Raw genomic sequence first — 230686 nt, 5'->3', positions numbered from 1 at the left:
AGCCCGGAAAACTTCCACTTCGGCATGCTGATGCAGGGCGTCTCGATTGCGGTGCTGTCGTTCCTGGGCTTTGACGCCATCTCGACGCTCGCCGAAGAGGTCAAGGGCGATCCCGGCCGCAGCGTCGGTCGCGCCGCCCTGATCACCCTGGTGGTGATGGGGGCGATCTTCGTGGTGCAGACCTGGATCGCCACGGACCTGGCCGCCGGCATGGGCTTCAAGTCCGCCGACACCGCCTTCTACGAGATCGCCGAACTGGCCGCCGGCAGTTGGCTGGCGACCCTCACCGGGGTGGCCACGGCGCTGGCCTGGGGCGTGGCGGTGGCCATCACCTCGCAAGCCGCGGTGTCGCGCCTGCTGTTCGGCATGGCCCGGGACGGCAAGCTGCCCAAGGTGCTGGCCAAGGTCCACCCGAAACACAACACCCCGCACATCAGCATCTACCTGGTGGCGGTACTGTCGCTGCTGATCTGCTACCTGTTCATCAACTCGGTGGACACCCTGACCTCACTGGTCAACTTCGGCGCCCTGAGCGGCTTCATGCTGCTGCACATCACCGTGATCAATTTCTACTGGCGCCGGCAGAAGTCCGGCCAGGTGATCCGCCACCTGATCTGCCCGGTGATCGGCTTCGTGATCGTCAGCGCCATCATGTACAACATGGGCGTGGATGCGCAGAAGCTCGGCGCCATCTGGATAGCCGCCGGGCTGGTCTACCTGTTCCTGCTGAACAAGCTGGGCAGCGGTGCCGCCCTGCCCGATCCGCTCAAACCCTAAGTGAATTACCTGCGGCGCCGGATGGCGTCGCGCTTCCCCCCGAGGCAGCCGCCAAGAGCCGCCCGGGGACAGGCCGGCGGATCCCGCGGCCGTGGAACTGCGTGGTAACCGACAGTGATGTCTGGCCCATGTTCGCCCCCCGGGGCGAGCGGCCCTTGATACAGGAGTGCACCCATGCTGGCTTTGCGTCCCGTGGCGTTATTCGATCTGCCCCAACTGCTGCGCCTGGCCCGCCAACGCCTGCTGGGCGTAACGTCCCTGGTGGATGACGAAACCTACCTGCGGGAAAGGATCCTCGACTCCCTGGCGTCCTTTGCCAAGACCGAGGCCAGCCAGGGCCCGGAGAACTACTTTCTGGTGCTCGAGGACCCGGACAGCGGCCTGCTCCACGGCTGTTCCGACATTCTTGCCACGGCGGGCTTTGCCGCGCCGTTCTACAGCCTGCGCAACCGGCCCTTCATCAGCAGCTCCCGGGAGCTGAACATCGAACACGGGGTGCCGACCCTGTCCCTGTGCCAGGACCTCAGCGAACAGACCCTGCTGCGCAGCTTCCACGTGGACCCGGCGTTGTCGGGCACGCCCCTGGCGCAACTGACGTCCCGGGCGCGGTTGCTGTTCATGGCCGCTCACCCCCAGCGCTTTGCCGAGAGCACCATCAGCGAGATCGTCGGCTACAGCAACGCCGCCGGCGAGTCGCCGTTCTGGGAGGCGGTGGGCCAGCACTTCTTCGACCTGCCCTACATCGAGGCCGAACGCCTGTGCGCCCTTCAGGGCCGGGGCTTTCTGGCCGAACTCATGCCCCAGTACCCGCTGTACATCCCGATGCTGCCGCCGTCGGCCCAGGACTGCATCGGACGGATTCACCCCGATGCGCGGGAGGCCTGCGACATCCTGATCGACGAGGGCTTCGCGCCTACCCAGTATGTGGACCTGTTCGATGCCGGGCCGACCCTGCAGGCGCGCAATAACCAGCTACGCTCGATCGTTCAGAGCCGGGTCGCGACCAGCTACCTCAGCCCCCAGAGTGGCCAGGGTCGCCACTGGTTGCTGAGCAATGACCGACTGCAGGGATTTCGCGCCATTGTCGCGCCTCTGGATGAAGCCCCGGGCGATGTGGTCGGGCTCGACCCGTCGATGCTCCAGGCCCTGCAAGTGACACCGGGCGAACCGGTACGGGGAATCGCGTTATGAGTGGCCCGCCGCTTCTGCGCTGCCCGGGACTGTTGCAAGGAGTGCACCGATGATCGTCCGTCCGATCCGCGTCACCGATCTGCCCGGCGTGCTGGCTTTGCTGGAGGGCAGCTGTCGCGAGTTGAACAACCTCTCCACCGACCCCGAGCGCCTGGCCCATCGCTTGCGCTGGGCCCAGCGCACCTTCGCCAGCCGGGTGGAACGGGCCGATGCCGACTACCTGTTCGTGCTGGAGGACGACGACCAGCAAATCATCGGCATCTGCGGCCTGAGCGGCGCCATCGGCCTGCGCGAGCCTTGCTACAACTACCGGGTCGGCATCACCCGTGGCAGAGCCCCGGGGCTGGGTATCGACAAAGAGATCCCGACCCTGTTCCTGTGCAACGAGATGACCGGGCAATCCCAGCTGTGTTCGCTGTTCCTGCGCCGCGACCAGCGCCAGGGCTACACCGGCCGCCTGCTGTCCACTGCACGCTTGCTGTTCGTCGCCGAGCACCCGACGCTGTTCGGCGACAAGCTGGTGGCCGAATTGCGTGGCCAACTCGACAGCCAGGGCTGCTCGCCGTTCTGGGACAGCCTGGGCCGACACTTTTTCAAGATGGACTTCCAGCAGGCCAATCGCCTGTCCAGCCATGGCAGCAAATCCTTCATCGCCGAACTGATGCCGCGCCAGCCGCTGTACACCTGCCTGCTCAGCCCACAGGCCCAGGCGGCCATCGGCCAGGCCCACCAGAGCACCGAGCAGGCGGTGAACATCCTGCGCGACGAAGGCTTCAGCCATCAGGGCTGCATCGATATCTTCGACGGCGGGCCACTGATCGAGGCCGAAGTGGCGAAGATCCGCAGCGTGCGCGAAAGCCAGACCCTGCCTTTGCTGGTGGGCCGCCCGGACGAACAGGCGCCGGTGTGGCTGATTCACAACCGCCGCCTGGAAAACTGCCGCATCACCGCCGCCCCCGGGCGCCTGGTTTCAGGCTGCCTGCTGGTGGACCGCCTGACCGCCAAGCGCCTGCAACTGCAGCCAGGGGACTCGGTACGCGCCGTGCCACTGTTGGCCTGCCCGGCGCGGCCTCAGGGCCAGTCCGGGATCGCCCTCGCGCCGGACGCCGCCCTGCCCCTGTAGCCACGAGATTGACGAACGCCGGGGCGAATGTTCATATGCCGCCCAGTTTCAGGTGCCTCATGCCGCCGTGCACGAGGTGAAACGGGAAACCGGTGCGCCCTTTCAGGGCCAGTCCGGTGCTGCCCCCGCAACGGTAAGCGAGTGCTGCATTCAACACGCCACTGTACCCAAGGTATGGGAAGGCGAATGCCGCCAGACTCGCAAGCCCGGAGACCGGCCTGAAACGTCTGTTTGGCAATCCTGCGGTGGGCGGGCATGGGCCGGTATGGTCGCGTGCCTGTGGCCGATACCTTCTCCTGCGTGCTTCCCGAAGTCACTTTCGAGAAGACCAAGAATGACAACAACTGACACCTTCCTTGCATGCGACTGGCGTGCACCTCGGCGCCCCCTCAGCGGTGCCCTGCTCGGCTGCCTGTTCAGCCCCCTGCTGCTGGCAGACGACACTCCCCTGACACTGGAGCGGCAATGGGTTTCCGCCCCTTCGGTGGAGTCCACCACAGTGGCCGAAATGGCCCGGTACGGCAGCAAGGTGGAGATCATCGACCGCCAGCAGATCGAACGCGCCGGCCCCAGCAGCGACATCACCCGAGTGCTGCAGATGTACGTCCCCGGCCTCTACGTCGCGCCGAAAAACGGCCCCTTCGACTACGGCACCTATTCACTGCTGGGGGGCCGCAACGACGACACCCTGATCCTGCTGGACGGCGTACGCCTGAACAACCGTCTGTACGGCGGCCTGTACCTGGACACCTTGCCGGCCAATGCCATCGAACGCATCGAAGTGCTCAAGGGCGGCCAGAGCCTGCTGTTCGGCACCCAGGCGGTGTCCGGGGTGATCAACATCGTCACTCGCAGCCCCCAGACCCGCGACACCTCCGGCGAGGTCAACCTGGGCCTGGACAGCTTCATGGGGCAAAGCGGCGATGCCCGGGTGGAGCGCATCCTCAGCAATGGTTTCGGCGACCTGGGCCTGCTGGCCTATGTCAGCCACAACGTCTCCGATGGCTACCAGCCCTATCGCAACAGCGCCTACAGCGCCAGCACCCGGGACAAGAAACGCGGCTATGAAGTGACCACCTTCGGCGCCAAGGCGATCCAGGGCTTCGCCGACGATTCGCGCCTGGAACTGTTCTACCAGTACAGCGATGCCAACCTGGATTTCGCCCGCCCGGTGAACAACCAGAAGACCACCAACGACCGCATCCAGCAGATCGCCACCGCGACCTTCGAGCAGCGCCTGAGCGAGCGTTTCAGCTACTTCGTCAAGGGCCATGTCAACGACTGGGACACGCGCTACACCAAGATCGACAGCCTCAAGGACGGCCGCCTGGTGAGCAAAAACCGTAACGACTACTGGGGCTTCACCGACTGGGGCCTGCAGGCCGAAGGCAAGGCCGAGCTGGACGGCGGCCATGTGCTGGTGTTCGGCACCGACAACCAGTGGTTCAAGGGCCAGGACGATGTGCTCAAGATCGACAATAACCAGGCCCAGGCCAATGCCCTGTACACCCAGTTGCGCCCGGTGTTCGCGGCGCTGCCCGACTGGCACCCGAGCCTGGGCATACGCCACGAGAAGATGAGCGGCGGCGAAAGCGCCACCGTGGGCATGCTCACCTCCCTGTACGACCTCAACGCCCATTGGCAACTGCGCGGCCAGTACGGCAGCGCCTTCAAGCTGCCCAACGCCGAGCAGTTGTTCGTCAACGAGGACTACGAGCAAGGCAACCGCAACCTCAAGCCGGAAAAGAGCCTGAATGCCGAGCTCGGCCTGGACTACAAGGGCAGCCTGCTGGCCGGCGAGTTCAACGCCAGCGTCACGGCCTTCCAGCGCAAGATCGACGACCTGATTGCCCTCGATGGCATCCACTGGGTCAATGGCCAGGGGCGGATCAAGGTGCGCGGCATGGAGGTCGACGGCCGCTGGCAGTTCAGCCCACGATGGAACCTCTCGGCGGACCTGACCCGCAATCTGCTGGAGTCGCGCAACGGCGTGACCCTGAGCAACATTCCCGGCTTCTTCGCCCGCTCGCGACTGGGCTACGAGTCCGAGGATGGTCAGTGGGGCGTGGGGGGCGCGATCCGCTACATCGGCCAGATCGACAGCGCGAAGAAGGTCGACTACGGCCACTACTCGGTGGTGGACGCCGATGCCTATCGCTACCTCGACAGGGCCCAGCAACATCGCCTGAGCCTGCTGGTGGAGAACCTGTTCGACCGCGACTACACCACCAGCATGACCAGCAGCGCGCCGGCGGTGGACAACCTCGGCCGGCCCTTTACCAGCGAAGTGCGCTACACCTACCGCTTCTGAGGCCCAACGACATGCACAAGGACTATCAACGGGTGCTGTTCGTCGGCCCCGGCCTGCACGGCGGCACCCTGGGCGAAGCCTTTCGCCGCGAGCTCAAGGCGCTGCGCAACGAGGACGCCGACACCCGGGTGATCGACACCCTGGACGGTTTCGACAGCCTCTGGGCCGCCCTGGAGGAACCCTTGCCCGAGCACGGCGCGGCACTGCTGGTGGTGGACCTGGAGCCCAGTTCCGACAGCGCTTACCTGGACTGGCTGCGCGATGAGCTGGGACGCCTGGCCCGGGCCCATCCCCAGGCGCCGCAGCTGTGGATCACCGCCCAGGCCCTGGGCCGTCGCGGGCTGGATGCAGCGCTGGCCTGCGCCAGCATCGCCCAGCACGAGCGGCACCTGCCCTGCGATCAGGTCAACGCCGTGGCCAGCGACCCGGACTGGTCGCGGGTGCCACCCCATGCCCGGCAGGTGTTCCTGTGCACCGGCCCGCGCTGCGTGCGCCGCGGTGCCCTGGCGCTGTGGAAGACCCTGCGCCGTGAACTGCTGCGCCTTGGCCACATGGAAACCCCCGGCGGCGTGCTGCTGACCCGCACCGCCTGCCAGTTCCCCTGCAACCTGGGGCCGGTGCTGACCGTGCACCCCGATGGCTGCTGGTACCGGGTCAGCGACGACCGCCAGGTCGTGCGTCTGGTGCAGGGGCATCTGCTGGCAGGTGAGCCGGTGCAGGATCTGCTGATCCCTTCGCCGTATGCGGGGGTGGCGGATGCCTAGGAAGATCCTCGGCCTCCTGCTATGGCTGGCGACCGGGCCGGCCCTGGCGGCCAGCTACGACAACTGCGCCAAGACCTGGACCGTCGAGGACCCTCCCCGGCGCATCGTGGCCCTCAACCAGCACAGCGCCGATCTGCTGCTGGCCCTGGGCGCCGGGCCGTCGATGATCGGCGTCGCCTACCTGGATGACGACAGTCAGGCCCAAACCCAGGGGCAGTACCACGGCGTGCCGGTGATCGCCCGGCAATACCCGTCGGCGGAGGTGCTCTACAGCCTGAAGCCCGACCTGGTGGTGGGCGGCTTCGCTTCGGCATTTCCCGACAACTTCAGCTCCCGGGAGCGCCTGGGGCGCATCGGCATTGCCAGCTACCTGCTGGAGTCGGCCTGCGCCGGGCATGATGAGGACTACTTCGGGCATATCCGTCGCGACCTGCGGACCCTGGGCCGGCTGTTGCAGCAGCCAGCCCGGGCCGAGCAACTGATCGCGGCCATGGAGGCCGACCTTGCTGCGGCAGCAGCCTTGTACCGGGGCCGCGACACGCCCGCGGTGTTCTACCTGGACAGCGAGGTCAACGGCCTGGCCAGCCAGGGCCAGCGCGGTTTTGTCGGGGTACTGCTGCAAGCCGCTGGCGCCCGCAACAGCTTCGCCGCCATCGACCGCCCGCGCCTGACGGTCGACAGCGAAACCCTGCTGAGCAACGACCCGGACGTGCTGCTCCTGGCAGACGCCCTGTGGTCACCGGCCACGCGCAAACGCCAGCTGCTGCAGCGAGACCCGGTGCTGTCGCGGTTGCGGGCGGTGCGCGAGGAGCGGCTGATCGACATCCCCTTCGCCCAACTGGTGCCGGGCATCGCCAGCGGCCGCACAGCGCTGGAACTGGCGCGGCGCCTGCACCCTGCTCCCCCATAGGCGCCGGCTTGCCGGCGAACGGAACACCGCCAATCACGCGGCGTACATGCCGACGCCTTCATGGGCAAGCCCGACCAGAGGCAGGTATTACAGTGGATTCAACACCCGGCGCGAAGGCCGCTCCGGCGGATGGCAGGTGACGTTGTTGCGACCAGCGGTCTTGGCGGCATACAGGGCCTGATCGGCATCGTTCAACCAATCCATGGCGTCCTCGTGCATGGGGTTGAACGCCGCCAGGCCAATGCTCAGGCTCACCTGCAACGCCGGATTCTGTTCGTAGCCCAGGGCCGCGAAGCGCCCGCGCAGCGCCTCCATCAGATCGGCGGCGTGCTCCAGCGGCACGTCCGGCAGGATCACGCAGAACTCATCACCGCCATAACGCCCGGCCTGATCGCTGGCCCGCAGGTTCTGCCGGAGGAGCTTGCTCAACTGGCGCAGCACCACATCCCCGGCCACATGGCCGTAGGTGTCGTTGATGGCCTTGAAGTGATCGATGTCGATCAGGGCGATGGCGCCACCATGGGCCTGGCGCTGGCAACGCTGGAACTCGATCTCCAACTGGTCCTTCCAGGCGCCGTGGTTGAGCAGCCCGGTCAGGCTGTCGGTGCGACTCAGGGCCAGCAGCTCGCGCTTGTGCCGGCCCAGGGTCGCCGCTTGCTGGTAACAGATGTAGCCCAGCACCATCGGGTACAGAGTCAGCATCGGCAGGCAGGCATACAACTGCTGCGGCGTGGTCAGGGGAGTGAACGACAGCCCGAACACCCCCAGGCCGATGCCAATGCCCAGGACCTGGGCCCCACAGCCGGCAAGAAAAAAACGCACCCCGCCCAGGGCGATGTTGTTCATCGCCATCATCCCCAGGGTGGTGGCCAGCGGCAGCGGATTGAACTGCATGGCCGCGACCCAGAACCCGCCGAGCAAGGAGTCCACCAGCAGGTTGCGGTACTCGGCGCGAAACGGCACCTGGGACCATCGGGCCCACTGATAGGCCAGGTGCGGCCAGACCAGGGCGTTGAACAGCATCAAGCCCCAGACCCAGGGCGCCGGTTGCAGCGGCCACATCCCGGCGGCCACGCACAGCAAGCCCAGGCCAAGGCCCAGAATCCGCGATTTATACAGCCTCCTGGCCAATGACAGTCCCTTGCCTCTGGTGTACTGCGCAGGGGCCAAGTTGCCTCCGTCCAGCGATGGGAAAGATGCAGCGAGCGATAGGTGAGCTTGACCGTTGCAAGTCTAGCCACGCGGATGCAAAACGCCATCAGTGTACACAGCCTGCCCGCTCAAGACGGGCCCGCTGAGCGGGAATCTGCCCGCCGGCCCCATGCATTCATTTGCAGAATGAAGTTCAGAGGAAACTTCGTTTGTCAGCCCCGGCACCGGCCAGCAGAATCGGGGCCGATCCGTACTTCTCTCGTTTCGATATCCACTGCCACGGGAACCTTGTCCATGAGCAACCAGCACTTCGTCAGTCCTGATCTGATCCGCCAGGGATTTTCCCGGGCCATGTCGGATATGTACCGTGAGGAGGTGCCCCTCTACGGCGCCCTGATGGCGCTGGTGGCCCAGGTCAATGCCCAGGTCCTGGAACAGCAGCCGGCCATTGCCCGGCACTTGCAGCACAGCGGCGAACTGCAGCGCCTGGACCTGGAGCGCCACGGCGCCATCCGTGTCGGCAGCGCCGCCGAGCTGGCGACCCTGGCCCGGCTGTTCGCGGTCATGGGCATGCAGCCGGTGGGCTACTACGACCTGACCCCGGCCGGGGTGCCGGTGCACTCCACGGCCTTTCGCGCGGTGCACGAAGAGGCCCTGCACGTCAGCCCGTTCCGGGTCTTCACCTCGTTGCTGCGCCTGGAACTGATCGACAACCCCGAACTGCGGCGCTTTGCCGAACAGGTGCTGGCCCAACGCTCGATTTTCACCCCCAAGGTGCTGGAACTGATCGAACAGGCCCACGCCCAAGGCGGCCTGGATGAGCAGGATGCCCAACGCTTCATTCAGGAAGCCCTGGAGACCTTCCGCTGGCACCACCACGCCACGGTGACCGCCGCCCAGTACGCCAGTCTCAGTGCCCAGCACCGGCTGATCGCCGACGTGGTGGCGTTCAAGGGGCCGCACATCAACCACCTGACCCCACGCACCCTGGACATCGATGAAGTGCAACGGCTGATGCCCGAGCACGGCATCACCCCCAAGGCGGTGATCGAAGGCCCGCCACGCCGGGCGTGCCCGATCCTGCTGCGCCAGACCAGCTTCAAGGCCCTGGAGGAACGGGTGGCCTTCACCGATCAGGACCTGCCCCAGGGCAGCCACAGCGCCCGCTTCGGCGAGATCGAGCAACGCGGCGCGGCACTGACACCCAAGGGCCGGGCCCTCTACGACCGCCTGCTGAATGCGGCCCGCGACGCCCTGGGCGACTTCCCCAGCGAGAGCAACGCCCAGCGCTACAACCAGCTGATGCAAGCGCACTTCGACGAATTCCCCGACAACCACGACGCCATGCGTGAACAGGGCCTGGCCTATTTCCGCTACTTCGTCAGCGACGCCGGGCTGGCGGCACGCCACCAGCCCCAGCGGCCCACCACCTTGTCAGCGTTGCTGGCCGCCGGGCACCTGCGGGCCGAACCCCTGGTGTATGAGGACTTCCTGCCGGTGAGCGCCGCCGGGATCTTCCAGTCCAACCTGGGGGACGACAGCCAGAGCCACTACGCCGCACACTCCAACCGCCAGGCCTTCGAAACGGCCCTGGGCCGCGCCACCCTGGATGAGTTGCAGCTCTACGCCCAGACCCAGCAGCGCTCCCTGGAGCAATGCGCCGCCAGCCTGGGCCTGCCAGCGCTCTAAGCCCTGTCCGGCATCGGCCTTGCGGGTCGGTGCCGGATTCCCCCTTCGTCGTTTTGCCCCATGGTCATGGCCTGGCCGGGACGCTATTGTGCCGGAACTTGCGCCCGAGCCCGCGGCGCGCCACCACCAAGGATGGACACGGCGACATGAGATTCGCGACCGGCCTGTTTTTATGCTGCGCCCTCGGCGCCGCGCTGAGCACCCACGCAGCAGAAACCGTCAACGACATCACCCAGCTCAACCCCATCGTGGTGGACCAGGTGGCCCGGCCCACCACCCTGGAGCAGATCGTCAAACGGGTGGCCGAACACCCCGGCCCCATCGCCATCGGCGGCGGGCGCTACAGCATGGGCGGCCAGACTGCCACCGAGCATGCCTTGCAGATCGATATGCGCGGCTTCGACCGGGTGCTCGATTTCTCCCGCGAGCACAAGGAAATCACCGTGCAGCCCGGCATCACCTGGCGCGCCCTGCAGAGTTTCATCGACCCCTACGATCTGTCCGTGAGCATCATGCAGAGCTACGCCAACTTCACCGTCGGCGGCGCCCTGAGCGTCAACGCCCATGGCCGCTATGTCGGCTATGGGCCGCTGGTGACCTCGGTCAAATCCATCAAGCTGGTGCTGGCCGACGGCCAAGTGGTCGAGGCCAGCCCGCAAAGCAACGCCGAACTGTTCTACGGCGCCATCGGCGGTTACGGCGGCCTCGGGGTGATAGTCGAAGCCACCTTGCGCCTGAGTGACAACGTGCGCCTGCTGCGCAGCTTCGAAGAAATGCCCCTGGGCGACTACCGCCCCTTTTTCTTTGCCCGGATCGAGCACAACCCCAAGGTCATCCTGCATAACGCCGTGCTCTACCCCGACCAGTACCAGACCCTGCGCGCAGTGTCCTACAGCCAGACCGACCTGCCGCTAACGGTCAAGGAACGCCTCACGCCCCTGGACCAGAACTACTGGAAAGAACAGAAAGCCCTGAAAGTGGTGAGCCAATGGCCCGGGGGCAAGGCCCTGCGCCAGGAGGTGATCGACCCCCTGGTGCTGAAGAAACCCCAAGTCTCCTGGCGCAACCACGAGGCCAGCCTCGACGTGCGCGAACTGGAGCCCGACTCCCGGAGCAAGCGCACCTACGTGCTGCAGGAATACTTCGTGCCCACCGACCAGCTGGAGAGTTTCGTCCAGGAGATGGGCGCGACCCTGCGGGCGCACAGGGTCAACGTGATCAACCTGTCCATCCGTCACGCCAAGGCCGACCCCGGCACCTTGCTGGCCTGGGCCAAGACTGACGTGTTCGCCCTGGTGCTGTATTACCAGCAGAGCACGGCAGAGGCGGAGCGGGACGCCGTGCGGGAATGGACCCGGGCCCTGGTGGACAGCGCGATCAAGCGCGGCGGCAGCTACTACCTGCCGTATCAGATCCACGCCACACCGCAGCAGTTTCGGGCGGCCTATCCGCGGGCCGGGGAATTTCTCGCGCTCAAGGCGCGGGTCGATCCGCACAACAAGTTTCGCAACAAGCTGTGGGACGCCTACGGCACCGACAGCCAGGGCAAATAGGTCGCGCCCCGGGGCTCAACGGGCCCCGGACTTGCCACCGGCCAGCACCTTGCGTTGCTGAAGGAAAATCACCCCGTCACCGTCAAAGGCGATCACGTCGTCAGCGCTGAACGGAGCACCGTCGCCGTGCTCATGCCGCAGCCAGCCCTCGGACCACAGGTCGCCGCTTTCATAACGGATCTGGACGAAGTAGTAAGGCGCTTCGCTGCGGGTGACTTCAACGTAGTGCCCACCATCGACGCCGCCCTGCCACCGGGCCCGGGGATGTTCCGGCAATGTGTGCACGGCTTCTTTGAAAAGGCCCGTCCAGGCCATCCCGAGGGCAACCAGTATCAGCGTCAGTGCGCCGATCGACATGAGAAAACGCTTCAACCAGATCAATCCAGGATCTCCACTACCATCCACCTCCGCGAGCGGTCCCGCGGAGCAGTCGGCCATTTTGTTGAAGGCCCCGCGACTGCGCAATGAAAAACCGCAGGCACTTGCCAGACGCCGGCAGAGCCTTCAGCCTTGCCCGGCGCGACAACCGTGCAAGCGGCTTGGCGCCACTTCAACTCTATCGAGACACCCTGGCATGCGTATCACCCTGACGGACATCCGCCTCACTGCGGCGCAAGACCTCTGCGTCGGCTTCTGCTGTGCCTTCGGCGAGGGTCGCGGCCAATGGCTGGGCCCCTCGCCGAGGGTCGGGCACGACTACGAAGTGGAACTGAGCCTGGAGGACGAGTTCAGCTGGAATGACAACCTGGAGCCCTGTGCCCAGGGCCCGTTCCGCCTGCACTGGGACCAGGGTGCCTTGCAGGTCAGTGGGCGCCTGGTTCAGCTCGATGAGGATGGCGTCGCCGCCCTGGCGGTAGGCCCCTCGATCATCCTCCTGTCCCTGCGGGGTGGCCCCGAGCGCCTGCCGCAGTGGGTCAGTCTGCGCGCCCACCAGATCAGCCTGCAGCCCATCGCGCTTTGAGCGCCCACGACCAACCACGGTGCAGCGCAGAAAACCCGCAGGGGGGGGTGTTTGAAGGGGAAGCTGAGCACCTTTCAAGGGCTCGAACGTCGCCGGACGCGACAGTTACACAACCTGGCATTCGCAGGACATTGTTCAGGGAGGGTGTTCGCCCAGTGCTCTGGCCTTGGCAATCCATGCACCGGTAAAGAGCCCTTGCACCGGGCGAACGATTGGCATTCTAGTGCAACTGAAGGGGAAAATCCGTGGGCGGATTCTGAATAAAACTGGACACCGGGGTGATCCGTCGCCCTCGCCGCCGGCTCGCCCCTCAGCTCAGCCCCGTCAGCCCTGGCCCCTGGGGCTGTCCTGCAGCCCCCCTCAATACCCGGTCATCTCCAGATAACCGCTGCCGGTGTGGCTGCCCTCCAGGGTGATCGGCCCCTCCCAATAGGGAATGCTCAGTTTCATCCACGACTGGGGATTCAAGGCCCGGGTTCTGATGTCCAGTTTCTTATCGGGAATCTTCAGTTGCCAGGCGCTCGGCAGGCGCCGCCCCTCGACCTGGGCTTCCTCCAGGGGCGTCATCTGGATCTGCTCGCGCCCCAGGCTCTGGGTGCTGCCATCGACATTGATCCAGGTGCCGGTGATGTAAGGCGCGCGATGGTTCTCCCGCACCCGGAACAGCATCAACCGTTCTCCGCTGTCCAGGTGCAGGGAGAACCAGTCCCAACCGGTCTGGTCGGCGGCCAGGGGCTGGCTGCTCCACTCCCGATCGAGCCAGGCCGGGCCGCTGACCTCATAGCGTTGGCCGTCGATCTGCAACTGCCCCGACGCCTGGAAGAACGGCTGGCTGTAGTAATACGACGCCTGACCCTGGTCCGACTTGCGGCTGTAGCCGCCCACGCCCTGCAGCACCAGCGGCTGGCGGCTGGACAGTTGCAACTGATAGGCGAACCCCGGCCCGCTGGCCTGCACCTGCATCCGGGCCAGGGGATTGGCCCCGGTGGGCAGGCTGGTGAAGCGCCAGTCATCGATCCAGGCCTGGAACGGCTGCGCCGTGACCCCGGCCTGCCCCACCCCGCCCCGGGCATAACGCTCGGCGGCATAGTGACGGCTGGCCGAAGTGGCCGCCGCGTGCCCCAGCCAGACCAGCGGTGCGCCCCAGCCGGGCTGCTCGGGCGCGGCCCGCAACGCACTGCGAAACAGCGTCCATTGCACACCGAATTGCCGGCCTTGAGCGTCCTTCAGGTTGGCCGTCAGGTACCACCACTCGATGCGAAAACCGTCATGTGGGCCATGATCGGCAGGAAAGCTGAAGGTGCGCCCCGGCACCACCGGGGCAAAGGCCGAGGCCTCGTTGCCCAGCCCGGCAAAACCCTGGGGCGCCGCGGCGTCCTGGTCGCAGCCGGCCAGCAGCAGAAACAGCAGCGGCAGCCACCGGCAATCAATCTTCATGGGCAAAGGTCCTCAGCAAATCCGCCGGTTGTGCACGGTACAGCTTCAACAGCGGCCAGGCCGAGGCCGCCAGGGTGGCCAACATGGCCAAGCCCAGCAGTTGCAGGATCTGCCCTGGAAACACCCGCAACGGCAGGCTCCAGCCAAAGGCCTGGACATTGATCACGCTGTTCAGGCACCCGGCCAGGACAATCCCCAGGGGCAACGCCAGCATCAGGGTGAGCACCGCCAGCAGCCAGGTCTGCCCGAGGTTCAGCAGCATCAACTGGCGCCGGCCCACCCCCAGGGCCCAGAGCGGTGCCAACTGGCCCAGGCGGCTCTGGCTCTGGGTCAGCAGGCTGATGAACAGTGCCACCCCGGACACCCCCAGGGTCAGGCTATTGAGGGCGGCGGTGGCGGCGAAGGTACGCTCGAAGACCTGCAGCGACCAACCCTTGAGCCGGGCCTGATCGATGATCCGGCTGTCATCCAGCTGAAACTGCTGTTGCAAGGCACCGATCAGCGGCGCAACCGCCTCCGGCGCAAGGCGCAGGTTGAAACGGTTCGGCGCCAACTGCGGCCAATGCGCCAGCAGGTGCTGCACATTCACCAGCAAGTGCCCCTTGGGATTGCCGTAGTCGGCATAGATCCCCACCACCTGGGGCGCCCAGTGCCCTGCCGGCACCGGCAGTTCCAGGCGATCCCCCAGTCGCACCTTGAGTCTTCGGGCCAACTGTTCGCTGAGCATCACGCTGTCGTGCGCCGCCAACTGCGCCCAGGGATCGGCCCCCTGGGCCTCCAGCAACGGCCAATGCTGGCGATAGCTGGGATGGTCGATCACCCCGTACAGGTCCGCCGGCCAGCCCTGAACCTGCAACGCCACCTGCCAGCTGGGCAGCACCGCCGTCACCTGGGGCTGGCGCGGCAGCCAGTCCAGCAGTTGCCCGGCCTGTTCGGGGCTTTGCGGGTTGAGGTAGAGCTCGGCGCTCAGGCGCTGCTCCAGCCAGTCATTGAAGGTCTGGCGAAAACCGGCAGTCATGCTGCCGGCGCCAATGTTCGCCGCCAGGGCCAGGAGCAGGGCCATCAAGGCCAGGCTCAGGGCCGGCAACTGCTGCCGACTATCGGCGACAAACCATTGCCCCAGCACCCCGCGACTGCGCCCCAGCAAACCGCCCAGCACCGCGTTGAGCAGCACCGGCAGGCCCAGGGCCGCCGCCAGCAGCAAAGCCGCCAGCAGCACGAAACCGCTGGCCAGGCTGTCGCCCCAGTGCCACGCCAGCAGGGCCACCAGCAAGGCCAGGCAAGCGATCCAACCCTGGCGCCGCAACCAGCGGGCATGGGCCTGGTGCCAGGCCTGGGGATTGGCCAGGGCCAGCAGCGGCAGGCGCGCTGCCCGCAGCAGGCTGGCGCCACCGGCCAGCAAGGCGCCCAACAGACTCAGGCCGATACCGCTGAACCACCACCCGGGACTCAGGCTCAACTGCCCGGCCACTTGCGCGCCGTACAAGCCCCGCAGGCTGGCGGCCACGTCCGGCAGCAACACCCCGGCCAGCAGGTAGCCGCTGACCACGCCAGCCACACCGCCCAACAGCGCCAGCCCTCCCAGTTCGACGATCAGACAGGCAATCAGCAGCCGCGCACTGACCCCGCAGGCCCGCAGGGTGCGCAGCAAGCCGCGCCGCTGCTCCAGGGCCAGGCCAATGGCGGCGTGCACGATAAACAGCCCCACCACAAAGGACAGGAACCCCAAGGCATCCAGGTTCAGGTGAAAGCTTTCGGTCAGGCGCGCCAGATCGCCCTCTGCTTCACCCTGGCGCAGCACCAGTTGCCCCGCCAGTTGCGCCGGCAGTGGCGGTGCCTGGGCGGCAAAGTCCCTGGGCAGCAACAAGCGGCTCAACTGCCCGGGCTGGCCGAGCACCTGCTGGGCAAAACCGATGTCCATCAACAGCAGCTCCGGGGCCATGTCCGCCTGCACCCGCAGCGGCGGTAAACGCTGGCCATTGACTGCCTGGGGTTGCTCGCCCTCTTGCAAGCCCAGGCTGGCCAGGGTCTGCGGTGCAACCCAGGTGGTGCCCGGCACACTGAAGAACTCGACCATCTGTTGCAGCGCCAGGGCCTGCCCGGCCACCGCGGAACCGGCGGGCAGCGATAAGGGCTCGATGCCCATCACCTGCAGGGGCTGGTCGGGGTGATCCTTGAGCTGCACCCGCCCCTGGAGCACCGGCGACACCGGCCAGCCGGCACGGCGCAGCTCGACGAACCCCTGCTGGGAAAAACTCGCACCACTGGCGCTGCCCAGGCTGGCCTGAGGCTCGCCGCCGATCAACTGGCTGGCCCGGGCATAACTGTCCCGAGCCTGACTGTTGAGAGCCAGCACGCCGGTCAACAAGCTGGTGGCCAGCCAGAGTCCGGTGAGCACACTGAAAAACTGCACCGGATGCCGGCGCCAGTGGCTCAGCAGCGCCTGCATCGCTGTGACAAAGCCCCCCATCTCAAGCCCCGACCGGGTCGGCCAGACGACCGCGTTGCAGCACCACCATCTGTTGCAGGCGGCTGGCCACCCGCTGGCTATGGGTGACCATCAACAAGCTGGTGGGGCTGTCCGCCAGTAGCTCCAGCAACAGCTGCAACACCTCGTCGCTGGTGGCCTCGTCGAGGCTGCCGGTGGGTTCGTCCGCCAGCAGCAACCCGGGTTTCGCCGCCAGGGCCCGGCCCAGGGCGACCCGTTGCTGCTGGCCGCCGGAGAGCTGCTCCGGGTAACGCCGCAGCAAATCCCCCAGGCCCAGGCGCTCCACCAACTGCGCCTGCCACAGCGGATCGAGGCGCCCGGCCAGGCGCGCCTGGAAGCTCAGGTTGTCTTCCACCCGCAGGCTGCTGATCAGGTTGAACTGCTGGAACACCAGGCCCACTTCAGTGCGTCGCCAGTCGGCACGCTGGCCCTCGGTCATCTGCTCCAGGTGCTGCCCGCCGATGCGGATGCTGCCGGCGTCGACCCGGTCGAGCCCGGCGATCAGGTGCAGCAAGGTGCTCTTGCCACTGCCCGACTCGCCCATCAGCGCCAGGCTGCTGCCGTGCCGCAGCTGCAGGTCCACGCCCTGCAGCACCGCCAGCGGGCCCTGGGGCGTGGGGTAACTCTTGAAGACGCCTTGTACCTGCAGCATGGGCTGATTCGTCCGAGTAGAGAGGGAGCCAAGGATAGCCTGAGCAGCACCGCCCCTATCGGCCCGTGCCGGTGAAATATAGTATTGCGCCACTTTCTTCATGGCAGGACGCACAGATGAACTACACCCAGGCCCAATTGAAGTACCGGCTGCAGATTGGCGCAGGCGCATTGATGTTCACCGGCGCACTGATCTCCACGCTGTTCTCCACCCTGAAAATGCTCCACTGGCGCCTGGACAGCTACACCGCCATGGCGAGCACCATCAACCGCCCGATTCAGCAGTTCACCCTGATGGTCTCGGAAAACACCCGGGCCCTGGACTGGTTCTGGGACAACAGCCCGACCCCCAGCTTCATCGACCTGAGCTACTCCTCCCACTGGAAATTCCTGGTGATCTACCTGCTGATCTTCGTCGGCGCCGCCCTGTTCGCCTCGGGCCGGACGCTGATGCGCAAGGTCGAGGCCGTGGAACCGCTGATCGAGGCCCAGCTCAACGCCCCGGTCGAGGACGGCGAGCCCGCCAGAACCCTGCAACAGCTGGAGGAGTCGACCCGGGTGGAGGCCGCGCCAGCGTTCTTCAGCCAGACCCGCCTGCTGGTGGTCTGGCCCCTGGGCGGCGCCGCGGTCTACCTGGGCCTACTGTGGATGCTGGGCATCATCTGAGCCCGGCACCGGCTGATCGAGCAGCGCCTCGGCCACCGGGTACTTGACCAGCACCCGGTTGCGATACAGGCACTCCTGGCGCAGCAGCTGGGCGTCCTGGCCCTTGGTGCGAATGTCGCGCCAGATCTGGTTTTCCCGGTACACCCGGGCGCCCTCGCGCACAAAGCGATGGGCCCGCTGGTAGACGTGATAGCGATACTCCCGCGGCCGCTCGCAGAGCAGCTCGCCCTCCAGTTGCTGCGCGCCGACCAGCAGCTTGAGCTGCAAGGTCTGCGGCCCGGGGTTGTACAGCACCAGGTCGATGTAGTTGTAGAAGATCGCCGCACCGGAACCGAAGGGCAGCACCCGGCCCTCGTCGGGGAACGGGTCGAAGCTGTGGTTGGCCCGCTCCACCACCTCAAGCGGCGAGTGCAGCGCCATCCAGTGAATCAGGTTGCTCAGTTGGCAGATGCCACCGCCGATGCCGCGGCGGGCCTCGCCGAACGACAGCTCCATGCCTTCGACAAAACCGCGCCGGCGACTGGGTCGGCCCACCAGCTTGCAGAAGGAAAAATACTCGCCGGGGGCGATGTGCACGCCATCGATGCAAGCCACCGCCAGCTTGAGGTTGATCACCTTGTTGTGCTGCAGCGCCAGGTCGGAGTCGCCCAGGGTACGGATCAGTTTCGAGGTGTGCTTGATCAGCCGATGAGGCAAGCGCGGGCTGCCGGGCTCGGGCCGGGCGTAACGGCGCCCGAAGCAGCGCCAGGCCAGATGACGCATCAGGCGCCTCTGGCGTACTCGCAGCCAGTACAGCAGCGGGTGATACGAGGACAAGGGTTTCATCGATGGTTAAACGGCGGCCCGGCGCGACGACGCAGGAGCCGGCTTCGTCCTTGAAAAAAAGAGCGGCATCTTAGCGGCAAGCCTGCGCCCATGCCAGAAGCCCTGCACCCGAGCGCACCGTACTGGAATGCCCCAAGGACCAGGCCCAGCCCTAGCCCAGCAACTGGCTGAGCACGGCCCGCAGCTTGCCCGGTTTCAGCGGTTTGTTGAGCAGCGGCGCTCCCAGTTGCTGCAAGGCCCGGCGGCACTGGTCGCTGCGGTCGGCGGTGATGATCACCGCCGGCAGCGGCTGCTGGAAGTGCTCGCGCAGCTGCTGCACCACCTGGCACCCGGTGACCCCGTGATCCAGGTGAAAATCCGCCAGGATCAGCTCCGGCGCCCGGCCCTGAAGCACCGCCAGGGCGGCCGCCTGATCGGTGGCGGTGAGCACTTCGCAGCCCCACTGCCCGAGCAGCGCGGCCATGCTCTCAAGGATGCTCAGCTCGTTGTCCAGCACCAGCAGGCGCCGCCCCGGCAGCGGGTTGCCGGTGCCCGGCTGCGGTGCCTGCAAGCTGATGGGCAATGGCACCCGGTCCGCCAGGGGCACCTCGATACTGAACCGCGAGCCCCGCCCCGGCCGCGACTGCACCTGCACCCGGTAGCCGAGGATCTTGGCGATGCGCTCGACAATCGCCAGCCCCAGGCCCACCCCTTTGCGGTCGGCGGCGCGGCCCACGTCCAGCTGATTGAATTCAAGGAAGATCGAATCCAGGCGGTCGGCGGCAATGCCGCGCCCGGTGTCCCACACCTCCAGCCGCAACTGATCGCCGCGACGCCGCGCCGCCAGCAAAATGCTGCCGCGCTCGGTGTAGCGGCAGGCATTGCTGAGGAAGTTACGCAGAATCCGCGTCATCAGCCGCAGGTCGGTGAACAGGGCAAAGTCGCCAAAGCGCACCCGCAGCTCCAGGCCCGCCGCCTCGGCCACCGACTGGAACTCCGAGACCAGCGGCGCGAGCAACTCATCCAGGCGATAGACCGCAGGGTCGGGCTTGACCGCCGCCTGGTCGAGCTTGGAGATGTCCAGCAGATCGGTGAGCAGGTCCTCGGCGCCTTCCAGGGCCTGGTGAGTGCGCTCCACCAGCAGTTGCTCGGCCGCCGGCAGGCGCCGCTCGCGCAAGGTAGAGATCAGCAGGCGCGCGGCATTCAGCGGTTGCAGCAGGTCGTGGCTGGCGGCGGCCAGGTATTTGTCCTTGCTGCGGTTGGCCGCCTCGGCGGCGTCCCGGGCATCCCGCAGATCACACTCGATGCGTTCGCGCCGGGCGATCTGCTGCTGCAGGTTGCGGTTGGCTTCCAGCAGTTCATCGGTGCGCGCGGCGACCCGCTGCTCCAACTGGTCGTTGAGCTGTTCCAGGTGCTGCTGGGCCAGCTTGCGTTCGGTGATGTCGGCGACAAACCCTTCCACCAGCCCGTCCTGATCCGGCTTGAGCAGCAGGTTCATCAGCACATCGATGCTGCTGCCGTCCTTGCGCCGCAACTGGGTTTCATAGCCCAACAGGCTGCGCTGACGCTGCAGCTCCTCGCCGATGGCCGCCAGTTCCGCCGCGCCGCCGACGAACAGATTGCCCGCCAGATCGGCCAGGGAGAACAGCACTTCCTGCGGGTCCTGATAGCCCAGCATGCGCGCCAGGGCCGGGTTGGCCGCGCGCAGGCCGGCCTGCAGGCTGGCCTGGAAGATGCCGTGCACCGCGTGCTCGAACAGCCACTTGTAGCGGTTGCGCTCGGTTTCCAGGTCTTCCAGGCGCGCCGCCAATTCCGGGTAGTGACTCTTGCGCGCCGAGTGGTTGCCCAGCCCCAAGAGCCCGGCCAGGGCCCGTTGCTGTTCGTCAGAGGGCCTCGCCATACACCACCTCGACATCACGCTGGCTGGATTCGCGCGGGTTGGTGAGGATGCACGGATCGTCCATCGCATGCTGCGAGAGGAACGGAATGTCGCTGCTGCTGACCCCATGCAGGCTCAGGGTTTCGTGGAAACCGATGGCGTGCTTGAGGGCGATCAGGTGCTCCACCAGGCGCCCGCAGATCTGCCGCTGGTTGAGCCCGCGGCAGTCGATGCCGAAGGTCTCGGCAATCACCTTGAAGCGCTCCGGCGCCGAGCTGTAGTTGAAGGCCACCACATGCTCCACCAGCACCGCGTTGCACAATCCGTGGGGCAGGTCGAGAAAGCCTCCCAGGCTGTGGGACATGGCATGCACCGCGCCGAGAATCGCGTTGGAGAACGCCAGCCCGGCCTGCATGCTGCCGAGCATGATCTGCTCGCGCAGGGCGATGTCGCCGGGGTTGGCGATCATCTGCACCAGGTTGCCGTTGATCAGGCGCATGGCTTCCAGGGCATGGGGATCGGTGAGCGGCCCGTGGCCGGTGGAAACAAAGGCCTCGATGGCATGCACCAGGGCGTCGATACCGGTGCAGGCGGAGAGGAACGGGTCCATGCCCAGGGTGGTTTCCGGGTCGATCAGCGACACATCCGGCACCACCGCCTTGCTGACGATGGAGAACTTCATCCGTTCCTGCTGGTTGGAGATGATCACGAACTGCGAGACGTCCGCCGAGGTGCCGGCGGTGGTGGGAATCATGATCAAGGGCGGGCTCGGCACGCGGATCATGTCCACCCCTTCGAACTCCAGGATGCTGCGCCCGTGGGCCACCACGATGCCGATGCCCTTGCCGCAGTCCATGGGGCTGCCGCCGCCGACGGCGACGATCACATCGCAGGCGTTTTCGCGGTAGACCTCGGCGCCCTGCATCACCTCCTCCACCCGCGGGTTGGGCGACACCTGGCTGTAAAGGCAATAGTCGACACCCTGGGCCTGGAGACTGGCCTCGACATCGGCGACCCAACCGGCGGCGATCACCCCGGGGTCGCTGACCACCAGGACCTTGCGCGCGCCGAAGGTCTTCGCATAGTTGCCGACGTTATGCCGGCAACCGGCGCCAAAGATGATTTCCGGAGACACGAACTTGCGCAGCAGACTGAGATTCTGGCTCATGACGGAAGCCTGTTTTCTTATTGTTCTGGAAGGAGAACGCCAGCCTAAAGCATCCGTTGCTGAAAGCAATCCGACCATCGGCGGACTTCGCAGCCTCGCAGGCCCTGTAGCCGCTGCCGCAGGCTGCGAACGGCACGAAGGGCCGCAGCGCTCTTGAGGCCGCTGCGGGTTCGGCGGGGGATCGTCAGGCAAGGCCCTGCGGGCCTTTGCGCAGCTTCGCCGTGGCTCGGCAGCGGCTACAGGGACCGGGTGGCGTCAGAGATGGATGTCCATGCCGTCATGCGCCACTTCGATGCCGCGGCGGGTCAGCTCGGCGCACTCGGCGGAGTCTTCGTCGAGGATCGGGTTGGTGTTGTTGATGTGGATCAGCACCTTGCGCGCCCGGGGAAAGCGCTCCAGCACCTCGAGCATGCCGCCGGGGCCGCTTTGCGCCAGGTGGCCCATGTCGCTGCCCAGTTTGTCGCCGACGCCACAGACGCGCATTTCATCGTCGCGCCACAAGGTGCCGTCCACCAGCAGGCAGTCGGCGCGGTCCATCCATTCCAGCAGGGCCTCATCCACCTGCCCCAGGCCCGGGGCGTAGAACAGGCTGGCGCCGCTGCGCCGGTCCTCGATGAACAGGCCGATATTGTCCCCCGGGTGCGGGTTGCCGCGATGGGGCGAATACGGCGGCGCGCTGCTGCGCAGGGCAATGGCCCGCAAGGCGAGGTCCGGGCAGGCCGGCAGGCTGAATTCGCGGCCATCGAGGTGGATGGGCTGCCACTGCAAGCCGCCGTTCCAGTGGCTGAGCATGGTGAACAGGGGGAAGCCGCTGCACAGGTCCTGATGGACCATCTCGGTGCACCAGACCTGATGCGGGCAGCCTTCGCGCAGGCTGAGCAGGCCGGTGCAGTGGTCGATCTGGCTGTCCAGCAGGATCACTCCGGCCAGGGCGGTGTCGCGCAAGTGCCGGGCCGGTTGCAGCACCGGGAAGGACTCCAGCTGTGCGCGAATGTCCGGCGAGGCGTTGCACAGGATCCAGTCGTTGCCGTGGTCGCTCAAGGCGATGGACGACTGGGTACGGCGCTGGGCGCGCAGGCTGCCGTCGCGCACCCCGGCGCAGTTGCGGCAGTTGCAGTTCCACTGCGGAAAACCACCGCCCGCCGCGGAACCGAGAATGCGGATATGCATGGTGTGCTCCAAAGGGGCAGAAGACTCCGGCCGCCACCCGGGCCAGCCGGAGCGGGACGGCTCAGCGGTTGGCGAAGTACATGGTCACTTCAAAGCCGATGCGCAGGTCGGTGTACGCGGGTTTATGCCACATGGGGTCAATCCTCTTGTTGTGCCGGACGATTCCGGTAGAGGCATTAATGCACGGGGCACGCGGCGGCCGAATGCTACTTTGGGACGAGCCGGCGGGGTGCGTTGGTAGGGGCTGGGCGCACGTGTAGCCGCTGCCGCAGGCTGCGAACGGCACGAAGGGCCGCAGCGTTCTTGAGGCCGCTGTGGGTTTGGCGGGGGATCGTCAGGCAAGGCCCTGCGGGCCTTTGCGCAGCTTCGCCGTGGCTCAGCAGCGGCTACAGGGCCGGTGTCGATCCGAGGTTGGTGTAGCCGCTGCCGCAGGCCGCGAACGGCACGAAGGGCCGCAGCGTTCTTGAGGCCGCTGCGGGTTTGGCGGGGGATCGTCAGGCAAGGCCCTGCGGGCCTTTGCGCAGCCTCGCCGGGGCTCGGCAGCGGCTACAGGGCCAGTGTCGATCCGAGGTTGTGTAGCCGCTGCCGCAGGCTGCGAACGGCACGAAGGGCCGCAGCGTTCTTGAGGCCGCTGCGGGTTTGGCGGGAGATGGTCAGGCAAGGCCCTGCGGGCCTTTGCGCAGCCTCGCCGAGGCTCGGCAGCGGCTACAGGATGGCGCAAGTTGAGGGGATCGGGGTCTCTAAAAAAAACGGCGCGACGTCCACCCAAGACGTCGCGCCGTTGCCACACAAAGCGGGGCAGCACCCAACTACCCCGCCCTTTCTTGCCCTTAGAAGAAGCCCAGGGGGTTGATGTCGTAGCTCACCAGCAGGTTCTTGGTCTGCTGGTAGTGGTCGAGCATCATTTTGTGGGTCTCGCGGCCCACGCCGGATTTCTTGTAGCCACCGAACGCGGCATGCGCCGGGTACAGGTGGTAGCAGTTGGTCCACACCCGACCGGCCTTGATCGCCCGGCCCATGCGGTAGGCACGGTTGATGTCGCGGGTCCACAGCCCGGCGCCCAGGCCGAACTCGCTGTCGTTGGCAATCGCCAAGGCTTCGGCTTCGTCCTTGAAGGTGGTCACGCCCACCACCGGGCCGAAGATTTCTTCCTGGAACACGCGCATCTTGTTGTGGCCCTTGAGCAGGGTCGGCTGGATGTAATAGCCGCTGGACAGGTCGCCTTCCAGGCGCTCGGCGGCGCCACCGGTGAGCAGCTCGGCGCCCTCTTCCTGGGCGATCTGCAGGTAGGAGAGGATCTTCTCGTACTGCTGCTGCGATGCCTGGGCGCCGACCATGGTCTCGGTGTCCAGCGGGTTGCCGCGCTTGATCTTGACGATCTTCTTCATCACCTCGGCCATGAACGGCTCGTAGATCGACTCCTGCACCAGGGCGCGGGACGGGCAGGTGCAGACTTCACCCTGGTTGAAGAACGCCAGCACCAGGCCCTCGGCGGCCTTTTCGATGAACTTGGGCTCGGCCTGCATGATGTCTTCGAAGAAGATGTTCGGCGATTTGCCGCCCAGTTCCACGGTGGACGGAATGATGTTCTCGGCGGCGCATTTCATGATGTGCGAGCCCACCGGGGTCGAGCCGGTGAAGGCGATCTTGGCGATGCGCTTGCTGGTGGCCAGGGCCTCGCCGGCTTCACGGCCGAAACCCTGGACGATGTTCAGCACGCCGGCCGGCAGCAGGTCGGCGATCAGCTCGGCGAAGATCATGATCGACAGCGGGGTCTGCTCGGCGGGCTTGAGCACCACGCAGTTGCCGGCGGCCAGGGCCGGGGCGAGTTTCCAGGCGGCCATCAGCAGCGGGAAGTTCCACGGGATGATCTGCCCGACCACACCCAAAGGTTCGTGGAAATGGTAGGCGGTGGTCAGTTCGTTGATCTCGGCGGCGCCGCCTTCCTGGGCGCGGATGCAACCGGCGAAGTAACGGAAGTGGTCGGCGGCCAGGGGTACGTCGGCGTTGAGGGTTTCGCGCACCGCCTTGCCGTTGTCCCAGGTCTCGCTGACCGCGAGGATCTCCAGGTTCTGCTCGATGCGGTCGGCGATCTTCAGCAGCACCAGCGAACGGTCCTGGGCGCTGGTCTTGCCCCAGGCCTCGGCGGCGGCATGGGCGGCGTCCAGGGCCTTGTCGATATCGGCGGCGCTGGAACGGGGGAATTCGGCGATCACTTCGCCGTTCACCGGCGAGGTGTTGGTGAAGTACTGGCCAGCCACCGGCGGCACGAACTGGCCGCCGATGAAATTGCCGTAGCGTGGCTTGAAGGACACGACGGCGCCTGGGGTTCCGGGTTGTGCGTAGATCATGCTGAGCCTCTGCTGGTCGAGGCCTGTCCGACGACAGGCGATGGACCGATGGTAGAGAGCCCCGGGGGCCGGACGAATGCATCGTTGGCAGGGGGGGCTCTCGTCATTTGGTCGTAGGTTGATTGCCCTGTGCGGGAGCCGGCTTGCCGATGAAGGCGCTCTTGCGGGCCTCTTCGCCAGCAAGCTGGCTCCTACGGTCGGCAGGGATATCCCGGGCTTTGTAGGAGCCGGCTTGCCGGCGAAAGCGGTCGTGCGGGCGCCTTCACCAGCAAGCTGGCTCCTACGATTAGCGTTTGCTCACCAGGTCCTTGGGCAGCTTGAAGGTCCAGAGCATGCCGCCCTGGTTGAAGTCCTTGACCCGCTTGGCCACTTCGCCGCCCCACAGCGGCACCGCGCCGCCCCAGCCGGAGAGCACCGAGACGTACTGCTCGCCGTCCATTTCCCAGGTCACGGGCGAGCCCAGCACCCCGGAGCCGGTCTGGAATTCCCAGACCTTTTCGCCGGTCTTGGCGTTGAACGCCTGGAGGAAGCCTTCAGGCGTGCCGGTGAATACCAGGTTGCCCTTGGTGGTCAGTACCCCGCCCCACAGCGGCGCGAAGTTCTTGTGGCGCCAGACTTCCTTGCCGCTGATGGGGTCGATCGCCCGCAGCACACCGATGTAGTCCTCGTTCAGCGGCTTGATGGTGAAGCCCGCGCCAAGGAACGCCGCGCCCTTCTTGTAGGCGATGCCTTCGTTCCAGATGTCCATGCCCCACTCGTTGGACGGTACATAGAACAACCCGGTGTCGCGGTTGTAGGCCATGGGCATCCAGTTCTTGGCGCCGAGGAAGGCCGGGGCGACGAACACCGAACTGCCCTTGGCTTCGCTACCCGGGGCGCCGGGACGGCTGGCCTCGTTGTAGATCGGCCGGCCGTTCTTATCCAGGCCAGTGGCCCAGGTGATCTTGTCGACAAAGGGGAAGCCGCGGATGAACTTGCCGTTGGTGCGATCGAGCACGTAGAAGAAGCCGTTGCGGTCGGCGGTGGCGGCGGCCTTGATCTCCTTGCCGCCCTCCTTGTAGTTGAAGGAGATCAGCTCGTTGACGCCGTCGAAGTCCCAGCCGTCGTGGGGGGTGCTCTGGAAGTGCCACTTGATGGTGCCGTCGTCCGGGTTCAGGGCCAGGCGCGACGAGGAATACAGGTTGTCGCCAGGGCGCAGGTGGGAGTTCCACGGCGCCGGGTTGCCGGTGCCGAACAGCAGCAGGTTGGTTTCCGGGTCGTAGTAGCCGCCGAGCCACGGCGCCGCGCCGCCGGTCTTCCACAGATCGCCCGGCCAGGTCTTGCCCGCCTCGCCGCCGGAAATGCCGTTCTCGATGGCCTTGCCGTCCTTGTACACATAGCCCATGTGGCCTTCCACGGTGGGGCGCATCCACAGCAGCTCGCCGTTTTTCGGGTCGTAGGCCTGGATCTTGCCGACCACCCCGAACTCGCCGCCGGCGACCCCGGTGATCAGCTTGCCGTTGACGATCATCGGCGCGGCGCTGATGGAGTAACCCTCCTTGTGGTCGGCGACCTTCTTGCTCCACACCACCTTGCCGGTGTCCTTGTTCAGGGCCACCAGCTTGGCGTCCAGGGTGCCGAAGAACACCAGGTCGCCGTACAGCGCCACGCCGCGGTTGATCACGTCGCAGCACGGGCGGATGTCATCGGGCAGGCGCGCATCGTACTGCCAGAGCTTCTTGCCGGTGCGCGCATCCACCGCGAACACCCGGGAATAGGAGCCGGTCATGTACATCACCCCGTCCTTGATCAGCGGCTGGGCCTGCTGGCCGCGCTGCTTCTCGCCGCCGAAGGAGAAGGCCCAGACAGGCCGCAGCTCCTTGACGTTATCGACGTTGAGCAGGTCCAGCGGGCTGTAGCGCTGGCCCTGGACACCCAGGCCGTTGGTGACGATCTGCTGCGGGTTCTTCGGGTCCTGGAGGATCTCTTCATCGGTGACGGCGGCCAGGGCCGCGCTGGACAGCAGCATGGCGCTGAGCACCAGGCTCACGGCGAAACAGGGACGACGTGGGGGTTGGGTCATGACGGCTACCTCTGCGGTTATTGTTGTTCCCGGGAAATTTTCCCGGTCTGCCGGGAATTCTTGGTCCCGGCCTGTTTGCCAACAATTGCCCGCAGTGCGGAGTTTTCTAGTTCCTTGGTACTGGAGCGGCAGCCGGCGCCTACAGGCCGTCGATACGCTGCAGGCGCTGGCGTTCGTAACGCGGGTACAGGTGGCTGACGCTGCGGATCAACTCGTAGCGAGTCAGGCTGATGCCGGCAAAACGCTCGGGGATCGGGCGGCGGATCATCTCGCTCATGTCGTCACCCCGGGCCGCGCCGTCGCGCATCAACCCGTCGAGCCAACCCAGGTAGTCGCGCATCTGGGCAAAGGGCGCAGCATCGCTGGCCACCGGTCCGTGCCCGGGAACGATCAGTTTCCACGGCAGGCCCTGCAAGGTGTCCAGGTCCTTGAGCCATGCCTCCAGCCCCGGGCTGTTGGGGGTGGTCAGCGCCCGCTGGTAGAACACCAGATCACCGGCAAACAGCACCCCGGTGTTCTCGTCGAGAATCGCCAGGTCGGCACCGGTGTGCCCACTCAAACTGAGCAGGCGCAAGCGATGCCCGCCCACCTCAAGCACCCCGGGCTCCAGCACCTGGGTCGGCAACACCACCTCGGTGCCGCGCATCCAGTCGCCGACCAGGCGGTACAGGTTCTCGGCCATGGCGTCCCCCTGCTGGCGCAGCAGATCGCCGGTGCCGGCCAGGGCGCCGATGGGCACATCGCCAAAGGCCTGGTTGCCCAGCACATGGTCGGGATGATGATGGGTCAACAGCAGTTGGATCACCGGCTTGTCGGTGGTGGCGGCAATCGCCCGGCGCAAGGCTTCGCCGTAGCGCTTGGACGGCCCGCTGTCGATCACCACCACCCCGCTGTCGGTGACGATGAACCCGGTGTTGACGATATTGCCGCCATTGGCCTTGGCGAAATTGTCGGTGCTGCCTTCCAGCAGCCAGGTGCCCTCAGCGATCTGCCGGGGCTTGAGTTGATAGTCCAGGTCGGCCCGGGCCGGCAGGCCCAGGCATAGCAGCAACAGCAGGATCCAACGCATGGTGCGCCTCGGCTCGGGTGGGTCAAAGGATGCGCTCAGGGCAGATTGGCCTCGAACTGGTTGCCGCTGTTGTCGCGCAACAGCAAGCGGGTCTGCCCCGGCCCCTGGATGTCGAACCCCAGGTTGGGGTTTTCGCTGACCGCCGGGAACAGTTCGAGGCTGGCCAGAAGCTGATCGTTCGGGTCGCGCAATTCGGCGTGGTTGAGAAAGAACTCGGGGATGCCGCTGACCAGGCCGTTGTCCATCGGGTGGGACACTTGCAGGCGCAGACGGCTGGCATCACCCCGGGGGTAACGCCCGCCCAGCACCTCGCCGATGTGCTCTTCCCAGCCGGGCTGGGTGCGCACCACGCTGGGGGCGGTGCAGCCGCCACCGGCGGCATCGATCAGGGTCGAGCCCACGTGCCACAGGCCGTCGCGGGTCTGCACCGCAGCGCGCAGCGGCGTGGCCTGCTCGATGCGGATGCGGATCGACAGCCAGGGCAGCACCCGCTCCCCCGGCACGAAATCGACAATACGCGGCAAGGGGTTGAGCTCGGCCCAGGCAAGGATGCGCACCACGTCGCCGCTGAAGGCCCGGGCGTCGATCTCCAGCGGCACCTGCCGCGCGTCCTCGGCAAAGGGCGGCGCCAGCAGCTTGACCCGGTCATCGAAGACGAACGCCGCGTCCCCCAGCAATTGCTTGTGGTAGAAGGCCCACATCACCGAGGGCACCGGGTCCGCACCCGGGGCCTGGGGATCGGCGGCCAGCGCCGGGGTCGCCAAGGGCAGCCAGCACGCCAGCAGACAGGTCGCTCGCCAGTTCATCGCAGCTCCTATTGATACATCTCTGGGACCTCGTAACGCAGGCCATAACGGGCGTACAGCGCCTGCAGGCGACCGTCGCGGATCAACCCTTCCAGGGCCTCCTCCACGGCATAGGCCAGCTGGCGGTTGCTTTCATGCACCGCCATGCCGATCTCCCACACCTGCTTGCCCATGTTCGGGTAGGCGTTTTCCGCCAGGGCCAGTTGCGGATCAGCGGCCTGGTGCAACTGCCAGTCGATCTCCCCGCGCATGGCCATCACCGCGTCCACCTGCCCGGCCCGCAAGGCGCCGAAGGCCTGCTGCACGCTGGGGTAATGATGGGTCTTGGCACTGAGCATGCCGTTGAACACCGAGGTCAGGTAGAACGACGGCACGCTGTCCACCTCGACGCCAATGGGGTGCTGCTGGAACACCGCGACACTGGCCACCGAGTCCAGCCGGCGGCGGTCGAATGCCACCTGCCAGCGCTCTTCCTGATAGGGGCCGAACATCACCACGTGATCGTTGGTCAGCTCTCCCAGTTCGTTGCGCTTTTGCGCAAAGTCGTGGTCGTAGGGCACGCGCATCATCAGGTCGGCCAACTGCTGATGGCGCAGCGGACTGCCGCGCCAGACGTAATCCCGCAAGTCGTCGTCGAGCTTCTCACCGGGGGGCGCCCAGATCAGTTGCAGGCGCACCCCCAGGGCCTCGGCCAGGGCTTGCGCCAACTCGACGTCGACGCCCCGGGGCTGGCCCTGGTCCTCGAAGCTGTAGGGGGCAAAATCCTGGTACACCGCCACCTTCAGCTCACCGGAGGCGATCATCGTGTCGTAGTTGCGCACCCCGGCCTGCGCCGCCGCGCAGCACAGCAGCAAGCCACTGAGGAACACGCCGAGGCGGCCCATGGCGATCACTCCTCGACGCGCACGCTGTCCAGGTAGGTGCGCACCGCCCACAGGGCTTCCTGGCTCAGGTAGTCGGCCATCTTCGGCATGTACACCCGGCCATCGCGCACCGCGCCGTGGCGCACCCGTTCGACGAACCATTCATCCCCGGCTTCGCCGGCATCGAGCATGCGCAGGTCCGGGGCGATACCGCCGGACTTGGCTTCCAGGCCATGGCAGGCGGCGCAGTTCTGGTTGTAGGCCGAGGCACCGATTTCCACTGCCTTGTCGCGCTCGGGCGAGGTGCGATAGGGGTTGAGCGCGGCCCAGCCGTCGCCATCGAGGCTCACACCGGCATCCTTGATCGGCGTCAGGCCCTGGGTTTCCACCGCCTGGGGCACCACGTTGCCATGGGCCCATACAGCGCCGGTGGCCAAGGCACCGGTCAGCAGCCCTACCGCGAGCAAGGCGTTGCGTTTTGTTGTCATTGTTATGCCCTCAAGATTGCACGCAAGACCTCGCTACAGAGGCCATGGCGCCATCTTAGAAACAGCCGGCGGGCGGCCGTATGCTGCTTTGGTGGTCGCGTCCTACTCCCTTGGTAGTAGGGCTTGTGGCGCGGGCCTAAATCAGGTGCCGCCCGGGAACTTTTCCCGGCAAAGGCGGGACTTTTTCCGTATCTCAAAGCGCGTCTCGCGGCAGACCCTAGTCAGGCCAAAACCTCCACTGGGAACTGCAACCATGACAATAAGATCGCTACCCGCCCTTTCCCCCCTGAGCCTCGCCGTCCAAGCCCTGCTGCTGACCACCAGCTTGTCCCTGGGCGCGGCGGCCACAGCGGCTACCGCCCCGGCGGCACCTGCCAGCAAGAACGTCACCTGGGAAGACATCGCCAACGACCACCTGACCACCCGGGACGTGCTGCAGTACGGCATGGGCACCAACGCCCAGCGCTGGAGCCCCCTGGCCCAGGTCAACGATAAAAACGTGTTCAAGCTGACCCCGGCCTGGTCCTACTCCTTTGGCGACGAGAAGCAGCGCGGCCAGGAATCCCAGGCCATCGTCCGCGACGGCGTGGTCTACGTCACCGGTTCCTACTCGCGGGTATTCGCCCTCGACGCCAAGACCGGCAAACGCCTGTGGACCTACAACCACCGCCTGCCGGACAACATTCGCCCGTGCTGCGACGTGGTCAACCGCGGCGCGGCGATCTACGGCGACAAGATCTACTTCGGCACCCTCGACGCCCGGGTCATCGCCCTGGACAAGAACACCGGCAAGGTGGTGTGGAACAAGAAGTTCGGCGACCACAGCGCCGGCTACACCATGACCGGCGCCCCGGTGCTGATCAAGGACAAGACCAGCGGCAAGGTGCTGCTGATCCACGGCAGCTCCGGCGATGAATTCGGCGTGGTCGGCCAGTTGTTCGCCCGCGACCCGGACACCGGCGAAGAGGTGTGGATGCGGCCCTTCGTCGAAGGCCACATGGGCCGCCTGAACGGCAAGGACAGCACCCCCACCGGCGACGTCAAGGCACCGTCCTGGCCCGATGACAAGACCACCGAAACCGGCAAGGTCGAAGCCTGGAGCCACGGCGGCGGCGCCCCTTGGCAGAGCGCCAGCTTCGATGCCGAAACCAACACCATCATCGTCGGCGCCGGCAACCCCGGCCCGTGGAACACCTGGGCGCGGACCTCGAAAGACGGCAACCCCCACGACTACGACAGCCTCTACACCTCGGGTCAGGTCGGCGTCGACCCGAGCACCGGCGAAGTGAAATGGTTCTACCAGCACACGCCGAACGACGCGTGGGACTTCTCCGGCAACAACGAACTGGTGCTGTTCGACTACAAGAACAAGGACGGCAAGGTGGTCAAGGCCACCGGCCACGCCGACCGCAACGGCTTCTTCTACGTGGTGGACCGCAACAACGGCAAACTGCAGAACGCCTTCCCCTTCGTCGACAACATCACCTGGGCCAGCCACATCGACCTCAAGACCGGCCGCCCGGTGGAAAACGCAGGCCAGCGTCCGGCCAAGCCGCTGCCGGGTGAAACCAAGGGCAAGCCGGTGGAAGTCTCGCCGCCGTTCCTGGGTGGCAAGAACTGGAACCCCATGGCCTACAGCCAGGACACCGGGCTGTTCTACATCCCCGGCAACCAGTGGAAGGAGGAGTACTGGACCGAGGAAGTGAACTACAAGAAAGGCTCGGCCTACCTGGGGATGGGCTTCCGCATCAAGCGCATGTACGACGACCACGTCGGCACCCTGCGCGCCATGGACCCCACCACCGGCAAGCTGGTGTGGGAACACAAGGAGCAGCTGCCGCTGTGGGCCGGCGTCCTGGCGACCAAGGGCAACCTGGTGTTCACCGGCACCGGCGACGGCTTCTTCAAGGCCTTCGACGCCAAGACCGGCAAGGAGCTGTGGAAATTCCAGACCGGCAGCGGCATCGTCTCGCCGCCCATCACCTGGGAACAGGATGGCGAGCAGTACATCGGCGTGACCGTGGGCTACGGCGGCGCGGTGCCGCTGTGGGGTGGCGACATGGCCGAACTGACCAAGCCGGTGGCCCAAGGCGGTTCGTTCTGGGTGTTCAAGATCCCGAGCTGGGATAACAAGACCGCCCAGCGCTGACCGACTGGTGGCGAGGCGCTGGCGCCCGCTGGGCCGCGCAGCGGCTCCGAACCCTGCCCACGCGATAGCTCAGGCCTACCGCGTGGGCCGGGTGCACGACGGCTACGCCCCCGGGGCGCCGGCCGGTCCAGCGGGCGCCAGCGCCCTCGCCCCACCCGCCCTCACTCCCGCCTGGAGAACCGCACCATGAACTACCTGCCCCTGGTCCTGCTGTTGGGCCTCTCGCCCGCCTTCGCGGTGAACGTCGACGACGACGGCAACGATGTACCCCTGACCATCAATGGCTGCCTGATTGCCGAATCCAGCCAATGCCCGGGCGCCAACCTGCGCGGCGCCAACCTGGCCAACCAGGACCTGCGCAAGATGAACCTGGCCGGCGCCGACCTCTCCGGCGCCGACCTGCGCCATGCCCAGCTGGACCTGGCCAATCTGGAAAAAGCCCGCCTGCAAGGCGCCAACCTGACCCGTGCCAGCCTGCAACAGAGCAACCTGCGGCTGGCGGACTTTACCGACGCCAAGCTGATGGCCATTCAGGGCTGGGGCCTGTTTGCCCAGGGCGCACAATTCGAGAACGCCAACCTCAGCGCGGCCTACCTGCAATTTGCCCGGCTGTCCGGGGCCAAGCTGCACCGGGCCAACCTGCAAGCGGCGGATCTGGAAATGGCCTGGTTGAGCAAGGCCGATCTGCAAGGGGCCAATCTGAGTGATGCCAATCTGCAAGAGGCCAAGTTGGGTGAGAGCAATCTGGAACGCGCCGATTTGCGCGGGGCGCGGCAGCATTATGGGAATTTTCAGGATGCCAATATGGAGGGGTGCCAGGGGTGTCCGGGGACTTGGGATAAGTAGGGGGTTGGGTACATATCCGTTCCTGCGGGTGCAGCCGCTGGCGGTTTCGCTCTTACAGCGAGTCACTTTGAAAAGCCCAAAGTAACCAAAGGCTCCTGCCCCTCCACTCGGTGCCTCGCCTAGGCTCGGCATGCCCGAACTCCGGCATTGATCCGTGGGCCGCCGCAATGGGCCATCCATGGCCCAGTGCGGCTAACCCGGCGTCCTGCCGGGTTACCCACGGCTCAATGCCTGCGTTCGGCCATCGTGTCTAAGGGGGCAGGAAGATCAAAAGCAAGATCAAAAGCAGAATCTGACGGCGGCCTGCCGGCCTGTTTCACTGCCGTTCGCGTTACATGTAGCCGCTGCCGAAGGCTGCGACCGGCTCCGCAGGAGACGCTAAACCTGCCTCCCCGATATTCCTGACCTATCGCGCCGCCTGGTTTTGCGAGCGCGAGCGCTCGTTCGCAGCCTTCGGCAGCGGCTACAAGGAGCCGGCCTGCGCACCTTGGCTTTGGCTTTTGATCTTGATCTTGATCTTGATCTTCCGGCCCCTTCCCAGCCGGCCGAGCGTAGGCGTTGCGTAGGGGGCAGCTCGGCATGGATGCCGAGCTAGCCGCCACCCGGCCATGGATGGCCGGTTGGCGGCGGGCCCCCGGAGCAATGCCGGAGAGAGGGAACCCCGAGCCCCAGCGAGGGGCCCATGGAGGGGCAAGCGTTTTTGGTTCCTTTTTAGGCGTTTGTAAAAAGGGACTCGCCGTAAGGGCGAAACCCTAAGTGGCCGCACCCGCAGCAACGGATATGTACTCCATCCCAATCTCCGTAGTCAGGGCAAAACCGCCATAACCACAGCACCGGATACGCCCTCAATCCCCTAGCCCCAACTGCCCCCCCTCACCCCGCCACCCGCACCACCCCCATATCAATCCCCAAATGCACCAACTCCGCATGGGAGCTGACCTGCAACTTGCTCTTGAGCAAGGTCAAATGGTTCGACACAGTCTTGGCGCTGATGCACAGCTGCTCGGCAATCACCCGCGCCGGGGTGCCCTTGGCCAGCATCACGAAGATCTCCAGCTCGCGCTGGGTCATGCTCTGCAAGCGCGGGTCGCTGGCGTTCTGCGCCGGGGTGCAGGCCAGTTGGGTGGCCAGGGGCTGTTCGATGTAGGCGTGCCCGGCCAGCACCCGGTGCACCGCTTCGATCAGCACCTGGGGCGCGGAGTTCTTGGTCAGGTAGCCCGAGGCGCCGGCCTCTAGGGCCTGGCGCACCAGGGGCAGTTCGTCGTGCATGCTGAAAAACAGCACCCGCAGTTGCGGCAGGCGCTGGCGCAGGCGGCGGGTGGTCTCCAGGCCGCTGATGCCCGGCAGGCCGAAATCCATGATCACCAGGTTCGGCACTTCTTCAGCGACCCGGGTCAGGGCTTCTTCGCCGCTGGCCGCTTCGCGCACCTGCATCGCCGGCAATACCGCGCGCAGCAGGCTGGCGTAACCCTGGCGAACCACGGCGTGGTCATCCACCAACAAGATGTTCATCAGGCCTCCACGGGCATGTTCAGGGGCATGTTCAAGGCCAGCGCCCAACCGGCGCCGGGACGGCTGAGGATGTGCAGTTCACCCCCCAGGCTGCGGGCCCGTTCGGCCATCGAGTGCAGGCCGACGCCGGGGCGTTGGGGCTGGCGCGCGCCGCATCCGTTGTCGCGCACCAGCAGGCGCAGGCCCCGGGCGCTGCGTTGCAGGCGCACCCGCACCTGGCTGGCGCCGGCGTGCCGGGCGACGTTGGTCAGCGCTTCTTGCAGCAGGCGGTAGAGGTGGGTCTTGCTGGCGTCGGGCAACGCCGGCAGGTCGGCGCCGACCCGCAATTGGCAGTCGATGCCCTGGCTGTCCTGCCATTGGCTCACCAGCAGGCCAAAGGCTTCGGCCAGCGGCAGGTGCTGCAGCACCACCGGGTACAGGTCCTGCACCAGGGCGCGAAAGCCCTGCTGCAAGCGTTCGCAATTGAGTTCCAGGGCCTGGGCCGTGTGTTCCACCACCGTGGGCTGGCCGCTGACCATGCGCAGCAGGCAGACCTGGGCGCGGATGCCTGCCAGGTATTGCCCGAGGTCGTCGTGCAGGGTCTGCGCCAGGTAGGTGCGTTCGCGCTCCTGCACCGCCAGCAGGGCCCGGGTCAGTTGTGCATTGTCGGCCCGGGTCTGCTCCAGGGTCGCGGTCATGCGGTTGAAGTGTCCGGCCAGTTGTCGCGCTTCCGGCAGCCCGGCTTCGCGCAGGCGCACCGCCAGTTGCCCGCCGGACACCTGCTGCAAGGCCCGCAGCAAATCATCCAGCAAGCCCATGCCCCGACGTACTGCCCAGCGGATGGTCAGCAGGCTCAAAAGCAGGGCCAGGCCGCACAGGCTCAACAGCTGTTGCAGGGAATCCCAGACTTCATCGATCTCATCCCGCGCGTCCACGGCGATCAGCACCCGGCGGCCGTCGCCCAGGTCCAGTTCGCGGGCGCTGTGGCGACGGTCACTGAACAGTTGGCGGCCGAGCCAGGCGTCCAGCCCTGCCTCTTCCGGCATGCGCGCCGCCTCGTCCGGCCCCAGCCAGTGCACCCGCACATGGCGCAGGCTCTGGGTGAGATGCGGTTGCAGCCCCGCCGGGTTGCGCTCGGCGCTGTCACTCAAGTACTCCACCACCGCTGCGGCGGACTGCAGTTCACGCTCGACATCGGCCACCGCCTGATGCAGCAGCAAGCCGGCGCAGGCCAGGGTCACCACGGCAAAGAACGCCGTGACCCACAGGTTGATCCGCCACAGCGCCGACATGCCTAGCGCCCCGGAACCAGCGGCACCGCCAGGGGCACGACCGGGCGCGGGCCGTGCAGGCGATCGACGCCGATCAGGCTGAGGATCAGCAGCAAGGGCAGGAGCAGCACTTTGATGATGCGCATGGGCGTCGCTCTCAAGGTTCGGGCTCAGGGTTCGGAGCAGATTCAGGCCAGGATCGAGGCCGCTGGGACCATGCTAAGACCGCCGCGCCCGCGCCGGGTTACTACCTTGGTACTGCCCGGGCGCTACTTTCTGCATATTTCCCCGCCCCGACGCTGTTCCTATGCTGGCGCCACCTGCCGTGGAGCGCCCTATGCACAAGCCTGCCCCGCTTATCCCGACTTGCCTGCTGGTGCTGGCCTCGCTCCTGCTGCCCCTGAGCGCCAGCCAGGCCAGCGAGGAACCCTTGCAGGTGCGCATCGGCTACCTGGGCTATCGCCCCGACCCCGGCCCGCTGCTGTCCAACATCATCCCCGAGCCCGCCGACGCCGGTCTGCAAGGCGCCCAGTTGGCGATTGTCGACAGCAACAGCACCGGGCGCTTTCTCAAGCAGCAGTTCCAGCTCGACAGCGCCAGCGTCGACAGCCCCGAGGCGCTGCTGCAAGCCGCCAGGGCCCAGCACGACCAGGGCCTGCGGCTGTTCGTGGTGAATGCCCCGGCGGCCAGCCTGCGGGAACTGTCCGCCGCCCTGCCCGACAGCCTCTTGTTCAACGCCGGCAGCCCCGACGATGCCCTGCGCAGCAGCCAGTGCCTGGGCAACGTGCTGCACAGCCTGCCCGGCCGGGCGATGCTGGCCGACGCCCTGGTGCAGTTCATGGTGCTGCGCAAATGGCAGCGGGCCTTGCTCATCGTCGGCCAGACCGAGGATGACCGCGCCTACGCCGACGCCTTGCGCCGGGCCATGCAGCGCTTCGGCCTGAAGATCGTCGCCGAGAAAGCCTGGAGCTTCGACAACGACCAACGCCGCAGCGCCCAGGCCGACATGCCGCTGTTCACCCAGACCGCCGAATACGACGTGGTGCTGGTGGCCGACGAACGCGGCGATTTCGGCGAATACCTGCCCTACCAGACCTGGTACCCGCGCCCGGTGGCCGGCACCCAGGGCCTGACCCCCACCGGCTGGCACAAGAGCGTCGAGACCTTCGGCGCCGCACAGTTGCAAAAACGCTTCGAAGCCCAGGCCGGGCGCTGGATGAACGACCGCGACTTCGCCGCCTGGATGGCCGTGCGCAGCGTCGCCAGCGCCGTGAACAAACTGCGCCAGGCCGACCCGCGGGCCCTGCAGACGCTGCTGCTCAGCGACCAGCTGCCGCTGGACGGCTTCAAGGGCCGCAAGCTCAGCTACCGGCCGTGGAACGGCGAACTGCGCCAGCCGATTCCCCTGGTGCAGCCCCGGGCCCTGGTCAGCACCTCGCCCCAGGACGGTTTCCTGCACCCCTTCAACGAAATGGACAGCCTGGGCTACGACCGCCCCGAAGTGACCTGCCGCTACCCCTGATCCCATCACCACAACAACAAGGAATCCGCCATGCGCCGCCCTCTTCTCTGCCGCTCCGCCCTCTGCGCGGGCCTGCTGCTCGCCGCCGGGCACGCCATGGCCGCCACGGCCTGGGTCTCCAACGAAAAGGACAACAGCCTGAGCCTGATCGACCTGCAGACCCTGGAAGTCACCCAGACCCTGCCGGTGGGCCAGCGCCCGCGCGGGCTGCTGCTGTCCCATGACAACAAGCTGCTGTACATCTGCGCCAGCGATTCGGACCGGGTCCAGGTGATGGACGTGGCCACCCGCAAGATCATCAAGGAGCTGCCGTCCGGCAAGGACCCCGAGCAGTTCGCCCTGCACCCCAACAACCGCTGGCTGTACGTGTCCAACGAGGACGATGCGCTGGTCACGGTGATCGACACCGAGACCGCCAAGGTCCTCGGCCAGATCAACGTCGGGGTCGAGCCCGAGGGCATGGCGGTGAGCCCCGACGGCAAGTGGGCGGTGAACACCAGCGAAACCACCAACATGCTGCACTGGATCGACACCAGCACCCAGACCCTGGCCGACAGCACCCTGGTGGACCAGCGCCCGCGCTTTGTCGAGTTCAACCAGGACGGCTCAAGGCTCTGGGCCTCGGCGGAAATCGGCGGCACCGTGACCATCCTCGACGTGGCCACGCGCCAGGTGCTCAAGACCCTGAACTTCAAGATCAAGGGCGTGCACCCGGACAAGGTGCAGCCGGTGGGCATCAAGCTCAGCGCCGACGGCAAGTACGCCTTCGTCGCCCTGGGCCCGGCCAACCACGTGGCGGTGATCGACGCCAAGACCTACGAGATCCTCGACTACCTGCTGGTGGGGCGGCGGGTCTGGCAACTGGCATTCACCCCGGACCAGAGCATGCTGCTGGCCACCAACGGGGTCAGCGGCGATGTCTCGGTGATCGACGTCAACAGCCTCAAGGTGCTCAAGTCGGTGAAGGTCGGGCGCTATCCCTGGGGCGTGGTGGTGACCCCATGAACGCTTTGGAGGTCAGCCAGCTGAGCTTCGCCTACGGCCCGCGCCAGGCCCTCGATCAGGTCAGCCTGAGCCTGGCTCCCGGGCGCTTTGCCGCCCTGCTGGGGCCCAACGGTGCTGGCAAGTCGACCCTGATCGCCCTGCTCACAAGGCTCTACGACCTGCAGCAGGGCGACATCCGCGTCGGCGGCTGCTCCCTGCGCAACGCCGCCCGGGCCGCCCTGCGCCAGCTCGGCGTGGTGTTCCAGCAAAGCACCCTGGACCTGGACCTGAGCGTCGAGCAGAACCTGCACTACCACGCCGCGCTGCACGGTTTGTCGCGGCGCCAGGGCCAGGCACGGATCGACGCCGAACTGGCGCGCCAGGGCCTCACCGAACGGCGCCGGGAGAGCGTGCGCGCCCTCAATGGCGGCCACCGCCGGCGGGTGGAAATCGCCCGCGCCCTGCTGCATGAACCGCGCCTGCTGCTGCTCGATGAAGCCAGCGCCGGCCTCGACCCGGCCAGCCGCCTGGCCCTCAACCGACACATTCGCCAGCTGTGCCAGGAACAGCGCCTGAGCGTGCTGTGGACCACCCACCTGCTGGATGAAGTGCAGGCCGACGACCAGTTGCTGATCCTGCATCAGGGGCGCCTGGTGGCCAGTGGCGTGGCCAGCGCCATCAGCCAGCAACAAGGCGGCGACCTGAGCATGGCCTTCGCCCGCCTGACCCAGAATCCCCAGCCGCGCCCGGCGCCGATCGGAGAACCGCTCGCATGAACGCCTACTGGCAGTGCCTGCGCGGCATCGTGCTGCGCGAATGGCTGCGCTTCGTGCTGCAACGCACACGCTTTCTCAGCGCCCTGGTGCGGCCCCTGCTGTGGCTGCTGGTGTTCGCCGCCGGCTTTCGCGCCGCCCTGGGCATCGCCATCATCGAGCCCTACAGCACCTACATTCCCTACGAGGTCTACATCGTCCCCGGGCTGGCCTGCATGATCCTGCTGTTCAACGGCATGCAGGGCTCGCTGTCGATGGTCTACGACCGGGAAATGGGCAGCATGCGCGTGCTGCTCACCAGCCCCCTGCCCCGGGCCTTCCTGCTGGCCGGCAAGCTGCTGGCCACCTCGCTGATCTCGCTGCTGCAGGTCTACGCCTTCCTCGCCGTGGCCTGGCTGTATGGCGTGCAGCCGCCGGCCATGGGCCTGCTGGCGGCGCTGCCGGCCCTGCTGCTGGTGGCCCTGATGCTCAGCGCCCTGGGGTTGCTGCTGTCCAACGCCATCCGCCAACTGGAGAACTTTGCCGGGGTGATGAACTTCGTGATCTTCCCGCTGTTCTTCCTGTCTTCGGCGCTGTACCCGCTGTGGAAGATGCTCGACGCCAGCCCCTGGCTGTACTGGCTGTGCGCCCTCAACCCCTTCACCCACGCCGTGGAGCTGGTGCGCTTCGCCCTGTATCAACGCCTCAACCTCCTGGCCCTGGCGGTGTGCCTTTGCCTGACCCTGGTGTTCTCCCTGCTGGCGGTACTGACCTTCAACCCGCAACACGCCGCCCTGCGCAAAAGCACCGCCTAGGTATCTCCAGATAAAGAGCCACTGTAGCCGCTGCCGAGCCTAGGGCGAGGCTGCGACAAGGGCCGCAGGCCCTTCCAGCGATACAAAGACCGGCACATAGCTGTGAACAGAACCCGGTGGACTGTCCTGCTGGACCGCGTCGGCAGGTTTAGCGTCTCCTCCGGAGCCGTTCGCAGCCTGCGGCAGCGGCTACACGAAGCCCTGCAATCCCTGCAACGCCTGTAGCCGCTGCCGAGCCTTGGGCGAGGCTGCGACAAGGGCCGAAGGCCCTTCCAGCGATGCAAAGACCGGCACATGGCTGTGAAGAGAACCCGGTGGACTGTCCTGCTGGACCGCGTCGGCAGGTCTGGCGTCTCCTCCGGAGCCGTTCGCAGCCTGCGGCAGCGGCTACACGAAGCCCTGCGATCTCCGCAATCTCTGCAACGCCTGTAGCCGCTGCCGAGCTTACGGCGAGGCTGCGACAAGGGCCGAAGGCCCTTCCAGCGATGCAAAGACCGGCACATAGCTGTGAAGAGAACCCGGTGGACTGTCCTGCTGGACCGCGTCGACAGGTCTAGCGTCTCCTCCGTCGGAATGCCGCCCAAGCCGTTCGCAGCCTGCGGCAGCGGCGACAGACAAGTACAAGAGCGTCACCCAGCCAGGACCTACGACTTTGGTACTGCTTTTGCTGTCGATGGTCGCATTCACAAATGCCCCCGCGCTGGCATGTAATGGGCCCATAACAAGAAGGACAACCCCTTATGCCCCGTGCCCTGCAGACCCTGGCCCTGCTGTCCCTGAGCCTGACCCTGGGAATGGCCCAGGCCGAGACGCCGCTGTTTTCCGCCGACGGCTATCGCACCAGCCTCTACCGCAGCCCGACGCCCACGCAGATCGAGGTCGCGCAGATCATCGACACCCAGGGTTTGCAGGCCCTGCTCCAGGCGCAACCCAAACCCCTGCTGATCGACGTCTATCGCCGGCAATGGTTGCAAGGCCGCTTCATCGACAGCGAGCCCCACGCCAACCTGCCCGGCAGCCATTGGCTGGCCAATACCGGCGACGGCGAGCTGAGCCCCGAGTGGCAAGGCTACTTCAGCCGCTACCTGCAACAGCTCAGCGCCGGCAACCTGCAACGACCGCTGGTCTTTTATTGCCGCGCCGATTGCTGGCTGAGCTGGAACGCGGTAAAACGCGCCGCAGCCCTGGGCTATACCTCCCTCTACTGGTATCGCGACGGCCTGGACGCTTGGGAGGCCGCCGGCTTGCCCGTGGTGGCGGCCCAGCCGGAAGCCTTTCCCTGAAGCCGCCAGCGCGCCCCCGCACAATCACAATAACGAGGTGAAAGGCCATGTATAAAATTCTGATAGCCGACGATCACCCACTGTTTCGCGAAGCCATTCACAACGTCATCAGCGACGGATTTCCCGGCAGCGAGGTGATGGAAACCGCCGACCTGGACAGCGCCCTGGCCCTGACCCAGGAGCACGACGACCTCGACCTGATCCTGCTGGACCTGAACATGCCCGGCATGCACGGCCTCAACGGCCTGATCACCCTGCGCAACGAAGCGCCGACCATTCCGGTGGTGATCGTCTCCGCCGAGCAGGACAAGCAGATCGTGCTCCAGGCCATCACCTACGGCGCCGTCGGCTTCATCACCAAATCCTCGGCGCGCTCGCAGATGACCGAGGCCATCGAACAGATCCTCAACGGCAACGTGTACCTGCCGCCGGACATCATCCGCACCCAGAAAAGCCAGCCGGGGCGCCGCAACAGCGAGACCCCGAGCTTCCCCCCGGAACTGCTCCAGGCCCTGACCCGCAAACAGCTTTTGGTGCTGGAACGCATGACCAAGGGCGAATCCAATAAGCAGATCGCCTACACCCTGGACATTGCCGAAACCACAGTGAAGGCCCACGTCTCGGCGATCCTGCGCAAGCTCAACGTGCACAACCGGGTGCAAGCGATCCTCAGCGCCGGTGATATCGATTTCGGCGCCTACCTGCGCCGCTAACCCCTGTAGCCGCTGCCGAGCCTTCGGCGAGGCTGCGACAAGGGCCGAAGGCCCTTCCTGCGATTCTGAAGACCGGCGCATCCATCGCAACCAACGCCGTGGCGGTGAATCGGGTCACGCGGGTTGTTCTGGTGGACCGCGTGGCCAGGGTTGGCGTCTCCTGCGGAGCCGGGCGCAGCCTGCGGCAGCGGCTACACGAAGCCTTGCGCGCCCTGCAGGTCCTGTAGCCGCTGCCGAGCCTTCGGCGAGGCTGCGACAAGGGCCGAAGGCCCTTCCTGCGATTCTGAAGACCGGCGCATTCATCGCGACCAACGCCGGAGCGGTGAATCGGGTCACGCGGGTTGTTCTGGTGGACCGCGTGGCCAGGGTTGGCGTCTCCTGCGGAGCCGGGCGCAGCCTGCGGCAGCGGCTACACGAAGCCTTGCGCGCCCTGCAAGTCCTGTAGCCGCTGCCGAGCCTTCGGCGAGGCTGCGACAAGGGCCAAAGGCCCTTCCAGCGATTCTGAAGACCCGCGCATTCATCGCAACCAAAGCCGTGGCGGTGAATCGGGGCACGCGGGTTGTTCTGGTGGACCGCGTGGCCAGGGTTGGCGTCTCCTGCGGAGCCGGGCGCAGCCTGCGGCAGCGGCTACAGGGGGGGCGTCAGCAGGTGGCTGATGGCGGTCTTGAGTTTCATCGGCCGCACCGGTTTGTGCATCAGGGTGTGGCCCAGCTGCCGCAGTTGCTGTTTGAGGTCGTTGCTGTAGTTGGCGGTGATCATCATCGCTGGGATCGCCAGGGCGCGGCGGGCGTTGATCCGCGCCACGGCGTCGATGCCGTTCTGCTGGTGGTCCAGGTGGTAGTCGGCAATCAGCAGGTCGGCGTCGGCGCGGTAGTCGTCGACCTGGCGCGCCAGGTCTTCTTCGGACAAGGCGGTGATCACCTGGCAGCCCCAGCCTTCGAGCAAGGTGCGCATGCCGGCGCAGATCGCCGCGTCGTTATCCAGCACCCAGATCCGCGCGCCGTGCAAACGCTCCAGCAGGGCGTCGCCCAGCTCCGGGCGCGGCGCCGGCAAGGGCGCGCTGGCGCTGATGGGTACTTGCACGCTGAACACCGAACCGCGCCCCGGCCAGGAGCGCACGCCGATGCGGTGGCCGAGTATCCCGGCAATCTTTTCCACGATGGCCAGCCCCAGGCCCAGGCCGCGATCCTGGTCGGGGCGCTGTTCTTCGCCGCGCTTGAATTCCTGGAAGATTTCTTCCAGGCGTTCGGCGGCAATGCCCATGCCGCTGTCCCAGACTTCGATCGACAGCCAGTGCCCCTGGCGCCGGCAACCGAGCACCACGCGGCCCTGGCGGGTGTAGCGGATGGCGTTGCTCAGCAGGTTGCGCAGGATCCGCGCCAGCAGCTGGATGTCGCTGCGCACCAGGGCCGAGCAGGCCACGAAGTGCAGTTCCAGGCCTTCGCTGCGGGCCACCTGGGCGTACTCGGCGGCGAGATTTTCCAACAGTTCGCTCAAGGCGAAAGGCGCGATATCGGCCTTGATCACCCCGGCATCGAGCTTGGAGATGTCCACCAGGGTGCCCAGCAGGTTTTCCACGTCTTCCAGGGAGTTGCTGACATTGCGCACCAGGGCGCTGCTGGCCTGGGGGTCGCGACGCTCCAGCAAGGCGCTGGTGAACAGCCGCGCGGCGTTCAGGGGTTGCAGCAGGTCATGGCTGACCGCGGCGAGGAACTTGGTCTTCGACAGGTTGGCCCGTTCGGCCTCGGCCTTGGCCTCGCGCAGCCGCGATTCGACCCGGCTGCGCTCTTCGATCTCGCGCAGCAGTTGCTGGTTGAGGGTGGTCAGTTCGGCGGTGCGTTCGCGTACCCGCAGCTCCAGGTTCTGGTAGGCCTGATGCAGCGCCTCGGCGGTGCGCCGGCGTTCGGTGATGTCGCGGATCAGCACGAAAATCCCCACCACTTCGCCATTGGCCAGGCGGTTGGGCACGTAGGAGCGCAGCATGTAGCGTTCCTGGTTGTTGATGTTGGTTTCGGCGAATTCGAAGGTCACGCTCTCCCCGGCCAGGGCCCGTTCCACATAGCTTTCCAGGCGCTGGTAGTGCTGTTCGCTGTGCACCTCGCGCAGGCTCTGGCCGAGCATCACGCCGCGGGGCCAGCAGTACCATTCCTCGTAGACCTTGTTGGTGAACTCATACACCAGGTCGGCATTGAGGTAGGCGATCAGCGCCGGCACATGGTCGGTGATCAGGCGAATCCAGCGCTCGCTCTCGCTCAGGGCCTCGGCGTGCTGGTAGCGCTCGGTGATGTCGGTGAAGGTGTTGACGAAACCGCCGGTGGGTAGCGGATGGGTGCGGATCTCCAGGACCCGGCCGTCGCTCAGGCGCTGCTCGCATTCATGGATCACCCGGCCATTGCCGTCGCGGCTGGCGGGGGTCAGCAGGCTCAGCTCGCTGTCGCCGATCACCTCGGCAAACAAACGGTGCGCGGCCACCGGGGCCAGCCCGCTGAGTTCCAGGAAGCGCCGGTTCCACAGTTCGAGGATGCCCTCGGCATTGACCATGGCCACGCCCTGGGACAGGTTGTCCACCGCCCGTTGCAGCAGGTGGGATTTCTGCGCCACCGCCTGTTCCCGGCGCAGGGTTTCGCTGTGCTTGACCTCGGTGATGTCGGTGAACAGGATCACCCGCCCGCCTTCCCGGGTCGGCCGCTCGCTGACCTGCAGCCAGCGGCCGTTGTGCAGGCGATACAGCAGTTGTTCGTCGCCAGCGCTGCGCGGTTCCTCGCTGAACAGCCCGGTGCTGGTCATCAGCCGGCGCACTTCCGAGAGGCGCATGCCGGCCATGATCCGTACCCGACTGTGGCTCCAGAAGGCGCGGAAGCGGCTGTTGAACAGGACGATGCGCTGCTCCTGGTCGAACAGCACGAAGGCATCGGAGATGCTCTCGATGGCGTCGATCAGGTGCTGGTGCGCCGTCTCGGCCCGCAGCCGCGCTTCGCTGAGCAAATGGTTGCCGGCCTTGAGCTCGGCCATGGCCTGGTTCAGGGCGTCGGTGCGTTCGCGCACCTGCTCGGCCAGCACCACCGAATGCTGGAACGCCGCATAAGGGTCGTTGCCGCGGGTGATGCCGGATTCGACCCGTTCGATCAGCGCCGCGTTGATCCGCCGCAGCTTGCGGTTCTCGCGCTGCAGGCAGTCGAGCTGCGCTTGCAGCTCAGCGGCGGGCCGGAGTTCGACTGCGGGCAATGGCGACCCCGGTGAAGGTCTGGTTGATGTGCATGCCATTGAACTGTTCTCCGTAGGTGTTGAAACCCATCACCCGTTGATCCCGCAAAAAGGCCCCGATCTCCTCCAGGCTGCCGCGATCCTCCAGCTCCAGGCGGCGCAAAAAGCAGTCGCAGCCGATGGTCAGCAACAGGCTGCCCAGGCGCTGCTGCAAGCCGTCGAACAGCTGTTGCAGGTTGGGCAGCAAGGGGCCGGGGGTCATGGCGGTGAGGACGATGCCGTTCTCCACCGCGCAGTAGAAACTCAGGCTCAGGTCCGGGTGCACCTGCTGCACCGCGCGCACGTAGTAGTGCTGGTTGATGCGCACCGCCAAGGGGTGGGCGGCGAACACCCGGTGGTCGAGCTGCGCCAGGGGCACGCCGATCAGCCGTGCGTACTCCTCGGCGGCCGGTTCCGCGTTCAGTTCATAGACCCGGCGCGAGGCGCTGTCGGCGCCGGTGACCACCAGTTTTTCTTCCCGGGGCTGGATGTGGTGGGTGGTGAACACCTCGAAATCCAGCCAGGTGTTGACCAGCACCACCACCGCCGCGCCGCTGTGGAACTCGCCGCCGTAATACACGTGGGTGTGGGTCAGGTAGTTGTCATCGCCGGCCGAACCGCCGAAATGGGGAATGTCCCCCAGGGCTGCGCTGAGGGCGGCCAGGACCATTTCTTCGCGGCTCGACAGGCCGTCCAGCAGGGTCAGGGCGAAGCTGTTGCCCTTGATCGGCGCCAGGGTGTTGCTGCGGCAGCGGCCCACCAGGCGTTCGACCATCTGCTGGGCGTCGATCAGGCTGAAGTGCTCCATCTGGTCGATCAGCTCGGCGGCGATGGAAAAGTGTCGGTGATCGAAGCCGATGGCGGTCACGCAATTGCGCCCGTAGCCCAGGGGGGTGATTTCCCCGGCGCTGGTGCAGCCCACCAGGGGGATGCCGCCAAAGCTCTGCTGCAGGGCCGGGCCCAGGGTGTGCAGGGGGTATTCGGCGGAGCAGAAAAACAGCACGAAGCCCAGGTGCGGATGCAGCAACTGGCTGGCCAGGTCCTGGGCCACCTGCTGCGGATCGACGGCCTGGGACATGGCACTGACCACGCCCTCGCTCTGGGCTTGCTGCATCGTCGCCTCCGGCGCGGGTTGTCTGAGCAATGAGTGTACGAAGCCGGCCCCCGGGCACGAATGCTACTTGGGTAGCGGGTGGGCAGTTCCATGGGCGTAGGTGCAGGCTTGCCAACGCAGGCGTCATCCGGGCTGGTGCAAGGCTGGCGGGCCGCTTCGCCGGCAAGCCGGCTCCTACGGGACATGCGGGAGATATGGGGAATGGAGGGGGCGCCGGCCCGGGCGCGATGCGCACGCCAGGGCCGGCGCTGGGGTTACCAGGTCAGTACCGCACCCACGGCGAAGGTGTCGGTGTTTTCGTTCTGCGCATTGGTCTGGTGGCCGTCGATCTCGAACTGGTTGTACTCGGCCACCAGCTTGAGGTTGTCGTTGATGTCGTGGAACAGCGCCACGCCCCGGGTCTGGTAATCGGCGCCGCTGCCGACCACGCCGTTGCCGTCGTCCTTTGTCTTGCCGTAGGACAGCGCCAGGCGGTTTTTGCCCAGTTTGTACGAGCCCTGCAGCAGGTAGCCCTTGCTGTCGACATTGCGCAGGGTGGCCTCGCCGGCATTGTTGGTGAAGAACGGGTTGATGCCCTTGGCCTGGAACCCGGAACCGGTCAGGGACAACCCGCCCATCTTCGCCTGCAGGCCATAACCCAGGCCCTTGGAAGTCACGGACTGCACGTTGGGGTCGGTGTTGTCGGAGGTCTGGTAGCTGCCGTTGAGCCAGCTGTAGAACTTGGCCCCGCCCAGGTCGAACTGGTAGGTGATCTCGCTCTCGGTACGCGGGTTCTTCTGGTAGGCCTTGCCCAGGGCGCTGCTGTCGTTGGTGTCCACCGGGTCGAGGATGCCCACCGCAACCCGCAGGCCGTCCATCACCGGGCTGCGGTAAGTGATCTGCGACGACGGAAAGGGATAGGGGTAACCGCTGCCGATGTTGCCGAACGACACCCCGCCGCCGTCCACCAGCCCCAGGCTGTCGCTGACCTGGCCGTACCCGGCGAGCATTTCATCGAGCAGGATGTTGGAACGGGCGAACAGGCCAAAGTCCTTGCCGATCAGCACCTCGCCCCACTCCGGGTTGGCCACGGTGCCGTAGAACTGGCGCACGTCGATGGCGGTGTCGGTGCCATTGGTTTCGCTGTCGTTGATGGTCACCCAGAACGAGGCCCGGGCGCCGAGCTTGAGGTCGTCCACCTGCTTGCCCATGTTGAAGCCCAGGTAGTTGGGCAGAAAGCCCATCTTCACCCGCGCCTGACGGCGGTCGTACTGCTCGCCGGCGCGGTCGACGTCGCTGTTGACGTAGAAGGCGTTGACGTAGCCGTCGGTGGAAAAGGTGGTCTGGTCCTTGTCGTACAGCATGATCTCGGCTTCGGCGACAGTGCCCAGGCCAAGGGTCGACAGGCCGACGAGCAGGGCCGGAATCAGAGGGTACTGGCAGTTCTTATTGTTATGCATGGCGCGCTCCGCAAACGGGGGACGAAATGTCGGAGGCGATTATCGAAAGGGCCCCAGGGCACTGACAGGCTGCCTTGGAGGCAGATTGCCAGTGCTTTGGAGGGGCTGGCAGGGAGCGGCAAATCCGATCCACGACCGGACCGCTACCGGGCCCACTACCTGGAGTAACACCAAGGGCTCATGGCCCCGGGTGCGAAGGGATGAAGTCCTTAAGTCGTCGGCCGTTCAGTCGTCGCCCGTCTTATCGTCGCCCGCGAGCGCGCGCAACCGCGCCAGCTCGGCGGTAGCCAGGGGAATGCCGTGCTCCAGCGATTTGGCCCGGGTGCGGTAGCGCCGGTCGCCGGGCATGCGTTCCAGGCCCACGGCCTGCATCTGCCGCACCAGCTCGCCGCTGCGCTGGGCAAAATGCCCACCGCCCAGGTGGCTGGGATCGATGACGATCAGCAGTTGCCCGGTCCACGGCGTTTGCGCCCCGGGGTGTTGTGACCAGTCGAACTCGAAGGAGAAGTTGCCGCCAGTCAGCGCCGCCGCCAGCAGCTCCACCATCATCGACAGCGCCGAGCCCTTGTGCCCGCCAAAGGGCAGCAAGGCGCCGCCGTCGAGAATCGCTGCCGGATCGCAAGTGGGCTGGCCATCGCGGTCCACCCCCATGCCCGGTGGCAGCTGCTGGCCCTGACGCTTGGCGATCTGCACATCGCCGTGGGCGATGGCGCTGGTGGCCAGGTCGAAGACGATGGGCTCGGCGCCCTCGCGGGGGGCGGCGAAGGCAATCGGGTTGGTGCCGAACAGCGGGCGCTGGGCGCCATGGGGCACCACGCAGGTCATGCTGTTGACCAGGCTCAGGGCCACCAGGCCTTCTTCGGCGAAGGGCTCGACATCCGGCCACAACGCCGCGAAGTGATGGGAATTGCGAATCGCCAGCACCGCGATCCCGGCACTGCGGGCCTTGCTCAGCAGCAGCGCGCGGGCCGCCGCCAGGGCCGGCTGGGCAAAGCCGCCGTCGGCGTCCACCGCCACCACGCCGGGGGCCACATCCTCCACTTGCGGCACCGCCTGACCGTTGACCCAACCGCTGGCCAGGGACGACAGGTAACCGGGCATGCGGAACACCCCGTGGCTGTGGGAACCATCGCGCTCGGCGCGGGCGCAGTTGTCGGCCAGCACCCGGGCCACCTCGGCAGAGGTGCCGTGGCGAAGAAAAATCCGTTGCAGCAAGTCGGTCAAGGCCGGCAGGTCGAGGTACTCGGCATCAGCCTGCGCCACGGTCGCGTGGTTCGCGTCGGTCATTGCAGCTCCATTGGAATTGTTATTGGAAGGGGCCTGACTATCGCGTCACGCCAGTTAACTGTCAAATGTTGACTTCATGACAGAAAACCTTCATTTTCCGTTTCCAGCGGTCAATAAAAACAAGGAGCGGCCATGAGCCAGCCCATCAAACAACGCCTTGAAAGCAGCTTGTCCAGCGCCACCGCGTCGGGCCGGGCAATTGCCAGCTACATGCTGGCCAACCTCTACGAGCTGCCCTTCCAGACCGCCGCCGACATCGCCGAAAAACTCGGCGTCAGCGAATCCAGCGTCGGCCGGTTCTGCCGCGCCATCGGCTACAGCCATTTCAAGGATCTGAAAAACGACCTGAAGAACGACCTCGGCGAAGGCCCGTGGCTGGTGGGCGACCGCCTGCAGGAATTTCGCCAGCAGCCCAACCCGGCGGCCCAGGGCCTGCCGCGCAGCTTCGAGCTGGAAGTGGCGGCGCTGGTCAAGGTCTACGAATACAGCCTGACCCCGGCCTGGCAGACCGTGGTCCAGCGCCTGGCCAGCCGGCGCCGGGTGTACGTGGCGGGGTTCCAGACCGAGCGCGGCATCGCCGCCTCCATGGCCCACCTGCTGCAATACCTGCGCGACGGCGTGCACCTGGTGGACGGCTCTGCCGGGCATTTCGCCGACGTACTGCTCAGCCCCGCCGAAGACTGCGCCCTGGTGGTGTTCGAGGCCCGGCGCTATTCGCGCCACGCCCTGACCCTGTGCCACAAGGCCCGCGAGGCGGGGATTCCGGTGACCCTGGTCACCGACACCTTCTGCGACTGGGCCGAGCAGAACGCCGACGAGGTGTTCCGCGTGCCCACCGAGTTCAACCTGTTCTGGGAATCCACCGCGGCCATGCTGTCGCTGGTTCACCTCTTGATCAACGAGGTGTGCAAGCACCTGGGCCCCGAGGTGGAAAAACGCCTGGAAGCCACGGCCGCCCTGCATAACGAATTTGTTGGCTACACATCGTCCACCCGCGCAAAACAATAAATAACCGAGGTGCTCCATGAACAACGTCGTCCGCTTCGCCAGTGCCTGCGCCCTAGTCTTCGCCGCCTCCGCGGCCCAGGCCGAAACCCTGAAGATCGCCACCGAAGGCGCCTACCCGCCCTTCAACTACGTGGACTCCAACAACCAGCTGCACGGCTTCGACGTGGACATCGCCAACGCCCTGTGCAAGCAGATGCAGGTCGAATGCCAGATCGTCGCCCAGGACTGGGAAGGCATCATCCCGGCGCTGCTGGCGAAGAAATACGACGCGGTGGTGGCCTCGATGATCGCCACCGACGAGCGCAAGAAAAAGATCGCCTTCAGCAACCACTACTACCGCACCCCGCTGTCGGTAGCCGTGGCCAAGGACTCGGACATCACCGACGCCCAGACCAACTTCAAGGGCCGCACCGTGGGCGCCCAGGCCTCCTCGACCCAGGCCATCTATGCCGAGGACCACTACGGCCCGGCCGGCGCCGACGTGAAGTTCTACCCGACCCTGGACGAAGCCAACAGCGACCTGGCCGCCGGGCGCGTGGACGGGGTGATTGCCGACAAATTCCCGCTGCTGGCCTGGGCCGAAAGCGCCGGCAAGGACTGCTGCAAGATCATCGGTGACGTCAACGGCACCACCGCCGACGCCTCGATCGCCGTACGCAAGGAAGACAACGCCCTGCGCGAGCGCCTGAACAAGGCCCTGGACGCGATCGTCGCCGACGGCACCTACAAGCAGATCTCCAGCCGCTACTTCGCCTTCGACATCTACTGACCGCCCGCCTTTGCCGCTGCCGTTGCCCCCGCGTTCCCCCGAGCGCGGCGGCGCCCTGCACGGTTCAATCTTCCAGAGGGTTCGCGCATGTTCGAACAGCTGTCACTCCTGTCCTTTGCCAGCGGCGGCTGGGGCTCGGCCCTGCTTGCCGGGGCCCTGGTGACCATCGCCCTGGCCCTGGCCTGCGTGCCCATCGGCCTGCCCCTGGGCTTGCTGGTAGCCCTGGCCGCGCGCTCGAAAAACCGCTGGGCACGGGCCTGGGCCACGACCTTTTCCACGGTGTTTCGCGGCCTGCCGGAGCTGTTGACCCTGCTGATCATCTACTACGGCTGCCAGATCGCCGCGCAGAAGATCCTCGGCGCCCTGGGCTACCCCGGTGAAGTGGCGATCAATACCTTTGTCGCCGCGATGATCGCCTTCAGCCTGGTGTTCGCCGCCTTCTCCAGCGAGATCTGGCTGGCCGCGTTCAAGACCCTGCCCAAGGGCCAGTACGAAGCCGCCAGCGCCCTGAGCCTGTCGCGGCGCACCACCTTCACCCGGGTGCTGCTGCCACAACTGACCCGCATCGCCCTGCCGGGGCTTTCCAACAACTGGCTGTCGCTGCTCAAGGACACCTCCCTGGTGTCGACCATTTCCCTGGTGGACCTGATGCGCCAGACCAACCTCGCGGTCAGCGTGACCAAGGAACCCATGCTGTTCTACAGCGTGGCGTGCTTTGGCTACCTGTTCTTCTCGGCGCTGTCGGGGCACCTGTTCAGCTTTCTTGAACGGCGCTTCAACCGTGCGCAACGGAGCCTGCAACCATGAGCCTGGATGACCTGCTGAACCTGTTCCTCAACCAGGACCTGCTGGAACGCTACGGCCCGCGCTTTATCGACGGCCTGCTGGTGACCGCCAAGCTGGTGGCGATTTCCTTCAGCCTGGGCGCCGTGCTCGGCCTGCTGATTGCCCTCGGGCGGCTGTCCAGCAATCAGTTCCTGCGGCGCTTCACCGGGGCCTACGTGTACTTCTTCCGCGGCTCGCCGCTGCTGGCCCAGCTGTTCATGCTGTATTACGGCCTGGGCTCGTTCAAAGGCTTCTGGCAGGACGTGGGCCTGTGGTGGTTCTTCCGCGACGCGTGGTTCTGCACCCTGCTGGCCTTCACCCTGAACACCGCCGCCTACCAGGCGGAGATCCTGCGCGGCAGCCTGCTGGCCGTGGCCCAGGGCCAGCGCGAAGCCTGCAAGGCCCTGAGCCTGTCGCGCTGGACCGCGTTTCGCAAAGTGATCCTGCCGCAGTCGCTGCTGATCGCCATCGGGCCTCTGGGCAACGAGCTGATCTTGATGATCAAGGCCAGCGCCATTGCCTCCCTGGTGACCATCTACGACCTGATGGGGGTGACCAAACTGGCCTTCTCCCGCAGCTTCGATTTCCAGATCTACCTGTGGGCCGCGGTGCTCTACCTGCTGATCGTCGAAGTGGTACGGCGCAGCCTCAAATACCTGGAAGGCCGCCTGGGCCGGCACCTGAACTGAACCCTTTAGCGGGCCGCCCCGCGGCCCCTGTCATAAGGACTGAAACATGCATTGCCAAACCCTCGTTCTGGGCGCCGGAATCGTCGGCGTCAGCAGCGCCCTGCACCTGCAGGCCCGCGGCCGCCAAGTGGTGCTGCTGGACCGCCAGCCCCCGGGCAACGGCACCAGCCACGGCAACGCCGGGCTGATCGAACGCGCCAGCGTGATTCCCTACGCCTTCCCCCGGGAAGTGACCAAGCTGGTGCGCTACGGCCTCAACCAGCAATCGGACGTGCGCTACAGCCTGCGCCACCTGCCCAAGGCCGGCCCCTGGCTGCTGCAATACTGGCGCCACTCCTCGCCCAAGGGCCTGGCTGCCGCCACCCGCGCCATGCTGCCGCTGATCGAACGCTGCGTCACCGAACACCTGGCCCTGGCCCGCCCGGCCAACATGCTGGAGCTGATCGCCGACGGCGGCTGGCTCGAAGCCTTCAACGACCAGCAAGCCTTCGACTTCGCCCAACGCGCTGCCGCCGACCTGCGGGACTACGAACTCAACTACCGGGTACTGGACCGCGCCGAACTCTTGGCCCTGGAACCCGGCCTGCACCCCGACATCGTGGGCGGCCTGCACTGGCTCGACCCCAAGACCGTGAGCGACCCCGGCGGCCTGACCCGCGGCTACGCCGAACTGTTCAAGCAACGCGGCGGCCAATTCGTCATCGGCGATGCCCTGACCCTGACCCAGGTCGAAGGCGGCTGGCAGGTGCAGAGCGAACTCGGCCCGATCACCGCCCAGGAAGTGGTGGTGGCCCTGGGCCCGCAAGCCAGCGGCATTTTCGAACCCCTGGGCTACCGCATTCCCCTGGCGATCAAGCGCGGCTACCACATGCACTACGCCGCCCTGCCCGGCACCCGCCTGCAGCACCCGATCCTCGACCCGGTGGGCGGCTACGTCCTGGCGCCGATGGTGGGCGGCATCCGCCTGACCACCGGCATCGAATTCGCCGACCGCGACGACCCGATCAACGAAATCCAACTGCGCCGCTGCGAAGCCCTGGCCCGAAGCTTCTACCCCCTGGGCGAACGCCTCGACGCCGAACCCTGGCTGGGCCGCCGCCCGTGCCTACCGGACATGTGCCCCGTGATCGGCCCGGCCCCGCGCCACCCCGGCCTGTGGTTCAACTTCGGCCACGCCCACCACGGCCTGACCCTGGGCCCGGTGAGCGGCCAACTGCTGGCGCAGATGGTCACCGGCGAAACGCCCTTCACCGACCCCACCCCCTACCGCGCCGAGCGCTTCAACTGACCGACGGAGAACCGCCATGCTGACCCAGACCGCCCCGCTTCCCGCCGCATCCGAAGCGCCTGCCCGCCCCGCTGCCGACCCACGCGAAGTGGTGATCGATATTGCCGGGGTGAACAAGTTCTACGGTGCTTTCCATGTACTGCACGACATCGACCTCAAAGTGCGCCAGGGCGAACGCATCGTCCTCTGCGGGCCTTCGGGCTCCGGCAAATCCACATTGATTCGCTGCATCAACCGCCTGGAGATTGCCGAAAAAGGCCGCATTCTGGTGGACCGCACCGACCTCTCGCAAAACACCCGCGAAGCAGCGCAAGTGCGCAGCCAGGTGGGCATGGTGTTCCAGCACTTCAACCTGTTTCCGCACATGAGCGTGCTGGACAACTGCACACTGGCACCGATGACCGTGCGCGGGTTATCGCGGAAAAAGGCTGAAGAACTGGCGCGGGGTTTTCTGGCCAAGGTGGGGATTGAGAATCAGGCGGATAAATACCCGAGCCAGCTTTCAGGTGGGCAGCAACAGCGCGTGGCGATTGCACGGGCGTTGTGCATGGAGCCGAAGATTATGTTGTTTGATGAACCGACTTCGGCGCTGGACCCGGAGATGGTGAGTGAGGTGTTGGATGTGATGGTGAAGCTCGCCGGGAGTGGGATGACGATGTTGTGCGTGACCCATGAAATGGGGTTTGCGCGGCAGGTGGCGGAGCGGGTGTTGTTTTTGGATGGGGGGCGGATTGTGGAAGATGCGCCGCCGGAGGCGTTTTTTGGGGCGCCGAAGAGTGAGAGGGCTAAGGCGTTTCTTGCGCAGATTGTGCATTGAGATGGGTGGGCATATCCGTTGCTGCGGGTACTGCCACTGGCGGTTTCGCTCTTACAGCGAGTCACTTTGAAAAGCCCAAAGTAACCAAAGGCTCCTGCCCCTCCACTCGGTGCCTCGCCTAGGCTCGGCATGCCCTCACTCCGGCATTGATCCGTGGGCCGCCGCAATGGGCCATCCATGGCCCAGTGCGGCTAACCCGGCGTCCTGCCGGGTTACCCACGGATCAATGCCTGCGTTCGGCCATCGTGTTTAAGGGGGCAGGCAGATCAAAAACCAAAGCAAGAGCAAAAGCAGACGGCGGCCTACCGGCCGGCCTGTTTCCTTGCCGTTCGCGTTCCTTGTAGCCGCTGCCGAAGGCTGCGAACGACCGCGAAGCGGGCGCAGCGATCTCAAGGGTAAATATCTATCCGGCTCTCCACGCCCTTCCGCAGCCACGACATCTATCAACACAAGAAGAAAGTGCTCCACCGCAACATCTGGAGCGGCCTCTAATCCCTCGTCTATGAACACAAGGGTAAATCGACCAACCAAAAACAATGCGTACTGCAATGATCGCCGTTGACAGTAAACGACCATGAACTAATGTTCGTGACAGACAGCTATCGGCCAATAGCGGCCCTTGGCTGCGGGCGCGCGGTACGCGACTCGGCCCGAAGGAGCCCTCAAGTAGCGATACAGTCGAATCGCACCTACCATGACGCACTAGAATCAGTAGATTGGTTTCCGCTAGACAAGGAGGGTCGAAGTGCATCTTGTGCGTGTTCGCGTCCGGAACTTCAGAGGCATCGCCTACGGTGAGGTCCACCTCAATGGACACACTGCTTTTATCGGTGACAATAACGCCGGCAAGTCCACATTGCTGGAAGCGGTGGACTTGGTACTTGGCCCGGAGCGCCTGAGTCGTCGCCCTGTAATTGATGAGCACGATTTCTATGCCGGTACGTACGTAGACCCGGCCAAGAACGAGGTCGTCCCGATCCAGGTCGAGGTTATTGTCGCGGGACTCTCTGATGAGCAACTGCGGCATTTCCGGGACCATATCGAGTGGTGGGATACACAGACCAAGTCATTGCTTGTAGGGGCACCCCCGGAGGGAACAGATGCGCCCCATGTCGGAGCGGCAATACGAGTCTTCTTCAACGGTTGGTATGACGTAGATGAGGACGACTTCGCTGGGGATACCTATTACGCCACTCCCGAAATGCCGGATGGCTCCTACCCCCGGTTCTCTGCGCCCGACAAACGAAAATGCGGTTTTCTTTATCTGCGCACGCTGCGGACCGGAGCTCGCGCACTCAGCCTGGAACGGGGCTCTTTGTTGGACGTGATCCTTCGGCTGAAGGAAACACGACTGACTATGTGGGAGGATTTGCTCGACCAGCTGAGGGCACTGCCAGTTGGAGAGACCGAGGACATCGGCGAGTTGCTTGTCGCAGTCCAAGATGCAGTACGGCACTACGTACCATCCGACTGGGCAGAGCAACCCCACATGCGGGTTTCGGACCTCACTCGCGACATGCTCCGTCGAACCCTGACTGTCTTCATGGGTACTGGAGCGAAAAGGCCGGACGGCTCAGTCTATTCCGCCCCATATCAGCACCAAGGCACTGGCACGATTAACACGCTGGTATTGGCTCTGCTTTCGATCATCGCCGAACTTAAGCAAAGCGTGATCTTCGCGATGGAAGAGCCAGAGATCGCGCTTCCGCCGCACACCCAGAAACGAATCATCAATTCGCTGCGCCAGAAGTCGGCACAGGCCATCTTCACCTCCCACTCACCCTACGTGCTGGAGGAGTTCGAGCCTGCCCAGGTAGTGGTTCTCAAGCGCACGGCCGGTGTTATGACCGGGGTGCCTGCTACATATCCGCCAGCAGTCAAGCCCAAGGCCTATCGCACAGAATTCAAAGCACGGTTCTGCGAAGCCCTGCTGGCACGCTACGTACTTGTACTTGAGGGCCGTACGGAGTTCGACGCATTGCCTGCCGCTGCCCGCCGGCTCGCCGAGCTGGATCCCACGCGATTCAAATCACTCGAAAACCTAGGTGTGGCTATCGTCGACGCCCGCGGCGAGACCAATGTCGCGCCACTGGGTGCATTCTTCCGCTCACTCGGCAAGGTCGTGTTCGCCGTATTTGACAAGCAAACGCCGGAGGCGCTCGCAACCATCACTGCCTCGGTCGATCATGCCTATGAGTCTGCGACTAAGGGCTTTGAAAACCTTGTCTTGTATGGCGCGTCTGAGGTGGCACTCCGCAGCTATGCTGCTGTTGTGGTTGTTGGCGGTGATTGGCCGCAGCATCTCGCGGCATACACACCAACACCCGCAACACCGCTGGCCAATCTGCAGGTAGCTCTGTCGCACTATTTTGGCTGGGCCAAAGGCGGTGGCGACGCCGGCGACTTGCTCGCCTCCTGTCCAACCGCCAATGACATGCCCGAATACGTGAGAACCACGCTGGCAGCCATCAAGAACGTCATTGAGCCACCTCAGCCGCCTCCATTACCTCCCCAGCTAGCCGGCGTGCCCCCTCTCCCAGAGGCTGCAGCCAAGCCACCGCCATTGGCAGCAGCCTATGGGAAGTTCCAACCGTCCCCGCCCCAGCCTCTGGCATGACGGAAGTGTGGAGCGATCAGAAGCGCGGCTTCCTGGCGTGCGCTGGGCACACCTTGGCGCTAGGTGGTCCTGGTGCAGGCAAAACACACGTCGCGCTGGTCAAAGCTCGTGATGAGATTCGCTCAGGGGTACTCAAGCCAGGCCAGAAGATCCTCTTCTTGAGCTTCGCCAGGCCTACCGTAGCGCGCATCATCGAAAAGGCTTCTGAGCTGATTTCTCGCGAGGACCTGAAGCAACTTGAGGTCAGCACGTACCACGGTTTTGCTTGGAGCATTCTCCGAAGCCACGCCTATCTGTTGAATGGCAGGCCGAGCTTGCAGCTTCTGCCACCACCCGAGGCAGCAGCGCATTTGGCAGATATCGATAAGGCCCAGCACGAAAATGAGAAGCGACGCCTATTCGAGCACGAGGGCCGCCTGCATTTCGACTTGTTCGCAAGCTTGGTCAGCGAACTGCTGAGCCGTAGTGACCGGCTAAGCGCCATCTTCTCCGACGCCTATCCCATTATCATCCTCGACGAGTTTCAGGACACAAACTGTGATGAATGGGCGCTGATCCAGCAGCTTGGAAAGCGTAGTCGCCTCATTGCTCTGGCCGACCCTGAACAGCGGATCTATGAGTTTCGAGGCGCTGATCCTAGGCGGGTTGGCGACTTTCTGGAGATCTTCGGCGCCGTCCACTTCGATTTCGCAGGTGAAAACCACCGCAGCAGCGGTACCGATATCACGACCTATGGGAATGACCTGCTCACTGGCGCAAACAAGGGCAAGGTCTATCAGCAGGTAAAAATCACGCGTTACGGCTTCATGTATGGAAAGAGCCTGCACTTCAATGCCAAGGCCGCAGTGCTCTCGGCGTTGGATCGCCTCAAGGCAATACCGGACAAATCGATCGCGATCCTGGTGCCATCCAAGCGGCTGATGCTCGAGCTTTCTGATTACCTTTCTTCTGCAGCTGATGGTCTGCCAGAGCTACATCACGACGTTGCAATGGATGCTGAACCGCCGGCTCTCGCCGCTGGCGTTATCGCCACGTTACTGGAGGGGGGGACGGCTGGCGATGTGGCGAGCCGCATGCTTGGTGCACTTCACTCGCACATTCGTGGACGCCGCGGAGGCAAGCCTACCCCTCAGTCCGAGCTGGACCTGGCAGGTGCTCTTAGCGGATTCCTCTCCTCGGGAAAGATCCGCGGTGCCAAACGCCAACTGATTGTCAGCGAAGTTCAGCGTATCGCAGAGTTACGACAGCAACTGCAATTAACGGGCGACCCTGCGGAGGACTGGTTGCAGCTGCGCGGCCTGTTGCAATCGTCCGCTGCGGTAGCCTTGAAGCAAGTAGCAACAGATGCTCGCTACCTTCGACTTCTTCATCGTGGCTCGGTACTGCGGGCTAACTTGGGTGCGCTGTGGCGTGCCCAGGGAGAGTACAAGGGGGCTGAGGAAGCAGTCCGCAGTGCCTTGATGCAGGAGCATTTCGCTGCAGCTCAAAAGGACTGGCGCGGCATCCACCTAATGACGATACATAAGTCCAAAGGGAAGGAGTTCGACGAGGTCATCATCTACGACGGCCTATTCCAGCGCATTGCCAAAGCCCCGCAAGATCCAAAAATCTGCGCTCAGGATCTTTTAGTGCTACGGGTGGGAGTGACTCGGGCGATACGTCGAACCACCATTCTGACTCCGAAGCGCGATACCTGCCCTTTCCTGTGAATCAAGACGTCCACTGCTTACACCTCTCCCTGCTGATCCGGCCGCAGCTGAAAGCGTTCGTAGGCGCACCTATCTGAAGAGGTAAAGAGCTTCTCAGTCTCAAAATTGCTAGCACAGAATGGCTCACGTTAAGTCCGCTTTTGGCCGATTTCCGCCAGTGGCTACTTACTTCCGGCATGTAGAGGTTTAAAACATGAGGGTGATTAGAACCTCATCACATACCTGCCGTGACCACTGCTATCGTCATGACACACTGTCTCAAACATCCCCACCAACACACGGTTGCACCTCTCACGCCTCGCCCCTATAGTTCGCCCTCGCGGCAAAATCCGCGAACGACCTTGGCCGGTCGAATTACAACGACGCATCAGCGTCCAAAACACCATTGCAGACGCTTTTTTTGTGCCTGCGATTCTGTGTTATGGCGGCTGTGTGCGGGACACCTTCGGGTGTGCCGGTGTCGTTGTAGCCGGTCGGCCAACCCTCGCACAGCTGCCACCCTCCATTTGCTTGGCCGCAAAAGGTGGAAGCTCTACAACGAGTAACGACCATGGACGATCAATCGATTTCCCGCTTCTCCCCCGTCGACACCCACGACGCCAACCAAGCCGTTTTCTACCTCGACACCCAAGCCTCTCTGAACGATCTGGCCAGCAGTGCGGCCCATCGTTTCACAGTGGTGCGGGATCTGATGGACACGCTGTCCACGCTTAACCTGAAAGACATTGCCGACTGCGATCTGACGCGAGTCACCCGAGGGGTGCATCTGCTCACACGGGAGGGTTGCGCGGTGCTGGAGGTGATTCAGTGGCGAACAGAGCAAGAGGCCTGAACGCCATTGAACTCAACAAGCGCGTAAAACGCGCTTGGCTTTGCGTTGGCTCTTGATCTGGCTTTTGATTTTCCTGCCCCTTCAGGAGGCCGAACGCAGGCGTTGCGTAGGGGGCAGCTCGGCATGGATGCCGAGCTAGCCGCCCCAGGCCATGGATGGCCTGTGGCGGCGTGCCCCCGGAGCAATGCCGGAGTGAGGGAACGCCGAGCCTAGGCGAGGCGCCGGATGCGGGGGCAGGAGCCCTTTGCTTACTTTGGGGCTTTTCCAAAGTGAGTCGCTGTAAGAGCGAAACCGTAAGCTGCCGTGACCGCAGCAACGGATATGTACACAAAACCCTATGCAGCCAGGTGAAAAGCATCGGCAGGTTTGGCGAGGACTGCGTCCTCGTGCGCAGCCTCGCTGCGCTCGACAGCGGCTACAGGTTTCTAATGATGAGAGGCAGTGATCAACAAGCAGCTCATTCAACCGCGACACGGTACTCATCAACTACCCTCACCCCTTTGAACCTTGGGCCCATAGCCAGGGCCCTATTTGCAGCGATGCGCATGAGTATCGAAAGTAACGCAGCATCACCGAGCACCAAGGCTTTTCGTACAAAACCTAGGGAAGGCGGACACTCGATCCAGAGGCTGCTGCCGACATGACCGCGTTACGCACGGGCAAAGGGGCTTGCTCGGGGTGTTGCTGCAAAAAATGCTTGATCGCTTGATCCTGGCGATCCACCACGCATACGTTCACGTTAGGGCTAGGGACGGTGCATTCGCCAAGCGCGAGGGCCCCGCAGTTCAATACGCCGTACACCGCAGCCGGTTGCGCGACGGCCGAGCAGCCGTAGACCATCTCGCCAAGGTAATTGAGCTGCCCTTGGGTGACGGCGAAACGCAGCGGTTTGGAGTAAGCCCCCATGACCCCGCGACGGTGACCCAGGCGGCTCACTTCATAGTCACCGGCAGGTAGCCATGCCGAGTAGTCATCCTTGGGTCCCCAGCCATAAGTCTTGCCGCTCTTGATATCGCGAAACTCAAGGTAGGTTCCGTAGGGGCCGCCTTCCAGCAGCGCGCCGACCACTAGGCCCGCGTTTTGCGCGTTATATACGGGTGAATTCAAGGCCATTTCAGCTGGCATTGACGAACAACCAGCCAGTAATCCAATCAGGCCAATTGCAAAGATGTTGCGCGAGCCAAACATTCCGCTACCTCGGTGGGAGACAAAGAAAATCCCCAGAAAATTCAGGGACGACAGGCGCGCTGGACGGCGGCGACTGCCTTCTTTAGCATGATGGCCTTTCGCCCACTCGTGCATCAAGGACGATCTATCAACATGTTCTGTTTTTCCCAATGGCGCGTGCGTGGCGCTGTAAGCATTGCTGCGCTGGTGCTTGGCGGGTGCAGTTTCAATGGCACCTACCCGGACGCCAGTGCCCCCGATGCGGCGAAGCTGCGCTTTATCAGCAGCAGTGACAGCTCGACGCTCGACTTGTTCGATGCCGAACACTGCGGCGGCCAAACCACGGGGCTGCTCAATAACCTGTTCAGCGCCAATACCCGGCGACGGGCAGCCATGAGTGCCGCTGCACCCGAGGATGCCAAGGCCTACTTGGAAGTGCGGCTGCAACCGGGCCATGAGCTATTCGCGCGAGCCAATACCTTGAGCACCGGCAGCGTGTGCACCGTGGGGTTCAACTTCACCCCGCAGAGCGGCGGCGAGTACGAAGCGGACTTCAGCAAAGTAGGTCGCACTTGCCAGGTCACCCTTAGCCGTCTGCGCCAGATCGATGGCAAGACTGTGCGCACGCCGATCGTGCTGACCAACAAAGGCCTGCCCGCCTGCGCCGGCCACAACCCTATATTCCCCAAGCCCACCGAAGCACAACCGCAGTCAGCGGAGCGTGCAGCGCTGATCGCGCAGATCGTCGACGCGAGTGTCATCGCGAAAATGAAGCCCGACGCCGACGATTCCCCTTCGGTCCAGAAAACACTGCTCGACAGATCCGTAGCGGAACGTAAACAGCGCCTCGACTTCAGCCTGCCCGATGCCTATTGGACTGAATATCAGCAGAACCTGGAGCAGTTCTCCAATGAAATGAGGGGCACCAAGGCCCGTTCATTGCAGTTGTACAAGGACTACTACACCAACCGTCTGGGCCTGCTCGACACCCCGGCGATCAAGGAACTGCTGCCCGACAGCGAAGCGGCCGACCGTAGCAAGGCGATGTCGACCAATAATGAAATGCTGGAGCACTACTACCGAGCCCAGCAAACACTGCTGAAGGAAACACTGAGCGCACATCAGGCACGCATGGCCGATCTGGATCAGCGCTTTGAGGTGTGCAAGCGTTTCGCAGACTGCTGGCAACGTTGAAGCGGAATGCGGCTTGAAAATACCGGCCGACGCACCTACGCCGCCTTAGCCCTGACTGTAGTCGTCTAATGAAACCGGACACTCAATTAGGCGAGAATGCTCGCCGGATGGAGGTGTCTGATGCCGACCTGTTCCCACATCAATAAGTAAATTATGAAACCTCTTTACCTGTGTTCAATTCTGCTGCTCGCAGGCTGCGCCCCAGTGCCGAAATACCTTGTGCCTGCTGGGGCGCCTCAGGCACTTATCCGCAGCGAATTGGTGTCGATGGAGAATCATCGAAACCACCTGTCTCTGGACGAGGCGCCAGCCATCAGCTGCAAATACGGCAGAGCCGTGGCGACTGCGCAGGGTGGGCAGGGACGGCAACTGGTTTCCGTTTATAAGAATGTGTCGACGCCGGAAGGCTTTTTCCCAATTGAAGCCGGCAAACCGCTGCACCTGATAATGCGCGGCATGGCCAACGCCAATCGCTCGTGCAACGTAGCGTTCGTCAGCGAATTTACGCCGGGCGCACGCTACGTGATCAAAGGGGGAATTGTCGACAACCCGGGCGCGCTGAGCGGTTGTTACATAGACATATTCAATGTCGACTCGGGCGCGCGGGTCCCCATGGTCGACGCACCGAAAATCGACCGCATTTGTGCGTTGGACCGGTTACCGACGCTCTAGTGGGAAACTGCACACTACCTAAACACCCTTTTGCGTTGCATGTGAGCACTCACTTGCATGAGTTGACCACTACAGTGCTGGAGGTGATTCAGTGGCGAGCAGCGCAAAAACCCTGAACGCCACTGAACTCAACAAGCGCGTAAAACGCGCTTTGCTTGGCTTTGGCTCTTGCTCTTGATCTGCCTGCCCCTTCAGGAGGCCGAACGCAGGCGTTGCGCAGGGGGCAGCTCGGCATGGATGCCGAGCAAGCCGCCATCAGGCCATGGATGGCCTGTGGCGGCGGGCCCCCGGAGCAATGCCGGAGTGAGGGAACGCCGAGCCTAGGCGAGGCGCCGGATGCGGGGGCAGAGAGCCTTTGGTTACTTTGGGCTCCATCCAAAGTGACCCGCTGTAAGAGCGGAACCCTAAGCGGCCGCACCCGCAGCAACGGATATGTACCCCAAACGCCCAGGCACATCCCTCATCCCGATTTCGCCGGCATGGCTGGGGCATGCTGGATATCGATATCGCGCCTTACCTGGGCAAGACCGAGAAGGTCAACGTGACCTTGCCGGGTTATGTGATCCAGCAGATCGACCGCTTCGTCCGCGAGCACAACATCAAGTGCCGGTCGTCTTTTCTGGCGGATGCGGCGATGGAAAAACTGGAACGATAAAGACCCTCAACACACCCCACACAGCCCCAGGCTCCAGACCGGCCAACAGGCCGCCGTCACCCACACGCTAGAGAGACGAGGCGCGAACACTGATGTTCCCGTTAATTCAAAGCAATGTTCCTCGACTGCTCGCTGTCAGGTAGTGCTAGCGCCGACCATTCGAAAGCCCATGAGAGAAATCGTTATCTGGACGACCAGAACCAGGCACAGCAATACCGCTGCCATTCCCCAGTCACCATGGTCGGCGATAACCCCCAACGTCGCGATCATTATCGTGGCGCCAATATTGCCGACTAACCAGAAAATTGAGGTCGCCGTCCCCGACCTGGAGAGTCCGGCAGTGTCGGCTATCAGTTGCAGCAGAAGAGGCAACGGAGATAACAGCGCGGCACCGATCACAATCCCTGCCAGACTCAATATCCAAGGGGAACCCGAGGTGAAAAGCAGTACCGTGCCTCCCCCTGCCAACAATGAAACCCCGGACAGAATGCCCCCCACGCTTGCACCGCTGCGCACCAGTAAAGGCATGAACGTCATCCCCGCGATACCACCGGCCAACATCAGAACAACGATAAATCCTGAAACCTGGGCATCGATCCCCTGACGCAACAGGATCGGCTCCAGCCATGTCGTAATGGCGGAGAAATAGCCGTTGGTTAAGAAAATCATCAGCAAAACAGCCATGAACGGAGCCGTGCGCAATAAGTCGACACCCTCCGCCAGTAAACGGCCGCCGGACTGGGTCGGGGCGGACGTTGTTTGCACAAGAGGGCCATCTCGCGGGACATAAATGAAGGTCAATAGCGTAATCAGCCCCAGGATCGCGACGTCAATCAACAACGAACTGCTGACGTTCCCCTCCTCCGTCAACGGGACAATCATGAACGCGGAGCCTATACCCAGGAAAATCACCATACTGAACAGCGTCGTGACCCGCACATGTTCATCGTCAGAAAACCAGGTGATCATCAACTTGACGAGCAGCGACATGGTCAAGGGTTGAACAAACCCGAACAACAGTTGGCCGGCAAGCAGGTATTCATAATGGGGTTGTAACACCCGTATCAATGCCGCCAACAACATGGCAATGGCGGTGATACGCAAGGCTGTTTGCACCGATATACGGTCAATCAGGCCACCACTGGGAAGTGCCAGCGGTAATGCAAGTGCCGTCACAGCCAAAGACAATGAACCGACTTCCCCATAAGTAATACCGTACTGGGCGGATACCTGATCCGTGATAGGCGCAAAGCGCATCCACTCATACTGGGTCAACGCCAGCATGCCGGAGTAAATACAAAGAATACGGTAACGTACTGGGATCACTTTAATCTCCCGCAAGAAGACACAAGTGAAGTCCGGAGCGAATGCGCCGGACCTTGAGTTCACCCTGTGCAATCAAAAGGCCCTCACAGGGCATTGGTTGTCAGCACCCTTAATACTTGATTCCGGTTGCCAGGCTCCAGTCACCGTATTGCGTGCGGGAAACTGTAATATCGCGAAAACCGGCGATCGTCAGCAGCTCCCTTATCTCGGTCTCTGACAATTGCTGACCCTGGGTCCAAAGCAACATGTTCGCGTTATAAGCCGCGACATTATGTGGGCCGGTCTTTTCTTTATTAAAAAACATCTCATGAAGAATGATACGGCCGCCGCTGGGCAGCGCATCAAAACTCTTTTTGGCCAGAAACAGACACTTGTCCAGCGGCCAATCATGAAAAATATCACTGTAAAGATGCACATCGGCGGCTGGATACTCAGACGCCCAGATGTCTCCTTTATGGGTTGTGATGCGCCCCGCCATCCGGTACTGCTCGACGTAGGTATCGGCAATATCGCAGACATAGGGAAGATCAAAGATCACGGCATTCAGTTCAGGCCATTTCTCCAGCGCACAAATAGAGTGAACACCCGAACCACCGCCCACATCCAGAAGACAGCTATACCCGGACAGATCAATCCGACCCGACCAGGCCCGAGCCGGTCCTTTGCTTTTACTGTGCATCGCCTTGGTGAAAATTTCGCTGTGTAACTGGTCCTGCGCATTGTTCTCAAACAGATCAGTCTTACCGAACAACCCGGACTCTCCACTGAGCATCGACTCTTTGAAGAATGCATAAGAGAACGCATCTTCTTTGTGGCGTGCGGATTGCAGGACCCCACTGAACGAGGTCTCCGATTTTCGGGTCAGAAACGCTTGCGCCAAAGACGTCAGGCCATAGCACTCCCCACTCTTCTCAAGCAGCCCCTGACTGGTGCACATAGCCACAAGCGCCTGTGCTGCCCGAGGTGCCAGTTCCAATGCCGAGCCGATTTCACCCAGCCTCAGCGCTTTGCCTTCAAGCAGATCAAACAGTTTTACTTCATCCGCAAAAAACAAGGTGTAGGTATTGATAAACCCGAAGTAGATATCAAATATCTGTTTATCACTGTGATGCTCAGTGTGCCCTGTACTGTCCATGTAGATGCCTATCCCAGTTCAAAAATGCCGTTGAAGACCATCAACGATACCGTGACAATAAAAACCCTCAACAACACGATCAAACGCCTGCCTGGCCTCATGCGAAGCGTTGCCCACCAGGTAACCATGTGAACAGGCCTTCAACATCTCGATGTCATTACAACTGTCCCCGAACGAGATGACTCTGGCGGGGGAAATCTCATGTTTCTTGACGATGAAATCGACCCCCTGCTTCTTTCCGCACCCCGGGTGCATGATGGCTACATCGTAGACATTCTCAGGGTCGCCGGCGGCGGCACTGGCGTAGGTAATTGAGGCCTCAAGACCCACCTGCAAACAGAGTCTATGGATCTGCTCGATGGCGATCGCTTCATTGCCATCGGCCTTCAAGTAATAACCCCGAATGCGTTTTTGCTGGAAAGCCTCCGACTGCAACGTCAACTCAATACCCTCTTGCTCGAACAGGGTGCTCAGCCTTATGACCCGCTCTGGAAAGGTGCCTGCGCCTTGTAACGGCCAACCCTCATCCTCCAGAACACTGTCCGGGTGATTCCAGTACAACTCGGTTCCCAGACTGGTCAGTGCAAAGTCCCAGGGAAACTCGGGGTATCTCTTCATCTTGTCCAGGACCACCGCTTGACTGTTTCCCGTGGCCCAGCCAAACAACAGGTGGTGCTTGCGTTTCAGTTGATTCAAACAGCTTTCCAGTTTGTCTATCCCGGCATCCGCCTCTCGAGATGACAAGACCGGCATGAACGTCTCGTCAAAATCAGAAACTATCAACCAGGTGTCTTTGCTCGTCATACCTGCTCACTCTCTGATGAGTCCCATGGACTGTGAGGATATTTCAATCCGGGAAAACTCCCCGACCGCTCCCTCGGAAAAGGGCGACTGCACACTAAACCCGACGCGCACTTCATCCGGGCAGTTGCTCACATAGAACGCCCGATGAAAAACCACGGCACCCTCAGAGCCACTCAGATAACACGAGAACACATCCCCACTTCGCGAAATGAACAGCCGCACAGGCTTATCGTTTACCTCGATGCCATTGACTTCATCGCTATAGGGCGATGAATGCACCGATACGATCTTCTTGTGGCTGCCGTACTCTTCAACACCGAACTTCAGCTTGTGCAGCCCGACGTGAAGAAAGAGCCCTGCAGCATCAAACTTGGCCAGGCTGAATAACTTGATGTCAGCGCCAAGGGCAAACTCTCCCGTCACCGACGTGAGCAAAGTGCCCAAGCTGTCCACCGTATGAAGCCCTGGAATATTGAACGAATCACTACCGGGTTCGCTTCGCAGTTTCAGAACCGGCGCTACATAACGCAGCTGCGCGCAATGCTCGGCAGCGAACACACGATCACTGATCCTCAGTACGGTGTTCGGGTCTTTGCGCAAAAGAGGCGTAGTGCCAACGGTGTCATCCATACAGGTTCATTCCGCCATCGACCGACAGGGATTGAGCCGTGATGTCTTCGTTCTCAAGCACCGCCAGACAGAACCGGGCAATGTTTTCCGGGATCTGTGTACGACCCAGCGGGATCAGGCCCTCCATGCGAGCCCACAAGTCATCCAGCGACTCGTTAGGCTCGATGAGGCGGTTCTCCAGGTACTTCCACATATTGGTTTTGACGATGCCGGGGCAAACGCAGTTGACCCGGATATTGTGAGTGGCCAACTCCAGCGCCAAGGCGCCAGAGAAGCCCTGCAACCCGGCTTTCGCGGCGCAGTAGGAAGATATTCCAGGAAAGGCGACTTTTGCGGCAATGGAGCTGATGTTCAGGATCGCGCCGCCCTTGCCTCTCTGGATCAGTGCGCGGGCAGCCTCACGCGACGTCAAGTAAGGTGCTGTAAGGTTGGTTTGCACGATCGCGTCAAACTCGCTCAGCGATGATTCAACCGTGTTGATCAGATGGCTGCTGCCAATGGCGTTGACCAGGCCGTAAAAGTGCTCTGACTCATGGACAACGCCACCTACGGCTTCTATGACCTGGGCTTCAGACGTTGCGTCGACCGCAATGGCCTTTACCGAAAGCCCTTGCTCCACAAGATCCGCCGCCAGCGTGCGAGCCGCCTGATAACCACTGACATCCTGAGTTTGATAGTGGTTGATTGCATTGGGTGTCCGGTCGGTATCAAAGATGTAGACATGAACACCTTCTTTGGCCAGTACTTCAACAATCGCGGAGCCGATGCCTCTGGCACCGCCCACGACGATCATGGTTTTACCGGACAACTTGCCTTGCGCTTTATTTCCCTGCGTCATAAACCACTGCTCCTGAATCCATAGAAAGCCCGCCGAACCCTATACAGGGCTCAGAAAACCAATAAGTAGTTGAAACTGCATTTAAACGTGTGAAGTCTAATTAACTAATGCGTACGGCGGATCAGCCAACAATGCACCCAGTGCTCGAGGTGCAACATTTGCCTGGAAAGTCTCGGTTGTTGGCCACTCGTAGGCATCACTGAAGACCTTGCGAACTCGAACCAGCAACCTGGACTCAATGTATTCAGCCAGGTTGAAGCGACCACTGTTATGTTCTACGACAATAATTTCGGCACATTGGCTCAGCATCTGTTTAACCAACTCAAGATCCGGCCGAACGGACAGGAACCGGATATGCGTGCATTTTTTTGTCGTGGCGACCTGAAAGGCTTCATACGCCATCGACTCCGATGACACTATCAATGAACCGGCGGCAAACTCGGGCTGAAAAATATAGATATCTTCAGACAGCTTCCGGTACTTCTCTCTCAGGGCACACACTCTTTCCATGGGCTGGTCGTACATTAAGTACAGGCCGTTTCCACCCTGTGCTTTCTGCCGATGAATACAGGCCAACAGATCGAGAGGGTCTGTCAGTTCGTATACGGTTTCTTCCGTCAGCAAGCTGAATACGGTTGAGGCGTACGTAGCGCCGCCCCACACACCGTTCTTCCGAGCGCCAATGACATGCAAATTACGACAGGCAATCAAAGCAGAGTGCAGTACATCTATTGCGTTGAGGTAATACTTGTCATCGGTCAGGACAAACTTCAGTTCATCATCCGGGCACCCCATCGCGCAGGTCAGCAACGCTGACTCGGCCAGGCCAGTGTTGCAATAACCGGACAATGACTTAAGGCCAAACCGAGCGGCCAGATCCGCGGTGAATACATGGACAGGTGCCCCTGAGCGAACTTCTTCGATAATGTCGGCCGTTCGACTGCAACTGGAAGCTTTCCTCAGATCATTCTTCTGCTGATCGTCCGTTGACGTCATCAAACTCTGATGGCTGGCACGTTTGAAGGAGTGAACGCCTTTTTCGGTATGACAGATGATCGCGGCCGAGCGATGGTCCTTCTCTGCCTGGCGAATGTGTTCACTGATCGCCTGGGTGTCGTGTCCATCCACTTCATAAACATCAGAGAAGTAGGCGGCCAAATACTCCGGCCTCAACTTCCCGGGAAGTGGGTCAATCCCTCTGCCATTGTTGTCCACTATCAACGTCAGGTTCTTGACCTCAAGTTCGCCAATCAGGCGAATCGCCTCGAAAGACACCCCTTCGTTCAACTCACCGTCACCCGCCACACAGATAACACGTGCATCACGATTGGTATTGGCCCGCCCCAACGCAATGCCCACTCCCTCGCCAAGGCTATGCCGCATGCTGTAGGCAAAACCGTAGTGTTTATTGACAACGGCCGGAACCTTGTCGTGAACCGCAGCCAAAAAAGCCAAAGGCATACCGTTGAGCACATGACGATAAGCATAAAACAATGGCGCAATATGCCCCCTGCCAATTACCAGATCCTGATTGGCCACCCCTGCCGCATTGCAGAACTCCAATGCAAACAGTGCTTCGGCAATGTTCAGTGACGACAGGCAAGATGCCAGGGTTCCGTAACCGGCAATTTCATGAATCCGCTCCAGGCAGACCCTGACGTCTGAATAGAAAGGCGTAAATTGTCTGGCGATGGCTACCGACAGTTCGTTGATCGTCTGGCACTTCGACGCCTCGGCAATACCGACTTCAACTTCCTCATTGGCACGCACATACTCATCGGCCGTCAGGTACGCCTTCCGTTTATGCACGCTTTGACGAATGCCATGTAACGGCGTCAACAGGCTGGCAACTGGCTCGAGGTCATAACTGACTAATTGATTCATTCAACACCTCGAACACGTCACTTAGCGTTTCTTCTGACATGATGTAGGCGGGCGCCAGGCAAGCCCAATCTTCCTCACCTCGGATAATCAACTTCCTTTCAAAGCACAGCCCACCCAACTTCTTGCCTGCCTGCTCCCCAAGGCTTGAGTCCAGGGTTATGCCGATCAGCAAGCCGTGGGATTCAATGCGGGCGATCCGCTCATTCCCGGCGATTTCCTGACACAGCGCCTGAGTCTTTGTAATGAGTTTTTGTAGCTGCCCTGCGGCCTCTATCTGTTCCAGCACGCGCATCGACGCATTGATGGCCGCGATCGAAACCGGGTTGCTTGCATAGGTATGCGAATAGGAAAACGGGATCCACGGCTCTGGCTTGTCAAACACCGAAGCGATTTTATGGGATGTCGCCATAGCGGATGCCGGGTAATAACCACCGCTGATGCCTTTCCCGAGCGCGACGATATCGGCAGAAACCCCAAACTGATGGGTATTCAAGAACTCTCCGGTTCGAGAGGCGCCGGTCACGATTTCATCGGTAATCATCACAATATCGTAACGGTCACACAGTTCACGAATACCGATCAGGTACTCGCCGGGAGTTTGCCGCATCCCTTTCAAATGGTTGACCGGCTCGAAAATAATGCAAGCGATCTGCTCCGCACCATAATGAAGAATAATATTCTCCACATCCGCCACGCTGTGCATTTCCAACGCCTGACCTTCGTGAACGACAGGGAATGGCGGGTTGATCCGAATCGTGTCGTAACCGCTGCAACGCAGGTCCTTGAAATCGTTCCTGCCGGTAATACTGTGGGCCCCCAAGGTGGCGCCGTGATAGGAGTGCTTGCGGCAGATCACTTTCTTCTTGAACGTATTGCCTTTGCGCTGGTGATATTCCAAGGCCATGGCAATCGACGACTCGATGGCTTCCGAGCCGCTGTTGACATACAGCAAGCCGCCATCTTCCATCTTGGCGCGTTTGAGCAGCAGCTCTGAAGTTTCAAACAGCTCGGACGAATAGAAATGATCCTTGGGGTGGAAAGGCAGATCCGTCAACGTTTTGGAAATATGCTGCTTGATGGGGTCGCACGAATACCCGAACGGTACGTTAAACATGCCCGAAATCGCATCCGTGTAGATGCCACCCTCTGCATGAACACTGACATCTTTAACAGAGCCAACAATTTGATCTTTCACGCGTGACTGATAGACAAACATCCCTTTATGCCCTCTATTGATTAGATCGGATAAACCTGAGAACCAGCGCCCAGCACTTTACTGTGTGGCGGAACCGACTTTGCCACGACAGCACCCGCACCGATAATTGACCCTTTACCCACTGTGACGCCCGGCAAGATTGTTGCGCCGCCGCCAATCCATACATCATCTTCAATGACTACAGGTGCACCCGATTCTATATAACGACGCCGCTGCTCAAGATCCTTGGCATGGTTAGAGGTATAAATACCGACATGAGGCCCGATAAACACCCGGTTCCCGATGTTTATTTCAAACGCATCGAGGAACACCCCATTGGCATTAATAAAAACACCATCACCAATGTTTATGTTCGAACCAAACTCACAAAAGAAATTGCCCCACTGTTCAAACCCCTCACCCACTGATCCGAACAGGAGTTTATAAAGCGGCTCCCGACCATCAGGGTTATTGCTGATGGAGGAACACAACGCACGGGCGGTGCGCCTACGGGCAACTAAAGCAGGTTCCGCCGCATCGAATGTCATGAACTCACGCATACGCCACCCTGTACACACGGGCGTAACAGAGAGCACTCATGCCGTGCTGATCGGCAAGTAAACGGGGGCAACCAAGACGATCATTAGTTCCGCGCCCGCCACTACCACCAACAAATAACGCCCACACTTCCCCAATAGCCTGATTCCCTTCAGCCATCATCATCTCCATCTACTATTTATTTTTTAAATATACTTCGGCACTTCCTGAAATTTTTCCACCTTCTACACTCGCCACCAGCGCCTTGCAAGTTTGTTATTACGTCAGTCGTATTGTCATGTCACTGTTTTCAGGGCCTGTTACTTCCGTTCTGGATTGAGTGTGACGACGCCGATGGGCTGCCCATTGCGCGTCGCACCTGACCAACGATGCGCAGGTTGATAAAGGACTTGCTGCTACAGCGCATGACGCTCGGCCAGCACCTCTTGATCCTCGCCGCGATGACGCTGCGCAAGTGGATACGAAGCGGACTTCCGCCAAGTAAGTCGCACTTGCCAAGTCACCCTTAGCCGTCTGCGCCAGATCGATGGCAAGACTGTGCGTTCGCCGATCGTGCTGACCAACAAAGGCCTGCCCGCCTGCGCCGGCCACAACCCTATTTTCCCCAAGCCCACCGAAGCACAACCGCAGTCAGCGGAGCGTGCAGCGCTGATCGCGCAGATCGTCGACGCGAGTGTCATCGCGAAAATGCAGCCCGACGCCGAGGATTCCCCTTCGGTCCAGAAAACACTGCTCGACAAATCCATAGCGGAACGCAAACAGCGCCTCGACTTCAGCCTGCCCGATGCCTATTGGACTGAATATCAGCAGAACCTGGAGCAGTTCTCCAATGAGATGAGGGGCACCAAGGCCCGTTCATTGCAGTTGTACAAGGATTACTACACCAACCGTCTGGGCCTGCTCGACACCCCGGCGATCAAGGAACTTTTGCCCAACAGCGAAGCGGCCGACCGTAGCAAGGCGATGTCGACCAATAATGAAATGCTGGAGTACTACTACCGAGCCCAGCAAGCACTGCTGAAGGAAACACTGAGCGCACATCAGGCACGCATGGCCGATCTGGATCAGCGCTTTGAGGTGTGCAAGCGTTTCGCGGCCTGCTGGCAACGTTGAAATGGATATGCCCCCGTCTCTTGTAGCCGCTGCCGCAGGCTGCGCCTGAGGTCGGGGGCGCAGTACATCAGGTGGGTTGTGGCGCCAGGTTTGGCGTCTCCTTCGGAGACGTTCGCAGCCTGTGGTAGCGGCTACAGAAGGTCGACCTTCTTTACCCGAGGAAAGCTCCGCTGGCGCCAGCATCCGCCAACGCAAACAACAACCCCTCCACCGCTTCTCCAGGGGCCGACCCCAGATCAATCTTGACCCTGTACCCCTCCTCCGTGGCCTCCGGGTCCGACACAAAGTGCAGCACCCCTTGCAGCCCTTCTTCGGTCGGCCGGTTCTCATCTTCGCCATCGAACCACTCAAAGAACCACGCCCGAATAACCTCAGAGGCCTGTTCCAGGCTCAACCCCCGCACCTCCAGCGGCAACCAGTCCCAGCCAAAGGGCGAGATCCCCACCGCCATCTGCTCGATCGCAAACCTCACAGGCTCAAAACCCAGCTCGGCTTCGGCATCGACCTGCACCGGCTCCCCGCTCTCGGCCGCGATCACATCCACCCGACAAGGCGTGCCCATGGCCCCTTCAACCGCCAGCGAACCATCGCTGTTGCGGTACGCGGGCTCGACATGCGCCGCCCCTTCTGCGGCAACACGCGCCAGGGTTTCAACATAGGGTTTACGAATGGCGGCAAGCAGTTCGCTGACGGTCATGGATCTGATGACTTCCTTGGCATGAACCCGCCGATGGATCGGCCTTCGACGAGGGAGATGGGTGACTGAAAATCCGCGGCCATAGTGCAGTGGCGGCAATGGCACGTCCATGAAAAACCGAGGGCACTTTCATGTTGCCTGGGACCGCCCAGCACACCGGCCCCTGCTGAACGACACCCCTTGATACATAACTCCAGACACACAATTCAACCTGCGTTATCATGCGCCTGGAGTTATAAAGCGCCTCTCACCCCGACAAGGAGATGGAGGTGCAAAGCAGACAGTTGATCAAGGAGCTTGAAGCCGCGGGATGGGTGCTGGAGCGAGTCACTGGCAGCCATCATCTGTTCCAGCATCCCTACAGGCCACACACCGTTCCAGTGCCTCACCCGAAGAAGGATCTGCCCCGGGGAACGGTCAGGGCCATCAGGAAACTGGCCGGGCTGCTTTAGCTCCCATCATTCTTCGCACCTGTATTGAGGAAATCCCCGTGCAATATCCCATCTGCATCGAGTGGGGCGACGAACACACCGCCACCGGCATCCAGATTCCCGACATCCCCGGCGCCGTCACCGCGGGCGACACCTTCGAAACCGCCTATAGCGCGGCCATCGAGATTGCCCACGTTATGCTCGAAGAACGGGCCCGAGCCGGGCAGGCCATTCCCCTGCCCTCACCCACCAGCAAACACCGCACCCACCCCGATTTCGCGGGCATGGGCTGGGGCCTGCTGGAGATCGACATCACGCCTTACCTGGGCAAGACCGAGAAGGTCAACGTGACCTTGCCGGGGTATGTGATTCAGCAGATCGACCGCTTTGTCCGCGAGCACAACATCAAGAGCCGCTCGTCCTTCCTGGCCGATGCGGCAATGGAAAAGCTCGGGCGCTAAACACCGGCTCAAGCGGGGAACAGGGCCAATGCAGAACGCCGTCAGGTTGGAGAGTCGCCCTCAGGCCGGCCGCCGTCAGATGTTGAGTTGATCCGGCCCTGGTTTTGGTTTTGGTTTTGGCTCTGGCTTTTGATCTTCCTGCCCCTTTAGACACGATGGCCGAACGCAGGCAGTGAGCCGTGGGTAACCCGGCAGGACGCCGGGTTAGCCGCCAGCCGGACAGGGACGGCCGGTGGCGGCGGCCCACGGATCAATGCCGGAGAGAGGGCATGCCTCGCTATGCGAGGCACCGAGTGGAGGGGCAGGAGCCCTTTGGTGACTTTGGGCTGGGCCGGCATTCCGGCTTTTCCAAAGTGACTCGCTGTAAGAGCGAAACCCTAAGTGGCCGTAACCGCTGCAACGGATATGTACGCAGAACCCTATGCAGCCAGGTGAAAAGCATCGGCAGGTTTGGCGAGGACTGCGTCCTCGTGCGCAGCCTCGCTGCGCTCGACAGCGGCTACAGGTTTCGACGGTCAGGGCCATAAGGAAACTGCTTGCTTTTGCGCTGTTCAAAAGTGAGTCGCTGTAAGAGCGAAACCGCCAGCGGCCCTGACCGCAGCAACGGATATGTCCCCCGCCCCGCGCCCTCATTGAAGAGCTTCGCTAGCAAGCCAGCTCCTACGAAGGAACCAGACCAGCGTAGGGCAAAAAACTGCGCTCAAACCTTGAACCGTGCCACCAACCGATTCAGCTCAATCGCCAGATTGGCCATCTCCCCACAGGCACTGGCCGTCTGGCTGGCCCCCGCCGAGCTCTGGATCGACAGCTCGCGAATGCTGGTCAGGTTCTGGTCCGCCTCGCGGGCCACCTGGGCCTGTTCTTCCGAGGCGGTGGCAATCAGCAGGTTGCGCTCATTGATCTGGGTGATCGCCTGGGCAATCTGCTTGAGCGACACATCGGCGTTCTGCGCCACCGAAATCGAGCTGTTGGCCATCTCCGCGCTGACGTTCATGGCACTCACCGCCTGGGTCGAATCGGCCTGGATCGCGCTGATCATCTGCTCGATTTCCTGGGTCGACTGCTGGGTGCGGTGGGCCAGGGCCCGCACTTCATCAGCCACCACCGCAAAGCCCCGGCCCTGCTCACCGGCGCGGGCGGCTTCGATGGCGGCGTTGAGGGCCAGCAGGTTGGTCTGCTCGGCGATCGCGCGAATCACTTCCACCACTTTGCTGATGTCCTGGGCCCTGCCGGACAGCGCCTTGACCTGCTCGCCGGTGCTGGCCACGTTGCCGGCCAGGCCTTCGATGGCCTTCAGGGTCTGGGCCACGTTCTCGATGCCGGAGCGGGTGAACTCCATGGACTCGCGGGACGACTGCGCGGCCGCTTCGGCGTTGCGTGCCACCTCGTCCACCGCGGCGCTCATTTCAGTCACCGCGGTGGCTGCCTGGCTGACTTCGTCGTTCTGCCGCACCAGCCCGCGGCTGGCGTCTTCGGTCACCGCGGTCATTTCTTCCGAGGCCGAGGCCAGTTGGGTCGAAGAGTCGGCGATGTGGGCGATGGTTTCCCGCAGGTTGCTCTGCATCTTGGCCAGGGCGGCCAGCAGGCGACCGGCTTCATCGCGGCCATTGACCCCGATCTCCCGGGACAGGTCGCTGCCGGCGATGCGCTCGGCCACCGCCAGGGCATCGCCGATGGGCGCGGTGATGCTGCGGGTCAGCACGGTGGCCAGCACCACGGTGAGCACCACCGTCACCCCCATCAACACCAGCACCAGCGTCAGGCCGCTGTTGTACACCGACGAAGCGGTGATCCCCGCCTGCCTGGCGCCCTCGTCATTGAAGTCCGAGAGCTTGTCCATCTTCTCCTGCATGGCGTTGGTCATGGGGCTGATGCGGGTGTTGATCAAGGTGATGGCCGCGGCGTTGTCACCGCTGCGCAGCAGCGGCTCCAGCTCGTCCATCAGCTTGAAGTAAGCCTGCACATCGGTCGCCACCGCCTGGTACAGCTCACGCTCCGCCGGCCCGGTGATCAGGGGGACGTACTGGCTGATGGTGTTCTGCAGGGCGCTTCGGTAACCGCTCAAGGAGGCGATGCGGGTCTGGCGTTGTTGTTCGTCGGTGGTCACGGTGATGCGGATGCTTTCCAGGCGCAGGCGCAAGATGCCGGTCTTCATCTTGCCGATCTCGCGGATGCTGGCCATCCAGTTGGTCTCCACATCCTGTTCCGCGTCTCGCAGCTTGCCCATTTGCAGCACCGCGACAATGCCCAGGGCAAACACCACCAGGACAATGAGCGAGAAAAAGGCGGCAGACCTTGGAGCAAGATTCATTGTCCTGACGTTCATTTTTTATCTCTCTAATAGAATGGTCGGTACTTCACTGCTGTCATTCCACGCTATCGACTGAGTGTCAGAGAGCTGTAAACAAGCCGACGACTGGGGTAGCGGCCCACCCGGCACGGCAACGTCGATACTCACTCGGGTCAATCCAGGCCTGTCGGGATTGCAGGCCACACTCCGTCCTCCTGCGCCCATGAACCGCCTCCCGGGCGGGTGAGCATCAGTTAAGTCGAATAACGCGGCCCGCGCCGTCTCGATGCTTCGGGGCAATGGCACCTGGAGCCCGGCGTCTATCCACCGGGGGGCCTAACAAGCCATAGCAGATGATGGCATTTTGTCACTGCCGTCGATCCGACCGCTCTTGAAAACCGCTCGGCCAGGTTGCGCCTGAACGGGGCAAACACCGACTGCCCACTGAAGAATCCAGCCGCTACGGCATACAATGCCGCCCTCAACCGCCTGAAGGATCAGCCATGTCCATCACCAACCCAACAGTCATCGATATCTGGGCAATCCCCAAATCCGCGCCCGACAGCCTGCTGTTGATCATGGTCGACCCTCTCGAATGGGGTGACGAAGCGGCGCACAGCGAGCACCTGCTCCTGCTGCAGGAGAAGATCAACACCTACATCACCTTTATCGAAAGTGAGGAGATCTACAGCGAAATTCCCGATGCCCGCGGCAAGCAGCTGATGATCCGGGTCCTGGGTTTGCACGAGCTGCCCGAGCAGGTCGATTGGTTTTTCAAACGCATTGGCGAGCTCCTCAACGAGCGCGGCATTGGCTTTGATTTCGAGCTGAAAGTGACCGAAGAGGCTCCTGGCCTGTAGCCCGCCAGCTGCGCGCTGCCCCTCGGTCGAGCAGCGCGCAGCACCCCCTTATGCCGGCAGGATCAGCGCCCGGTTAAGCGCAATGAAATCCACATGCCGCTCATGGGAAAAGCCCTCGATCACCTCTTGCAGGTGCACATGCTCCAGGCCATCGGCCGCCATGTCAGTTGCAGCCTTGATCAGGAACTCACCCAGCGCCCTGAGCGTGTCCGGCTCGGCGAGAATCGAGATCTCGTCCAGCTGGATGCTCTGCTCACTGCCCACCGCGGTTCCCTGAACGCTAAAGCGTTTCAACGTTTCCAAAGGTCGAACTCCTGTACCCGTAGGTCATGCTCAAATCGAGGTCATGGGCAAGGTTTGCCCCATCCCCACTACTGCAAGGGCACATAAATATCCGTCAGCCACTGCTCCAGTGGGGTCTGCGGATAAATACTCAGGTATTCAAAGAACATCGGCTGATCCCGCAGTTCCTCGCCACTGCCCGGCAACCAATCGCGGTAGATCGGGTAGATGCTTTCACCGATGTGATCCGGCGAGCCCACATGCCGCACCACCGCATAGCGGCCACCGGCAATCTGCATCTGGCCAATACCCGCCTCATTGGCCACCACCGGCTCATGAATCTCGCCGCAGATGGCAAAGCGGAATTCCTGCGGCGCCGTGGTATCGGGGTTGTTGAAGGGAATGCCAAAACTGCGACTCGACGCCACCGGCGACTGTCCGCTCTGCATCCGCCAATCGATGAACCTGCGCACGCTTTCATTGACCAGCTCGGCAGGCCCACAGTGCTCCAGCGCTGCAACCCGGATGTCGGCAAAGTCCACGATTCGTACCTGCATGATGATGCTCCTGGAAAAATGAGGGATGGCAAATACCGCATTCCAGACCTGCCAGTTCGGCTGCTTCCTGAACGCACTCGGGCTCATGCCGAACGCCCGCCTGAACGCCCTGGAAAACGCCTCGGGGCTTTCGAAACCGGCGCCGAGCGCGGCCTCCAGCACCGAGTAGTCCGCCCGGGACACCAGGCGATGGGCCGCACCGCGCAAGCGCATCAGTTGCACATAACGTGCAACCGGCACGCCGACGAAGGCGGTGAATTGCCGATGGAAGTGAAACTCGGAGAAGTTCGCCACCCGGCTCAACGTCTTCACCGACAGATCGCCTTCAAGGTTCTCATTGATGTAGGCCAGTACCGCGTTGAAGCGTTTGGCGTAGGCGGCGTTGATCGACAGGTCAGGCACTGGGCAAAGGCTCCGGGAATAACGGTAGGCACAGGATCGGCTATCCCGGCAGGCACGCGCCTAGCCGCTCTTGCTCAAGGTGCACCCGGGTGGTTCGTGGCAGCCGCCCGGGGAAAGGCCTTGAATCACCCCGCGCCGTGATTGTCCTCATCATTCGACAGCAAGCCAATGGCCTGGCGCGCCAGCAACACAGAGGCGCTCCTGTTTGATAACGGCAGCGGCGCCGACCGAGCGACCGCTTGACCTCACTAGCCGCTACCACACACCAGGCCGCTCGCATGACGGTTTATGGCGTCGCCGCCAAAGAACGGATATTTTGCAGCCCCCCGTTCAGCGGGAGCATTACTCACACCTCAACACAAGGAGTTGCAATGGGCATCTCGCTCCCCCTCTGGCTCATTCTCACGGCGATGACCGCTTACGCGGCCAGTACACGTGGGCGCTCGGGGCCAAGATGGTTTGCAATCGGGCTGTTCTTTCCGGGTGTCGCCCTGCTTGCCCTGTGGTTGATGCCCCGGCTGGCCAAGACCGGCGTTGACGCGCTGGTGCATGAAGATCTGCGCCCTTGTCCTGCCTGCGGCCAGGACATCAAGGCCAACGCCTCACGATGCAAGCGCTGCGGCGCCGACGTGGAGCCTATTGCCTTGAGGGAACGCAGCGGATGGGTGGCCCGCATCAGCCCGCAAACCGATGAAGACTTTGCGCGCATGGCGGCCCAGATGGGGCTCATCGATATACCCACCATTCTCGATGAGCCACCGCACCTTTTTGCCGGCCCGTTCGAAGAAAAGGCCGAGGCACAGAACACACTCAACTACCTGAAGTCCGAGCATGGCCTGGAGGGGCTGGTGACCTGGCGCTCAGTGACCCGGTAAATCAAATGCTTGCAAGCCGACCTCGTTAAGGATCAGACGTGTCCATCACCAATCCCAAAGTCATCGATTTCTGGGCAATTCCCAAAGACCCGCCCGACAGCCTGTTGCTGGTGATGACCGACCACCTCGAATGGGGCAGCAAGGCGGAACAAGGCGAACACCTGCTGTTGCTGCAAGAGAAAATCAACAGCTACATCGCCTTCATCGAAGGTGGCCAGATCTACACCGAGATCCCCGGCGCCTATGGCAAGTACCCGATCATCCAGGTCGTAGGCTTGTATGAACTGCCCGAGCAGGCCGAGTACTTCATGGCCCGGGTTACCGAAACCCTGAATGACGTGGGCATTGGCTTTGAGTTCGAACTGCGGGCCGACGAGCGGATTCGCAACATGTAACTAGGCCGAGCAATGCGCTGCCTCAGGCAGGCTTGATCAGCGCCCGGTTGAGGGCAATCACATCCACATGCGCCTGGTGCGAGAAGTGCTCGATCACGTCTTGCAGGTGCACGTGCTCCAGGCCATCGGCCGCCATGTCAGTTGCAGCCTTGATCAGGAACTCACCCAGCGCCCTGAGCGTGTCCGGCTCGGCGAGAATCGAAATCTCATCCAGTTGAATGCGCCTGTCGCTGCCCACGGCGGTGCCATGCACGGTAAATTTTTTCAGCGTTTTCAACGATTGAATGCCTGTATCCATGGGTCATTTTTGAGGGGTGAGTCCGCAGCGAAAACCAGCGCCTGCAAAGCTATGGTCGGCCCCTTACTGCACCGGCAGAAAATTCATCAGCAACAGACTCTGCGCATAATTGAACCCCACCCGCCGATAGCGCTCATCCAGAATCTGCGTCAGCAAATCCAACCGCGCCACAATCTTGCCGAACTCCACGGCAAAACTCAGGTTGCTGCCCTCCTCGGAAATCTCGTTGGAGAACAGCAACAGCACGCCATTGGCATCCTGGCGCTGGCTCAGCAGCCAGGTGGCTTTTTCAATATTGCGCGCCGCATTGCTGATGAACTGCGGATCGATGGTATCGGTCATGTAGAACTCGGTCCGCCCGCCGTGGGCGGTGACCAGCATGCTGCCGATGGCATAGATAAAGGCGCCGACCCGATCCCCCTCAAACTCCGGGCTCAAGGAATAACTCAGGGCCGCCAGGTCGCGGCGATCTCCCAGGGCCGGCAGTGGCTGGCGTTTTTCGATGGCGTTGCGGATCTCGCGCTGGGCCGTGGTGCCGTCGGGGAACCCCGACTTGCGCCACTGGCTGGGATTGCGCAGGTAGAGCTTGCCCATCAGCAGGTACAGGCTCTGCAGGTTGTCGCGCATGCCAATGGTGGCCATGCGATCGACGCTGGTCTGGAAGAATTCGTCAGGCTTGCCTTCACGAAACTGTTTGGCGATATCGCGCCCTTGCTGCTGAGTGCAGGCCGTGGTGCCAAGCATCAGCAGCGCCACCAGGAACAGGCGCGCAAAGCGGGTTTGCATCATGCAAGAAGAGGGAGCGTAGGCCATCGGCACCGGGTCGAAATTCACGGGCTGCGGCGGGGATCGGCGCGGCCAGGCCTGGTGATAGAACGCAAAACTGTAAAAAAGTGCGATGGCCGCTGCCGACCATCGCCAAATCGCTCACTCAGGAGCGTCGCAACTGACCGGGGGACACGATGATCTTGACGTTGTGTTCCTTGTTGTTGACCAGTTCCTCGAAGCCCTGGCCGACGATCTCTTCCAGCTGGATGCGCCCGGTCACCAGCGGTGCAATGTCCAGCCGGCCATCGGCGATAAAGGCGATCACATCGGCGAACTCACCGTTGTAGGCCAAGGCCCCGAGCACCTGTTTCTCGGTGGCCACCAGTTCGAAGAAGTTGAACTCGCTGGGCTCTTCGAAGATCCCCACCAGCACGCATTTGCCGGCCTTGCGGATCAGGTCGATGGCCAGCTTGGCGGTGTGCTTGTTGCCGATGCACTCGAAGCTGACATCGGCGCCCAATCCGCCGGTCAGGCGCTTGACCTCGGCCAGGGCGTCGCATTCCTTGGGGTCGAGCACGTGGGTGGCGCCCACTTCCCGAGCCTTGGCCTTGCGCGCGCCGGACATTTCCAGGGCGATCACCTGGGCCGCGCCGGCGGCCTTGGCGCACATGATGGTGCACAGGCCGATGGTGCCGGCGCCGACCACCACCACGTTCTGCCCCAGCAGGCTGCCGGCTTTTTTCACCGCGTGCATGCCCACCGCCAGCGGCTCGATCAAGGCCCCGGCCTCGGCGGGAAAGTTCTCCGGCAAGGCGTACAGCAGGTTGGCCGGCACGTTGACCAATTCGGCGAAGGCGCCGTTGTTCATCAGCCCGGTAAAGGCCAGGTTTTCGCAGATGTTGTACAGGCCGTGGGTGCAGTAGTAGCAGGTGCCACAGTGCTGGCAGGCGTCGGCGGCCACCGGCTGGCCGAGGCTGAACCCCTGGACCCCTTCGCCCAGGGCGACGATCTCGCCGCAGAACTCGTGGCCGAGGATGCACTGGCCCTTGATCCCGGTCAGCGGGTGCGGCGCGTCCACCGGAATGAACACCGGCCCGGCCACGTATTCGTGCAGGTCGGAACCGCAGATGCCGCACCAGTCGACACGGATCTGCACCCAGCCGGCAGGCGGCGCGTCGGGCAGCGGTACGTCTTCGACGCGGATATCGTGGCGGCCATGCCAGACCGCGGCGCGCATGCTCGGAACGGATTTGAGGGAAACACTCATCTTGGCTTCTCCATATTCTTGTAGAGCTGCGACGGCCCCCTGGCCGCCGCAGCATACCTCAGTGCTGGCGAATGAAGTCGAGGATCAGGCGGTTGACCTGCTCCGCCGCTTCCATCTGCAGCATGTGCCCCTGCCCCGGCAGCACCTCGATCTGCGCCTTGAGATCGGCGCTGTGGCTGACCGGGATGATCCGGTCGTCGCTGCCCCAGATCACCAGCACCGGCTGCGCGCCGTCCTGCACCACCGGGCGCAGGTCGGCCTGCTGGCGGCCGTCGGCGAACAGCGTGCCGGCCAACTGCCCGAGGGCCGCTTGCACCCCTTCCAGGCGCTTGTACTTGAGCATGTCGTCGAGCATCTGCCGGTTCACCAGTTCGGCGTTGGAGAACAGCTGCACCAACTGCGGCTTCAGCGCATTGCGGTTGCTGGCCTCGACAAAGCCTTGCAGGTAGTCGCCGTTGATCTCAGCGCCCAGGCCGGCACTGCCGATCAGGGTCAAGGTGCGCACGCGCTCGGGCGCCAGCCGCGCGGTGTTGAGGGACACCGCGCCGCCCATGGAATGGCCCACCAGATGGGCCACGGGAATCTCCAGGTGATCCAGCAATGCCAGCAGCACCTCGCTCAATTCATCCAGGTCGCCCCGTTGCAGGGCCTTGGCCGATTCGCCGTGGCCCGGCAGGTCGAGGGCAATCACCCGGCGCCCGGCAGCCAGGGCTTCGTGGTTGAACAGCCAGTTGTTGAGGTCGCCGCCAAAGCCGTGCACCAGCAGCAGCGGCGTACCGCCTTCACCGCGCTCGAAATAGCGGATCAGGCGGCCGCCCAGTTCGACCTTCTGCGGCGCCGGGCCGCTGTCTTCGTCGGCGCTGTCGCCGGGCACGAAGCTGGCCTGGAACTGCGCGATCACCGCGTCGATCTCGGCGTCGCTGGCTTCGCCTTCGACCACGATGCCCAGCAGCGCACCCACCGCCAGGGTCTCGTCCTGGCGGGCGATCTGCCGGCGCAGGATGCCGGAGAACGGCGCCTCGACGCTGCTGGAGATCTTGTCGGTCTCCACGTCCAGCACTTCATCGCCCTTGCTGATGCTCTGGCCTTCTTCCTTGAGCCAGGCATCGACCCGGCCCTCGGTCATCGACAGGCCCCACTTGGGCATGGTCAGGGTATGGATCTGGCTCATCAGCGGCTCCACTCGATCACGGTGAGCACGGCTTGTTCGATCTTCGCCGCGTCGGGGATGTACAGGTCTTCCAGGGCGTCGGAGAACGGCACCGGGGTGTGGGGCGCGGTGACCATTTCGATCGGCGCCTTGAGGGAGGCGAAGGCTTTCTGCGCCACCAGCGCCGAGATGTCGGTGGCCATGGAGCAACGCGGGTTGGCTTCGTCGATCACCACCAGGCGTCCGGTCTTCTCCACGCTTTCCAGGATGCTGTCTTCGTCCAGCGGGCTGGTAGTGCGCAGGTCAATGACTTCGCAATCGATGCCGCGCCCGGCCAGGGCACGGGCGGCATCCAGCGCGGTGTTCACCGTGCGCCCGTAGGACACCAGGGTCACGTCCTTGCCGTCGCGCAGGAAGTTGGCCTCGCCGAAGGGAATCGCGTAGGACTCTTCCGGCACGTCGCCCTGCAGGCTGTAGAGCATTTTGTGCTCGCAGAAGATCACCGGGTCGTTGTCGCGGATCGCCTGGATCAGCAGGCCCTTGGCGTCGTAGGGCGACGACGGGCAGACCACTTTCAGCCCGGGGATGTGGGTCCACAGCGAGGTGAGCATCTGCGAGTGCTGGGCCGCGGCGCGCAGGCCGGCGCCGACCATGGTGCGGATCACCAGCGGGGTCTGGGCCTTGCCGCCGAACATGTAGCGAAACTTCGCCGCCTGGTTGAGGATCTGGTCCAGGCAGCAGCCGGCGAAGTCGACGAACATCAACTCACACACCGGGCGCACGCCACGGGTGGCGGCGCCCACTGCGGCGCCGACGTAACCGATCTCCGACAGCGGGGTGTCCAGCACCCGTCCGGGGAATTGATGGTAGAGGCCTTTGGTCACCCCGAGCACACCGCCCCAGGCGTCGTTGTCGCCGGGGGCGCCGGCGCCGCCCGCCACGTCTTCACCCATGATGAACACGCTGGGGTCGCGCCGCATTTCCTGGGCCAGGGCTTCGTTGATGGCCTGCTGGTAACTGATTTTTCTCGCCATGATGGTGGTCTCTTGTTGTTCTGTGGGGCGTTATGGGTAAGCGACGTACACATCGCTCAGCAGATCGGCGGGGCTCGGTTTGGGGTCGGACTTGGCCTTGCGCACCGCGTCTTCGATCAGCGCGTCCACGTCGGCATCGATCTGCTCCAGCTGGCTGGCCTGCACCAGCCCCGAACGGGTGGTGCGCTCGCGGAACTGCATCAGGCAGTCGTTGTGCTCGCGGTAATGCTTGACCTCGTCGGGGGCGCGGTAGGTCTGGGCGTCGCCCTCGAAGTGGCCGTAGTAGCGGGTCAGCTTGACCTCGATCAGCGACGGCCCCTCCCCGGCCCGGGCCCGTTCCACGGCGGCGCCGGCGGCTTCGTGCACGGCGAAGAAGTCAAAACCGTCCACCGTCACCCCGGGCATGCCGAAGCCGGCGGCGCGGTCGGCGATGTGGTCGCACGCCACCGACCAGTTGGAGGCCGTGGCCTCGGCGTAGCCGTTGTTCTCGGCGATGAACAGGCACGGCAGGTTCCACACCGAAGCCATGTTCATGGCCTCGAACACCGCGCCTTCGTTGGAGCCGCCGTCGCCGAAGAACACCACCGACACGCCGTCGGTGCCTTGCAGCCGGGCGGCCAGGGCCGCGCCCACCACCAGCGGCGCCCCGGCGCCGACGATGCCGTTGGCGCCGAGCATGCCCTTCTCGAAATCGGCGATGTGCATGGAGCCGCCCTTGCCCTGGCAGACCCCGGTCTTCTTGCCGTAGATCTCCGCCATCATCCCGTAGACGTCCACGCCCTTGGCGATGCAATGGCCGTGGCCGCGGTGGTTGGAGGCGATGCAGTCGTCGTCGCGCAGGTGGGCCATGACCCCGGCGGCGGAGGCTTCTTCCCCGGCGTAGAGGTGGACGAAACCGGGGATCTCGCCGGTGGCGAATTCCACGTGCAGGCGTTCTTCGAATGCGCGGATGGTGCGCATCACCCGGTAGGCGTGGAGCAACTGGTCAGTGGTCAGGGGTGTCGACATTTTTATTCTCCAGGGTGTCTTCGGACTGAAGGTTCACGGGGTGTTGCCGGTGATGGCGGTCGATGGCCAGCAGGCGCTGGCGCGCCGCGTGGGCCAGGACCGCGTTGACGTCAATGCTCAGCGGGCCGCCGGCATCCAGGGTGACCGTGGGCCGGTCGCGGGGGTTGAATTCGATCTCGCGCTCGCCATCAAGGGCCAGGGTGCCGGCGCTCAGGCACAGCGGCTGGGGCTCATTGGGTTGCAGGTAGCCGGCCTCCAGCACGCCGCAGCCCTGCAGCAGGCCGGGGGCCAGGGGCACCAGCAGCGCCTCGGGGGATTGCGGGTCCAGGCGCATCCAGGCGCCGTGGGGGTCCTGGCGGGTCACCGGCAACCACAGCCCGCAGAGCGCGGAAATGCCGATGGACTGGGGTTCGGCGAAGGTCACGAAGACCTCGGCCAGGTCGCTGCCACGGCTGATGGCCCGGGCGCCGACGAAGGCCAGGGGCGACACCGCCACGTCCACCAGGGCCACTTCGCACAGGCCCCGGGCCGGCTCGCGCACCAGCAGGCGCTTGTTGCGCCGCAGGGCGATGTCGGCCGGCACCCGGCCGCTGGCGTAGAGCCCGCCGGCCAGCCCGGCGCTGGTGGCTTCGCGCAGTTCCGGAAAGGCGTTGTTGGTGCCGGTGGACAGGGTCAGCAGCGGGATGTCGCCAACCTCGGCGGCCACCGCCTTGTGGGTGCCGTCGCCGCCAAGCACGGCGATCAGCGCCACCCCGCGCTCGGCCATCCAGCGCGCGGCCTGGCGGGTGTCCTCGACGCTCTGGCGCAGGGTCAGGTCGAGGAACTCCAGGGCCGGCCAGTGCTGCTCCCGGGCCTGGCGGCTGCGGCTGTTCTTCTGCACCGCGGCGGCGATGCCGGTCATGTCGGTGGGCATCAGCACCTGCTCGATGCCGGTGGCGCCAAAGGCCGCCAGCAGACGCTGGATCACCGAGACCTTGTCGGTGCTGGAGAACAGCCCGGCGTTGGCGGTGAGGCGGCGCACATCACGGCCCGAAGCCGGGTTGGCGATGATGCCGACGGTCAGGGGGCGGCGGTTCATGGGCTCACCACGGGCAGAGCACAGGCAGGAGAAAACATCGGGCACCTCGTTCTTATTCTTCGATGGGCCAGTCGACGCGGGTCGCCGGGGACTGGTTGCTAAGGGCCAGAGCAAGGCCGGTGCCAGTTGTCGGAAAATCTCTGAAAAAGGCCGTTCCAGAGCGGCTGACAGGCTTGCTGCGACGCGTTGAAACCAGCCGCCCGTGAGACGTCGCATGTCAGGCTGCACGGGGCCTGGGCGAGACCTTGAGACGTTGCGTCTCACTGCCGTCCCGGCGGCGTTCGGTGCTTGTCCAGGGCGGCGGATCGGCGCTTAATGCGCCGACAACGATAAGAAGCTGCAACCGGAGGCCTTCATGCTTTCCGCACATTCCAAAGCCCATGTGGACTGCGTCAGCCGGGTCCTGAAAAACGCCGCGCACCTGCCCCAGGCGCCGGTGCCGAGCCTGATCCTCGACTCCTGGCGGCGCTCCATGGAGCAGCACCAGCTGGACCCCGGTTCGCTGCAGGGGCCGCGCATCCTCTCGGAAAACGTGCTCAAGGAATGCCGCGAGCGCTCCGAGCTGTTCCTGCGCATCGCCAGCGAAGAAGTGGCGCGCCTGCATGGCCGGGTGCGCGACGCCGACTACTGCGTGCTGCTCACCGACGCCCAGGGCCAGACCATCGACTACCGGGTGGAATCCACCCTGCGCAACGACTGCCGCAAGGCCGGGCTGTACCTGGGCACCTGCTGGTCGGAGGGTGAAGAAGGCACCTGCGGCGTGGCCGCGGTGCTCACCGCGCGCACGCCGATCACCGTGCACAAGCGCGATCATTTTCGTGCCGCCTTCATCGGCCTGACCTGCTCCGCCGCCCCGGTGTTCGATCCCCAGGGCGAGCTGCTGGGGGTGCTGGACGTGTCGGCGGTGCGCTCCCCGGATGACCGCCGTTCCCAGCACCTGATCCGGCAGATGGTGGTGCAGAGCGCGCGGGAGATCGAACAGGCGTTCTTCATGAACAGCGCCCAGGGCTACTGGGTGCTGCGGGCCCATGCCAGCCCGGGTTATGTCGACAGCCAGCCGGACTACCTGCTGGCCTGGGACGACGACGGCTGCCTGCGGGCCCTGAACCCGGCGGCGCGTCATTACCTGCTGCGCCGCTATGGCCAGTTGCCGCAGCACATCACCCAGGTGTTCGACCCGCAACTGTTGCAACGCGCTCGGGACGAGGTCCTGTGCCCGCTGTCCGCCGAGCTGCATGGCCGCTTGCAGGCGCCGCGCCGGCCGCCGAGCCGCCCGCGCCTGAGCCTGGCCGGCGAGTCGCTGGACCCGCGAGTGGAACAGAGCCTGCGCCTGGCGGTGCGGGTCAAGGACCGGCATTTGCCGGTGCTGATCCAGGGCGAGACCGGTTCCGGCAAGGAAGTCTTCGCCCGCCAATTGCACCAGGCCAGCCAGCGTCGGGACCGGCCCTTTGTCGCGGTGAACTGCGCGGCGATTCCCGAGAACCTGATCGAGAGCGAGCTGTTCGGCTATGTCGCCGGAGCCTTTACTGGGGCGTCGAACAAGGGCATGCAGGGCCTGCTGCAACAGGCCGATGGCGGCACCCTGTTCCTCGATGAGATTGGCGACATGCCCCTGGCCTTGCAGACCCGCTTGCTGCGGGTGCTGGCCGAGGGTGAAGTGGCGCCGCTGGGGGCCGCGCAACGCAAGGCGGTGGACATCCAGGTGATCTGCGCCACCCACCGCGACCTGGAAGCCCTGGTGGCCGAAGGCAGTTTTCGCGAGGACCTGTATTTCCGCCTCGGTGGCGCGCGCTTTCAGCTGCCGCCGCTGCGCGAACGCAGCGACCGGCTGGCACTGATCACCCAGATAGTCGAAGAAGAGTCCAAGCGCTGCGGCGCGCCGGTGCAACTGGGCAATGCGGCGCTGGAGTGCCTGCTGGGCTATCGCTGGCCGGGCAACGTGCGGCAACTGCGCCACGTGCTGCGCTACGCCTGCGCCGTGTGCGAAGGGCCGCTGATCCAACTGCATGACTTGCCCGAACAACTGCGCGGCACAGCAGCCGAAGGCGCCCTGCCCGCCCAGGAAAGCGCCACCAGTCCCGAACGCCAGGCCCTGCTGGATGCCCTGGTGCGCCACCGCTGGAAACCCGTCGCGGCGGCCAAGGCCCTGGGCATTTCCCGCGCCACCCTGTACCGCCGCGTGCAGCAGCACGGCATCCAGATGCCCGGCCGCAGCCCGGTCTAAACCCAATGAAAACCTGTAGCCGCTGCTGAGCCCGCGAAGCTGCGCAAAGGCCCGCAGGGCCTTGCCTGGCGGTCTCCAGTCGAATCTTCAGCGCCTTCAGAATCCCCGCGTCTCCTGCGGAGCCGTTCGCAGCCTGCGGCAGCGGCTACAAGAACCACCCCTACGCGCGCCCTGCGGTCTGTGTAGCCGCTGCTGAGCCTGCGAAGCTGCGCAAAGGTCCGCAGGACCTTGCTTGGCGATCTCCCGCCGAATATTCAGCGCCTTGGAAGTCCCCCCGCGTCTCCTGCGGAGCCGTTCGCAGCCTGCGGCAGCGGCTACAGGAAGCGGCCCTGCGATCCCTGCGGTCTGTGTAGCCGCTGCTGAGCCTGCGAAGCTGCGCAAAGGTCCGCAGGACCTTGCTTGGCGATCTCCCGCCGAATCTTCAGCGCCGTCAAAATCCCCGCATCTCCTACGGAGCCGTGCGCAGCCTGCGGCAGCGGCTACAGGACGCGTCCCTGCGATCCATGCAGTCTGTGTAGCCGCTGCTGAGCCTGCGAAGCTGCGCAAAGGTCCGCAGGACCTTGCTTGGCGATCTCCAGTCGAATCTTCAGCGTCTGAGAAGTCCCCCGCGTCTCCTGCGGAGCCGTGCGCAGCCTCCGGCAGCGGCTACAGGGTGGGGTTGAGGCGGGCGCGGTAGCGCCCGGGGCTTTCGCCGGTCCATTTCTTGAACGCGCGGTGGAAGGCGCTGGGCTCTTGGAAACCGGTGAGTTCGGCAATCTCGCTGATGCTGACGCTGGTGCGGCGCAGCAGTTCGACGGCGACGCCGCGGCGCACTTCGTCCTTGATCTCCTGGTACGAGCCGCCCTCGCGCTCCAGGCGCCGGCGCAGGGTGCTGGCGCTCATCTGCACTTCGCGGGCAAAGGCTTCCAGGGTCGGCCACTGGCTGTAGTGGCTGCCCCGCAGGCGTTGGTGCACCTGGCGGGTCAGGCCGTGCTGGTTGCGAAAACGGATCACCAGCCACTGCGGGGCGCTGCGCAGGAAGACCTTGAGCGAGGCCAGGTCCTGGACCACCGGCAGACGCAGGAAGCGGCTGGCGAATTCGATCTCGGTGCGCCCGGCATTCCAGCTCAGGTTGCTGCCCCACAGCAGCGCATCGTCGCTGAGGCTCAGGCGGGAATGACGAAAGTCGGCGCGGTCGATGGGGATCCGCCGCCCGCCCAGCCAGCACAGCAGGCTGATGATCAGCACCAGCAGGGTTTCTTCGGCGTAGTGGCCGCGCAGCGGGTCGGCGCAGCGGCTTTCAACGCTGATCACCGCGCGCTTGCCGCGCACGCTGAGGTGGGCGCCGACGTCCCGTAAAAACAGGCCAAAGTTGTTCAGGCACTGGCGCAGGGCCTTTTCCAGGTTGGGTTCCTGGATCAGTCCGCGGCAGATCAGGGCAAAGGCCCCCGGCGGCATGCCCCGGGAGTCGAGCTGGAAGAATTCGTCCTGCAATTCGCGGATCTGGATCAGCCACAGGGCGGCAAAGGCGCTGCCGGGCACCCGCGCCCGAGGCTGGTCGAGCAGCGCCGGGTCGATGCCGGCCTCCCTCAGTACCGCCGCCAGCCGCTGCGGCTGCTCACGCAGGGCGTGGGTCATCACCCGGACAAAGTAGACCGCGACCGAATCCGTTTCACGCATGTAGAGGCTGTGCTCCCGTAGCAGGACCTATGGCAAAAAACGCCAGCACCCTTGACCGCTTTCGGCATAGGCCGGCCACCGTGTGCGGCTCTAGACTCGCGCTGGATAACGCGCTGGGCAAGGCAACCGCGCCATGCTCCGCGAAGGCCATGAACAAAGGAAGAGCTGAAGATGAATCTTGCGAATATCGGGGTGATCGGCGCCGGCACCATGGGCAACGGCATTGCCCAGGTCTGCGCCCAGGCGGGCTTCGACGTGACCCTGCTGGACATCGCCCAGGGCGCCCTGGAAAAGGCCCTGGCCACCATCGGCAAGAACCTCGACCGGCAGGTGAGCAAGGGCACCCTGAGCGAAGGCGACAAGCTCGCCGCCCTGGGTCGGATCCGCATCAGCACCGACTACAGTGCGCTCAAGGACGCGCAGCTGGTGATCGAAGCCGCCACCGAGAACCTCGACCTCAAGCTCAAGGTGCTGCAGCAGATCGCCGCCCAGGTCAGCGCCGAGTGCGTGATCGCCTCCAACACCTCGTCGCTGTCGATCACCCAGCTGGCCGCCAGCGTCAGCGCGCCGGAGCGTTTCATCGGCCTGCATTTTTTCAATCCGGTGCCGGTGATGGGCCTGATCGAGGTGATCCGCGGCCTGCAGACCAGCGACGCGACCCACGCCCTGGCCATGGGCATGGCCGAGCGCCTGGGCAAGACCGCGATCACCGCCGGCAACCGCCCGGGTTTTGTGGTCAACCGCATCCTGGTGCCGATGATCAACGAGGCGATCCTGGTGTTCCAGGAAGGCCTGGCCAGCGCCGAGGACATCGACGCCGGCATGCGCCTGGGCTGCAACCAGCCGATCGGCCCGCTGGCCCTGGCCGACCTGATCGGCCTGGACACCCTGCTGGCGATCCTCGAAGCCTTCTACGACGGCTTCAACGACAGCAAGTACCGCCCCGCGCCGCTGCTCAAGGAAATGGTTGCCGCCGGTTACCTGGGGCGCAAGACCGGTCGGGGTTTCCATCACTATGGCTGAGCGCTGCTCACGCTTTGCCGAAAGCCGCGACAAGGCCCTGGAGCTGTTCGCCAGCAAGGGCTTCGGCCAGGTCGGCATGCGTGAGCTGGCGAGCCATCTGGGGCTGACCCCGGGCTCGCTGTACCACCATTACCCGAGCAAGCAGCACCTGCTGCTGGACCTGATCGAAGAATTCTTCGATGAGCTGCACAGCACCCTCAAGCGCCTGCAACGGCGCAAGTTGCAGGGCGACTGCCTGCCGGCGCTGATTCGCGCCCACCTGAAGCTGCACCGGGAATTGCCGCGGCATTTTCGCCTGGTGGAACGTGACAGCGGCTGCCTCAATCCCGACCAGCAACTGCGGGTCGGGCAATTGCGCGAGCGTTACGAGCAACAGCTGCTGCAACTGCTGGGCACCCCGCCCGGCCTAGGTCCGCAGGCCCAGCGCGCCGCCGCCCATGCCCTGGCCAACCTGCTCAACAGCGCCCCCAGCTGGTTCAGCGAGCAGCCATTGGCCGAGCGTGAACGTGAGGCGCTGCTGGAAAACCTGCTCAGCGGCGCCATCGAGCGCCTGCTGGGTGGCGCACCGCTGCACAGCGCGGTGGCCTGAGCCTCAGCGCAGTTGCAGCGGGTCCACCAGGCCGGCGGCAATCGCCATGCCCACCAGCTGCGGCAGGTGCTCGGCCTGCATGCGCTTCATCACCCGTGAGCGATACAGGTCGATGGTCTTGATGCTGACCCCCAGCTGTTCGGCGATCTCGCGGTTGCTGTAGCCCTGCACCAGGGGCAGTAGCACGTCCTTCTCCCGCGGCGTCAGGCTCTCCAGCAGCGCCTGCACCCGGGCCTGCCCGGCGCTCTGGTGCTGATGACGGTCGGCGCGGCTCAGGGCCTGCTGCACGCTGTCCAGCAGCAGCTGTTCGTTGTAGGGCTTCTCGATGAAATCCACCGCACCGGCCTTGAAGGCACGGACCACGATGGGCACGTCGGCGTGGCCGCTGACAAAGATCAGCGGCAGGTGGATATCGCGCTGGCGCAACTCTTCCTGGACATTCAGCCCGCCCATGCCGGGCATGCGCACATCCAGCAGCACGCAGGCATTGAGGCTGGGGTCGCAGTGTTCGAGAAACTCGCGGCCGCTGGTGAAGGGCACGGCCTTGAGCCCCACAGACTCCAGCAGCCAGACGGTGGAGTCGAGCATGCCCGGGTCGTCGTCGACCACGTACACCAGCTGCTGCGCCTCACTTGTCATTGCCTTGCTCCTGTTGTCGGGTGGGAAGTTGCATCGGGATCGGCCGGGGCCGTGGCCGGCAGGTGGCAGCACATCGTCAAGCCACGCTCCTGGAGCTGAGCCTGCAAGTCGCCACCAAAGCCTTCGACGATGCTGCGGCTCATGGACAGTCCGAGCCCCAGGCCGTTGGCCTTGCTGGTGTAGAACGGGGTGAACAGCTGGGGCAACTGCTCGGCAGACACCCCGGGGCCCTGGTCGCTGACGCTGATCCGCACCCCGCCCTCGGCCGCCGCTTCGGCGCCCAGCACAATGTGTGAGCCTTGCTGTGGATGCACTTCGCGATTGGCTTCGATGGCGTTGCGCAGCAGGTTCAGCAGCACCTGCTCCAGCAGCACCCGGTCGGCGTACACCGGCGGCAGATTATCGGCCAGGCGCAGCTCGATCGCCACCTGACAGGACTGGGCTTCCCAGGCACACAGGCGCACGGTTTCCCGGGCCACTTCGGCGATGTCCAGGGCCTGCACCCGGCGCCCGCCTTTGCGCAAGAAGGCTCGCAGGCGCTTGATCACTTCGGCGGCATGGGTCGCCTGTTCGGCGATTCGCTCCAGGCCCTGGGCGACCTTGCGTACCGCCTCGGGCTGGGTGTCCAGGGTCTGCAAATAACGTTGGCTGGCGTTGGCGTAGTTGACCACTGCGGCCAGCGGCTGATTGATCTCGTGGGCGATGCCCGAGGCCAGTTCGCCCAGGGTCACCAGCCGCGCGCTGTGGGCCAGTTCATCCTGGTGATGGCGCTGCTGGGCCTCGCGCAGTTCGCGCTCGCTCTGGTCGTGGGCCACCAGGGAATAGAAACGCTCGCCGCTGGCGGCGCGATGGGCCAGGAGCATCAGCGACACCGGCACCGAGGCGCCGCCGGCCGGCGGTTGCAGGCGCGCCTCGATGCTCCAGCGGCCGCTGCGCTCGGCACAGCTCCAGCCTTCCTGTTGCAGGCTCTGCAGCACTTCCTGGCTGAGGATCGCCGCCAGCTCCGGCATTGCCTGCCCGGCGGCAAGCCCCAGGGTGCGCTGCGCGGCCGGGTTGAGGTAGGTCACCGCGCCGCCGGGCTGGATGAACAGCACCGGGTCGGGGTTGGCCTCTACCACTTCGGCCAGGCGCCGCTTGTTCTCCTCGGCCTGGACCCGGGCGGTGATGTCCCGGGACACCGCCACCACTTCCACCACGGTGCCGGTGTAGGTGTCGCGGATGCCGCGGCAGGCGGTTTCGAACCACAGGTAATGACCGTCGCGATGGCGGATGCGGTAGGTCATGGTGTGGTAGCCGTCTTGCTCCAGGGCGTCCCGGGTGCGCTGCATCAGCCCGGCCAGATCCTGACTGTGGAACAGGCTGCGGGCCAGCAGCCCGCGCAGTTGTTCGGGCCAGTAGCCCAACAGGGTCCAGGAGGCCGGCGAGGCATCGAGGAAGGTGCCGTCCGGGGTGTGCCGGGAAATCAGGTCGGTGGTGTTTTCGGTGATCAGCCGGTACAGGCGCCGGGCCCGGGCCGACTCGCGCTCGGCCTGGACCTGGGCGGTGGCCTCCTGACAGCGCGCCAGCACCCGCTGGTGCAGGGGGTCGGGAATGAAGCTCCAGAGCAGGATGCGTTCGCCCCACTGGGCTTCCACCTGTTCGATGGCACGCTGCTGCTCCAGGCAGGCCCGTACCAGGGCCGGGTGGTTGATCGGCAGCAGGGCCGCGAGATCGCCAGTGGCCGCATCGTCCAGCCATTGGCGCAATGCCGGGTTGAGGTCCAGCGGCTGCGCCTGGGCGTCCAGCAGCAGGCTCGGCTGCGGGTCGTGGCCGAGCCAGGGCGAGTCCGGCAGCTGGCCTTGGCGCTGTAGCTGCAACCAGCGGCTCAGGTGGGTGGAGGTGGGCATGGTCGATCAACCTGTGGGTGGCAACAGCGAAGATTCAATATAGTACAACTACTATACAACTCAGGTAGTACTTCCATATCAATCGACAAACAGTATATAAAAGACCCCGGATAAGTCACCGAGCGCCTGTAAAAAGCCTCGGCCAATAGAGCTAATAATCAGCCACCGGGTACCCGAACCATGTCCATCTACGAGCAAGGCCTCGCGCCGTCTGCCGTCAACCATATCGCCCTCTCCCCCTTGAGCTTCATCGAACGCACCGCTGCGGTTTACCCCGATTATCCGGCGGTGATCCACGGTTCGATCCGCCGCACCTGGGCCCAGACCTACAGCCGCTGCCGGAGTCTGGCCTCGGCCCTGGCCGGGCGCGGTATCGGCAAGAACGACACGGTGGCGGTGATGCTGCCGAATATCCCGGCGATGCTCGAAGCGCATTTTGGCGTGCCGATGATCGGCGCCGTGCTCAATGCCCTCAACGTGCGCCTGGACGCCGAGGCCATCGCCTTCATGCTGGCCCACGGCGAAGCCAAGGTGTTGATCGCCGACCGCGAGTTCCATGAGGTGATCCACGCCGCCGTGGCCATGCTCGACCACCCGCCCCTGGTGATCGACCTTGACGACCCCGAGTACGGCGAAGGCCAGCCGGTCAGCGATCTGGACTACGAGGCCTTTCTCGCCGAGGGCGATCCGGAGTTTGCCTGGCAGTGGCCGGACGACGAGTGGCAGGCCATCGCCCTGAACTACACCTCGGGCACCACCGGCAACCCCAAGGGCGTGGTCTATCACCACCGCGGCGCCTACCTCAATGCCCTGGGCAACCAGATGACCTGGGCCATGGGCAACCACCCGGTGTACCTGTGGACCCTGCCGATGTTCCACTGCAACGGCTGGTGCTACCCCTGGACCGTCACCGCCCTGGCCGGGGTGCATGTGTTCCTGCGCCGGGTCGACCCGCAGAAGATCCTCAACCTGATCCGCGAGCATCAGGTCACTCACCTGTGCGGCGCGCCCATCGTGCTCAATGCCCTGGTGAACATGCCGGATTCGGCCAAGGCGGCCATCGACCACCCGGTCAACGCCATGGTGGCCGGGGCCGCGCCACCGGCCAAGGTGATCGGCGCCGTGGAGGAGATGGGCATCAAGGTCACCCACGTCTACGGCCTGACCGAGGTCTATGGCCCGGTGACCCTGTGTGCCTGGCACGCGGCCTGGGACGAACTACCGCTGGAGCAGCGGGCGCAGATCAAGTCGCGCCAGGGCGTGCGCTACCCGACCCTGGAAGGGGTGATGGTGGCCGATCCGAAAACCCTCGAACCCATGCCCCGGGACGGCCAGACCATCGGTGAGATCTTCATGCGCGGCAATACCGTGATGAAGGGCTACCTGAAGAACCCCACGGCCACCGCCGAAGCCTTCGAGGGCGGCTGGTTCCACACCGGCGACCTGGGGGTGACCCACCCGGACGGCTACATCGAAATTCGCGACCGGCTCAAGGACATCATCATTTCCGGCGGCGAGAACATCTCCACCATTGAGCTCGAAGGCGTGCTCTATCGCCACCCGGCGGTGCTGGAAGCGGCAGTGGTGGCCCGGCCCGACGAAAAATGGGGCGAAACCCCCTGCGCCTTCATCACCCTCAAGGCCGATCACCAGGACGTGAGCGAAGCCGAGATCATCACCTTCTGCCGCGAACACCTGGCGGGCTTCAAGGTGCCGCGCACCGTGGTCTTCAGCACATTGCCCAAGACCTCCACCGGCAAGATACAGAAGTTCGTCCTGCGCGACCTGGCGAAAAACCTCTAGCCTGACTGCACCAGACCCAGCTCCCGAGGGAGCTGGCTTGCCAGCGCAAAGCGCTCTGACGGCCCCAACACCCACAGGGGCCGGCTTGCCAGCCAAGGCGCTGGCAGCGACGCCTTCGCCGGTCAGTCGGCTCCTACAATGGGTTGGTGCGGTCATTTTCGATTCATGCGGCCACGGCCGTTCAACCTCCCCTTTTACCCGAGGTTCCTGCAATGCCCGAATTCAACGCTCCGCTGCGCGATATGCGCTTTGTCCTGCATGAAGTGTTCAACGCGCCCAAGCTCTGGGCCCGTCTGCCGGCCCTGGCCGATACCGTGGACGGTGACACCGCCGACGCCATTCTCGAAGAAGCGGCCAAGGTCACCGGCAATCTGATCGCCCCGCTCAACCGCAGCGGCGACGAGGAAGGCGCCAGCTGGCACGCCGGGCAGGTACGCACCCCGGCCGGTTTCAAGGAGGCCTACAGCACCTATATCCAGGGCGGCTGGGTCGGCCTGAGCGGCAACCCGGCCTACGGCGGCATGGGCATGCCGAAGATGCTCGCGGTGCAGTTCGAAGAGATGCTCTACGCCGCCAACTCCAGCTTCGCCCTGTACTCGGCCCTGAGCTCCGGGGCCTGCCTGGCCATCGACGCCCACGCCAGCGAAGCCCTCAAGCAGCTGTACCTGCCGCCGATGTACGAAGGCCGCTGGGCCGGCTCCATGTGCCTGACCGAGGCCCACGCCGGCACTGACCTGGGGATCATCCGCACCCGCGCCGAACCCCAGGCCGACGGCAGCTACCGGATCAGCGGCAGCAAGATCTTCATCACCGGCGGCGAGCAGGACCTGACCGAAAACATCATCCACCTGGTGCTGGCCAAGCTGCCGGACGCCCCGGCCGGGCCCAAGGGCATCTCGCTGTTCCTGGTGCCGAAGATCCATGTCGACGCCAACGGCGTGCTCGGCGCGGCCAACGCGGTGAGCTGCGGTTCCATCGAACACAAGATGGGCATCAAGGCCTCGGCCACCTGCGTGCTGAACTTCGACGGCGCCAGCGGCTGGCTGATCGGCGAGGCCAACAAGGGCCTGGCGGCGATGTTCACCATGATGAACTACGAGCGCCTGTCCATCGGCATCCAGGGCATCGGCTGCGCCGAGAACTCCTACCAGAACGCCCGCACCTACGCCCGCGAACGCATCCAGAGCCGCTCCCCGGCCGGCCCGGTGGCCAAGGACAAGATCGCCGACCCGATCATCGTCCACCCCGATGTGCGGCGCATGCTGCTGACCATGAAGGCCATGACCGAAGGCGGCCGGGCCTTCGCCAGCTACGTCGGCCAGCAGCTGGACCTGGCCAAGTTCGCCGACCAGCCCCATGAGCGGCACAACGCCGAAGCCCTGGTGGCGCTGCTGACCCCGGTGGCCAAGGCCTTCTTCACCGACACCGGGCTGGACAGCTGCGTGCTCGGCCAGCAGGTCTTCGGCGGCCACGGCTACATTCGCGAATGGGGCCAGGAGCAACTGGTGCGCGATGTGCGCATCGCCCAGATCTACGAAGGCACCAACGGCATCCAGGCCCTGGACCTGTTGGGGCGCAAGGTGGTGGGCAACGGCGGCGTGGCCCTGCGCCTGTTCACCGGCGAGATCCGCGACTACGCCTACCTGCCCGGCGCCGCCTACGCCGCCGAACTGCTGGACGCGGTGCAGCGCCTGGAAGACCTCAGCGACTGGCTGCGCGAACAGGCGGCGCAGAACCCCAACGCGGTGGGCAGCGCCTGCGTCGAGTACCTGCAACTGTTCGGTTACGTGGCCTATGCCTACCTGTGGGCGCGCATGGCCCAGATGGCCGAGCACAAGCGCTCCGAGGACGACGGTTTCTACGGCGCCAAGCTGGCCACCGCGCGCTTCTACTTCAGCCGCCTGCTGCCGCGCATCCTCAGCCTGGAGCAGAGCATTCGCGCCGGCAGTGACTCGCTGTTCGGCCTGGACGCCGAGCACTTCTGAGGGCCTGGGCAGGGCGCCCGCCGCCCTGCCCCGTGCCGGTAAAAAAGCCGCGCCCGCAGGTGCAAAACCTCGGGCGCCGCTGCATACTCCGCGCACCCGAGCACCGCCCAAGGAAGAAACGTGTTGGCCCCCGCCCTGATCGTCGCCAGCTCAGCCATCGTGCTGCTGCTGGGCAGCCTGCACCTGATCTACACCTTCGCCAGCGACAAATTCCAGCCCCGTGATCCGGCCCTGGCCGAACGCATGCGCCAGGTGTCGCCAATGATCAGCGGCCAGACCAGCCTGTGGCGGGCCTGGGTCGGCTTCAATGCCAGCCATAGCCTGGGGGCGATGTTGTTCGGCCTGGTCTATGGCTACCTGGCCTGGCTGCACCCGGTCCTGCTGCTGGAAGCCCGCGGCCTGCTGCTGATCGGCCTGGGCTTTCTCGCCAGCCTGTGGCTGCTGGCGATCCGTTACTGGTTCCGTATTCCCCTGGCGGGCATCAGCCTCGCCCTGGTGCTGTTCGCGGCTGCCTGCGGTTTGCTGTTCGTCTGAATCCAACCCACCACTCCCCCTCGTCGGTCCTGTCATTTTAGAGTTCCTTCATGTCCCGCCTGTACACCCTCTGGTCCCGGCTCTACTACCCACTGTGCTGGATCGCCGTCGCCGCGCCCCTGGCCAGCATGATCCATTGCAACCTGAACCTGATCGTGCCCCGGGAGGTCGGCGGCACCTTGTTCGGCGGCTCCATGGGCTTTGTGATGTACCTGGGCGGCTGGGCCCTCAGCGTCCTGGGCCTGGTGCTGGCGCTGCTGACCCGGGTGCCCGGCGCGCGTCTGGCCTGGATCGTCGCCGGGCTGGCGCAGTTGCTGCTGGGCCTGTGGTGGCGGATCAACTACCCGGATGATTTCGACGGCAACCTGCTCTTCAGCATCCAGCCCCGGGAGCTGGACTATGTGATGGTCTTCGGCTTTGCCCTGGTCTACAGCGGCGTCTACCTGTTGCGTCAGCAGCGGCTCAAGCCGCGTCCACCCGCCAATGGCAATCTGCTCGCGCTGCGCACCCTGTGGGCCCTGGTGCTGGCGGCGACCTTCATGCTCCCACCGCTGCTGGCCATCACCCGCAAGCCACTGCCCTATTGCGCCTTCGACCGGGCCGGCAATCAGTTGAGCGTGTGCCTGGGCCCGGGCACCCGGGTGATTGTCGACTGAACGGCCCCCTGACTTCATTCCTCCTTTTCTTGACCTTGATGAGTGTGCCCATGTCTCGCCTGTTTACCCTGTGGTTGTGGCTGTACCGCCCCCTGTGCTGGATCGTCGTCGCCATCCCGCTGTCGGTGATGCTGTTGTGCGACGTGCAGATGATGCAACCGCGGGATGTCAGCGGCACGCTGTTCGGCGGGGGCATGGGTTTTCAGCTGTACCTGTTTGCCTGGGTGCTGTGCCTGATCGGCCTGGTCCTGGCCCTGCTGACCCGGATGCCCGGCGCGCGCCTGGCGTGGCTGCTGGCCGGGCTGGTGCCCTTGCTGCTGGGGGCCTGGTGGCGGCTCACCTACCCGGATGATGAAGATGGCAGCCGCTCCTTCAGCCCCCAGGACTGGGAACTGGACTACATGATGGGCATCGTGTGCCTGTTCGTTATCAGCGGCCTGTACTTCTACTGGCGCCGACGCCTCGTCTCACGGCCCGCCGCCACCAGCGCCGATGTGCTGTTTCTGCAGACCCTGTGGGCGCTGGTCCTGGCGGCGGCGTTCATCCTCCCGCCGCTGAGTTTCATCAAGCAGCAATCCCTGCCCCGCTGCGCATTCAACAAGGCCGGGGAGCAATTGACCGTGTGCCTGAGCGATGATCCGAACGAGCCGGTGATTGTCGACTGACCCGGCGCTTGCAGCAGCCCGGACAGAAAAAAGCCCCGAACCGATCGGGGCTTTTTTTCTGCCGGCTGCTATCGACGCTGGGTGGCCGGTGATGCCCTGCGCACCGGCAAGGCGGCGGCAAAGGCCAGGGCTTCTTCCCGGGTGCCAAAAGTGGCGAGCCGGTCACCCGGGGTGCAGACCTTCCAGGGGCCGTGGTTGACGCTCAATACCTGATAACCGTTGATCTGCAACTTGTTCAACAGTGGCGTACTCATGGACACCTCCTTTTTGTCAGCGTGCCTGGGGCTTGGCCGTTTTACCTTACACCCGCAGAACCATCCGGCGACGGCCGCATGTCGGCGCTCGGTCATTTCCTCAGGTTGGCCAGAGGGTCGTAGGCGCGCGAACGCTTGCGCTGATGCTCGGGTTCGGGCTGATCCAGGGGCGCCCTGGCCGGGCCCACTGGATCGACCTGGGGGTCGGCGAGGTCTGGCGAATCGGGGTCGAAACCCGGGTCATGATGATTCGAGGCGTGCTCGGACGAGCGCGGCCCCGTGGGGGTCTTGGCAGCCATGGTCAGTTCCTGTACTAGCCCGCAAAAGGACGGGGACAGCCGTTGGATCGCGATCCGTTCCCTGGGTGCCGGCCAGCGGACCAATGGCCACCGGCAAATTGCATTGCACGGCGCAGCGTCGCAGGATGACGCCCTGATCCACAACCGCTGAAAAGGAAGTGCTGATGACGATTCGTGCCGTGGTTTTCGATTTTGGTGGCGTGCTGTTCGACTGGAGCCCGCACCACCTGTACCGCCAACTGATCCCCGACGACCAGCGTCGCCAGTGGTTCCTCGACACCGTCTGCACCCAGGCCTGGAACACCCAGCAGGACGCCGGCCGGCCCCTGGCCGAAGCCACCCGCAGCCTGGTGGCCGAGCATCCCGAGCATGCGCCGCTGATCGAAGCCTATTACGGGCGCTGGCCGGAGATGCTCAAGGGACCGCTGGAGGAAGGCGTGGCCCTGCTGGAGGACCTGCACCAGGCGCAGATGCCGCTGTTCGGGTTGACCAACTGGTCCCAGGAAACCTTTCCCTATGCCTGGGAGAATTACCCGTTTTTGCAGAAGTTTCGCGACATTGTGGTGTCGGGGCAGGAGCGGCAGATCAAGCCCGATGCCGAGATCTATCACACGGCCTTGGGGCGCATTCGTGCGCATTTGCCGGGGGTGGCGCCTGAGGAGTTGGTGTTCATTGATGATCATGCGCCGAACATCGTCGCGGCCAGAGCGTTGGGGTGGCGGGCGATTCATCACGTGGCCGCGGGGGAGACGCGGCGGCAGTTGGGGGAGTTGGGGGTGGTTTGAGTCTTGGGGCTTTTTTTGGGGAGGGGGACATATCCGTTGCTGCGGGAGTGGCGGCTGGTGGTTTCGCTTTTACAGCGGGTTTGGGTACATATCCGTTCTTGCGGGTGCGGCCGCTGGCGGTTCCGCTCTTACAGCGGGTTTGGGTACATAGCCGTTCTTGCGGGTGCGGCCGCTGGCGGTTCCGCTCTTACAGCGGGGGTGGGTACATATCCGTTCCTGCGGGGGCGGCCGCTGGCGGTTCCGCTCTTACAGCGGCTCACTTTTGAAAAGCGCAAAAGTAAGCAAAACGCTTCTGCCCCTCCACTCGGTGCCTCGCTTAGGCTCGGCATGCCCTCACTCCGGCATTGATCCGTGGGCCGCCGCCACCGGCCATCCCTGGCCGGGTGGCGGCTAACCCGGCATCCCTGCCGGGTTACCCACGGCTCAATGCCTGCGTTCGGCCATCGTGGTTAACGGGGCGTTCAGATCAAGATCAAAATCAACAGCAAGATCAAAATCTGACGGCGGCCTGCCGGCCGGCCTGTTTCATTGCCGTTCGCGTTAATGTAGCCGCTGCCGAAGGCTGCGACCGGCTCCGCAGGAGACGCTAAACCTGCCTCCCCGATATTCCTGACCTATCGCGTCGCCTGGTTTTGCGAGCGCGAGCGCTCGTTCGCAGCCTTCGGCAGCGGCTACAAGGAGCCAGCCTGCGCACCTTGGCTTTGGCTTTGGCTTTTGATCTTGATCTTCAGGCCCCTTCCCAGCCGGCCGAGCGTAGGCGTTGCGTAGGGGGCAGCTCGGCATGGATGCCGAGCTAGCCGCCACCCGGCCATGGATGGCCGGTTGGCGGCGGGCCCCCGGAGCAATGCCGAAACGAGGGAACCCCGAGCCCTAGCGAGGGGCCCATGGAGGGGCAAGCGTTTTTTGGTTCCTTTTTTTGGCGTTTGAAAAAAAGGGACTCGCCGTAAGGGCGAAACCATAAGTGGCCGTTACCGCAGGAATGGATATGCCCCCCAACTCCCCGCTGTAAAAGCGAAACCACCAGCCGCCACTCCCGCAAAAATAGATATGTACCCCAAACCCCCATAAAAACGCCCCCAAACCGCCCCTCTGCAACACCTGCTCCCCCCACCTGCCACGAAAAAAAACCACCCCCTCTATCGCCATCCGCAATCACCCCCACCCCTCCATATCGCCCCATGGAATACCCCAAAAATCCCCCCCTTACCCCCGTGAATCCACCTGTCGGAAACCCACAAAATCAATGTGCCATTACCCCGCCAATTCCCCCCGCGCTGCTTAACTGCAAAAGCTGCCAAGTACCGCAGCCCCCCCTAACCCCCAAGGAAGGCACACACCATGAGCCCCACCTCGCAACACACGGTTGTCCCCTACGGAGTCGCGATCCAGTCGGCCATCGCCGAAGGTCAGCTACCCCAGATGAAAGCCCTGCTGGCCAAGCGCGATCCGAAGCACGACGAGCCCAAGGATCTGAAAGCCGCCTACGAAAAACTGGCCAAGGAAGTCGCCCGCCTGGAACAGCACTAATCGCTGTTTCCCCGTCATTGAATGGAGGCAAAGCAAATGTCTGGTTCTATCTCCCAAGAAGGCCTGTTCCCCCTGAGCTACCGCATCGGCACCTCGCAACCCGGGGCCCCGACCCTGATTCTCAATCTGCTGGTCTACACCCCCGAGCACAGCGTGCGCGGCACTTCGTCCATCACTCAGGCGGTCAATCCGCCCCTGGACCTGCACAGCGATGTCTGGGGTCAGTACACCTACCTGACGGTCATGCCACCGAGCTCCAGCAAGATCCTCATCACCGCCCAGGGCAATCAGGGCGGACCCGGTTCCAACTCCGTCATCAACTTCAAGCTGCATCTGGTGGTCAGCGATGACTGGAAGGAAGGCGTGGCCAACTACCAGTACTACAACGGACACAGCTGGGTAACGGTCAATCAGGTCCCCGCCCATCTGCAGGAACCCGTGCAGTCGAGCACCCTCTCGGCCCCCCACCATGGCCAGCACAACCGTCCGCTGCCGCCGATCTCGGCGCTGTACGCGGCGCCGATCCACGGCGCCATCGCCAGCGGCGACCTGGCGCAGATGAAGAGCCTGCACAAGGTGGCCACCCAGCAACTGGAGCAGTTGCCGTTGATCCGCACGGCGCTGGAGGCGGCCAAGGCCGAGATCAGCAAGCACGAGCGGCGCTGACTGGCGACCGTCCAGCGAACCTGATGTCTTCCACAAGATAAGGAGTTGCAGCATGACAATCGGACTGTTCCATACCCGCCTCATCGTCGCCAACCCTGTGATCGGAGGGCCGGTGCTGACCCTCGATCTGCTGGTCAACACGCCGCAGAAGAAAGTCAGCGGCGTGGCCCGGGTGACTCAGAGCACCTCGCCACCGATGCACTTCCTCGCGGATGTCTGGGGCGACTACTCCCAGGTCAAACTGGACCCCTCCAGTGAAGGCCATATCATCCTCAACCTGACCGGCAACCCCAGCGGCCCTACCAGCCAGATTGCCGAAACCTTCCATCTGCAGGGCATTCTCGGCCTCGACTGGGCCAGCGGTTTCGCCAGTTATCGCTACCAGTACCAGGGCCATTGGCATGTGGTTCAGCATGCCGCCGTGAGCCAGGCGCCGGTGGATCAAGCGGCCAACGCCGATCTGGCGCCCAAGGACGATCAACGGCACCTGTATCCGCAGCCACTGTATGCCGTGGCGCTGCAACAGGCCCAGAGCAGCGGCGATCTGACGCGGCTCAAGGCGCTGGTGGCTCAGGGCGAGCAGCAACTGGCCAACAGTGACAACCTGAGCCAGGCAGTGCAGCAATTGCAGGCGGAAATCAGCCGCCTGGAACGTCGCTGAGTCCAGGCACCCGGGGCCGGCCGACACAGGTCGGCCCCAGGGTTGCGGTAAACCGATCGCGCCATTGCCGCACAAGGAAGGCGCGCCTATTTCGATGGGTTGGTGCCGCGCACCGCTGGGTGCGCAAGGATCTTTCATGTCAGACAGTCTCCCCGCCCGCTACCTCAGCGAAACCGACCTCAAGCGCTATGTGCCGGTGCACGTGGTCTGGGAAATCACCCTCGCCTGCGACCTCAAGTGCCTGCATTGCGGCTCCCGGGCCGGGCATCGGCGCCCCGGCGAATTGAACACCCAGGAATGCCTGTCGGTGATCGACTCCATCGCCGCCCTGGGCACTCGGGAAGTCACCCTGATCGGCGGCGAAGCCTATTTGCGCAAGGACTGGACGCGGCTGATCCAGGCCATCCACGACCACGGCATGTACGTGGCGATCCAGACCGGCGGACGCAACCTGACCCCCGCCAAGATGCAGGCCGCGGTGGACGCCGGGCTCAATGGCGTCGGCGTGTCCCTGGACGGCCTGGCGCCGCTGCACGACGCGGTGCGCAATGTACCCGGCTCGTTCGACAAGGCCCTGGACACCCTGCGCCGGGCCAAGCAGGCCGGGCTCAAGGTCAGCGTCAACACCCAGATCGGCGCCGCCACCCTGCCCGACCTGCCGGCCCTGATGGAACTGATCATCGACGCCGGTGCCAGCCACTGGCAGATCCAACTGACGGTGGCCATGGGCAACGCCGTGGATCACCCGGAGCTGCTGTTGCAACCCTATCAACTGCTGGAAGTGATGCCGCTGCTGGCCCGCTTGTATCGCGAAGGCGAAGAGCGCGGCTTGCTGATGAATGTGGGCAACAACATCGGCTACTACGGCCCCTACGAACACATGTGGCGCGGTTTTGGCGACGACCGCGTGCACTGGAGCGGCTGCGCCGCCGGGCAGACGGTGCTGGCCCTGGAAGCCGACGGCACGGTCAAGGGCTGTCCGTCCCTGGCCACCGTCGGATTCTCCGGCGGCAATGTGCGCAGCATGAGCCTGCACGACATCTGGCACTACAGCGAAGGCATGCACTTCGGCCGCCTGCGCTCGGTGGACGATCTGTGGGGCTACTGCCGCACCTGCTACTACAACGACGTGTGCCGCGGCGGCTGCACCTGGACCTCGCATTCGCTGCTGGGCAAGCCGGGGAACAACCCCTACTGCCATTACCGGACCCTGGACCTGCAGAAAAAAGGCCTGCGCGAGCGCATCGTCAAACTCGAAGACGCCGGCCCCGCCTCTTTTTCGGTGGGCCGCTTCGACCTGATCACCGAGCGCATCGACACCGGCGAGGCGGTCTCCAGCGTCAGCGACAGCGGCCAGGTGATCAAGCTGGCCTGGGCCAACCAGGGCCACGCCTCCCCCGAAGAAGGCCGCATCCCGCCACGCCTGGCCCTGTGCCGCAGTTGCCTGGAGTACATCCACGCCCATGAAAGCACCTGCCCCCACTGCCACGCCGATGTCGCCGCAGCCGAGGCCCGGCACCAGCAAGACCGCCTGCGCCAGCAGGCGCTGATCAACACCCTGCACCAGTTGCTGGGCATGCCCCAGGAGCAACCGCGCCTGTAACCTGCGCCAGCCGCCACCGCGCCAACCCCAGGCGCGGCGGCGGTCATGGCGGCTCTGGCAAGCAGGGAACAGCCATCCAAAAAACTCCGGGCAAGGCCGGTAAGGGCTTTGCCATGGCAGTTCGTCCACAGGCCCGAGCGCCTGCGCGCCTGCGGCGCAAGTTTTTGCGCACTTCATCAAACAGCAGTCGCCACCCTGTACTAGGATACGAGGCGACCCTTTGTCGGTCTGCGCAAACAGGAGGTAAATCAAGCGCGACCCAAACTCGTTGTTATAAGGCAGTCCTTCCACACCTTCACATTCATGGATGAAATGATGAACTCACAAGTACTGTTTCCACATATTGGCAAGGTCATCGCCAGCACCGGCAGCCGCAGTTTCCCGCGCATGCTGCACGACCTGATACTCACCCAACTGGCTGTGGACGCCACTCACATCACCCAACTGCGCACCGCCCCGGAACAAGCCACTGGCAGAACCGGCAATACCCTGATGCAGAGCCGTCACCCGCTGTACAGCGATCTGCACGCCAGCAATGACCCGCTGCTGCACACAGGCTTTCCCGAGCAGCCCGACGAGCCCTGCGGAAGCCCGCCACTGCTGCGGCACCGGGGCAACGCGGACCCGGCGCAACTGCACCTGACCGGTCGCAAGGATTCGTACCACTTCGTGCTGTCGGTGTACCGCAGCAGCCAGGAGCAGAGCTTTTCCCCCCAGGAACGCCTGCTGCTGGAGGACATCTCGCCGCTGCTGCTGCCCATGGTGGAAAACCACATCAGCGCGCTGCAGCCGCGCAGCGACTCTGCCGAGCAGGACCGCGCCGCCATCGAGGGCCTGGCGACCGTGCGCCTGCGCTTTGCCGAGCGCCTGGAGCAGTCCGGGCTGCGCCTGTCCAACCGCGAGCTGGAAGTCTGTGTCGGGCTGCTGGCCGGGCGCACCGCACCGCAGCTGGCCGAGCAGCTCAAGCTCAAGGTCAATACCGTCGAAAGCTACTTGAAGCGCGCCGCCATCAAGCTCGGCATCAGTGGTCGCCACTCCCTGCTGCGCTGGATGTACTCGCCCCAGGCACAGGCGCCAGGCACCCGCGATGACGCGCCGGCCTGATCCGCCAATGGCCTTGACCCCGTAACCCCGCCCCGCCGGCCCCTGAGCCGGCGGTTCTGTCTGTGGGCCGCTCAATCCCGGGCCAGGGCCTCGATCGGGTCCAGCCGGGCGGCGTTGCGCGCCGGAACGAAGCCGAAGACGATGCCGATCAGGGTCGAACAGGCGAACGCGGTGACGATCGAGCCCATGGAAAACACCATCTCCCATTCCTTGATGAACAGGGTGAACAGGTAGCCGATGGCAAACGACAGGGCGATGCCGATGGCCCCGCCAATCAGGCAGACCATCACCGCCTCCACCAGGAACTGCTGGCGGATGTCCGACTGCCGCGCCCCCACCGCCATGCGAATGCCGATCTCCCGGGTACGTTCGGTGACCGACACCAGCATGATGTTCATCACCCCGATGCCGCCGACCACCAGGGAAATCACCGCGATCAGCGACAGCAGCAAGGCCAGGGAGCGGCTGGTGCGCTGAACCGTCTGCATGATGCTGTCGAGGTTGTTGGTGAAGAAGTCCTTGGTGCCATGGCGCTGCTCCATGAGCTTCTTCACATGCTCCTCCACCACTTTGCTCGGCTGGCCGTCCTTGATCTTCACGCTGATGCTGTCCAGGTGGCGCTGGCCCAGCACCCGCCCCGCCGCCGTCTCGTAAGGCAGCCAGACGTTGAGCAGGTTGCTGGCGGCGAACATGTTCTTGTTCTCGGCCGTGACCCCGATCACCGTGCACGGCAGGTTGCCCACCAGGATCACCTGCCCCAGGGGGTCCACATCGGGACCGAACAGGCGGTTGCGCGTGTTGTGGTCGATCACCACCACCTGGGCCTGGCGCCGGGCATCGTTCTCGCTGAAGGCGATGCCCGCCGCCAGCTTGAGATCGCGGACCTTGAAGTACAGGTGGCTGACACCGTTGACCGTGGCATTGAGGTCGATGTTGCCGTAGCGCAGCAGCAGGCTGCGGCCCACCATCGGCGTGGCGCTGTCGACGTAGTACAGCTGGTTCAGGGCCGTCACGTCGGCGGGCATCAGGGTCTGGATTGCCGCCGCCCGGCTGTCGCCGAAACTGGCCCCGGGGAAGATGTCGATGGTGTTGCTGCCGATGGCCTGGATGTCCTTGAGCACGTAGCGCTTGGCCCCCTCGCCAATGGCCACGATGGACACCACCGAGGTGATGCCGATGACGATCCCGAGCATGGTCAGCAAGGTGCGCATGCGGTGCGAGACCAGCGCCACCCAGGCCATGACGAAGGCTTCCTTGAACAGCCCGAGGCTGGCCACCAGGCGTCGTGCTCCGCCCGGCCGGGTGCTCATCGGGGGTTGCGCCGGCTCCTCGTCCACCCCGCGCGCATTGACCCGGTCGCTGACGATCTCGCCGTCGCGCACTTCGATGATGCGCTCGGCGTTGGCCGCCACCTGAGGATCGTGGGTGACGATGATCACCGTATGCCCCAGGGCATGCAGTTCCTGGAGAATGCCCATCACCTCCTTGCCGCTGTGGCTGTCCAGGGCCCCGGTGGGTTCGTCGGCGAGGATCACTTCACCGCCGTTCATCAGCGCCCGGGCGATGCTCACCCGCTGTTGCTGGCCGCCGGACAACTGGTTGGGCCGGTTCGCCAGGTGCCCGGACAGCCCCAGGCGCGCCAGCAGCTCCCGGGCCCGGCCATGGCGCTTGACTTGCGGGGTGCCGGCGTAGATCGCCGGCATCTCGACGTTGTGCAGGGCACTCAAGTGCGGCAGCAAGTGATAACGCTGGAAGATGAAACCGAAATAGTCCCGGCGCAGCTCCGCCAGGGCCTGATCGTCCAGGTCGCGGGTTTCCTGGCCGTTGACCTTGTAGCTGCCGGCCGTGGCGTAGTCGAGGCAACCGAGGAGGTTCATCAGGGTCGACTTGCCGGAGCCCGAGGCCCCGGTGATCGCCACCATTTCCCCGGCCTGGATGCTCAGGTCGATGTGTTTCAGGGCCAGGAACTCCCGCTCCCCGGCGGTGAAGCTGCGGCTGATGCCCTTGAGCTCCAACAATGGCTGGGTCATGGTCAGGCCCCTGCCGTGCCGGGCAGCGGATCACCGATCACCACCTGGTCGCCCTCCGCCAGGCCGTCCTTGATCTGCACCTTGACGTTGTTGTTGATCCCGGTGCTGACGTTGCGCGACTGGGCATGGCCCTTGGCGTCCAGCACCCGCACCGCGAAGCGGCCATCGGCGTTGCGCGGCCCCAGGGCGGCCACCGGCACCATCAGCACATCCTTGGCGGTGTCGAGGACGATGCGCACCTGGGCGGTCATCGAGATGCGCAGCCGGTGGTCGGGGTTGGGCACGTCGAACAGGGCGTTGTAGAACACTGCGGTGTTCTGCTTGGGGGTGCCGGCGGTCTGGGTTTCGAGGAAGTTCTGCGGTGCCGGCTCAGTGCCCCGCAGCTTGGCGTAATAGCGCCTGTCGGCCTCGCCGAGGATGGTGAAGTACACCTGCTGGCCGGGAGCGATATGGATCACGTCGGCCTCCGAGACCTGGGCCTTGACGGTCATGGTGTCCAGGTCCGCGAGTTTCAGCAGCACCGGCGCCAGCTGGTTGGCGATCACCGTCTGGCCTTCCTGGGTCACCACCCCCACCACATCGCCGTCAATCGGCGCGACGATGCGGGTGTAGGCCAGGTTGACCTTGGCGGTGTCGATCTGGATATGGGCGCTCTTGATCTGCGCGTCCAGGGACAGCAGGTTGGCGCGCTGCACCTCGTAGTTGGACTCGGCGGTCTCGAAGTCCTGCTGGGAAATCGACGCGTCCGACTGCAGGTCGCGGTAGCGCTCGTAGATGGCCTTGGTTTCCTTGAGCTGGGCCGCGGTGGCGCGGCGCTTGGCTTGCAGGTTTTCCTCGTCCACCTGGGCCTGGCGCAGGGTGTTCTGCAACACCAGGGGATCGATTTCCGCCAGCCACTGGCCCTTCTTCACCTTGTCCCCGACCTTGACCTTGAGCGACTTCAACTGCCCGGAAACCTGGGCCCCGACGTCCACCTGCTTGATGCCCTCCAGCAGGCCCGAGGCCAGGACCGCGTTCTCGATGTCTCCCCGCTCGACCCGGGCGGTCAGGTACTGCGGCGGCTCTGCCGGCGCCCGCACCGTATAGAAAATCAATCCAGCCACAACCACCAGCAACAGCCCCATACCGATTTTGCGAAACTTCGACTTTTCCATAGATGACCACAAGTGCGTTGAGGGCGGGCTCCACCGGCCAGCGGCGAGCCCCCTTACAGAACACCGTGCTGCCGTAGTGAGCGGTGTTCCAGATGAATGAAAGGCTGTCAGCCAGCGGCGGGCACCCGGCCCGCCGCCGCATCCAGGCTCATGACACAGCCTCCCCCTGGGGCAGCGCCAGCCCGTCACGCCACCAAGCCGCCAGATGCTGGACGTGGGGTGCCTTGAGCAGGCTGAAGTGGTTGCCCGGCCCCTGCCACAGCGCCAGCTCCGTCACCTGCCCACGCCAGCCCTGGACCATCGCCTCCTGCTCACGCAGGTTGCCGGCGGCGTCCAGGCGCGGATCGTCCGCCAGCACCAGGCGCACCGGTCCCCGGTAAGGGCGTTGCGGCTGGAAGCGGGTGCGCAGGGCGCTGGCGAAGGTTCGCGCCGGCCCCTGCATCGCCCGAGGATCGGCACGCTGGGACAGCAGGCCGACCCGGACCATGCCGGCATGCAGCAGGTGCATCTGCATGGCGTCGTCCTCGGCGGCAAACAGCTGCGGATCGATGCCCAGGCTCTGGCCGCACGCCAGTTGCATGGACTCGATCAGCCGCAACAGCGCGGCCGTGCTGGTGTAGGGCCGCCCCACCACGCCGTGGCCGTCCGGGGCCTCGCTGTCGATCAGGGTCAGGGACGCCACTTCGCGCCCAGCGGCCTGCAGGGCCCCGGCCATTTCGAAGGCAACCCAGCCGCCGAAGGAGTGGCCGATCACGTGCAACGGCCCTTGGGGGTACTCCTGCTCGATGGCTTGCAGGTAGTAGCGCGCCGCCGCCTCCACCCGGGTGTGGGGCACGCCCTGGCCATCCAGGCCCCGGGCCTGCAGGCCGAAAATCGGCCAGTCCGGCCCCAGGGCTTCGGTCAGGCCGATAAAGCCGGTAACGCTGTCGCCGGCCCCCGGTACACAGAAGATCGGCGTCTGCCCGCAGCGCCCGCTCTGAATCCGCAGCAAAGGCTGGTGGGACGTTGCTCCGGTGCTGGCAGCGACCCCGGCCTGCTCGATGGCCTGGCTCATGGCCTGGCCCAGTTCATGGATATGCGGCGCCTTCATCATGCTCAGGTGATCCCCGGGCACGCTGATGCAGTGCAGGCATGGCCCCGGCAGCACCTCGCCCCAGCCCAGGGTCGGGCTGCGCCGGGACAATGCGCTGGGCCGCTGGGCGGCGCAGAACAGGTGCACCGGCACACTGATCGGCTGCAGGCGGTAATGGGCCAGTGCATGGCCGTGAGCCACCTCACGGTCCAGGTAATGCCCCAGCGTCTCGGGCGCCGCGCTTGCCAGTTGCTCGAACAGCAGACCCTGTTCCCGGCAGCGCTGCAGCAGCTCGGGGAAGTCCAGGCGGTCCAGGGCCTGGCGCAGCTGTTCGACGAGCGCCAGCGGTTGCACGCCCGCCGGGCCCTGGGCGCTCCAGTAGGCACTGCACTGCAACAGCAGGTGCTGCTTGCGGGGATCGCTTGCGGACCAGCGCGCCTTGCCCTGGTCGGTCAGGCGCGGCACGTAGCTGTCGATCAAGCCGAGGAACGCCACCTGCTGATCCTGCCCCAGCAACTGCTGGGCGATCTCATAGGCCAGCACCCCACCGAAAGACCAGCCCGCCAGGCGATACGGCCCTTCGGGCTGGACCCGGCGCATGACCTCCAGCAAGCGGGTGGCCAGGCACTCCAGGGTGCGCAACTGCGGCTGGCCGAGGGCCACGCCCGGCAGGCCATAGATGGGGAAATCCCCTTCCAGGTGCTGCCCCAGCGCCGGGAAGTAGGCATCCAGGCCGGTGAACTCATGCACCAGGAACAGCGCCGGGCCAGTGCCGCTGCGCACCGTGACCCACTCGGCGGCCTGTGGCGGGGTCGCCGGGCGCGCCTCCAGCAAACGCGCCATGGCGGCCACGCTGGGGTGCTGGAACAACTGCGCCAGGCTCACGTCGAGCCCGGCCTGTTGCAGGCGGTTGACCAACTGGATCGCCAGCAGCGAATGCCCGCCGTGTTCGAAGAAATGCTCGTGGCGCCCCACTTGCTGCTGTTTCAGCACCTGCGCCCAATGGACCGCCAGGGTCTGCTCCAGGGGCGTCTGCGCCGCTTCAAAACAGGCGGTGACCTGCGCCGCAGGGGTCGGCGCCGGCAGCGCGTTGCGGTCCAGCTTGCCGTTGTTGGTCAGGGGCAGTGCCGGCAGACGCACGTAAGCCTGAGGCACCATGTACTCCGGCAGTTGCGCCAGCAGGTGGTTGCGCAAGGCTTCGACGGCCGGCTCCGGCGCCTGTGGCTGCAGGGTGTAGTAGGCCACCAGGCGCAAGTCCCCGGGCGCCTCCTCGCGCACCAGGACCACGCCATCGCGCAGTCCGGGGAAGCTCGCCAGCCGCACCTCGATTTCCCCCGGTTCGATACGAAAGCCACGGATCTTCACCTGCTGGTCGTTGCGCCCCAGGTACTCCAGCAGGCCGTTCTCCTGCCAGCGCCCCAGGTCGCCGGTGCGGTACATCAGGGGTTCGGAGCCAGGGTTGGCGGCCTCGCTGCAGAAGGGATCGGGGAGGAACTTCTCGGCGCTCAGTTCAGGCCGATTCAAGTAGCCCTTGGCCACGCCCTGGCCGCCGATGTAGATCTCCCCCACCACGCCGATGGGCAGCGGCTGACCCTGGGCATCGAGGATGTACACGCAGGTGTTGGACAGCGGCCGGCCGATGGGCACGCTGTCGGCGTCGGCCGCCAGTGTCTCGGGCTCATGGGTCACGGCAAAGGTGGTGGTTTCCGTCGGTCCGTAGCCATTGACCAGACGCAGGCCGGGCACCTCGGCCTGCATCCGCCGGAAGGCCACCGGGTCGGCCCGTTCACCGCCGCACAGGAGCATGCGCAGGCCGCTGAACGCCTGGGGCATCAGTTGCACGTACTGGTTGAACAGGCTGGTGGTGAGAAACAGCAGCGTGGCTCCCGCGGCCTTCAGCAACTCGGCGAAGGCCTCGGGGTCCAGCAGCGTCTGCTGGTCCACCACCACGACCCGGCCGCCGTTGAGCAAGGGCCCCCAGACGTCCAGGGTGCTGGCGTCGAAGGCCGGGTTGGAGGCAAAGGCCACCCGGTCCCCGGGGTTGAAATCGGCGTAGCCGTTGTTGATCACCAACCGGGTGATGGCCCGGTGCGGCACCAGTACGCCCTTGGGCACGCCCGTGGAGCCTGAGGTGTACATGATGTAGGCCACCGCCTCGGAGGACTGGGCCAGGGCCGGGTTGTGCCCCGGCAGCCGGTCCAGGCGCAGGCGATCCAGGTCCACCCGCAGTAACTGCGCCCCCGGCAGCGCCCCCTCCAGGGCCTGCGCCGAGTGCGCCAGCAGCACCCTGGCGCCGCTGTCCTGGAGCATGAACACCTGGCGTTCGGCGGGGGCGTTGATGTCCAGCGGCACGTAGGCCGCGCCGCACTTGCTGGCCGCCAACTGCGCCAGCAAAAGATCCAGGGAGCGTGGCAACAGCAGCGCCACCCTGTCCCCGGGCTGCACCCCCAGCCCCAGCAAGTGATGGGCCAGCTGATTGGCCCGGGTATTGAGCCGGGCGTAGCTGAGCACTTGCTCGCCATGGACCGCCGCCACCTGCTGGGGACGGGCCTGCACCTGTTCCTCGAAACGCTGATCCAGGGTCTGCTGGCGTGGATAGTCGCGGGCGGTGGCGTTGAAGTTCACCAGCACCTGCTGGCGCTCGGCAGCCGGCAACACCGGCACTTGGCCGATGGCCAGATCGGGCGTCTGCTCCAGGGCCTGCAACAGGTTGTCCAGGGCCTCGTGCAGGTAGTGGCAAATGCGCTGGGCATCGATGCCCGCCACCACGGTGGTGAGCATGAAGCCATCCCCCAGGTCGTCGATGCTCAGGGTCAGGGGGTAGTTGCTGCGCTCCTGAGCATTGAGCAACTGCATGCCCTCCCAGGCAGCGTTGGCTTGCCCAGGCAGCCCGGTCGACGGCGCGCTGTGGCGGTAGTTGAGCAGGCTGCTGAACAGCGGCGTACCCGCCTCCACCGCGCTGCAACGCTGCACCAGGGCCAGGGGCGCCTGTTCATGGCCCAGCAGTTGCGCCAGGCGTTCATGGGTGGCCAGCAGCGCATGGCGCACCGGCAGGTCCCCCAGGTCCACCCGCAGCGGCAAGGTGTTGATGAACACCCCCAGGGCCCGTTCGGCACCCTCGCCGCCCTGCATCCGTCCCAGCAGCACGGTGCCGAACACCACCTGCTGCTGGTTGGCCAGGCAGCCCAGGACCCGGCCCCAGGCCAGGTGCATCAGGCTCGCAGCGCTGACCCCCAGTTGCCGCGCCTGCAAGCGCAGGCGCCGGCTCAGCAGACGGTCCAAGGGTTGGCGTGCCTCGTTGAGCGGCGCGCTGGCGCCCTGCACGTCCTGCAAGCCCAGGGGCAGGGTCGGTTGCCGGATATCGCCGAGCATCTCGCGGAAGAAGGCTTCATGTTCGGCCTCACCGATGCCCAGTCGGGCCTGGGCCACGTAGTTGCGGTAGGGCACGGGGTCACCCAGCCGTTGCTGCTGGCCAAGGAGGAAGGCCTGCAGTTCATGCTGCAGCACTTCCAGGGCCACGTGGTCCATCACCAGGTGATGGAACAGCAACAGCGCCACCAGCCGCTGGTTGACCGGGTCCCGGGCGTAGACCAGGCGCAACAGCGGCGCCCGGGCAATGTCCAGGCGATAGCGCGTACTGTCGAAGCGCGCCTGCAACTGGCCGAGGATGTCGCCCTGGCCCGGGTCGAGGACGATTTCCTCGCCCTCCAGGGGCGCCTGGCGCCAGACCACTTGCAGCGGCTCGTCCAGCCCTTCCCAGAGCACCGCGCTGCGCAGGATGTCGTTGCGTTCGATCACCCCCTGCAAGGCTCGGACGAAGGTCTGCAAGCGCTGGGCCGTGTCGAAGGCAAACTGCGCCTGCAACACATAGGGATCGCCCCGGCCGGCGGCCAGATGGTGAAACAGGATGCCGGCCTGCAACGGCGCCAGGGGGTAGATGTCCTGGACGTTGGCGGTGCCGCCCGGCACCGTGGCCACCACCCGGTCAATGGCCGCCTGATCCAGCGTCAGCAACGGCAGCAGCTCGGGGGTGATGCGCGGGCAGTCGCGGTAGATCAGGTTGTCCGGCACCTGCACTTCACGGCCACGCCCCACGGCGGCGGCCAGGGCCGCCAGGGTCGGCTGGCCGAACAGCACCCGCACATCCGCCGAGAGCCCGGCCCGACGCATGCGGCCGATCAGGCTCACCGCCAGCAACGAATGCCCGCCCAGTTCGAAGAAGTGATCCTGGCGCCCCACCCGCTCGACATTGAGCAGCTCGGCCCAGAGCCCGGCCAGAAGAATTTCCACCTCGCCTACCGGCGCCTCGTACTCGCGCACGCTGGCTGCCGCCAGCCCCGGGGCCGGCAGCTCCTTGCGCGCCAACTTGCCGTTGGGGCTCAAGGGCAGCGCTTCCAGGTGCACGAACAAGGCCGGCACCATGTAATCCGGCAGGTGCTCCAGCAACGCCTGGCGCAGCTGTTCCACTGCCAGGGCCGGACGCCCGGCGGCGCAGGTGTAGTAGGCCACCAGACGCAGGTCCCCGGGCACGTCTTCCCGGGCCAGGACCACCGCTTCCTTGACCCCGCCCAGCTGGGTCAGGCGGGCCTGGATTTCCCCCAGTTCGATGCGCAGGCCACGGATCTTCACCTGATCGTCGTTGCGCCCCAGGTACTCGATAGCGCCGTCGGCCCGATAGCGACCCAGGTCGCCGGTGCGGTAAATGCGCGCGCCGGGGGCCTCGCTGAACGGGTCCTTGAGGAAGCGCTCGGCGGTCAGCTCATCTCGATTGAGGTATCCCCGGGCCACCTGCACCCCGCCGATGTACAACTCGCCCACCACTCCCCGAGGCACCGGTTGCATGTGCCCGTCCAGCAGGTAGATGCGGGTGTTGGCAATGGGCTTGCCGATGGGGGTGTTGTCAGGGGTCTCGGCCAAAGGGCCGGCGCAATCCCAGGCGGTGACGTCCACCGCCGCTTCGGTGGGGCCATAGAGGTTGTACAGGGCGACCTGGGGCAACTGCTGCTTGAAGCGCCGTACCAGGCTGCCCGGCAGGGCCTCGCCGCTGCACATCACCTGACGCAGGCCGCTGCAATCCCGGGTATCGCCATAGGCCAGGAACGCATCCAGCATCGACGGCACAAAGTGCAGGGTGCTGATGCCCTCATCGCGGATCACCTGACGCAGGTAGGCCGGGTCCTTGTGCCCTTCGGGGCGGGCCATTACCAGCCGTGCGCCGGTGAACAGCGGCCAGAAGAACTCCCAGACCGAAACGTCGAAGCTGAAGGGGGTCTTCTGCAGCACCGCGTCATCGGCGCTCAGAGCATATTGTTCCTGCATCCACAGCAGGCGGTTGACCACCGCCCGGTGCTCATTCATCGCGCCCTTGGGCTGGCCGGTGGAACCGGAGGTGTAGATCACATAGGCCAGGTGCCCGGGGGTCAGCCCGTTGACCCGAGGATTGACCCGGGGCTGGCGCGCCCAGAGTGGCTGGTCCAGGTCCACCCGGGGCACGGTCGGGCTGCCCGGCAGTGCCCGGGTGGCACCCTGCACCAGCAGCGCCTGGGGCGCGCTGTCCTCAAGCATGTAGGCGATGCGTTCTGCGGGGTACGCCGGGTCGATGGGCACGTAGGCGCCGCCGGCCTTGAGGATCGCCAGCAGGCCGATGACCATTTCCAGCCCGCGCTCGACACAGATCGCCACCCGACTGTCCGGCCCCACCCCCAGTTGCAGCAGGTGCCCGGCCAACTGGTTGGCCCGCTGGTTGAGCTGGCGATAGCTCAGGCGCTGCTCACCGGCCTGCACCGCCAGTGCCTCGGGGGTGCGCAGTACCTGGGCCTCGAACAAGCCGTGCAGGGTCTGTTCCAGGGGGTAGTCGCGGGCGGTGGCGTTGACGCCGTGCAGCAGTTGCCGACGTTCGGCGGCGTCCAGCAGCGGCACCTGCTCCAGCAGCATCTGGTCGTCCGCCACCATGGCCTGCAACACCCGCTTCAGGTAACCGACATACCGCCTCATGGTCGACCCATCGAACAGCGCCGTGGCGTACTCCAGGCTGCCTTCGATCCGGTCCTGCACCTCCCCCAGGCTCAGGGACAGGTCGAACTTGGCGAAGTGGCTGGCCTCGTGAATGGCTTCCAGGCGCAGGTCCCCCAGCACCAGTTGCGGCCCGTCGCCGTTCTGCCAGGTCAGCAGGGTCTGGAACAGCGGGCTGTGGGACAGGCTGCGCACCGGACGCAGGATTTCCACCACCTGTTCGAACGGCAGGTGCTGATGGGCCTGGGCCTCCAGGGTCCGGGCCTTGACCTGGGCCAGCAAGGCCTCCACCCGTGGCGCGGCACCCAGGTCCAGGCGCAGGGCCAGGGTGTTGACGAACAGGCCGATCAGCCCTTCGACTTCGGCGCGCATGCGGTTGGCCACCGGGGTGCCGATCACCACGTCGGCCTGCCCGGACAGCCGCCCCAGCAGCAGCCCCCAGGCCGCCATCAGGGTCATGTACAAGGTGGTGCCATGGCGCTGGCTCAAGGCTCGCAGCCCGGCCGTCAAGGCAGCATCGAGGCGGACTTCGACGCTGCTGCCGGCGTAGTCCTGGCGGGCCGGCCGTGGTCGGTCGCCGGGCAGCATCAGCAAGGGCGGCGCGCCCTCCAGGGCCTGGCGCCAGTACTGCGCCTGCTGCTCCAGCACCGCGCCGCTGAGCCAGCGCCGCTGCCAGTGGGCGAAGTCGCTGTACTGCACCGCCAAGGGCGGCAGCGGATCGGGCAGGCCGCGGCTGAAGGCGGCGTACAGCGCCACCAGTTCCCGGGTCAGCACGCCCATGGACCAGCCATCGCTGACGATATGGTGCAGGGTCAGCAGCAACACGTGATGATCATCCGCCAGGCTGATCAGGCGCCCACGGATCAGCGGCCCGCGCTGCAGGTCGAAGGGCGCCGAGGCTTCTCCTTGCACCAGGGCCTGCAAGGCTTTGTCGGCCTGAGGATGGCCCCGCAGGTTTTCCAGCAGCAGGCCCAGGCCCGCCTCCACGGGCGCGATCAGCACCTCGGCTTCATCAGCGTACTGGGCAAAGCGGCTGCGCAGGGTTTCATGGCGCGCGACGATACGCTCCAGGGCCCGTTGCAGGGCATCGCCATCCAACTGCCCGCGCAAGCGCAGGCCAATGGGAATGTTGTAGGCGGTGTTGGCCCCCTCCATCTGCGCCAGGAACCACAGGCGCTGCTGGGCGAAGGACAAGGGCAACGGCTGATTGCGCGGCGCCGGCAGCAGGTCCGGCAGGCTGCTGCGCTCGGCCTGTTCCAGGGCCTGGGCCACGGCGCTGAGCCGGGCATTGGCGAACAGCTCGGCCAGGGCCAGCTCCACCCCCAGGCGCTGGCGCACCTGGGACAGCATGCGCATGGCCAGCAGCGAATGCCCGCCCAGTTCGAAGAAGTGGTCGTGGCGTCCCACCTGCTGCACCTGCAGCAGCTCGCTCCAGATCTCGGCCAGGGCGATCTCGCTGGCGCCCTGGGGAGCCACGTAGTCCTGGGTCAGCAGCGCATCGAGCTCAGGCCGGGGCAGCGCCCGCCGATCCAGCTTGCCGTTGGCGGTCAACGGCAGCGCCTCCAGGCCCACGTAGGCCGCCGGCACCATGTACTCGGGCAAGAGCCCGAGCAATTGGCTGCGCAACGCCGCCGGGGTCACTGCCACGGCGCCGGTCGCGGTGAAATAGGCCACCAGGCGGGTCTGTCCCGGTCGATCCTCCCGGGCCAGCACCAGCGCTTCCTTGATCCCGGGCAGCCGCTTGAGGCAGCTCTCGATCTCCCCCAGTTCGATGCGCACGCCACGGATCTTCACCTGGTCATCGTTGCGCCCCAGGTACTCGATGCGCCCGTCCGCCCGCCAGCGAGCCAGATCGCCGCTGCGGTACATGCGTGCCCCGGGCTGGTCGCTGAAGGGATCGTCGAGGAAACGCTCGGCCGTCAGTGCGTGGCGATTGAAGTAGCCCCGGGCCACCCCGGCGCCGCCCACATAGAGTTCACCGGCCACGCCGATGGGCACCGGCCGCTGCAACTCATCGAGCAGATAGATCCGCGCGTTGGCGATGGGTCGGCCGATGTCCAGGGGCCCGCCGGCTTCCATCAGCCCGGAAGTCGCCACCACCGTGGCTTCGGTGGGGCCGTAGTTGTTGATCACGGCAAAACTCTGCGGCTGGCTGAACTGCCGCAGGCGGTCGCCACCGATCAGCAGGGTGCGCAGCGTCGGATGCCCGAGCGACTGGCTGAAGGCGTATTCCGCCACGGGCGTGGGCAGGAAGCTCAGGTCCAGAGGCTGGGCGCGCCACCACTGCAGCAGTTGGTCGAGGTCCTGGTGGCCGATGCTGGCCGGCGGCAGGTGCAGGGTGGCGCCTGCGCACAGGGTCGGCCAGAACTCCCAGGCCATGGCATCGAAGCTCAGGCCGGCGACACAGGAAGCATGGCGCCCCGGGCCCAGGTCGAACGCCTGGCAGTGCCAGTCCACCAGGTTCTCCAGGGTGGCGTGTGCCACCATCACCCCCTTGGGCAATCCGCTGGAACCGGAGGTGTAGATCACATAGGCCAGATGCTCGCTGCACAGCCCGGGCACCTGGGGGTTGGCCAAGGACTGCTGCTGCCAGTCCGGCTGCAGCAGATCGATCACCGCAACCGGCGGATCGCCCACCAGGGCGCGGGTTGCCCCCTGCACCAGCACGGCCAGTGGTGCGCTGTCCTGCAACAGGTAGGCGATACGCTCCGGCGGATGGCTCGGATCGATGGGCACATAGGCGCCACCGGCCTTGACGATTGCCAGCAGACCGACGGCCAGCTCCAGGCCTCGCGGTGCACAGATCGCCACCCGGCTATCCGGGCCCACCCCCAGCCCGCGCAGATGGTGGGCCAGTTGATTGGCCCGGGTATTCAACTGCTGGTAGCTCAGGCTCTGCTCACCGGCCTGCAGCGCCGTGGCATCGGCTTGCTGCCTGGCATGTACCTCCAAGCGCTGGTGCAGGGTCATGCCCTTGGGGTAGTCCTGCGTACTGGCGTTGAAGGCCTCCAGCAGTTGTCGACGCTCGCCCTCCTCCAGCAGTTGCACCTGGGCCAGCCGTTGCTGATCGTCTGCCACCATGGCCTGCAGTACCTGCACCAGATAGCCGACGTAACGCTGCACGGTCGCTGCATCGAACAAGGCGCTGGCGTAGTCCAGGGCGCCACGGATCTGCCCCTGGCTTTCTCCCAGGCTCAGGGTCAGGTCGAACTTGGCCACCTGAGTGGCCCCGGCCACGCCTTCGAGCGTCAGCTCATCGAGCACCAGGTCCTGGGCGAAATCGTCGAGCCAAGTCAGCACCACCTGGAACAGCGGGCTGTGGGACAGGCTGCGCTGGGGCCGGACGATCTCCACCACCTGCTCGAAGGGCAGGTCCTGGTGGGCCTGGGCGGCGAAGCTGCGGGCGCGGACCTGGGCCAGCAAGGCGGCAACGCTCTGCTCGGCGTCCAGGTCCAGGCGCAGGGCCAGGGTGTTGACGAACAGGCCGATCAGCCCTTCCACCTCGGCGCGCATGCGGTTGGCCACCGGAATGCCGATCAGCAGATCGGTCTGTCCCGAGAGGCGCCCCAACAGCAAGCCCCAGGCCGCCAGCAGGGTCGTGTACAGGGTGCAGCCATGGCGCTGGCTGAGGCGCTTGAGCTGGGCGCTCAGCGGCCCATCGAGGACGATCTCGACGCTGCCACCGCTGAAGTCCTGGTGCGGCGGCCGTGGCCGGTCGTAGGGCAGCGTCAGCAAGGTCGGGGCATCGGCCAAGGTCTGGCGCCAGTAGTCGCCCTGCTGCTGCAGCACCTCGCCACTGAGCCAGCGGCGCTGCCACAGGGCAAAGTCGCTGTACTGCACCGCCAGCGGCGGCAGCGGGTCCGGGCGGCCCTGGCTGAAGGCTTGGTACAGGGCCACCAGTTCCCGGGTCAGCACCCCCATGGACCAGCCGTCGGCGACGATGTGGTGCAGGGTCAGCAGCAGCACATGATGATCGTCCGCCAGGGCCAGCAAGCGCCCGCGGATCACTGGCCCGCGTTCCAGGTCGAAGGCCTGGGCCGCCTCGGCCCGTACCCGTTCGGCCAGGTTCCGGGGCGCGTCCCGCAGGTCTTCGAAGCCCAGTTCCAGGGCCTCTTCGATGGCACCGATCAGCACCTGAGGTTGGTCTTCCCCCAGGACAAAGCGGCTGCGCAAGGTGGCGTGCCGAGCGACGATGGCCTGCAGCGCCTGTTGCAGCGCCGGGCGATCCAGGCGCCCGCGCAGGCCCAGGCCGATGGGGATGTTGTAGGCACTGCCGGCGCCGTCCATCTGCGCCAGGAACCACAGGCGTTGCTGGGCAAAGGACAGTGGCAGGTCATGGTCCTGGGACGCCGGGAAGATCTCCGGCAACTGGCTGCGTCCGGCCCGGTCGAGCACCGCCGCCACCGCGCAGAGTTCGGCATTGGCGAACAGCTCGCCCAGGGCCAGCTCCACCCCCAGGCGCTGACGCACCTGGGACACCATGCGCATGGCCAGCAGGGAGTGGCCGCCCAGTTCGAAAAAGTGGTCGTGGCGCCCGACTCGCGGCAAGTGCAGCACTTCTTGCCAGATATCCGCCAGGGTGGTTTCGGTGGGTCCCCGGGGGGCCTGGTACTCGCGGCTGATCAAGGCCGCCTGATCCGGCGCCGGCAGCGCCATGCGGTCCAGCTTGCCGTTGGCGGTCAGGGGCAAGGCATCGAGCTGCACATAGGCCACCGGCACCATGGAGTCCGGCAGTTGCGCCAGCAAGTGGGCCCGCAGGTCCGCCACCGACAGCGCAGCAGCCCCCTCGTGCGCAGTGAAGTAGGCCACCAGCCGCGGGTTGCCCGGCTGGTCTTCGCGGACCAGCACCACCGCTTCCTTGATCCCGGGGAACGGGTTGAGGCGGCTCTCGATTTCCCCCAGTTCGATGCGCACGCCACGGATTTTCACCTGGTCGTCATTGCGCCCCAGGTACTCGATGCGCCCGTCCGCCAACCAGCGGGCCAGGTCACCGCTGCGGTACATGCGCGCCCCGGGCCGGTCGCTGAAGGGATCGTCGAGGAAACGCTCGGCCGTCAGCGCATCGCGATTGAGGTAACCCCGGGCCACCCCGGCGCCGCCCACATAGAGTTCGCCGGCCACGCCGATGGGCACCGGCCGCTGCAACTCATCGAGCAGGTAGATCCGCGCGTTGGCGATGGGCCGGCCGATGTCCAGGGAGCCGCCCGCCGCTATCGGGCCGGACGTTGCCACCACCGTGGCTTCGGTGGGGCCGTAGTTGTTGATCAGGGCGAAGGGCTGCGGATGGCTGAACTGGCGCAGGCGGTCGCCGCCGATCAACAGGGTGCGCAGGGTCGGATGTTGCAGTTCCTGGCTGAAGGCGTACTCGGCCACCGGGGTCGGCAGGAAGCTCACGTCCAGGGGCTGGGCACGCCACCAGGCGAGCAAGGCATCCACGTCCTCGCTACCCTCATGGGCCGGTGCCAGGTGCAGGGTGGCGCCGACGCACAAGGCCGGCCAGACCTCCCAGGCCATGGCGTCGAAGCCGAACCCGGCAAGGCTCGACGTGTGGCTGCCGGCGTGCAGGTCGAAGGCCTGGCAGTGCCAGTCCACCAGGTTGCACAGGGTCTGGTGTTCCACCATCACCCCCTTGGGCAGGCCGGTGGAGCCGGAGGTGTAGATCACATAGGCCAGATGGGCCGGGGTCAGCCCCGTCAGGTCAAGGTTGTCCTGGGCCGGGTCCTGCCAGAGACCTTGATCGAGCTCGATCACCGGCACCGCCACAGGCGGCAGGCGCCCCAGCAGATCGGCCTGGGTCAGCACTGCCCGCGGGCCGCTGTCCTGCAACAGGTAGCCCAGGCGCTCGGCGGGATGGGCCGGATCGATCGGCACATAGCAGGCCCCGGACTTGAGGATGGCCAGCAAGCCCACCAGGGTCTCCAGGCCGCGCCGGGCGACGATGGCCACGCGGTCGTCGGGCTGCACGCCCAGCTCGCGCAATTGCCGGGCCAGCCCATTGGCCTGCCGGTTGAGCTGGACGTAACTCAGGGCCCGGCCCTGGTACCAGGCGGCCACCGCTTCAGGGGTACGGGCCGCCTGGGCCTGGATGCGCTCATGGATGGTCTGGCCCCGGGGGTAATCCACGGCGCTGTGGTTGAAGCCTTCGAGCAACTGCTGGCGCAGGTCCCGGGACAGGATCGGCAGTTGTGCCAGGGCCAGCCCGGGCGTCTGTTCCAGGGCCTGGGCCAGGTGTTCCAGGGTGCACAGCAGGTAGTCGAGGATCGGTCGCGGATCGACCTGGGTGCTGGCCAGCAAGGTCAGGCCGAAGCCCGCGCCGAGGTCGTCGACACTCAGGGTCAGGGGGTAGTTGGTGCGCTCCTCGGAGTGCAGGGTGCTGATCCCGGCCCAGGCGGCCTGGGCCTCGGTACTGACGGCGGCGCCGCTGTGGCGGTAGTTGAGCAAGGCACTGAACAGCGGGGTCGGCGCGCTCACGCCGCTGCAGCGCTGGGCCAGGGCCAGGGCCGCGTGTTCATGGCGCAGCAAGGTGGTCAGGCGCGCATGGGTGGCCTTGAGGGCCTCATCCAGGGGGCGTTCGTCCACATCCAGGCGAAACGGCAAGGTGTTGATGAAGATCCCCAGGGCCCGGTCGGTGGCCTCGGCCCCCTGCATGCGCCCCATCAGCACCGTGCCGAACACCACCTTGCGCTTACCCGCCAGGGTCGCCAGCACCCGGCCCCAGGCCAGGTGGAACAGGCTCGCGGCGCTGACCCCGGCCTGCCGCGCCCGGGCCCGCAGGTGCTGGCTCAACGGCTCCGGCAGGATCAGGCTGGCTTCCTCGATGGCTCGCCCATCGCCCTGCACATCCTGCAGGCCGAACGCCAGGGTCGGTTCGTCGATATCGCCGAGCATCTGCCGGAAGAAGGCTTCGTGCTCCTCTTCACGGGTGCCCAGCCGGGCCTGGGCCACGTAGTTGCGAAACGCCAGGGCCGGCCCCAGGCGCTCGCCCTGGCCCATGAGCAACGCCTGCATTTCATGGCGCACCACATCCAGGGCGCTGTGATCCAGGGCCATGTGATGGAACAGCAGCATGGCGACAATGCGCTGCCCGGCGGCGTCCCAGGCATGCACCAGGCGCAGCATCGGCGCCTGGCTGATGTCCAGGCGAAAGTGGCGGGCGTCGAAACGGCCATGCAACTGGGCCATGACGTCGCCCGCGCCCGGGTCGGTCTCGACCTCCTGGAGCACCAGCGCGGCTTCGCGCCAGACCACCTGCATCGGCTGCTCCAGGCCATCCCAGAGCACCGCGGTGCGCAGGATATCGTGGCGTGCAATGACCCCGCGCAAGGCCTCGGCAAAGGCCTCCAGGCGCTCGCGGCTGGCGAAGGCAAAATGCGCCTGCATGACATAGGGATCGCCCTGCACGGCACTGACATGGTGATAGAGAATCCCCTCCTGCAGCGGCGCCAGGGGGTAGATATCCTGCACGTTGGCCACCCCGCCCGGCACCGTGGCGACAATGCGCTCGATGGCCTCCTGGCTGAGGTCGGCCAGGGGCAGCAGGTCCGGGGTGATGTGGCGGGTCGCCGGGGTGATGCCGTTGGCCGGCACCTGGACCTGCCCGGCCTTGGTGGCCGAGTATTTCCCGGCCTTGATCAGCTCGATCAGTTGCGGTTTGTACTCCCGCAGCCGGGCCAGCAGGGCCGGTTCGCTCAAGGCCTGCTTGTTGCCCTGGACCACCAGTTGCTCGCCCTTGAGCACCAGTTGCACGTCTTTTTCCTTCAGTGTCGCCAACAGTTCGGTCACGCTCACAGGACGATCTCCATTCGTTCGGTCATTGCCGCGTAGCCCGCCAGGGTCGGTTGTTCGAACAGCGTCCTGACATCAGCTTCCATGCCTTCTTCGCGCATCCGGCTGATCAGGCTCACGGCCAGCAGCGAATGCCCGCCCAGTTCAAAGAAATGATCCTGGCGCCCCACCCGCTCCACATTGAGCAACTCGGCCCAGAGCCGGGCCAGGGTGATCTCCGTGTCTCCGATGGGCGCCTCGTATTCGCGCACCAGGGCCGCGTCGCGCCCCGGAACCGGCAGGTCCTTGCGCGCCAGCTTGCCGTTGGGGCTCAAGGGCAGCGCTTCCAGGTGCACGAACAAGGCCGGCACCATGTAGTCCGGCAGGTGCTCGCGCAACTGCGCCCGCAGGCTGTCGATGGGCAGTTGGCGGTGCGTTTCGTGGCAGGTGTAGTAGGCCACCAGACGCAGATCCCCGGGCACGTCTTCCCGGGCCAGCACCACCGCTTCCTTGACCCCGTCCAGCTGGGTCAGGCGAGCCTGGATTTCCCCCAGTTCGATGCGCAGGCCACGGATCTTCACCTGATCGTCGTTGCGCCCCAGGTACTCGATAGCGCCGTCGGCCCGATAGCGACCCAGGTCGCCGGTGCGGTACAGGCGCGCCCCGGGGGCCTCGCTGAACGGGTCCTTGAGGAAGCGCTCGGCGGTCAGTTGTTCACGGTTGAGGTAACCCCGGGCCACCTGCACCCCGCCGATGTACAACTCGCCCACCACTCCCCAAGGTACCGGCTGCATCTGCCCGTCCAGCAGGTAGATGCGGGTGTTGGCGATGGGCTTGCCGATCGGGGTGTTGTCCGGGGTCTCGGCCAACGGCCCGGCGCAATCCCAGGCGGTGACGTCCACCGCCGCTTCGGTGGGACCGTAGAGGTTGTGCAGCCCGACCTGGGGCAGCTGCTGTTTGAAACGCCGCACCAGGCTGCCTGGCAGGGCCTCACCGCTGCACATCACCTGGCGCAGGCCGAGGTCCTCCACGTCCTGACCATGGGCCAGGAACACATCGAGCATCGACGGCACGAAATGCAGGGTACTGATGCCTTCATCACGGATCACCTGGCGCAGGTAAGCCGGGTCCTTGTGCCCTTCGGGACGGGCCATCACCAGCCGTGCACCGGTGAACAGCGGCCAGAAGAACTCCCAGACCGAAACGTCGAAGCTGAAGGGGGTCTTTTGCAGCACCGCGTCATCGGCCGTCAGGCGGTACTGCTCCTGCATCCACAGCAGGCGGTTGACCACCGCCCGGTGCTCGTTCATCACGCCCTTGGGCTGGCCGGTGGAACCGGAGGTGTAGATCACATAGGCCAGATGGCTCGGGCTCAGTCCAGGGTGTTGCGGATTGGCCTGGGGCGCCTCGCTCCAGACCCAGCGATCGAGTTCCACCAGAGGCACTTTCAGCTCGCCCGGAAGGGGCCGGCCGCCAGCCTGCACCAGTACCGCCAGGGGCGCGCTGTCCTCAAGCATGTAGGCGATGCGTTCTGCGGGGTACGCCGGGTCGATGGGCACATAGGCGCCGCCGGCCTTGAGGATCGCCAGCAGGCCGATGACCATTTCCAGGCCGCGCTCGACGCAGATCGCCACCCGGGTATCGGGCCTCACCCCCAGTTGCAGCAAGTGCCCGGCCAACTGGTTGGCCCGCTGGTTGAGCTGGCGATAGCTCAGGCGCTGCTCACCGGCCTGCACCGCCAATGCCTCGGGAGTGCGCACGACCTGGGCCTCGAACAAGCCGTGCAGGGTCTGCTCCAGCGGACAGTCCCGGGTCGTGGCATTGCAGGCGTGCAGCAACTGCCGGCGCTCCTCCGGCGGCAGGATCGGCACCTGGCGCAAGGGCCGCTGGGGCGCCTGTTCCAGGGTGTCCACCAGGGCGTGCAGGGCCTGCTCCATGTAGCCGCAGATGCGCTCGGCGCCGATCCGCGCCAGGGTCATGGCGGTCAGGCGGAAGCCCTGGCCCAGGTCATCGACGTTGAGGCTCAGGGGGTAGTTGGTGCGCTCTTCGCTGCGCAGGGTCTGGATGCCTTGCCAGGCCTGTTGCATGGCCGGGCTCGGCGCTGCGTCGCTGCCGTGGCGGTAGTTGAGCATGGCGCTGAACAGCGGCAGCGGCGCGGCCACGGCACTGCAACGCTGGGCCAGGGCCAGGGAGGCATGCTCATGCCCCAGCAAGGCGCTGAGCCGGGCATGGGTCGCCTTGACCGCCGCCCGGGTGCCGCTGTGGTCCAGGTCGACCCGCAACGGCAAGGTGTTGATGAACATGCCCAGGGCCCGGTCGGCCCCCAGTCCGCCTTGCAGGCGTCCCAGCAGCACGGTGCCGAACACCACCCGCTCCTGGCCCGAGGTGACGCTCAGGACCCGGGCCCAGGCCAGGTGGAACAGGCTCGCGGCACTGACTCCCAGCAACCGCGCCTGGGCCCGCAGGCGCGCGCTCAGGTCGGCGTCCAGCACCCGCTGCAACTCTTCAATCGCCTCACCGTCGCCCTGCACGTCCTGCAGGCCGAACGGCAGGGTCGGTTCGTCGATGTCCCCGAGCATCTCGCGGAAGAACGCCTCATGCTCCTCGCGACTGCCCCCCAGGCGGGCCTGGGCCACATAGTTGCGATAGGGAATCGCCGTGCCGGCAGGCTCCTGCCCCAACAGGCAGGCCTGGATTTCCTCGCGGACCACCTCCAGGGCGGTGTGGTCCAGAACGATGTGATGGAACAGCAGGATCGCCACCGTGCGTTGCCGGACCGGGTCCTGGGCATGGACCAGGCGCATCAACGGCGCCTGGGTCAGCTCCAGGCGCCAATGCCGGGCATCGAAGCGAGCCTGCAACTGCTCAAGGATGTCGCCCTCGGCCGGGTCGAGGATGAGCTCCTCTACCGCCACCCGGGCCCGGCGCCAGACCACCTGCAGCGGCTGTTTCAGGCCCTCCCAGAGCACCGCGGTGCGCAGGATGTCGTGGCGCTCGCCCACGCGCTGCAAGGCCTGGGTGAAGTCTTCCAGGCGCTGCCGGTCGGCGAAGGCCAGATGGGATTGCAGCAGATAAGGATCACCCTGGCGGGCGCTCAGGTGGTGATAGAGAATGCCCTCCTGCAATGGCGCCAGGGGGTAGATGTCCTGCACGTTGGCCACCCCGCCCGGCACCGTGGCGACGATGCGTTCGATGGCGTCCTGGTCCAGTTCGATCAGCGGCAACAGCTCGGGGGTGATGCGCTGGCAATCGGCGCCGATCAGATTGGCCGGCACCTGCACCTCGCGGCCGCTGCCCACCGCAGCGGCCAGGGCCGCCAGGGTCGGCTGGTTGAACAGCACTCGCACATCGGCGCCAAGGCCGATCTGGCGCATGCGCTCGATCAGGCTCACTGCCAACAGCGAGTGCCCGCCCAGCTCGAAGAAGTGATCGTGGCGTCCCACCTGCTGCACCTGCAGCAGCTCGCTCCAGATCTGCGCCAGGGCGTTTTCCACCTCGCCCTGTGGCGCTTCGAATTCGCGGCTCAGCCAGGCGTCCTGATCCGGTAGTGGCAACGCTTTGCGATCGAGCTTGCCGTTGGCGGTCAGGGGCAGCGCCAGCAAGCGCACATAGGCCACCGGCAGCATGTAGTCCGGCAGCCGGCCTTGCAGATGGTCGCGCAAATCCTGGAGATCCAGCTCCTGGTTGGAAACCTCGGCATGCTCGGTGAAGTACGCCAGCAAACGCCCTTCGCGCACCAGCACCAGGGCTTCCTTGAGGGCCGGATGGCTCAGCAGCGCCGCCTCGATTTCGCCCGGCTCGATGCGCATGCCACGGACCTTGACCTGATCGTCGTTGCGCCCCAGGTAGTCGAGGCTGCCATCGGCACGCCAGCGGGCCAGGTCGCCCGTGCGATACAGGCGCGCCTGGGGCTCGGCGCAGAACGGGTCGTCGAGGAAACGCTCGGCCGTCAGCGCGTCGCGATTGAGGTAACCCCGGGCCACCCCGGCGCCACCGACGTAGAGCTCACCGATTACCCCCAGGGGCACCGGGCGCAGCCGTTCGTCCAGCAGGTAGATCCGCGCATTGGCCATGGGCCGGCCGATGTGCAGGGAGCCGTCCACTGATATTGGGCCGGACGTGGCCACCACCGTGGCTTCGGTGGGCCCGTAGTTGTTGATCACGGCAAACCCCGGATCGGCCGGGAACTGGCGCAGGCGGTCGCCGCCGATCAGCAAGGTGCTCAGGGTCGGGTGACCCTGGCCCTGGCTGAAGGCGTACTCGGCCACCGGGGTCGGCAGGAAGCTGATATCCAGGGGCTGGGCCCGCCACCAGCCGAGCAAGGCGTCAAGGTCCTGGCTGCCGACCTCGGCCGGTGGCAGGTGCAAGGTGGCACCGCTGCACAGGGTCGGCCAGACCTCCCAGGCCATGGCGTCAAAACCCAGGCCGGCGACGCTGGAACTGTGGCGCCCCGGCCCCAGGTCGAAGGTCGCGCAGTGCCAGTGCACCAGGTTCTCCAGGCTCTGGTGCTCCACCATCACGCCCTTGGGCTGGCCGGTGGAACCGGAGGTGTAGATCACATAGGCCAGGTGCGCCGGGGTCAGCCCCGGCACCAGGGGATTGTCCAGGGGCGCCTGCTGCCAGACGCAGCCGTCCAGGTCGATCCGCACCAGGCCTGGCGTGCCCGGCAGCTCGCGGGTTGCGCCCTGCACCAGCACCGCCAGGGGCGCGCTGTCCTGCAGCAGGTAGGCGATGCGCTCCGGCGGATGGCTCGGGTCGATGGGCACATAGCTGGCTCCGGCCTTGAGAATCGCCAGCATGGCCGTCAGCAGTTGCGGGCCCCGTGGCAGGCACAGCGCCACGCGCTCGTCGGGGCCGGCCCCCAGCTCCAGCAGTTGCCGGGCCAGTTGATTGGCCCGCTGATTCAGTTGCCGGTAGCTCAGGCGCAATGGCCCTTGCACCAGGGCCACGGCCTCGGGCGCGGCCTGCACCCGGGCCTCGAACAGGCCGTGCAGGGTCTGTCCACGGGGATAGTCGGCGACGCTGGCGTTGAAGCCTTCCAGCAACTGTTGGCGCTCCGCCGTCGGCAATACCGAGAGCTGCCACAGGTCCAGGTCCGGGCTCCATTCCAGGGCATCGGTCAGTTGCTCCAGCACCTGGAGCATGTAGCCGGCCATGCGCTGTGCGCCAATCGCCGGCAGCGCCAGTAGCGACAGGCTGAAGCCCTGGCCCAGGTCGTCGACGCTCAGGCTCAGCGGATAGTTGCTGCGCTCCTCGCCCCCCAGCAGCTCAATCCCCTGCCAGATATCCAGGCCAGCACCGCGTCCGGCGTCCGCCACACTGTGCCGGTAGTTGAGCAAGGCACTGAACAGCGGCGAGCTGGCCGGCACCCCGCTGCAACGCTGGGCCAGGGCCAGGGACGCATGCTCATGAGCCAGCAGGGCGCTAAGCCGGGCATGGGTCGCACGGACCCCGGCCCGCACGCTGCCGGCGTCCACATCCACCCGCAGCGGCAAGGTATTGATAAACACCCCCAGGGCCCGGTCGGCGCCCTCGCCGCCCTGCATCCGCCCCATCAGCACGGTGCCGAACACCACCTGCCGGCGATTGGACACCTGCCCCAGGACCAGGCCCCAGGCCAGGTGCATCAGCGCCGCGGCACTGACCCCCAACTGCCGCGCCTGCTCGCGCAGGCGCAGGCTCAGGGCGTCGGGCACGGGCACCCGGGCCTCTTCGAGAGCCCGGCCATCGCCCTGCACATCCTCCACGGCAAAGGCCAGGGTCGGCTCGTCGATATCACCGAGCATCTGCCGGAAGAACCCCTCGTGCTCCGCCTGACCGGCCCCCAGCCGAGCCTGGGCCACGTAGTTGCGATAAGGCTTCGGGGTGCCCAGGCGCTCGTGGTGGTTGAACAGCAGCGCGTGCATTTCCTCGCCGATCACCTCCATGGCGGTGTGATCCAGGGCCAGGTGGTGGAACAGCAGGATCGCCAGCACCCGCGACTGCCCCGGGACCCGGGCATAGACCAGGCGGATCAGCGGCGCGCGGGTCAGGTCCAGGCGCCAGTGGCGGGCGTCGAAACGTTGCTGCAGTTGTTCGAGCAGATCGCCGTCGGCCGGGTCCAGGACCTGCTCCAGAACCTGCAGTTCGGCCTGCCGCCAGACCACCTGCAGCGGCTGCGGCAAGCCCTCCCAGAGCACTGCGGTGCGCAGGATGTCGTGACGCTGGATAACCTGTTGCATGGCCCCGGCAAAGCGCTGCAAACGCTCCAGGCTGTCGAAGGCCAGGCGCGATTGCAGCAGGTAGGGATCGCCCTGTTCGGCACTCAGGTGGTGATAGAGGATGCCCTCCTGCAGCGGCGCCAGGGGGTAGATGTCCTGCACATTGGCCACGCCCCCGGGGACGCTGGCCACCACCCGATCGATGGCCTGCTGGTCCAGTTCGATCAGCGGCAGCAGCTCTGGCGTGATGCGCTGGCAATCGGCGCCGATCAGATTGGCCGGCACCTGCACCTCGCGACCGCTGCCCACGGCGGCGGCCAGGGCCGCCAGGGTCGGCTGGCCAAACAGCACCCGCACATCGGCGCTGAGGCCGATCTGGCGCATGCGCTCGATCAGGCTCACCGCCAGCAGCGAGTGCCCGCCCAGCTCGAAGAAATGATCGTGACGCCCGACCCGCTCGACCTTGAGCAGTTCGCTCCAGATCCGTGCCAGGGCCATCTCCACCTCGCCCTCGGGAGCGACGAAGCCACGGCTGAGCAGGGCCGACTGATCCGGCGCCGGCAGGGCCTTGCGGTCCAGCTTGCCGTTGTTGGTCAGGGGCAATGCATCGAGGCGCACATAGGCCAGGGGCACCATGTAGTCCGGCAGTTGCTGTTGCAGCGCCTGGCGCAGGGATTCGGCGGACGGCTCCGGGGTGTCGGCCTGCACGCTGTAGTAGGCCACCAGGCGCTTGTCCCCGGGCTCATCCTCGCGGGCCAGGACCACGCCTTCCTTGACCCCGGGACAGCTCAGCAAGCGCGCTTCGATCTCGCCCGGTTCGATGCGCAGGCCGCGAATCTTCACCTGATCGTCGTTGCGCCCCAGGCATTCCAGCACCCCGTTGTCCAGCCAGCGGCCCAGGTCCCCGGTGCGGTACAGCAGCGCCTGCGGCTGGTCGCTGAAAGGGTCGCGGATGAACTTCTCGGCGCTCAGTTCGGGACGGTTGAGGTAACCCAGGGCCACGCCATCGCCACCGATGACGATCTCGCCCTGGGCCCCCAGGGGCACTGGCTGCTGGTGCTGATCCAGGACATACACCCGGGTATTGGAGATCGGCCGGCCGATGGCCACGTGCTCGGCGTCGACCGCCAATTGCCGGACCTCATGGGTGGTGGCGTAGGTGGTGGTTTCGGTGGGGCCATAGCAGTGCACCAGGCGCAGTTGCGGCGCGTGCGCCAAGAGCCGGCGGAAGGCCGCCGGGTCGGCACGCTCGCCGCCGCAGAGGAGAATCCGCAAGCCCTTGAGGGCCTCGGGAATCAGCTGCACATACTGGTTGAACAGCGCCGTGGTGACGAACAGCACCGTGGCCCCCAAGGTGCTCAGGGCCTGGCCGAAACCCAGCGGGTCCAAGAGGGTGTGGTGATCGATGACCAGCACCCGTCCGCCGTTGAGCAAGGCCCCCCAGACGTCCATGGTGCTGGCGTCGAAGGCCGGGTTGGAGGCGAAGACCACCCGATCCTCGGGATTGAAATCGGCGTAGCCGTTGTTGATCACCAAGCGGCTGATGGCCCGGTGCGGCACCCGTACCCCCTTGGGCGTGCCGGTGGAGCCTGAGGTGTACATGATGTACGCCACGCTCTCGGAGGACTGGGGCAGGTCCGGGTTGTGGGTGGGCAAGGTACTCAGCCGCAGGCGATCCAGGTCCACGCGCCGGGCCGGGCAATCCAGCACCTCGTCGCTGCGGGTCAGCAAGACCACGCTGCGGCTGTCGCTGACCATGAAGCCCTGGCGCTGGGCCGGGGCCTGGATATCCAGGGGCACATAGGCCGCGGCGCACTTGCTGATGGCCAACTGGCTCAGCAACAGGTCCAGGGAGCGTGGCAACAGAATCGCCAGGTGATCCCCGGGCTGTACCCCCAGCTCCAGCAGATGGTGGGCCAGCTGGTTGGCCCGGGTATTGAGTTCGGCGTAGCTGAGCAGCGCATCGCCCTCCACCGCCGCCACCCGCTGCGGATGGGCCTGGGCCTGGGCTTCGAACAGTTGGTGCAGGGTCTGTCGGCGCGGATAGTCACGGGCCGTGGCATTGAACTCCACCAGCAGCTGCCGGCGTTCGGCCGCGGGCAGCAGCGGGATCTGTTGCAGGGCCATGTCCGGCGTCTGCTCCAGGGCCTGGGCCAGGTGCTCCAGGACGCATTCCATGTAGCGGCAGACCCGCTCGCCATTGACCTGGGCCACCGCCTGCAGGGTCAGGCGCAAGCCCTCGCCGTCATCGTCGATGTTCAGCGCCAGCGGGTAGTTGCTGCGCTCTTCGGACGCCAGCACGCGAATGCCGTCCCAGGCCGCCGGCCCCTGGTCCCCAGCGGCTTGCTGGGGGCTGTGACGGTAGTTGAGCAGGCTGTTGAACAGCGGCTGCGCCGCCGGTACGCCGCTGCAACGCTGGGCCAGGGCCAGGGAGGCGTGCTCATGCCCCAGCAGTTGCGCCAGTTGCTGATGGGTACGGCGCAGGGCCTCTGCCACGCCCTGGGGGCCCAGGCCGATCCGCAGTGGCAAGGTATTGATGAACATGCCCAGGGCGCGGTCGGCCCCTGCCCCGCCGTGCATGCGGCCCAGCAGCACGGTGCCGAACACCACCTCGTCGCGACCGGACAGCGGCCCCAGGACCCGGCCCCAGGCCAGGTGCATCAGGCTGGCGACACTGACGCCAAGGCTGCGCGCCTGCTGGCGCAAACGCCGGCACAGTGCCGGTTCCAGCCGCAGCTGCTGCTCGCGGATGCCGCTGCCGTCGCGATTGACGTCCTGCAGGCCGAACGCCAGGGTCGGCTCGTCGATGTCCCCCAGCATCTGGCGAAAGAACGCCTGATGTTCCGGTTCACCAAGCCCCAGGCGCGCCTGGGCCACATAGTTGCGGTAAGGCACGGCAGGCGGCAGCTGCGCGCCATGGCCTTGCAGCACGGCACTGATCTCTTGCACCAGCACCTCAAGGGAGCTGTGGTCCAGGGCCAGGTGATGCAGCAACAGGATGCCCAGCCAGCGCTGCGGGTCAGCGTCCCGGGCACAGACCAGGCGCAGCAAAGGTGCCCGGCCCAGGTCGAGGCGATAGTGACGGGGGTCGAAACCGGCCTGCAGTTGCCCGAGGATCGTCCCCCGGGCGGGGTCCAGCTCCAGCACTTCCAGCTCCAGGGGAGCCTGGCGCCAGACCACTTGCACTGCCGCGTCGAGGCCTTGCCAGACCACACTGGTGCGCAAAATGTCGTGGCGCTGGATCACCTGCTGCAAGGCCAGGGTAAAGGTTTGCAAGACGTCGTCGCTGGCGAACTCGAACTGCACCTGGAGCACATAGGGGTCGCCCTCGGTGCTGCTCAGGTGGTGATACAGGATGCCCGCCTGCAGGGGGGCCAGGGCATAGATGTCCTGAACGTTGGCCGCGCCACCGGGCACCTGGGCCAGCACCCGGTCGATGGCCGCTTGATCGAGGTCCGCCAGGGGCAGCAGCTCTGGCGTGATGCGCCGGCAATCGGCAGCGATCCGGTTGGCCGGCACCTGCACCTCGCGCTGCCCACCCACGGCGGCCGCCAGGGCGGCCAGGGTCGGCTGGCCGAACAGCACCCGCACATCGGCGCACAGATCCACCTGGCGCATGCGCTCCATCAGTTTGACCGCCAGCAGCGAATGGCCGCCCAGCTCGAAGAAATGGTCCTGGCGCCCGACCTGGGGCACTTGCAGCAGCTCCTGCCAGATCTTCGCGATGGCCTGCTCCACCTCGCCCTGGGGCGCTTCATAGTCGCGTCGGGCCAGCGCGGCGCTGTCCGGCGCCGGCAGGGCCTTGCGGTCGAGCTTGCCGTTGGTGGTCAGGGGCCAGGCCTGCAGCAGCACGAAGGCGCTGGGCAGCATGTAGTCCGCCAGGCTCTGGCACAGTTGCTCACGCAGTTGCGCGGCGCCCGGGGCCGCTCCCGGCCGGGGAATCACATAGGCCACCAGGCGCTTGTCTCCCGGGCTCTGTTCCCGGGCGATCACCACCGCCTCGCCCACCCCGTCGCACGCCGCCAGCCGCGCCTGGACCTCCCCCAGCTCGATGCGGAAACCGCGAATCTTCACCTGATCGTCGTTGCGTCCCAGGTACTCCAGGCTGCCATCGCTGCGCCAGCGGGCCAGGTCGCCGGTCTTGTACAGCCGCGCCCCCGGTCGATTGCTGAAGGGGTCGGCGATGAAGCGCTCGGCGGTCAGTTGATCCCGGTTGAGGTAACCCCGGGCCACCCCGGCGCCCCCTACATACAGTTCCCCCACCACCCCCGTGGGCAAGGGCTCGCGGCGTGCGTCCAGCACATAGAGTTGCAGGTCGGGAATCCGTCGGCCGATGGGGCTGCTGCCCGCCCATTGCGCGTCCGCCGCCTGCAACGGCCGGTAGGTCACGTGCACCGTGGTTTCGGTGATGCCGTACATGTTCACCAGTTGCGTGCCGACGTTCTCCAGCCGGGCGTACCAGGGCTTGAGCATCCCCGGCTCCAGGGCTTCGCCGCCGAAGATCACCTGGCGCAGGGAGTGCTTGAGCCCGCTCTGGCCCTGGGCCGCAATCAGCGAGCGGAAGGCACTGGGGGTCTGGTTGAGGATGCTCACCCGGGCCTCGCACAGCAGTGCGTAGCAAGCTTGCGGGGAACGGCTGACGACCTGGGGCACCACCAGCAACTGGCCGCCATGGATCAGGGCGCCCCAGATCTCCCACACCGAGAAGTCGAAGGCGAAGGAATGGAACAGCGCCCAGACGTCGCGCCAGTTGAAATCGAACCAGTCGCGGGTGGCGGAAAACAGCCGGGCGACGTTGCGGTGTTCCACCATCACGCCCTTGGGCAGACCGGTGGAGCCGGAGGTGTAGATCACATAGGCCAGGTTGGCCGGGGTCAGCCCCGGCACGTCGGGGTTGTCCGCGGACTCGTGGGCCAGGGTGCGGCTGTCGAGGTCGATCAGCGGCACCCGCAGGTCGGCCACCAGGGCCTGGGTATCGGCCTGCACCAACAGCGCCACCGGGGCGCTGTCCTCCAGGGTGTAGGCAATGCGTTCCCGGGGAGCGGCCGGGTCGATGGGCACATAGGCCCCACCGGCCTTGAGGATGCCCAGCAGGCCGATGATCATTTCCGGGCCGCGCTCGACGCAGATCGCCACGCGCTGGTCCGCACGCACCCCCAGCGCCAGCAAGCGATGGGCCACCTGATTGGCGCGGCGGTTGAGCTCGCCGTAACTCAGGCGCTGCGCCTGGAAAAGCAGCGCCGGCGCCTCGGGCTGGACTCGGGCCTGGGCCTCCACCTGCTGATGGATCAGCGGGCTGTCGGGGTACTGCCCCAGGGGCGTGTTCAGGCCCTGCAGCAGGTAACGCCGCTCGCTGGCCGGGAGCATTTCCAGGCTGTACAACGGCGCCTCGGGGTTTGCCTGCAGGGCCAGGGCCAGGCTTTCCAGGGTGGTCAGCAGGTAGCCGCTGATGCGCTCGGCCCCCAGGCTGGCGTCCACCAGGGCGGTGATCTGCAGGTCCTCGCCCAGATCGTCGATGTTGACGGTCAGCGGGTAGTTGGTGCGCTCCTGGGCACCCAGCACCAGGATGCCCGGCACCAGCTCCTGGACCTGGTCGCCATCGGCCCGGTGGCTGTGGCGGTAATTGAGCATGGCGCTGAACAGCGGGGTCGGTGCACTGACTGCGCTGCAACGCTGGGCCAGGGCCAGGGAGGCGTGCTCATGGGCCAGCAAGGCGCTCAGCCGAGCATGGGTCGCCAGCACCCCGGCGCGCACGCCTTGCGCTCCCACATCCACCCGCAGCGGCAGGGTGTTGATGAACATGCCCAGGGCCCGCTCACCGCCCTCGCCCACCTCCATGCGCCCCAGCAACACGGTGCCGAACACCACCGCCTCGCGCCCGGACAGCTGGCCCAGGACCCGGCCCAGGGCCAGGTGCATCAGGCTTGCCACACTCACCCCCAGTTGCCGGGCCTGGCTGCGCAGGCGTTGGCTGAGCTGGCGCTCCAGAGGCAGCCGGTGTTCTTCAATGCGGCAGGTTGCGCCCTGCACATCCCCCAGGCCGAACGGCAGGGTCGGCTCATCGATATCCCCGAGCATCTCGCGGAAGAAGGCGGCGTGGCGCTCCTCGCTCTGCCCCAGGCGGGCCTGGGCCAGGTGGTTGCGAAACGGCACCGGCAGCGGCAACTGCTCGCGCTGGCCCAGCAGACAGGCCCGGATTTCCTGGCGCACCACATCCAGGGCGGCATGGTCCAGGGCCATGTGATGGAACAGCAGCAACGCCACCTGGCGCGAGTTGACCGGGTCCTCGGCGTGCACCAGGCGCAACAGCGGCGCCTGACGCAGGTCCAGGCGGAAATGCCGGGAATCGTAGCGCTGCTGCAACTGGGCCAGGGCATCGCCCCCGGCGGCGTCCAGCGGCAGTGCTTCACACTGCAGCGGCGCCTGGCGCAGGACCACCTGCAGCGGTTCATCGAGGCGTTCCCAGACGATCGCGGTGCGCAGGATGTCGTGGCGCTCGATCACCCATTGCAAGGCCTCGGCAAAGGTCTGCAGCCGTTGTCGGTCGGCAAAGGCGAAATGCGCCTGGAGCACATAGGGATCGCCCTGGGGCCCGGACAGGTAGTGATAGAGCATGCCTTCCTGCAGCGGCGCCAGGGGGTAGATGTCCTGCACATTGGCGGCGCCCCCCGGCACGCCGGCAACGATGCGGTCGATGGCCGGCTGCTCCAGTGACACCAGGGGCAGCATGTCCGGGGTGATCCTGAAGGCCGGGCTCAGCCAGTGGCCGCCCTGTTCGCTCACCTGCTGCAGAAGCTGCGCCTTGTGCTGGATCAGGCTGTCCCAGAGTGCGTCGTCCAGGGCCTCGTCATCGCCCTGCACCAGCAGATCCTCGCCGTCCCGTTGAAGACGGATCGCGAGGGTCGAAAGAACGGCCATCAATTCGCTGAACTGCATGTCGTAACCTGCCTGAGAATTCGGAAATGGTTGAAGAGAACGTCCTTGTTTCAGATGCAACCTTTCAGAGGCGGCGCAGGGCCCGAGCGCTCAGCGGCCAACGGCCAACGGCCAGCGGCTCGGGCAAACGCCGCAGGCACTGATCCCGCCAGGGCTCCCGGCAGCCTGGAAACGCTAAAACATCCGTCCTTGAGTGTCTGACATGGGAAGCCAGGACATGCCCCCGGCGCTGTCCCGGCCTCCGTCCTGTGGCGCCCCTGCAAGGCCGAAGATGGGCTCAGAGGCGCCGCTGGCGCTTGAGCTGGGGAATGGTGGTGGCGGGAATCTCCAGGCGCTGCAACTGGCACTGGGTATGGGCCGCCAGGGCCGCCAGGGTCGGCTGGCTGAACAGCAGCCGGGCATCGGCATGCAGGCCCTCCTGGCGCATGCGCGCCACCAGGCTGACCGCAAGCAGGGAGTGCCCGCCCAGTTCGAAGAAATGGTCATGGCGCCCCACCCGCTCGACCTGCAGCACCTCGGCCCAGAGCCGCGCCAGGGTCGTTTCCAGCTCGCCCTGGGGCGCCTCGAACTCGCGGCTCAGCACTGCGTCCACCCCGGGTTCCGGCAACGCCTTGCGGTCCAGCTTGCCGTTGGCGCTCAGGGGCAGCGATGCCAGCCGCACATAGGCGGCCGGCACCATGTACTCCGGCAACTGCTCCAGGACATGGGCCCGCAGTGCCTCGATACCCGGCGGCGCCTGGTCCGGGTGCAGGCTGAAATAGGCCACCAGGCGCTCATCGCGCATCAGCACCGCCACCTCGCGCAGGGCCGGGTGTTGCGCCAGCCGTGCCTCGATCTCCCCCAGCTCCAGGCGCAACCCGCGCAGCTTGACCTGGAAGTCGTTGCGGCCGAGGAACTCCAGGTCGCCGTCGGCGTTGTAGCGCACCAGATCGCCGCTGCGGTACAGGCGGTCACCGGCCACGAAGGGGCTGTCGATAAAGCGCTCGGCCTGCAACTGCGGCAAGCCCAGGTAGCCCCGGGCCACGCCGACGCCGCCAATATGCAACTGGCCGCTGACCCCCAGGGGCACCGGCTGGTCATGGGCATCGAGCACATACAGCCGGGTATTGGTAATGGCCCGGCCGATGGGCAACTGCACCGGCGGTACAGGGGCCCCGGGTTCCAGGGTCCAGGCACTGCTGTCCACCGTGGCCTCGGTGGGACCGTAGACGTTATGCAACCGGGCCTTGGGCAGGCGCCGCTGGAACAGCCGGGCGATGGCCTCGGTGAGCTCGCCACCACCGCAGAAAACGTCGGTCAGGCTGTGGCACTGTCCGCTCTCCTCCAGTTGCAGGAACTGCAGGAGCATCGCCGGCACGAACTTGATCATGGTCACCTGCTGCGCTTGCACCAGCTGCGCCAGGTAGCCCGGATCACGCTGGCCGTCGGGCCGCGCCAGCAGCAGGCGCATGCCGCTGACCAGGGGCCAGAACAGCTCCCACACCGAGCCGTCGAAACTGAACGGGGCCTTTTGCAGCAAGGTGCCGCCCGGACATGGCCCACACAGTCGCGAACTCCAGTGCATCAGGTTGCCCAGGCCACGGTGCTCCACCATCACCCCCTTGGGGTTGCCGGTGGAGCCCGAGGTGTAGATCACATAGGCCAGGTGCCTGACCCCGAGCCCCGGCACCACAGGGTCATCCTGGCCCGGGTGCTGCCAGTGGTCGCGGTCGAAATCGATCAGCGGCACGGCCTGGGCCTGCAGCAGCGCCCGGGTGGGCTGGTGCACCAGCACCGCCAGTGGCTGGCTGTCATTGATCAGGAAGCTCAACCGCTCCGGCGGGTACTCCGGGTCCAGGGGCACATAGGCGCCACCGGCCTTGAGGATGCCCAGCAGGCCGATGAGCATTTCCAGGCCGCGCTCCACGCACAGCCCGACCCGCACGTCCGGCCCCACCCCTTGCTCGCGCAAGTGATGGGCCAGCTGATTGGCCCGCTGGTTGAGCTGGGCGTAGCTCAGGCATTGCTCGCCGGCCTGCAGGGCAATCGCCTGGGGCGTGCGGCGGACCTGGGCTTCGAACAGCCCGTGCAGGGTCAGCTCGCTGGGGTAGTCGGACGCGGTGGCGTTGAACGCCAGCATCTGCTGCCGATACTCCGCCGCCGGCAGGATGGACAGGCTCTGCAGCAGGGTCTGCGGTGCCTGTTCCAAGGCCTGGACCAGCCCCTCCAGGGCGCAGCTCAGGTAGTCCAGCAGGCGCTGCGCGCCGATCCGCCGGGGCGCTCGGGCTCCCAGGCGAAAGCCCGGTTCCAGGTCGTCCACCGCCAGCATCAAGGGGTAGCTGAGCACTTCTTCGCTGCTCAGCCATTGCGCCCCCGGCACGCCTTGCAACAGGGCCTGGGCGTCGGCGGCGACGTTGTGCCGGTAGTTGAGCAAGGCATTGAACAGTGGCGTCGGCGCCGCCACGCCGCTGCAACGCTGAGCCAGGGACAGGGGCCCCTGCTCATGGGCCAGCAGCGCGCTGAGACGTTCCTGGGTCTGGCGCAACCCGGCCGCCACCGTCAGCCCCGCCAGTTCCAGACGCAGCGGCAAGGTGTTGATGAACATGCCCAGGGCCCGGTCCGCTCCCGCACCGGCCTGCAAGCGACCCAGCAGTACCGTGCCGAACAGCAGGTCCTCGCGGCCGCTGGAGCGCCCCAGCACCAGGCCCCAGGCCAGGTGGAACAGGCTGGCGGCACTGACCCCGAACTGCCGCACCTGATGACGCAGGCGCAGGCTCAAGTCGTGATCCAGCAGAGCACTGGCATGCTGCTGATCCAGCGGCTCGCCCGCACGCTCCTGCCACTCGAAGGCCAGGGTCGGCTGGTCCACCTGGGCCAGGTATTCACGGAAGAACGCAGCATGGGAGGCCTGTCCCAACCGCGTGCGGGCCACGTAGTCACGGTAGGCAAAGGCCGGCGCCAGTGGCTGTTGCCGGCCGTTCATGTGGGCGGCGATTTCCGCCATCAGCAGGGCCGTGGACGTGGCATCGTTGACCAGATGATGAAAGCGCAGCAGCGCGAGCCAGCGCTGGTTCGGCCGGTCCTCGGCCCAGGCCAGGGCCAGCAGCGGTGCCTGGCGGATATCCAGCGGGTTGTGCCGCGGGTGGCAATGCTCGCGCAACTGCTCCGCCAGCGAGCCGCCCTCGGCCGCCGGCTGCCACTGCTCCACCGGCAACCGGGCCTGGCGCCAGACTACCTGCAGCGGCTGCTCTGCCGCGTCCCAGACCAGGCTGGTGCGCAGAATGTCGTGGCGCTCGATCACCGCCTGCAAGGCCTGGGCGAAGGCGTCCAGGTCCTCGCGACGGGAAAAGGCCAGCAGCGCGTGCTGCTGGTACGGGTCATGCGCGGCAAAGGTCATGTGGTGGTAGAGCAAGCCCTCCTGCAGCGGCGCCAGGGGATAGATGTCCTGCACGTTGCTCACACCACCGGGAACCTGGGCCAGCACCCGGTCGATGCTTGCCTGGTCCAGGTCCACCAGGGTCAGCATCTGCGGGGTGATGTGCCGGCAATCGGCAGGTATGCCATTGGCCGGGATTTCCACGTCCTGCCGGCCCTCCACCGCCGCGGCCAGGCTGGCCAGGGTCGGCTGGCCGAACAGCACCCGCACATCGGCATGCAGCCCCTGCTCCTGCATGCGCTGGATCAGTTCCAGGGCCAGCAACGAATGGCCGCCCAGTTCAAAGAAATGGTCATGGCGACCCACCTGTTGCACCTGCAGCACCTGGGCCCAGAGCTGGGCCAGGGTGGTTTCCAACGGGCCCTGGGGGGCCTGGTACTCGCGGCTGACCAGGGCCTCGGGCCCGGGTGCGGGCAAGGCCTGGCGGTCCAGCTTGCCGTTGGCGGTGAGGGGCAATGCCTCGAGCCGTACATAGGCCACGGGCACCAGGGCGTCGGGCAACTGCCGGCGCAGGAAGTCCCGCAGGTCACTGATCGGCACGGCCTCGCGGGCGGTGAACCAGGCCACCAACTGGCCGTCCCGGGCCTGGACCAGCACCTCCTGCAGCGCGGGATGGGCGCCCAGGCGGGTTTCGATTTCTCCCAGCTCGACGCGCTGGCCACGGATCTTTACCTGATCGTCATTGCGCCCCAGGTACTCCAGGCGGCCGTCCTCCAGCCAGCGAGCCAGATCGCCGGTGCGGTACATGCGCGCACCGGGCCGGTCGCTAAAGGGATCGTCGAGGAAACGCTCGGCCGTCAGCTCGTCGCGATTGAGGTAGCCCCGGGCCACCCCGTGGCCACCGATATAGAGTTCGCCGGCAATGCCGATGGGCAGCGGGCGTTGGCGCTCATCCAGCAGATAGACCCGGGTATTGGCGATGGGCCGGCCGATATGCAGCGGCTGCCCGGCCTCGATGCTCCCGGAGGTGGCCACCACCGTGGCTTCGGTGGGGCCGTAGTTGTTGATCAGGGCAAAGCGCTGTGGCTCGGGTAACTGGCGCAGGCGATCGCCACCGATCAACAGGGTGCGCAGGGTCGGATGACCGAGCCGCTGGCTCAAGGCGTACTCGGCCACCGGCGTGGGCAGGAAGCTCACCTGCAGCGGCTGGGCCCGCCACCAGGCGAGCAACCCATTGAGGTCTTCGGGGCCGTCACTGGCCGGGGCCAGGTGCAGGGTCGCCCCGGCGCACAGGGCCGGCCAGACTTCCCAGGCCATGGCATCGAAACCGAAGCCGGCCAGGCAGGAGGTGTGGCTGCCGGCCTGCAGCTCGAAGGCCCGGCAATGCCAGTCCACCAGGGCGGACAGGCTCTGGTGTTCCACCATCACGCCCTTGGGCAAACCGCTGGAGCCGGAGGTGTAGATCACGTAGGCCAGGTGCTGCGCCGTCAGCCCGGGCACCTGGGGACCGGGCGCCGAGCCTGACTGCCATTGCTGATCGTCCAGCTCGATCAGCGGCACTGCCAGGCTCGGCAGGCGCTCGCGCAAACCGGCCTGGGTCAGCAGCGCCACCGGCTCGCAGTCCTCCAGCAGGTAGGCCAGTCGCTCAGGGGGATACGCCGGGTCCAGCGGCACGTAACAAGCACCGGCCTTGAGGATCGCCAACAGGCCGACCAGGGTCTCCAGGCTGCGTCGGGCCAGGATCGCCACCCGCTGATCGGGACCGACCCCAAGCCCTTGCAGGTGCAGGGCCAGGGCATTGGCCCGGCGGTTGAGCTGGTCGTAACTCAGCTGCTGGCCCTGGGCAACCAGGGCCACGGCGCTCGGAGTGCGCTGGGCCCAGGCCTCGACCCGCTTGTGGATGCGCTGCTCGGCAGCCAGCGGCTGGCGGGTGGCGTTCCACCCTTGCAAACGCGCGTTCTGCTCTGCGCTGAGCAGCGAAAACTGCTGCACCGGCAAGGCCACGTTCGCCAACCCCTGCTCCAGCACATGGATCAGGCAAGCGGCCAGGGCCTCGATCTCATGGGGCTGGAAATACCCCGTGTCGTAGACGTAATGCATCCAGGCGTTGTCGTCGAAACGGTTGCTGCGCAGGTGGATGGCCAGGGGCGTCGGCTCGTGGCGATTGGAAACTTTCACCGACGAGGCCACGGCATCGCCGTAGCGGTATTGCAGGTCCTCCAGTTCATAGGACAGAGTCAGTTCGAACAATTGCCCGCGGTCTTCACGCAGCAGGCCGAGGGCGCGATTGAGCTCGCTAAGGGGAAAGCGCTGATGACGATAATCCTGCTTGAGCACGTCCCGCACCGCCGCCACCAGCGCCTCGAAACTCAGCTCGCGGCCGAAGTCCATGTGCACCGCACTGACTTGGGTGAAACAACCCAGGGTCACCTTGAAGGCGGCGTTGGGCCGGTTCAGCACCGGCATGCCCAGGACCCAGTGGTCGCGCTGGCCGGTGCGGGCGAAATACACATGCAAGGCCGCCAGCAGCACGTGGAAGGCCGAAGCCCCGGTGCTTGTGCCCAGGGCTTTCATCCGCTCATGCAGGGCTGCGGGAAAGGCCTGCACCAGGGTCGCCCCGGGCGTCCCGGCTTCCTGGCCCGGACGATGGCGCGGGCGCAGCAGCGGCTCCGGCAGACTCTGGTACTTGGCCAGCCAGTAGTCCCGGTCCCGGGCATAACGGCTGGACTGCTGGTAGCGCGCGTCGTCCTCGATGAAATCGACAAAGGACGGTGCGCCAGGGCCGGGCTGCTCGCCCCGCACCAGGGCGCTGTAGAGGCTACCCAAGGACTGGGATAACTGGGCAAAGCCCCAACCGTCGAGGATCAGGTGATGGGCCTCGGCTTGCATCAGGTGATGCTCGGGGCTCAGGCGAAACAGCGAGAAGCGGCACAGGCGTTCGCCACTGAGTTTGAACGGCTGCTGCATCTGCCAGTGAATCCGCGCCAGGGCAGCGGCCAGCGGGTCGGCCTCGGCGGACAGGTCGTGAAATGCCAACTGCACCGGCCAGTCGCGGTCGAAGTACTGCAACGGCAGGCCGTCGCTGCTGCCCTCCAGGGACAGCACCGTGCGCAGCACATCATGCTTGCGCACCAGCGCCTCCACCGTGCGCTGCATCAGCTCGGGCTGGAGCGGTCCCTTGAGGTCGGCATAGCCGCCGATGTTGTACAGCGGCGAGTCACCGCGGCTCAGTTGATCGAGCCAGATATCCCGTTGCCCGGTGGTCAGCGGCAAGCCTTGGGCCAGCTCCGCCCCGGCGCTCATGCCATCACCGGTGCTGAACATCCAGCAGGCAGCGCACCGTGGATGACAAGGGTGATTGGCGCGACCAGATCGGCCACGGCAAAGGCAGAAAAACGCGTCATAAGATCCTTCTCATGTGATGGGCCCGGGCACCAGCGTCCGCGGATTTAAGCATCGGCCCCACACCCTGTATGTCACCCGAAACCCGGACATTCCCGAGCCCTGTCGGAGCAGGCTCAAGGCCTTGAGAACGGCTATGGCAGGCCGCCAGGCAAGCCCCCGCGCAGGCACCATCAGCGCCGGGACGCTGCTGCGGATCGGCTGAAATAGCTGTAGGACATTGACCACCCGTACATGAGGCTCCTGGCCTCGCCTGCCTTGCCGTCAAGGCCTGATGAGCCTGTGCCGGCAGCGCCTTGCACAACCGCGAGGACGAACGCCAGCGGGGATTGCGCGCCTGTTGCCGGCCCACGGGGACAGCCCGGCAGCGCTCTGATGCGGCCTGCCTGTCCCGGTTTACCCCTACAGACGCGAAGTAAATTCTTAGGCTTAAATCAGATTTTTCCGACCAAATCAGGTGCATGAACACTGTGCCGCGGGACACCGTGGCGACCGCGTTTCGATCAGCGATTTGTCTCGATCAAGGATGATAAGGATATGGGTCTGACCAGCAGTATCGCCAACATGGAAACTCCACCCTTCTACTTCGAACTGGGGCAGTTGATCTCCAGTACCGGCCATTGCGGATTCGCCAGGAACATGCTGCAACTGGTGGACAAGCTGGTGCCGGTCAGCCAACTGCTGCTCAGTGAGTGGACCCTCGACGAACGCCAGGCCAGCTCCCTGGCAATCACCTTGCTGGGGCGGGCCGGGCTGCAGGAGGACCTGCCTCTGCCGGAGCCCCCGCGACGCCATGATCCGCTGCTGCACAAGATGCTGGAAATGGACGACTCGCTGCTGATTCAGGTGAATGCCCAGGCCCAGGGCGGAACATCGCGCCACACCCCGCACCAATGCCATCTGGTCTCGCGCAAAGCCAACCGCCGCTGTGTCATCGCCCTCTACCGCGAACCCTCTCAGGGCGGTTTTTCCCTGGCCGAACTGTCCTTTCTCAAGAGCCTGTCGGCGACCCTGCTGCCGCTGTTGGAGCGCCATGCCCAACTGCACCGGCAACAGGCCCTGAAGAACCTGCGCAGTTGGAGCAGCCGCCCGGTGGATGCGCGTCAGCAGACGCCCCTGCAACGGGAGTTCGACGAGCGCCTGTCCCTGGGGGACATCAGCCTTTCGGCCCGGGAAAAAGAAGTCTGCCTGGGGCTGTTGACCGGAGGCACGGTGCCGGAAATGGCCCAGCGCCTGAGCGTCAAGAACAGCTCCATCGAAACCTACCTCAAGCGTGCCGCCGCCAAGCTCGGGGTCAGTGGCCGCCACGGCCTGGCCAAGTGGATGGTCGGCGCCTGAGGCGCGGTTGCTGCGCCCCTGTCGTCCACCCTCAGGCGGTCCTTGTCACGAGGCTGATATGCGTACCTCCCCTTCGATTCTGGCGGCCCTGGCCCTGGCCCTTGGCGGCTGCTCGCTGATCCCGGACTACCAGCGCCCAGCGCCGCCGGTTGCTGCCCATTACCCTCAAGGCCTGGCCTACGCCTCGGCCGCCGGCACCGCGGGAGCCGACTGGTCCGGCCTGTTCCAGGACCCCTTGCTGCAACGGTTGATCCACAGTGCCCTGGACAACAACCGCGACCTGCGGGTGGCGGCGCTGAACGTCGCGGCCTATCAGGCCCAGTACCGCATCCAGCGCGCCGACCTGCTGCCGGCGGTGGCGGCCAGTGTCAACGGCAAGCGCCAGCGGCTGCCCGAGCAGATGACCGGCGGCAAGGCGCTGATCAATTCCAGCTATGGGGCGAACCTGGGCATCAGCGCCTACGAGCTGGATTTCTTCGGCCGCATCCGCAGCCTCAGCCAACAGGCGTTGATGACCTACCTGGCCAGCGAGCAAGCCCGGCGCAGCGCGCAGTTGAGCCTGGTGGCCAATGTCGCCAGTGCCTACCTGACCTGGTGCGCCGACCAGGAACTGCTGGAACTGACCCGCAAGACCCTGGCCGCGGATGAGCAGAGCCTGCGTTTGACCACCCGCAACGGCCATGCCGGGAAGATCTCGGCCCTGGACGTGGCCCAGGCCCGCACCCGCGTCGACAGCGCCCGGGCCAACCTGGCCCGCTACCAGCGCCAGGTGGCCCAGGACCTGAACAACCTGACCCTGTTGGTGGGGGCGCCCCTCCCCGCCGACCTGCCCCAGCGCAGGCTGGCCGAAGGCATGCTGGCCCAGGTGCCCGCGGGCCTGCCTTCGAGCCTGTTGCAGCGGCGCCCGGACATTCTCCAGGCCGAGTACCAACTGCAGGCCGCCAACGCCAACATCGGCGCGGCACGAGCGGCGTTCTTCCCCAGCGTCAGCCTGACTGCCAATGCCGGCAGCTCCAGCAAGGAGCTTTCCGGGCTGTTCAAGGGAGGGGCTGGCGGCTGGACCTTTCAACCGCAGATCAACCTGCCGATCTTCAATGCCGGCAGCCTGCGCGCCAGCCTGGACTACGCCCGGCTGCAGAAGGACATCAGCGTCGCCCAGTATGAGAAGTCGATTCAGACCGCCTTCCAGGAAGTGGCCGACGGCCTGGCCGCTCGCCAGACCTATCAGCAGCAATTGATGGCCCAGGGCAATCTGGTGCAGGCCAGCCAGGACTACTACAACCTGGCCGAGCATCGCTATCGCATCGGCGTGGACAGCAACCTGGTGTTCCTCGATGCCCAACGCTCGCTGTTCAGCGCCCAGCAGGGCCTGATCAACGACCACCTGGCGCAGCTGCTGGCCGAGGTCGACCTGTACCGGGCCCTGGGGGGCGCCTGGAGTGAAGCACCGAGCCTGGCCGGCACCCAGGCACAACCCTGACGCGGCCCTCGGCTTGAGGTCCGAATTGAGGTTCTAGGTTGGAGGGGGAAGTAGCGGCTAGCGGGGGATGTTGAACGCATCGAACCTGAAGTGCCGACCCGGCCAGCCAAGGGCAGTAGGCAGAACACGGACCGGGCAGGCAGGTATTGCGATGTTGCAGCCCGCCCTGACCAGAAACCACCACTGGGCATGGTGCCTGTGGTGGCTGGCCGGGCGAACGGGGCAATTCTAAGCAGCGGTCCTGGCAACGTATGTAAGAAAATTCTTATTCCTGCATATCCTCGGTCGCGCAATCGACGGTGATAAAACCAGAATCGTCCAAGAATGCTCGGGACCGCCGCGGTCGCCCGCGGTTAACGGGTGCCCGGCACCAGATCAAGGATCTCCTCGATGCCCAGGCAACGGGGTTCCACCTCCAGGGTCCGGCCATGTTCAAGAATGCCCACCGCCACATCACGCATGGCCATGTAGGCACTGCGCAGCATGTGGTTGGCGTAGATCACCGCGTTGAAGCCGGCTCCTTCCAGCTCGTCGAAACTCAAGTGGGCATAGCTGGTGGGTACGCAGATCAGCGGCACCCGCGGGCATTGGCGACGGAACTGCCGGGCGAATTCGAGAATCTCCAGGCCGTCCTTTTTCCGACTGTGGATCATGATCCCGTCGGCGCCGGCGGCGACATAGGCCAGGCAGCGCTCGATGGCGTCGTCCATGCCCTTGTCGAGGATCAGGCTTTCACAGCGGGCGATGATCAGCAGGTCCTCGTGGCTGCGACTGCTGCAGCCGACGCGGATCTTGTCGCAGAACTCCTCGATGGAGTCCTGAAGCTGGCTCACGGCGTTGCCGAACAGGGAGTTCTTCTTCAGCCCGCACTTGTCCTCGATGACCACCGCCGAGACCCCGGCCCGGTCCAGCATCTTCACGTGGATGGCGAAGTGCTCGGCCTTGCCCCCGGTGTCGCCGTCGAAAATCATCGGCAGCGAACAGACATCGAAGATCTCGCGAATGCCGTGCAGGCGGTTGCTGGGCGAGAGGATCTCGATGTCCGGCAGGCCCTTGTGGGTCGAGTCGGTCAGGGAACTGGACCAGATGGCGTCGTAACTCAGGCTGGGCCCGGGCCCGCGCTCCAGCCTGGATTGTTCGGCCAGCAGCGCCGAGATCGGGCTGTGGGCTTCAAGGACCCGCAGACAGCGCTTGCGGCGCAGCAACTGGCTGAGGTTGGTTCGGCGAATATCAGCGTCCTGCATGGGATTCACGCGCCTCTTGTGAGTAGGAACAGCGGGTTGGCTGCGGGGCCTGGGCTCAGGGATGGGTCATGTCCAGGGCCACCACATAGCGGTCGAAATCCGCGGCCGAAACGTAGCCAAGCTGTTGCGCCACCTCCCGCAGGGACTTGCCCTCCTGGTGGGCGGTCTTGGCGATGATGGCCGCCTTGTCGTAGCCGATGTGCCGGTTGAGGGCGGTCACCAGCATCAGGTTCTTCTCGATGTTGGCCTCGATCCGCGCTCGGTTGGGCTCGATGCCCACTGCGCAATGGTCGTTGAAGGCGCGGCAGGATTCGGCCAGCAAGGTGATGCTTTCCAGCACGTTGTGCACCATCACCGGCTTGTAGACGTTGAGCTGGAAATTGCCCTGGCTGCCGGCGAAGGCCACGCTGGCGTCGTTGCCGAAGACCTGGGCACAGACCATGGTCAGCGCCTCGCACTGGGTCGGGTTGACCTTGCCCGGCATGATCGAAGAGCCCGGCTCGTTCTCGGGGATGTCGATCTCGCCGATGCCGCAGCGCGGGCCGCTGGCCAGCCAGCGCACGTCGTTGGCGATCTTCATCAGGGCCATGGCCAGGGTGCGGATCGCCGCCGAGGTGTTGATCAGCGCGTCATGGGCCGACAGGGCGAAGAACTTGTTGGCGCAGGACTTGAACGGGTAGCCGGTGAGCTCGGCGATGATTCGCGCGCACTCGTCGCCGAACTGCGGGTGAGAGTTGAGCCCGGTGCCCACCGCCGTGCCGCCGATGGCCAGGTCGTAGAGGCCGCCAAGGTTGAGTTCGATGGCCCCCAGGGCGTAGTCGATCTGTTCGACCCAGCCGCCGATTTCCTGGCCGAGGGTGATCGGGGTGGCGTCCTGCAGGTGGGTCCGGCCGACCTTGACCACATCGCGATACTGCTGGGATTTCTCGAACAGGGTGTCTCGCAGAGTCGCCACCCCGGGCAGCAGGGTCTCGAAGATTTCCGTCACCACCACCATGTACATGGCCGTGGGAAAGGTGTCGTTGGACGACTGCCCACGGTTGACGTGATCGTTGGGGTGGATGGGCTTCTTGCTGCCCAGCTCGCCGCCGAGCATCTCGATGGCCCGGTTGGCGATCACTTCGTTGGCGTTCATGTTGGACTGGGTGCCGGAGCCGGTCTGGAACACCACCAGCGGGAAGTGATCATCCAACTGCCCACTGATGACTTCGTCCGCCGCCTTGACGATGGGCAGCGCGATGGCCTCGGGCAGTTCGCCAAGCTTGAGGTTGGCCAGGGCCGCGGCCTTTTTCAGGATGCCCATGGCACGGATCATCGGCGCGCCCCACTGGAAGCGCGAACGGCCGATGGGGAAGTTGAGGATCGAGCGCTCGGTCTGGGCGCCCCAGTACTTGTTGGACGGTACGGAAATGGAACCCATCGAGTCGGATTCAAGACGCATGTTCATGGTTCTCCAGTCTTTGCTATGCAGCACAGTCAGTCATGGGAGGCCGGGCCGTCGCCGCGCCCGGCATGGTTTGCAGGGGCCCTACGCCTTGAGCACGGAGGCCATTTTTTCCAGGTGCGCGCAGGCCCGCACCACGTACTCGTCGGACAGCGCGGCGATGCGCCGGTAGTTGATCTGCTGGCCGGTGGCCTGGGTGTAGAGCTTCAGGGCGTCGGTGGCGTGGCGGAAATGCCGGGCCTCGACGGCGCCGCAATGAACGCTGAGGAAACCGGCGATGCGGTTGGCCTCCCCCGCCGGATAACCGCAGGACTCGCGCAGCCAGTTCTTCCACAGCGGCGTCATCAGGTTGTATTCGCCGGTGTTGAACAGCTCGGTCAGGGCCATCATCTCCAGGGCTTCCACCAGGTTCGGCGCCAGGGGGCGCTTCTCCCCGACCCAGGTGGAGAACTCCTTGGTGATGGGGTTCAGGTACTTGTCCTGCAGGCGCCAGTTGTCGGAACCGCAGATGGCCGAGGCCATGCGGTGGTACAGCTTGGAATGGTGGGGATGGCCGTGCATTTCGCCGAGGCCGACGTCTTCGACGATGATCTCGCCGCAATGCCGGGCGGCCTCCAGCAGCTTGAGCTTGTTGTCGTCGCCGGGCAGGTCCGCGGACTCCTGCAACAGCCGCACGATGATGCTGGACACCGCGTGGGCCGCACCATCAGGGCTGCGCCAGCCGCAGAAAAAGGTGCACAGCGAATCCTCGGACCAGCGGCTGGATGTCATGCGCTGGTAGGTCTGGCAGTAGCCGTCCAGCTTGTCGGGATGGTTTTCAAAGCCGGTCAGCAGGGCCTCCACCAGATTCCGGTCTTCGACATCCACCAGGGCCTGGTGCACGTAGCCGATGAACGCTTTGCGGGAACTCTCCATGTTTCTCTCCTGTATTTATTGTTCACTTCACGGACAGCAAGACGAGCGACGCCACCCGGGCCACCACAGGTGGCGCGGGAACAGCGGTGATGACGGTGCAACGGCGGGCGACTTGAAGCGCCTTCAGTCCATGACGATGGCCGACATGAACTGGTTGAAGCGGCCCAGCCCCTCGATCAACTCCTGGTACTCGACGGCGTAGGAAATCCGGATGCAATGCGGGTCGCCACACCCCGAGCCCGGGACCACGGCGATATGCGCCTCGGTCAGCAGCAGGTCGGCCAGGTGCTCGACATCCCGCACCTGCTCGCCGCGGTAGTAGCCCCCCAGGCGGGAGGAGACGTCCAGGTAGAGATAGAAGGCCCCTTCCGGTGGTGCGTAGCGGATGCCTTCCAGGCGATCCAGGTAGGTGCGGGCAGCGTGCAGCTGCCGTTGCAGGAACGGATTGACCTGGTCGGCGAACTGCGATGAATCGGCGTTCAGGGTGTTGAGCGCGGCGTATTGGGACAGGCTGCTGGGGTTGGAGGTGGTGTGGCCCTGGAGGTTGTGCATGGCCGCGATCACCGGCGCCGGGGCGCAGGCGTAGCCGATCCGCCAGCCGGTCACTGCCTGGCTCTTGGAAAAGGAGTCGATCAGCACGGTTTGCGGCTTCAGCGCCGGGAACAGCGAGAGGATGTTGTGATGCTCATGGGGCTCGCGCACCAGGCCGCGATAGCACTCGTCGAACATCACCCAGAGCCCCTGGTTGAAGGCCAACTGAGCGATCGCCAGCAGTTGCTGGCGTTGATAGACGGTGCCCGTGGGGTTGTTGGGGGTGTTGATGACGATCATCCGGGTGCGCTCGCTCAGCGCGCCCTGCACCGCCTCAAGGGTCAGCCGGTAGTCGTCGCCCCGGGTCTCGACCAACACGGGCGTGGCGCCCGCCAGGCGGATCTGGGTGGGAAAGGTTTCCCAGTACGGGGTCGGCACGATCACCTCGTCACCGGGGTTGAGCAGCACCATGCAGGCGTTGTACAGGGCCTGCTTGGCCCCGGCAGTCACGGCCACCTCATGGGCCGCAAAAGTCACGCCGGTGCGCTGGCTGACCTGCTGGGCGAGCTTTTCCCGCAGGGCCGGCAGGCCAATGGGCGGGGTGTAGCGATTGCGCGCGTTTTCGATGGCGTCGATGGCCCCGGTGCGCATGTCCTGGCAGGCGTCGAAGGACAATTCGCCGGCGGCGAAGTTGATCACCTTGACCCCGCTTTCCTTCAGGGCGTTGGCTTTGCTGCGCATGCTGGACGTACCGGGGGCACTGAGGCCCAGGGCACGCTTGGACAAGGAAAATCGGCTTGCAGTGGCTTCGCTGTTATTCATGTTCTTACCTGCGAAAACGATCTGGAAACAAGGCGCCCCGAATACCGGAAACACCCTGCGCAGCCAACCTGGATGGGGGCTCCAGCCAGGTCTTCTTACATTCTGATGACAGTCAGAATGTCCGGCCAATACCGTTTGCGTCGTGATTGATACTGCAAAAGTAAGAAATATCTGATGCCCGCGAGGCCCCTGCCGCGAGCCCGGGCGCAGAACGCATCAGGCCCGGGCAGAACAGCCCCGGGCCTAATGATTCAAGGGTCGACAGCAAGCATCAGCCAGGGCTGGACAATGCCCGGGCATCGGCGTCCAGGCCGCGCTGCACGTACCAGGACAGCGGCAGCGTCAGCAGCAGCGTGGCGGCCAGGGCCATCACCGCCAGGGGTATCCCGGTAACGTCCCCCAGGCTGCCGAACAGCACCGGGGCCAGCGCCCCGCCACCGATGGTGCCGGTATAGAACAACGAGAACGCATGCTCGCGTTTGCCGGCCCCCGCCAGGTCCGGCACCGCGCCGTACAGCACCGAGGAGGTGCCGTTCAGCGCCAGGCCCAGCAGGGGCAACATCAGCATCAGGCCGTTGTAGGGCAGAAACACCGCCAGCACGATCAGGCTGGCGGTGGTGAATTCGGTGATCCACACCGTCTTCATCATGCCGATGCGCGCCCCCAGGTAACCGCACAGCAACTTGCCGAAGGCGCCACCGACAAACAACAGGGTCAGGGCCAGGCCGATGCCGGCGGTGCCGGCGCCCTTGGCCTTGAGCAAAAACGGCAGGAAGGTCAAGAAGCCCATGCGCACTGCACTGTCCAGGGTGCCGGTGAGGATCAACGCACGCATTCCGCTGGCCGAGCCTTGGCCCTTGACCGCCTTGGGCGCCTTCTCGCTCATGGCCGCGGTGACGGCCCGGGAGGGAATCAGCCACCACAGCAACAGCGCGGCGGCCAGCCCCAGGAGGCCGATCAGGGTGACACTGGCGCGCCAGCTGATCACCGTCAGCAACAGGCCCACCAGGCCGGGGATCAGGGTCTTGCCGATGTCCCCGGCAAAGTTGTACTGGGACAGGGCCTCCTTGACCCCGCCTCCGGCTTCGTGGGTGTCGGTGATCAAGGAAGACGCCAGCGGATGCTGGGTACTGGCCCCCAGGCCGCCCAGCAGCAGGGCCAGGAGCAACACGCTCAAGCCCCCGGCCTGCCCCGCCAGCAGGTAGGCCAGCCCGGCCAGCGCCGTGCCGCCCACCAGCAGGCGCTCGCGGCCCCAGCGCTTGGCAGCACGGCTGGCCAGCAGTTGGAACCCGGCCATCATCCCGGAATAGGCCCCGCGCAACAGGCCGATCTGGGCATAGCTCAGGGCGAACTGCGCCTGCCAGATCGGCAGCAGCACGTAGATCACATCGGTGAGACCGTCGTGTACCGCATGAGCACTGCAACCGGCCACCAGGGAGCGGCGGCGTACCGAAGTGTCGGTGGCCGGCATGGCCTCCAGGGAGGCGCTGTGTTTCAGGTCATTCATCTTGGGGGCGGGCTGCGAGGTCGAAGGGATAGGAATCAGTCACAGGATAGGCAAGCCTGGGCCAGCCACAAGCCCCGTTGCCAGGGCCGGGCCGCACGCCATCAGCGCAACAACTGGCTGCAGTCGCGCATCACCCGGGCCTTGCGCTGCAGGTATTCGCAGAAGATTTCCCGCGCCACCTGGGGGTCGACACGCACCTGCATGGCATCGACGAATTCCTCGACCGCCGCCACCGCATGGGCGAAGTGGTTGCTCTCGGTGCCGCCGGTGTGCACCGTGACCCAGGCCACGGTGGTCCGGGCCTTTTCCGCCGGCACGCCCATGTCGCGCACGAACCATTGCTTGTACAGCGGGTGGATGAACTCCACTTCACCGTGGGTATAGACCTCATGGATCAGGGTGGTCAGCAGGCCCTGGAGCAGATCGCGATCGCGCAGACGGCGGAAGTCGGTCCAGTCCTTGAAGCCTTGCGCCGAGGGCAGGCAGTTTTCCTTGAGCAGCCACTGATCGTCGCCGCAGATGGGCGTTGCCATGTTGTAGAACAGGTCCGAATGCAGGGTGTTGCCCAGAGCGCCCAGGTCTTCATCGGTGATGCGCTGCAGGCTGCCGCAGGCACGATAGAGGCCGTCGGCGGCTGCCGAGCCCTGCCCCGAACGGGCCAGCAAGGTGATGCGGTTGGCCAGGCCGGAAACGCTGGTGGCGGAATTGTTGGTCTTCGACCAGCTGGCAAAGAACTTGCGCAGCACGGCTGGCGCGTGGCGGCGCGAGGTGAGCTTCTCGAAGGCATGCTCGATGTCCACCAGGGCGCTCTCTTCGCTCCAGAACGCCTCGAACAGCGCATGCTTCAAGACACTGGCCGGCATGTCGTTCAACACAGGTTCGACAATCTTCAACAACTGGCTCTGCCGGGTCAGTACGTTATTCATGGTCACCTCACGTATTCCTTGTTGGATGATGCATCTAGGGGGTTCACCGGCCTGGGATCGGCGACCGGTGCTTCGGGTTCGAGGGGCTTCCAGCCGCCCCAGGCAATCAGCAGCGACAGCAGTTGGAAAACCACGATCAGCGCCACACAGCCCTGCCAGCCCCAATGGCTCCAGAGCAGTGCCGGGACCACAGCGCCGAAACTGCCGCCCAAGTAGTAGAACGTCAGGTACAGCCCCACCGCCCCGGCCTTGTTGTGGCGGGCGGTGGCGGTGGTGAAGGAGTTGGCGGCGGCCTGCGCCATGAACACCCCGGTGGAACTCAAGGCCAGGCCCAGCACGATCAGCCACAGCGAAGGCAGCAGGGTCAGGGCCGAGCCGCCGACCCCGAGCAGGGCCGCGACCTTGAGCAACTCGGCCTGGGGCCGGGACTTGCTCAGGCGGCCGGCGATGGGAATCACCACCAGTGCCAGCAGGAATACGCTGTAGATGGCCCCCAGGGCCGCGGCGCCCAGGTCGAAGGGCGGCAGGCTGAGGTAGAGCCCGGCGTAAGTGAAGGTGGCCACCTGGGAGAACAGCACGCACAAGCCCACGCCATAGGCCGCCAGCAAGGGCCGGCTGCACAGCTCGCGCAGATCCCGCATGCGGTTCTGTGCACGGCTGCTGACCACGGGCGCATTGGCCGGCAGCAGGAAATGGATGGCCACGCCGATCAGCAGACTCAGGCCGGCCAATAGCGCGAAGGCCTCGCGCCAGCCGACGTACTCGGTCATGAAGCCGGTGACGAAACGTCCGGCGAAACCGCCCAGCACGGTGCCGGCCACGTAGAGACTGGTGACTTCGGTGACGGTGCCGCCGCTCCAGCGATCGCCGATGTAGGCCACGCTGGTGGCGAACACCACCGGGATCAGCATGCCTTCGATAAAACGCCAGAACAGCAACTGGGCAAAGCTGCCGGCACAGGCTGCCAGCAGCGCCGGCAGCGCCAACAGCAGGGACGCCAGGACCATCACCGAGCGCTGCTGGAAACGGCCGGTGAAACGGCTGACAAAAGGTGCGGTGATGGCCACCGCCAGGGTGGTCACGGTGATGCTCCAGCCCGCGTCCCTGATACTCACCTGAAAGCTCTGGGCGAGCTCCTGAAGAATGCCCTGGGTTGCATACAGGTTGAGAAAGGCCGCACAACCGCACAAAAACAGGGCGATGCGAGCACAATGCTGGCGCGGATTCATGAAACCTCTCGTTTTATGACGAAAGGCCTTTATAAAATACCCCGCGACCCCAAGACCAATACCGATTTACGACCGATCAATACCCAGGGAACAGGATGCTCGATCTACGCAAGTTGCGTTACTTTCTGACCGTCGCCGAGGAGCTGCACTTTGGCCGTGCCGCCCTGCGCCTGCACCTCGCGCAACCGCCGCTGACCCGGCAGATTTCGGCACTGGAAGCCGAACTGGGGTTTCGCCTGTTCGACCGCACCAGTCGCACCGTCTCCCTCACCGCCCAGGGCCGGCACTTTTTGCCTTACGCCCGGGCCGTGCTGGAACAGGTGGACCTGACCCAGGTCATGGCCAGCAAGCTGGCCAAGGGCAGCGCCGGGCAACTGGCCCTGGGCTACGCCAGCTCGATCGCCCTGTCGGACCTGTTCAGCCAGGCGATCCAGGCCTTCGCCCAGCGCTACCCGGACGTGCAACTGACCCTAGTCGAGGGCGCGTCGGTCAGCCAGTGGTCACAGATCGTCGACGGGCGAATCGATATCGGCATGAGCCGGATGCAGCCACCCAGCGAGCAGAGCGAAATCCAGGCCCTGTCCCTGGGGGACGAACCCCTGGTGGCGGCCATCTCCAGCGACAGCCCCCTGGCCGCCCAGGATCAGGTGACCCTGGCCGAGCTCAGCGAACACCCGTTGATCCTGTTTCCGGCGGACTACGGCTCGGGGCTCAACGAGGCGATCGAACAACTCTACCGGCGCAACGGCCTGCCCCTGCGACCGGGCCCCAGCGGCCGGCAGATCACCTCGATCATCGCCCTGGTCGCCGCCGGCCGGGGCATTGCCCTGGTGCCTCGCTGTACCCAGACCCTGGCCAAAAAAGGCGTGACCTACCGACCGCTGACGGACCCCGGCGCCACGGCGCAACTGCTGGTACTGACCCGCAAGCAAGGGCGCAGCCAACTGGTGGACGCCTTCATGGGGGTGCTCGACGAATTGCTCCAGGCACAACCGCAATCTGTGGGCGCTAGCGGCATGCCACCCGGGCCTCTGCCCCACCTCCAACGATGAGCAGATCGTTGCCATTGACGTCGCTGCCCACCAACTCTCTGCTGTAGGCATGCACGTGCAAAGGTCTGCTAGACACTTCGACAGTCTTGGCAACTGGCCAGCCGCTGATGCAGGCGTATATTGATAGTGTCGATCCAGGTAGTTGAGGCGATAAAAGGTCGCCAATGGTGGGACAAGCGAGAGTGCTGGGGGCGCTAGCGGATAACCCGAAACGCTGGAGGTGTCACATGAGGCAATATCAACGACTCTTTCTGATCGCAGGTCCCACCATGCGTCACTCGCCGGCGATGGAGCGGGCAATCGCCCTGGCCGACGCTACGGGCGCCGCGCTGCATATCGCAGTGTTCATCGAAGACTTCGACCTTATGCGGTTATTGAGCAACAGCGAACAACTTCGTGAGAGTTGCCGGCAGGAGAACCTGCAGTGGTTGACGGATGAGGCCGAACTCATGCGCAGGCAGGGCATCAACGTGACCACCGAAGTTGCAGTGACCCGTGACCCGCTGCAAGCAATCCTTGAGCATGTGGCTGAAATGCAGCCGGACCTGATTATCAAGGACGTACATCATGAATCAGCGCTCAAACGCGTATTCGTCACACCTTTGGATTGGCAGTTGCTGCGTCAATGTCCGACCCCCTTACATCTGGTCAGTGAAGTCAGGTGTCCGCTTCCTCGGATGATTGTGGCGGCGGTTGATCCATCGCATCCAGAGGGTCAGATCAGCGGAATCAACGACAGCATCATTCAGGCGGCGAACGAACTGGCGACGCAATGTGAGGCTGAATTGCACATGCTGTATGCCTATGAACTGACACACACACATTTCTCTGATGCGGGTGCCGGCGCCGTGACGATGCCAGGCTTCGGCGACGACGTGCGCCGGTCACTTGAAAAGTGCTTCATTGCCTTGGCGGAACGCCATGGCGTGCCACCTGAGCGGCAACACTTCATTGCAGGGCCGCCAACCAAAGCGATGGCCGAATTTGCCACTCATACTCGAGCAGATGTCTTCGTAATGGGAAATACCCATCACAAAGGGGTGGACAAGCTTATTGGCAGTACTACCGAGCATGTTCTGCATCAGGTGCCGTGCAGCGTTCTGGCCATCACGGGAGAAGCGGATCAATGAACGGAAAAACCGCCACTATCGCAGCCGGCTGTTAGTGCTGATGTGGTTTTTGACCCAAGCTGCGGACTTGCGCTGCCCCTTGGGGGGTCTGTGATAACGACGCTTCTGTGGGGTAAAGAAAATCACCAGAAAACCTTCCATTTTCATTTCCTCAGCGCGTACCGATCATTTGCGAGGACAGAAGTCCTGCGGCGTGCAATGAAGCCGAGCCGAGTGAACACAGCCATTTGCCCTCCTGAATCAGGGCAGCTGTCTCGGTGGAAAATGTGGAAAAGGTGGTCAGTCCGCCACAGAAGCCCGTGATGAAAGGAGGAATACCCTCTCCTGTTTTCATGCCATGGCAGCCACTGTCAGACTTTCAAGGTACAACGAGTTCGTATGAACTGGCTTAGTGAGTTTTGACACCTCAATCGAACGCTATGGTGGCGCCCAGATTCGAGGTGTATCTCTACCGAGCCCTGGTCTACGCGGCGCAAATCGCAAGGAAAAACCACGACATGAAGATTCACGACCTTTTTTCCGCCCCCAGCTTTCGTAGACGCAGACCCGTTTGCAGCCCTCTTTTCCTCATCGTCATGAATGTCTAATTCAATGCAGAAAACATGTGCATGAACATAAACAGCAAAGGTGACCGTCGACCGTTTTTCATATTCCTCATCTTTTTGCGCTTGGGACTGACCTCATTTGGCGGCCCCATCGCACACTTGGGGTATTTCCGCGATGAGTTCGTCACGCGCCGGCAATGGCTGACTGAGCGTAGCTATGCTGACCTGGTCGCACTTTGCCAGTTCTTGCCAGGCCCCGCGAGTAGTCAGGTTGGCATGGCGCTGGGACTCTCTCGTTCGGGCTACTCTGGGGCGCTGGCCGCCTGGGCAGGTTTCACGCTGCCCTCGGCCATCCTTCTGATCCTGTTTGCGTTAGGTATTTCCAATCATGGCGACATCATCGCGCCTGGCGTACTGCACGGCCTGAAAGTCGTGGCCGTTGCGGTGGTCGCTCAAGCCGTATGGGGAATGGCACGGAATCTATGCCCTGATGCGTTGCGTATCACGATCATGGCGATTACGACGTGTGTGGTGCTGTTGGTTCCGTCTGCATGGGGGCAGATCGGCTCAATTGTTGTCGCGGCTTTTGCCGGCTTGCTTTTATTCAAACCCGCTCACGCCGCCGAACATGATCCACTGCCTATAAAGGTCGGTTACCGAGCAGGTTTGTTCTGGTTATCACTGTTCTTCGCTTTGCTGGTCGGCTTACCGATAATGAGCCAGATGCTACTCAATCAGACGCTCTCCATGGTAGATGCGTTTTATCGCTCCGGGTCTCTGGTGTTTGGTGGTGGTCATGTGGTGTTGCCATTGTTGCAGGCCGAAGTAGTGCCTTCAGGCTGGGTCAGCAATGAAACCTTTCTTGCCGGGTATGGTGCAACGCAGGCTGTTCCTGGGCCGCTTTTGACCTTCTCGGCATTTCTAGGCGCTTCGATGAGCGTCGAACCCTCTGGCTGGGTCGGCGGGGTCATTTGTTTGCTAGCCATTTTTCTGCCGTCGTTTCTATTGATCGTTGGTACGTTACCGTTTTGGGAACAACTGCGGCGCAGCGTACATATCCAAGCAGCGTTGCTTGGGATCAATGCGGCGGTGGTTGGTTTGCTTCTAGCGGCGCTTTATCAGCCTGTGTGGACGAGCGCGATCCTTAAGCCACAGGACTTCGGTTTGGCATTGGTGTGCCTGGTCGCTCTGATGTTTTGGAAGCAACCGCCCTGGTTGGTGGTGATCGGTGGTGGTGTAGCCGGATGGTTGCTGAGTGCCATGCTTTGACAGTCTTTCAAACTCCGTAGGGCGTTCTCGTCCAGTTGGAATGCCCTTCTATAGCGTCCTTGCCATGGGCGGAGAGTTGGCCAGGTCGGTAATCGAGAAGCCGCGGGGAAAGCAACCGCTCTACGCGTTCCCGCTTGGCAAGCCTGATAGCGTGGGGAATGAAACGACGTTCCACCACATGAATGACTCAGCCTGGAAGCAGGCCAGGGTCAGGGCGGCGAGAAAGTGGCAGGAGAAGTTCCTGCGGCCGACGCATGATGGCTTTGTCAGAATCCGCATTCGCGACACCTTGGGGGGAAGGCTACGTGCCGCGGGCGTGACTTAGGAGGATCGAAAAGCACTGCTCGGCAGCAGAACTGGATCAGCTCATTGAGGCGGCAAACAACGTATCAGCAACTGACTCGCATACACCAGCGCTGACGATTTTGAAAAGGAGGGAGGCCTGAAGAAAATGGCCAGGGTCACTTGGAAAGTCACTATGGCAGAAACAACAAAACCGCTCGAAAGCGGCTAAGTCATTGAAAAATATGGTCGGGACGGAGTGATTCGAACACTCGACCCCTAGCACCCCATGCTTGGGCCTATAGATCAATAACTCATTGTTTTAAAAGAAAAAACCGCTAAACAACTGCTGACAAAAAACCATCATTTCTGTGCTTATGCAAACGAAAATACGCGGGCTCCAGCGTAGGTTTTGCGCACACCATCTACGGCGTTCTGCCGACCGTACACCACCCCTACCCCCTACAGTTCGTCGGCGCAAATCGCGCCCCGCTCAAGCCTATATTACTGTATGCACATACAGCATTGGATTCGAGGTAGTACCGTGCACACCGAAGACACCGACACAGCCGACGACTGGCTGGGCAAGCAAGTGATCTGGTCAGAAACCGTCAGGAAGTCCACAGACTTGCCAGCAGACCGAACAGCCATGATGCCGCGGTAAACCTCAGCGTTCTCAGGGAAGTAAAACGCTTCGGCTGACAGGTCGTCGCTCAGGGTGTCGATCAGCTCAGGGCGCTGCATCATCGCGCCAAGCAGGCCGTGTTCAGCCTCGATGCTGTAGGGATCACGCATTGTAATTGCCCTCCACAACCTTCACGAAGTTGCTCGGGGCGATCACCCGCGTCTTCAATCGTTTTCTTGAGCGGCCGCATAAGGCCTCCGAGTCAAATATGAACTTACAGTACATATTATGTCGGAACTGAAAGTACATGCAAGCGCATGCGACCATGAACCCATGGTTCAGATAGAAGAAATACGCAGGGCGTTCGTGCAACGCCTGAAAGAAGCTCTCGCAGCCAACAACATGGCTGAATGGGGGGCAGGTGCTCGCCTGGCAAAAATGGCCGAGGTAACTCCGAAGGCGGCGAGCAAATGGTTGAATGGTGAGTCAATGCCGGGAGGCGCAAAAATGCTTGCGCTGGCAAAGGCCCTTTCCGTCCGGGTTGAATGGCTTGAATACGGCCGCGGACCAATGCGCGAAGAGCCAAAGACCAACAAGCCTGAGATGCTTCGGGAGGAAGCTGCAACCTACCGCGCTTTCGACCTGGCCAGTGATCCATCATATACCGGCGTGAACCAGCACACTGCCCGGGCAGCGGCCGGCGATGGCGAAGAGAATTCACATGTCGAGATTCGCGGCGTCCTGGCGTTCAAATCCGAATGGCTTCGGCTCAACCGGCTCAACCCGAAAAACCTGGATGTGATCTATGCGAACGGATCCAGCATGGAGCCCACAATCAACAGTGGCGACGTGCTGCTAATCGACCGTTCCAGGATTGAGCCGAAGGATGGCCAGATTTTCGCGATGTACAGCGACGCCAAGGGCACGATCGTCAAGCGCTTGATCCAGTCTGATTTCGACGGCTGGCTCATTCGAAGCGACAACCCGGACAAGACGAAGTACGGCGACCAGACCTTGAGTGATGATGACATCAACGAGGTCCGCATCATCGGGCGCGTGGTTTGGCGCGGCGGGATGCTGTAAGAAGGACTCAATGTAGATGAGCGATGCCAGAGATAAGAACCGGAAAATGGATCGCTACCTCCTGCGCAATGTTTGGAGCGAGTCTCGACTCATAGACCAAATAATTTGGCGATTAGATGATTCATGAGCAGCGAAAACAAGGAGTTACAAATGCCGAATGAAGAAGCTAGCGAGGTTGTTATAACCTCTGGCTCCGAAAGAAAGCAAAAAATTGGGACAGTGCCGCTGCAGTTACTCGTGAGCTATCTTGAGCAGATGAGGCCGGGTAGATCTTGCGTTTTCTGTTCAGGAGGCGTCTACAATCCTGCCCCCTCGCCAGCTGGCAAAACGGCTGGCGTGATAGCTACACCATCCGCAAATATTGCTAAAGTAGGAGTGTGGTTCTTCATCGCTACCTGTAACCAGTGCGGCGATACGCGATTCTTTCATGCTCCTCAGACCTATGACGCTATTGCAGCAGAGCAAGGGTGGTCAGAGCTATGACTGCGCACACCTACTTCGACGCGGTAGAGTGCCAAGGCTACAGCTCATCAGATGATGTGGCTTATTTGGGCTTCTTCTCATACCTCGACAACACGGAAACTTCGGTGGTCGTCGGGGTGGATACCGAAGAAATTTTGGTGATGTACACTTCCTACATGCATAGGATTGCAATTGAAAATAGGAGGTCAAGTATGAAGGACTATCTGCATTACGACCTAGCGGACGTGCCCGTAATGATCGGCGCAGGATTTTTCATCAGCTCAATCTCTGGACTCTCCTGGACGCTTGTTTCCGATGCCCCGGCACCATCCGGACTAGGTATTGCAACGGCAGTTGCCGGCCTTGTTGTTGGGGCTATCGTTTCGGTTAAAGCGAGGGAGTCGCGATGACCCTATTTGAGGCTGCTGACATTTACTTTGCAAATCTTCAGCCCGCCAGCACTCTTGTTGGCGTGTTAGTAGGGGTCTTCTGTTTCATATGGTACAAGCTTGAATCCTCTAGAGTTTTTGAGTGCCTGGTAAGAGGGTTCGCATTTTCTACGCTGCCTAATGGCTTGGCGTTTGTGTTCTGTTCGGCCTACCCTGCCTATACTTCAAAGATTTCAGATTCTTCAGCGGCATTCCTTCTGGGTGGGCTGGCCCTTATGTTCATGCCATTCGCCGTGACTAGGATAGTGAACAAATATTTAGGGCAGTCCAGCCCAGCCGTAGACTGACCCAGTGTCTTGAGTGCCAATCATAAGCCCGCCGCCGAGCGGGCTTTTTTGTGCCCGCGAGAAAAATATGTACTTTTGGTACTTGACCAATGTGAACCATTGGTACATATTTCACCCAGCGCCGCGACAAACACCGCCGCGCCAGGCCCTCAAAAGGCCCCGCTCTTTAGCTCCACCCCTTGCCGGATCACAACCGGCCCAGATTCAAAGGCAGCGATGAACCGGCCTCAACGGTTCAGAGGGTTGGCACGGACAGATCACACCCCGATGCGGAGAAAGCGCATCACTTGCGAAATCTACTCGGCGATGCGGCATGGATCCGGTTCAAGGTGACCGAAGAACTACAGGCAGTGATCAGTCGGTGCCGGGACGACATCGTCTCGCCTTACCTGATCCATCGCCGGCCAGACCGCAAGAAGCAGAAGCAGGCGCAGACGAAGGATCACTGGACGCAGGTCGAAGAACGATATTTGACGCGAGCCTTCAAAGAAGCCCGTGAGGCGGCGGGTTGCTACAAGGGATGGAAAGAGGAGGAAATGCCGGGCTTCCATGAAGTGCGGGCGCTGTCGCTGCACCTGTATCAGAAAGCCGGAAAGGACGGTCAGAAGATCGCCGGCCACGCGAGCGAGTCCATGACCAAAAACTACCAGAAAGACCACGCCGAAATTGTTTGGTCAGAAGCGATTCCAGACCTAAATATCAGCGAAATTACCGGTTAGTTTTGCGCAAGTTTTGCGCGGGTTTTGCGCAGGCACAAAAAAGCCGATCATAAGATCGGCTTAAGTGTCTGATTTTACTCAGGAATATGGTCGGGACGGAGTGATTCGAACACTCGACCCCTAGCACCCCATGCTAGTGCGCTACCGGACTGCGCTACGCCCCGACTAGGCGTGAAACCTGTTTCACTTCTCAGGAAACGTTGAGGAATATACCGCAAGCTTTTGAAAAATGGAAGTATTTAATACGATGAATTACTTCTTGAGCACCACAAGCACATCTTCAAGCTCAGAGATCATCTGACGGATCAGTTGCTTGTATTGGGTGGTGTCGTCTTTGGCCTCATCACCGGAAAGGCGCAAGCGCGCTCCACCGATGGTAAACCCCTGATCATAAAGCAACGCGCGGATCTGCCGGATCATCAACACGTCCTGGCGCTGATAATACCGGCGATTTCCGCGGCGTTTGACGGGGTTGAGTTGAGGAAACTCTTGCTCCCAATAACGCAGCACATGCGGTTTTACCGCACAGAGCTCGCTGACTTCACCAATGGTGAAGTAGCGCTTACCCGGGATGACCGGGAGCTCGTCGTTATGACTTGGTTCCAGCATAAGCCTCAACTCGGGCCTTCAACTTCTGCCCTGGACGAAAGGTGACCACACGGCGAGCCGTGATCGGGATTTCTTCACCCGTTTTCGGGTTGCGGCCAGGACGCTGGCGTTTATCCCGAAGGTCGAAGTTACCGAAACCGGACAATTTGACCTGTTCGTTATCTTCGAGAGCGTGCCTGATTTCTTCAAAGAAAAGCTCGACCAATTCCTTGGCCTCGCGTTTATTCAGGCCTAGCTCTTCGTAGAGACGTTCGGCCATTTCAGCTTTCGTCAGAGCCCCCATACGTCACTTCCTTAACGTGGCGTTCAACCTTTGTTCGAGCGAGGTGAGGATGTTTTGTGTCGTGGAGTTCACCTCATCGTCATTAAGAGTGCGCGATGGATGCTGCCAGGTCAAGCCGACGGCAAGGCTTTTTCTATGCGGATCAATGCCTTTACCCTGATAGACGTCAAAGAGCCTGAGGTCTGTCAGCCATTCGCCTGCATTTTCACGAATTACGTCCAGTACCGCGCTCGCCGCCACGTCACGATCCGCCAGCAATGCCAGGTCACGGCGTACTTCTGGGAAACGCGAAAGCTCGTGGAACTTCGGAAGACGACCTTGAGCCACCTCGCCCAGAACCAGCTCAAACACGTAAACCGGACGATCCAGGCCGAGGTTTTTTGCCAGTTCCGGGTGAATAGCCCCCAGATAACCGACCTCACGACCATCACGCTCGATACGTGCGGTCTGACCAGGATGCAGCGCAGGATGCTTGCCCGGAGCAAAAGTGAATTCATCCAGTGCGCCAGCAAGGCCCAACACTGCCTCGACATCCGCCTTGACGTCAAAGAAGTCGACACCGTCTCGACCTTGCGCCCAACCTTCAGGCAAGCGACTGCCGCAAACGACGCCGGCCAACATTGGCTGCTGCTTCAAGCCTTCCAGTTGACCGATAAAGCGCAAGCCGCTTTCAAACATGCGGACGCGATCTTGCTGACGGTTCAGGTTGTGCTGAAGTGCCTTGACCAGGCCAGGCCACAAAGAAGCGCGCATGGCCGCCATGTCAGCCGAAATCGGGTTGGCCAATAGCAGCGGTTCAACACCTGGATTGAACTGCTCAAACAATTTCGGATCGATGAAGCTGTAAGTGATTGCTTCCTGATAACCACGGGCTACCAGCAGACGCCGCAGGGCAGGCAGATCACCTTGCGCTTCCGCCTTAGCCTGAGGAGCCAGACGAGCCTGCGGATAACGAACCGGCAAACGGTTGTAGCCGTAGAGACGCGCCAACTCTTCGATCAAGTCGACTTCAAGGCTGATATCGAAACGGTGGCTTGGCACTTCAACGCGCCACTGGTCTGCACCATCAGCAGTGACTGTCAGGCCCAACGCCGTGAGCAGACGCTCGACCTCGGGACCGTCGATTTGCATGCCCAGCATCTGGGTGATGCGCTCAGCGCGCAGCGTCACAGGTGCAACAGATGGCAAGTGCTGCTCGCTGACAGCTTCGATGATCGGACCAGCTTCGCCGCCAGTGATCTCCAGCAACAAGCCAGTTGCACGCTCCATGGCCTCGCGAGCCAACTGCCAGTCCACACCACGCTCATAGCGATGAGAAGCATCGGTATGCAGGCCATAGGAACGGGCTTTGCCAGCAACCGAAATCTGGTCGAAGAAAGCGCTTTCCAAAAACACATCGCGGGTGTTTGCGGTAACGCCACTGTGCTCACCGCCCATAACGCCAGCGATTGCCAGAGCACGGGTGTGGTCAGCAATCACCAGGGTATCGCTACGCAGGGTAACTTCCTGGCCGTCGAGCAGCACCAGTTTCTCGCCCTCTTCGGCCATGCGCACCCGAATGCCGCCGTTGATTTCGGCGAGATCGAAAGCATGCAGCGGTTGGCCCAATTCGAGCATCACATAGTTGGTGATATCCACCGCCGCATCGATACTGCGCATGTCGGCGCGACGCAAGCGTTCAACCATCCACAGAGGGGTCGGCTTGGACAAATCGACATTGCGAATAACCCGACCCAGATAGCGCGGGCAGGCCGTCGGAGCAAGCACTTCCACAGGGCGTACTTCGTCGTGCACTGCGGCAACCACTTTCACTTCAGGGCGCTGCACTTTAGCGGCATAGAGCGCACCGACCTCACGGGCCAGACCAGCAAGCGACAGGCAGTCACCACGGTTTGGAGTCAGATCGACCTCAATACTGGCATCGTCCAGGTTCAGATAGACGCGAACGTCCTCCCCCACCGGAGCATCGGCCGGCAGCTCCATCAGACCATCGCTGCCTTCGCCAATCTGCAGTTCGGCTTGGGAACACAGCATGCCGTTGGATTCAACGCCACGCAGCTTGGCTTTCTTGATCTTGAAATCGTCCGGCAGCTCGGCGCCAATCATCGCGAATGGGATCTTCAAGCCTGGACGCACGTTGGGTGCGCCGCAGACCACCTGGAAGGTTTCCGCGCCATTGCTGACCTGGCACACACGCAGCTTGTCGGCATCCGGGTGCTGCTCGGTGCTCAGCACCTCGCCCACCACTACACCACTGAAATCACCGGCGGCTGGCGTTACGCTATCAACCTCAAGACCGGCCATCGACAGACGAGCAACCAACTCGTCGCGACTTACTTGCGGGCTAACCCAGCCACGCAACCATTGTTCACTGAATTTCATCCTGCTCTCCTAATAGATTCGTTACGGACGCGCGACTAGCGAAATTGCGCAAGGAACCGCAAGTCGTTGTCGAAGAACAGGCGCAAGTCATTGACACCGTAACGCAGCATGGCCAGACGCTCGGCGCCCATGCCGAAGGCAAAGCCCTGGAACTCTTCCGGGTCGATCCCGGACATACGCAGCACGTTCGGGTGAACCATGCCGCAACCCATCACCTCCAGCCAGCCAGTCTGCTTGCAGACACGGCAGCCTTTACCGCTGCACATCACGCATTCCATATCAACTTCAGCGGAAGGCTCGGTGAACGGGAAGTAGGAAGGACGGAAACGTACGGCCAGCTCTTTTTCAAAGAACACCCGCAGGAACTCTTCAATGGTGCCTTTCAGGTCGGCAAAATTGATGTCGCGATCCACCAGCAGGCCTTCGACCTGATGGAACATCGGCGAGTGAGTGATATCGGAGTCGCTACGATACACACGGCCTGGGCAGACGATGCGAATCGGCGGCTGCTGCGATTCCATGGTGCGGACCTGTACCGGCGAGGTGTGGGTGCGCAACAACATGTTCGCATTGAAATAGAAGGTGTCATGCATCGACCGGGCCGGGTGATGGCCAGGGATGTTGAGCGCCTCGAAGTTGTGATAGTCGTCTTCAACCTCAGGGCCTTCGGCGATGCCGTAGCCAATGTGGGTAAAGAATTGCTCGATACGTTCCAGGGTCCGCGTAATCGGGTGCAGACCGCCAGAGGTCTGGCCACGGCCCGGCAGGGTTACGTCAATGCATTCGGCGGCGAGCTTGGCGCTGAGTTCCGCCTCCTCGAAAGCGGCTTTGCGCGCATTGAGAACCTCTGTCACACGCTCCTTGGCCACGTTGATCAGCGCACCGACTTGCGGGCGCTCTTCGGCAGGGAGATTGCCCAGGGTCTTCATCACCTGAGTCAGCTCGCCCTTCTTGCCAAGGAAGTGAACCCGGATCTGCTCCAGGGCATTGATGTCTTCAGCGTGTTGCACGGCCTCAAGTGCTTGAGAAACCAGCGCATCCAGGTTTTCCATGTACAGACTCCAGATACAAAATAGGGGAAGAGCTTGAAGGCTCTTCCCCTATTTATGACGTTTAACACCAGAGCCCACGAAAGGTGAGCCCGGATGACTGTCGGGGGTACTTAAGCCAAGGTGGCTTTAGCTTTCTCGACAATCGCAGCAAACGCCGCTTTTTCGTTCACTGCCAGATCAGCCAGAACCTTACGGTCGATCTCGATGGACGCCTTTTTCAGGCCAGCGATCAAACGGCTGTAAGACAGACCGTTGGTACGAGCACCAGCGTTGATACGAGCGATCCACAGAGCGCGGAACTGACGTTTTTTCTGACGACGGTCACGGTAGGCGTATTGGCCTGCCTTGATTACCGCTTGCTTGGCAACACGGAATACGCGCGAGCGTGCGCCGTAGTAGCCTTTAGCAAGTTTCAGAATTTTTTTGTGACGTTTACGGGCAATGACGCCACGCTTTACACGAGCCATGAGTTACTTCCTCTATTCTTGATCCAAAAATTAACGAAGGCGCAGCATGCGCTCGACTTTTGCCACGTCAGACGGATGCAGCAAGCTGCTACCGCGCAGTTGACGCTTACGCTTGGTCGACATTTTGGTCAGGATGTGGCTCTTGAAAGCGTGCTTGTGCTTGATACCGTTAGCAGTTTTCAGAAACCGCTTAGCAGCACCACTTTTGGTTTTCATCTTTGGCATGTTCGGATACTCCGCATTCAGTTGATAAACATAATCAGAAGGCCTGCCGTGCCCTGTTGATTACTTCTTCTTTTTCGGGGCGATGACCATGATCAGCTGGCGTCCTTCCATCTTAGGATGCTGTTCGACCGAACCGTACTCTTGCAGATCAGCTTCAACCCGCTTGAGGAGTTCCATCCCCAGCTCCTGGTGGGCCATCTCACGGCCGCGGAATCGCAAGGATACCTTGGCCCTGTCCCCGTCACTCAGGAAACGTACCAGGTTGCGCAGTTTTACCTGGTAATCCCCTTCCTCCGTCCCTGGACGAAACTTGATTTCTTTAACCTGAATCTGCTTCTGGTTCTTCTTCGCAGCAGCAATCTGCTTCTTCTTTTCGAAGATCGATTTGCCGTAATCCATCACCCGGCAAACAGGTGGGACTGCGTCGGCGGAAATCTCCACCAAATCCAGCTTGGCTTCTTCAGCTATACGAAGCGCTTCATCAATCGAGACGATGCCAATCTGCTCGCCGTCAGCGCCAATTAACCGAACCTCGCGTGCCGAGATATTCTCGTTGATCGGGGCTTTCGGTGCAGCTCGTTTATCTTGTCTCATATCACGCTTAATAATAATTACTCCGAATCTTGGCGACCACGCCGGGAAACCGCTTGTGCGAGGAACGCCGAGAATTGGTCCACAGGCATCGAGCCCAGGTCTTCACCTTCACGGGTACGCACAGCGACAGTCTGCATCTCGACCTCCCGATCTCCAATAACCAAGAGATAGGGAACCTTGAGCAAAGTATGCTCGCGGATTTTAAAGCCGATCTTTTCATTTCTCAAGTCGGACTTGGCACGAAATCCGCTTTGATTGAGTGTTTTTTCTACTTCAAGGGCAAATTCTGCCTGTTTATCAGTGATATTCATCACCACGGCCTGAGTCGGAGCCAGCCACGCAGGGAACGCGCCCTCGTAATGCTCGATCAGAATCCCGACAAAACGCTCGAAGGAGCCGAGAATCGCCCGGTGTAGCATCACCGGATGCTTACGGCTGTTGTCTTCGGATACGTATTCAGCACCCAGGCGGATCGGCAGGTTGAAATCCAACTGCAAGGTACCACACTGCCATACACGCCCCAGGCAGTCTTTCAACGAGAACTCGATCTTCGGACCATAGAACGCGCCCTCGCCCGGCTGCAGATCATACGGCAACCCGGCACTATCCAAAGCCGCAGCTAACGCATTTTCCGCACGATCCCACAACTCATCGGAACCCACGCGCTTTTCAGGACGAGTGGAAAGTTTCATCTCGATGTCCTTGAAGCCGAAGTCGGCATAGACATCCATAGTCAGCTTGATGAACGCAGCGGACTCGGCCTGCATCTGATCTTCAGTACAGAAGATGTGAGCATCGTCCTGGGTAAAACCGCGCACACGCATGATGCCGTGCAACGCTCCCGAAGGCTCGTTACGGTGGCAAGCACCGAATTCGGCCAAGCGCATCGGCAGCTCGCGGTAGCTCTTCAGGCCCTGATTGAACACCTGCACGTGGCACGGGCAGTTCATGGGTTTGATCGCGTAGTCGCGGCTTTCCGATTCGGTGGTGAACATGTTCTCGGAATAGTTGGCCCAGTGCCCGGACTTTTCCCAAAGGCTGCGATCGACCACTTGCGGAGTCTTGATCTCCAGATAGCCGTTTTCACGCTGCACCTTGCGCATGTACTGCTCGAGCACCTGGTACAAAGTCCAACCATTGGGGTGCCAGAACACCATGCCCGGCGCTTCTTCCTGGGTATGGAACAGCCCCAAACGCTTGCCAATCTTACGATGGTCGCGCTTTTCGGCCTCTTCGATACGCTGGATATAGGCAGCGAGCTGCTTCTTATCCGCCCACGCAGTACCGTAAACCCGCTGCAATTGCTCGTTTTTGGCGTCGCCGCGCCAGTAGGCACCAGACAACTTGGTCAATTTGAACGACTTCAGGAAGCGCGTGTTAGGCACGTGCGGACCGCGGCACATGTCGACATATTCTTCGTGATAGTAGAGGCCCATTGCCTGTTCATTCGGCATGTCCTCCACCAGGCGCAACTTGTAGTCCTCGCCACGAGACTTGAACACTTCAATCACTTCGGCTCGCGGGGTGACCTTCTTGATCACGTCGTAGTCTTTCTCGATCAGCTGCTGCATGCGCTGTTCGATAGCCGCCATGTCTTCGGGCGTGAAGGGACGCTCGTAGGCGATGTCGTAATAGAAGCCTTCATCAATGACCGGGCCGATGACCATCTTGGCGGTCGGATACAACTGCTTGACCGCATGCCCTACCAAGTGAGCGCAAGAGTGGCGAATGATCTCAAGCCCCTCTTCGTCCTTTGGCGTGATGATTTGCAGGGTTGCGTCGCTGTCGATCACATCGCAGGCGTCGACCAGCTTGCCATTGACCTTGCCGGCCAAGGTGGCCTTGGCCAAACCGGCACCGATGGATGCGGCGACCTCAGCTACGGAAACCGGGTGATCGAATGAACGTTGACTGCCGTCGGGAAGAGTAATGGTGGGCATGGCGCCTCCTCTCCTAGTGGTGACCCCTACCAAAGGTCACGTGGGTTGGGATGAGCCAGTACGCGATTCAGTCCGGCCGTTCTGTAACAAACGCCTGCCTCACAGTGGCAAGAGCCTTGCGGCCAACCGGGAAACCGAACCAGAGTGACTGGGGTTCAAATCAAAATTAATGAGGCATAGACCGCGAGGGAGAAGTGCAACACCCAAAGCTTGAAAACACCCAAGCCGGGCATGCTAGCACAGATAAATCGCAAGCACCGCGCAGCAAGTTTCCCAAAAGATACTTTCCGGTCTTTTATTGAAGAAAGTGAACTTGCGATGTACGCCGAACCTCAAATACCAAGAGAATCGTCGTCCTTGCTATCGACCTCAGGAGAACTCGACTCATGCGCCTTACCCAATTGCTTACCCTTGCCGCCCCACTCGCCCTGCTCCTGCCCTTGAGCGCACAGGCTGCATGGCCTGCCGGAGCTCGTGCCGACTATATGAAGGATTGCACTGCAGCAGCCAGCCAAAGCATCGACGCCAAAAGCGCCGAGAAACATTGCGCCTGCGGTGCAGACAAGCTGAATGAAAAATTCACCACCGATGAAATCAAGGAGCTGATGAGTAAATCCAAGCAACCTAGTGCAGAACTGAGAACCCGAGCCCTGGACGCCATCGCTGCTTGCCGAGTGGTCAAATAACCAACCACCGCTCGAAACAGGCTGTACCAAGGCATGTCAGCAGGCCTAAAACGCGGTTTTTTTCACAATTTACGCAGCTTTTACGGGTTTTTTTATCACCGTTTGTTTTCCGCGAAAGCCCCTTAAACCGGGGCCTACAGGCAAATCGAACGGCAAAATACACGGACACACCGGGCAAAGAGCACCTACAGGGGGCTCCCAAGCCGAACATTTCGACTATGATAGCTCGGTGTGCCCAGTTGGCCTGAGCAGCACAGCACTACTGAAAATATATGTTTCTTGGAGATACACCATGTCTAATCGCCAAACCGGCACCGTAAAATGGTTCAACGATGAAAAAGGCTTCGGCTTCATCACTCCTCAAGGTGGCGGTGACGACCTGTTCGTACACTTCAAAGCTATTGAAAGCGACGGTTTCAAAAGCCTGAAAGAAGGCCAAACCGTTTCCTTCGTGGCTGAGAAAGGCCAAAAGGGTATGCAAGCTGCACAAGTTCGCCCTGAGTAAGTTTTCAGCGAGCTAAAAAAACCCCGTCCATGTGACGGGGTTTTTTATGCGCGGGCAAAAAGCCTAACCCTCAACCACAGTTGACCCGAGTAACCACCAGGCCGGCATCGGTATTGAGGTTCAGGCGGTCGGAGCGGTACTCCAGAGTAATCATGTCATTAGGCTTGAGGAAACGCGCATATTGCGCTCCTGCGCGAGTACGGGCCTGCTCCAGCAGTTCGGGAGAAGCCTTCTTGCCGACGGCAAATTCGGCAGCTGTTGCTTCACAACGCGTGTGCCCGGATTCAGAGGCCACAGGTTCCTTTGTCGACCCGGTGGTGCTGCATCCACTGAGGACAACAGCGGCCAACAAGGTTCCGAATGAAGCGAGCTTCCAAGGCATGAAGCCTCCTTTTCAAAATTAAGCAGAGATCGTGCGACAGCCGATTTGGCTTTTGGTTTCAAAACAAAATGGCCTTTTGCCCTATGTCACGGACAGCGAGTAAGTCTGCCTCAGGCATCGCGACACTTTCACAGGACAATCGTCACTGAATATGAACAGTACTCAATAGATATCGATGTAGTCGAACGCCGGTTTCGGCCAGTTCTGCTTGAGTGCATTGAAGATCTGCATTACCCAAACCTCATCACTGGCAGCCACGTTACCGACATAGCCGGATCCGGCGGCCCAGGTTTCCAGGCGAAACAACAAACCCTCGATGTCGACACCTCCCACCACTCCCGAAGAGATGTAGGCAATCCCGGTCCTGGTGACACGCAACTGGGTATGCACGTTGTCACTGGCCGAAGCCAGAAGCTGGCGCACCGCCTCCAGGGTCAGGGCATCAGGCTGATTCAAATCGATTTGCACAGAAGCTTCCTTGAGCGCAGGAAAAGCGCCAGTGTCGCATAGCCCCCGCTTGATGCCTAAGTCGGAGTGCCAAACGCCCGGCAACATGGTTAACTCTGCGACGCAGCAAACACCCGCCCAGGCCCGGCCCTGGCGCCCGCCTTATCCGAATTCGTGAGACTTTCATGGCCACCGTGAGTATCGACGCCGACATCAAAGCCAAATGGCCCCAGGGCCAGTGCTCCTACAGCCCAGGGAGCCCGGAAGAATTGGCGATCATTGGCATAGACCTACTGGTCAAGGAGCTGGGAACCCAATCCGCCTGGGCGTTCATTGAGCAGGTTTTCGAGAAGTACCCTGCTGATCACCCAGGCGCACAGGACCCGGAACGGGAATAGAACCCCGCAGGCAGGAGCCTGCGGGGGCGCTGCTTACTTGAGGCGAGCCAGACGCTCGGTGAGCAAGTCGAAAAAGCCCTGAGCATCACCGTTCTCAACCCAGAACACGTTCTTTTCCTGCTTCAGGCCGTCGTACCAGTCGACGATGGTCTGGCCGAACGTCGGCCCTTCACGACTGTCGACAACCATGTTGGCCTGACGCCCGCTGAACAGCTCAGGCTTGAGCAGATAGGCGATCACCGTCGCATCATGCACCGGGCCGCCGGGAATACCGTAGTGCTCCATGTCGCCCTTGACGTACTCATTGAGGATATCCCCAACCACCTTGCTGGCATTGTTGTTCAAGGCGGCGATCTTCTGCAGTCGCGCCTCGCTGGTCAGCACCTTGTGGGTGACATCCAGTGGCAGGTAGGTCAGCTTGACGCCACTCTTGAGCACCACTTCGGCCGCTTGAGGATCGGCGAACAGGTTGAACTCTGCCACCGGGGTGATATTGCCGCCATTGAAGTGCGCGCCCCCCATGACCACCACTTCCTTGATGCCCTGGGTAATATCCGGCGCCTGGATCAATGCCAGTGCCAGGTTGGTTTGCGGCCCCAACATGGCAATGGTGATGCTGTGGGGCTTGGCCGCCCGCAACGTATCGATCAGATAGTTGACCGCATTGCCCTTGGCCAGCGGCGCTTTGGGCTCATGCACAGTCACCCCGGAAATGCCTTCCTTGCCGTGAATATTCTCGGCATAGATCGGCGTGCGCAGCAGCGGTTTTGGCGCCCCGGCGTAGACCGGTACTTCATCGCGACCAGCCCACTCACGGGCCAGGCGCGCATTGCGCGAGGTCTTGTCCAGGCGTACGTTGCCCGCCACCGTGGTCAAGGCACGAATATGCAGCTCCTCGGGCGATGCCAGGGCGAACAACAGAGCCACCACATCGTCGGCCCCCGGGTCGGTGTCGATGATCAGATCGATTTTTTCCGCCGCCTGAGCGCCGGTAGCAGTGAGTAGAGACAAGAGCAGCAGACTCCGGAACCAGTGTTGAAACAGCAGAGCATAGCGGTGCATGGCGCACTCCTTGTGCAAGGTAAGGAAAAGCCGGACAGCGGCCTAGAAGGTCACCCCGGCAACCAGGGCGATGTTGCAATACGGCTGGCACTCTCCCGTGCGAATCACTGCACGAGCCTGGCGACTGAGCACCTTGAAATCTTCGTGACTCATCAGTCTGCGCGCCCCGAGCTCGCCACTGAGGTTAAGCACGTCCAGCCCCAGTAAAGGCTGCGGCCGCTTGAGCAGAATTTCCTCGGCCAGCACGTGACTCTCCACCTGCATCTCGCTGAGCAGCACCTTGAGCGTGCCGAGAAAATCGGGCACGCCGTGGGTCAGGGCCAGATCGATCAATTCGACGCCAGGAGGCACCGGCAGACCGGCATCACCGATCACCACAATGTCGCCGTGGCCCAAAGAGGCAATCAAGCGTGACAGGGCAATATTGAGCAAAGGTGTCTTTTTCATGAAGGGACAAAGGCCTGTACGTCGGACAGTGTGGGAATGGAAGGTTGTGCACCGGCGCGCGTCACCGAAAGCGCCGCAGCGACCTGACCAAAGCGGATCGCCTCGGCCTCACTCTTGCCGGCAGCCAGGGCGGCGGCAAAACCACCGACGAAGGTATCCCCCGCGGCCGTGGTGTCGATGGCCTTGACCTTGGGCGTCGGAAAATGCTCGAAACTGCGGCCATTGGCAAACAGCGAACCTTGTGCCCCCAGGGTGATGATGACCTTGCCGGCACCGGCGGCGATCAAACGACCGGCCGCAGCTTCGGCGCTCTCCAGCGAGTCCACCGCCACGCCACTGAGGGCGGACGCCTCGCTTTCATTGGGAATCAGGTAGTCGATCGAGCCGTACCACTGCTCCGGCAGCGGGCCGCTGGCCGGCGCCGGATTGAGAATCACCATCTTGCCCAGCTCACGCCCGCGCTTGAGGGTGTACCCCACCGTTGCCAGGGGCACTTCCAACTGACAGATGATCACGTCGGCCTCCTGCAACACCCGATCAAACCCGGCAACCTTCTCGGGGCTGAGCAGGCCGTTGCCACCGGCGACGATGACAATTGCATTCTGGCTACTGTCATCCACCACGATCAGGGCTACGCCGCTTGAGCCCTCTACCACGCTCACCGCCTGGCAATCGATCTGCTCGGCGAGCAAGGCACTGCGCAATTGCTCGCCATAGGCATCATCGCCAACACAGCCGACCATCGACACCTGCGCCCCCAGCCTCGCGGCCGCCACTGCCTGATTGGCTCCCTTGCCACCGGACACCGTCGCAAAGGATTTGCCAATCAGCGTCTCGCCTCCTCGCGGCAAGCGCTCGGCCCGGGTCACCAGATCCATATTGAGGCTTCCCACTACCACTACTTTTGCTGGCATACATCGATACTCAATCATTTGGATTCAGCGGTACTCGGCAAATGCGCTACTGAGCGGCGCTGTCGATTCCCGCAAGACAATATTCGGCGTAACGATGCGCTGGTCGACCGGCAACTCCCGCGCAGCGATCCGGCGCAGCAGCAACTCTGCCGCGGTCTCCCCCAGTTGCAGGATCGACTGACCCACCGTGGTCAGCGCCGGGTAGACATAACGGCTCATGAGAATGTCGTCGAAGCCGATCACCGAGAGCTCACTGGGTACACGGATATTGCGCTCCGCCGCGGCCCGCAACACACCGATGCCCATCATGTCGTTAGCGGCGAAAATGGCGCTTGGCGGGCGCCTCTCAAGCAACTGCGCCGCAGCCCGATAACCACCAGTGCTGCTGAAGTCACTTTCCAGGATGCGCCCTGCTGGCACCTCGACACCGGCTTCCTGCAACGCCTGGCGAAACCCCGCCAGACGCATCTGCGCCACGCTGGTGTTGGCCGGCCCGCCGATACAGGCGATGTCCCGGTGCCCCAGCTCCAGAAGGTGCCGGGTCGCCAGGTAGGCACCGTAATGGTGGTCGATACGCACCAGATCGGCGTCCACCCCTTCCAGCCCACGGTCGACAATCACCATCGGCGTGCGCACCCCGGCCAGGCCCTGGGCCAGACCACTGTCGCCACCAGCGGATGTCACAATCAGCCCGTCGATGCGCTTTTCCAGAAGCACACGCAGATAGTTGCGCTGCTTGTCCGGGTTATCGTCGGAGTTGCAGAGGATCACGCAGTAACCGTTGCGTTCGCAGTAGTCCTCAATCCCTCGTGCCAGTTCGGCGAAGTAGGGGTTGAGACTGTTGGGCACCAGTAGGCCGATGGTCGCGGTGGTCTTAGCCTTGAGTGAACGAGCCACCGCACTGGGTACATAGTCGAGGCGCTTGATCGCCGCCTCGACCTTGACCCGCACCTCTTCACTGACCGGCCGCGTCTTGTTCAGTACATGGGACACCGTGGTGTAGGAAATCCCCGCCAGCGCTGCCACATCCTTGATTGTTGCCATGAATCAAACCCGCCGATTGGCGCGCTGGCTGCGATAGGTGTCCAGCACCACGGCAATCACAATGACCGCGCCGGTGATGATGCGCTTGGTCGGTTCTGATGCGCCGATTTGCGCCAGGCCTGCAGCCAGCACGGAAATAATCAAGACGCCGAAGAAGGTACTGATCACCGAACCGCGTCCGCCCATCAGGCTGGTGCCGCCAATCACCACCGCAGCGATGACCTGCAACTCCAGACCGGAGCCCGCATTCGGGTCTGCCGCTTCCAGGCGAGAAATTTGAAACAGCGCTGCAATGCCCGCCAACAACCCCATCAGGCTGAACACCAGGATCTTGTAGGGTTTGGGATTGATCCCCGCCAGACGCACCGCCTCTTCGTTGGTACCGATGCCGATCAGGTAGCGGCCGAACACGGTGCGCGTCAGCACCGCCTGGGCCAGGAAGATAATCAGCAGGGCAATGATAAACGACGGCGAAATGCCAAAGGCAATCGGATTCGACAACCAGGCGAAGGCATCACCGATATAGGCCGTGCGCGAGCCGGTCATCTGATAGGCAACGCCCCGGGCCATTTCCAGCACCCCCAGGGACACAATGAACGACGGGATACGCCAGGCCACAGTGATCGAGCCGGTGATGGTTCCCGCCAGCGCTGCACAGGCCATGCCCAGCAATGCCGCAGGTACCACGCTCCAGCCCCAGCCGAGAATCGCCACGCTGACTGTCGAGGCCGCCAGGGCCAGCACCGACCCCACGGACAGATCGATGCCACCGATGATCAGGACGAAGGTCATACCCACCGCCAGCACCATCAGGTCGGGAATCTGGTTGGCCAGGGTGCTGAAGGTGTCATAGGAAAGGAAGTGGCTGCTGAGCAGGGAGAACAGGACGATCATCCCCAACAACGCCCCCGCCAGACCCAGGTAGGTGCCGAGGCCGTAGTAATGGCCGCCTCGCTTGCCGCTTGCAGGTGCAGTTTTCATGATGCATTCCTAGGCGTCGCTTCGCTGAGCAACGCATCTCGTTTTTGATAGCCGGCAAAGGCGGCGGCAAGCAATTCGTCCTGGGTCCAGCTGTCACGCTCGAAGGTGTCGATCAGACGCCCGGCGGAGAGCACGCCGATGCGATCACAGATCAACATCAACTCGCGCAAGTCGCTGGACACCACCACCAGGGCCTTGCCCTGGCGGGTCAACTCTCCCAGCAAGCCATAGATATCGAACTTGGCGCCGACATCGATACCGCGAGTGGGCTCGTCGAACAGCAACACCGAGCAGTCGCGCTCCAGCCAACGGCCGATCACCACTTTCTGCTGGTTGCCGCCGGACAATTCGGACACCAATTGCGCCGGACTGGAACTGCGAATGCGCATGGCATCGATCTGCCGCCGGGCCAGTTGCTCTTCGTCCTGGCCATTGACCAGGCCGCCACTGGAAATAGCCGGCATGTTGCCCAGGGCGATATTGGCGCTGATGGACTGGGTCAGCAGCAGCCCTTCGCCCTTGCGATCCTCAGTGATCAACGCAATGCCGTTGGCCACCGCATCCACCGGGGAGCGAATGGTCACCGGACGGGCCGGCGTGCCCAGGGCAATGCTGCCGCTGTCGGCGACGTCGGCACCAAAGATCAGCCGCAGCAACTCGGTACGCCCTGCCCCGATCAGGCCGGAGATACCGAAGATCTCGCCACTGCGCACCTCGAAGGACACATCACAAACCTTGTCCGAGCGACTGAGGTTGCTGACCGTCAGCGCCGGCGCACCGATCTTGCGCTCGCCCAGGTCAATGTGTTCGCCCAGCTCGCGCCCCACCATCAGGTTCACCAACTGTTCGCTGTTGTAGTTGGCCATGGGCTCGACACACACCAGGCAACCGTCACGCAACACAGCAATGCGCTGAGCCACCCGTGCCAACTCTTCCAGGCGATGAGAGATATAGATGATGGACACGCCCCGAGCCTGCAGGCGAGTGATCTGCTCGAAGAGCATCTCCACCTCACGGGAAGTGAGCATGGCCGTCGGCTCATCGAGAATCAGCACATGACAGTCGCCGATCAGGTTGCGGGCGATCTCCACCATCTGCTGGTGACCGATGCCCAATTCACCCACCAGCGTGTCGGGATCGATAGCGTCCAGGCCGACCTGGGCCATGGCCTCGATCGCCGCCTTGCGCAATTGCTTGCGGCTGATCCAGCCACCACTGCTGGGCAGGTTGTCGAGAAACAGGTTCTCGGCCACCGACAGGGTCGGCAGCAGGTTGAGCTCCTGCATGACCATGCGAACCCCCGCCTCTTCCGCCTGGGTCCGGCTACCGGGACGATAGTCCTGGCCATTGAACTGCATGTGGCCGGTGGTGGGGCTGACCAGACCACCGATGATCTTCGACAAGGTGCTCTTGCCGGCGCCGTTCTCACCGGTCAGGGCCAGCACCTCCCCGCGCATCAGAGTCAGATCGATGCCGGTCAATACCGGTTGTGCATAGGTCTTGCCGATACCGCTGACCGAGAGGACAGCGTTCGCAGCGGAAACTGACATAAGAAACTCTCCATGCGCTCGCCCGAACGGGCGAGCGCCGTTGTGCCGCCGGAAGGACTACTTGGTGACCAGCTCAACTGGAGTTTCGATCACGCCGTTGGCACCGCTGTCGACTTTCTCGCCCTTGAGGATCTTCAGCGCGGTCTCGATGCCGAACACCGCCTGCTTGGCAGCGAACTGGTCGGCAGTGGCCAGGACCCGGCCATCCTTGAGCATGGGTTTGATGGCGTTGATATTGTCGTAGCCCACTACCTGGACCTTGCCTGCCTTACCGGCGGCCCGCACGGCGGAAACCGCCCCCACTGCCATGCTGTCGTTACCGGCCAGCAATGCCTTGAGATTCGGGTACTCGCTGAGCATCGCCGAGGCCACACGGTTGCCTGCGTCGATTTCCCAGTCGCCGGATTGCAGCGAGACCACCTTGATCTGCGCGGCGTCCATCGCGTCCTTGAAGCCAGCGGTGCGCTGCTGTGCGTTAGTGGTGGTGGAGACCCCTTCGATGATCCCCACTTCGTCGCCGGCCTTCAGTTGCTTGGCCAGGTACTCACCCACCAGGCGAGCCCCCTTGCGGTTGTCCGGCCCCACGAAAGGTACGCTGATGTTCTTGCTTTTCAGCACACCGGGATCGAGTTGGTTGTCGATATTGATCACGGTGATCCCGGCATCCACCGCCTTCTTGATCACTGGCACCATGGCCTTGGAGTCGGCGGGTGCAATCACCAGGGCATTGACCTTGGAGACGATCATCTGCTCGACGATGCGGATCTGGTTGGCGGTATCGGTTTCGTCCTTGATGCCGTTGGACACCAGCTCGAAATCGGCGGAATGCTCTTTCTGATAAGCCTTGGCGCCGTCTTCCATGGTCAGGAAGAACTCGTTGGCCAGGGACTTCATGACCAGGGCGACCTTGGGTTTCTGCGCGGTGTCGGCATGGGCCGAAGAGAGAGGGAGGGCAGCGGATGCAGCAGCCAGAACAGCAACAGCGAGTAGACGTCCAGCGAAGGGCAGCTTCATGAATTCACTCCGATCTTATGATTATTGTGAGCAGCGTCCGCACGGCAGGGTGAGCAGGCCGTCATCAGCAGGGATGGGAGGCCGGTGCCGCACTTTGGAAAGATAGACGATTGTCGTTGTCCAAAGGCCGCGCAAACGTTTGCGTAAAACGAACTATGCGAACCTAGCCAGAGTTTGTCAACGCCGATCAGTGTCTGGAAAAAGCAGACAGACAGGGGGGGCAAAAACCCCACTGCTGGAGAGGAGAAACCTGTCCGCACCGTAGCGTCGAACAGGCTCAGAGGGTCATGCGGTGGTGTTTACCAGGCCGCCCGAGGAGGAGTCCTTGGCCAGCTCACGGACCAGATTGCCCGATACCTCGGCCAGGGCCCCGTTGGTCTGGGCGATCTGCCCTTGAAGGCCCATCACCACGGTCTGCTTGGCTTCAGGAGTCGGATAGTCGGCGGCCTGGGCGGCAGCCAGTTGCTGTTGCTGCTGCTTGAGCTGCTCCTGCAACTCTTGCATACGCTTGAGCAGCATCTTGACGACGATGCTCTGATTATCTCCACCCGAGTCTGCGGCTTCGGACTTTTCCGCCTGCTTGCCGGAACCCACCCGGAGGGTGTCCGACTCATCGGTGCCCAGCGCCGTGGACGCCTCCTCGGCAGTGGCGTTACTCAACGCATCAATGGTCGCCGGTGACTTGCCATTGATCAAAATCGCTCCTGCGCCAGGAAATCCGACTGACAGAGACATATGAACTCCTGAAAAAAAGATCCTGTCGGGTCATCGACCGTCTCGCGACATTCTTTAATGACCGCCCCTGCCCCTTTGCACCAAACCGCTGACGGGCATTTTCGGATTGCCGAACGCCTACCCGCGCAAACGTTCGGAAACCCGGACACACATCACTCCATCGCCGTCAGAAAAATGAATAAAGTTGATATAAATCAGTAACTTAAAATACTTATCGGACCAAGGTAGCGCTGGTACAGATCCTGCTCAACCCTCACCGCCTCACCGCATACAGATCTGCGATCGGGGTGTTTCTAGATGAACCTGCATCAGCACCGTCTCACTACTAGAGAGAAAATAATGAAATCTGCCTTCAAAACCTTCGTTCCGGGCGCTTTGGCCCTCCTCCTGCTTCTGCCCGCAGCTGTGCAGGCCAAAGAAGCTGAAACCCAACAGAAACTCGCCAACGTTGTGGTCCTAGCTACCGGTGGCACCATCGCCGGCGCCGGCGCCAGTGCCGCGAACAGCGCCACCTACCAAGCAGCCAAAGTCGGCATCGAACAACTGATCGCCGGCATCCCCGAGCTGAGCCAACTGGCCAATGTGCGTGGCGAGCAAGTCATGCAGATCGCTTCGGAAAGCATCACCAACGAAAACCTGCTGCAACTGGGTCGCCGCGTTGCCGAACTGGCCGACAGCAAAGACGTCGATGGCATCGTCATCACCCACGGCACCGACACCCTGGAAGAAACCGCCTACTTCCTCAACCTGGTAGAAAAGACCGACAAACCGATCGTGGTCGTCGGCTCCATGCGCCCAGGCACCGCCATGTCGGCCGACGGCATGCTCAACCTGTACAACGCAGTAGCCGTAGCCGGCAGCAAGAACGCCCGCGGTAAAGGCGTGCTGGTCACCATGAACGATGAAATCCAGTCCGGTCGCGACGTCAGCAAGATGATCAACATCAAGACCGAAGCCTTCAAGAGCCCATGGGGCCCACTGGGTATGGTAGTGGAAGGCAAATCCTACTGGTTCCGCCTGCCTGCCAAGCGTCACACCATGGATTCGGAATTCGACATCAAGAACATCAAGAGCCTGCCTGACGTAGAAATCGCCTACGGCTACGGCAACGTCAGCGACACCGCTTACAAGGCCCTGGCACAAGGTGGTGCAAAAGCCATCATCCATGCCGGTACCGGCAACGGCTCCGTGTCCTCCCGCGTAGTGCCAGCCTTGCAAGAGCTGCGCAAGAACGGCGTGCAGATCATTCGTTCTTCCCACGTCAATGCTGGCGGCTTCGTACTGCGCAACGCTGAACAACCTGACGACAAGAACGACTGGGTCGTGGCTCACGACCTGAACCCGCAAAAAGCCCGCATCCTGGCCATGGTCGCTCTGACCAAGACTCAGGACAGCAAAGAACTGCAACGCATGTTCTGGGAATACTGACAGCCCTCCGCTCGACCGACTCCGGTCGAGCAGGCTTCAACCACTCGCCCATCCAGGCGAGTGGTTCCGCCCTCCCACCCCCGCCTAACAGCCTCGTCGCGCCCTCCCCCGTAAAAAATCTCCCTCATCCGTGAGACAAATGCGTAAAGCATGGTCAGAGGAACTTCTTGAATCTTAAGCAGTTGCGAAATGTCTTACAGTTAAATACTGTATACACGTACAGCTTATTAAGGATTGTTCCGTGGCCACGACCCAAACGCCCCTCAGCTCCTACGAACGCCTGGGTGTACGCATCCAGAAAATCATCAACTCCCCTACCGCACAGAAAGCCAAGGCAGCCCTGATCTTCCGCCTCGCCGATGAGCCCCAGGACGAGTGGGAACGCCTGCTGGAGGAAATCGCCGAGAACGACAACGTCACCCTCGCCTATCGCGACGATGGTGGCGTGCAAATTTTCTGGGTCGTACCGAAGGAAGACTGAGTTGATGAGTGTCCGTTGTTTTGCCGTACTGCTGTTTTTCGTCACCTTCACCGCCCAAGCCGATGCCCCACGCACCTTCAGCGAAGCCAAGAAAGTCGCCTGGAAACTCTATGCCCCCCAATCAACCGAGTTCTACTGCGGCTGCAAGTACAACGGCAACCGGATAAACCTCGCCGCTTGCGGCTATATACCGCGCAAGAACGCCAAGCGTGCGGAGCGCATCGAATGGGAACACATAGTGCCGGCCTGGCAGATCGGTCATCAGCGCCAATGCTGGCAGCAAGGCGGGCGCAAGAATTGCACCCGTACCGACCCGGTCTATCAGCGGGCCGAAGCGGACTTGCATAACCTGGTACCAAGCATTGGCGAAGTGAATGGCGACCGCAGCAACTTCAGTTTCGGCTGGCTGCCGGAGCAATCCGGGCAATATGGCTCATGCCTGACCCAGGTGGATTTCAAGGCCAAGAAAGTCATGCCCCGCCCCTCGATTCGCGGCATGATCGCCCGCACCTACTTCTACATGAGCAAGCAATACGGTCTGCGCCTGTCGAAACAGGATCGACAGCTCTTCGAAGCCTGGAACAAAACCTATCCGGTGCAGGATTGGGAGCGCCAACGCAATCAGAGCGTGGCCTGTGTGATGGGGCGTGGGAACGAGTTTGTCGGAACCGTCAACCTCAAGGCCTGCGGCTGACCCAGAGGCGCCCCTTGATGTGGGCGCCTCTCGATATGGCGGGAGCGGGCTTACTGTGCAGCCTGGTGCTCGATAACCGTGACATCGATGTCACGCTTCTTGGCCTTGATGAGTTTCTCGACCACTTCGGTCTTTTTTGCCTCGGCCTCGGCCTGGGACGCAAAAGGCCCGAGCAGCACCCGCTTCTTGCCTTCCACGGTCACCACATTGGACATGATCCCGTGCTCGATCAGCCAACCTGTGAGATCACTGACCGCCAGGGGCAGTTCGCTGCCCACCCACACATCCCACTGCGGCGCGTTAGAAGCCTGAACCGGCTGAACCTGCGTCGTCGCCAAAGCGCTCTTGTTCGCCTCGACTGGCTTGCCTTCACCGCAACCGGCCAACGCCAACACCGCTATCATCATCGCTACTGTGCGCACAACCTACCCCTAGAAAGTCTGAGGCGGCGATTTTAGCACTCAAGACAAAAGAGACCTCGTCACAAAATCAGGCCGAAACAGGAAGAATGATATTTATTGCCTCTGTATAGTTGCGCCTTGGGAATTAATAGATCGTCTGCGCGTCAGAAAGAGGCACCCACTCAGTGGAACTTCGCACTAATCTATACCTAAGACCGACCTCTGCACTGTTTGAATCTGGTGCTCTACAAAGCCATCAAGGAGAAGATCATGCTGATACTCACCCGCAAAGTCGGTGAAAGCATAAACATCGGTGACGACATTACGATCACCATTCTCGGCGTCAGCGGCCAACAGGTCCGCATCGGTATCAACGCGCCAAAAGACGTCGCGGTACACCGCGAGGAAATCTATCAACGCATTCAAGCCGGACTGACCGCCCCGGACAAACGCGAAACCCCATGAATCCAATGAGCACCCGCTCCCTGCCTGTGCCCAACAGCTGGCGCGGCGCGTGCCCTATTTGTCTTGAACCTCTCCTACAGAACACCTGCATGCCCTGACCGGATTGCGGTTATAACAGATTCCCGCCCACTGGATTGTCATCAAGCACTGACTATCGCCCTTTTCTGGCAAGTACCAACCGCGGCCTCCCGGTACGCGGCGCCTCAGCAATACAGGCGTCGCACCCGGGCTCGGCGGTCAGGCGCTGACCGCTGGCTTGAACCCCAGATCCTCAGTGAACCGCAGCAGGTAGCCGTCCGGATCAAGCACCAGCAGGTTCAACTCACCATGCAGTAACTCATCATGCCGGTACCAGCACTCCTGGATTTCCCTGCGCAGGACGATACCGGCATGCGCCAGAGCGGCAGCCATCTGGCGAATGTCCGGGCACTCAATGGACAAGTTCATGCCTCGGCCAAAAGGCGCCTGCAAGGGGCCGACGCGCCACTCTGATTCCTCCTGATCATCCTGCTCCAGCATCAACTGAGCGCCGTTGAAGGAGAGAAAGGCAAAGAAGTGTTCCGGACGCTGATACTCCACCTTGAAACCGAGGGTATCGCGATAAAAAATCAGACTGCGCTCCAGGTCCGTGACCAGCATTTCCGGAACCAGGTTATTCATTTGAAACATGGCAAAAGTCCATTGCTCATTGATCGAGCCGCGAGACTACGCCCAAGCCGATCCCAAGTGCAGCCCCGCTTACCAATGATTACAACTGAGCCAATGCCACACCAGGTGCCACGCCCATCCACCTGCCGCCGATCATCCATGGACAGCCTTCAGAAAGAAAAGGCGACCCGCATTCGGATCGACAACATCCGTGCGGGCCGCCTTGCCGTTGAGAAAAACAACGACGTCACTGTTCAGCCATGACGCTCCAGCAACACCTTGCTCCACAGGGTGAAGGCCACGGAGGGCGTCCATGCCGGGTTTGAAGTGTGCTCTTGAAGGCAAAGATAGTGATTGCCCTCGTAGCTCACTCCGTCATCCCGGAGATAGCGTTGACTGCTACTCCACTCAGGAAAGCTCGGATCGACGGCGCCACCCGCGGTCCTGACACTCAGGCTGCGACTGGGCAACGATTCACGACCCTGAGTATCAGTGGCCGTGACGAAGTAACTGTACTGGGTATCGGCACTCAGCCCCTTGTCTTCGAAGCCCAGGGAAGTCGCCTGGCCCACCGCATTGCCATCGCGATACAGGGTGTAGAACTCCACCGGGCGCACACCACTGGAGGCGCCCCAGCTCAAGGTGACACTGCTACGAGTGGCTCCCAGCACCTGCAGGTTGCCAGGTGCCCCGGGACGCTCGGGCTCTGCGCCATCGCCATGGATCAACGGCGCATAACGGTTGCGGAACTCCCAGTTGTACGGCACGCCTTGCCGACTGACTCCGGCATCCCAGTTCACCGACCAGGTCATCAAGCCCTTGATGGCATGACCAGCATCCTGCAGCCGCTTGAACGCATTGCTCACAGCCGCGGGATCGATGACATAGCCCGTGGCCGCGGCATCGACGTTGCTGGGCAAGCCGATTGCCAGCTTGTCCGCCGCAATCCGGGTGTAACCGCGAGAGCCCGAAGCCAGGCTGTCGGTCAGGTAGAACAGGAAGTCCTCCTTCATCTGATCATTGTTCTGGGCAATCCAGGCGCCCTGCCCGCCATTGGCCTCCGGCACCCAGAGTCCATCGCCACCCTGGTTGTAGTATTGCGGCGCGACAAAGTCGTAGTAGCCCTCCAGGGCTTGCAGGTAAGCCACGTACTTGCCATTGCTGGTCAGGTACGGAAACTCCGGCGCCATGCTGATGATGAAATGCTTGCCCTGACCGGCATAGTGATCCTTCACCAGCTTCAAGGCTGCCGGCAACACACTCTTGTTGTCGGCATAGTCGATTGCACTCTGCTCCAGATCGATATCCAGGCCATCGAAGCCGTAAGTCTCCACCAGACGGATGATTTCGTTGGCCAAAGGCTGCTCGTCGCCCTTGCGCAACTCAATATGCGCATCGGCACCACCCAGGGAAATCAGCACGACGCGCCCCTGGCTGTTGAGCACACCGACCTGACGCCGGAACTCGGCGTCCGAGAGGTTGTAGGGCTTGAAGGTGGGAATGCCGTTGCCCTTCATGAAGGCCACCGCCACCACGTTGTACTCCTTGGGGACATCCAGCAGGCTCAGATTGGCAAATTGCCCCTGCTGATAACCGTCGGCAGAACCGGCGGCCCAGTTATGCCAGAAGCCCATGAGGATCTTCTTGCCGGCAATGCTCGGCATCATGGCGGCCGCATCGGCAGCTTGACTCTTGTTTAATGCAAAATCGATTTTATTCACGCTCTAATCCTTCAGAACTGTTAAAGGGGGCTGCACGACCGAGACTTACTTGAAGTCCAGATCGAAGGCCTGATAAAACCCGTTTCCGGTATTGGCGACAACCCACACCAGCACCACAACATGGTGGCCTTTCTTGTTTTTTGGCAGCACAACTTCATGATTAGTCTTGGCCTTCAATACCGAGCCAAACTTGTCGAATGGAACTTCGGTATAAAAATCCTGATAAAAAGCCTGAGGTTCCAGTTGTGCGCGGCTGATGCGTTGCTTCGGGTCCCAACCATCTTTAGTGATGAACCAGCTGTAGCCACGAGTGACGTGGGGCGCGGTGTACTCCCATTGCACCCGGAACACCTGACCGGGGTCCACATTGAGCAGCGGCCAGCTGAAGGCACGATTGATTTTCTTCGACATTTCCTCGTTGGTGAAGTTGATGCAGTCGCGCTCATCCACCTTGCCACCACTGAGAATGTGGCCATCTGCGGGAGGTACCGCGCTCCCGACATCGCTGTCGTAAGGTTTCGGGAAAGGCCCGGCGGTCAGAGCCGGAAAGTTTTTCCCGCCTTCCATTTCATTCACCTGCCAGGTTCCCAGCAATCCCAGCTCTACAGCAACCGCACCACGACTGGAAGGCGAAACAACGCGACCATGTTTAACTTGAGCTTGTGGCTTGTTCATATCTTTCACTCCATTGATTAAGTAAGTCTTGCTCCTTGTTGAGCACCTTTAACTTAGCGCACTTTTCTCGATTTTTTTCACCACATCACAAACTAACCATCCAGAACAATTTACACAATTCAGCGCCAGCCCTATTAAACACTAGACTTCTTTGTTTGAACTGACACTTTAAAGAGTCAATGTATTACACGCTTTTCTACACTAAAACTCATACTTTCTGCCGAGAGAAAATATCAAGCCATACAACTTGCGTTGAAAACACGGCACCCAGAAACAACAAAACCCGGCGATTGCCGGGTTTGCTGACAGAAAGGCTGAGCGCCTACACCTGAAGCGCTGTCTGGGCTTACAGACAGGTCGCCAACGCGGCCAATCGACGCTTCGAAACAGAGCTGTCCTCGATCGCGTAATAGTGGACAGCGGTGCCCGAGGGCTCGGCCTTGATATCCACGAAGACTTCAGCTGCACGGGTATACACCGTATATCCGCCTACCTTGCCAGCTTGCAGGTAGGCAGCCGCATCCACACCAAAGACCGCCTCATCCTGCCAGGCGAACTGTACGCATTGCGCCACCAGCTGATCGGCCTTGGCCGAGGTCAGGGTCTTGTTGGGCGTTCTTGTCCGGGCATCGTCCATGGTGGAACTTGCACAGCCGGCCAACAACACCGCAACCATCACCGCCATCAAAACCCGCATGCTGCCACCTCGTCCATAAAACGCGAGAGTATCGCTCACACGGCGGAGAAAAGGCGTTTGAGCAGAAAAAAAGAAGCCACAATGCCAATTGCCTTTTGTTTACAAACCCCATTGCAAGGCCTCAGGCAAAGGATTAACCTTCGCGCCCCTTCCCACACTTTTGCCAAGGAGATCCACCATGCAACAGCTGATCACACCTTGCAGGACGTGCCTGGTTTAAACGCTGTATCCGCTACCCGTTAGCGCCTTCGCTTAACCCCGCTCCGTCCTGCCACTACCTGAATATTTTTTTCCAATCAGGAATTGGACATGGACACTTGCATCCGTCATTTGTCGAATGGCGTCTCTCTTATCGCCTCCGACACCACCTGGATCGAAGACAAAGCGCTCCAGCAACTGCACACCACCGCCCAACTACCCGGCATGCGCCAGGTCATCGGCATGCCTGACCTGCACCCAGGCCGAGGCTACCCGGTGGGTGCAGCATTTTTTTCCACTGAGGTGGCCTATCCGGCACTGGTGGGCAACGACATCGGCTGCGGCATGGCGCTGTGGCAAACCGACCTCTCCAGCAGCCGCCTCAATCTGGACAAGCTGGAAAAGAAAATCGGCAATATCGATCTCCCTCTGGATGAACAGTGGGATGAAGAACGTGCCCAGCTGGGCCTGCCCCTCACCGGTCACGAGCACTCACTGGGCACCATTGGCGGCGGCAATCACTTCGCCGAGCTGCAACAGCTCGATCAGGTGTACGACACCGCAGCCCTGCTGGCTCTGGAACTGAATCCGAAAGCCTTGTTGCTGCTGGTGCATAGCGGCTCTCGCGGCCTGGGAGAGGCCATACTGCGGCGCCATGTGGATCAGCACGGGCACAACGGCCTGGAGATGACCAGCGCCGCTGGCGTCCAGTACTTGCAAGAGCATGATGAGGCCCTGCGCTTCGCCGAAGCCAACCGACGACTGATTGCCGAACGCCTGCTGCATAACCTGCGAGCCAAGGGGCACGCCGCTCTGGACATCAACCACAACCTGGTGTCCCCGGCGAATATCGATGGCGTCGAGGGCTGGCTGCATCGCAAGGGCGCCACACCATCGGACCAGGGTCCAGTGGTCATTCCGGGCTCCCGCGGTGACTATAGCTACCTGGTACAGCCCACTCCGACGCCTGTCAGCCTGTTCTCCCTGGCCCACAGCGCCGGACGCAAATGGCTGCGCAGCGACTGCAAGGGCCGGCTGGCGACCCGATTCAGTTTCGACCAGCTCAAGCGCACGCAACTGGGCAGCCGAGTGATCTGCGAAGACCGCGGATTGATGTACGAGGAAGCGCCCGAAGCCTACAAGAGCATCGACAGCGTAGTGGGCAGCCTACGGGACGCCGGCCTGGTAAAGGTCATCGCCCGGCTCAAGCCGGTACTGACTTACAAACGCCGGGGGTGCTGCTGATGCTGCTGTTACAGCTGTCCTCTGCCCAGGGGCCTGCCGAGTGCGAGCTGGCGGTGACCAAGGCCTTGCGCCTGCTGTATCGCGAAGCCGAGGCACAAGGCGTAAGCACCAGCCTGGTCGAACAGGTACCCGGCCAAACCCGGGACACCCACAAGTCGGTCCTGATCAGCCTTGATGGCGAACAGGCTGCAAGACTGGCTGAACGCTGGACAGGCACCCTGCTCTGGACCTGCAAAAGCCCGTGTCGCCCTGGACACAAACGCAAGAACTGGTATTTCGCCGGGCAACTGTTCAAGGCTCCACAAGACAGCATGGACGGCGAAATCCGCTTTGAAGCCATGCGTGCATCAGGTCCGGGCGGACAACACGTGAACACCACCGACTCCGCAGTGCGTGCCACGCACCTGGCAACTGGAATCAGCGTGAAAGTGCAGTCCGAACGCAGTCAGCACGACAACAAGCGCGTTGCTCGCCTGCTGATCCAGCAGCGCCTGGCGGATCGGCAACAGCAATCCGAGGAAGCACTGCGTCTGCAACGCCGCGACGCCCATCACCGAGTGGAGCGCGGCAACCCGGTACGCCGTTTCAACGGCAACGCGTTCATAGCCCAAGACTGACCCCCGGCCACGGGAGCCGGCCATCACGACGGCTCCCTGCACCAGAAGTTGGCGAGCTTCGCCTGCGCAAACAGGGAACCGCACGTAAAAAATCCTCAACCCGCTCGCCAACAGGACCGCCACCCACAAAAAGAACCGTGGACGGCAACGACCAGGACAATTGAAGACACGGAGTAAAAACCTTGATGAACAGCTATTTTGAAAGCCCCCTTCAAAGGCATCCCCTTGATCAGCAAGTAACCCACCCGGATATCCAGGTGGGCCGCTACAGCTACTACTCAGGCTACTAGCGCGATCACAGCTTCAATGACTGCGCAAACTACCTTCTTCATGATGAAGGCGCTGAGCAACTGATTATCGGCAGCTTCTGCTCAATTGGCTCAGGGGCGGCATTCATAATGCCCGGCAACCAAGGGCATAGGAACGAGCGGATCAGCACCTTCCCCTTCTATTGGATGTCCGAGGAGCCTGCGTTCACAGGCGCGCAAAACGGCTACGAAGCCGCTGGGGACACAGTGATCGGCAATGATGTCTGGATGGGTTCCGAAGCCGTTGTCATGCCCGGCATCAAAATCGGAGACGGTGCAGTGATAGGCACCCGCGCCCTGGTGACACGAGATGTCGAACCTTAGGCAATCGTCGGCGGCAGTCCTTTCAAGACGATCCGTAAACGCTTCGACGAACGTAGCATCGAGAGGCTTCTGGCGATGCAGTGGAGGCACTGGAGCGACGACCAGTTAAAAGCGGTAATGCCACTGATGACCAGTAGCAATATCGCGGCGTTGTTTCAGCACTGGAAGGAGTTCATTCGAGCGCCCTGACCCGACATCCCCAAGCGGCCCGCTCACTCCGGCCGCCATCAGGACAAGAAGCGCCATGCGGAAAAACAGTGATCGCACCGAAGTTCTGAAGAGCACCTCGCAATACAATTAAAACGCCCAAAGCAAAAAGGGGCTCACCTTTCGGTGAACCCCTTCTAGACCGCCCAGCAGAGCGGATTTTGTTTGGTAGGCGCGATTGGACTCGAACCAACGACCCCCACCATGTCAAGGTGGTGCTCTAACCAACTGAGCTACGTGCCTGCTGTGAGGCGGCATTCTACGGAATTCCAAAGGAGTGTCAACACCTTTTTTGCAGCTAAGCCTATGAATATGCGAATTTTTTAATTTCGCGGCCACGAAGAAGTTTTTCTTCCTGTCTGGTAGCGGATTTTCAACTCAGGTAGCATCGACGCACTCGTAAAATATATTAAACACATGAGGTCGCAGGATGGCGAACATTCCCTACCCACAGTCTTATTACGCTGCTTCCGCCAATGCGGCCCCGGAACGCCCACAATTGCAAGATGAGGTTGAAACCGACGTCTGCGTGATAGGCGCAGGTTACACCGGCCTGTCCAGCGCCCTGTTTCTTCTGGAAAACGGCTTCCGGGTGACCGTGCTCGAGGCCGCCAAGGTCGGCTTCGGTGCATCCGGGCGCAATGGCGGGCAGATCGTCAACAGCTACAGTCGCGACATCGATGTAATCGAACGCACTGTCGGCCCCAAGCAAGCACAACTGCTGGGCCAGATGGCATTCGAGGGCGGCCGTATCATCCGCGAGCGCGTCGCCAAGTATCAGATCCAGTGCGATCTGAAAGACGGGGGCGTGTTTGCCGCACTGACCAACAAGCAAATGGGTCACCTGGAGTCGCAAAAGCGTCTCTGGGAGCGCTACGGCCACACTCAGCTGGAGTTACTGGACGAGCGGCGGATTCGTGAAGTCGTGGCCTGCGACCAGTACAAGGGCGGCATGCTCGATATGAGTGGCGGCCACATCCACCCGCTGAACCTGGCCCTGGGTGAAGCGGCTGCCGTGGAATCCCTGGGCGGGACCATTTACGAACAATCCCCAGCGCTACGCATCGAGCGCGGCGCCAGCCCCGTGGTACATACCCCGCAGGGTAAAGTCCGCGCCAAGTTCATCATCGTCGCCGGCAACGCCTACCTGGGCAACCTGATTCCGGAGCTGGCAGCCAAATCCATGCCGTGCGGCACCCAGGTGATCACTACCGAACCCTTGGGCGATGAGCTGGCAGCCAGCCTGCTGCCCCAGGACTACTGCGTCGAGGACTGCAACTACCTGCTGGACTATTACCGCCTCTCCAGCGACAAGCGCCTGATCTTCGGCGGCGGAGTAGTGTATGGCGCCCGTGACCCGGCCAATATCGAAGCGATCATCCGGCCGAAGATGCTCAAGGCCTTCCCGCAGCTGCAAAACGTGAAGATCGACTACGCCTGGACCGGCAACTTCCTGCTAACCCTGTCACGCCTGCCACAGGTTGGCCGCCTGGGAGACAACATCTACTACTCCCAGGGCTGCAGTGGGCACGGCGTGACCTATACCCACCTGGCGGGCAAGGTCCTGGCAGAAGCCCTAAGAGGCCAGGCAGAGCGTTTTGACGCCTTCGCCGATCTACCCCACTACCCTTTCCCTGGAGGCCAATTGCTGCGCACTCCATTCACTGCACTAGGAGCCTGGTACTACAGTCTACGAGACAAGTTCGGCCTCTGATAAACGGCCTTTCTGCCACCATAAAAAAACCGCCCAACAGGCGGTTTTTTTATGCTAGGACATTTCCACTCAAATTGCACAACTGCGCCATGCTTATTGCAAAAACAAAAAACCCCGGTCTTTCGACCAGGGTCTTTGCTATCTATGCGAATCAAGCCTTTGGCTTTCTTCGTTGCTTCAAGGCGTTCAGTGGTCCTTGAAACTGATATGGCGCAGCGGACGGGACTCGAACCCGCGACCCCCGGCGTGACAGGCCGGTATTCTAACCGACTGAACTACCGCTGCGTATCGCTTGGACTTGCGTCCATGTGAACCGTTTAAATCGTCTGACTAAAAAGCTTTTGGACTTTTCAATCTCAAACCAGGTCAACCTGATCTGGAAAATATGGCGCAGCGGACGGGACTCGAACCCGCGACCCCCGGCGTGACAGGCCGGTATTCTAACCGACTGAACTACCGCTGCGCGTCGGTTGGAGGCTTCCTTGGAAGCTTCCGCCTTTCTCTCGAAAGACTCTCAGCAATGGTGGGTGATGACGGGATCGAACCGCCGACCCTCTGCTTGTAAGGCAGATGCTCTCCCGGCTGAGCTAATCACCCTTTGCTTCGCTGAGGCCGCGAAATTTACGCAGGTACCGAAGCTAAGTCAATAGCAGGCTTGAAGTTTTTTTCAGAAACAGCTGCAAGCGACACACTGCGAGGCTCAGGCAAAAGCCAAGACCGCATCATCCCTGATAAATCATTTTCTTGGTCATGCCGCCGTCCACCACGAACTCTTGACCAGTAACGAATCCCGAGTTGCGCGACAGCAGCCAAGCCACCATCGCTGCCACGTCCTCCACCGCCCCCACCCTGCCTGCTGGATGCTGGGCGTGATCAGCATCAGACAAAGGCTCGGCACGTCGCACCGCTGGATCACGAGCGTCGATCCAGCCAGGACTCACGGCGTTGACCCGAATTTCCGGCCCCAGACTAATTGCCAGGGCGTGAGTCAAGGCCAGCAAACCACCCTTGCTCGCCGCATAGGCCTCACTGTCGGGCTCCGATTGCCGAGCACGAGTAGAAGCCAGGTTGACGATAGAACCGCCATGGGCACGCAGATAAGGCGCGCAATGCTTGGCCAGCAGCATAGGCCCGCCAAGATTCACCGCCAGCACCCGATTCCAGTAGGCCAGGTCCAGGCTTTCCAAGGTGATGTTGTGCGGATCGGCCACCGCAGCATTGCAGACCAGGGCGTCCAGGCGCCCGAACTGCCCCAGCACCTCGGCAACCCCTTGAGCCACCTGCTGCTCATCCGCCACGTCCATGGTGATGAACCAGGCATTCTCACCCAGCACCTTGGAAACCTTGGAACCGCGCTCCCGATCCAGATCGGTCAGCACCACTTGCCAGCCTTCACTGATCAGCCATGCAGCGATCCCCAGGCCAATGCCCCGCGCCGCGCCGGTGACCAGCGCAACACGACCATTAACGCCACTCTGAGGCGTGGACAACTCGATCACAAGGCTGCCAGACCGCGAGCCAGGTCGGCCTGCAGGTCAGCCACATCCTCCAGCCCCACTGCAATGCGGATCAGACTGTCACGAATACCCGCAGCCTCACGCTCCTGAGGCGCCAGACGCCCGTGGGAAGTGGTGCTCGGATGGGTAATAGTGGTTTTGCTGTCGCCCAGGTTGGCAGTGATCGAAATCAGCCGAGTGGCATCGATAAAGCGCCAGGCGCCCTCTTTACCGCCCTTGACCTCAAAGCTCACCACCGCACCGAAACCACGCTGCTGGCGCTTGGCCAGCTCGTGCTGCGGATGACTGGCAAGACCGGCGTAGTGCACCTTCTCGACACCGTCCTGCTGCTCCAGCCATTGCGCCAGGGCCAGGGCATTGGAGCAGTGGGCACGCATCCGCAAGCTCAGAGTCTCCAGTCCCTTGAGGAAAATCCAAGCATTGAACGGACTCAGGGTCGGCCCTGCAGTACGCAGGAAACCCACCACTTCTTTCATTTGTTCGCTGCGGCCGGCCACCACACCGCCCATACAACGGCCCTGACCGTCAATGAACTTGGTCGCCGAATGCACCACCACGTCCGCACCAAGCTTCAGCGGCTGCTGCAACGCAGGGGTACAGAAACAGTTGTCGACCACCAGCATCGCACCCTTGGCATGAGCTACCTCGGCCAGTGCGGCGATGTCCACCAACTCGGCCAAGGGATTGGATGGCGACTCGACAAACAGCAATTTGGTGTTGCTCTTGATTGCCGCATCCCAGCCGGACAGGTCCGCCAGGGGTACGTAATCAACCTCAACACCAAAACGCCTGAAGTACTTCTCGAACAAGCTGATGGTCGAGCCGAATACACTGCGCGACACCAGCACGTGGTCCCCAGCACTGCAAAGACTCATCACCACCGAAAGAATGGCCGCCATGCCAGTGGCCGTGGCGACTGCCTGCTCCGCACCTTCCAGCGCCGCGATTCGTTCTTCGAACGAGCGCACCGTCGGATTGGTGTAGCGCGAATAGACGTTACCAGGAACCTCGCCGGCGAACCGCGCAGCCGCATCGGCGGCTGTACGGAACACATAGCTGGAGGTAAAGAACATTGGATCACCGTGCTCGCCTTCCGGCGAGCGGTGTTGGCCGGCGCGCACCGCCAGGGTATCGAACGCTACGCCTTCAAGGTCGCTGTCCAGCCGACCGGCATCCCAATCCTGACTCATGCCGCCTACTCCTAATGTCTTCTTAAATGCTCTGGATCAGTTGTTGTACAGATCGATGATGGCGCTGACTGCCTGAGTCTTGGCCTTGGAAGCATCATTACGAGCGTCCTCGATCTTGTTCAGATAGGCCTCATCCACATCGCCAGTGACGTACTTGCCATCAAACACGGCGCAATCGAAGCTCTCGATCTTGATCTTGCCACCACCGACCGCTTCGATCAGGTCTGGCAAGTCTTGATAGATCAGCCAGTCGGCACCGATCAGGTCCGCCACATCCTGGGTCGAACGATTGTGGGCAATCAGTTCATGGGCGCTTGGCATGTCGATGCCGTACACGTTCGGATAGCGTACAGCAGGGGCCGCCGAGCAGAAGTAGACGTTTTTCGCGCCGGCTTCACGGGCCATCTGGATGATCTGCTTGCAGGTGGTGCCACGGACGATGGAGTCATCCACCAGCATCACGTTCTTGCCGCGGAATTCCAGCTCAATTGCATTGAGTTTCTGACGCACGGATTTCTTCCGCGCCGCCTGCCCCGGCATGATGAAGGTGCGACCGATATAGCGGTTCTTGACGAAACCTTCGCGGAACTTGACGCCCAGATGGTTGGCCAACTCCAACGCCGCGGTACGACTGGTGTCCGGAATCGGGATCACCACATCAATATCGTGCTCCGGACGCTCGCGCAGGATCTTCTCGGCCAACTTCTCGCCCATACGCAGACGCGCCTTGTACACCGAGACACCATCAATGATCGAGTCAGGACGAGCCAGATAAACGTGCTCGAAGATGCACGGAGTCAGCTGCGGGTTGGTGGCGCACTGGCGGGTGTAGAGTTTGCCTTCTTCAGTGATGTAGACCGCCTCGCCCGGAGCCAGGTCGCGAATCAGGGTGAAGCCCAGCACGTCCAGGGAAACGCTTTCCGAGGCAATCATGTACTCCACGCCTTCGTCGGTATGACGCTGGCCGAAGACGATCGGACGGATACCGTGTGGATCACGGAAACCGACGATGCCGTAACCGGTGATCATGGCCACCACTGCGTAACCACCGACACAGCGGTTGTGCACGTCAGTCACCGCAGCAAACACGTCTTCCTCGGTAGGCTGCAGCTTGCCGCGCTGGGCCAGCTCGTGAGCGAACACGTTGAGCAGCACTTCGGAGTCGGAGTTGGTGTTGACGTGGCGCAGATCGGACTCATAGATCTCTTTGGCCAACTGCTCGACATTGGTCAGGTTGCCGTTGTGCGCCAGGGTGATGCCGTACGGCGAGTTGACGTAGAACGGCTGAGCCTCGGCCGAAGTCGAACTGCCCGCAGTCGGGTAACGCACATGGCCAATACCCATGTGACCGACCAGACGCTGCATATGCCGCTGCTGGAACACATCACGAACCAGGCCATTGTCCTTGCGCAGGAATAACCGGCCATCATGGCTGGTCACGATACCGGCAGCGTCCTGGCCGCGGTGCTGGAGGACGGTTAGCGCGTCATACAGCGCCTGATTGACGTTCGACTTACCGACGATACCGACGATGCCACACATGCGACGCAACCCCTACTTAATGAAACTGAACTGAACACATCTTACTGAGGCGTTTTGGCCGGTAAGAGGTGCTCCTTGAACGGTATTTCAGCGGGTACGCTGATACCGCTGGCCAGCCACTGACTGCTCCACCCCAGAATGAGGTTCTTGGACCAGTCTGCAACCAATAGAAATTGTGGCACCAGTCGCGACTGTTGCCACCAGGAATCCTGCTGAACCGGCCCCAGGCTCAAGAGCCCGACGGCCACGACCACCAGCAACGCGCCACGCGCCGCGCCGAAGGCCATGCCGAGAAATCGATCGGTTCCGGAGAGACCGGTGACACGAATCAATTCGCCGATGAGATAGTTGACCATTGCCCCCACCAGCAAGGTGGCGACAAACATGATTGCGCAGCCCGCGATCACGCGAGCCGAAGGAGTTTCGATATAACCGCCGAGGTACTCGGACAGTGAGCCACCAAACATCCAGGCAACGACTCCTGCGATGATCCAGGTAAGCAACGACAAGGCTTCTTTGACGAAACCGCGGCTCAAGCTGATCAAAGCGGAGATGGCGATTATTGCAACGATCGCCCAGTCAACCCAGGTAAATGGCACAGTGCAGCCTACAGACGGATAAGGCGGCGCATTTTAACAGAGCGCTTGGCTGTCGGTAAGCTGCGATTCACTGTGCTTTTGAAATCAGCCAGATAGCCTCAGCCACGCTCCGGCTGGAAGCGCACCACAAACCCCTTGAGGTTGTGCTGACGACCCAACAGGTCACGCAGACGATCAGCCTCGGCCCGCTCGATCAACGGCCCGACAAACACCCGATTCTTGCCTTCAGCAGAACGGATATATGCGTTATAGCCCTGGCTGCGCAGGGTTTTCTGCAGGTTTTCCGCACTTTCACGGCTCGACAGGCTGGCCAACTGCACCGACCAGCTGATGGACAGACCATTGGCATCGATCCGACTCTGACTGGTATCAGGCTTGGCTACGGCAATCGGCTGGGCTGGGGCCGGCACAGGGGCAGGCTTAGGCGCTGGCGCCGGCTTGCTGGCCACTACAGGTGCTGGCGCACTCGGAGCAATCGGCATCGACGGTGCAACCTGCTGCACCACGGGCTCCTCGACAGGCACCGGTTCCTGGGGCAATACCTGGGGCTCAGGCACCACCACCGGCTCAACCTGAACCTGAGGCATGGCCGAGGCCTGTGGCGCCGGCGGCGCTTCAACCGTTACGTGGCGCTGCTCATCCTCTCGCGAGAACAGCATCGGCAGAAAAATCACCGCCAAAGCCACCAACACCAGCGCTCCAACCATTCGCTGCTTGTAGACCTTATCCAGCATTGCCATGTGCAGCTTCCTCCGTGGAGCGCCGGGCGAGCCACTCAAGCGCCTCGGCAACACAATAAAAAGATCCGAACAGCAGAATTTCGTCATCTGCAGTCGCTTGCGCACATTGCGCGTCCAACGCCGCTGCGACACTGGCATAAGACGCTACCGAAGCACCAAGGTTCTCCAAGGCGGCCTGCAGATCCTCAACAGGACGCGCCCGAGGCGAATCCAGTGGAGCCACCGCCCAGTGCTGGACCGAGGCCTGCAAACTGCCGACAACTCCCGACAGATCCTTGTCTGCCAGCAGGCCGAATACCGCCAGGCGCTTGCCGGCTAAGGGTCGACGCGCCAGGCGCTCAGCCAGATACTGCGCGGCATGGGGATTGTGCCCCACATCCAGCAGCAGATTCAGACGCTTGCCCCGCCACTCGATCTGCCGACGATCCAGACGGCCGGTCACCCGGGTCCGCTGCAGAGCTGCACCGATCAGCTCAGGCTGCCAGGGCAACCCGGTAAGCAGGTAGGCCTGCAACGCCAACGCCGCGTTTTCCATGGGCAAATCGAGCAGCGGCAGATCCCGCAACTCAACCTGATTGCCCCGGGCATCCAGACCGCGCCATTGCCAATATTCTTCGGTGAGCCCGAGGTCGAAATCTCGCCCCCGGAGAAAAAGCGGACAACCCAGCTCTCGCGCCTTGTCCAGCAAAGGCTGCGGCGGATTCAGGTCGCCACACAGAGCTGGAGCGCCGGCACGGAAGATTCCAGCCTTCTCGAAAGCCACGGACTCCCGGGAATCCCCCAGGTACTCGATATGATCGACACCAATGCTGGTGACCAATGCCAGGTCGGCATCCACCAGATTGACCGCATCCAGACGCCCACCCAGCCCCACTTCCAGGACTACGGCATCCAGGGCCGCGCGCTGGAACAGCCAGAACGCCGCCAGGGTGCCCATCTCGAAATAGGTCAGGGAAACATCACCACGCCCCGCCTCTACCGCAACAAAGGCCTCGCACAGTTGCTGATCAGTGGCCTCAACGCCATTGATCTGCACCCGTTCGTTGTAGCGCAGCAGGTGCGGCGAGCTGTAGACCCCAACCTGCAGGCCCTGAGCCCGCAACAGGGAAGCGACAAAGGCACAAGTAGAGCCCTTGCCATTGGTACCCGTGACTGTGATGACCCGAGGCGCCGGCTTGCCCAGCCCCATCCGGGCCACTACCTGCTGCGAGCGCTCAAGCCCCATATCGATGGCCGAAGGGTGCAACTGCTCAAGGTAGGCGAGCCAATCGCCCAGGGTACGCTGGGTCATAGGTTTGCTGGAGCCGGCGGAACCACGATCGGTTCAACGGGAGCAGCCACGAATTCAGGCGTCGGCAGCCCCATGAGCTGGGCCAGCAGATTACCCAGGCGCGGACGCAGCTCCTGACGGGAGATGATCATGTCGATGGCACCGTGCTCCAGAAGGAATTCGCTGCGCTGGAAGCCTTCCGGCAGTTTTTCCCGCACGGTCTGCTCGATCACTCGCGGCCCCGCGAAGCCCACCAGGGCTTTAGGCTCGGCGACGATTACATCACCCAACATCGCCAGACTGGCGGAAACACCACCGTAGACCGGGTCGGTCAGCACGGAGACGAATGGAATACCTTCTTCACGCAGGCGCGCCAGCACGGCGGAGGTCTTGGCCATCTGCATCAGGGAGATCAGCGCCTCCTGCATCCGCGCACCACCGGAGGCGGAGAAGCAGATCATTGGGCAACGGTTTTCCAGAGCGTAGTTGGCCGCACGGACAAAGCGTTCGCCAACGATGGCGCCCATGGAGCCGCCCATGAAGGAGAACTCAAAGGCCGAGACCACGACCGGCATGCCTAGCAGAGTGCCACTCATGGAGATCAGAGCGTCCTTCTCGCCCGTCTGCTTCTGCGCTGCTGTCAGACGGTCCTTGTACTTCTTGCCGTCACGGAACTTCAGACGGTCAACCGGCTCCAGGTCAGCGCCCAGCTCGGCACGACCTTCGGCGTCGAGGAAAATATCGATCCGGGCGCGAGCACCGATGCGCATGTGGTGATTGCACTTGGGGCAAACATCCAGGGTCTTTTCCAGCTCCGGACGATAAAGCACCGCCTCGCAGGACGGACACTTGTGCCAAAGACCTTCGGGCACCGAGCTTTTCTTCACCTCGGAACGCATGATCGAAGGGATCAGTTTGTCTACTAACCAGTTGCTCATGCTTTCTTTCTCCAGTACCGGCGGCCCGAACGCTCTGGTTCGCAACCCCGCGTATGCCCTTGAGCTAAATTCATGTGTGCGGCGATGATCACTTCGCTACCGCGGTCAGCACCGGGCTCGACCTGCCTGCAATGAAGCGCCCCTCAGCCATCCCGACAACCCGCAATAGAGCGGTTGCCACTCGATTCCGACCCCGCCTTAAGGCGGCGCCTGCCTGTTTTGTACAGTGGTGTTATGGACGGCGGCAGACTGCCAGCCGTCACATCGACTCGTTGCTACGACGCACTGCCTGCATAAATGCCTGAATCTTTGCCGGGTCCTTGATGCCCTTGCTCTGCTCCACACCGCCACTGACGTCCACCGCGTAGGGGCGAACCCGAGTAATGGCCTCGGCGACGTTCTGCGCAGACAGCCCGCCAGCCAGGATGATCGGCTTGCTCAGCCCCTGAGGAACCAAGGACCAGTCAAAGGCCTCGCCAGTTCCCCCCGGCACACCCTCGACATAGGTATCCAGCAGAATTCCGCTGGCGCGCGGATAAGCCAGGCAGGCAGCAGCAACGTCATCCCCGGCCTTGACGCGCAGCGCCTTGATATAGGGACGGTGATAACCCTCGCAATCCGCTGCCGACTCATCGCCATGGAACTGCAGCAGGTCCAGCGGAACGACATCGAGGATCTCCCCCAACTCGCAGCGACTGGCATTGACGAACAGCCCGACCGTCGTCACGAACGGCGGCAAGGCGGCGATGATCGCCCGCGCCTGCTGCACACTCACCGCCCGGGGACTCTTGGCATAGAACACCAGACCGATGGCATCGGCCCCCGCCGCCACCGCTGCCAACGCATCTTCTATGCGGGTAATCCCGCAAATCTTGCTGCGAACAGCTGACATGTCGTTTGAACCTCGGGGGCAAATTCGGAAAGTTCCGGATGGTAGCAAATGCTTTTCCGGGCGTCAGCCGTCAAGTTCAGACCAACCGGTGAGGAAATGTGGCCCGATGTATCGCTCCGGCAACTGGAACTCATCCTTGTATTCCACCTGCACCAGATACAGGCCGAAAGGATGGGCGGTGACCCCGCCCGTGCGGCGAATCCGGCTCTCCAAGACCTCCCGCGCCCACTCCACCGGCCGCTCGCCCGCACCAATGGTCATCAAGACCCCGGCAATATTGCGCACCATGTGATGCAGGAAGGCACTGGCGCGAATGTCCAGGACAATCATCTTGCCGTGCCGGGTAACCCGCAGGTGGTGAATCTCCTTGATCGGTGACTTGGCCTGGCACTGGCCAGCCCGGAACGCACTGAAATCATGGGTCCCCACCAGAAACGCGGCAGCCTGGGCCATCCGTTCGATATCCAGCGGCCGGTGATTCCAAGTGACCTCCTCATTGAGATGGGCCGGACGGATCTGATCGTTGTAGATCACATAGCGATAGCGCCGGGCAATCGCCTTGAACCGAGCATGAAAATGCGCCGGCATCTCACGAGCCCAACTGACACTGATGTCATGAGGCAGGTTGATATTGGCCCCCATGACCCAAGCCTTCATCGAGCGCACGGCCTGGGTATCGAAATGCACCACCTGACCACAGGCATGCACACCGGCATCGGTACGCCCCGCACAAGCCACCACCACGGGAGAGTCCGCGACCCTGGACAAGGCCTTCTCCAGGGTTTCCTGGACGCTGGGCACACCAGAAGCCTGACGCTGCCAACCGCGATAGCGCGATCCCTTGTATTCAACACCCAGAGCGATGCGGGAAAAGCCTGCGGCCGCCATTTCGGCGGCCGGGTTATCTATATTTGCCAAGAACTTACAGCCTGCTGATATGCGCAAAGGCGCTCATTATAAGGCTGGCGGGAGCAGACGCCATGCACTGCCGCGGTTTAGTTGCAGATTGCTTCACGTCGACAACGATTGCATCAGCCGCCAGGTCATCGCTATATAGCAATCTACATAGCGGTAGAAAAACAAACACCCTGACCGAGAGCCGACGAATGATCGCAACCAACAAAGAAGCCGTGGGCCTGGCCTACAGCCTGGAAGGCATGCTCCACGCCAAGCGCATGACCTGGGAGGCCATCGCGCAAATGGCCAGGCGGATCAGGCCCGGCATGCACGAATCCACCGCCGGGGAGATGGGCCTGCAAGTATTACAGGAGCTGGGCATGGAACGTATTTGGCACCCACTGCTGATTCGTTTTGGCGCCAACACCCTTAAGACCTTCAAGCAACGCTCCGACAGCGACCCCCAGCTGAATGAAAACGATCTGTTCTTCATTGACCTGGGAGTCGTCTGGGATCGCCACGAAGGCGATTGCGGAGCGACTTACGTCGTAGGTTGCGACGAGGAAATGCACGCCTGTGCCGCGGCCGCCAAGAGCCTGTTCGATCAGGTGCACGATCACTGGAAAACCCATCAAGTGGCCGGCGCCGAACTGTACCAATATGCCGAAGAACAGGCCCGCGCCATGGGCTGGATGCTCAACCTGGAGATCAAGGGGCATCGGGTCAGCGACTTCCCCCACGCCATCTATCGCGCTGGAGACCTGGGGGACTTCGCCGACTGCCCACAAGTGGGCCTGTGGATCCTGGAAATCCAGATCGCCCACCCCACTCGCCCCTTTGGCGCCTTCTACGAAGACCTGCTGGTCTGAATGACCGCCAAAAGCACCACCAACAAAAACGGCAGCCTTATCGGCTGCCGTTCCGCTCAAGCATCGGGTTGTTTCAGGCCAGCCTTGCGAGCATTTCCTGCGCTTCGCTCTTCTGCCCTTCATTACCCTCGCTGAGCACTTCGCCCAGAATATCCCGAGCGCCGTCGTTGTCACCCATATCGATATAGGCCTGAGCCAGATCCAGCTTGGTGGCCACTTCATCGCTGCCGGCGAGGAAGTCGAAATCCGCTTCCTCAGGCGCAGCCGCAGCATCTTCAGCCGTGAAGCTTGGCGTAGCCGGCTCCGCCTGATCCAGACTCTGGGCCAGACGATCCAGTTCGGCGTTGACATCATCCAGCTCGGAGGCAAAGGCGTCCTTGGGCTCTGCCGCGGCATCCATTTCATCAGCCAGGGACAGATCGAAGTCCGCCGACAGATCCAAGTCATCCAGCGTCGACTCGGTGACGGTAGGCACATCGCCAGCCGGCAGATCCTTGAGATCGTCTTCCAGGCTCAACAGGAAGTCGTCGTCACTCTGGGTCGACGCCGGCAGGTCCGCTCCGAGATCAAGGTCGAAATCCCCCAGATCATCCAGGCTTTCCTGGGCCGCAGTCTGCTGCTCAAGAACCGAACCAAAGCTCAGGTCGTCGTCCAGAGGGAACTCCTCCAGCTCAACCTCAGGTTCGGACACCACTACCGCTGGCGAAGCTGCCTCGAGGTCATCCAGGCTCAGATCGAAATCCGCGTCCAGACCTTCCACAGGCGCCGCGGGCTCAGGCTCATCCAGCAGCTCCTTGACATACTGAGCATCCAGTTCCGCAGCCACAGCCGCAGCAGCCAGCCCAGCTGTCGCCGCCACCGCCACCATCGCCGGGAAACGGCTCTTGAGCTGCTCGACCTGAGCGTGGTTATCGCCATTGGCTACCAGCTGCCGCTCCTGAGCGACGAAGGCACTGCGATCCCCCTGATGCGCATACACTTCCATCAGCTTGAGGCGCAGATCACTGCGCTGCGGCTCGAGCTTGACCGCCTCTTCAAGAATGGCTGCCGCCTGATTCAGGCGACCACCATCGATATGGTTCTGCGCCTGTCCCAGCACATCGGTGGCTCGCTCAACCGGCGCCGCCGGAACTGGCGCCATCACCGGAGCTGGAGCTGGAGCTGGAGCTGGAGCTGGAGCGAGCTTGACGCTTGGTGGCGGGACTTCAAGACCTTCGAAGCTACCTTCCGGAAGATCCAGTTCCTCGGCGAAGTCGCTATTTTCCTCGGACAACGCCCGCGCCATGCGCAGGTGCTTTTCCGCTTCCTGCTGAGCCTTGCGACGACGCGCCAGCAACAGCAACAGCAGCAACACCGCCACTATCGCACCGCCACCTACCAGCCCGAGAAGGATTGGATTGGTCAGCAGGTCGCCATACTTGTCTTCGTCAGCCTGGGCCGCTGGCACATCCGGAGCCGGATTGGCTGCTGGCTCACTGACTGGAGCTTGCGCAACCACTGGCGTCGCCGCAGGCGCCTCAGGTTTGGCCACCAGCTCAGCAGGCATCACCGCTGTTGGCTGAGCGACAGGGGCTGCACCTTCAGCCTGCAACTTGGCCAACTGGTTGTTCTTCAATTCGATCAGGCGCTGCAGCTTGTCCAGCTGACTCTGCAGATCCGCCATGCGCTCCTTGAGCTCAGCATTATCGCGACGGGTTGCATCCAGGCTTTCCTGAGTCACCGCCAGCTTGTTGTTCAGGGCCTTGCTATCACCCGCGACGCCCTTGCCACCAGCCTTGCCGCTGTCCGCAGAAACCAGGCTCAGGTTGTCCTTGGTGTTGACCTGCTTGGGCGCCTTTTCGGCACCCGCACGACGAGTCGCATCCACCTGCAGTTGGCTCCGTGCACCAGCGCGACGCCCCTGACGCCAGGCAGCATTCTGCGCAGCAACTTCGGCAATGGCCTTGGGCTGCGGCAACGCGGTGCTCTGCACCACGTCAGGCAGGCGCAGGACCCTGCCAGCTTTCAATCGATTGATGTTGCCGTCGATAAAGGCATCCGGGTTCAGCGCCTGGATCGCCAGCATGGTTTGCTGGATCGACGCGCCATTGCGATTCTTTGCGGCGATTTCCCACAGCGTGTCACGAGGCGCAGTTGTGTATTGCTCAGGCTTGCTGATTTTGTTGGCACGAGTGACCGGGGCATTCACCGCCGGACCACTGACCGGTGCCGCCTGTGCAGCAGCAGCGGTTTGCGGGGAAAACTTCGAAGGGTCCAGCAGCACGCTGTAATCGCGCAGCAGACGACCGTTGGGCCACATTACCTGGACCAGAAACTTGACCATCGGCTCCGACAACGGCTGGCTAGAGGTCACCCGCAGTACGCTCTTGCCGCCGGGATTGAGAACAGGAGTAAAACTCAGGTCATTGAGAAAGGCCTGACGATCGACGCCGGCCTTGGCGAACTCTTCTGCCGGGGCCAGGCTGGGCACCACTTCCGCAGCAGTAAGGTCCTTGATATCGAGCAATTCGATTTCTGCTACCAGAGGCTGGTTCAGACTCGACTTCAGGGTCAGCTCCCCGAGCCCAAGCGCCTGCGCCATACCGGAGGACAGCGCCGAGGCGGCCGCTATTGCTAACACCAGTTTGCGAACTTGAACCATAGCCTCATCCTTTGTTTGAACATTCCTCGGCCAGCGAGAAGGTTTTGTAGCGGCTGCCATAAGGCACTGCGCGGGATCATGAGCGACCGCCACGCGGGATTATTTACTGCATGCCCCGGGAGCACCTGACGGCCACTCACCTCCAGCAACTTGCCAAGCATAGCGCCCAGCTAGATTCATTCTGCAAATTGTTGCCAAGTATCTTTTACAGCAGGTCTTTTATCAACAATTCAGCCAGCTGCACAGCGTTCAAGGCCGCACCTTTGCGGACGTTGTCCGAAGTCAGCCACAGATTCAGTTCCGCCGAATCGTCGACGCCCCCACGAACACGCCCCACATAGACTACGTCCTGGCCCACGGCGTCACCCACTGCGGTGGGATAATCACCGGCGTCCACCAGTTCCAGGCCGGGAGCCGCCTCCAGCGCCGCATTCACCGCCGCCAGATCGACGTCAGCACCTGACTGCAAAGTCACGCTATAGCTATCGCCAAAAAACACCGGTGCTTGAATGCAAGTGACAGAAATCTTTAATAAAGGCTGCCCCAGCACCTCCCGCAACTCTCTCACCAGACGCTTTTCCAACAGAGTGTGTCCCTGGGCATCTGGCGTACCGACCTGAGCCAGCAGATTGAAGGCTACTTGGCGGTCAAAGAAACGCGGCTCCAGCGGTCGCACATTCAGCAGTTCGGCGGTTTGCCGGGCCAGCTCGCTGACGGCCTCACGCCCCTGGCTGGAAATCGCCAGGCTGGCCGTCAGGTTGACCCGCTGGATATCCAGCACGCCCTGCAATGGCGCCAGCGCCACCGCCAGTGCCGTGGCCGCAGCACTGGGACTGCTCAGTTGCACCGGCTTCTTTAGACCAGCCAGCACCTGGGCATTGGCCTCAGGCACGACATTGGGTGCCTGGGCCGACGGCAAGGCACCGGAGAGGTCGATCACGGCGCAATTGGCCGCTGTGGCTCGCGGAGCGAAGCTCAGGGTCACCGCAGGGCCCGCGGCGAAAAACGCCAACTGAACCTTGCCAAAGTCGAACTCGTCGACTTCTCGCACACGAACATTCTTGCCGCGAAACGGCACCGAGTGACCGGCCGACTCACTGCTGGCGAGCAGGTGCAGGTTGGCAACGGGGAAATCACGCTCTTCGAGAATCTGCACCAGGGTTTCGCCAACCGTGCCGGTGGCGCCGATAACAGCAATATCAAAGGACGGGGTCATGGTGCTACCTCAGGCGGAACGGGGGGAGCGGCACTTTACCCGGCACGGGGTGACGAGGCAATTCGCGGGGGAAAGTGCCGGTTGGGCTAGAGCACTCTTCGCGGGCGAGTCCGCTACATGAGCATGAAAAAGCCCGCGCCTTGTGCAAGGGGCGGGCTGTTTCAAACGCTTAGAGAATCAACGCTCCAGCAAGATCCGCAGCATGCGGCGCAGCGGTTCGGCCGCACCCCACAGCAACTGGTCGCCCACGGTGAAGGCACCGAGGAACTGCGAGCCCATGTTCAGCTTGCGCAGACGGCCTACCGGAATGTTCAGAGTGCCGGTGACCTTGGTCGGACTCAGCTCCTGCATGCTGATGTCGCGCTGGTTCGGCACCAGTTTGACCCAGGGATTGTGCTGGCTGATCAGCCCTTCGATATCGGCGATCGGCACATCCTTGTTGAGCTTGATGGTCAGCGCCTGGCTGTGGCAGCGCATGGCGCCGATGCGCACGCAAATGCCATCCACCGGGATCGGGCTCTTGAAGCGACCGAGGATCTTGTTGGTCTCGGCCTGGGCCTTCCACTCTTCACGGCTCTGGCCGTTAGGCAGTTCCTTGTCGATCCACGGGATCAGGCTGCCGGCCAGCGGCACGCCGAAGTTCTCGGTCGGATAGGCATCGCTGCGCATAGCTTCAGCCACTTTACGGTCGATGTCGAGGATGGCGCTGGCCGGATTGGCCAGGTCATCAGCGACAGCCGCGTGGGTCGCGCCCATTTGCTTGATCAGCTCGCGCATGTTCTGCGCGCCGGCGCCGGAGGCCGCCTGGTAGGTCATGGCGCTCATCCACTCCACCAGACCGGCTTCGAACAAGCCGCCCAGGCCCATCAGCATCAGGCTGACGGTGCAGTTGCCACCGATGTAGTTCTTGGTCCCGGCATCCAGTTGCTGGTCGATGACCTTGCGGTTCACCGGGTCAAGAATGATCACCGCATCATCCTGCATGCGCAGGCTGGAAGCGGCGTCGATCCAGTAACCCTGCCAGCCGGCTTCACGCAGCTTGGGGAAGACTTCGCTGGTGTAGTCGCCACCCTGGCAGGTCAGAATCACGTCGAGGGTTTTCAACTCTTCAATGTTGTAGGCGTCCTTCAGTGGAGCAATGTCCTTGCCCACCGACGGCCCCTGGCCACCGACATTGGAAGTGGTGAAAAACACCGGTTCAATAAGATCGAAGTCCTGCTCTTCAAGCATCCGCTGCATGAGCACGGAACCGACCATACCGCGCCAACCGATCAGACCTACACGTTTCATCGCAACTACACCTTTACAAAAGTGGGCCACCGTCTGTGCGGTGGGCCCGAAAGATTACAGATTCCGCAGCGCGGCGACTACTGCATCGCCCATTTCCTGCGTACCGACTTTGGTGCAACCGGCCGACCAGATGTCACCGGTGCGCAAACCCTGATCCAGCACTCGGCTCACCGCCTGCTCGATGGCATCTGCCGCGTCATTCAGGTTGAAGCTGTAACGCAGCATCATCGACACCGAGAGGATGGTCGCCAGCGGGTTGGCAACACCCTGGCCGGCGATGTCCGGCGCCGAACCGTGGCAAGGCTCGTACATGCCCTTGTTGTTGGCATCCAGGGAAGCCGACGGCAGCATGCCGATGGAACCGGTGAGCATCGAAGCCTCATCGGAGAGGATGTCGCCGAACATGTTGTCGGTGACGATCACGTCGAACTGCTTCGGCGCACGCACCAGTTGCATGGCGGCGTTGTCCACATACATGTGGCTCAACTCGACATCCGGGTAGTCCAGCGCCACTTGTTCGACCACTTCACGCCACAACTGGCTGGAGGCCAGAACGTTGGCCTTGTCCACCGAGCAGAGCTTCTTGCCACGCACCCGCGCCATGTCAAAGCCGACCCGGGCGATACGACGGATTTCACTTTCGCTGTACGGCAGGGTGTCGTAGGACTGGCGCTCGCCATTTTCCAGCTCACGGGTGCCGCGAGGCGCGCCGAAGTAGATGCCGCCGGTCAACTCGCGCACGATGAGGATATCCAGGCCCGAGACAATTTCCGGCTTCAGGCTCGAGGCATCGGCCAGTTGCGGATAGAGGATCGCCGGGCGCAGGTTGCCGAACAGACCCAACTGCGCACGAATCTTCAGCAAGCCCCGCTCAGGACGGGTATCACGCTCGATCTTGTCCCACTTCGGACCACCCACAGCACCCAGCAGCACAGCATCGGCGGCACGAGCACGATCCAGGGTCTCATCGGCCAGGGGCACACCGTGCTTGTCGATGGCAGCACCACCGATGACGTCGTGGCTCAGCTCGAAGCCCAGGCTGTACTTGTCATTGGCCAATTCCAGCACCTTGACCGCCTCGGCCATGATTTCCGGACCAATACCGTCACCTGGGAGAATCAGAATCTGCTTGCTCATGCGTTCCTCATTTGCTCTGTCGGCGCACCCGCAGGCGCGCCCGGAAAAGTTCTATCGCTCGGCCCACAGCACCAGTACATCTGTACTGAACGAACCATCGGCCTCAATCTCAAAATATTCGCGCACTTCATTGCCCATTGCCTGCTGCAGCTCGCGAATTGCCGCCCGCAGCACCTGGGGCGTGCGCATGCGCTCGACCCAGGAGTTGTACTCCAGGCGCAGACGCTGACGAGCGGTACTGCGGGTATGCAACCCTGCCTCGCTGACCTGGCGCAGCCACTCCCCAGCCGAATAGTCACGAACATGACTGGTGTCACGCAGCACTTCGACGCTTTGCAGGTAAGTGTCCAGCAGTGGACTGCCCGGCGACAAGACATCAATGAACGCCGCCACGCCACCCGGCTTCAGCACCCGGCGCACCTCTCTCAAGGCCAGGCCCAAGTCGCTCCAATGGTGAGCCGAGTAGCGACTGAAGACGAAGTCGAACTCGCCGTCGGCGAACGGCAAGCGCTCAGCTGCGCCTTTAACGGTGCGGACGTTGTGCAGATTACGCTCCTGCGCGGCTCCCGACACTACATCCAGCATCTGCTGGGAGAGGTCGTAAGCCACCACTTCCTTGACCAGCGGCGCAACGTGGAAGCTGACATGACCGGCGCCACAGCCCAGGTCCAGGACCCGGGCAGCACCCCGGCCCGCCACTTCGGCTTGTAGCAGCGCGAATTCGGCGCCTTGAGCGTGTACGGCACTGCTCAGGTAGGCCGAGGCCTGTTCACCGAATTGCTTCTGTACCACCTGGCTATGGGCGTTGCTGGTCATGCTGTGGTCCTTTTGATCAGGGGAACGGCGTTCGCTGGCCAGCCAGCTCCTGCAACACAAATCCGCAGGAGCTGGCTGCCGGCGATCAGGCGTCGCGGAACAACCAGGGCTGGCTGGCCCGATGCTTGGCCTCAAAGGCGGCAATGGCGTCAGCGTCCTGCAAGGTCAGGCCGATGTCGTCCAGACCGTTGAGCAGGCAATGCTTGCGGAAGGCATCAATCTCGAACTTCAACACCTTGCCGTCGGGACGGGTCACGGTCTGCGCCTCAAGGTCGATGTGCAACTGGTAACCCGGCGTGGCTTCGACCTGCTGGAACAGCTCGTCGACTTCGGCGTCGCTCAAGATGATCGGCAACAAACCGTTCTTGAAGCTGTTGTTGAAGAAGATGTCGGCATAGCTTGGCGCGATGATGCTGCGAAAACCGTACTCTTCCAGGGCCCAGGGCGCGTGCTCACGGCTCGAGCCGCAGCCGAAGTTCTCCCGCGCCAGCAACACGCTGGCCCCTTGGTAACGCTCGGCGTTAAGGACGAACTCCTTGTTCAACGGACGCTTGGAGTTGTCCTGGTAGGGCTGGCCCACGTCGAGGTAGCGCCACTCATCGAACAGATTCGGACCGAAGCCGGTGCGCTTGATCGACTTGAGGAATTGCTTGGGGATGATCTGGTCGGTGTCGACGTTGGCACGATCCAAAGGCGCGACCAAACCATTGTGCTGGGTGAAAGCTTTCATGCTGCGCTCCTTAGATCAATTCACGGACGTCGACGAAACGACCGCTGACAGCGGCGGCGGCGGCCATGGCCGGGCTGACCAGATGGGTGCGCCCACCGGCACCCTGGCGCCCTTCGAAGTTGCGGTTCGACGTCGACGCGCAATGCTCACCGGACTCCAGGCGATCCGGGTTCATCGCCAGGCACATCGAGCAGCCCGGCTCACGCCATTCGAAGCCGGCTTCGAGGAAGATCTTGTCCAGGCCTTCCGACTCAGCCTGGGCCTTCACCAGCCCCGAACCCGGAACCACGATCGCCTGCTTGATGGTGGAGGCCACTTTACGGCCCTTGGCGATCACCGCCGCGGCACGCAAGTCTTCAATCCGCGAGTTGGTGCAGGAACCGATGAACACGCGATCCAATTGAATGTCGGTGATGGCCTGGTTGGCGCTCAAACCCATGTACTTCAAGGCACGGACGATGGAGTCACGCTTGACCAGGTCCATTTCCTTGGCCGGGTCCGGCACGCGCTGATCCACGGCCAAAACCATTTCCGGCGAAGTGCCCCAGCTGACTTGCGGCTTGATTTGCGCGGCGTCGAGCTCGACCACGGTGTCGAACTGGGCATCGGCATCGGACACCAGGTCTTTCCAGGCCTCGACCGCCAAGTCCCATTCGGCGCCCTTGGGTGCAAATGGACGACCCTTGACATAAGCCACGGTCTTTTCGTCCGCCGCCACCAGTCCGACACGGGCACCGGCTTCGATGGACATGTTGCAGATGGTCATGCGGCCTTCAACGGAAAGGTCGCGAATCGCGCTGCCGGCGAACTCGATGGCGTGGCCGTTGCCACCGGCGGTGCCGATCTTGCCGATCACTGCGAGGACGATGTCCTTGGCGGTCACGCCAAAGGGCAAGGTGCCTTCCACGCGCACCAGCATGTTCTTCATCTTCTTGGCCACCAGGCACTGAGTGGCGAGCACATGCTCCACCTCGGAAGTGCCGATGCCATGGGCCAGGGCACCAAAGGCACCGTGGGTGGAGGTGTGGGAGTCACCGCAGACCACGGTCATGCCCGGCAAGGTGGCGCCCTGTTCCGGGCCGATCACGTGGACGATGCCCTGACGCACATCGTTCATCTTGAATTCGACGATGCCGTATTCGTCACAGTTGTCATCGAGGGTCTGCACCTGCAGCCGGGAGACCTGATCGGCAATCGCTTCGATCCCGCCCTTGCGCTCAGGCGTAGTCGGTACGTTGTGGTCCGGGGTAGCGATGTTGGCATCGATGCGCCAAGGCTTGCGTCCGGCCAGACGCAGGCCTTCGAACGCTTGCGGCGAGGTCACTTCATGGATGATGTGACGATCGATATAGATCAGCGCCGAACCATCGTCGCGCTGCTTGACCAAATGCGAATCCCAGAGCTTGTCGTAGAGCGTCTTGCCGGCCATCGGACCATTCCTCATCAGCTTGTTTCTATGCCCCGGGCCCTGACCGTCGGCCGATCAATAACCCCTTGGCTTGTGAGGCTGATGCTATGGCGTTAGATTAAATAACTCAAATTCATATTTTTCATGCTTTGGATAACCAACTGGAATACAACCATGGACCTGGCCAACCTCAATGCCTTTATAGCCATCGCCGAGACCGGCAGCTTTTCCGGCGCCGGTGAACGCCTGCACCTGACCCAGCCCGCTATCAGCAAACGTATCGCCGGCCTGGAGCAGCAGCTCAATGTGCGGCTGTTCGACCGCCTGGGCCGCGAGGTCGGCCTGACCGAGGCCGGACGCGCTCTGCTGCCCCGGGCGTATCAGATCATCAACGTGCTGGACGACACCCGTCGCGCCCTGACCAACCTCACCGGGGAAGTCAGCGGCCGCCTAACCCTGGCCACCAGCCATCACATCGGCCTGCACCGCCTGCCGCCGCTGCTGCGGGCCTTTACCCGGCGCTACCCGCAAGTGGCCCTGGACATCCAATTCCTCGATTCCGAGGTGGCCTACGAGGAAATCCTCCACGGCCGCGCCGAACTGGCGGTGATCACCTTGGCACCCGAGCCCCACAGTCTGATCAAGGCCACCGCGGTCTGGGACGACCCGCTGGACTTTGTCGCCGCCCCGGAACATCCGCTGGTCAGCAACGGCCAGGTCAGCCTGGCGGATATTGCCCTGCATCCGGCAGTTTTTCCCGGCGGCAACACCTTTACCCACCATATTGTCCAACGCTTGTTTGAGGCCCAAGGCCTGACGCCGAACATCGCCATGAGCACTAACTATCTGGAAACTATAAAGATGATGGTTTCCATCGGTCTGGCCTGGAGCGTCCTGCCCCGCACCATGCTCGACGATCAAGTGGCGCGCATTCCTTTACCGGGCATACAACTGCGACGCCAGCTAGGCTATATCCTGCATACCGAACGGACGCTGTCGAATGCTGCGCGGGCCTTCATGGCCTTACTGGATGCACAAGTCGATTGGCCAGGGAACCCGGCATAGCTCTTCCGGGTATTGCCCGTGCCAAGCCGAACTGTCATGAGTATCCCGCGCCAAACGAATGACTCAGCTCAAGGCCTGACACCCATGCCAAAACCCGCTGACCGTATTCCACCCATGCCGCGTATCCATGCTGTCGACCCCAGGGAGTCGGAGCAAAGCTGGGAAAGCGCACCGCAGTTGCTTGCCGCTCTCAATGGCGCGCGGCTGGGAGCCTGGTATTGGGATATTGAAAGCGGGCAAATCAGCTGGTCCCGGGGCACCCAGGCACTGTTTGGCTTCGATCCACGCCAACCCCTGCCGGAAAACCTCGAATACCTCGATCTGCTCCCCATTGAAGACCGGGCCAGAACCGTACGGGCTTTTCATTCAGTGCTGGCGGGAGCGCCCCTGGAACACGCGATGCACCACCGCATTCGCTGGCCCGATGGCAGCCTGCACTGGCTGGAGATCAACGGCAGCGTGCTACCGGACAAGCATGGCAAGCCCCGAATGATCGGGGTGATCCGCGAGATCACCCACCAACGCCAGCGGGAGGAAGCCCTCAGCAGCTCGGAAAAACGTTTCGCCACCCTGTTTCACCTGTGCCCCAACATGGTGCTGCTGACCCGCCTGGAAGATGGCCTGATCAGCGAGGCCAACCAATACTTCGAAAGCCAGTTCGGCTGGCCCGCCGAACATGTGATAGGCCGCACTACCCTGGAGATCGGCCTGTGGGTTAATCCCGAACAGCGCGCCCAACTGATCAAGGCCGTGCAGAAAAAGGGCCAGGCCGCCAGCCTCGAAGTCCAGTTCCGCGCCAGCAATGGCCAGATCCACGACGGCATTCTCAGCGCGCAGAAAATCGAACTGGAAGGCAAGCCCTACCTGCTCAGCACCTTTCTCGATACCAGCGAACGCAAAAGAGCCGAACAAGCCCTCAAAGACAGTCAGGAACGCCTCGACCTGGCCCTGGATTCGGCGCAACTGGGCACCTGGGATTGGCACATTCCCAGCGGCATGCTCTATGGCTCGGCCCGGGCCGCACAATTGCACGGCCTGGAGCCGGCGCCCTTCCATGAATCCTTCGAAGCCTTTTTCGAGGGCGTCCCCACTGAAGAACGCGACAGCATGCGCGATGCCTATCGCAGCCTGCGGGAAGGCCCGGCGGGCAACTACCAGCTGACTTACCGGGTGCAACTGGCGGACGGCAGCTCGCGCTACCTGGAAAGCCGCGCTCGCCTCTATCGCGACGAGCAGGGCAATCCACTGCGCATGGCCGGAACGCTGCTGGACATCACCGAACAGGTGGAACGCGAACAGCGCCTGATCACTTCGGAAGAGAAGTTCGCCAGCCTGTTCCAGGTCAGCCCGGACCCCATCTGCCTGACGCTGCTGGAAACCGGTCAGTTCATCGAGATCAATTCAAGCTTCACCCAGACCTTCGGCTGGACCCCGGAAGATGTGATCAACCGCAGCGCCGAACAGATCGGCTTCTGGGCAGATCCCGCCCCGCGTCTGCGGCGGATCGAACAGGTGATTCGCGAACAGGCGCTGAACAACGTGGCAGTGGTGGTCAACCACAAGAGCGGCCAGGCACTGACCTGCATCATTTCCAGCCGCCTGATCACCGTCGACAAGCAGCCGTGCATCGTCACCACGCTGCGGGATATCACCCAGCAACAGCGTTCCGAGGCCGCGCTCAAGGCCAGCGAAGAGAAGTTCGCCAAGGCCTTCCACTCCAGTCCTGACGCCATCACCATCACCGAGCGCGACACCGGCCGCTACCTGGAGGTCAACGACGGCTTCTGCCGCCTGACCGGCTACCGCACCGATGAAGTGCTCGGCCACACCATGTATCAGGTCGGCATCTGGGCCGAAGAAGCCCAGCTCGCCACACTGCTGGCGGAGCTCAGGCTCAAGGGCCGAGTGCATCACCTGGAAATGCTCGGGCGTAACAAGCGCGGGGAAATCCTCACCCTAGAGGTCTCGGTGGAGCCGATCATCCTCAATGAAACCCCGTGCCTGCTGCTGACGGCCCGGGACGTCAGTCTGCTGAAGAATGCCCAGGCACAGATCCGCCACCTGGCCTACCACGATCCCTTGACCAACCTGCCCAACCGCGCCCTGCTGATGGACCGCCTGAGCCAGCAGATCGCTCTGCTCAAGCGCCACAATCTGCGGGGCGCCCTGCTGTTCCTCGACCTGGACCACTTCAAGCACATCAACGACTCCCTGGGGCACCCGGTGGGCGATACCGTACTGAAGATCATCACCGCCAGACTGGAAGCCAGCGTGCGCATGGAGGACACCGTCGCGCGCCTGGGCGGCGATGAATTCGTGGTGCTGCTCAGCGGCCTGGAAGGCTCGCGCAATGAGGTCAGTGAACAGGTGCGGCAACTGGCCGGGACCCTGCGCGAGCTGCTCTCGGAACCGATGTTCCTCGACGGCCAGCGCCTGCAGGTCACCCCCAGCATCGGCGTGGCGCTGATTCCCGATCACGGCTCGACCCCCACCGACCTGCTCAAGCGCGCCGACATTGCCCTTTACCGCGCCAAGGACTCCGGGCGCAACACCACGCAGATGTACCACAACACCATGCAGAAGGCCGCCAGCGAACGCCTGCGCATGGAAACCGACCTGCGTCTGGCCCTGTCCCGCGGCGAATTCAGCGTGCACTACCAGCCACAGGTGGATGCCCGCGACAACCGCATCGTCGGCGCCGAGGCCCTGGTGCGTTGGCAGCACCCGGAGCTGGGGGCGCAATCACCGACGGAGTTCATCAAGGTGCTGGAGGACAGCGGACTGATCCTTGAAGTGGGCACCTGGATTCTCGATGAAGCCTGCCTGGCCTTCAGCCAACTGATCGAGCAAGGCCTGGTGGACCCGCACCACTTCAGCCTATGCGTCAACATCAGCCCTCGGCAATTTCGCCAGAACGACTTCGTCGAACGAATCGAACACAGCCTGACTGCCTATGCCCTGCCCTCATCATTGCTGAAGCTGGAGATCACCGAAGGCATCGTGATCCAGAACCTGGATGACACCATCAACAAGATGCGTCGACTGAAAAAACTCGGGGTCAGTTTTGCCATGGACGACTTCGGCACCGGCTACTCCTCCCTGACGTACCTAAAACGCCTGCCGGTGGACACCCTGAAAATAGACCAGTCATTTGTCCGCGATGCCACCCACGACCCCAACGATGCGGAAATCATCCGGGCCATCGTCGCCATGGCCCGCAGCCTGAACCTGAAGGTCATCGCCGAAGGCGTGGAAACCCCACAGCAACTGGAATTCCTCCAGGGGCTGGAATGCCATCTGTACCAGGGCTACCTGCACAGCCAGCCGCTACCTCTGAGCGAATTCAAGAAGCTGCTGAAATGACAGGCACGAAAAAGGGCGCCACCAGGGCGCCCTTTTTTTACAGCGGTCTTAGTGTTGCAGAGCCGGCTGCTGCGCACCGTTGATCGGGATGCGCTTTGGCTTCGCCTCTTCCGGTACAACCCGCAGCAGGTCAATGTTCAACAGACCGTTGCTCAGGGCCGCGGCCTTGACCTCGATATGGTCGGCCAGGCGGAAGGACAGCTTGAATGCACGCTGGGCAATGCCCTGGTGCAGGTAAGTGACACTTTCATTGGCGTCGCGCTTGCCACCGCTCACGGTCAACACGCCTTTCTCCACTTGCAGTTCCAGATCGTCATCCTGGAAGCCGGCAGCGGCGATGACGATGCGGTATTGGTCGTCGGCGTGTTTTTCAACGTTGTAGGGTGGATAGCTGCTGCTCGGTTCGTTGCGCAACGCCGATTCAAACAGGTCGTTGAAACGGTCGAAGCCAACAGAGGAACGGAACAGTGGAGCCAGGGAAAATGCAGTACTCATGGGTCTATCTCCTGATTTTTCAGCGAGTGGTTATCTCCGCGACCCGAATTCGGCGTCGCGTACCCAAGAGATAGGGACCGCTCCTGACATTTCAAGAGGTTTTTTTTGAATTTTTTACGCCGCTTCGCTGCGGGGCATGCCCAGCAGCCGCCCCACCTGATCCAGATCGGTTTCCCGACGCAGAGCGGTAAACAGCTCAACCGCCTCCGGATAGTTGCGAGTCAGCATGGCCAGCCATTGCTTCAAACGCCCCGGGGCTGAACGGGGGGTCAGTTGCACCACCACCTGGGCCCAGAAGTCCTGAAGCATGGGCTGCAGATCGGCCCAGGACATTTCCACCACCTCCTCCCCAGCGCGAGCGGCGGCGATCTGCCGGGCCAGGTCCGGACGCGAGACCAGCCCACGACCGAGCATGATGTCCTCCACGCCACTGATCTCCCGACAGCGCCGCCAATCCTCGACGCTCCAGATATCGCCGTTGGCGAACACCGGCACCTTGACCACATCCTGCACCCGAGGAATCCACTCCCAATGAGCGGGCGGCTTGTAACCATCAACCTTGGTCCGTGCGTGAACCACGATATGTTCCGCGCCGCCCTCGGCCAGCGCCGTAGCGCACACCAGCGAACCGTCCGGACTATCGAAGCCCAGGCGCATTTTTGCCGTGACCGGGATATGCGCAGGCACCGCTCGCCGCACATGCTCGACAATCTGATTCAGCAGTTCGGGCTCCTTAAGCAGCACCGCCCCACCCCGGGACTTGTTGACGGTCTTGGCTGGACAGCCAAAATTCAGGTCGATCACCTCGCTGCCAAGCTCGCAGGCCAGCGCGGCATTTTCGGCCAGGCACACCGGATCGGACCCCAGCAACTGCACGCGCAATGGCACGCCGGCAGCGGTGTGCGCGCCTTGCAGCAACTCGGGAGCGAGCTTGTGGAAATAGGCAGGCGTCAGTAGACGGTCATTGACGCGAATGAACTCGGTGACACACCAGTCGATCCCGCCAACACGAGTCAACACATCCCGCAGGATGTTGTCGACCAACCCCTCCATGGGCGCCAGGGCAATTTGCATGAAACACACTCAACGAAAAATCAGGCGAAAAAACGTTCGCCAGTTTACTGGGTTTCACCCGATAACAGGAATTTTGTAGGAAAGGCCGAGCGGCGTTGCGCTTAGCGACAAATGGACTCTCGGGCCTGACAGCGCCCTTGAACAGGCCTTCGCTGGCAAGACGGTATCCACACAGGAGCCAAGGTGATCACGAGCCCTGCAGGGCTGGGCCGTAGCCCTCAAGGAATTCGGCGGGCATACGCTTGGGCTTGCCGCTGGACAGCTCGATGCAGACAAAAGTGGTCTGGGCCCGCAACAAGGTACTGCCATCGCTCGGACGGACCAGCTGGAAACGTCGAGTCATCTTCAGGCGCTGATCCCAATCGACGATCCAGGTGGCCAGTTGCAGCTCATCGCCTTCATAAGCCGCGGCCAGATAGTCGATCTCGTGCCGCACCACGGCCATCGCCCGATCCAGGCGACGATACTCGGCCAGATCCAGCCCCAGACGTTGCGAGTGACGCCAGGCGCAACGCTCCAGCCAGGTCACGTAGACCGCATTGTTGGCGTGCCCCAAGCCATCGATTTCCTCGGCCACCACCTGCAGATCGATAACGAATGGCGTTGCCAGATCCCAACTCATGCCCAACTCCCGGTCAGATTTTTTGACCGGGGCAGTGTAGCGGATGCTCAGGCAGATTGGCGCGCCGGCAGATGGCGTCCGGTGACCAGAGTGATCACAGCGTCGATCACTCGGGGATCGGCCAACACTCGCTGATGACCACCTTCACTCAAGCGCAGCAAGCGACTGTCGAACCAGGCCTGGTGGATCAACTCCGACTCCTTGACCGGTACAAATCGATCATCTTCGGCATGAATGATCAGGCCAGGCATCTCCAACTGATACTGAGCCACGTCCAGGGTCGCGGCACGCATCCCTACATCCTTCTCCACTTGACGGATAAAGGCCGAGCGCGCCCTGGGCGGCAAGCGCATGTAGCGGGCAAAACCTCGCAACACGCCAAGAATCCGAGCCGGCGCGGCGATACTGACCAGGGTTTCGGTGCGCAGTCCCAACTGCACAGCGAGCATGGCGCTGGCACCGCCCATGGAGTGACCAATCACTGCGCGCAAGGGGGGCAATTCCGCCGCTGCCTCCAACATCGCCCGGGCAAAGAGCACCACATTGGCCTCCTCCCCTGGAGAGCGGCCGTGGGCGGGACCGTCCAGCGCCACTGCGGTATAGCCAGCCGCCACCAGCGCCTCGATCAGGCTGGCAAATTGAGTGGGTCGCCCTTCCCAGCCATGCATCAGCAACACTGTCGGCCCCTGCCCCCAACGCAAGGCAGAGAGGCCAAAGCGCAAGGTCAGACGCTCAGCACGCTCCAGCAGGGGCAATTCCCACTCTCGGGGCGGCAGCTCACGGGGAGTCATGAACAACTGGCGCATCCGATTCGCCGCCCACTGAGGAGCCACCCAGCCCAGAGTGCCATTGACACCACGAATCCAGCTCAATCCGCTCATCGCCCAACACCTCGCAACCGAACTTCAGGTCATAGAACCGCCGACTTGGCGGCACGCAGTAGACGATCGGACAATTCACCCGGCCCCAGAGCTCGCGCCAGGGACAGCCCACCCACCATCAACGCCATATCCGCCAACGCCTTGTCCGTGTCCTCGGGGCTTGCGGCCAACTGCGCGACCATCAGCTCCATATGCTCGTTCAAAGCCTTGCGAAAACTCTCTGGCAGCCGCCCCAGCTCACCCACCGATGCCGGAATCGGACAGGCCTGCTCAGTGGAGTCGCGGTGCTTGCGCGACAGATAGAACGCTGCCGTCAGCGCCCTTCGCTCCTCACCACTCAAACCTGCGTCCATCTCGTCGAGCAAGCCACGTCGGTGGGCGAGCAGTTGGGTGAACGCCTCAAGCATCAGCGCATCCTTGCTCTCGAAGTGCGCATAGAAGCCACCCACCGTCAGCCCGGCAGCCCCCATCACCTCCCCCACACTCGGTTCGGCCGGGCCTCGCTGGATCAGCGCTGAACTGGCAGCCTGGAGAATACGTTCGCGGGTTTGAGCTTTTTTATCGTTCATCGTTGCCTCCGAATATTACGGACAAAATATTATTCTCATAATAATTTTCCGCAAGTCGTCAGTGTGACCGCCGGTCAGAAGTGCAGGCTGAGGAAGAGAGTAAAAGTTGGCCGGACGCCAGAAAAACAAAAGGGCCATTCAATAATTGAATGACCCTTAAAAATCCCGCATAGCGGGTAAACGTGGCGTCCCCTAGGGGACTCGAACCCCTGTTACCGCCGTGAAAGGGCGGTGTCCTAGGCCACTAGACGAAGGGGACACATACCCTTCTAACAGTTGATCAGTGCTGAGTTCTGATCGATTCAAGGCCGGTGTGGCCAGGCCTTGAACTGTAAATTGGTGGAGCTAGACGGGATCGAACCGTCGACCTCTTGCATGCCATGCAAGCGCTCTCCCAGCTGAGCTATAGCCCCGGATTTTCGCCTCGCGGCGCAGCGATATCTTGCAACATCGCTTGTGTGAAACTGGCGTCCCCTAGGGGACTCGAACCCCTGTTACCGCCGTGAAAGGGCGGTGTCCTAGGCCACTAGACGAAGGGGACGCATACCCTTCTAACAGTTGATCAGTGCTGAGTCCTGATCGATTCAAGGCCGGTGTGGCCAGGCCTTGAACTGTAAATTGGTGGAGCTAGACGGGATCGAACCGTCGACCTCTTGCATGCCATGCAAGCGCTCTCCCAGCTGAGCTATAGCCCCGGATTTTCGCCTCGCGGCGCAGCGATATCTTGCAACATCACTTGTGTAAAACTGGCGTCCCCTAGGGGACTCGAACCCCTGTTACCGCCGTGAAAGGGCGGTGTCCTAGGCCACTAGACGAAGGGGACGCAAACCCTTCTATACAACTGATCAGTGCTGAGTACTGATCGATTCAATGCCGGTGTGGCCAGGCCTTGAACTGTAAATTGGTGGAGCTAGACGGGATCGAACCGTCGACCTCTTGCATGCCATGCAAGCGCTCTCCCAGCTGAGCTATAGCCCCTCGTCGGTGAGGACGGGGCGAATCTTAAGGGGCGATCAGAAGGCTGTCAATTTTTTTTCCGTATTTTGAAAAAAAATTTGCCGGGATAACAACCACTTACCGCCCTGCCCCAAAAACCCTGGCTTTTTCAGCCTTAGCGGCCCGTGCCAACTCCCATAAACGGGGGGCCGCGAGCCGCCTGGAACCCACTTGGCCAGCGACCAATCGACCTGGCGCCTGAGAATCAAGCGTAGTCGAAAAGCCCGTAGCCCCTTGTAGCTCCCCTGCTGCGAAGCGCCGTCAGCCGATGGCGCCCAGCAGTTTTTCCCACTCCTTGTTCTCTTTCTTCGACACGCCACCGAGCAGGTCGATGGCCTGGCGCAGACGGAAACGAGTAAGGTCAGGCCCCAGGATCTCCATGGCATCGAGCACCGACACCGAGCTGGCCTGGCCAGTGATCGCAGCGAACATCAGCGGCATGGCGTCACGCAGTTTCAGCTCCAGGGATTCAACCACTGCCTGAATGGTCGCGGTGATGCTGTCTTTCTCCCACTGGCGCAGGCTCTCGAGCTTCCACAGGATCAACTGCATCACTTGCCGCACCTGATCGCCAGAAAGCTTCTTGGATTCGAACAACTTGGCGTCCGGGGTCACGCCACCGGCGAAGAAGAAGCCAGCCAACGGTGCGATCTGGCTGAAGGTCTCCACCCGGCCTTGCACATGGGGCGCGATCTTCATCAGGTATTCAGGATTCAGCGCCCAGGTCTGCACGCGACTGGCGAACTCTTCCACCGGCAGGTCACGCAACCACTGGCCGTTGAGCCAAGACAGTTTCTCGATATCGAAGATCGGCCCACCCAGGGATACCCGCGACAGGTCAAAGTTATCGACCATTTCCTGCAACGAGAACTTCTCGCGCTCGTCCGGCATCGACCAGCCCATGCGCCCCAGATAATTGAGCATGGCTTCCGGCATGAAACCCATGCGCTCATAAAAGGTCACAGAGGTCGGATTCTTGCGCTTGGACAGCTTGCTCTTGTCCGGATTGCGCAGCAGCGGCATGTAGCACAGCTGCGGCTGCTCCCAACCGAAGTACTCGTAGAGCAGAATCAGCTTCGGTGCCGAAGGCAGCCACTCTTCACCGCGCAGCACATGGGTGATGCCCATCAGGTGGTCATCGACCACGTTGGCCAGGAAGTAGGTCGGCAGGCCATCGGTCTTCATCAAGACCTGCATGTCCATGCGATCCCACGGAATTTCGACATCGCCACGCAGCAGATCAGGCACCACACAGACGCCTTCGGTCGGCACCTTCATACGAATCACATGGGGCTCACCGGCCGCCAGACGCCGGGCCACTTCTTCCTTGGACAGCAGCAAGGCGCGGCCGTCATAACGCGGCGTCTCGCCACGAGCCATCTGCTCGGCGCGCATCTGGTCCAGCTCTTCGGCCGTGCAGAAGCATGGGAACGCGTGTCCCAGGTCCACCAATTGCTGAGCATATTTCTGATAGATATCGCCGCGCTCGCTCTGGCGATAAGGACCATGGGGACCGCCCACATCCGGCCCTTCGCTCCAGTTGATGCCCAACCAGCGCAAGGCATCGAAAATCTGCTGCTCGGACTCGCGGGTCGAACGCAACTGATCGGTGTCTTCGATACGCAGGATGAACTCACCGCCATGCTGCTTGGCAAAGCAATAGTTGAACAAAGCGATGTAAGCGGTACCTACGTGGGGGTCCCCGGTAGGCGATGGCGCGATGCGCGTGCGGACGGTGGTCATGGCATATCTCGAAAAGATAGAAAAACGAGGAATAAAACAGGGGGCGAATGGTAACAGGCGACCCCGGCCCGGCTCCAGTAAGGAGGGCATTTAAGCCAAGGTTGCGACTACAGGCCGCCGCAGAGCCCATGAATGGTCAAATATCAGCGCCTGGCATTTACCACCCACGGGCTATCTGCCAGGTTCACCCGCTAGTGATTTTTCTTACACTTTTTGATTGCGGCCGCGCGCCCTGGGATTTGACCTGTTCGGGATGGCGAGCCTCTTTTTCGGAGTGCTCAACCCGGACTTCGCCGGGCCGCAGCGCAATCAGATCCAGATCATTCGCACCCTGGGGCAGCCGCGGATCATGATCACCATCTCGCTGATCCCACGGTTTAGGGATCGAACGCCGTTAGACGGTCAGCAAGCGCTCGCGCAGCTTGGTGATTTCGTCGCGCATCTGCGCCGCCGCCTCGAACTCCAGGTCCCGGGCCAGTTGGTACATTTTTTCTTCGAGCTGGCGAATGCGCTTGGTGATTTCGCTGGGCGAACGCAGTTCGTTTTCGTAGCGGGCGCTTTCTTCGGCGGCCTTGGCCATGCCCTTGCGCTTCTTGCTGCGCGAGCCCGGCACGGTGGCGCCTTCCATGATGTCGGCGACATCCTTGAACACCCCTTTGGGGGTGATGCCGTTGGCCAGGTTGAAGGCAATCTGCTTGTCACGCCGCCGTTCGGTCTCGCCAATCGCCCGCTCCATGGAACCGGTGATGCGGTCGGCATAGAGAATCGCCCGGCCATTGAGATTGCGCGCGGCGCGACCGATGGTCTGGATCAGCGAACGCTCGGAACGCAGGAAGCCTTCCTTGTCGGCATCGAGAATCGCCACCAGCGACACTTCCGGCATGTCCAGGCCTTCACGCAGCAGGTTGATCCCCACCAGCACATCGAAGGTACCCAGGCGCAGGTCGCGAATGATTTCCACACGCTCCACGGTGTCGATGTCCGAGTGCAGATAACGCACGCGCACGCCGTGGTCGGCCAGGTAGTCGGTCAAGTCCTCGGCCATGCGCTTGGTCAGGGTGGTGACCAGCACTCGTTCTTCCACCGCCACGCGCTTGGTGATTTCCGACAACAGGTCATCCACCTGGGTCAGGGCCGGGCGTACTTCCACCTGAGGGTCCACCAGGCCGGTGGGACGCACCACCTGCTCCACAATGCGCCCGGCGTGCTCGGCTTCATAGTTGCCCGGGGTAGCAGAGACGAAGATGGTCTGCGGGCTGACACCTTCCCACTCGTCGAAACGCATCGGCCGGTTGTCCAGCGCCGATGGCAGGCGAAAACCATATTCCACCAGAGTCTCCTTGCGCGAACGGTCGCCCTTATACATGGCGCCCACCTGAGGCACGCTGACGTGGGATTCGTCGATCACCAACAGCGCATCCGCCGGCAGGTAGTCGTACAAGGTGGGTGGCGCGGCGCCGGCGGGACGGCCGGAGAGGTAGCGCGAGTAGTTCTCGATGCCGTTGCAATAGCCCAGCTCGAGGATCATCTCCAGATCGAAACGGGTGCGTTGTTCCAGACGCTGGGCTTCCACCAGTTTGTTGTTGGAGCGCAGGTATTCCAGGCGCTCCTGCAGTTCCACCTTGATCCCCTCGATAGCGTCCAGCAGGGTTTCCCGTGGGGTCACGTAGTGGCTCTTGGGGTAGAAGGTGAAACGCGGCAGCTTGCGGATCACTTCACCGGTCAACGGGTCGAAAGCGCTGATGCTTTCCACTTCGTCGTCGAACAGCTCGATGCGGATCGCTTCCAGGTCGGATTCCGCCGGATAAATGTCGATCACGTCGCCACGCACACGGAAGGTGGCACGAGCGAAGTCCATATCGTTGCGGGTGTATTGCAGGTCCGCCAGGCGCCGCAGCAAGGCACGCTGGTCGAGCTTGTCGCCGCGGTCCACGTGCAGAACCATTTTCAGGTAGGTTTCCGGGCTGCCCAAACCATAGATGCAGGACACCGTAGTCACGATGATCGCGTCCTTGCGCTCCAGCAGCGCCTTGGTCGCCGAAAGGCGCATCTGCTCGATATGGTCGTTGATCGAGGCATCCTTCTCGATAAAGGTATCCGAGGAAGGCACATAGGCTTCGGGCTGGTAGTAGTCGTAATAGGAAACGAAGTACTCCACCGCATTGTTCGGGAAGAAGGCCTTGAATTCGCCGTACAACTGGGCTGCCAGGGTCTTGTTCGGCGCCAGTACCAGGGTCGGGCGCTGCACCTGAGCGATGACGTTGGCGATGCTGAAGGTCTTGCCCGAGCCGGTCACGCCGAGCAGGGTCTGGTGGGCCAGTCCGGCCTCGATGCCTTCGACCAGCAGGCGGATGGCTTCCGGCTGGTCGCCGGCGGGCTGGAAGCGAGTGACTAGCTGGAATTCGGACATATCTACCTCTGGGATCATTCATGCGCGGCCATACCGTACAGGAACGAGAAACACCGCGTACGACCCATGTCGCCGAGGAAAAAACCGGAATGAGCTGGATGTGGAGGCAGATACCACGGCTTTCAAGGTAAAGGTCTTACACCCGTTAACACCCGGAAGGTTGCAATAAGACTAACGGTCGAAAAATAAAGCGAAAAACTTGTCGCAAAAGGTCAATCGGCTGTCGCCCCCCGCGATGATGGCCTCTATACTAGCTCCCCGTTTGTGCACCGCTCTAGTGCATTCGGCTGGAGCGCGACACGTCCCTCCACACTCCATTCAGAGCCGCCGTAAAAATGAGCCTGTTCTCCGCTGTCGAAATGGCACCACGCGATCCAATCCTGGGCCTCAACGAAGCATTCAACGCCGACACCCGAACCAACAAGGTCAACCTTGGGGTGGGCGTGTACTGCAACGAGGAGGGACGCATTCCACTCCTGCGCGCCGTTGTCGAAGCCGAGACAATTCGCGCCGCTCAACACGCTTCCCGTGGTTACCTGCCGATCGACGGCATTGCCGCCTATGACCAAGCGGTACAGAAACTGCTGTTCGGCAACGACTCGCCCCTGCTGGCCGCTGGCCGCGTGGTCACCACCCAGGCCGTTGGCGGTACTGGTGCACTGAAGATCGGCGCCGACTTCCTCAAGCAACTGCTGCCCAACGCTGTAGTCGCCATCAGTGATCCAAGCTGGGAAAACCACCGCGCACTGTTCGAAACCGCTGGTTTTCCGGTGCGGAACTACCGCTACTACGACGCCGCCACCCACGACGTAAACCGCGCCGGCCTGCTGGAAGACCTCAACGCCCTGCCGGCCCAATCGATCGTGGTGCTGCATGCCTGCTGCCACAACCCGACCGGTGTCGACCTGACTCCGCAGGACTGGAAAAACGTCCTGGAAGTGGTCAAGGCGAAAAACCTCGTGCCATTCCTCGACATGGCCTACCAGGGCTTTGGCGACGGCATCGACGAAGACGCCGCGGCCGTGCGCCTGTTCGCCGAGTCGGGCCTGACCTTCTTCGTGTCCAGCTCGTTCTCCAAGTCGTTCTCGCTGTACGGCGAGCGCGTTGGCGCTCTGTCCATCGTCAGCAGCTCGAAGGAAGAAAGCGCTCGCGTGCTGTCCCAGGTCAAGCGCGTGATCCGCACCAACTACTCCAACCCGCCAACCCATGGCGCAACCATCGTTGCCGCGGTGCTGAACAATCCGGAACTGCGCGCCCAGTGGGAGCAGGAACTGGCGGAAATGCGCCTGCGCATTCGCGGCATGCGCACCCAGATGGTCGACTTGCTGGCCAAAGGCGCCCCTGAGCACGACTTCAGTTTTGTCGGCCGCCAGTGCGGCATGTTCTCCTACTCCGGCCTGACCGTTGAGCAAGTGACCCGCCTGCGCAACGAGTTCGGCATCTACGCCCTGGACACCGGCCGCATCTGCGTGGCCGCACTGAACCAGAACAACATCGACGTGGTGACCAAGGCCATCCTCCAGGTGATCTGATTCACGGCCGTCGCGCAAAAAGGGGAAGCCATGGTGCTTCCCCTTTTTTGTGCGCGCTCAGCTAATAACCAGTCCAGCCCCTGCATCCTCTAGACTGAGGCCACGCCTCCCTTGCCGATCGAGAATCCAGATGAAAGACGATGACCTGCGGGCCGACCGCGACGAACTGGAGCACTACTTGCCCCGCTCGCAGAAACGCGAAAAGAGCCTGGTACTGCAAATCGCCCTCGGCGTGTTCCTCGGTGGTCTGGCCCTGTGGCTGGTGCAACTGGCAGCCACATCGCTGATGGCCAAGCTGATGCTGGGCACCCTGACCTTCGGCGGCTGAACCGACTCAACCCGCCAGTTCACGCATTCGCTGACTGGCGGCATCATCAAAGGCCACGTACAACGCCTCAGCGACCTGGCTCTTGATGGCCTTGGCACTCTCCAGCCCCAGGACAAAACCTTCGGCCTTGCCCGCCGCGCGGTTCAGATCCGCCGCTGCCGCTGCCTGGGTAATGGCATCCCACAACTTGTCGGCCTGAGGCCCGACTCCCTTGGGCAGGTTGATCTGCTCGATGCTCATGACAGCACCTCGCATCGCGATGCAAAAAAATGAGTGGGAACCTGGGATAAATCGAAGCGCATCATAAAAACGTACCTTTGCGGCTTGAGGCCGGCAGCGCGTGAAACCACTTCCGGGGAGCCATGGTAGCCCCTATCGGATCACGTACAGGCCCGCTAGCTGATAAAACCCTTGAAGTAATGTCAGCAGATCATTCAGAACCTCGCCGCACTGAAAAAAACATTCACAGCTTGTTGACTTCCCTTTCTGAATCAGTAAGATACGGCGCATTCCGCGATAGCTCAGTTGGTAGAGCAAGTGACTGTTAATCACTGGGTCCCTGGTTCGAGTCCAGGTCGTGGAGCCATATTCCTACTCTGATTTGCCTCAAACCCAACAAGAGCGCCCTGCTCTTTTGGCAAATCAGCAGAAAAAAACCACTATCAGTTTCATGATCCGCATGTCAGCCAGACATGCGGATAAAGTGCTTTGCGAGCCGAATGGCTCAGACAAAGGTCTGGTTGCCTTGCCGCAATGGCCTGACGTAGGCTGTGCGCCTATTTTTCCGGCCAGTCAGACAACGATGTTCCTGCCAGCACAGTCCCCGTGCCTCTCCCCCTCGATGAGCCCTTCGGCAACCCTGGCCGTTGCCCAGCATGATTGCGCGATCAACCGTCGCCGCCGCAGCGTCCTGTTCGCCTTCACCTTCTCCCCGCACTAAGGCAGTCGCTAACCGCGATTGAGCCTGGCACCGCCCCGCCACCTTTGGCGCCGATGCAGAGGCTGGCTCGCCAGCGAAGACGTCTCGAAGTGCGCCGCACCATTCAATGACCGCTTCGCCAGCAGCCGGCCCCTACGCCGAGGGCACAGGCCCGGCTCTCGCCCGTATCTCGGCGGATGCTGTCACGCGGCGTCCGCAACATCTCCATTTTTCAGCGCCTGACGCTTCAGGCGCGAGTCTTGATCATGAACAAAGCCTTGTTAGCTGCCTTGATCCTGGGCATTTCCATTGTCGGCCTGAGCGTCGGCTCCACAGTGCCGATCCTTGCCCTGCGCCTGTACCAGGCCGGCGCGTCGAACAATCAGATTGGCATCATGTCAGCCCTGCCTGCGGCGGGCATGATGCTTTCGGCCTTCCTGGTCAACGCCTTGTGCCAGCGCCTGACCCGGCGCCAGATCTATCTGCTGTGTTTCAGCCTCTGCGCCCTGAGCGTGGCAGCCCTGGAACTGCCGGGCACCAACCTCTTCAGCCTGGGATTGGCCCGGGTCGCCATGGGGCTTGGGGCCGGGCTGATCATCATTCTCGGGGAAACCTGGGTCAATGAAATGGCCGAAGACGCCAGCCGTGGCCGCTTGGTGGCGGTCTACACCACCTGTTTCACCTTCTTCCAACTGCTGGGCCCTGGCCTGGTATCACTGCTGGGCACCGAGGGGCCGCTCGTACTCGCCATTGTCAGCCTCGGTTATGCCGTGGCGATCGCCGTGGTCTGGCTGACCCTGCCCCAGGAAGA

180 protein-coding genes, 12 tRNA genes, 9 pseudogenes and 1 riboswitch (2 of these 202 cut by a window edge) are annotated in these 230686 nt (G+C 63.1%); of the genes and pseudogenes, 80 read left to right on the top strand and 121 right to left on the bottom strand.

Annotation, left to right across the window (positions count from 1 at the left end; genetic code table 11):
- The 6 genes from DWF74_RS27065 to DWF74_RS27040 form a co-directional block, all read left to right on the top strand.
- Positions 1 to 777: the 3' portion of an APC family permease gene (locus DWF74_RS27065; RefSeq protein WP_102861855.1), read on the top strand. 573 nt of this gene lie to the left of the window's left edge; 777 of the gene's 1350 nt are visible here — the last part of the coding sequence; its start codon lies beyond the left edge, outside the window; it ends in the stop codon at positions 775 to 777.
- Positions 778 to 951: 174 nt separating this feature from the next.
- Positions 952 to 1968 carry an arginine N-succinyltransferase gene (locus tag DWF74_RS27060; RefSeq protein ID WP_115582069.1) on the top strand — a complete coding sequence of 339 codons (1017 nt, stop codon included), beginning with the start codon at positions 952 to 954 and terminating at the stop codon, positions 1966 to 1968.
- A gap of 49 nt (positions 1969 to 2017) precedes the next feature.
- Complete coding sequence (locus DWF74_RS27055) at positions 2018 to 3091, top strand: arginine N-succinyltransferase (RefSeq protein WP_102861857.1); 1074 nt, start codon at positions 2018 to 2020, stop codon at positions 3089 to 3091.
- Between the two features lie 33 nt (positions 3092 to 3124).
- Positions 3125 to 3327: riboswitch (cobalamin riboswitch) on the top strand.
- Between the two features lie 98 nt (positions 3328 to 3425).
- Complete coding sequence (locus DWF74_RS27050; protein ID WP_240321969.1) at positions 3426 to 5402, top strand: TonB-dependent receptor plug domain-containing protein; 1977 nt, start codon at positions 3426 to 3428, stop codon at positions 5400 to 5402.
- Between the two features lie 11 nt (positions 5403 to 5413).
- Positions 5414 to 6166 (top strand): (2Fe-2S) ferredoxin domain-containing protein, encoded by a 753-nt coding sequence (locus DWF74_RS27045; protein ID WP_115582067.1) that lies wholly within the window; start codon positions 5414 to 5416, stop codon positions 6164 to 6166.
- Positions 6159 to 7076: an ABC transporter substrate-binding protein gene (locus DWF74_RS27040; RefSeq protein ID WP_102861860.1), complete on the top strand. Its 918-nt coding sequence runs from the start codon at positions 6159 to 6161 to the stop codon at positions 7074 to 7076. Before DWF74_RS27045 ends, DWF74_RS27040 begins: the two co-directional genes overlap by 8 nt.
- Positions 7077 to 7163: 87 nt before the next feature.
- Here the strand turns inward: DWF74_RS27040 and DWF74_RS27035 are convergent, their stop codons facing one another.
- Complete coding sequence (locus DWF74_RS27035) at positions 7164 to 8246, bottom strand: diguanylate cyclase (RefSeq protein ID WP_102861861.1); 1083 nt, start codon at positions 8244 to 8246, stop codon at positions 7164 to 7166.
- Positions 8247 to 8522: 276 nt separating this feature from the next.
- On the opposite strand from DWF74_RS27035, the gene hglS reads away from it, so the two are divergent.
- On the top strand, positions 8523 to 9917 hold the full coding sequence (gene hglS, locus DWF74_RS27030) for a 2-oxoadipate dioxygenase/decarboxylase HglS (protein ID WP_181433979.1): 1395 nt from the start codon (positions 8523 to 8525) through the stop codon (positions 9915 to 9917).
- 146 nt (positions 9918 to 10063) lie between these two features.
- On the top strand, positions 10064 to 11470 hold the full coding sequence (locus tag DWF74_RS27025; protein ID WP_115582065.1) for an FAD-binding oxidoreductase: 1407 nt from the start codon (positions 10064 to 10066) through the stop codon (positions 11468 to 11470).
- A 15-nt stretch (positions 11471 to 11485) separates the two neighbouring features.
- On the opposite strand, the gene DWF74_RS27020 is transcribed toward DWF74_RS27025, so the two are convergent.
- The gene (locus DWF74_RS27020; RefSeq protein ID WP_240321968.1) at positions 11486 to 11842 is read right to left on the bottom strand and encodes a hypothetical protein; all 357 of its coding nucleotides are present in this window, start codon (positions 11840 to 11842) and stop codon (positions 11486 to 11488) included.
- A gap of 202 nt (positions 11843 to 12044) precedes the next feature.
- On the opposite strand from DWF74_RS27020, the gene DWF74_RS27015 reads away from it, so the two are divergent.
- Complete coding sequence (locus DWF74_RS27015) at positions 12045 to 12431, top strand: hypothetical protein (RefSeq protein ID WP_115582064.1); 387 nt, start codon at positions 12045 to 12047, stop codon at positions 12429 to 12431.
- A 360-nt stretch (positions 12432 to 12791) separates the two neighbouring features.
- Here the strand turns inward: DWF74_RS27015 and DWF74_RS27010 are convergent, their stop codons facing one another.
- The 3 genes from DWF74_RS27010 to DWF74_RS27000 are packed head-to-tail and all read right to left on the bottom strand — an operon-like array spanning position 12792 to position 17008.
- Entirely contained in the window at positions 12792 to 13868 is a 1077-nt protein-coding gene (locus DWF74_RS27010; protein ID WP_115582063.1) for a lipocalin-like domain-containing protein, read from the bottom strand.
- Positions 13858 to 16338 (bottom strand): FtsX-like permease family protein, encoded by a 2481-nt coding sequence (locus tag DWF74_RS27005; RefSeq protein ID WP_115582062.1) that lies wholly within the window; start codon positions 16336 to 16338, stop codon positions 13858 to 13860. The genes DWF74_RS27010 and DWF74_RS27005 overlap by 11 nt, the downstream gene beginning before the upstream one ends.
- A 1-nt stretch (position 16339) precedes the next feature.
- Positions 16340 to 17008 (bottom strand): ABC transporter ATP-binding protein, encoded by a 669-nt coding sequence (locus tag DWF74_RS27000; protein ID WP_115582061.1) that lies wholly within the window; start codon positions 17006 to 17008, stop codon positions 16340 to 16342.
- 116 nt (positions 17009 to 17124) lie between these two features.
- On the opposite strand from DWF74_RS27000, the gene DWF74_RS26995 reads away from it, so the two are divergent.
- Positions 17125 to 17673: a YniB family protein gene (locus DWF74_RS26995; protein ID WP_115582060.1), complete on the top strand. Its 549-nt coding sequence runs from the start codon at positions 17125 to 17127 to the stop codon at positions 17671 to 17673.
- Here the strand turns inward: DWF74_RS26995 and DWF74_RS26990 are convergent.
- The 11 genes from DWF74_RS26990 to pedF all read right to left on the bottom strand — a co-directional run bounded on the left by DWF74_RS26990 (position 17647) and on the right by pedF (position 30333).
- Positions 17647 to 18498: a VanW family protein gene (locus tag DWF74_RS26990; RefSeq protein ID WP_115582059.1), complete on the bottom strand. Its 852-nt coding sequence runs from the start codon at positions 18496 to 18498 to the stop codon at positions 17647 to 17649. The two genes, DWF74_RS26995 and DWF74_RS26990, sit on opposite strands and share 27 nt — an antisense overlap.
- A gap of 151 nt (positions 18499 to 18649) precedes the next feature.
- On the bottom strand, positions 18650 to 20377 hold the full coding sequence (locus DWF74_RS26985) for a PAS domain-containing hybrid sensor histidine kinase/response regulator (protein ID WP_102861871.1): 1728 nt from the start codon (positions 20375 to 20377) through the stop codon (positions 18650 to 18652).
- Positions 20361 to 21524 carry an alcohol dehydrogenase-like regulatory protein ErcA gene (gene ercA, locus DWF74_RS26980; protein ID WP_060838525.1) on the bottom strand — a complete coding sequence of 388 codons (1164 nt, stop codon included), beginning with the start codon at positions 21522 to 21524 and terminating at the stop codon, positions 20361 to 20363. Before ercA ends, DWF74_RS26985 begins: the two co-directional genes overlap by 17 nt.
- 255 nt (positions 21525 to 21779) lie before the next feature.
- Positions 21780 to 22694, bottom strand: coding sequence for a pyrroloquinoline quinone biosynthesis protein PqqB (pqqB, locus tag DWF74_RS26975; protein WP_115582058.1), 915 nt, complete (start codon positions 22692 to 22694; stop codon positions 21780 to 21782).
- Positions 22695 to 22755: 61 nt separating this feature from the next.
- Positions 22756 to 22827, bottom strand: a complete 72-nt coding sequence (gene pqqA, locus DWF74_RS26970) for a pyrroloquinoline quinone precursor peptide PqqA (RefSeq protein WP_011060521.1) — start codon at positions 22825 to 22827, stop codon at positions 22756 to 22758.
- Positions 22828 to 23524: 697 nt separating this feature from the next.
- On the bottom strand, positions 23525 to 25045 hold the full coding sequence (gene exaC, locus DWF74_RS26965) for an acetaldehyde dehydrogenase ExaC (RefSeq protein ID WP_115582057.1): 1521 nt from the start codon (positions 25043 to 25045) through the stop codon (positions 23525 to 23527).
- Positions 25046 to 25331: 286 nt separating this feature from the next.
- A complete protein-coding gene (pedH, locus tag DWF74_RS26960) occupies positions 25332 to 27107 on the bottom strand; it encodes a PQQ-dependent alcohol dehydrogenase PedH (RefSeq protein WP_115582056.1) in 1776 nt (591 codons plus the stop codon).
- Positions 27108 to 27246: 139 nt separating this feature from the next.
- Entirely contained in the window at positions 27247 to 28176 is a 930-nt protein-coding gene (locus tag DWF74_RS26955; RefSeq protein WP_115582055.1) for a quinoprotein relay system zinc metallohydrolase 1, read from the bottom strand.
- A 35-nt stretch (positions 28177 to 28211) separates the two neighbouring features.
- On the bottom strand, positions 28212 to 28982 hold the full coding sequence (locus tag DWF74_RS26950) for a quinoprotein dehydrogenase-associated SoxYZ-like carrier (protein WP_115582054.1): 771 nt from the start codon (positions 28980 to 28982) through the stop codon (positions 28212 to 28214).
- An 8-nt stretch (positions 28983 to 28990) separates the two neighbouring features.
- A complete protein-coding gene (locus tag DWF74_RS26945) occupies positions 28991 to 29866 on the bottom strand; it encodes a substrate-binding periplasmic protein (protein ID WP_115582053.1) in 876 nt (291 codons plus the stop codon).
- 5 nt (positions 29867 to 29871) lie between these two features.
- Positions 29872 to 30333, bottom strand: coding sequence for a cytochrome c-550 PedF (gene pedF, locus DWF74_RS26940; RefSeq protein ID WP_115582052.1), 462 nt, complete (start codon positions 30331 to 30333; stop codon positions 29872 to 29874).
- 253 nt (positions 30334 to 30586) lie between these two features.
- On the opposite strand from pedF, the gene exaA reads away from it, so the two are divergent.
- Together exaA and DWF74_RS26930 are read left to right on the top strand one after the other, a co-directional pair.
- Complete coding sequence (exaA, locus tag DWF74_RS26935; RefSeq protein WP_115582051.1) at positions 30587 to 32482, top strand: quinoprotein ethanol dehydrogenase; 1896 nt, start codon at positions 30587 to 30589, stop codon at positions 32480 to 32482.
- Positions 32483 to 32668: 186 nt separating this feature from the next.
- Positions 32669 to 33328 (top strand): pentapeptide repeat-containing protein, encoded by a 660-nt coding sequence (locus tag DWF74_RS26930; protein ID WP_115582050.1) that lies wholly within the window; start codon positions 32669 to 32671, stop codon positions 33326 to 33328.
- An 873-nt stretch (positions 33329 to 34201) separates the two neighbouring features.
- Here the strand turns inward: DWF74_RS26930 and DWF74_RS26920 are convergent.
- Genes DWF74_RS26920 through DWF74_RS30835 form a run of 3 tightly spaced genes read right to left on the bottom strand, consistent with a single transcriptional unit; the run spans position 34202 to position 36236 of the window.
- Positions 34202 to 34840 (bottom strand): response regulator, encoded by a 639-nt coding sequence (locus tag DWF74_RS26920; protein WP_060838517.1) that lies wholly within the window; start codon positions 34838 to 34840, stop codon positions 34202 to 34204.
- On the bottom strand, positions 34840 to 36111 hold the full coding sequence (locus DWF74_RS26915; protein WP_115582049.1) for a sensor histidine kinase: 1272 nt from the start codon (positions 36109 to 36111) through the stop codon (positions 34840 to 34842). Before DWF74_RS26915 ends, DWF74_RS26920 begins: the two co-directional genes overlap by 1 nt.
- 2 nt (positions 36112 to 36113) lie before the next feature.
- The gene (locus tag DWF74_RS30835) at positions 36114 to 36236 is read right to left on the bottom strand and encodes a hypothetical protein (protein ID WP_019092738.1); all 123 of its coding nucleotides are present in this window, start codon (positions 36234 to 36236) and stop codon (positions 36114 to 36116) included.
- Positions 36237 to 36427: 191 nt separating this feature from the next.
- Here DWF74_RS30835 and DWF74_RS26910 point away from each other — a divergent pair, with 191 nt between their 5' ends.
- The 6 genes from DWF74_RS26910 (at position 36428) to DWF74_RS26885 (ending at position 42159) form a co-directional block, all read left to right on the top strand.
- Complete coding sequence (locus DWF74_RS26910; protein WP_115582048.1) at positions 36428 to 37612, top strand: ABC transporter substrate-binding protein; 1185 nt, start codon at positions 36428 to 36430, stop codon at positions 37610 to 37612.
- 30 nt (positions 37613 to 37642) lie between these two features.
- Positions 37643 to 38617, top strand: a complete 975-nt coding sequence (locus DWF74_RS26905; RefSeq protein ID WP_115582047.1) for a YVTN family beta-propeller repeat protein — start codon at positions 37643 to 37645, stop codon at positions 38615 to 38617.
- Positions 38614 to 39372: an ABC transporter ATP-binding protein gene (locus DWF74_RS26900; protein WP_115582046.1), complete on the top strand. Its 759-nt coding sequence runs from the start codon at positions 38614 to 38616 to the stop codon at positions 39370 to 39372. Before DWF74_RS26905 ends, DWF74_RS26900 begins: the two co-directional genes overlap by 4 nt.
- A complete protein-coding gene (locus DWF74_RS26895) occupies positions 39369 to 40163 on the top strand; it encodes an ABC transporter permease (protein ID WP_115582045.1) in 795 nt (264 codons plus the stop codon). Before DWF74_RS26900 ends, DWF74_RS26895 begins: the two co-directional genes overlap by 4 nt.
- Before the next feature lie 740 nt (positions 40164 to 40903).
- Entirely contained in the window at positions 40904 to 41446 is a 543-nt protein-coding gene (locus tag DWF74_RS26890; RefSeq protein WP_060838511.1) for a PQQ-dependent catabolism-associated CXXCW motif protein, read from the top strand.
- A 47-nt stretch (positions 41447 to 41493) separates the two neighbouring features.
- Positions 41494 to 42159, top strand: coding sequence for a response regulator transcription factor (locus DWF74_RS26885; protein ID WP_092316068.1), 666 nt, complete (start codon positions 41494 to 41496; stop codon positions 42157 to 42159).
- Between the two features lie 627 nt (positions 42160 to 42786).
- Here the strand turns inward: DWF74_RS26885 and nahK are convergent.
- The 4 genes from nahK to DWF74_RS26865 all read right to left on the bottom strand — a co-directional run bounded on the left by nahK (position 42787) and on the right by DWF74_RS26865 (position 49242).
- A complete protein-coding gene (gene nahK / locus DWF74_RS26880) occupies positions 42787 to 45423 on the bottom strand; it encodes a hybrid sensor histidine kinase/response regulator NahK/ErcS' (RefSeq protein ID WP_115582044.1) in 2637 nt (878 codons plus the stop codon).
- Positions 45353 to 46516, bottom strand: coding sequence for a nitric oxide-sensing protein NosP (nosP, locus tag DWF74_RS26875; protein WP_115582043.1), 1164 nt, complete (start codon positions 46514 to 46516; stop codon positions 45353 to 45355). Before nosP ends, nahK begins: the two co-directional genes overlap by 71 nt.
- A 254-nt stretch (positions 46517 to 46770) precedes the next feature.
- Entirely contained in the window at positions 46771 to 47955 is a 1185-nt protein-coding gene (locus DWF74_RS26870) for a porin (protein WP_115582042.1), read from the bottom strand.
- Between the two features lie 225 nt (positions 47956 to 48180).
- Positions 48181 to 49242, bottom strand: coding sequence for an Ldh family oxidoreductase (locus DWF74_RS26865; RefSeq protein WP_162884129.1), 1062 nt, complete (start codon positions 49240 to 49242; stop codon positions 48181 to 48183).
- Positions 49243 to 49374: 132 nt separating this feature from the next.
- On the opposite strand from DWF74_RS26865, the gene DWF74_RS26860 reads away from it, so the two are divergent.
- From DWF74_RS26860 to DWF74_RS26815, 9 genes are all read left to right on the top strand, one after another.
- Complete coding sequence (locus DWF74_RS26860; RefSeq protein WP_115582041.1) at positions 49375 to 50250, top strand: MurR/RpiR family transcriptional regulator; 876 nt, start codon at positions 49375 to 49377, stop codon at positions 50248 to 50250.
- 16 nt (positions 50251 to 50266) lie between these two features.
- A complete protein-coding gene (locus DWF74_RS26855) occupies positions 50267 to 51019 on the top strand; it encodes a transporter substrate-binding domain-containing protein (protein WP_060838505.1) in 753 nt (250 codons plus the stop codon).
- A gap of 87 nt (positions 51020 to 51106) precedes the next feature.
- Complete coding sequence (locus DWF74_RS26850; RefSeq protein ID WP_025130068.1) at positions 51107 to 51826, top strand: ABC transporter permease; 720 nt, start codon at positions 51107 to 51109, stop codon at positions 51824 to 51826.
- Complete coding sequence (locus tag DWF74_RS26845; protein ID WP_041117194.1) at positions 51823 to 52533, top strand: ABC transporter permease; 711 nt, start codon at positions 51823 to 51825, stop codon at positions 52531 to 52533. Before DWF74_RS26850 ends, DWF74_RS26845 begins: the two co-directional genes overlap by 4 nt.
- A 46-nt stretch (positions 52534 to 52579) precedes the next feature.
- Entirely contained in the window at positions 52580 to 53821 is a 1242-nt protein-coding gene (locus DWF74_RS26840; RefSeq protein WP_115582040.1) for an NAD(P)/FAD-dependent oxidoreductase, read from the top strand.
- Between the two features lie 16 nt (positions 53822 to 53837).
- Positions 53838 to 54638 carry an amino acid ABC transporter ATP-binding protein gene (locus tag DWF74_RS26835; protein WP_115582039.1) on the top strand — a complete coding sequence of 267 codons (801 nt, stop codon included), beginning with the start codon at positions 53838 to 53840 and terminating at the stop codon, positions 54636 to 54638.
- 745 nt (positions 54639 to 55383) lie between these two features.
- On the top strand, positions 55384 to 57255 hold the full coding sequence (locus DWF74_RS26825) for an ATP-dependent nuclease (RefSeq protein WP_115582038.1): 1872 nt from the start codon (positions 55384 to 55386) through the stop codon (positions 57253 to 57255).
- Entirely contained in the window at positions 57252 to 58964 is a 1713-nt protein-coding gene (locus DWF74_RS26820) for a UvrD-helicase domain-containing protein (protein WP_115582037.1), read from the top strand. Before DWF74_RS26825 ends, DWF74_RS26820 begins: the two co-directional genes overlap by 4 nt.
- A 550-nt stretch (positions 58965 to 59514) precedes the next feature.
- Positions 59515 to 59796, top strand: coding sequence for a hypothetical protein (locus DWF74_RS26815; RefSeq protein WP_115582036.1), 282 nt, complete (start codon positions 59515 to 59517; stop codon positions 59794 to 59796).
- A gap of 600 nt (positions 59797 to 60396) precedes the next feature.
- Here the strand turns inward: DWF74_RS26815 and DWF74_RS26805 are convergent.
- Positions 60397 to 61098 (bottom strand): hypothetical protein, encoded by a 702-nt coding sequence (locus tag DWF74_RS26805; protein WP_240321967.1) that lies wholly within the window; start codon positions 61096 to 61098, stop codon positions 60397 to 60399.
- An 18-nt stretch (positions 61099 to 61116) separates the two neighbouring features.
- Between DWF74_RS26805 and DWF74_RS30730 the strand changes: the two genes are divergently transcribed.
- The 3 genes and pseudogenes from DWF74_RS30730 to DWF74_RS26785 all read left to right on the top strand — a co-directional run.
- Positions 61117 to 62157: a hypothetical protein gene (locus DWF74_RS30730; protein ID WP_240321966.1), complete on the top strand. Its 1041-nt coding sequence runs from the start codon at positions 61117 to 61119 to the stop codon at positions 62155 to 62157.
- Positions 62158 to 62310: 153 nt separating this feature from the next.
- The gene (locus tag DWF74_RS26795; protein ID WP_162884128.1) at positions 62311 to 62829 is read left to right on the top strand and encodes a hypothetical protein; all 519 of its coding nucleotides are present in this window, start codon (positions 62311 to 62313) and stop codon (positions 62827 to 62829) included.
- 475 nt (positions 62830 to 63304) lie between these two features.
- A pseudogene (locus DWF74_RS26785) lies at positions 63305 to 63484 on the top strand (type II toxin-antitoxin system HicB family antitoxin); the annotation flags it as partial.
- A 135-nt stretch (positions 63485 to 63619) separates the two neighbouring features.
- Here DWF74_RS26785 and DWF74_RS26780 read toward each other — a convergent pair.
- The 8 genes from DWF74_RS26780 to DWF74_RS26745 all read right to left on the bottom strand — a co-directional run bounded on the left by DWF74_RS26780 (position 63620) and on the right by DWF74_RS26745 (position 71856).
- Positions 63620 to 64810, bottom strand: coding sequence for an MFS transporter (locus tag DWF74_RS26780; RefSeq protein ID WP_240321965.1), 1191 nt, complete (start codon positions 64808 to 64810; stop codon positions 63620 to 63622).
- Positions 64811 to 64919: 109 nt separating this feature from the next.
- The gene (locus tag DWF74_RS26775; RefSeq protein ID WP_115582031.1) at positions 64920 to 65945 is read right to left on the bottom strand and encodes a methyltransferase; all 1026 of its coding nucleotides are present in this window, start codon (positions 65943 to 65945) and stop codon (positions 64920 to 64922) included.
- Positions 65946 to 65963: 18 nt separating this feature from the next.
- The gene (locus DWF74_RS26770) at positions 65964 to 66749 is read right to left on the bottom strand and encodes an HAD-IIB family hydrolase (RefSeq protein ID WP_115582030.1); all 786 of its coding nucleotides are present in this window, start codon (positions 66747 to 66749) and stop codon (positions 65964 to 65966) included.
- Between the two features lie 6 nt (positions 66750 to 66755).
- Complete coding sequence (locus DWF74_RS26765) at positions 66756 to 67379, bottom strand: DUF1349 domain-containing protein (RefSeq protein ID WP_115582029.1); 624 nt, start codon at positions 67377 to 67379, stop codon at positions 66756 to 66758.
- Positions 67372 to 68217 (bottom strand): SDR family NAD(P)-dependent oxidoreductase, encoded by an 846-nt coding sequence (locus DWF74_RS26760; protein ID WP_047336269.1) that lies wholly within the window; start codon positions 68215 to 68217, stop codon positions 67372 to 67374. Before DWF74_RS26760 ends, DWF74_RS26765 begins: the two co-directional genes overlap by 8 nt.
- A 96-nt stretch (positions 68218 to 68313) precedes the next feature.
- Positions 68314 to 70101, bottom strand: a complete 1788-nt coding sequence (locus DWF74_RS26755; protein WP_240321964.1) for a 1-deoxy-D-xylulose-5-phosphate synthase N-terminal domain-containing protein — start codon at positions 70099 to 70101, stop codon at positions 68314 to 68316.
- Positions 70079 to 71317, bottom strand: coding sequence for an aminotransferase class III-fold pyridoxal phosphate-dependent enzyme (locus tag DWF74_RS26750; protein WP_041117182.1), 1239 nt, complete (start codon positions 71315 to 71317; stop codon positions 70079 to 70081). Before DWF74_RS26750 ends, DWF74_RS26755 begins: the two co-directional genes overlap by 23 nt.
- A gap of 20 nt (positions 71318 to 71337) precedes the next feature.
- Positions 71338 to 71856 (bottom strand): sugar O-acetyltransferase, encoded by a 519-nt coding sequence (locus DWF74_RS26745; RefSeq protein WP_080966932.1) that lies wholly within the window; start codon positions 71854 to 71856, stop codon positions 71338 to 71340.
- Positions 71857 to 72391: 535 nt separating this feature from the next.
- Here DWF74_RS26745 and DWF74_RS26740 point away from each other — a divergent pair.
- Positions 72392 to 72967, top strand: a complete 576-nt coding sequence (locus tag DWF74_RS26740) for a hypothetical protein (RefSeq protein ID WP_115582027.1) — start codon at positions 72392 to 72394, stop codon at positions 72965 to 72967.
- A gap of 151 nt (positions 72968 to 73118) precedes the next feature.
- Here the strand turns inward: DWF74_RS26740 and DWF74_RS26735 are convergent, their stop codons facing one another.
- Positions 73119 to 73664, bottom strand: coding sequence for a hypothetical protein (locus tag DWF74_RS26735; protein ID WP_115582026.1), 546 nt, complete (start codon positions 73662 to 73664; stop codon positions 73119 to 73121).
- A 269-nt stretch (positions 73665 to 73933) separates the two neighbouring features.
- On the opposite strand from DWF74_RS26735, the gene DWF74_RS26730 reads away from it, so the two are divergent.
- Positions 73934 to 74116, top strand: coding sequence for a type II toxin-antitoxin system HicA family toxin (locus tag DWF74_RS26730; protein WP_042942436.1), 183 nt, complete (start codon positions 73934 to 73936; stop codon positions 74114 to 74116).
- Between the two features lie 38 nt (positions 74117 to 74154).
- The gene (locus DWF74_RS26725; protein WP_115582025.1) at positions 74155 to 74556 is read left to right on the top strand and encodes a type II toxin-antitoxin system HicB family antitoxin; all 402 of its coding nucleotides are present in this window, start codon (positions 74155 to 74157) and stop codon (positions 74554 to 74556) included.
- A gap of 700 nt (positions 74557 to 75256) precedes the next feature.
- Here the strand turns inward: DWF74_RS26725 and DWF74_RS31110 are convergent.
- On the bottom strand, positions 75257 to 75961 hold the full coding sequence (locus DWF74_RS31110) for a methyl-accepting chemotaxis protein (RefSeq protein WP_430757477.1): 705 nt from the start codon (positions 75959 to 75961) through the stop codon (positions 75257 to 75259).
- A 198-nt stretch (positions 75962 to 76159) separates the two neighbouring features.
- Positions 76160 to 76783 (bottom strand): annotated as a pseudogene (locus DWF74_RS31105) (MCP four helix bundle domain-containing protein); the annotation flags it as partial.
- A gap of 566 nt (positions 76784 to 77349) precedes the next feature.
- Here DWF74_RS31105 and DWF74_RS26715 point away from each other — a divergent pair.
- On the top strand, positions 77350 to 77706 hold the full coding sequence (locus DWF74_RS26715) for a DUF6572 domain-containing protein (protein ID WP_115582023.1): 357 nt from the start codon (positions 77350 to 77352) through the stop codon (positions 77704 to 77706).
- Between the two features lie 48 nt (positions 77707 to 77754).
- Here DWF74_RS26715 and DWF74_RS26710 read toward each other — a convergent pair whose 3' ends face one another.
- Complete coding sequence (locus DWF74_RS26710) at positions 77755 to 78009, bottom strand: Imm32 family immunity protein (RefSeq protein WP_060838485.1); 255 nt, start codon at positions 78007 to 78009, stop codon at positions 77755 to 77757.
- A 68-nt stretch (positions 78010 to 78077) separates the two neighbouring features.
- The gene (locus DWF74_RS26705; protein WP_115582022.1) at positions 78078 to 78947 is read right to left on the bottom strand and encodes an AraC family transcriptional regulator; all 870 of its coding nucleotides are present in this window, start codon (positions 78945 to 78947) and stop codon (positions 78078 to 78080) included.
- Between the two features lie 371 nt (positions 78948 to 79318).
- Between DWF74_RS26705 and DWF74_RS26700 the strand changes: the two genes are divergently transcribed.
- Positions 79319 to 79822, top strand: coding sequence for a zinc ribbon domain-containing protein (locus DWF74_RS26700; RefSeq protein WP_115582021.1), 504 nt, complete (start codon positions 79319 to 79321; stop codon positions 79820 to 79822).
- 38 nt (positions 79823 to 79860) lie between these two features.
- Complete coding sequence (locus DWF74_RS26695; RefSeq protein WP_115582020.1) at positions 79861 to 80217, top strand: DUF6572 domain-containing protein; 357 nt, start codon at positions 79861 to 79863, stop codon at positions 80215 to 80217.
- Between the two features lie 22 nt (positions 80218 to 80239).
- On the opposite strand, the gene DWF74_RS26690 is transcribed toward DWF74_RS26695, so the two are convergent.
- The 7 genes and pseudogenes from DWF74_RS26690 to DWF74_RS26660 all read right to left on the bottom strand — a co-directional run bounded on the left by DWF74_RS26690 (position 80240) and on the right by DWF74_RS26660 (position 86820).
- Positions 80240 to 80515: an Imm32 family immunity protein gene (locus DWF74_RS26690; RefSeq protein ID WP_102861830.1), complete on the bottom strand. Its 276-nt coding sequence runs from the start codon at positions 80513 to 80515 to the stop codon at positions 80240 to 80242.
- 63 nt (positions 80516 to 80578) lie between these two features.
- Complete coding sequence (locus tag DWF74_RS26685) at positions 80579 to 81301, bottom strand: hypothetical protein (RefSeq protein ID WP_240322081.1); 723 nt, start codon at positions 81299 to 81301, stop codon at positions 80579 to 80581.
- A 145-nt stretch (positions 81302 to 81446) separates the two neighbouring features.
- On the bottom strand, positions 81447 to 82520 hold the full coding sequence (locus DWF74_RS26680; RefSeq protein WP_240322080.1) for a 2,3-butanediol dehydrogenase: 1074 nt from the start codon (positions 82518 to 82520) through the stop codon (positions 81447 to 81449).
- 88 nt (positions 82521 to 82608) lie between these two features.
- Positions 82609 to 83721 (bottom strand): acetoin dehydrogenase dihydrolipoyllysine-residue acetyltransferase subunit, encoded by a 1113-nt coding sequence (locus tag DWF74_RS26675; protein WP_115582018.1) that lies wholly within the window; start codon positions 83719 to 83721, stop codon positions 82609 to 82611.
- Positions 83721 to 84734 (bottom strand): alpha-ketoacid dehydrogenase subunit beta, encoded by a 1014-nt coding sequence (locus tag DWF74_RS26670; RefSeq protein WP_102861834.1) that lies wholly within the window; start codon positions 84732 to 84734, stop codon positions 83721 to 83723. The genes DWF74_RS26675 and DWF74_RS26670 overlap by 1 nt, the downstream gene beginning before the upstream one ends.
- 30 nt (positions 84735 to 84764) lie before the next feature.
- Complete coding sequence (locus DWF74_RS26665; RefSeq protein ID WP_047303223.1) at positions 84765 to 85742, bottom strand: thiamine pyrophosphate-dependent dehydrogenase E1 component subunit alpha; 978 nt, start codon at positions 85740 to 85742, stop codon at positions 84765 to 84767.
- Between the two features lie 2 nt (positions 85743 to 85744).
- A pseudogene (locus tag DWF74_RS26660) lies at positions 85745 to 86820 on the bottom strand (ATP-NAD kinase family protein).
- A gap of 355 nt (positions 86821 to 87175) precedes the next feature.
- Here DWF74_RS26660 and DWF74_RS26655 point away from each other — a divergent pair.
- Positions 87176 to 89044, top strand: a complete 1869-nt coding sequence (locus DWF74_RS26655) for a sigma-54-dependent Fis family transcriptional regulator (RefSeq protein ID WP_060843040.1) — start codon at positions 87176 to 87178, stop codon at positions 89042 to 89044.
- Between the two features lie 645 nt (positions 89045 to 89689).
- Here DWF74_RS26655 and DWF74_RS26650 read toward each other — a convergent pair.
- The gene (locus DWF74_RS26650; protein ID WP_102861837.1) at positions 89690 to 90703 is read right to left on the bottom strand and encodes an AraC family transcriptional regulator; all 1014 of its coding nucleotides are present in this window, start codon (positions 90701 to 90703) and stop codon (positions 89690 to 89692) included.
- A 171-nt stretch (positions 90704 to 90874) separates the two neighbouring features.
- Between DWF74_RS26650 and DWF74_RS26645 the strand changes: the two genes are divergently transcribed.
- Positions 90875 to 91726 (top strand): 3-hydroxybutyryl-CoA dehydrogenase, encoded by an 852-nt coding sequence (locus tag DWF74_RS26645; RefSeq protein WP_115582016.1) that lies wholly within the window; start codon positions 90875 to 90877, stop codon positions 91724 to 91726.
- Positions 91719 to 92315 (top strand): TetR/AcrR family transcriptional regulator, encoded by a 597-nt coding sequence (locus DWF74_RS26640; RefSeq protein WP_115582015.1) that lies wholly within the window; start codon positions 91719 to 91721, stop codon positions 92313 to 92315. The genes DWF74_RS26645 and DWF74_RS26640 overlap by 8 nt, the downstream gene beginning before the upstream one ends.
- Positions 92316 to 92318: 3 nt before the next feature.
- On the opposite strand, the gene DWF74_RS26635 is transcribed toward DWF74_RS26640, so the two are convergent.
- Both DWF74_RS26635 and DWF74_RS26630 read right to left on the bottom strand, forming a co-directional pair.
- Positions 92319 to 92954: a response regulator transcription factor gene (locus tag DWF74_RS26635; protein WP_060843037.1), complete on the bottom strand. Its 636-nt coding sequence runs from the start codon at positions 92952 to 92954 to the stop codon at positions 92319 to 92321.
- The gene (locus DWF74_RS26630) at positions 92951 to 94840 is read right to left on the bottom strand and encodes a PAS domain-containing sensor histidine kinase (RefSeq protein ID WP_115582014.1); all 1890 of its coding nucleotides are present in this window, start codon (positions 94838 to 94840) and stop codon (positions 92951 to 92953) included. The genes DWF74_RS26635 and DWF74_RS26630 overlap by 4 nt, the downstream gene beginning before the upstream one ends.
- A 180-nt stretch (positions 94841 to 95020) precedes the next feature.
- Here DWF74_RS26630 and DWF74_RS26625 point away from each other — a divergent pair, with 180 nt between their 5' ends.
- From DWF74_RS26625 to DWF74_RS26605, 5 genes are all read left to right on the top strand, one after another.
- Complete coding sequence (locus DWF74_RS26625) at positions 95021 to 96643, top strand: acyl-CoA synthetase (protein ID WP_115582013.1); 1623 nt, start codon at positions 95021 to 95023, stop codon at positions 96641 to 96643.
- Positions 96644 to 96855: 212 nt separating this feature from the next.
- Positions 96856 to 98628 (top strand): acyl-CoA dehydrogenase C-terminal domain-containing protein, encoded by a 1773-nt coding sequence (locus tag DWF74_RS26620; protein ID WP_115582012.1) that lies wholly within the window; start codon positions 96856 to 96858, stop codon positions 98626 to 98628.
- A 120-nt stretch (positions 98629 to 98748) separates the two neighbouring features.
- Complete coding sequence (locus DWF74_RS26615; protein WP_115582011.1) at positions 98749 to 99162, top strand: LIC_13387 family protein; 414 nt, start codon at positions 98749 to 98751, stop codon at positions 99160 to 99162.
- Between the two features lie 50 nt (positions 99163 to 99212).
- Positions 99213 to 99818 carry a hypothetical protein gene (locus DWF74_RS26610; RefSeq protein WP_102861845.1) on the top strand — a complete coding sequence of 202 codons (606 nt, stop codon included), beginning with the start codon at positions 99213 to 99215 and terminating at the stop codon, positions 99816 to 99818.
- 50 nt (positions 99819 to 99868) lie between these two features.
- Entirely contained in the window at positions 99869 to 100483 is a 615-nt protein-coding gene (locus DWF74_RS26605; protein WP_115582010.1) for a hypothetical protein, read from the top strand.
- A gap of 68 nt (positions 100484 to 100551) precedes the next feature.
- On the opposite strand, the gene DWF74_RS26600 is transcribed toward DWF74_RS26605, so the two are convergent.
- The gene (locus tag DWF74_RS26600; protein WP_115582009.1) at positions 100552 to 100737 is read right to left on the bottom strand and encodes a DUF2188 domain-containing protein; all 186 of its coding nucleotides are present in this window, start codon (positions 100735 to 100737) and stop codon (positions 100552 to 100554) included.
- Between the two features lie 92 nt (positions 100738 to 100829).
- The gene (locus DWF74_RS30515) at positions 100830 to 101036 is read right to left on the bottom strand and encodes a DUF6021 family protein (RefSeq protein WP_162884127.1); all 207 of its coding nucleotides are present in this window, start codon (positions 101034 to 101036) and stop codon (positions 100830 to 100832) included.
- A gap of 164 nt (positions 101037 to 101200) precedes the next feature.
- Here DWF74_RS30515 and DWF74_RS26590 point away from each other — a divergent pair, with 164 nt between their 5' ends.
- From DWF74_RS26590 to DWF74_RS26555, 6 genes are all read left to right on the top strand, one after another.
- Entirely contained in the window at positions 101201 to 101821 is a 621-nt protein-coding gene (locus DWF74_RS26590; protein WP_102861848.1) for an HAD family hydrolase, read from the top strand.
- A 1338-nt stretch (positions 101822 to 103159) separates the two neighbouring features.
- Entirely contained in the window at positions 103160 to 103348 is a 189-nt protein-coding gene (locus tag DWF74_RS26575; RefSeq protein ID WP_102863589.1) for a DUF1843 domain-containing protein, read from the top strand.
- Between the two features lie 36 nt (positions 103349 to 103384).
- On the top strand, positions 103385 to 104014 hold the full coding sequence (locus tag DWF74_RS26570) for a DUF1842 domain-containing protein (RefSeq protein WP_115582007.1): 630 nt from the start codon (positions 103385 to 103387) through the stop codon (positions 104012 to 104014).
- Between the two features lie 52 nt (positions 104015 to 104066).
- Positions 104067 to 104675 (top strand): DUF1842 domain-containing protein, encoded by a 609-nt coding sequence (locus DWF74_RS26565; protein ID WP_102863591.1) that lies wholly within the window; start codon positions 104067 to 104069, stop codon positions 104673 to 104675.
- A gap of 136 nt (positions 104676 to 104811) precedes the next feature.
- Positions 104812 to 106278 carry a GDL motif peptide-associated radical SAM/SPASM maturase gene (locus DWF74_RS26560; protein ID WP_102863592.1) on the top strand — a complete coding sequence of 489 codons (1467 nt, stop codon included), beginning with the start codon at positions 104812 to 104814 and terminating at the stop codon, positions 106276 to 106278.
- Between the two features lie 315 nt (positions 106279 to 106593).
- Complete coding sequence (locus DWF74_RS26555) at positions 106594 to 107382, top strand: helix-turn-helix transcriptional regulator (RefSeq protein ID WP_102882413.1); 789 nt, start codon at positions 106594 to 106596, stop codon at positions 107380 to 107382.
- A 71-nt stretch (positions 107383 to 107453) separates the two neighbouring features.
- On the opposite strand, the gene DWF74_RS26550 is transcribed toward DWF74_RS26555, so the two are convergent.
- The 5 genes from DWF74_RS26550 to DWF74_RS26530 all read right to left on the bottom strand — a co-directional run bounded on the left by DWF74_RS26550 (position 107454) and on the right by DWF74_RS26530 (position 145229).
- Positions 107454 to 109412 carry a MacB family efflux pump subunit gene (locus DWF74_RS26550; protein ID WP_115582006.1) on the bottom strand — a complete coding sequence of 653 codons (1959 nt, stop codon included), beginning with the start codon at positions 109410 to 109412 and terminating at the stop codon, positions 107454 to 107456.
- 2 nt (positions 109413 to 109414) lie between these two features.
- Positions 109415 to 110566: a macrolide transporter subunit MacA gene (macA, locus tag DWF74_RS26545; RefSeq protein WP_102863595.1), complete on the bottom strand. Its 1152-nt coding sequence runs from the start codon at positions 110564 to 110566 to the stop codon at positions 109415 to 109417.
- Between the two features lie 148 nt (positions 110567 to 110714).
- Positions 110715 to 125438: a non-ribosomal peptide synthetase gene (locus tag DWF74_RS26540; RefSeq protein ID WP_115582005.1), complete on the bottom strand. Its 14724-nt coding sequence runs from the start codon at positions 125436 to 125438 to the stop codon at positions 110715 to 110717.
- The gene (locus DWF74_RS26535) at positions 125435 to 138550 is read right to left on the bottom strand and encodes a non-ribosomal peptide synthetase (protein ID WP_115582004.1); all 13116 of its coding nucleotides are present in this window, start codon (positions 138548 to 138550) and stop codon (positions 125435 to 125437) included. Before DWF74_RS26535 ends, DWF74_RS26540 begins: the two co-directional genes overlap by 4 nt.
- 277 nt (positions 138551 to 138827) lie before the next feature.
- Complete coding sequence (locus DWF74_RS26530; RefSeq protein WP_275896149.1) at positions 138828 to 145229, bottom strand: non-ribosomal peptide synthetase; 6402 nt, start codon at positions 145227 to 145229, stop codon at positions 138828 to 138830.
- Positions 145230 to 145844: 615 nt separating this feature from the next.
- Here DWF74_RS26530 and DWF74_RS26525 point away from each other — a divergent pair.
- Both DWF74_RS26525 and DWF74_RS26520 read left to right on the top strand, forming a co-directional pair.
- Positions 145845 to 146645, top strand: coding sequence for a helix-turn-helix transcriptional regulator (locus DWF74_RS26525; RefSeq protein ID WP_115582003.1), 801 nt, complete (start codon positions 145845 to 145847; stop codon positions 146643 to 146645).
- A gap of 58 nt (positions 146646 to 146703) precedes the next feature.
- The gene (locus tag DWF74_RS26520) at positions 146704 to 148125 is read left to right on the top strand and encodes an efflux transporter outer membrane subunit (RefSeq protein ID WP_102863599.1); all 1422 of its coding nucleotides are present in this window, start codon (positions 146704 to 146706) and stop codon (positions 148123 to 148125) included.
- 353 nt (positions 148126 to 148478) lie between these two features.
- Here the strand turns inward: DWF74_RS26520 and aepX are convergent, their stop codons facing one another.
- From aepX to DWF74_RS26485, 7 genes are all read right to left on the bottom strand, one after another.
- On the bottom strand, positions 148479 to 149369 hold the full coding sequence (aepX, locus tag DWF74_RS26515; protein WP_115582002.1) for a phosphoenolpyruvate mutase: 891 nt from the start codon (positions 149367 to 149369) through the stop codon (positions 148479 to 148481).
- A gap of 55 nt (positions 149370 to 149424) precedes the next feature.
- The gene (fumC, locus tag DWF74_RS26510) at positions 149425 to 150810 is read right to left on the bottom strand and encodes a class II fumarate hydratase (RefSeq protein WP_102864088.1); all 1386 of its coding nucleotides are present in this window, start codon (positions 150808 to 150810) and stop codon (positions 149425 to 149427) included.
- A gap of 87 nt (positions 150811 to 150897) precedes the next feature.
- The gene (locus DWF74_RS26505; protein WP_110596831.1) at positions 150898 to 151728 is read right to left on the bottom strand and encodes a hypothetical protein; all 831 of its coding nucleotides are present in this window, start codon (positions 151726 to 151728) and stop codon (positions 150898 to 150900) included.
- 123 nt (positions 151729 to 151851) lie between these two features.
- Complete coding sequence (locus DWF74_RS26500) at positions 151852 to 153081, bottom strand: pyridoxal phosphate-dependent aminotransferase (RefSeq protein ID WP_115582001.1); 1230 nt, start codon at positions 153079 to 153081, stop codon at positions 151852 to 151854.
- A 271-nt stretch (positions 153082 to 153352) separates the two neighbouring features.
- On the bottom strand, positions 153353 to 154588 hold the full coding sequence (locus tag DWF74_RS26495; RefSeq protein WP_102882424.1) for an MFS transporter: 1236 nt from the start codon (positions 154586 to 154588) through the stop codon (positions 153353 to 153355).
- Positions 154589 to 154689: 101 nt separating this feature from the next.
- Positions 154690 to 155514: a hypothetical protein gene (locus DWF74_RS26490; RefSeq protein WP_102863604.1), complete on the bottom strand. Its 825-nt coding sequence runs from the start codon at positions 155512 to 155514 to the stop codon at positions 154690 to 154692.
- A 2-nt stretch (positions 155515 to 155516) separates the two neighbouring features.
- Positions 155517 to 156743, bottom strand: a complete 1227-nt coding sequence (locus DWF74_RS26485) for an MFS transporter (protein WP_115582000.1) — start codon at positions 156741 to 156743, stop codon at positions 155517 to 155519.
- Between the two features lie 95 nt (positions 156744 to 156838).
- Between DWF74_RS26485 and DWF74_RS26480 the strand changes: the two genes are divergently transcribed.
- Positions 156839 to 157795: a LysR family transcriptional regulator gene (locus tag DWF74_RS26480; RefSeq protein WP_102863606.1), complete on the top strand. Its 957-nt coding sequence runs from the start codon at positions 156839 to 156841 to the stop codon at positions 157793 to 157795.
- Positions 157796 to 158022: 227 nt separating this feature from the next.
- Positions 158023 to 158925 (top strand): universal stress protein, encoded by a 903-nt coding sequence (locus DWF74_RS26475; protein WP_115581999.1) that lies wholly within the window; start codon positions 158023 to 158025, stop codon positions 158923 to 158925.
- A gap of 151 nt (positions 158926 to 159076) precedes the next feature.
- Here the strand turns inward: DWF74_RS26475 and DWF74_RS26470 are convergent.
- A pseudogene (locus DWF74_RS26470) lies at positions 159077 to 159229 on the bottom strand (CrcB family protein); the annotation flags it as partial.
- A gap of 304 nt (positions 159230 to 159533) precedes the next feature.
- Between DWF74_RS26470 and chrA the strand changes: the two are divergent.
- On the top strand, positions 159534 to 160739 hold the full coding sequence (gene chrA / locus DWF74_RS26465) for a chromate efflux transporter (protein ID WP_102864089.1): 1206 nt from the start codon (positions 159534 to 159536) through the stop codon (positions 160737 to 160739).
- A gap of 58 nt (positions 160740 to 160797) precedes the next feature.
- Positions 160798 to 161185, top strand: a pseudogene (locus DWF74_RS30725) (tyrosine-type recombinase/integrase); the annotation flags it as partial.
- Between the two features lie 400 nt (positions 161186 to 161585).
- Here the strand turns inward: DWF74_RS30725 and DWF74_RS26455 are convergent.
- A pseudogene (locus DWF74_RS26455) lies at positions 161586 to 161816 on the bottom strand (DnaB-like helicase N-terminal domain-containing protein); the annotation flags it as partial.
- A 118-nt stretch (positions 161817 to 161934) separates the two neighbouring features.
- Between DWF74_RS26455 and DWF74_RS26450 the strand changes: the two are divergent.
- The 4 genes and pseudogenes from DWF74_RS26450 to DWF74_RS26435 all read left to right on the top strand — a co-directional run.
- Entirely contained in the window at positions 161935 to 162729 is a 795-nt protein-coding gene (locus DWF74_RS26450; RefSeq protein ID WP_346330274.1) for a LexA family transcriptional regulator, read from the top strand.
- Positions 162730 to 162852: 123 nt separating this feature from the next.
- A complete protein-coding gene (locus tag DWF74_RS30510) occupies positions 162853 to 163212 on the top strand; it encodes a hypothetical protein (RefSeq protein ID WP_162884126.1) in 360 nt (119 codons plus the stop codon).
- A complete protein-coding gene (locus tag DWF74_RS26445) occupies positions 163209 to 163601 on the top strand; it encodes a hypothetical protein (protein ID WP_162884125.1) in 393 nt (130 codons plus the stop codon). The genes DWF74_RS30510 and DWF74_RS26445 overlap by 4 nt, the downstream gene beginning before the upstream one ends.
- A 631-nt stretch (positions 163602 to 164232) precedes the next feature.
- A pseudogene (locus DWF74_RS26435) lies at positions 164233 to 164646 on the top strand (integrase); the annotation flags it as partial.
- 87 nt (positions 164647 to 164733) lie between these two features.
- Here DWF74_RS26435 and DWF74_RS26430 read toward each other — a convergent pair.
- The 9 genes from DWF74_RS26430 to thrS form a co-directional block, all read right to left on the bottom strand.
- Positions 164734 to 164810 (bottom strand) — tRNA-Pro (locus DWF74_RS26430).
- A gap of 88 nt (positions 164811 to 164898) precedes the next feature.
- Complete coding sequence (locus tag DWF74_RS26425; RefSeq protein WP_007920509.1) at positions 164899 to 165255, bottom strand: MerR family transcriptional regulator; 357 nt, start codon at positions 165253 to 165255, stop codon at positions 164899 to 164901.
- Entirely contained in the window at positions 165236 to 165538 is a 303-nt protein-coding gene (ihfA, locus tag DWF74_RS26420; RefSeq protein ID WP_002553164.1) for an integration host factor subunit alpha, read from the bottom strand. Before ihfA ends, DWF74_RS26425 begins: the two co-directional genes overlap by 20 nt.
- 3 nt (positions 165539 to 165541) lie before the next feature.
- Positions 165542 to 167920: a phenylalanine--tRNA ligase subunit beta gene (pheT, locus tag DWF74_RS26415; RefSeq protein ID WP_115581995.1), complete on the bottom strand. Its 2379-nt coding sequence runs from the start codon at positions 167918 to 167920 to the stop codon at positions 165542 to 165544.
- A gap of 35 nt (positions 167921 to 167955) precedes the next feature.
- Complete coding sequence (gene pheS / locus DWF74_RS26410; RefSeq protein WP_011060419.1) at positions 167956 to 168972, bottom strand: phenylalanine--tRNA ligase subunit alpha; 1017 nt, start codon at positions 168970 to 168972, stop codon at positions 167956 to 167958.
- 110 nt (positions 168973 to 169082) lie between these two features.
- Positions 169083 to 169439, bottom strand: coding sequence for a 50S ribosomal protein L20 (rplT, locus tag DWF74_RS26405; RefSeq protein WP_016963673.1), 357 nt, complete (start codon positions 169437 to 169439; stop codon positions 169083 to 169085).
- 30 nt (positions 169440 to 169469) lie between these two features.
- Positions 169470 to 169664: a 50S ribosomal protein L35 gene (rpmI, locus tag DWF74_RS26400; protein WP_002553160.1), complete on the bottom strand. Its 195-nt coding sequence runs from the start codon at positions 169662 to 169664 to the stop codon at positions 169470 to 169472.
- Positions 169665 to 169724: 60 nt separating this feature from the next.
- Entirely contained in the window at positions 169725 to 170276 is a 552-nt protein-coding gene (gene infC / locus DWF74_RS26395; RefSeq protein ID WP_169893379.1) for a translation initiation factor IF-3, read from the bottom strand.
- A complete protein-coding gene (gene thrS / locus DWF74_RS26390) occupies positions 170276 to 172198 on the bottom strand; it encodes a threonine--tRNA ligase (protein ID WP_115581994.1) in 1923 nt (640 codons plus the stop codon). Before thrS ends, infC begins: the two co-directional genes overlap by 1 nt.
- A 386-nt stretch (positions 172199 to 172584) precedes the next feature.
- Here thrS and DWF74_RS26385 point away from each other — a divergent pair, with 386 nt between their 5' ends.
- Positions 172585 to 172884 carry a hypothetical protein gene (locus DWF74_RS26385; RefSeq protein ID WP_102863612.1) on the top strand — a complete coding sequence of 100 codons (300 nt, stop codon included), beginning with the start codon at positions 172585 to 172587 and terminating at the stop codon, positions 172882 to 172884.
- 292 nt (positions 172885 to 173176) lie between these two features.
- Positions 173177 to 173389: a cold-shock protein gene (locus DWF74_RS26380; RefSeq protein WP_003179963.1), complete on the top strand. Its 213-nt coding sequence runs from the start codon at positions 173177 to 173179 to the stop codon at positions 173387 to 173389.
- A 70-nt stretch (positions 173390 to 173459) separates the two neighbouring features.
- On the opposite strand, the gene DWF74_RS26375 is transcribed toward DWF74_RS26380, so the two are convergent.
- Positions 173460 to 173771: an I78 family peptidase inhibitor gene (locus tag DWF74_RS26375; protein ID WP_102863613.1), complete on the bottom strand. Its 312-nt coding sequence runs from the start codon at positions 173769 to 173771 to the stop codon at positions 173460 to 173462.
- Between the two features lie 162 nt (positions 173772 to 173933).
- Positions 173934 to 174239 (bottom strand): hypothetical protein, encoded by a 306-nt coding sequence (locus tag DWF74_RS26370; protein ID WP_102863615.1) that lies wholly within the window; start codon positions 174237 to 174239, stop codon positions 173934 to 173936.
- A gap of 164 nt (positions 174240 to 174403) precedes the next feature.
- Here DWF74_RS26370 and DWF74_RS26365 point away from each other — a divergent pair, with 164 nt between their 5' ends.
- On the top strand, positions 174404 to 174616 hold the full coding sequence (locus DWF74_RS26365; protein WP_102882485.1) for a hypothetical protein: 213 nt from the start codon (positions 174404 to 174406) through the stop codon (positions 174614 to 174616).
- A gap of 33 nt (positions 174617 to 174649) precedes the next feature.
- On the opposite strand, the gene DWF74_RS26360 is transcribed toward DWF74_RS26365, so the two are convergent.
- The 8 genes from DWF74_RS26360 to DWF74_RS26325 form a co-directional block, all read right to left on the bottom strand.
- Complete coding sequence (locus DWF74_RS26360; RefSeq protein ID WP_102863619.1) at positions 174650 to 175678, bottom strand: nucleoside hydrolase; 1029 nt, start codon at positions 175676 to 175678, stop codon at positions 174650 to 174652.
- Positions 175679 to 175720: 42 nt separating this feature from the next.
- On the bottom strand, positions 175721 to 176125 hold the full coding sequence (rbsD, locus tag DWF74_RS26355; protein WP_102863620.1) for a D-ribose pyranase: 405 nt from the start codon (positions 176123 to 176125) through the stop codon (positions 175721 to 175723).
- Positions 176122 to 177039: a ribokinase gene (gene rbsK / locus DWF74_RS26350; protein ID WP_115581993.1), complete on the bottom strand. Its 918-nt coding sequence runs from the start codon at positions 177037 to 177039 to the stop codon at positions 176122 to 176124. Before rbsK ends, rbsD begins: the two co-directional genes overlap by 4 nt.
- 24 nt (positions 177040 to 177063) lie before the next feature.
- Complete coding sequence (locus tag DWF74_RS26345; protein ID WP_102863624.1) at positions 177064 to 178083, bottom strand: LacI family DNA-binding transcriptional regulator; 1020 nt, start codon at positions 178081 to 178083, stop codon at positions 177064 to 177066.
- A 3-nt stretch (positions 178084 to 178086) separates the two neighbouring features.
- Positions 178087 to 179064 (bottom strand): ABC transporter permease, encoded by a 978-nt coding sequence (locus DWF74_RS26340; protein ID WP_102863626.1) that lies wholly within the window; start codon positions 179062 to 179064, stop codon positions 178087 to 178089.
- Entirely contained in the window at positions 179061 to 180614 is a 1554-nt protein-coding gene (locus DWF74_RS26335; RefSeq protein WP_115581992.1) for a sugar ABC transporter ATP-binding protein, read from the bottom strand. Before DWF74_RS26335 ends, DWF74_RS26340 begins: the two co-directional genes overlap by 4 nt.
- 57 nt (positions 180615 to 180671) lie before the next feature.
- Positions 180672 to 181628, bottom strand: coding sequence for a sugar ABC transporter substrate-binding protein (locus DWF74_RS26330; RefSeq protein ID WP_115581991.1), 957 nt, complete (start codon positions 181626 to 181628; stop codon positions 180672 to 180674).
- A gap of 285 nt (positions 181629 to 181913) precedes the next feature.
- Positions 181914 to 182363 (bottom strand): hypothetical protein, encoded by a 450-nt coding sequence (locus tag DWF74_RS26325; RefSeq protein WP_102863631.1) that lies wholly within the window; start codon positions 182361 to 182363, stop codon positions 181914 to 181916.
- A gap of 339 nt (positions 182364 to 182702) precedes the next feature.
- Here DWF74_RS26325 and DWF74_RS26320 point away from each other — a divergent pair, with 339 nt between their 5' ends.
- The 3 genes from DWF74_RS26320 to DWF74_RS26310 all read left to right on the top strand — a co-directional run bounded on the left by DWF74_RS26320 (position 182703) and on the right by DWF74_RS26310 (position 184966).
- The gene (locus DWF74_RS26320; RefSeq protein ID WP_110596810.1) at positions 182703 to 183791 is read left to right on the top strand and encodes an asparaginase; all 1089 of its coding nucleotides are present in this window, start codon (positions 182703 to 182705) and stop codon (positions 183789 to 183791) included.
- 211 nt (positions 183792 to 184002) lie between these two features.
- Positions 184003 to 184272, top strand: coding sequence for a DUF1654 domain-containing protein (locus tag DWF74_RS26315; protein WP_102863635.1), 270 nt, complete (start codon positions 184003 to 184005; stop codon positions 184270 to 184272).
- Between the two features lie 4 nt (positions 184273 to 184276).
- Positions 184277 to 184966 (top strand): endonuclease, encoded by a 690-nt coding sequence (locus tag DWF74_RS26310; protein ID WP_102864090.1) that lies wholly within the window; start codon positions 184277 to 184279, stop codon positions 184964 to 184966.
- 50 nt (positions 184967 to 185016) lie between these two features.
- On the opposite strand, the gene DWF74_RS26305 is transcribed toward DWF74_RS26310, so the two are convergent.
- The gene (locus DWF74_RS26305; protein WP_115581990.1) at positions 185017 to 185373 is read right to left on the bottom strand and encodes an SPOR domain-containing protein; all 357 of its coding nucleotides are present in this window, start codon (positions 185371 to 185373) and stop codon (positions 185017 to 185019) included.
- A 264-nt stretch (positions 185374 to 185637) separates the two neighbouring features.
- On the opposite strand from DWF74_RS26305, the gene csrA reads away from it, so the two are divergent.
- Positions 185638 to 185832, top strand: coding sequence for a carbon storage regulator CsrA (gene csrA / locus DWF74_RS26300; protein ID WP_007920550.1), 195 nt, complete (start codon positions 185638 to 185640; stop codon positions 185830 to 185832).
- A gap of 237 nt (positions 185833 to 186069) precedes the next feature.
- Here csrA and DWF74_RS26295 read toward each other — a convergent pair whose 3' ends face one another.
- From DWF74_RS26295 to DWF74_RS26280, 4 genes are all read right to left on the bottom strand, one after another.
- The gene (locus DWF74_RS26295) at positions 186070 to 186501 is read right to left on the bottom strand and encodes a VOC family protein (RefSeq protein WP_102863638.1); all 432 of its coding nucleotides are present in this window, start codon (positions 186499 to 186501) and stop codon (positions 186070 to 186072) included.
- Positions 186502 to 186734: 233 nt separating this feature from the next.
- Positions 186735 to 188201, bottom strand: a complete 1467-nt coding sequence (locus DWF74_RS26290) for a carbohydrate-binding protein (protein ID WP_374704522.1) — start codon at positions 188199 to 188201, stop codon at positions 186735 to 186737.
- 45 nt (positions 188202 to 188246) lie between these two features.
- Positions 188247 to 188876 (bottom strand): lytic polysaccharide monooxygenase auxiliary activity family 9 protein, encoded by a 630-nt coding sequence (locus DWF74_RS26285; protein WP_102863640.1) that lies wholly within the window; start codon positions 188874 to 188876, stop codon positions 188247 to 188249.
- 346 nt (positions 188877 to 189222) lie between these two features.
- Positions 189223 to 189573, bottom strand: coding sequence for a hypothetical protein (locus DWF74_RS26280; RefSeq protein ID WP_102882495.1), 351 nt, complete (start codon positions 189571 to 189573; stop codon positions 189223 to 189225).
- Positions 189574 to 189882: 309 nt separating this feature from the next.
- On the opposite strand from DWF74_RS26280, the gene DWF74_RS26275 reads away from it, so the two are divergent.
- From DWF74_RS26275 to DWF74_RS26265, 3 genes and pseudogenes are all read left to right on the top strand, one after another.
- Entirely contained in the window at positions 189883 to 191016 is a 1134-nt protein-coding gene (locus DWF74_RS26275; RefSeq protein ID WP_115581989.1) for an RNA ligase RtcB family protein, read from the top strand.
- Complete coding sequence (prfH, locus tag DWF74_RS26270; protein ID WP_115582490.1) at positions 191016 to 191633, top strand: peptide chain release factor H; 618 nt, start codon at positions 191016 to 191018, stop codon at positions 191631 to 191633. The genes DWF74_RS26275 and prfH overlap by 1 nt, the downstream gene beginning before the upstream one ends.
- A 185-nt stretch (positions 191634 to 191818) precedes the next feature.
- Positions 191819 to 192454, top strand: a pseudogene (locus DWF74_RS26265) (CatB-related O-acetyltransferase).
- A gap of 184 nt (positions 192455 to 192638) precedes the next feature.
- Here DWF74_RS26265 and DWF74_RS26260 read toward each other — a convergent pair.
- A tRNA-Val gene (locus DWF74_RS26260) sits at positions 192639 to 192715 on the bottom strand.
- 187 nt (positions 192716 to 192902) lie between these two features.
- Between DWF74_RS26260 and DWF74_RS26255 the strand changes: the two genes are divergently transcribed.
- Positions 192903 to 194186: an NAD(P)/FAD-dependent oxidoreductase gene (locus DWF74_RS26255; RefSeq protein WP_115581988.1), complete on the top strand. Its 1284-nt coding sequence runs from the start codon at positions 192903 to 192905 to the stop codon at positions 194184 to 194186.
- 208 nt (positions 194187 to 194394) lie between these two features.
- Here DWF74_RS26255 and DWF74_RS26250 read toward each other — a convergent pair.
- The 12 genes from DWF74_RS26250 to truA form a co-directional block, all read right to left on the bottom strand.
- Positions 194395 to 194471, bottom strand: a tRNA-Asp gene (locus DWF74_RS26250).
- Positions 194472 to 194572: 101 nt separating this feature from the next.
- Positions 194573 to 194649 (bottom strand) — tRNA-Asp (locus DWF74_RS26245).
- Positions 194650 to 194707: 58 nt separating this feature from the next.
- Positions 194708 to 194783: transfer RNA gene (locus DWF74_RS26240), tRNA-Val, on the bottom strand.
- A gap of 125 nt (positions 194784 to 194908) precedes the next feature.
- Positions 194909 to 195685: an SDR family oxidoreductase gene (locus tag DWF74_RS26235; RefSeq protein WP_115581987.1), complete on the bottom strand. Its 777-nt coding sequence runs from the start codon at positions 195683 to 195685 to the stop codon at positions 194909 to 194911.
- A complete protein-coding gene (locus DWF74_RS26230; RefSeq protein ID WP_102863647.1) occupies positions 195682 to 196893 on the bottom strand; it encodes an O-succinylhomoserine sulfhydrylase in 1212 nt (403 codons plus the stop codon). The genes DWF74_RS26235 and DWF74_RS26230 overlap by 4 nt, the downstream gene beginning before the upstream one ends.
- Before the next feature lie 36 nt (positions 196894 to 196929).
- Complete coding sequence (gene purF, locus DWF74_RS26225; protein WP_102863649.1) at positions 196930 to 198435, bottom strand: amidophosphoribosyltransferase; 1506 nt, start codon at positions 198433 to 198435, stop codon at positions 196930 to 196932.
- A 41-nt stretch (positions 198436 to 198476) separates the two neighbouring features.
- A complete protein-coding gene (locus tag DWF74_RS26220; protein WP_016968003.1) occupies positions 198477 to 199034 on the bottom strand; it encodes a CvpA family protein in 558 nt (185 codons plus the stop codon).
- A gap of 98 nt (positions 199035 to 199132) precedes the next feature.
- Complete coding sequence (locus DWF74_RS26215) at positions 199133 to 199774, bottom strand: SPOR domain-containing protein (protein ID WP_115581986.1); 642 nt, start codon at positions 199772 to 199774, stop codon at positions 199133 to 199135.
- Positions 199758 to 201065, bottom strand: coding sequence for a bifunctional tetrahydrofolate synthase/dihydrofolate synthase (gene folC, locus DWF74_RS26210; protein WP_115581985.1), 1308 nt, complete (start codon positions 201063 to 201065; stop codon positions 199758 to 199760). Before folC ends, DWF74_RS26215 begins: the two co-directional genes overlap by 17 nt.
- The gene (accD, locus tag DWF74_RS26205) at positions 201062 to 201982 is read right to left on the bottom strand and encodes an acetyl-CoA carboxylase, carboxyltransferase subunit beta (protein ID WP_060838410.1); all 921 of its coding nucleotides are present in this window, start codon (positions 201980 to 201982) and stop codon (positions 201062 to 201064) included. The genes folC and accD overlap by 4 nt, the downstream gene beginning before the upstream one ends.
- Positions 201983 to 202241: 259 nt before the next feature.
- Positions 202242 to 202874 carry a phosphoribosylanthranilate isomerase gene (locus tag DWF74_RS26200; protein WP_115581984.1) on the bottom strand — a complete coding sequence of 211 codons (633 nt, stop codon included), beginning with the start codon at positions 202872 to 202874 and terminating at the stop codon, positions 202242 to 202244.
- 63 nt (positions 202875 to 202937) lie between these two features.
- Complete coding sequence (gene truA / locus DWF74_RS26195; RefSeq protein WP_102863657.1) at positions 202938 to 203762, bottom strand: tRNA pseudouridine(38-40) synthase TruA; 825 nt, start codon at positions 203760 to 203762, stop codon at positions 202938 to 202940.
- A 218-nt stretch (positions 203763 to 203980) separates the two neighbouring features.
- On the opposite strand from truA, the gene DWF74_RS26190 reads away from it, so the two are divergent.
- Positions 203981 to 204640, top strand: coding sequence for a M24 family metallopeptidase (locus tag DWF74_RS26190; protein ID WP_115581983.1), 660 nt, complete (start codon positions 203981 to 203983; stop codon positions 204638 to 204640).
- Between the two features lie 73 nt (positions 204641 to 204713).
- Here DWF74_RS26190 and DWF74_RS26185 read toward each other — a convergent pair whose 3' ends face one another.
- From DWF74_RS26185 to leuC, 7 genes are all read right to left on the bottom strand, one after another.
- Entirely contained in the window at positions 204714 to 207281 is a 2568-nt protein-coding gene (locus DWF74_RS26185; protein ID WP_115581982.1) for a FimV/HubP family polar landmark protein, read from the bottom strand.
- Positions 207282 to 207486: 205 nt separating this feature from the next.
- Complete coding sequence (locus DWF74_RS26180) at positions 207487 to 208497, bottom strand: aspartate-semialdehyde dehydrogenase (RefSeq protein WP_110596800.1); 1011 nt, start codon at positions 208495 to 208497, stop codon at positions 207487 to 207489.
- Between the two features lie 177 nt (positions 208498 to 208674).
- Positions 208675 to 209787 (bottom strand): aspartate-semialdehyde dehydrogenase, encoded by a 1113-nt coding sequence (gene asd, locus DWF74_RS26175; RefSeq protein ID WP_102863663.1) that lies wholly within the window; start codon positions 209785 to 209787, stop codon positions 208675 to 208677.
- A 54-nt stretch (positions 209788 to 209841) separates the two neighbouring features.
- Complete coding sequence (gene leuB, locus DWF74_RS26170; protein WP_102863665.1) at positions 209842 to 210924, bottom strand: 3-isopropylmalate dehydrogenase; 1083 nt, start codon at positions 210922 to 210924, stop codon at positions 209842 to 209844.
- A 51-nt stretch (positions 210925 to 210975) separates the two neighbouring features.
- On the bottom strand, positions 210976 to 211740 hold the full coding sequence (locus DWF74_RS26165; RefSeq protein ID WP_102863667.1) for a class I SAM-dependent methyltransferase: 765 nt from the start codon (positions 211738 to 211740) through the stop codon (positions 210976 to 210978).
- A gap of 85 nt (positions 211741 to 211825) precedes the next feature.
- Complete coding sequence (gene leuD, locus DWF74_RS26160) at positions 211826 to 212470, bottom strand: 3-isopropylmalate dehydratase small subunit (RefSeq protein WP_115581981.1); 645 nt, start codon at positions 212468 to 212470, stop codon at positions 211826 to 211828.
- A gap of 10 nt (positions 212471 to 212480) precedes the next feature.
- A complete protein-coding gene (gene leuC / locus DWF74_RS26155) occupies positions 212481 to 213899 on the bottom strand; it encodes a 3-isopropylmalate dehydratase large subunit (RefSeq protein WP_102863671.1) in 1419 nt (472 codons plus the stop codon).
- Between the two features lie 153 nt (positions 213900 to 214052).
- On the opposite strand from leuC, the gene DWF74_RS26150 reads away from it, so the two are divergent.
- Together DWF74_RS26150 and DWF74_RS26145 are read left to right on the top strand one after the other, a co-directional pair.
- Positions 214053 to 214943, top strand: coding sequence for a LysR family transcriptional regulator (locus tag DWF74_RS26150; protein ID WP_102863672.1), 891 nt, complete (start codon positions 214053 to 214055; stop codon positions 214941 to 214943).
- Positions 214944 to 215027: 84 nt separating this feature from the next.
- Positions 215028 to 218306 carry an EAL domain-containing protein gene (locus tag DWF74_RS26145; RefSeq protein WP_102863674.1) on the top strand — a complete coding sequence of 1093 codons (3279 nt, stop codon included), beginning with the start codon at positions 215028 to 215030 and terminating at the stop codon, positions 218304 to 218306.
- Between the two features lie 48 nt (positions 218307 to 218354).
- Here DWF74_RS26145 and DWF74_RS26140 read toward each other — a convergent pair whose 3' ends face one another.
- The 12 genes from DWF74_RS26140 to gltX all read right to left on the bottom strand — a co-directional run bounded on the left by DWF74_RS26140 (position 218355) and on the right by gltX (position 224686).
- A complete protein-coding gene (locus tag DWF74_RS26140; RefSeq protein ID WP_102863676.1) occupies positions 218355 to 218801 on the bottom strand; it encodes an Hsp20 family protein in 447 nt (148 codons plus the stop codon).
- A gap of 114 nt (positions 218802 to 218915) precedes the next feature.
- Entirely contained in the window at positions 218916 to 219875 is a 960-nt protein-coding gene (locus DWF74_RS26135) for a tRNA dihydrouridine synthase (protein WP_102863678.1), read from the bottom strand.
- Between the two features lie 187 nt (positions 219876 to 220062).
- Positions 220063 to 220497: an acyl-CoA thioesterase gene (locus DWF74_RS26130; RefSeq protein WP_115581980.1), complete on the bottom strand. Its 435-nt coding sequence runs from the start codon at positions 220495 to 220497 to the stop codon at positions 220063 to 220065.
- Between the two features lie 47 nt (positions 220498 to 220544).
- Positions 220545 to 221378 carry an alpha/beta fold hydrolase gene (locus DWF74_RS26125; protein ID WP_115581979.1) on the bottom strand — a complete coding sequence of 278 codons (834 nt, stop codon included), beginning with the start codon at positions 221376 to 221378 and terminating at the stop codon, positions 220545 to 220547.
- 29 nt (positions 221379 to 221407) lie between these two features.
- On the bottom strand, positions 221408 to 221947 hold the full coding sequence (locus DWF74_RS26120) for a TetR/AcrR family transcriptional regulator (RefSeq protein WP_102882513.1): 540 nt from the start codon (positions 221945 to 221947) through the stop codon (positions 221408 to 221410).
- A 183-nt stretch (positions 221948 to 222130) separates the two neighbouring features.
- A tRNA-Glu gene (locus DWF74_RS26115) sits at positions 222131 to 222206 on the bottom strand.
- A 78-nt stretch (positions 222207 to 222284) separates the two neighbouring features.
- Positions 222285 to 222360 (bottom strand) — tRNA-Ala (locus tag DWF74_RS26110).
- 52 nt (positions 222361 to 222412) lie between these two features.
- Positions 222413 to 222488 (bottom strand) — tRNA-Glu (locus DWF74_RS26105).
- Between the two features lie 78 nt (positions 222489 to 222566).
- Positions 222567 to 222642, bottom strand: a tRNA-Ala gene (locus DWF74_RS26100).
- Between the two features lie 52 nt (positions 222643 to 222694).
- Positions 222695 to 222770, bottom strand: a tRNA-Glu gene (locus tag DWF74_RS26095).
- 79 nt (positions 222771 to 222849) lie between these two features.
- Positions 222850 to 222925 (bottom strand) — tRNA-Ala (locus DWF74_RS26090).
- A gap of 279 nt (positions 222926 to 223204) precedes the next feature.
- Complete coding sequence (gene gltX, locus DWF74_RS26085) at positions 223205 to 224686, bottom strand: glutamate--tRNA ligase (protein WP_102882514.1); 1482 nt, start codon at positions 224684 to 224686, stop codon at positions 223205 to 223207.
- A 229-nt stretch (positions 224687 to 224915) separates the two neighbouring features.
- Between gltX and DWF74_RS30720 the strand changes: the two are divergent.
- Positions 224916 to 225056, top strand: a pseudogene (locus DWF74_RS30720) (hypothetical protein); the annotation flags it as partial.
- 24 nt (positions 225057 to 225080) lie between these two features.
- Here the strand turns inward: DWF74_RS30720 and uvrB are convergent.
- Positions 225081 to 227096: an excinuclease ABC subunit UvrB gene (gene uvrB / locus DWF74_RS26080; protein WP_102863684.1), complete on the bottom strand. Its 2016-nt coding sequence runs from the start codon at positions 227094 to 227096 to the stop codon at positions 225081 to 225083.
- Between the two features lie 335 nt (positions 227097 to 227431).
- Here uvrB and DWF74_RS26075 point away from each other — a divergent pair, with 335 nt between their 5' ends.
- Together DWF74_RS26075 and DWF74_RS26070 are read left to right on the top strand one after the other, a co-directional pair.
- A complete protein-coding gene (locus tag DWF74_RS26075; protein WP_102863685.1) occupies positions 227432 to 228628 on the top strand; it encodes an amino acid aminotransferase in 1197 nt (398 codons plus the stop codon).
- Positions 228629 to 228758: 130 nt separating this feature from the next.
- On the top strand, positions 228759 to 228956 hold the full coding sequence (locus tag DWF74_RS26070; protein WP_102863687.1) for a hypothetical protein: 198 nt from the start codon (positions 228759 to 228761) through the stop codon (positions 228954 to 228956).
- A gap of 6 nt (positions 228957 to 228962) precedes the next feature.
- On the opposite strand, the gene DWF74_RS26065 is transcribed toward DWF74_RS26070, so the two are convergent.
- The gene (locus DWF74_RS26065; protein ID WP_102863689.1) at positions 228963 to 229196 is read right to left on the bottom strand and encodes a hypothetical protein; all 234 of its coding nucleotides are present in this window, start codon (positions 229194 to 229196) and stop codon (positions 228963 to 228965) included.
- Positions 229197 to 229466: 270 nt separating this feature from the next.
- Here DWF74_RS26065 and DWF74_RS26060 point away from each other — a divergent pair.
- From DWF74_RS26060 to DWF74_RS26055, 3 genes are all read left to right on the top strand, one after another.
- Positions 229467 to 229542: transfer RNA gene (locus DWF74_RS26060), tRNA-Asn, on the top strand.
- The gene (locus DWF74_RS30505; protein WP_162884124.1) at positions 229534 to 229896 is read left to right on the top strand and encodes a hypothetical protein; all 363 of its coding nucleotides are present in this window, start codon (positions 229534 to 229536) and stop codon (positions 229894 to 229896) included. The genes DWF74_RS26060 and DWF74_RS30505 overlap by 9 nt, the downstream gene beginning before the upstream one ends.
- Before the next feature lie 245 nt (positions 229897 to 230141).
- Positions 230142 to 230686, top strand: the start of a protein-coding gene (locus DWF74_RS26055; protein WP_115582489.1) for an MFS transporter. Its footprint extends 613 nt past the window's final position; the window shows 545 of its 1158 coding nt (coding positions 1–545); the start codon lies at positions 230142 to 230144; the stop codon falls past the right edge of the window.

This window comes from Pseudomonas protegens (genome assembly GCF_003363755.1).
Classification (GTDB): domain Bacteria; phylum Pseudomonadota; class Gammaproteobacteria; order Pseudomonadales; family Pseudomonadaceae; genus Aquipseudomonas; species Aquipseudomonas danubii.
The sequence above is the reverse complement of the archived record's forward strand: the minus strand, read 5'-3'. Positions and strand labels throughout refer to the sequence as shown.

Bases quoted from the DNA above. Each gene is read 5' to 3' on its own strand.
- DWF74_RS27060 (WP_115582069.1), top strand. From the start codon at position 952: ATGCTGGCTTTGCGTCCCGTGGCGTTATTCGATCTGCCCCAACTGCTG.
- DWF74_RS27055 (WP_102861857.1), top strand. From the start codon at position 2,018: ATGATCGTCCGTCCGATCCGCGTCACCGATCTGCCCGGCGTGCTGGCT.
- DWF74_RS27050 (WP_240321969.1), top strand. From the start codon at position 3,426: ATGACAACAACTGACACCTTCCTTGCATGCGACTGGCGTGCACCTCGG.
- DWF74_RS27045 (WP_115582067.1), top strand. From the start codon at position 5,414: ATGCACAAGGACTATCAACGGGTGCTGTTCGTCGGCCCCGGCCTGCAC.
- DWF74_RS27040 (WP_102861860.1), top strand. From the start codon at position 6,159: ATGCCTAGGAAGATCCTCGGCCTCCTGCTATGGCTGGCGACCGGGCCG.
- hglS (WP_181433979.1), top strand. From the start codon at position 8,523: ATGAGCAACCAGCACTTCGTCAGTCCTGATCTGATCCGCCAGGGATTT.
- DWF74_RS27025 (WP_115582065.1), top strand. From the start codon at position 10,064: ATGAGATTCGCGACCGGCCTGTTTTTATGCTGCGCCCTCGGCGCCGCG.
- DWF74_RS27015 (WP_115582064.1), top strand. From the start codon at position 12,045: ATGCGTATCACCCTGACGGACATCCGCCTCACTGCGGCGCAAGACCTC.
- DWF74_RS27010 (WP_115582063.1), bottom strand. From the start codon at position 13,868: ATGAAGATTGATTGCCGGTGGCTGCCGCTGCTGTTTCTGCTGCTGGCC.
- DWF74_RS27005 (WP_115582062.1), bottom strand. From the start codon at position 16,338: ATGGGGGGCTTTGTCACAGCGATGCAGGCGCTGCTGAGCCACTGGCGC.
- DWF74_RS27000 (WP_115582061.1), bottom strand. From the start codon at position 17,008: ATGCTGCAGGTACAAGGCGTCTTCAAGAGTTACCCCACGCCCCAGGGC.
- DWF74_RS26995 (WP_115582060.1), top strand. From the start codon at position 17,125: ATGAACTACACCCAGGCCCAATTGAAGTACCGGCTGCAGATTGGCGCA.
- DWF74_RS26990 (WP_115582059.1), bottom strand. From the start codon at position 18,498: ATGAAACCCTTGTCCTCGTATCACCCGCTGCTGTACTGGCTGCGAGTA.
- DWF74_RS26985 (WP_102861871.1), bottom strand. From the start codon at position 20,377: ATGGCGAGGCCCTCTGACGAACAGCAACGGGCCCTGGCCGGGCTCTTG.
- ercA (WP_060838525.1), bottom strand. From the start codon at position 21,524: ATGAGCCAGAATCTCAGTCTGCTGCGCAAGTTCGTGTCTCCGGAAATC.
- pqqB (WP_115582058.1), bottom strand. From the start codon at position 22,694: ATGCATATCCGCATTCTCGGTTCCGCGGCGGGCGGTGGTTTTCCGCAG.
- exaC (WP_115582057.1), bottom strand. From the start codon at position 25,045: ATGATCTACGCACAACCCGGAACCCCAGGCGCCGTCGTGTCCTTCAAG.
- pedH (WP_115582056.1), bottom strand. From the start codon at position 27,107: ATGACCCAACCCCCACGTCGTCCCTGTTTCGCCGTGAGCCTGGTGCTC.
- DWF74_RS26955 (WP_115582055.1), bottom strand. From the start codon at position 28,176: ATGCGTTGGATCCTGCTGTTGCTGCTATGCCTGGGCCTGCCGGCCCGG.
- DWF74_RS26950 (WP_115582054.1), bottom strand. From the start codon at position 28,982: ATGAACTGGCGAGCGACCTGTCTGCTGGCGTGCTGGCTGCCCTTGGCG.
- DWF74_RS26945 (WP_115582053.1), bottom strand. From the start codon at position 29,866: ATGGGCCGCCTCGGCGTGTTCCTCAGTGGCTTGCTGCTGTGCTGCGCG.
- pedF (WP_115582052.1), bottom strand. From the start codon at position 30,333: ATGACAACAAAACGCAACGCCTTGCTCGCGGTAGGGCTGCTGACCGGT.
- exaA (WP_115582051.1), top strand. From the start codon at position 30,587: ATGACAATAAGATCGCTACCCGCCCTTTCCCCCCTGAGCCTCGCCGTC.
- DWF74_RS26930 (WP_115582050.1), top strand. From the start codon at position 32,669: ATGAACTACCTGCCCCTGGTCCTGCTGTTGGGCCTCTCGCCCGCCTTC.
- DWF74_RS26920 (WP_060838517.1), bottom strand. From the start codon at position 34,840: ATGAACATCTTGTTGGTGGATGACCACGCCGTGGTTCGCCAGGGTTAC.
- DWF74_RS26915 (WP_115582049.1), bottom strand. From the start codon at position 36,111: ATGTCGGCGCTGTGGCGGATCAACCTGTGGGTCACGGCGTTCTTTGCC.
- DWF74_RS30835 (WP_019092738.1), bottom strand. From the start codon at position 36,236: ATGCGCATCATCAAAGTGCTGCTCCTGCCCTTGCTGCTGATCCTCAGC.
- DWF74_RS26910 (WP_115582048.1), top strand. From the start codon at position 36,428: ATGCACAAGCCTGCCCCGCTTATCCCGACTTGCCTGCTGGTGCTGGCC.
- DWF74_RS26905 (WP_115582047.1), top strand. From the start codon at position 37,643: ATGCGCCGCCCTCTTCTCTGCCGCTCCGCCCTCTGCGCGGGCCTGCTG.
- DWF74_RS26900 (WP_115582046.1), top strand. From the start codon at position 38,614: ATGAACGCTTTGGAGGTCAGCCAGCTGAGCTTCGCCTACGGCCCGCGC.
- DWF74_RS26895 (WP_115582045.1), top strand. From the start codon at position 39,369: ATGAACGCCTACTGGCAGTGCCTGCGCGGCATCGTGCTGCGCGAATGG.
- DWF74_RS26890 (WP_060838511.1), top strand. From the start codon at position 40,904: ATGCCCCGTGCCCTGCAGACCCTGGCCCTGCTGTCCCTGAGCCTGACC.
- DWF74_RS26885 (WP_092316068.1), top strand. From the start codon at position 41,494: ATGTATAAAATTCTGATAGCCGACGATCACCCACTGTTTCGCGAAGCC.
- nahK (WP_115582044.1), bottom strand. From the start codon at position 45,423: ATGGCATGCACATCAACCAGACCTTCACCGGGGTCGCCATTGCCCGCA.
- nosP (WP_115582043.1), bottom strand. From the start codon at position 46,516: ATGCAGCAAGCCCAGAGCGAGGGCGTGGTCAGTGCCATGTCCCAGGCC.
- DWF74_RS26870 (WP_115582042.1), bottom strand. From the start codon at position 47,955: ATGCATAACAATAAGAACTGCCAGTACCCTCTGATTCCGGCCCTGCTC.
- DWF74_RS26865 (WP_162884129.1), bottom strand. From the start codon at position 49,242: ATGACCGACGCGAACCACGCGACCGTGGCGCAGGCTGATGCCGAGTAC.
- DWF74_RS26860 (WP_115582041.1), top strand. From the start codon at position 49,375: ATGAGCCAGCCCATCAAACAACGCCTTGAAAGCAGCTTGTCCAGCGCC.
- DWF74_RS26855 (WP_060838505.1), top strand. From the start codon at position 50,267: ATGAACAACGTCGTCCGCTTCGCCAGTGCCTGCGCCCTAGTCTTCGCC.
- DWF74_RS26850 (WP_025130068.1), top strand. From the start codon at position 51,107: ATGTTCGAACAGCTGTCACTCCTGTCCTTTGCCAGCGGCGGCTGGGGC.
- DWF74_RS26845 (WP_041117194.1), top strand. From the start codon at position 51,823: ATGAGCCTGGATGACCTGCTGAACCTGTTCCTCAACCAGGACCTGCTG.
- DWF74_RS26840 (WP_115582040.1), top strand. From the start codon at position 52,580: ATGCATTGCCAAACCCTCGTTCTGGGCGCCGGAATCGTCGGCGTCAGC.
- DWF74_RS26835 (WP_115582039.1), top strand. From the start codon at position 53,838: ATGCTGACCCAGACCGCCCCGCTTCCCGCCGCATCCGAAGCGCCTGCC.
- DWF74_RS26820 (WP_115582037.1), top strand. From the start codon at position 57,252: ATGACGGAAGTGTGGAGCGATCAGAAGCGCGGCTTCCTGGCGTGCGCT.
- DWF74_RS26815 (WP_115582036.1), top strand. From the start codon at position 59,515: ATGGACGATCAATCGATTTCCCGCTTCTCCCCCGTCGACACCCACGAC.
- DWF74_RS26805 (WP_240321967.1), bottom strand. From the start codon at position 61,098: ATGCACGAGTGGGCGAAAGGCCATCATGCTAAAGAAGGCAGTCGCCGC.
- DWF74_RS30730 (WP_240321966.1), top strand. From the start codon at position 61,117: ATGTTCTGTTTTTCCCAATGGCGCGTGCGTGGCGCTGTAAGCATTGCT.
- DWF74_RS26795 (WP_162884128.1), top strand. From the start codon at position 62,311: ATGAAACCTCTTTACCTGTGTTCAATTCTGCTGCTCGCAGGCTGCGCC.
- DWF74_RS26775 (WP_115582031.1), bottom strand. From the start codon at position 65,945: ATGGACAGTACAGGGCACACTGAGCATCACAGTGATAAACAGATATTT.
- DWF74_RS26770 (WP_115582030.1), bottom strand. From the start codon at position 66,749: ATGACGAGCAAAGACACCTGGTTGATAGTTTCTGATTTTGACGAGACG.
- DWF74_RS26765 (WP_115582029.1), bottom strand. From the start codon at position 67,379: ATGGATGACACCGTTGGCACTACGCCTCTTTTGCGCAAAGACCCGAAC.
- DWF74_RS26760 (WP_047336269.1), bottom strand. From the start codon at position 68,217: ATGACGCAGGGAAATAAAGCGCAAGGCAAGTTGTCCGGTAAAACCATG.
- DWF74_RS26755 (WP_240321964.1), bottom strand. From the start codon at position 70,101: ATGAATCAATTAGTCAGTTATGACCTCGAGCCAGTTGCCAGCCTGTTG.
- DWF74_RS26750 (WP_041117182.1), bottom strand. From the start codon at position 71,317: ATGTTTGTCTATCAGTCACGCGTGAAAGATCAAATTGTTGGCTCTGTT.
- DWF74_RS26745 (WP_080966932.1), bottom strand. From the start codon at position 71,856: ATGCGTGAGTTCATGACATTCGATGCGGCGGAACCTGCTTTAGTTGCC.
- DWF74_RS26735 (WP_115582026.1), bottom strand. From the start codon at position 73,664: ATGACCGTCAGCGAACTGCTTGCCGCCATTCGTAAACCCTATGTTGAA.
- DWF74_RS31110 (WP_430757477.1), bottom strand. From the start codon at position 75,961: ATGAGCGCCGCGGTGGACGAGGTGGCACGCAACGCCGAAGCGGCCGCG.
- DWF74_RS26715 (WP_115582023.1), top strand. From the start codon at position 77,350: ATGTCCATCACCAACCCAACAGTCATCGATATCTGGGCAATCCCCAAA.
- DWF74_RS26700 (WP_115582021.1), top strand. From the start codon at position 79,319: ATGGGCATCTCGCTCCCCCTCTGGCTCATTCTCACGGCGATGACCGCT.
- DWF74_RS26690 (WP_102861830.1), bottom strand. From the start codon at position 80,515: ATGGATACAGGCATTCAATCGTTGAAAACGCTGAAAAAATTTACCGTG.
- DWF74_RS26685 (WP_240322081.1), bottom strand. From the start codon at position 81,301: ATGCAAACCCGCTTTGCGCGCCTGTTCCTGGTGGCGCTGCTGATGCTT.
- DWF74_RS26680 (WP_240322080.1), bottom strand. From the start codon at position 82,520: ATGCGCGCCGCGGTCTGGCATGGCCGCCACGATATCCGCGTCGAAGAC.
- DWF74_RS26675 (WP_115582018.1), bottom strand. From the start codon at position 83,721: ATGAGCCAGATCCATACCCTGACCATGCCCAAGTGGGGCCTGTCGATG.
- DWF74_RS26670 (WP_102861834.1), bottom strand. From the start codon at position 84,734: ATGGCGAGAAAAATCAGTTACCAGCAGGCCATCAACGAAGCCCTGGCC.
- DWF74_RS26665 (WP_047303223.1), bottom strand. From the start codon at position 85,742: ATGTCGACACCCCTGACCACTGACCAGTTGCTCCACGCCTACCGGGTG.
- DWF74_RS26655 (WP_060843040.1), top strand. From the start codon at position 87,176: ATGCTTTCCGCACATTCCAAAGCCCATGTGGACTGCGTCAGCCGGGTC.
- DWF74_RS26650 (WP_102861837.1), bottom strand. From the start codon at position 90,703: ATGCGTGAAACGGATTCGGTCGCGGTCTACTTTGTCCGGGTGATGACC.
- DWF74_RS26645 (WP_115582016.1), top strand. From the start codon at position 90,875: ATGAATCTTGCGAATATCGGGGTGATCGGCGCCGGCACCATGGGCAAC.
- DWF74_RS26640 (WP_115582015.1), top strand. From the start codon at position 91,719: ATGGCTGAGCGCTGCTCACGCTTTGCCGAAAGCCGCGACAAGGCCCTG.
- DWF74_RS26635 (WP_060843037.1), bottom strand. From the start codon at position 92,954: ATGACAAGTGAGGCGCAGCAGCTGGTGTACGTGGTCGACGACGACCCG.
- DWF74_RS26630 (WP_115582014.1), bottom strand. From the start codon at position 94,840: ATGCCCACCTCCACCCACCTGAGCCGCTGGTTGCAGCTACAGCGCCAA.
- DWF74_RS26625 (WP_115582013.1), top strand. From the start codon at position 95,021: ATGTCCATCTACGAGCAAGGCCTCGCGCCGTCTGCCGTCAACCATATC.
- DWF74_RS26620 (WP_115582012.1), top strand. From the start codon at position 96,856: ATGCCCGAATTCAACGCTCCGCTGCGCGATATGCGCTTTGTCCTGCAT.
- DWF74_RS26610 (WP_102861845.1), top strand. From the start codon at position 99,213: ATGTCCCGCCTGTACACCCTCTGGTCCCGGCTCTACTACCCACTGTGC.
- DWF74_RS26605 (WP_115582010.1), top strand. From the start codon at position 99,869: ATGTCTCGCCTGTTTACCCTGTGGTTGTGGCTGTACCGCCCCCTGTGC.
- DWF74_RS26600 (WP_115582009.1), bottom strand. From the start codon at position 100,737: ATGAGTACGCCACTGTTGAACAAGTTGCAGATCAACGGTTATCAGGTA.
- DWF74_RS30515 (WP_162884127.1), bottom strand. From the start codon at position 101,036: ATGGCTGCCAAGACCCCCACGGGGCCGCGCTCGTCCGAGCACGCCTCG.
- DWF74_RS26590 (WP_102861848.1), top strand. From the start codon at position 101,201: ATGACGATTCGTGCCGTGGTTTTCGATTTTGGTGGCGTGCTGTTCGAC.
- DWF74_RS26575 (WP_102863589.1), top strand. From the start codon at position 103,160: ATGAGCCCCACCTCGCAACACACGGTTGTCCCCTACGGAGTCGCGATC.
- DWF74_RS26570 (WP_115582007.1), top strand. From the start codon at position 103,385: ATGTCTGGTTCTATCTCCCAAGAAGGCCTGTTCCCCCTGAGCTACCGC.
- DWF74_RS26565 (WP_102863591.1), top strand. From the start codon at position 104,067: ATGACAATCGGACTGTTCCATACCCGCCTCATCGTCGCCAACCCTGTG.
- DWF74_RS26560 (WP_102863592.1), top strand. From the start codon at position 104,812: ATGTCAGACAGTCTCCCCGCCCGCTACCTCAGCGAAACCGACCTCAAG.
- DWF74_RS26555 (WP_102882413.1), top strand. From the start codon at position 106,594: ATGAACTCACAAGTACTGTTTCCACATATTGGCAAGGTCATCGCCAGC.
- DWF74_RS26550 (WP_115582006.1), bottom strand. From the start codon at position 109,412: ATGACCCAGCCATTGTTGGAGCTCAAGGGCATCAGCCGCAGCTTCACC.
- macA (WP_102863595.1), bottom strand. From the start codon at position 110,566: ATGGAAAAGTCGAAGTTTCGCAAAATCGGTATGGGGCTGTTGCTGGTG.
- DWF74_RS26535 (WP_115582004.1), bottom strand. From the start codon at position 138,550: ATGCAGTTCAGCGAATTGATGGCCGTTCTTTCGACCCTCGCGATCCGT.
- DWF74_RS26530 (WP_275896149.1), bottom strand. From the start codon at position 145,229: ATGTTCAGCACCGGTGATGGCATGAGCGCCGGGGCGGAGCTGGCCCAA.
- DWF74_RS26525 (WP_115582003.1), top strand. From the start codon at position 145,845: ATGGGTCTGACCAGCAGTATCGCCAACATGGAAACTCCACCCTTCTAC.
- DWF74_RS26520 (WP_102863599.1), top strand. From the start codon at position 146,704: ATGCGTACCTCCCCTTCGATTCTGGCGGCCCTGGCCCTGGCCCTTGGC.
- aepX (WP_115582002.1), bottom strand. From the start codon at position 149,369: ATGCAGGACGCTGATATTCGCCGAACCAACCTCAGCCAGTTGCTGCGC.
- fumC (WP_102864088.1), bottom strand. From the start codon at position 150,810: ATGCGTCTTGAATCCGACTCGATGGGTTCCATTTCCGTACCGTCCAAC.
- DWF74_RS26505 (WP_110596831.1), bottom strand. From the start codon at position 151,728: ATGGAGAGTTCCCGCAAAGCGTTCATCGGCTACGTGCACCAGGCCCTG.
- DWF74_RS26500 (WP_115582001.1), bottom strand. From the start codon at position 153,081: ATGAATAACAGCGAAGCCACTGCAAGCCGATTTTCCTTGTCCAAGCGT.
- DWF74_RS26495 (WP_102882424.1), bottom strand. From the start codon at position 154,588: ATGAATGACCTGAAACACAGCGCCTCCCTGGAGGCCATGCCGGCCACC.
- DWF74_RS26490 (WP_102863604.1), bottom strand. From the start codon at position 155,514: ATGAATAACGTACTGACCCGGCAGAGCCAGTTGTTGAAGATTGTCGAA.
- DWF74_RS26485 (WP_115582000.1), bottom strand. From the start codon at position 156,743: ATGAATCCGCGCCAGCATTGTGCTCGCATCGCCCTGTTTTTGTGCGGT.
- DWF74_RS26480 (WP_102863606.1), top strand. From the start codon at position 156,839: ATGCTCGATCTACGCAAGTTGCGTTACTTTCTGACCGTCGCCGAGGAG.
- DWF74_RS26475 (WP_115581999.1), top strand. From the start codon at position 158,023: ATGAGGCAATATCAACGACTCTTTCTGATCGCAGGTCCCACCATGCGT.
- chrA (WP_102864089.1), top strand. From the start codon at position 159,534: ATGAACATAAACAGCAAAGGTGACCGTCGACCGTTTTTCATATTCCTC.
- DWF74_RS26450 (WP_346330274.1), top strand. From the start codon at position 161,935: ATGTCGGAACTGAAAGTACATGCAAGCGCATGCGACCATGAACCCATG.
- DWF74_RS30510 (WP_162884126.1), top strand. From the start codon at position 162,853: ATGAGCAGCGAAAACAAGGAGTTACAAATGCCGAATGAAGAAGCTAGC.
- DWF74_RS26445 (WP_162884125.1), top strand. From the start codon at position 163,209: ATGACTGCGCACACCTACTTCGACGCGGTAGAGTGCCAAGGCTACAGC.
- DWF74_RS26425 (WP_007920509.1), bottom strand. From the start codon at position 165,255: ATGCTGGAACCAAGTCATAACGACGAGCTCCCGGTCATCCCGGGTAAG.
- ihfA (WP_002553164.1), bottom strand. From the start codon at position 165,538: ATGGGGGCTCTGACGAAAGCTGAAATGGCCGAACGTCTCTACGAAGAG.
- pheT (WP_115581995.1), bottom strand. From the start codon at position 167,920: ATGAAATTCAGTGAACAATGGTTGCGTGGCTGGGTTAGCCCGCAAGTA.
- pheS (WP_011060419.1), bottom strand. From the start codon at position 168,972: ATGGAAAACCTGGATGCGCTGGTTTCTCAAGCACTTGAGGCCGTGCAA.
- rplT (WP_016963673.1), bottom strand. From the start codon at position 169,439: ATGGCTCGTGTAAAGCGTGGCGTCATTGCCCGTAAACGTCACAAAAAA.
- rpmI (WP_002553160.1), bottom strand. From the start codon at position 169,664: ATGCCAAAGATGAAAACCAAAAGTGGTGCTGCTAAGCGGTTTCTGAAA.
- thrS (WP_115581994.1), bottom strand. From the start codon at position 172,198: ATGCCCACCATTACTCTTCCCGACGGCAGTCAACGTTCATTCGATCAC.
- DWF74_RS26385 (WP_102863612.1), top strand. From the start codon at position 172,585: ATGCGCCTTACCCAATTGCTTACCCTTGCCGCCCCACTCGCCCTGCTC.
- DWF74_RS26380 (WP_003179963.1), top strand. From the start codon at position 173,177: ATGTCTAATCGCCAAACCGGCACCGTAAAATGGTTCAACGATGAAAAA.
- DWF74_RS26375 (WP_102863613.1), bottom strand. From the start codon at position 173,771: ATGCCTTGGAAGCTCGCTTCATTCGGAACCTTGTTGGCCGCTGTTGTC.
- DWF74_RS26365 (WP_102882485.1), top strand. From the start codon at position 174,404: ATGGCCACCGTGAGTATCGACGCCGACATCAAAGCCAAATGGCCCCAG.
- DWF74_RS26360 (WP_102863619.1), bottom strand. From the start codon at position 175,678: ATGCACCGCTATGCTCTGCTGTTTCAACACTGGTTCCGGAGTCTGCTG.
- rbsD (WP_102863620.1), bottom strand. From the start codon at position 176,125: ATGAAAAAGACACCTTTGCTCAATATTGCCCTGTCACGCTTGATTGCC.
- rbsK (WP_115581993.1), bottom strand. From the start codon at position 177,039: ATGCCAGCAAAAGTAGTGGTAGTGGGAAGCCTCAATATGGATCTGGTG.
- DWF74_RS26345 (WP_102863624.1), bottom strand. From the start codon at position 178,083: ATGGCAACAATCAAGGATGTGGCAGCGCTGGCGGGGATTTCCTACACC.
- DWF74_RS26340 (WP_102863626.1), bottom strand. From the start codon at position 179,064: ATGAAAACTGCACCTGCAAGCGGCAAGCGAGGCGGCCATTACTACGGC.
- DWF74_RS26335 (WP_115581992.1), bottom strand. From the start codon at position 180,614: ATGTCAGTTTCCGCTGCGAACGCTGTCCTCTCGGTCAGCGGTATCGGC.
- DWF74_RS26330 (WP_115581991.1), bottom strand. From the start codon at position 181,628: ATGAAGCTGCCCTTCGCTGGACGTCTACTCGCTGTTGCTGTTCTGGCT.
- DWF74_RS26325 (WP_102863631.1), bottom strand. From the start codon at position 182,363: ATGTCTCTGTCAGTCGGATTTCCTGGCGCAGGAGCGATTTTGATCAAT.
- DWF74_RS26320 (WP_110596810.1), top strand. From the start codon at position 182,703: ATGAAATCTGCCTTCAAAACCTTCGTTCCGGGCGCTTTGGCCCTCCTC.
- DWF74_RS26310 (WP_102864090.1), top strand. From the start codon at position 184,277: ATGAGTGTCCGTTGTTTTGCCGTACTGCTGTTTTTCGTCACCTTCACC.
- DWF74_RS26305 (WP_115581990.1), bottom strand. From the start codon at position 185,373: ATGATGATAGCGGTGTTGGCGTTGGCCGGTTGCGGTGAAGGCAAGCCA.
- csrA (WP_007920550.1), top strand. From the start codon at position 185,638: ATGCTGATACTCACCCGCAAAGTCGGTGAAAGCATAAACATCGGTGAC.
- DWF74_RS26295 (WP_102863638.1), bottom strand. From the start codon at position 186,501: ATGTTTCAAATGAATAACCTGGTTCCGGAAATGCTGGTCACGGACCTG.
- DWF74_RS26285 (WP_102863640.1), bottom strand. From the start codon at position 188,876: ATGAACAAGCCACAAGCTCAAGTTAAACATGGTCGCGTTGTTTCGCCT.
- DWF74_RS26280 (WP_102882495.1), bottom strand. From the start codon at position 189,573: ATGCGGGTTTTGATGGCGGTGATGGTTGCGGTGTTGTTGGCCGGCTGT.
- DWF74_RS26275 (WP_115581989.1), top strand. From the start codon at position 189,883: ATGGACACTTGCATCCGTCATTTGTCGAATGGCGTCTCTCTTATCGCC.
- prfH (WP_115582490.1), top strand. From the start codon at position 191,016: ATGCTGCTGTTACAGCTGTCCTCTGCCCAGGGGCCTGCCGAGTGCGAG.
- DWF74_RS26255 (WP_115581988.1), top strand. From the start codon at position 192,903: ATGGCGAACATTCCCTACCCACAGTCTTATTACGCTGCTTCCGCCAAT.
- DWF74_RS26230 (WP_102863647.1), bottom strand. From the start codon at position 196,893: ATGAGTCAGGATTGGGATGCCGGTCGGCTGGACAGCGACCTTGAAGGC.
- purF (WP_102863649.1), bottom strand. From the start codon at position 198,435: ATGTGTGGCATCGTCGGTATCGTCGGTAAGTCGAACGTCAATCAGGCG.
- DWF74_RS26215 (WP_115581986.1), bottom strand. From the start codon at position 199,774: ATGGCAATGCTGGATAAGGTCTACAAGCAGCGAATGGTTGGAGCGCTG.
- folC (WP_115581985.1), bottom strand. From the start codon at position 201,065: ATGACCCAGCGTACCCTGGGCGATTGGCTCGCCTACCTTGAGCAGTTG.
- accD (WP_060838410.1), bottom strand. From the start codon at position 201,982: ATGAGCAACTGGTTAGTAGACAAACTGATCCCTTCGATCATGCGTTCC.
- DWF74_RS26200 (WP_115581984.1), bottom strand. From the start codon at position 202,874: ATGTCAGCTGTTCGCAGCAAGATTTGCGGGATTACCCGCATAGAAGAT.
- truA (WP_102863657.1), bottom strand. From the start codon at position 203,762: ATGGCGGCCGCAGGCTTTTCCCGCATCGCTCTGGGTGTTGAATACAAG.
- DWF74_RS26190 (WP_115581983.1), top strand. From the start codon at position 203,981: ATGATCGCAACCAACAAAGAAGCCGTGGGCCTGGCCTACAGCCTGGAA.
- DWF74_RS26185 (WP_115581982.1), bottom strand. From the start codon at position 207,281: ATGGTTCAAGTTCGCAAACTGGTGTTAGCAATAGCGGCCGCCTCGGCG.
- DWF74_RS26180 (WP_110596800.1), bottom strand. From the start codon at position 208,497: ATGACCCCGTCCTTTGATATTGCTGTTATCGGCGCCACCGGCACGGTT.
- asd (WP_102863663.1), bottom strand. From the start codon at position 209,787: ATGAAACGTGTAGGTCTGATCGGTTGGCGCGGTATGGTCGGTTCCGTG.
- leuB (WP_102863665.1), bottom strand. From the start codon at position 210,924: ATGAGCAAGCAGATTCTGATTCTCCCAGGTGACGGTATTGGTCCGGAA.
- DWF74_RS26165 (WP_102863667.1), bottom strand. From the start codon at position 211,740: ATGACCAGCAACGCCCATAGCCAGGTGGTACAGAAGCAATTCGGTGAA.
- leuD (WP_115581981.1), bottom strand. From the start codon at position 212,470: ATGAAAGCTTTCACCCAGCACAATGGTTTGGTCGCGCCTTTGGATCGT.
- leuC (WP_102863671.1), bottom strand. From the start codon at position 213,899: ATGGCCGGCAAGACGCTCTACGACAAGCTCTGGGATTCGCATTTGGTC.
- DWF74_RS26150 (WP_102863672.1), top strand. From the start codon at position 214,053: ATGGACCTGGCCAACCTCAATGCCTTTATAGCCATCGCCGAGACCGGC.
- DWF74_RS26145 (WP_102863674.1), top strand. From the start codon at position 215,028: ATGCCAAAACCCGCTGACCGTATTCCACCCATGCCGCGTATCCATGCT.
- DWF74_RS26140 (WP_102863676.1), bottom strand. From the start codon at position 218,801: ATGAGTACTGCATTTTCCCTGGCTCCACTGTTCCGTTCCTCTGTTGGC.
- DWF74_RS26135 (WP_102863678.1), bottom strand. From the start codon at position 219,875: ATGCAAATTGCCCTGGCGCCCATGGAGGGGTTGGTCGACAACATCCTG.
- DWF74_RS26130 (WP_115581980.1), bottom strand. From the start codon at position 220,497: ATGAGTTGGGATCTGGCAACGCCATTCGTTATCGATCTGCAGGTGGTG.
- DWF74_RS26125 (WP_115581979.1), bottom strand. From the start codon at position 221,378: ATGAGCGGATTGAGCTGGATTCGTGGTGTCAATGGCACTCTGGGCTGG.
- DWF74_RS26120 (WP_102882513.1), bottom strand. From the start codon at position 221,947: ATGAACGATAAAAAAGCTCAAACCCGCGAACGTATTCTCCAGGCTGCC.
- gltX (WP_102882514.1), bottom strand. From the start codon at position 224,686: ATGACCACCGTCCGCACGCGCATCGCGCCATCGCCTACCGGGGACCCC.
- uvrB (WP_102863684.1), bottom strand. From the start codon at position 227,096: ATGTCCGAATTCCAGCTAGTCACTCGCTTCCAGCCCGCCGGCGACCAG.
- DWF74_RS26075 (WP_102863685.1), top strand. From the start codon at position 227,432: ATGAGCCTGTTCTCCGCTGTCGAAATGGCACCACGCGATCCAATCCTG.
- DWF74_RS26070 (WP_102863687.1), top strand. From the start codon at position 228,759: ATGAAAGACGATGACCTGCGGGCCGACCGCGACGAACTGGAGCACTAC.
- DWF74_RS26065 (WP_102863689.1), bottom strand. From the start codon at position 229,196: ATGAGCATCGAGCAGATCAACCTGCCCAAGGGAGTCGGGCCTCAGGCC.